This window comes from Mesorhizobium sp. WSM4884 (assembly GCF_029625675.1).
Classification (GTDB): Bacteria; Pseudomonadota; Alphaproteobacteria; order Rhizobiales; family Rhizobiaceae; genus Mesorhizobium.
Genome location: NZ_JARTVO010000004.1, coordinates 1 through 227,008, shown reverse-complemented (window position 1 = coordinate 227,008; position 227,008 = coordinate 1). Strand labels below are relative to the sequence as shown.

Sequence of the window (227,008 nt, the reverse complement as noted above, 5' to 3'; positions counted from 1 at the left end):
TTTGATGATAGATGGCATCAACTTGATCAGTGGATTGAGCGCACAGACGCCCAAGGCCATGGAGCCGCAGAAAAGGGTGCTTGTCGCGCCCGTCCCTTCCCGCACCACCTCACAGACATTGCTCCCCAACTTGGTCACCTGGCAACTCTCGAGCGAGTCGCCGACAACGTCCGGCGCACTGGCCAGCCGATGGGCGATGCCTTGCGGCAGCAGCGCCAGATCGCCATCGCGCAACTCCTGCCAGCCTTCCTCTTCGGTAAAAATCCAGCATGGACCCTGGCCGACAAAGTGAAAGCGAAGCAGCTTCTGTTGCGGAAAGGCGATGCTCCATGGATGCCGGAGCTCGCAGCGGCCATAGCTGACCCCACTCAAGCGAAAGTCCTGTAGGACTTCGCTGAGCGCATCTACCGGGATATGCGGAGGCGGCCGGGACGAATAGTCAGGCATTCAACCATTATATATGCCGAACGTCCGGCAGGCAAGCGGAGACCGCTTCAACGGCACCCTACCCTTCAAGTCAGTCCGCCCGCCCTTGCCTCTCCCTCCCGGTGCATGCAAGGAGTGCTTGAGCAACTGGATGACAGGCATGGCGGCGGAAGCATCGAGCAGCGATCTCGTACAGGTGGTGGCGCTGCTTGCCTCTGGCGTGATCGCCGTGCCGATCTTCAAGCGCATGGGGCTGGGCTCCATCCTCGGCTATCTGGCGGCGGGCGTGGTCATCGGGCCGTTCGGCCTCCGCGTCTTTTCCGAATCGGAAGCGATCCTCCACGTCGCTGAACTCGGCGTCGTCATGTTCCTGTTCATCATCGGCCTGGAGATGCAGCCGTCGCGACTCTGGGGCCTGCGCCGCGAAATTTTCGGGCTCGGCGCGCTGCAGGTCGGCGTTTGCGCCGTGCTGCTGACCGGCGTCGGGCTGGCCGGAGGCTTTCCGATCGCGCAGTCCTTCGTCGCCGGCGCCGGCTTCGTGCTGACGTCGACGGCGATCGTCATGCAGTTGCTCGAGGAGCGCGGCGAGATCGCCACGCCCAAGGGTCAGCGTATTGTGTCGATCCTTCTGCTCGAAGACCTCATGATCGTGCCGCTTCTGGCGCTGGTTGCGTTTCTGGCGCCCGGCGGCGCCGAAACCAGCCTGTCCGAGCGGTTGACCGAAGTCGGCATCGGCATTGCGGCGATCATCGGACTGGTGGTGGCGGGGCGCTATCTGCTCAACCCGCTCTTCCGCATCCTGGCGGACGCCCGCGCCCGCGAGGTGATGACGGCCGCGGCCCTGCTCGTGGTGCTTGGGTCGGCTCTAGCCATGCAGCTTTCCGGCCTCTCCATGGCAATGGGCGCTTTCATTGCCGGTGTGCTGCTCTCCGAATCGACCTTCCGCCATCAGCTCGAAGCCGACATCGAGCCGTTCCGCGGCATCCTGCTCGGCCTGTTCTTCCTTGCCGTCGGCATGTCGCTCGACCTCGGCGTCGTCGCCCAGAACTGGCGCCTCGTCGCCATCTACGTCGTCGCCTACATGATCATGAAGGCGCTCGGCATCTATATCGTCGCGCGCATGCTCAAGAGCGGCCACCGTGAGGCGCTCGAACGCGCCGTCTTCATGGCGCAGGGCGGCGAATTCGCCTTCGTGCTCTACTCCTCGGCGGCCGCTGTCGGCATCATCGACGGCCGGGCCAACGCCACGCTGACCGCCATCGTCATCATCTCCATGGTGCTGACGCCCTTGGCGATCGTGGCCCTGCGTTATCTTACGGCGCGCGACGAACAATCGCTCGACGGCGTCGACATCGCCGACGGTCTCACCGGCAGCGTGCTGATCATCGGCTTCGGTCGTTTCGGCCAGATCGCCAGCCAGCCCCTGCTTTTACGCGGCCTCGACGTCTCGATCATCGACAATGAGGTCGAGATGATCCAGGCGGCGGCCGATTTCGGCTTCAAGGTCTATTACGGCGACGGCACGCGGCTCGACATCCTGCATGCGGCCGGCGCGGGCCGCGCGCGCGCCGTGCTGATCTGCGTCGACAAACCGGACGCCGCCGTGCGTATCGCGCAGCTGATCAAGGCCGAATTCCCTTTGGTCACCATCATGGCGCGGGCCTTTGACCGTGGCACCGCGCTGCAGCTCATCCGCGCCGGTGTAGACTATCAGCTGCGTGAGACCTTTGAATCCGCGCTGGTGTTCGGCGGCTCGGCGCTTGAAGCTTTGGGCGTCGACCCGGAAGAGGTCGCCGAGGTCATTGAGGATGTGCGGCGCCGCGACACCGCCCGTTTCGAGACGCAGCTTGCCGAAGGCATCCGCGCCGGCCAGCGCTTCCTGAAAGGCAATATCGGCACGCCGATCCCGACGCCGCTCACGCAGCCGCGCCGCGCCGGCCGGGCACTGAACGAAGAGACGGCGGGCGTGCTGAACAAAGCAGAGACGAAGAACTGAGGAGCAACGCATGGCAGGGCTCGACGCGCGGGCGCTTTCCGTCACCAAATTCTGGCGCGAAGCCGGCGAGGACGCCTGGTTCGAGAAGAACAATGCGTTCGACACGGATTTCCGCGACCGCTTCCTGGAGCTGCACTATGCCGCCGCCGGGCGTGAATGCGACGACTGGAACGCCCATGCCGAGGGATCGTTGGCGCTGATGATCCTGCTCGATCAGTTTCCGCGCAACTGCTTCCGCGGCACCGGGCATATGTACGCGACCGATCCGCTGGCCAGGCATTTCGCCGACCAGGCGATCGCCGCCGGCCAAGACCTTGCGCTCGACGAGAGCCTGCGCGTCTTCATCTATCTGCCCTTCGAGCATTCGGAGTTGCTTGTGGACCAGCGGCGATCGGTGGAACTCACCGCCGCGCGAGCGCCGGACTATCTGAAATACGCCAATGAGCATCTGGAGATCATCCAACGCTTCGGCCGATTTCCGCATCGAAACAAAATGCTCGGCCGCCAGACGACGCTCGAGGAAAAGGCTTTTCTCGAAGGCGGCGGCTTCTCCGGCTGAGTTTTCAGCTCAGCCACCACTCCCGGCCCGACGGCAGGCGCTCGATCCCCGACGTGTCGACGACGCCGAGCCGCTCCGACACGGTTTTGCCGTCGACAACGAGGCCGGGAGCGATCTCGGCCAGCGGGGCCAGCACGAAGGCACGCTCCAGCATGCGTGGATGCGGCACTTCGAGCCCGGTCTCGTGGATCACTCGGTCACCGAACACCAATATGTCGATGTCGATCAGGCGTGGCCCCCAGCGCTCCTCGCGCACCCGCTTCAACCGTCTTTCGACGTCGAGGCAGAGGTCGAGCAGGGCGCGTGGCGGCAGCGCCGTTTCGATCGCCGCCGCGGCGTTCAGAAAATCCGGCTGGTCGAGCTTGCCCCAGGGCGGCGTGCGGTAGAGTGAGGAGACGGCGGTGACGCGCGTCTTGTCATCGCCATCCAGCATACGCAGCGCCGCGGCCATGGATTTCGCCGGGTCGCCGAGATTGCCGCCGAGACTGAGGTAGACGACGCTATTGGGGCCAGACAACGGTCACCTCGACATGATCGAGCACGCCCGGCACCGGGGCGTTCGGCTTGCGCACCGTGATCTCTGCTTTCTTGATCTGTGGAAACCGAGCGGCCAGCGCCTTCGCCACTTCCAGCGCCAGCGCCTCGATCAGGAAACGGCGGTGCCCGGTGACGATCTTCTCGATCACCGAAAAGGCGATGCCGTAATTGACGGTGTCCTCGATGGAATCTTCCTCCAGCGGCCGGCTGGGCTCGACGGTCAGTTCGGCGTCGACATAAAAACGCTGGCCGAGCGTCTCCTCCTCGTCCAGTACGCCGTGCCGGGCAAAGAAGGCGCAGTTCTTCATGCGGATGACATACATGGTCAGCGTCCGGGAGAGAGGTTTTCTCGCGCCAGCATAGCATCGGCCACCGCCAGCGCATCCACGTTGATTGCGACATCGTGGACGCGAAAAAGATCGGCGCCTTTGAGCCGCAGGATGACGCTGGTGGCCGCGGTGCCGGCCGCCCGCTCAGCAGGTTCGCGCCCCGTGACGCCGCCGATGAAACGCTTGCGCGACGTCCCCGCCATCAGCGGGAAGCCGAGCGCCTGAAGCTCGGAGAACCGCGCCATCAGATCGAGGTTTTCCTCCGCTGTTTCCTTTGCGAAGCCGAAGCCGGCGTCGAGCACGATCTGGCTATCGGAAACATTGCCGGCGCGCGCGATCTCCAGCGATTTGCCCAGGAACAGGAACTGGTCCTCGATCACGTCCGGCAACTTCTGCCGTTCGCGTCCGGTATGCATGATGATGAGGCCGGCGCCGGTCTCGGCCGCGACACGCGCTATGCCGGGCTCGCGCTGCAGGCCCCAGACGTCGTTGACGATATGCGCACCGGCGGTGACGGCCCGACGCGCCGTATCCTCGCGATAGGTGTCGATCGAAATCAGGGTCTCGCCCGATCCGGCGAGCGCCTCGATGATCGGCAGCACCCGCTCCTGCTCTTCCTCGGCGGTGATCGGGGCAAAACCCGGCCGCGTCGATTCCCCACCGATATCGATGACGGCGGCCCCCTCTTCCGCCATGCGGCGCGCCTGGGCTATCGCCTTCTCGGGCGCAATGAACAATCCACCATCGGAAAAACTGTCCGGAGTGACGTTGAGGATACCGACGACCACCGCCTTGGGGCCGAGGTCGAGATGGCGTCCATGCGCGAGCTGCCATCGCCTTGTCGTCATTGTCCATCAACCATGTGTGATCCGCGCGAAATCAATTTCGTTGCGCCGGCAACGGCCGTAAAGCAAGGTGCGTGAAGAGGCAACATGATGAACCGTCCCCTGCTCAGCGCTCTGATGCTCATCCTCGCCACCGCGCCGGCTGGCGCGGCGACTCTGGTGAAGACCTACAGCTATTTCGCCGTCACCGGCCGCACGCTGGACGACATCGAAAAGCAGCTGACAAAAAACGGTCCCGAGGTGAAGAGCACCGGCTCGAGGCACCCGGGCGCCACGCAGATGGCTTTCACCACCCGCGTCAGCTACGCGCAGACGGCGAATTCCTGCCGGATCGCGAATGCGCAGGTCACCGTGAAGGTCAAGGTAATCCTTCCGGAGTGGCGGCGGCCGCGCAAGGCCGATCCGAACGTCAGGCTGTTCTGGGACACGCTGTCGGCGGACATCAAGCGCCACGAGGAACGCCATGTCGAGATCGCCAAGAACCATGCCCGCGAACTCGAGGACGCGCTGAAGGCGACTTATCCGCAACAGACCTGCGAAGCGGTGAAGGCCAAGGCCGCCGAGATCTCTTCCGCCATCCTCGCCGAGCATGACCGCGCCCAGGTGCAGTTCGACCGCGTCGAAGGCGTCAATTTCGAAAGCCGGATCATCCGGCTTCTGCGCTACCGGATGCAGCGCATCCAAAGCGGCCAATTGCCGCCTGCTTGATCGTTGGAACCGCGGCCCGGCGAAGGCCAATCCCGCCCTAAACATGGTGCCAGATTCGAAAAACTTTCGAGCGGCGGTCGAAAACGACCTATATCGGACGACATATAGCGGGTTCGCCTCAGGCGCGCTTCGGAAGCAGAGATAGGAACGGCAAGCGGAAGACGTCCCGGAACCGGCCGCTTCTTGCGGACCGCGCACCGGCCTTTGAGCCAGCCTCTTTGAAAGAACGACGCATGGACCAGACCGTCGACAATCGCACGACGATGGCGACCTCGCCGCCGATCAGCGAAAGCGAGAAGAACGCCATTATCGGCGGCGTGCTGCTGTCGATGCTGCTGGCGGCGCTTGACCAGACCATCGTCGCTCCCGCTTTGCCAACCATAGCGCGCGCGCTCGGACACGCCGAATATCTGCCATGGATCGTCACTGGCTATCTTTTGACCGCCACGGCGATGGCGCCGCTTTACGGCAAGATTTCCGACGTCTATGGCCGCCGGCCGGTCATCTACGCCGCCATCCTGATCTTTCTTCTGGGATCGCTGGTCAGTGCCCTGGCCCCCAACATGCTGGTGCTGGTCATCGGCCGGGCGATTCAGGGCGCGGGCGGCGGCGGTCTGTTCGCGCTTGCCCAAACGGTCATCGGCGATCTCGTGCCGCCGCGCGAGCGCGCCCGCTACGCCGCCTGGATAGCCGGCACATGGGCGGTCGCCAGCGTCGCCGGTCCGCTGCTTGGCGGTGTCTTCGCCGAGCACCTGCACTGGTCGCTGATCTTCTGGATCAACCTGCCGATCGGCCTCTTGGCGATGGCAATAATCAACAACCCGCTGAAGAAGCTGCCGATCGCGGCCAAGCACCACCGCATCGACGGGCTGGGCGCCGTGCTACTGGTGATCGCCACGGCGCTGCTGCTCCTGGCGCTGAACTGGGGCGGCAGCACCTATCCGTGGCTCTCGCAGGAAATCCTCGGGCTGGTCGCCTGCTCGGCCGTGTTCTGGGCGCTGTTCGCGCTGCGGCTGCTGAGGGCCAGCGAGCCGCTGATCTCGCTCGAAGTGCTGGGCAATCCGATCGTGCTCGCCGGCACGCTGTCGTTGTTCCTGCTGCAGGCGGCAAACATTGGCGCCTCGGTCTACCTGCCGGTCTATCTGCAGTCGGTCGTCGGGCTCTCGGTCAGCGAATCCGGCACCGCCATGCTCGGGCTGCTTCTCGGCACCGTTGCCGGCGCCACATTCAGCGGCCGCATGATCCCGCGCTTCGTCCACTACAAGCGCATCGCCATGGTCGGCATCATTTTGGCGATCGTCTGCATCGGCGTGCTCAGCGCCATTGCGGGGCAAGCCTCGCTGCTCGAAGTCGAGGTCCTGACGACGCTCATCGGCATCGGCAGCGGCACGACCTTCCCGGTCAGCACCGTCTCGGTTCAGAACGCGGTCGATCGCGCCCATCTCGGTGTCGCGACCGGCGTGCTGACATTCCTGCGCTCCCTGGGCGGCGCGCTTGGCGTCGCCATGCTCGGCGCCGTCGCGATGAGCTATGGCCTGCCGCTCGCAGCCGAGGGCTCGCAGACACATATCGAGCTGACATCGGCGATGCCGTTCGTGATGATCTTCCTCACCGCCGGCATCACGCTCTTCCTGGCGCTCGTCGTGCTGGCGCTGATGCCGGAAAAGCCGCTGCGCGGCCATGACGAGAACGCCGCGCCCGTACTTGCGGAGTAGTCTCTCCGAGGTGTGTTGAGATTCAGGTCAGGCCGAGCCGAGAAAGGTAGCTTCCGAGCACCGGCCTACGCCAGCCGTAACCTTAGTTCGGCTGCTTGGCCACTCACGAGTGGCTCCGGCCGGCGAAGACCGGAAGCGCCGGAGGCTGCCGTTCGCAGGCCGGCATCCCTGAATATCAACATACCTCAGTCGTGGACGCCGAGCTTCTTCTGCAAGCTGGTCGACGAGGTCGTGTACTGGAAGACGATCCGCTCGCCGGGGCTGACGATGCGCTTGGCGGCCTGCGCCATCAGGGCGACCTCGTGGAAGCCTGACAGGATCAGCTTCAGCTTGCCGGGATACCAGTTGATGTCGCCGACGGCGAATATGCCGGGTACCGATGTCTGGAATTTCTCGGTGTCGACCGGGATCAGGTTCTCGTGCAGGTTCAACCCCCATTCGGCGATCGGCCCGAGCTTCATGGTGAGGCCGAAGAACGGCAGCATGCGGGTGCAAGGCACTTCTATATCGCCGTCCGGGCCACCCTTGATGGTCGCGGACGAGAGCTGGCCGTCGGCGCCCGCCAAGCCGCTCACCTGACCGACCAGGAATCTCAGTTGCTTCATCTCCTGCATGGCATACATCTTGTTGACGCTGTCCGGCGCCGCTCGGAACTCCGCACGCCGGTGGACGAGCGTCACGCTTTTGGCGATCGGCTGCAGGTTGAGCGTCCAGTCGAGCGCCGAATCGCCGCCGCCGACGATGACGAGGTCATGGCCGCGGAAATCCTCCATGCGCCGGACCGAGTAGAAGACGCTCCTGCCTTCATAGTCCTCGATGCCCGGGATGGGCGGACGCTTGGGCTGGAACGAGCCGCCGCCGGCGGCGATCACCACAACCTTGGCCTCGAACACTTCATTTTCGTCGGTGGTGACGCGGAACGTACCGTCCTCGAGTTTCTCCAGGCTGGAGACCATGCGGTTGAAGGTGAAGTCCGGCTTGAACGGATGTATCTGTTCGAGCAGCTTGTCGACCAGGCCCTGGGCGGTGATCAATGGCCAGCCCGGAATGTCGTAGATCGGCTTTTCTGGATAGAGCTCGGCGCATTGTCCGCCGGGACGGTCGAGGATGTCGATGAGATGGCACTTCATGTCGAACAGGCCGAGTTCGAATACGGCGAACAGGCCGACCGGCCCTGCCCCGACAATAAGTACGTCCGTCTTGATCGTATCCGTCATCAGCTCCGCCCCGTTTTGGGAAATGGTGGGGACAGTGCATGACCTATGGCCCGCTGCCAAGCAGCCACGGGAAAAATTGGAAAAGGAGAGTTGGTTCAGCCCTGGCGTTCGGGAACGCGGACGACGAGGCCGTCGAGCGCGTCGCGCACCTTGATCTGGCAGGACAGGCGCGAGTTCGGCCGGACGTCGTAAGCGAAGTCCAGCATGTCCTCCTCCATCGCTTCCGGCTCGCCGACCTCGGCCGTCCAAGCCTCGTCGACATAGACGTGGCAGGTCGCGCAGGCGCAGGCGCCGCCGCATTCCGCCTCGATGCCGGGCACCGCGTTGCGGATCGCGTTTTCCATGACGGTCGAGCCGTTCTCGGCCTCCACGTCGAATTGAGTGCCGTCATTGGCGATGAAAGTCAGCTTTGTCATTTGTCACCTGAGGAGTCGCAGCCGAGATAATCACTCCGCCGGACAAGTCAACTGCGGCGCGAAAAACGCCACCAAATGACGTTTTCAGCCAAATGACGTTTTCGGAAGGTGCTCTCGCGAGGGGCTAGCGGCTGATGGCGGCGATGAAGTCCCGCACTTCCTCGATCAGCACGCCAAGCTTCTTCAAGATGCGGGCATCCTCGGGCTGCTTTTCGATCGCCGCGGCGCATTCGGCGACGGCAAAGGCGCCGATACCGCGCGCCGAGCCCTTGAGGCTGTGTGCGAGGAGCACCCGTTCCTTGGCATCGGCATCGGCAATCTTGTCGCGCACCGAGAGTGCCTGCTGCACGAACAGCGCCAGCACTTCCTGTTCGAGCGCGCGATCGTCCATCGTCTGCCGCGCAAGATGGGCCATATCCACAGGTCGCGACCCTGCCGTTCCCGACACGTCACCGCCGGGCATGGAAAACGCGATTCCACTGTCACCACGCATACGCACTGCAACTCCCGAAAAGGCGGCCTACCGCCAAAAAATAGGCGACTTGCGTCGCCATCGCGTTAACGATTGCCAGGGAAAAATGTTGTCACAGAGGCAGCCCAAATCACGCCTCCGTTAACCTTATATTTAAAGTTTTACGTATCGCCCGGAATGCATGTTTTCTTTACCCCCGTGTGTCATTACGATACGAACGTCCATTTTCAGCCTCCTGTCTGGGACCAGACAAGCCAAAATCAGGCCAGAATCATAAGTCCCGCGGCAGCTAGTACAGGGTAGCGAAGGCATGGCTAAGAAACCGACGACGACCAAATCCCTCGAGAGCGACGTAGCCGCGGAGCTGGAAAAGGCGCTTGACCTTGACCTCAACGGCGACGAAGGCGGGCTCGACATGGCGGCGTCGATGGAAGATCTCGAGGCCCAGATTTCGGCGGCCGCGGACGAGCTGGCGCGCGAAGGCCGCAGCCAGAGGATCGAGCCGGCAAATGAGGCTCCGGCACCGAAGGCGGCGCCTCAGCCAAAGCCGGCGGAGCTCCGCCCAATCGAATCGCGCGGTTCGCAGCCGGCCGGCTTCACACCGGCTCCCGCCGGTTTCACGCCAGCCAACGACGATCGCCAGAAGGATTACCGGACGCTTTTGCATGGCCTCAACCAGCGTGCGTCGAGCACCGTCTACTGGGTCATAGCGTTCATCTCGCTCGCCTGGATCGCCGGCGCCGGCGGCCTCGCCAATCTTCTGTTCGGTCCGGACATCTGGAAGATCCGCAGCTTCGACCAATTCTTCGCCCGCCCCGAGCTGATCGGCCTGGCGGTCGCGGCGATTATCCCGGTCATTCTGTTCTGGGCCTTCGCCGCCATGATCCGGCGCGCCCAGGAAATGCGCATTGCGGCGCAATCGATGACCGAAGTTGCCTTCCGCCTCGCCGAGCCGGAAAACCTTGCCCAGGACCGTGTCATGATGATCGGCCAGGCCGTTCGCCGCGAGGTGGCGGCCATGGGCGAAGGCATCGAGCGCACTTTGGCGCGCGCCGTCGAGCTCGAAACGCTCGTCCACAGCGAAGTCAGCCAGATCGAGCGCTCCTATTCCGAAAACGAAGCGCGCATCCGCTCGCTGGTCGACGGGCTCGGCAGCGAGCGCGAAGCGGTCGTGAGCCATGCAGAGCGCGTGCGCGCCTCGATCCACGGCGCGCACGAGACGCTGCGCGACGAGATCGGCGCCGCCAGCGACATCATCCGCGACTCGATCCTCAACGCCTCGACCAAGCTGTCGATGACGATCAACAATTCGGGCGACACGCTGATCGATCGCATCAATGAAAGCTCGATGTCGATCTTCGATTCGGTGGAGACCCGGCTCGATACGATCACCGACCGCCTGTCGACCTCCGGCGAAGCCTTCGCCAGCTTGCTCGACACCCGCATCGCCAAGCTGACCGACACGACCGATAGCCTCACCCGCTCGCTGACCGACATGCTCGACGACCGCACCAGTGGCATGGTCTCGCTGCTCGGCGGAGCCGCGCGCACGCTGAACTCCGAATTCGAAGCGAGCCTCAGCGGCATCGAGCGGACACTGGCCGAACGTGGGCAGGCACTGATCAGCGAGTTCCAGACCCGCGCCGAGGCGCTCGACACCGGCACGCAGAAGCTCAACGCGGCGCTCGAGGCGCGCGCCCGTCAGATCAACGAGACGTTGGTCGAACGCGCCCGCGACATCGCCAATACGTTCGCCGAGAGCAAGGACCAGCTGTCGGTGATGATCGATCAGGGCAAGACCCAGATCGGCGCGGACATGGCCGACATCATCTCGTCGACCTCGTCCATGCTCGAAGCCCGCGCCACCGATTTCGCCGGCCGCATGGAAGCCGCCCGCCACGTCGTGTCGCGCTCATTCGACGCCGACATCCAGCGGCTAGCCGATGCCCGCGCCGGCATCGACGAAGCCATCGAAGACCACAGCCGGAAGCTCTCCGAAAGCAGCAGCCGCATGGCCGCCGCCATGCAGGAGGACCTCGCGAAATTCGCCGAGAGTCGCGCCGGCATCGATGACGCTGTGGCCAGTCAGGTCCAGAAGCTGGCCGAGGGCCGCAGCCTGATCTCGCGCGCGCTGGAAGATGACCTGCGCAAGGTCAACGAGGCGCACGCAGCCATCGATGCCTCGCTGGGCAGCCACCTCGAACAGCTCGAAGAGGGCCGCAACCGCCTGTCTCAGGCCCTAAACGAAGACTCCGGCAGACTCGTCCAAGCCCGTACGATGATTGACGAAATGGTCGCCGGTCATGTCGGCAAGCTGGCTGAGGGCCGCAACATTCTGGCGCGCGCGCTGGAAGCCGATCTCGGCAAGCTGTCAGACAGCCGCGCCTCGATCGACGGCCTGGTAGCCGGTCAGGTCGAGAAGATAGCCGAGGGCCGCGCGGTGCTCGCCAAGGCGCTGGAGACCGACATTGCCGGTATAAGGACCCTGATCGAAACCCATTCGGCCAAGCTTGCGGAAGACAGGGGCGAACTCAGCCGAGCCCTGGAAGGCGACCTGAGCGGAATCCGAGACCTGATCGACAGCCACGCCGGCAAGCTCGTCGAGGACCGCAGCCTACTGTCGCAGACGCTGGAATCCGACCTCGCCAAGCTCGCCGAAAGCCGCGCCTCGATCGACGGACTGGTCGCCGGCCAGGTCGAGAAGCTCGCCGAAGGCCGCGATATCCTCAAGCGCGCCCTGGAAGCAGACATAAACACCATCAGAGGTGCCATCACGGGACATTCCGAGCGGGTGCAGGAGGAACGCGCCCAGCTGTCAAAGGCTTTGGAAACCGATCTGCATACGGTCAGCGGTGCGATCGCCGACCATCAAAACAGGCTCGTCCAGGATCGTTCGGCATTGTCGAAGGCTCTCGAGGACGACCTCGCCAAGCTCGCCGAAAGCCGCTCCAGCATCGACGGCCTGGTCGCCGGCCAGGTCGAGAAGCTCGCCGAAGGCCGCGATATCCTCAAGCGAGCCCTGGAAGCCGACCTCAATACCATCCAAGGCGCCATCGTCGATCATTCGCAGAAGATCAGCGACCATCGTGCCGAGCTGTCGCGCGCTCTCGATTCCGACATGGTTAATGCCAGCGGCCTCATGCAGACCCACGCCGACAGGCTTTCGCAGGACCGCGCGGCACTGTCCAAGGCCCTGGAGGACGATCTCGCCAAGCTCGCCGAAAGCCGCTCCAGCATCGACGGGCTGGTCGCCGGCCAGGTCGAGAAACTCGCCGAGGGTCGCGACATCCTCAAGCGCGCCCTGGAAGCGGACCTCGCCAAGCTCGCCGAAAGCCGCGCCTCGATTGACGGCCTCGTTGCCGGCCAGGTCGAGAAGCTCGCCGAAGGGCGCGACATCCTCACGCGCGCCCTCGAGGCCGACCTTGCCAAGCTCGCAGAAAGCCGCGCTGGTATCGACGGCCTGGTTTCCGGCCAAGTGGAGAAGCTCGCAGAGGGTCGTGATATCCTCAAGCGTGCGCTCGAAGCCGACCTGCAGAAGCTGGCCGAAAGCCGCGCCGAGATCGACGGCGTCATTGCCGGCCATGTCGGCAAGCTGTCGGAGGGCCGTGACATGCTGGCCCGCGCCCTGGAGGACGATCTCGCCAAGCTCGCCGAGGCGCGCAAGGACGTCGACCGCTCGGTGTCCGGGCACATCGACCAGATCGCGGCCAAAAGCGGCGACATCTCCGCGGCGATCGCCGCCGATGTCGAGAAGATCGAGCAGGCCTTCAGCCGACAGACCGGCATTATCGAGGAACGCTCGGCCACCATGGAACGTGCGCTGTCGACCGGCGTCGACAATGTCCGCGGCGTGCTTGAAAAGACCGCCGTCTTCGTTGCCGGCGCGCTGCGCGACAAGGTGATGGAAGTCACCAGCGCTCTGCACGAACAGGCCGGCGCCGCCTTCAGCGACGCCGATCGCAAGATCGCCGAGCGCGCCGAGCAGACTTCGGCCGCCCTGCTTGCCAGGGCCGAGGACATCGCCAACGCTTTCGAGGCCGCGGATCGCCGCCTGCATGAACGCGCGCAGGACACATCCAGCATGCTGATGGCCCGCGCCGACGATGCATCCAATTCGCTCATGGCCCGCGTCGAGGAAACCGCCGACAAGCTGGCCGCACGCGCCAGCGAGATCGCCGGAACCTTCGATGCCGCCGACCAGAAGCTGGTCGCCCGTGCGGTCGAAACGGCGCAGTCGCTGGCCGCACGCGCCGGCGATATCCTGCGCAACTTCGAGGGCGCGGACGAGCGGATGGGCATGCGCATCTCCGAATCGGCCGAAGCGCTGGCCGCACGCGCCTCGGATCTCGGCCGCATCTTCGATGCCGCCGATCAGCATCTGATCTCGCGCATCGCCGAGGGATCGGAAGCGCTGTCGTCGCGGGCGTCCGAAATCGCCCGTATCTTCGACGACGCCGACAGCCGCCTGGTGTCGCGCATCGCCAGCAGCACCTCGACCATCGGCGAACATGCCGACACCATTGTCGGCGCATTCGCGGCCACCGAGCAGCGCGTCGCCGATCGCGCCCGCCAGACCGGCCAGGAGCTCGCCGTCCACGCCCGCGAGATCGAGCAGGCGCTTGCCGGCGCCGACGAGCGGCTGGCGTCGAGCGCTGCCGCAGCCGCCGCCCGAGTCGAGGAACAGGTGGCGAGCGTCGAGAACCGCCTCTCCTACAGCGCCGAAACGATGGGCCAGAAGCTCAGCGAGCAGGTGTCCAGCGCCGAAGCCCAGTTGATCTCGCGCGCCAACGTCATCGCCGAAACCTTCACCGCGGTCGGCCAGCACATCGGCCAGAGCACCAACGAGGCAGCAAAGACCATCGGCGCCAACACCCGCGAGCTCAACACCATGCTTGCGGCGCGCTCCGCCGAGATGTCGAGGATCCTCGACGAGACGGCGCGTCCCCTGGTCGAGCGCTTCGTCCAGGGCGGATCCGAGCTGCAGAAGAGCGTGGAAGAGGTCACAGAACGAGCGACCGAGAAGCTGCGCAGCGAAAACGCCGTTCTCGTCAACGCGCTTGCCAGCCGCACGGCCGAAACGCTTTCGGCCGTCGAGGGCGCGCGCTCGACGCTGGCCGACAGCGTTGCCGACCTCATCGGCCGCATGGGCACCTCCAGCGCTCAGCTCAGCCAGCTGATCGACCAAGCTGCCGTCAACCTCGGCCAGATCGAGGAACGGCTGAACGGCAGCACACAGAGCTTCGCCTCGACCACGGAAAAGGCAGCCCAGACCTTTGCCAGCTCGGCACGTCTCGTCGACTCCAACACCACGCGGCTGACCGACCTGTCATCGGCGACCTTGCGCGAGGTCGCATCGATCGCGACCAAGTTCGACGAGCATAGCCGTCTGCTATCGAGCGCCTCCAATCTGCTCAGTTCCGCGCAGAGCAATCTGGAGCACACGCTGGAGCGGCAATCTTCGCTCGAGGATCTCGCCGTCGGCCTGGTCAAGAAGTCGGAAGACCTCGAGAAGGTCATGCGCTCCTTCGAGAACCTCGTCGGCCAGACGATGCAAACCGCCGAGGGCCGCACGATGGAATCGGCGGAGAAGATCCGCACGGCCATCGCCGAGGTCGTCGATTCCGCCACGCGGCGCTTCGCCGACGCGACCGAGGAGATGCGGCGCACCGCCAGCTCGATCAAGAGCGAGCTGGATCTTACCCGCGCCGAGCTCAAGAAGGGCGTCATCGAGATGCCGGAAGAGGCCAAGGAATCGACGTCTGCAATTCGCCGCGCGGTCTCCGAGCAGATCAACGCGCTCAAGGAACTATCGGATATCGTTGCAAAATCCGGCCGCAGCGGCAGCAGCGAGACCGGCGAGCCGCGTGGCTTGCGCCCCGCACCGCAGGCTCCTGCCCGACCCGCCGAGCAGCCGCTGCGCCGTCCGCCCGCGCCGCCGCAGCCGGAGCGCCGGACGCCGCAGGCACCGCTCGCGGAGACCACGCTGCGCGGCACGCTCGATCTCGAACGCCCCGCCGAGGCGCCGCGGCGCGATCCGAACGGACGCACGCCGCAAGGCGGCTGGGTGCGCGATCTGCTGACCAACGCATCGCGCGAGGAGGACCTGAAGCCGGCCGCCCCGGCGGAAGCGCCGCGCGCGGCGCCTGCCCAGCGTTCGCCGCTGCATGTCATGGAATCGCTCAACTCGCTGTCCGTCGACATCGCGCGGGCTATCGACCATGACGCCTCGATCGAGTTGTGGAACCGCTATCGCCGCGGCGAGCGCGACGTGTTCACGCGCCGTCTCTACACTCTCAAGGGGCAGCAGACCTTCGACGAGATCCGTCGCAAGTACCAAGCCGAAGCCGAGTTCCGCGCCGCCGTCGATCGCTACTGCGACGATTTCGAAAAACTGCTCAAGGACGTGTCGCGCAACGACCGCGACAACATCATGGCGCAGACCTACCTGACGTCGGACACCGGCAAGGTCTACACCATGCTGGCCCACGCCAGCGGCCGCCTGCACTGACAGGGGCAGGTAAGAGAATACAAAAGGCGGGCCGTCGGTCCGCCTTTTTCATATCCGGTTTTGTAAAGTCGATTGCTCAGTGTAATCCGGCGCTCAGATCACCGAATCCGTCCAGCGAACGATGTCCTTCGCCGCCTGGCCGAAGGCACTGTCCAGCGCGTCGACATAGGCAGCGTTGCCGCGGCCCGAGATCGGCGCGCTCGCGGTGAAGCTCTTCGAGGCGCGCACCTCGCCGTTGCGGTCGTTGAGAATGCGCACGAAGAGGTCGACGTCGGCATGTTCGCCGCCATTGACGCGGACTTCGAAGGAGCGGACTTCGACGATGATCTGATAGTCGATCGCCAGCCCCTCGCCCGGCTTGCCGACGCCGGCAAAGCTGCCGGAGCGCTGGAAGGTCTCGGCGAGCCTGGCTTGAACGATCAGCGGCAGGCGGTCCGCCCACTGCGCGCCCTTGAGGAACTGGATCGACTGGTCGGAAGGCCTGATGACGATATTCTGGCTGTCCAGCGCCTTCAGCGCCGAGGGCTGGGCGATCAGGATCTGACGGCGGCTATGGCCGTGCATGTCGACCGACGGAGCGGAAAGCTCGAACGTGTCGAGCGGCGCCGGCTTGCCTCCCAGTGCCGCGCAGCCGGCTAGCGTCAACGCGAGCGCGGCGGCGGCAACCGACTTCAACCCTCTACCCGATTTCACGCACGATCCCCGTTATGTCCCCGGATCTGACGATCAACTTACAGCTGCAAGCCTATGTTCTTGGCGTTCGCGGCAGCCGAAGTCAACGCCGCGCCCTGCCATCAAACTGACGAACTTCTCCCTCGCCACCTGTCAGGATGCGCTGCGGATTGCGGCTGAGATCGGTCACCGCCTCCTCGATGCGGTTGATGGACCGGCGGCTGTCCTGCACCAGCGCTTCCACATTCTGCAGCCCCGAGCCTGAGAAACGCGACAGATTGTCTACGATGGTGCCGAGGCGGGAGTTCAGCGTGTCGGCAACCTGCTTGAAGGATTTCAGCGTCGACCTGGCATCGGCCATCACGCCGTTGGCCTCGCCGGATCCGAGAAGCTGATCGACCTTGGCGAGGATGCCGTCGACGCGCACCGAGGCATCGTTGAGGCGCTGCGCGAGCTGGCGGGCATTCTTGATCGTATCGTTGATGTCGTCGGAGCGGTTGGCGATCTTGTCGGTGACCTTGGCGATGTCGGCGGCCGCCTTGTTGGCGCTGTCACTGGCTTTCTGGATGTTGGCGAGCGCCGTGCGGACGTCGTTCGGATCGATGCCGTCGAGCACGCCATTCACCTTGGCGAGCGTGCCTTGCGTCTGCTTGGCGAAGTCGTTGATCGAGCCGACCGCGATGTTGACGTTGTCGATGGTCGCGTCGAACTGCTTCGAAGTTTCCTTCAGGTTCGCCGTGACCGTGTCGACATTGGCGACGATGCTCTTGATCCGGTCCTTGTCGACGGAGTTGAGCAGGCCCTCAGCCGCCGTCAGCGTGCTATCGAGTCGGCCCGACACATTCTGCAATTGCTCCGAAAGCGAGCTCACGGCGGACAGGAACTTGTCGATACCGTCCGAATTCTTGGCCAGCGCATCGGAAAAGGTCTCGACGTTCTTGACGGTCTGCGTCAGCGGACCGCGAACGTCCTTGGTGAAGCCTTCGAGTTCGGAAAGCACTTTGTCGGCGCGAGTGAAGATGTTCTGCGCCGTCTGCAACAAGTTGGTCACGGCCGAAGGATTGGCGACGATCTCGGGGATCCTGCCCTCCTTCTCCGCCTCGTCGAGCAGCTTGGCTTCCTTGGGATCCGCACCCCTGAGCTCGATATTCGCCTGACCGGTGAGGCCCGCCAACCCAATGTCAGCCTGCGTCGACTTGGTGATCGGCGTCATGCGGTCGATCTCGGTGTCGGCGATGGCGACGGTGGGGTTGTCGACGTCGATATAGACCCGTTTGACATCGCCCACCTTGACGCCGTTGAACAAGACGAAGCTGCCGCGGCCAAGGCCCGAAGCCGAGCCGGGGATGCGCACGCGCAGCATCGTCGTCTCGCCCCGTTCGCCGATTGCGGCGGTCCAATAGACGAAGGCGAAGGCCGCAAGGATCGCAGCCAGCGTGAAGATGCCGACAATGACGTAGTTGGCTCTGGTTTCCATTGCCTCACTTATGGCTAAGCGCGCGCCGCAAGATCAAGTTGCCGGGCGCGTTTTCCGCGGAAATAGGACTTTACCCACGGCTCTTCGCTCTTCAGCATGTCGTCGATCGTGCCCTCGACCAGCACCCTCTTCTTGCCGAGCACCGCCACGTGGTCGCAGGCGGTGAACAGCGTGTCGAGGTCATGCGTGACCATATAGACCGTCAAATCCATCGTATCGCGCAACTTGACGACCAATTCGTCGAACTCGGCCGCGCTGATCGGATCGAGGCCCGATGTCGGCTCGTCGAGAAAGACGATGTCCGGATCGAGCGCCAGCGCGCGTGCCAACGCCGCACGTTTGATCATGCCGCCCGACAGCTCGGAGGGGAATTTCTGCGCCGCGTCCGGCGGCAGCCCGACCAGCTCGACCTTGAGCATGGCGAGCTCGTCCATCAGTTTCTTCGGCAGGTCAAGATATTCGCGCATCGGCACCTGCACGTTTTCCTGCACCGTCAGCGCCGAAAACAGCGCGCCGTGCTGGAACAGGACGCCGAGCCGCATGTCGATGCGCAGGCGCTCGACCTCGCTTGACTTGTCGACGTCGACGCCGAACAGCTTGATGGTTCCCGATTGCTTGGGCATCAGCCCGAGGATGGTACGCAGCAGGACGGACTTGCCGGCGCCCGAGGCGCCGACGAAGCCCAGGATCTCACCACGCTTGATGTCGAGCGAAAGCTTGTCGAGGATCAGCTTGTCTTCGATGGCAACGGTGACGTCCCGGACCGAAAGCACGATCTCGCTTTCATCCGCGTCCTGCGTCGTCTGGGCTCCATTGCCGTTCGCGATGGCCATCTCAGAACTCGATCGCAGCGTAGAACATGGCGAAGAGCCCGTCGAGGATGATGACGACGAAGATAGACTTCACCACCGAGGCGGTAACGTGCCGACCGAGCGATTCGGCGCTGCCGCCGACCTTCATGCCCTCCACGGAAGCGATGGTGCCGATGATCATGGCCATGAACGGCGCCTTGATCAGTCCGGCGAAAATAGTGCTGAGATCGATGGCGACACGCAGCCGGTCGATGAAGGCGGCCGGGGGAATGTCGGAATAGAGCCAGGCCGCGATGATCCCGCCGCCAAGCGCGGCGAAATTGGCGATGATCGTCAGACATGGCAGCGCGATCACCAGGGCGACGAGCCGTGGAAACACCAGCACGCCGATCGGGTTGAGCCCGATCACCTTCAGCGCGTCGACCTCCTCGCGCATCTTCATCGAGCCGATCTCGGCGGTGATGGCGCTGCCCGAGCGGCCGGCCAGCATGATCGCCGTCATCAGCACGCCGAGCTCGCGCAGGATCAGCACGCCGACGAGGTCGACGACGAAGATGTCGGCGCCGAAATAGCTGAGCTGATAGGCGCCTTGCTGGGCGACGATGGCGCCGACGATGGCCGACATCAGCACCACCACGGGGATGGCGCCGACGCCCATGCGGTCGATCTGGTTGAAGATGGCGGCCGGATTGACGGCATGGCCGCGGCCAAGCTTCAACTGCGCGCCGCGGATGGTGGCGCCAAGGATATTCATCGAGGCCAGGAAGTCGTCGCGCATCTCGTAGACGCGGCGTCCGACCAGTTCCAGCGCGCGCAGGACGATGTTGGGTGGCCCGGCCGGTCCCGATTCGGGTTCGCGCCGCACCGCGTCGCCGACCGCGCCGAGCAGGATCGAGGCGATCTCGCTCTGGCCCTGCACATGGACGTCCACGCCCTTCTTCTCGAAGGCGCTGGCCAGCCGGTCGATCAGCCAGGCGCCGGCGGTGTCCATCTTCTCGATCTGGGAAAGGTCGAGCGTCAGCGTCTTGGCGCCGTTGCGTTTCTCGATCTTGCGCATCTCGGCATCCACCGATGCGACGGTCCGCGTCGTCCAGACGCCGGAAAAGGCGCAGCCGAGCACGCCGCCCTCCTCGCCGACGGCGATACGAGGCTGGTGATTGGCCTCACCGGCAGGCGTGCGGCTTGCGTCGCGTTTGCGGATGGTCAACATGGCGTCCTGTTTAGCGTGACGGGACTGGCGTGTCGATTTGCCGGCAGACCGGTGTCGCACAGCCGGAGAAGAAAAATATGGCGCGTGTCATTTCGGTCGAGGCCGAGCGGTTTCCGATCGCGGGCACCTTCACCATCTCGCGCGGATCGAAAACCGAGGCCGAGGTCATCACGGTGACGATCGGCGATAACGGACATGTCGGGCGCGGCGAATGCGTGCCTTACAGGCGCTACGGCGAGACGATGGAGGGTGTGCACGCCGCGATCGAGGCGATGCGCGGCCAGATTATCGGCGGCATCGGCCGCACCGCCCTGCTCGCGGCCATGCCGGCCGGCGCGGCCCGCAACGCCATCGACTGCGCCCTGTGGGACCTCGAGGCCAAGCTGAGCGGCAAGCCGGTGGCGGACGCGATCGGCGTTGCTTCGGCGAAGGCGCTCGAAACCGCCTACACGCTGTCGCTTGCTGAGCCGGAGGCGATGGCCGCTCAGGCGCGCGCCAACGCCTCGCGGCCGTTGCTCAAGGTCAAGATCGGCGGCGACAACGATATGGCAAGGATTCGCGCGGTGACGGAAGCCGCCCCGCAAAGCCGCATCATCCTCGACGCCAACGAGGGTTGGACCGACGACAACATCGAGGCCAATCTTGCCTTTGCCGCCGGGCAGGGCATTGCGCTGGTCGAGCAACCGCTGCCCGCCGGCCGTGACGGCATCTTGCGCGAGATCGCGCATCCCGTGCCGATCTGCGCCGACGAGAGCGTGCATGAGGCGAAGAACCTCGAAGAGCTGGTCGGCCTCTATGACGCCGTCAACATCAAGCTCGACAAGTCGGGCGGCCTGACCGAAGCGTTGATTCTTCGCGACCGCGCGCGCGAACTGGGTTTCGGCATCATGGTGGGCTGCATGGTCGGCACGTCGCTCGCCATGGCGCCGGCAGTGCTTTTGGCTCAGGGAGCCGATTTCGTCGATCTCGACGGCCCGCTGCTGCTTGCGCGAGACCGCGAGCCGGGTCTCGCCTACCAGGGATCGCTTGTGTCACCCCCTGACCGGGCACTGTGGGGCTGAGCGCGCGGCAAGGCCGATCAGCACCAGACCGACGATCGCAATCGGAATCATCGCCAGGAAGCCGTCGACGCCGAGACGGTCGTAGAGCGGTCCCGAGGCAAGCGTCACCGCGGCCATGAAGAAGCCGTTGAAGAAATAGGCGATGCCTTGCGCGGCGCCCGTGCGCTCTTCGGAAACCGTTTCGCCGATCATCTTCTGCAAACCGATCAGCACCATCGCCACCGACACCGCATGCAGCGTCTGCACGCCGAAAAAGCCGGCGACGCCGAGGCCGAGCGGCCAGACCAGCGGAAAGGCGATCCAGCGCACGATCGAGCCGATGCCGGCGATGACCATCACCCTGACGACCGAGACGGACGCGAAAATGCGGTTGAAGAGCACGAACATGCAGACCTCGGAGACCACGCCCCAGGCCCAGAGCAGGCCGACGACGGAATCGCTGATGCCGATCGACTTCCAATAGATCGACACGAAACCATAGAGGAAGGCGTGGCTTGCGGTGATGATGCCGACGCCGAGGGTGAAATAGAGGAAATAGGCATTGAAGAGGCTCGGCGCGGAATGCTGGATATCGATCGCCGACAGCGGCGAGGCCTTGCGGGGCCGCCCCATGCGCGGCGCCCACAGCCCTGCGACAAGGGCTGCCGCAAGGGCCACGAAGATGATCGCCGGAACGGTTTGAGGGCCAGTGGCCGCCAGGATGAAGCCGCCTACCACATTGGCGCAGAGATAGGCGATCGAACCCCATTTGCGCATGGCAGTGTAGTTCGAGCCGAAGCGGCGCACGCCCGACAGCGCCAGCGAATCGGCCATTGGCGAATGCGGCGTCCACACGATCGTCAAAACAAGCGATACGGCGAGCACGATCGCATAGGTGGCGGGCAGGAAATAGCCGGCCGAAATGATCATCGACGCCGCAACCAGAGCGACATAGACGTTGGCGCGATCCTTCGCCCGATCGGCCAGTGCGGTCAGCATCGGCGTCGTCACGACGCGCAGGAACATCGGCGCGGCCAGGATGACGGCGATCTGCTCGGCATGAAAACCCTTCGCCTCCAGCCAGAGCGGGAAATAGGGCAGATGCGTGCCCTGCGACACGAACAAGGTCGCGAAGATCAGGCTCATGCGCAGTTCGAAATGGCTCGGCTTGACGAGTTGCTCAGGCGAAAGCGGCGGCAGCGGCATGAATCGATCCAATTACGCTGCATTCCACGACCTGCAACGCGTTTCGATCCCTATCATGCGGCAAAGCGCGGCGGAACTGCCTGGACCAATCGATCAGGCTAAAGCTGTTGAAAGACAAGGAATCTCGAGCCCGAGGCGCATCCGCGTCCCGGGCTTGTCGCCTGACTCAGCCCTGGAAATAGACCGGCTGATCGACGTCCTCGATCAGCCCGACCTCGGTTGGTTCCCAACCCAATTCCTGCCGGGTCAGCGCGCTCGAGGCCTCGTTGTCGATCGCGGCGAAATGCGCGAACCAGCCGAAGTGTTCGGCGGATTCTTCCTTGCTCTTGCTGACCACCGGCACGCCGAGCCTCCGGCCGATGACGCCGGCGATTTCGCGGAACGGCACGCCTTCCTCGGCGACGGCATGGTAGCGGGCGCCGCCGCGGCCCTTCTCCAGCACCAGCCTGTAGAGCCTGGCGGCATCGAGCCGGTGCACGGCGGGCCAGCGGTTGAGACCCTCGCCGGTGTAGACCGAGGCGCCCTTCTCGCGCGCAATGCCGATCAGGATCGGGACGAAGCCATGATCGCCGGCGCCGTGGACCGACGGCGGCAGGCGGATGATCGAGACGCGCGCACCCTTCTCGGCAGCGGCGTAGGCCGTCTGCTCCGAGACGCGCGGGATCGCTGGGTTGGAGGCGGGCGGAACGTCCTCGGTCGCGACCCGGCCCGGCTGCACCAGCCCGATGCCGGAGGTGACGATCAGCGGCCGGTCTGAGCCGGCAAGCTCCATCCCCATCGCCTCGATGGCGCGCCGGTCGGTCTCGCAATTCTCCTTGAATTTCGAAAAATCATGGTTGAAGCCGGTGTGAATGACGCCGTCCGCCCGCGCCGCGCCGAGGCGGAGGCTGTCGAGATCCTCCAGATTCCCCTTGAGCACCTCGGCGCCCATGGCGGCGAGAGCCTCGGTGCCGGCATCCGAGCGGGCGAGGCCGAGCACCTGGTGGCCGGCTCTGAGGAGTTCCTGGACGGTGGCCGAGCCGACAAAGCCGGTGGCTCCGGTGACGAAGACACGCATTGCAGTTTTCCTTTGCTTGATTTGATCGGCGCCGCTGCCTTGGCGGCGCGTGACGATCAAATAAGCACTTGAGGAAAGACGATCCATGCTGCAAAGTCCGTATTATCTTCGCAATCGTCCAGGAGCGCGCATGGACCCGCTATCGGATGTGCTGTCGCTGTTGAAACCGCAGAGCAATGTCTCGGCCGGCTTCGATGCCGGCGGAGACTGGGCTATCGAGTTCCCCCGCAACGTCGGCATCAAATGCTACGCGGTCGTCTCGGGCCAGTGCTGGCTGGTCGTGGAAGGCGTGCCGGAGCCGGTGCACCTCACCGCCGGCGATTGCTTCCTGCTGCCTGGCGGCCGGCCATTCCGTCTGGCAAGCGGCGTCGAGGTGAAACCCGTCGGCGCGCACACTATCTTTCCGCCGGCCCGCGCCGGCGGCGTCGTTACCTACAATGGCGGCGGCGACGTCTTCCTGGTCGGCAGCCGCTTCGTGCTGAGCGGCCGTCACGCCGACATCCTGCTGAAGATGATGCCGCCGATAATCCATATCCGCAGGGACGAGGACAAGGCGGCGCTTCGCTGGTCGGTGGAGCGGATGATGCAGGAGCTCAGCGAAGGCCAGCCGGGCGGCTTCCTGGTGGCGCAGCACCTCTCCCACATGATGCTGGTCCAGGCGCTGCGCCTGCATATGGCGGAAGGGCCGAACGGCGGCATCGGATGGCTCTTTGCGCTCGCCGACAAGCAGATGGGCGCAGCGATCGGCGCCATGCACGAGGACCCGGCGCATCGCTGGACGCTGCAGGAACTGGCCGAGCGCGCCGGCATGTCGCGTTCGAATTTCGCGCTCAAATTCAAGGAGATGGTCGGAACGTCGGCGATGGAATATCTGACCCGCTGGCGGATGCTGCTTGCCGGCGAAAGGCTCGCCAATTCCAGCGAGCACACCTCGGTCATCGCGCTGTCGCTCGGCTACGAATCCGAAAGCGCCTTCAGCACGGCTTTCAAGCGCGTGATGGGCGCCTCGCCGCGCCAGTATGGTCGCGACCGCAGCGCGGTTGCCGCTTGAGGCGAGAAGACGGGAAGCGCTCAGGCGGCCTTGACCGCCCTGCCCTTGAGACTGACGATATCGACGGGCATCAGCGTGTCCTTGCCGGCCGGAACTTCGGGCAGCACATGCGCCCAGGTCAGTATTTCCATGCGGCCGTCGAAATGTTCGACCACCGCCGTGCAGCTCTCCACCCAGTCGCCGGTGTTGATGTACTGCACATCGCCATAGTTTTCGATCGCCGCGTGATGGATGTGGCCGCAGATGACACCGTCGACATGCGAGCGCCGCGCTTCCTCGGAGAGCACCGTCTGGAACGAACCGATGAAGTTCACCGCCTTCTTGACCTTGACCTTGGCCCAGGACGAGAACGACCAGTAAGGCAGGCCGAGCAGATGGCGCAGCTTCGTCACCACCCGGTTGACCAGCATCGCGGCGTCATAGGCGTAGTCGCCGAGATAAGCGAGCCAGCGCTGGTTGTGCACCACAGTGTCGAACTGGTCGCCATGGATGACGAGCAGCCGCCTGCCGTCGGCGGTCTCGTGGATGGCGCGATCGGCAACGACGATGCCGCCGAAATGCACGCCCTGGAACTGGCGGGCGAACTCGTCGTGATTGCCGGCGATATAGGTGATCGAGGCACCCTTGCGCGCCTTGCGCAGCAATTTCTGCACGACGTCGTTGTGGCTTTGCGGCCAATGCCAGCTGCGCCGCAGGCGCCAGCCGTCGACGATATCGCCGACGAGATAGATCGTATCGGCATCATGATAGCGCAGGAAGTCGATCAGGAAATCGGCCTTGGCCGCCTTCGAGCCGAGATGCACGTCGGAAATGAACATAGTGCGGAAAGTGCGGGGCTCTGGACCGGACATTGCGATTTCACCCTTTGCTTTCGCGTGCCTATGCCTCGATTCATGCAACAACCGTATGACGGTTGCGGTTGGTCCAGCCCAGGCGCTAGCTTGCCGCCCTTAAAAAAGGAGAAAACACCATGGATCTCGGCATTCGCGGCAAGAAGGCCATCGTCTGCGCCTCGAGCAAGGGACTGGGGCGTGGCTGCGCGATTGCGCTCGCCGAAGCCGGCGTCGACCTCGTCGTCAACGGCCGCAACCCCGAGCTTTTGGCGAAGACCGCGCAAGACATCCGCGACAGCTTCGGCGTCAAGGTGATCGAAATCGCCGGCGACGTCTCGAAACCAGAGGTGCAGAAAGCGTTGCTTGCCGCCTGCCCCGACCCTGACATCCTGGTCAACAACAACGGTGGTCCCCCTCTGCGTGATTTTCGCGAGCTCGACCGCGCAAAAATCCTCGAAGGCGTGACGCAGAACATGGTGACGCCGATCGAATTGATCCAGGCGGTGATCGACGGCATGGCCAAGCGTGGCTTCGGCCGCATCGTCAACATCACCTCTCTGTCGGTCTATGTACCGATCCCCGGGCTGGACCTGTCATCAGGCGCCCGTGCCGGCCTGACCTCGTTCCTCGCCGGCGTGGCGCGCACGGTGATCGACCGCAACGTCACCATCAACAGCCTGTTGCCCGGCAAGCTCGACACCGACCGACTGCGCGGCCCGCATGAGGCAGGCACGCCGGAAGATCCGGCGGCGGCCGCCGCGCGCAAGGCCCGGATCAGCGCCGATGTGCCGGCTAAGCGCCTCGGCACCCCGGAGGAGTTCGGCCAGATCTGCGCCTTCCTGTGCTCGGTCCACGCCGGCTACCTCACCGGCCAGAACATTCCGGTGGATGGCGGCCTGTATGTCAGCGCCTTCTGACCGGGCCGGCCTCCGGCTATCGAAAGCTGGAGAGTAATACGTCAAGAAGCTGAAATAGCTTGATTATTTCGCCTTCGGCAATGCGAACGCCAATATCGTGATTTGGCGTCGCGAAGAATCGTCGCCGCATGCTACAAGGCTCGAAAGCAAGCAAGCAGGGAGGGGCCGCGATGGACGGCGAGAGCAAGAAAACGGCCCGGTCGGACCTCGACGAGGCCGCGCTCTTCTTCCACAAGCACCCCACCCCGGGAAAGCTCGAAATCCAGGCCACCAAGCCGCTCGGCAACCAGCGGGATCTCGCGCTCGCCTATTCGCCGGGCGTGGCCGCCCCTTGCCTCGAAATCCGCGACGATCCGGCGACCGCCGCCGACTACACGGCGCGCGCCAACCTCGTCGGCGTCGTCTCCAACGGCTCGGCGGTGCTCGGCCTCGGCAATATCGGCCCGCTCGCCTCCAAGCCGGTTATGGAAGGCAAGGCTGTCCTGTTCAAGAAGTTCGCCGGCATCGACGTCTTCGACATCGAGATCGACGCGCCGGAAATCGAGCGCATGGTCGAGACGGTCGCGGCGCTCGAGCCCACTTTCGGCGGCATCAACCTCGAGGACATCAAGGCGCCCGAATGCTTCGAGGTCGAGGAACGGCTGAAGGCGCGCATGGGCATTCCGGTTTTCCATGACGACCAGCATGGCACGGCGATCATCGTCGCCGCGGCGGTGCTCAACGGGCTGGAATTCGCCGGCAAGACGATCTCCGACATCAAGATCGTCACTTCCGGCGCAGGCGCCGCGGCACTCGCGTGCCTCAACCTCTTGGTCTCGCTGGGCGCCAAGGTGGATAACATCTGGGTCACCGACCGTTTCGGCGTCGCCTACAAGGGGCGCGCCGAGGAGATGGATCGCTGGAAAGACCCTTATGTGAAGGATACGGAGGCGCGTACGCTGGCCGATGTCATCCCCGGCGCCGATGTATTCCTCGGCCTCTCCGCCGCCGGCGTGCTCAAGCCCGAACTGCTGCAGCATATGGCACCGAAGCCGCTGATCCTGGCGCTCGCCAACCCGACGCCGGAGATCATGCCGGAAGTGGCGCGCGCCGCCCGCCCGGACGCCATGATCTGCACCGGACGTTCCGATTTTCCCAATCAAGTCAACAACGTGCTCTGCTTTCCTTACATCTTCCGCGGCGCGCTGGACTGCGGCGCCAGCGCCATCAACGAGGAGATGAAGATGGCCGCCGTGCGGGCGATCGCGGCTCTTGCTCGTGAAGAACCCTCGGACGTCGCGGCGCGTGCCTATTCCGGCGAGACGCCGGTGTTCGGCCCGGATTTCCTGATTCCCTCGCCCTTCGACCCGCGCCTCATCCTGCGCATCGCGCCGGCGGTGGCGAAAGCCGCTTGCGAGACCGACGTGGCGACGCGGCCGATCGCCGACTTCTCGGCCTACATCGACAAGCTCAACCGCTTCGTCTTCCGCTCCGGCCTGGTGATGAAGCCGGTGTTCTCGTCGGCCAAGACCTCGAGCGCCAAGCGTGTGATCTACGCCGATGGCGAGGACGAGCGCGTGCTGCGCGCGGCACAGGTGGTGCTGGAGGAGGGCATCGCCGAGCCGATCCTGATCGGCCGCCCGCATGTCGTCGAGGTCCGGCTGAAGCGTTACGGCCTGCGTATTCGGCCGGGCGTCGATTTCGGTCTGATCAACCCGGAAGACGACCCGCGCTACCGGCATTATGTCGATCTCCTGATCGAGCTCGCCGGCCGCCGCGGGATCACGACGGAAGCCGCCCGCACCATGGTGCGCACCAATAATACGGTGATCGCGGCGCTCGCGCTGAAGCGTGGCGATGCGGATGCGATGATCTGCGGGCTAGAAGGCCGCTTCGAGCGGCATCTGCGCAATGTCACGCTGATCATCGGGCCTCGCGCCGGCGTCAAGGACCGCGACCTGTCGACGCTCTCCATGCTGATTTCGCAGCGCGGCATCATTTTCCTCACCGACACCTATGTCTCCATCGACCCGACGGCCGAGGAGATCGCCGAGATGACCGTCCTGGCAGCCGAGGAGATCAGCCGTTTCGGCCTGGAACCCAAGGCCGCCCTGCTCTCGTTTTCGGATTTCGGTTCGCGCGACGCGCCGAGCGCATTCAAGATGCGGCAAGCCGCGGCGATCCTGGCGCGCATTGCGCCCGACCTGCAATGCGACGGCGAGATGCATGCCGATACCGCGCTGTCGGAACATCTGCGCCAGCGCGTCTATCCGCATTCGCGACTGAAGGGCGAAGCCAACCTGCTGGTATTCCCGAACCTCGATTCGGCGAACATCACGCTGACGGCGCTGGGCGCCATGATGGATGCGCTGCATGTCGGACCGATCCTGCTCGGCACCGACAAGCCCGCGCATATCCTGACGCCGTCCGTGACGTCGCGCGGCGTCGTCAACATGACGGCACTGGCGGTGGTCGAGGCTGCGCACAAGGCGCAGGCGATCGCCAATCTGGGTTGAGGACCGCTCTGGCCGAAAACGCCGATGGTGCTTCATTGTAAGTTGGTGGTGGCCATCGCGGCCACACTGTCGCGTTCCGATATTTAAGCGCGAAAGACGAATGGGCAGGTGCGAGGGTTGAATGAGCTTCGAACTAGCCATGCTCGCCGCAAGTTGCGTACTCTGTTTCATCCACATAGTTCTCGCCTCGCATTCGGCGAGCTTGCAGCGGGGTTACCGCTGGACGGCGAGCGCCCGAGACGCCGAAGTCCCGCCGCTCACGGGAATGGCGGGGCGCTTGGAAAGGGCCCTGCGAAACTTCGTCGAGACATTTCCGGTGTTCGTGGCGGCGGTTTTTCTCGTCCACGCCGCTGGCCACGAGACCGCGCTCAGCAAGTGGGGAGCCGGACTCTATTTTTCGGCCAGGCTGGTCTATCTTCCGCTCTATGCACTCGGCGTCCCCTTGCTTCGCTCGCTCGTTTGGAACGTTGCGTTTGTTGGAATCGTCATGCTCTTGCTGGCATCGGTATGGCCATACTAGGAAACAGTTAACCACGAACGCGGTAGCCTTCCGGCCACAGGCAATCGGGATTCCAGGCGGATGAAGGGGTTGAAGCTGACGCACCTCGCGGCGCTGCTTGCAGCCTTGGGGGCGTCAGCTGTCGCCGTCACCGAGCCGCAGGCGGCTTCCCGTTCGTGCCGCCAGCTCGAAGCCGAACTCGCCGCCACGCGCGGCGGAGGCGGCGGCCAGGGGCTGATCCGCAAGTATGACGACGCGATCGCGCGCCAGCGCGAACAGCTTTCGAAAGCGCGTAGCCGCGCAAGCGATGCCAATTGCGGCTTCACGCTGTTTTCGCGCAATGTCAGCCAATGCGCGGCGATAAACGTCTCGATCCAGCGCATGAACGCCAATCTCGACACCTTGCAGGCGAAACGCGAGCGGCTGGCCGGTGGCGGCACGCGGCGTGACCGCAGCCGCATCCTCGCGGCGCTCGACGCCAGTGGCTGCCGCGACGACGAGATCGCTCCACGCCGTGCGCCCATTCAAGAGGCCGGCCGCGACAATGGCGCCGGCAATCTCTTCGAACAGCTTTTCGGTCGCGGTCAGGAAACCGAGCCTCTCGACGTGCCCGATGCACCGGAGGTGCCATCCGACGATCCGAGCGTGCGCAACATTCGCCGCGTCATCGGCCAGCCGGACGGCATGGATCTGCCGCGCCTCGACGGCGAATTTCATACCGTTTGCGTGCGCACTTGCGACGGCTATTTCTTCCCGATGTCGAACGCCGCCTCTGTTGCGGATTTCGAGCGCGACCAGAAGAATTGCGAATCGAGCTGCCCGGGCACCGAGATGCAGGTCTTCTACACCCGCGACATGGACGATGACGCCGGCGCGATGATCTCGTCGGCGACCGGCCGTCCCTACAGCGAGCTGCCGACCGCCTTTCTTTACAAGAACGCCAGTTTCCCACGGCCGCCGGCCTGCGGCTGTAACGCGCAAGCCGGCAACTTCTCGATCATCGCCGGCAATCCGCCCAATCCGGAACGGCCGCAACCTGACGGTGAAGCGACGCCGCTCATCCGGACGCCGGCTTCCAAGCCCGATTCTGGCGCCGACCCGGAAACGCTCGCCAATGCCGAAGGCGGGCTCGACCGCGCGGCGATCAAGCGGCTGGTCACCCAGGCGCCGGTGTCGCCGGTGTCGGCATTGCCGCCGGATCAGCGCAAGGTCAGGGTCGTCGGGCCAGCGTTCCTTCCCGACCCATCAGCGGCAATAGATCTGCAAGCTCCGGCCCGGAAGTCCGCCCAGTAAGCGCGAGCCGCAGCGGCATGAACAGCGGCTTGCCCTTGCGGCCTGTGGCTTCCTTGATCTTGCCGGTCCAGTCCTTCCAGACGGTGCCGTTCCACGGCTCTTCCGGCAGAAGGTCGAACGCCTGGTGAAGGAAATCGCGGTCCTCGCCGGAAAACTCCGCCGGCTCTTGCGGGCCGTCGCTCAAGATTCGCCACCAGGCGACCGCGTCGGACAGACGGTCGATGTTGCCACGCACCGCCAGCCAGAAGGACTCCGCCTTGTCGCCGGAGATGCCGAGCACGATCAGCCGGTCTCGCGCCTCCTCGAATGGCATCTGATGCATCAGCGTCCGGTTGAGCACGAAGAGCTCGTCCGGGTCGAACTTGGCGGCGGACTTGGACGTCGCTGCCGGGTCGAAATGCGCGGCGAGCTCGTTGAGATCGTGCGCAGCCGTAACGTTCTCGGAAGTGCCGACAAGCACGGCGAGCGAGGCGACGGCCATCGGCTCGATACCGTCCTGGCGCAGGCTCTCGATCGAAAGCGCGCCGGTGCGCTTGGACAGCCCTTCGCCCGAAACCGTGGTCAAGAGATTGTGGTGCCCGAAGATCGGCGGCTCGGCGCCAAGCGCCTGGAAAAGAGCGATCTGCACGCCGGTATTGGTGACGTGGTCGTCGCCGCGGATCACATGGGTGACGCCCATCTCGATGTCGTCGACAACCGAAGGCAGCGTGTAGAGATAGGTGCCGTCCTCGCGCACCAGCACCGGGTCCGACAGCGAAGCGAGATCGACGGTCTCCTCGCCGCGCACCAGATCGTTCCAGCGCACCTCGGTCCGCTCCGGCTGCAGCGGGTCGCTGGTGAAGTTCGGCAACAGGAAACGCCAGTGCGGCCGGCGCCCGTCGGACACGTATTCGGCCACCTGCTCCGGTGTCAGCGTCAGCGCTTCGCGGCCATAGACCGGCGGCAGGCCGCGCGTGCGCCGCACCTTGCGGCGCAGGTCGAGCTCTTCGGGTGTCTCGTAGCAGGCATAGAGCACGCGCGCCGCCTTCAGCCGCTCCACCGCCGCGTCATAGATATCGACGCGCCGCGACTGGTATTCGGTGACGTCCGGGAAAATGCCCAGCCAATGCAGGTCGTATAGGATGGAATCGGCGAATTCCTGCTTCGAACGGCCGACGTCGGTATCGTCGAAGCGCTGAATGTAGCGGCCCTTGTTGTTCATGGCGAACAGCCAGTTGAACAGCGCGGTGCGCGCATTGCCGATATGGATACGGCCGGTCGGCGATGGGGCGAAACGAACGGTAACTGTCATGAGCGGGGCGTAACGGATGCTTTTAGGCTTGACAAGACGCGCCCCCGCGCAAGCGCAAGAGATAGTGCAAGCCAGCCAGAATGAAAAGCCTGCCGGCCGGGTGTCCCGGGTCCTGAAGTTACGGAGTTCCGTGGCGCCAGCCCAGCCGCTCCTCGATACGCCTGGCGCTTTGCCGGACCAGCGACGTCAAATCGGGATCCTTTTGCCGGAGCTTCACATCCGGCACGACGATTGAAATCGTCGCCCGGCAAGCTCCGAGATTATCGCGGATCGGAGCCGCGATGCAGGCGACCGAAAAATCCGACTCGCCGGCCTGGATCGCAAGCCCGTCGGCCAGCGCGGCCGCCGAGGCGCGAGCGAGCACATGCTTGTCCGTTTCAGCGCGTGCCGTCGGGGAAGCGGTCGCCGAGCGGGCAAAAATGGCGAGACGCTCCGCCTCCGGCAGGTGGCCGACGAGCAACCGGCCGGATGCCGTCCAGTTGAGTGGTGTGCGCGTACCCACACGCGACGTCACCTGGAAATGGTCCTTGCCCTCCTCCATGGCGAGGACGACCATATAGTCGCCGTCGCGACCGCATATCTGGATGGTTTCCTTCGAACTCTGGGCGAGCTCGTGCATTTCCTGCGTCGCCACATTGAGCAGGTCGAGCGTGCGGGCATAAGTCAGCCCATACTGATAAAGCCTCGGCCCGAGCCATAAAAGGCCGCCATCCTTGCGATCGAGAAGCTCCTTTTCGACCATGTCATCGACGATGACATAGACGGTCGACAGCGGCGCGCCGATATCACGCGCGATCTCATAGGCGGTCGCCGGGCGTCCCCGCCGTTGCAGGCAGTCCAAGATCTGCAGCACGCGGTCGATGCCGCTGGTGCGTGAACGGCGCGGTTCGACGGCGACTTCGGTTCGGCTCAGGTCTTGGTCTCTCACGTTAGCGGTCATGTGGTCTCAAATGTTTGATCGCGACGATCTAAAGGGCAGCACCCTGGCGGCGGTCAACCCGTTTCGGATCAGGCAGCCTTTCATTGTGGCGGATGCAAGCCACGTGGTGTCCGCCGCCGACATGTTCGACCGGCGGAACGGCTTGCGCGCAGGCGGCGATGGCTTCGGGACAGCGGGTGCGAAAGACGCAGCCGGACGGCGGCGCGATCGGGCTCGGGATATCGCCGTGCAAAGGCATATGCGTGCGACGCCGCGACGGATCGGGCACCGGCGCCGTTGCCAGCAGCGCCCTGGTGTAGGGGTGGCGCGGCGCGGCATAGACGAGCCGGCTCGGCCCACGCTCCATCACGCGGCCGAGATACATGACCACCACCTCGTCGCAGAGATATTCGACCACCGACAGGTCGTGCGCGATGAACAGAAGCGTGAGCCCGAGCTTCTTTTGCAGATCGCCGAACAGGTTGAGCACCTGTGCCTGCACGGAAACATCGAGCGCCGAGACCGGCTCGTCGGCGACGATGAATTGCGGCTCGACGGCGAGCGCGCGCGCAATGCCGATACGCTGGCGCTGGCCGCCGGAGAACTCGTGCGGATAGCGGCCCGCATGCTCCGGCGACAGGCCGACCAGCGCCAGCAATTCGCCCACACGTTCGGCGCGCCGCCTGCCGCGCGGGTAGCCGGCCGCGTCGAGCGCCTCGCCGATGATGCCGCCAATCCGCATTCGCGGATTGAGGCTGGAAAACGGATCCTGGAAGACGATCTGCAGCTTCTGCCGGTAGCCGCGCATCTCGCGCTGCGACAGCGAAAACAGATCGACGCCGTCGAACAGCGCCTTGCCGCCGGTCGGCTCGACCAATCGCAAAAGCGCGCGGCCGGCCGTGGTCTTGCCGGATCCGGACTCGCCGACGAGGCCGACGGTCGAGCCGCGCTCTATGTCGAAACTGACATCCTCGACCGCGTGAACGATGCGGCCGCCTCTAGCCGGAAAATGCTTGGTCAGGCCTTGCACGCTGAGCAGCGGACGCGCCTCTGCTGATGCAACGGATGCGCTCATAGCTCGGCGCTCCGGATGCAGCGGGATGCGCCATGCGGGCCGGCCGGCACGAGCGGCGGCGGAGCGGTCCGGCAAGGCGCGATGGCGAAATCGCAACGCGGCTCGAAGGCGCAACCGGGCGGCAGGTTGGTGATCGGCGGCACGCTGCCCGGGATCGAATGCAGGGCGCGGCGCTCCCCGGCCGCATCGATGTCGCGCGCAGCGTTCGGCGTGCAGGCGAGCAGACCCCTGGTGTAGGGATGGCGCTGATGCGCGAAGAGATCGTTGACCGGCGCCTGCTCGACGACGCGGCCGCCATACATGACGACGACGTCATGGGCGATCTCGGCCACGACGCCGAGATTGTGGGTGATGAAGAGGATCGACATGCCCATCTCGACCTGCAGCCGGCGCAACAGATCGAGGATCTGCGCCTGGATGGTGACGTCGAGCGCCGTGGTCGGCTCGTCGGCGATCAAGAGCGACGGGTTGCACGATAATGCCATGGCGATCATCACCCGCTGACGCATGCCGCCGGACATCTGGTGCGGATAGTCGTCCAGTCGTGACTCCGCATCGGGGATTTCAACGTGTCTCAGCATGGCAAGCGCACGGTTGCGCGCCTCCCTGCGGTCGACCGGCTTGTGCAGCGCAATCATCTCGCCGATCTGGTCGCCGACGGTGAACAGCGGGTTCAGGCTGGTCATCGGCTCCTGGAAGATCATCGCGATCTCGCTGCCGCGCAGCTTGCGGAACTGCTGCTGGCTGAAGCCGGCGAGATCGTGGACGCGCTCCTGCCGGTCGCGAAACAGGATGCTGCCGCCGGCAATGCGGCCCGGCCGCGACAAAAGCCCCATGATCGAGAGGCTGGTGACGGATTTGCCGGAGCCGGATTCGCCCACCACGGCGAGCGTCCTGCCGCGCTTCAGATCGAAGGTCACGCCATCGACCGCCTTCGCCGTCACCCGGCGCGTCACGAACCAGGTCTTGAGATCGCGAACCGAAAGGATGACGTCGCTGGCTAAAGGCTCGGTCATGATTTCCACCCGCAATGGGGGCAGCCATGGGAACCACCCTCGCCTGCCGGCACATGGCGATGCGCGGCAACAGCCTCTGCGCCTAGGATGGCGTGGCGCGGTTCGAACAGCCTGCGCAGCGTGCTCAAAGCGCCCTGTGAGTCGCGCGCCGCGAGATCGGCGTCGACAACGTCGAACAGCGTGAATTCCGCCGGCTTGCCTTTCTCCAGCAGTCCTTCGATCGGCAAACGGATGGCGCGCCTCGGAGCCGTCGTCGACGCCGCCACCACGTCCTCGAACTTCATGCCGAGCGACAGCAGCTTCGACATGGTCGTGGCCATGTCCCAGACCGAGCCGTCGAGCGAACGGTTGTGAAGATCGGTCGAGATCGTCGCCGGCGGCAGGCCACGCTCGAGCGCGGCCCTGGCGACGTCGAAGGAGAAAGAGGCGCCGCCATGGCCGACGTCGAGCACGATGCCGCGCGCCGCCGCCTGCTCGGCAAGTCGGTAGAGGTCGTCATCCTCGATGATCGAGCCGCCGGCCTTGCCGTTGAAGCAATGGGTGACGATGTCGCCCTCGCTCAGGAGGCCGAGCACATCGTCATAGAGCGGCGGCGGTTCGCCGACATGCACCATGATCGGCAGCTTCAGGATGCGGCTGAGCTTCTTGGCCAGCCGCACCGGCGTCAGGTCCCAGGCGCCGGTAATGACGTGGCTGGCGCGGACTTTCAGCCCGATGATGACGTCGCGATTGGCCTCGACAGTGGCGATCGTCCGGTCGAAATCGATGGAGCGCATGTCGATCAGCTCGCTGACGCGGTTGCAGGCGACAAGGCCGATCGAGCCGATGTTCAGGAAGGCGTAGACGTTCTCCTTCGCGGGCTCGATGATGAACTCGCGAAAGCCGTGGAAATTAGCCTCGCCGGCGGAGCCGGCGTCGACCATCGTGGTGACGCCGCGCGCGGCGCCGCATTGTTCGGGACGCAGCGAAATGTCGGTGCCGCCATACCAGACATGGACATGCAGGTCGGTCCAGCCCGGCGACAGGAAAGCGCCCTTGGCATCGACAACCCTGACGTCATCGCCGGCGGCAATCGCCGATGAGGTCTCGGCGATGCGGCCCTGCTGGTCGATCATCACGTCGATCGGCTTCTCGAAGCCGCCACCGAACCCCACGGGTTTGGCGCCTTTGATCAGCAGCGGCCGGTCGGCCTTGGGGAAGCGATTGGCAAACATCAGATATCCTTGGCGAGACGTGGATCGAGAAGGTCGCGCAGCCCGTCGCCGAGAAGCTGCAGCGACAGCACCGTCACGACGATCGCGCCGCCGGGAAACATCATCACCCAACCGGCCTGGTCCATGTATTGGCGGCCGGTGGCGATCATCGTGCCCCAGGTCGGAATGTCGGGCGAAATGCCGACGCCGAGGAAAGACAGGCCGGCCTCCGCCAGGATGGCATTGGCGAAGATGAAGGTGCCCTGCACCAGGAGCGGCGAGGTGACGTTGCGCAGGACGTGGCGGATCAGGATGATCGGCGTCGGCACGCCCAGCGCCCGCGCCGCCTCCACATAGGGGAGCTCGCGGATAACCAGTGTCGAGGCCCGCACGACGCGGGCGATCCTCGGAGCATAGACGATGCCGAGCGCCACCACGACGTTGGTCGCGGTCGCGCCGAGCGCCGCGACCAGCGCAATCGCGAGCAGGATGTCCGGGAAGGCCATCATGGCATCGATCAGCCGCGATATCGGCGTGTCGAGCCGTTTGAAATAGCCCGCGGTCAGCCCCAAAAACGTGCCGATGATCGAAGAGAGGATGACCACCGCGAAGCCGACGCCGAGCGAGGTGCGCGCGGCATAGAGCATGCGGGTGAACACGTCGCGGCCGAGATCGTCCGTGCCGAACAGGTGATCGAAGCTCGGCGCATGCAGCCGGCTGGCGATCGAGAGTTTCGACGGCGCATAGGGCGCGATGACGGGCGCCAAGATGGCGGCAGCAACGATGATCGCCAGCACGATCAGGCCGATGGCCGATGTCGGCCGGCCGATCAGTCGCGACAGGATGTTGGGTTCGGAATGGAGCGGGACGGAGATCGCGGCCATCAGTAGCGGACCCTCGGGTCGACGACGAGATAGAGCATGTCGATGACGAAATTGACCAGCACGTAGAGGCCGGCAATGACCAGCAGCGCGCCCTGGATAACGGGATAGTCGCGCCTGAGCACCGCCGACACGACAAGGCTGCCGACGCCCGGCAGGCCGAACACCGTTTCCGTCACCACCGCTCCGGAGATGAGCAGCGCGGCGGTGAGCCCGATGACGGTGATGACCGGGATCAGTGCGTTCTTGAAGGCGTGCTTAAGCACCACGCGCCATTCGCTCATGCCTTTCGAGCGCGCCGTGCGCACATAATCGTCGTTGAGCACGTCGAGCATCGAGGCGCGGGTGAAGCGGGTGATCAGCGCCGAGCTAACGAGACCGAGCGCCAGCGCCGGCAGCACCAGGTGATTGAGCCTGACGGCGAACGAAGCGCCCGGGCCGCCATAACCGGAGGTGTCGAACCAGCCGAGCCTGACGGCGAAGAACTGGATGAACAACAGGCCCAGCCAGAAGCTCGGCACGCTCGCCGCGAACATGGCGACGGTGGTGGTCGCCTGGTCGAAGATCGAGCCGCGCTTGTAGGCGGCCAGGATGCCGACCGGCAAGGCGATCAGCGTTGCGATGAGCAGCGAGAAGACGGTGAGGAAGAAGGTCGGCTCCGCGCGCTGGGCGAGCGCCGTCGTCACCGGCTCGTTGAGGAAGATCGACTGGCCGAAATCGCCTTGGACGACGCCAAGGACGTAACGCCCGAACTGCTCCGGGATCGAGCCGTCGAGCCCGAGCCTGGAGCGCAGCGCGGCGATGTCGGCCGCGGACGCTTCCGGCCCGAGCATTACTGCGGCCGGATCGCCCGGCGTCACGCGCACGATGACGAACACGATAGTGACGACCAGCGCCATTACGACGATCATGCCGAGAAGCCTGTTGAGGATCGAGCGCAGCATTGGCGTTCTCTTCGGTGGTTCATCGAAGCGTTCTCGGGCGCCGGCCTTGACTGGCCGGCGCCCATTTTGCCTGCCCCGGTTGCGCGCGGGGCAGGCGGGAGGAACTCATTTGTCTTCCAGATAGGCGTTCCAGAAATAAGGCCATGGCGCGGGCGTCACGCCCTTGAGCGTCGGCGCCTGGGCGGCCAAAGCGTTGAAGTCGCCGATCTTGACCGCCGGGACCTCGTCGAGGACCGCCTTTTGGACATCCGCGAACAGCGCGACGCGCTTGGTCGGATCGGGCTCGGCATTGAAGGCGTCGAGCACCTTGTGCTTGCGGTCGGAAACCCACCATCCGGGCGAAGAGTCCGACATGATGCCGGTCAGCGACGGCTCGGGCAGGAAGGGGCTGTGGGTGATGTAGATGTCCCAGAGTGCCGGATCGGTGCGGTTCTTGGTCAGCGTCGCCCACTCGACGACGTCGAGCTGGACCTGGAAGCCGGCGGCCTTGAGATATTCCGCGGCGACCTGCGCCATCTTGTAATGGAATTCGTACTGGCGGCTGGTGAGGATGCGCAGCGGCTTGCCGTCATAGCCGGCTTCCTTGAGCAGGGCAGCGGCGGCTTCCGTATCGCCGTCGGGCTTGTAGGCTTCGGTGCCGGCGTCGGTACGCCAGGCATAGCCTTCAGGATAGAGCGCTCCGTCGGCGGCGAAAAAATCCTTGGAACCGAAAGCCGCGAGCAGCATGTCGTTGGGCGCAAGTGCTGCCTGGATCGCCTTGCGGATGCGGATGTCGCTGTTCAGTCCCTGCTTGGTGTTGAGGACGAAAACCGGCCAACCGAACGGTTTCAGGATGACAGGCGCGGTCTTGCCGCCGGAAATCTTGTCGAAGGATTCGACCGGAAGCGAATCGACATAGGCGAACTGGCCGGCGACCGCTCCTTCCACGCGGGTGTTTGCATCGGGAACCGGCACGAAGCGGATCTCGTCGAGATACTGCTTTCTGGCGCCGCCATAGCCGTTCGGCTCGCCGTCGCGCGATTTGTAGCCCTCGAAGCGGGCAAGCTGGATGAACTGGTCGGGCTTGCGGTCCTTCAGCATATAGGGCCCGGTCCCGACAAAGCTGGTCAGCGGATCCTGCCCCGCATTCTCGGACGGAATGATGATGGCGGCGGCGTTGTTCAGCGACAGCAGCGCCAACAACGGGGCGAAGGGTTTCTTGAGCGTGATTTTGACCGTGTCGTCGTCGACCTTGTCGACCGAGGCGATCACCTCGGCAGCCTGCTTGCCGCGGGTGGCGATCTTCATCCAGCGCTGCAGCGACGCGACGACGTCGGTGGAATTCATGTCGCTGCCGTCGTGGAACTTCACGCCTGTCCTCAGCTTGATCGTGTAGACGAGGCCGTCGGGCGAAATCTGCGGCATGTCGGCAGCGAGAAGCGGGGTGATGCCCCAATCCTTGTCGAAGGTGTAAAGCGTCTCATAAATGTGCTGGGTGACGATGCCGACGAGATCGGCCGTGGACGCCATTGGGTCGAGTGTCGGCGGCTCGCCGATCGTGGCCACATCGATAACGCCGCCTTTGGCGGGCTCGGCCCAGCCAGTGCCCGTTGCCGAGAGCACAAGCGCGGCGAGCGAAGCAGCGATTTTCACGAAGCGCTTCATCTTGGTTCCCTTCCATTATTCCATATTTATGGAATTTATATCTTAGTTACGGACTAATAAGTGCATTGCGGTATCCGGCCGTCAAGGTCTTTCCGCAGGCGAAATGGATCGCGCCGAGGCGCCGGCGAACCTTGGGTGGATAGAAACGCGCTGGCGCGTTCGACTCGTTGCGGGAGCGCGCCTATGCGACGATCGCGGGCAAGTAGCCGGCTTTGAACGGGTCCGGAGCGAGTCTCGCTGCGCCGGTTTCTGTCCCCGTTATCCACATATGCGACACACAAGATATTGGGGTCACAAAAGCTACAAAAACGAATCCTTGACGGGTCAGAACGAGTCGCTTTTTATAGGCCATGCGCTCCTGTTTGCGGGCGTGACCGGAGAGTTCAGAGGCCGGTCTTTTTTCCCGGATTTTGTGCGTTTTGCCCACATTTCCGCCCGTTCACGAGGCTGGCGGAAGCGTTGGGAATGTTGGGGCTTGGGTGGCGAAAGGGAGAATTGTCGGCCTGGAAAAAATGATCTGTTAACACTATATTTAGTGTTTGCAGGCAGGCTCGACCCTAGATAGTGTGAACCTCCCTCGAGCGAGGGAATCGACCAAAGTTTCAGTTTAGGGGCCCGCGGGTCGGTCTGCAGCCTGGGCAAATGCCTGGGAAGACGTGTTTGTCCTCTGCATGCCGGCACCTGCGACGAGGAGAGTGTCGGCGCTGCTCGCAACGCCGGCAAACGGCGGACTGCGCTTTTCGCTCTGTGGGGCAGAAATCCCTGGGGAAAAGCGCTATATGTAGACAAAAGGGATCGGACCAATGCGCATCGAGCGTCGCTTCACCAAGCCAGACCAAGCAGGTCAAGAAAGGGCTGCCTATGCGGAGATCGAATTCCGCAAGGCTCTGTCGGAGATCAAGAATCCCGACGGCTCGGTGGTGTTCCGCCTCGACAACATCGATGTGCCGGCGCAGTTCAGCCAGGTCGCGGCCGACATCCTGGCGCAGAAGTATTTCCGCAAGGCCGGCGTGCCGGCGCGCCTGAAGAAGGTCGAGGAGAATGACGTCCCCTCCTTCCTGTGGCGCTCGGTTGCCGACGAGGCCGAGCTTGCCAAGCTCCCCGAAGCCGAGCGCTATGGCTCGGAAACCGACGCCCGCCAGGTCTTCGACCGGCTGTCCGGCACCTGGACCTATTGGGGCTGGAAAGGCGGATACTTCAAGTCGGAGGAAGATGCGCGAGCCTTCCGCGACGAGCTTGCCTATATGCTCGCCACCCAGCGCGTCGCGCCGAACTCGCCGCAATGGTTCAACACCGGCCTGCACTGGGCCTACGGCATCGACGGCCCGAGCCAGGGCCACTTCTATGTCGATCCCTTCACCGGCAAGCTGACCAAGTCGAAGTCCGCCTACGAGCATCCGCAGCCTCATGCCTGCTTCATCCAAAGCGTGCAGGACGACCTCGTCAACGAGGGCGGCATCATGGACCTGTGGGTGCGTGAGGCGCGCCTGTTCAAATACGGCTCCGGCACCGGCTCGAATTTCTCCATGTTGCGCGGCGAAGGCGAGAAGCTTTCCGGCGGCGGCCGCTCGTCCGGCCTGATGAGCTTCCTCAAGATCGGCGACCGCGCCGCCGGCGCCATCAAGTCGGGCGGCACGACGCGCCGCGCTGCCAAGATGGTGATCGTCGACGCCGACCATCCCGACATCGAGGAATTCATCGACTGGAAGGTCAATGAAGAGCAGAAGGTCGCCTCGCTGGTCACCGGCTCCAAGATCGTCAAGAAGCATCTCGAAGCGATCATGAAGGCCTGCGTCAATTGCGAAGGCAATGGCGACGACTGCTTCGACCCGGCGCTGAACACGGCGCTGAAGCGCGAGATCAAGGCGGCCAAGAAGGATGCCGTGCCGGAGAACTACATCTACCGCGTCATCCAGTTCGCCCGCCAGGGCTATACCTCGATGTCGTTCAAGACCTACGACACCGACTGGGATTCGGACGCCTACCTCACCGTTTCCGGCCAGAACTCCAACAATTCGGTGTCGCTGAAGGATAATTTCCTGCGCGCCGTCGAGGCCGATGGCGACTGGCAGCTCACCGCCCGCAAGGACGGCAAGGTGCTGAAGACGCTGAAGGCGAAGGATCTGTGGGAAAAGATCGGCTACGCCGCCTGGGCGTCGGCCGACCCCGGCCTGCACTTCAACACGACGATGAACGACTGGCACACCTGCGCTTCGGCCGGTGCGATCCGGGCCTCCAATCCGTGCTCGGAATACATGTTCCTCGACGACACGGCCTGCAATCTCGCCTCGATCAATCTTCTGCCCTACCGCAAGGAAGACGGCACGATCGACATCGCGGCCTACGAGCACACCGTTCGCCTGTGGACCGTCGTGCTCGAAATCTCGGTGATGATGGCGCAGTTCCCGTCGAAGGAGATCGCCAAGCTCTCCTACGACTACCGCACGCTCGGCCTCGGCTACGCCAATATCGGCGGCCTGCTGATGACTTCGGGCATTCCCTATGACTCCGACGAGGGCCGCGCCATCTGCGCCGCGCTCACCGCGATCATGACCGGCGTCGCCTATTCGACCTCGGCCGAGATGGCCTCCGAACTTGGCGCCTTCCCGGACTATGACCGCAACGCGCAGAACATGCTGCGCGTCATGCGCAACCACCGCCGCGCCGCCTATGGCGACAAGGACGGCTACGAGAAGCTTGCGGTCAACCCGGTGCCGCTGGTCGCCGCCGACCTGAAGCAGCAGGCGCTGGCCGAGCATGCCCGCGCCGCCTGGGATCGCGCCATCGAGCTCGGCGAGGAGCATGGCTACCGCAACGCGCAGGCGACCGTGATCGCGCCGACCGGCACGATCGGCCTGGTCATGGATTGCGACACCACCGGCATCGAGCCCGACTTCGCCCTGGTGAAGTTCAAGAAGCTCGCCGGTGGCGGCTACTTCAAGATCATCAACCGCGCCGTGCCGGAAGCGCTGAGGACGCTCGGCTATTCCGAAAGCCAGATCGCCGAGATCGAGGCCTATGCGGTCGGCCACGGCAACCTCAACCAGGCGCCTGGCATCAACCCGTCCTCGCTGAAGGCCAAGGGCTTCACCGACGAGAAGATCGCGGTGCTTAACGCTGCGCTGAAATCGGCCTTCGACATCAAGTTCGTGTTCAACCAGTGGACGCTGGGCGCCGACTGGGTGAAGGAGACGCTCGGCTTCACCGACGAGCAGCTCTCAGACGTCTCCTTCGAGATGCTGCCGGCTCTCGGCTTCTCCAGGAAGGACATCGACGCCGCCAACATCCATGTCTGCGGTGCCATGACGCTGGAAGGCGCGCCCTTCCTGAAGGCCGAACATCTTTCGGTGTTCGACTGCGCCAGCCCCTGCGGCAAGATCGGCAAGCGTTCGCTGTCGATCCGGAGCCACATCCTGATGATGGCCGCGGCGCAGCCTTTCATCTCGGGCGCCATCTCCAAGACCATCAACATGCCGAACGAGGCGACGGTCGAGGATGCCAAGAACGCCTACATGCTGTCCTGGAAGCTGGCGCTGAAGGCCAACGCGCTCTATCGCGACGGCTCGAAGCTGTCGCAGCCGCTCAACGCCTCGCTGCTCGCCGATGACGAGGAGGATGAGGACGAGGCGGTCGAGCAGCTGATCGCCGCACCCGCCGCCCAGCGCGCCGTGCAGGTGACGGAAAAGATCGTCGAGCGCGTGGTGGAGCGGCTGTACCGCGACCGCGAGAAGCTGCCGAACCGCCGCAAGGGCTACACGCAGAAGGCCGTCGTCGGCGGTCACAAGGTCTACCTGCGCACCGGCGAATTCGACGACGGCCGCTTGGGCGAGATCTTCATCGACATGCACAAGGAAGGTGCTGCCTTCCGCGCGATGATGAACAACTTCGCCATCGCCATCTCGCTCGGCCTGCAATACGGCGTGCCGCTCGACGAATATGTCGAGGCCTTCACCTTCACCAAGTTCGAGCCGGCCGGCATGGTGCAGGGCAACGACGCGATCAAGAACGCGACATCGATCCTCGACTACGTGTTCCGTGAGCTTGCCGTCTCTTATCTCGGCCGCCACGACCTCGCCCATGTCGACCAGTCGGACTTCGACAAGACCGCGCTCGGCCGCGGCATCACCGAAGGCAAGGCGACGCCCTTCTCCAAGGGCCTCTATCGCGGCGCCTCGCCGGTGAAGCTGGTCTCGGGCATCGGCAGCGAGCCCAAGGGTTTTGGCGGCTCTGCTCCCACGACCACCCCTGCCCGCGCGGCGCCGACCGCCTTCGCTGGCTCCAACGTGCTGGCGCTGAAGCCGGCGAGCGACGAGGCCCTGGCCTACAAGCGCGACTATGAGGAGCGCGCCAGGGAACTGGCCGAGGAGATGGTGGAAGAGGAAGCCGAGGCCGCCGGCGGCGCGGAGGCGCTCTTCACCGATGCCGCCGCCAACGAAGCGGCCGAGGCGAAGAAGCTCGCCGCGACAAGGCGCCAGCAGTCGCTGCTGCAAGGCTATACCGGCAACGAATGCTCCGAGTGCCACAACTTCACCATGGTGCGGAACGGCACCTGCGAGAAATGCGACACCTGCGGTTCGACGAGCGGGTGCAGCTGAGAATCTAAATGCCGCCTCGGCTTACGGTCCGCAAAGTTATTCGCATGCTGGAGGCCGATGGCTGGTATCTGGTTGCAACCAAGGGCAGCCATCGCCAATATAAGCACAAAATCAAAGCCGGCCGCGTCACCGTGGCCGGCAAGCCGTCTGAAGAGGTTGCACCAGGAACGCTGAACAGCATCCTCAAGCAGTCCGGTCTGAAGGAGCGATGACATGCGTTACGCGGTGGTGATCGAAAAAGCCGGAGATAATTTTTCCGCCTATGTGCCAGACTTGCCGGGTTGCATCGCCACCGGCGCAACGGTACCTGAAGTGGAAAGCGAAATCCGCGACGCAATTCGCTTCCATATCGAGGGCTTGCGTGCTGACGGGCTGGATATACCGAAAGGCGTCAGTCTGGCGGAATACATAGAGGCATAGCCGCCACTGGCCATGTTTCCATTGTGGGTGGCCGCACTCGCTTGGTCGCGATTCTCCAAAACACACGATGCTCGATCACGCCGCCATCGAGATCAGCGACCTTAATAAGAGCAAGCTCTTCTACGAAAAGGCTTTCCCGCCGTTGGGCTATCGCCTCTCCTTCGGCAAGGAAGGCGTATTCTGGGCCTTCGATGTCGGCAATGGCTGCCTGTTCGAGATCCAGCGCACGGGCGAGAAGCCGCCGCTCACCCATCTGCATGTTGCCTTCCTGGTGGGAGCAACGCGGACGTCGATGCGTTCTATCGGGCGGCACTTGAAGTAGGAGCCAGGGACAATGGCCCGCCTGGCCCGCGCCCGGACTATGCTGAAAATTATTACGCCCGCTTCGTGCTCGATCCCGATGGCTACAACGTCGAGGCAATGATCAACGAGGCGTAGCGCACGCCCTCTCCTTCTCCCCTTGTGGGAGAAGGTGGATCGGCGCGTAGCGCCGAGACGTATGAGGGGTGTTCCAGGGAACGCAGACGTCTCACTCCGCTGGAACACCCCTCATCCGGCCGCTTCGCGGCCACCTTCTCCCACAAGGGGAGAAGGGAAGAAGAGGTTCTCATGGAACTCCAGACCGAGCCCACAGTTCCTAGTGTGATTTCGGAATTCTTGAATCGCAGGAACTTCAATTCACCGCACTCGCGAGGAGCCGGAGGCGAATGAACGCGTTGCCGCCGAAGGAAATGGACGTTGTCCTTCAACAACTGCCGCTGAGGATCGGCGCCTATGTGCCGGACGATCTGCTGGAGGATTGGTTCGCGCCGGGAACGGGCATGCGCCCTGTCAGCGAGGCAGCGCTTGCTGCCGCCGCCAGCTACGGACGACGGTTCGAATGTGAATTCAAATACTATCCCGAGAGGATGGAAGGCGTGTTCTGGAAATGGGTTCCGGCGATCTGATTTGAACCCGTCGGCGGAGTTCCTGCCGTCGGCTTGGGAAATGTCGGCTCCTCCGGCGGGATCTCAGGTGGCGCATCCGGCGGAATATCAGGGGGTCCCCTCCCCGGTCCCGGGATAGGATCCGGTGAAGGCGGAGGAACGCCTGGTGGTTCTCCGGGCGGGTTTTCCGGTGGAGCTGGAGGACGGGAGGGCTCTGGGCCGGGATCGCCCGGCATCGGTTCGGGATTGTTCGGGTCTGGATTGTTCATTTGCGGGCTCCCGAGTGACGCGGCCGGCGCTGCCTGACGGAAAAAGCCTTCGCCACCTCAGGCGGCATGTTCGTATGTGCCCACGAGTTCCGTCGCCTCGATCGCGTGGCGCCTAGCCTCCTTCCAGATTTCCTTGATGCCGGTCTGGCCGGGAATGCCGAGGCTCGGCACATCGAGAGCCGCCAGCCGGAAATGGTAGTGGTGAACTCCGTGCCCTACCGGCGGGTCCGGGCCATCGTAGGAGGCGTTGCCGAAGTCGTTCTTCCCTTGCTGGAGTGCTTCGGTTCCCGGCTTTCCGTCCTCGCCTTCGGCTAGTTGCTCGACGTCGGGCGAAATGTTGAACACCGCCCAGTGGCCGAACGTCCCGCGTGGTGCATCGGGATCGTCCACGACGAGAACGAGGCTCCTGGTCCCGTCAGGGATCCCCGACCATTTCAGAGGCGGAGAAATATTTTCGCCATCGCGGGTGAAACGTTCGGGGATGGGATCTCCGTCGGCGAACGCAGGACTGGTTAGTGTCAGTGGCATGTTGGTCCCTTCCGATTTTGATGCCGCACGGCGCCCCGCAACGACCCACGAACCGGCTTCGGCAGCGACCAGGTTCTCCTCCTTCCGGATGGACGACAGGTGCGGTTTGGTCATTCGCCTGATTGTTCGCAGAGCGCTCGCTTCTCGCCGCACGATATCCCTGGTCGATTCCAACGAATGCCTTGCCGGATCGTTCCGTGGCAGCGAGTTGCGGCGCGCATGCAAGTGTGTTCATCCGGTCGGACATCGCGGCCAGGGCGCGTTGCAGCCCATGCGTTGACGTACGTCAAAGCCACGCTATCCACGATCCTTACCATGGCCGCCGTCAGCAATGACTTCGGAGGCAAGAATGGACCAGGAGATCAAGGACAAGATCGAGACGCTGTTGGATCAGCATCGGGTCATGACGGTTGCAACCTTGAGGCCGGACGGTTGGCCGCAGGCGACGACGGTCGGCTACGTCAACGACGGCCTCACGCTCTACTTCCTCTGCGGCCTGGACAGCCAGAAGGCAGCGAACATCGCGCGGGACGATCGTGTGTCGCTGACCATCGACCACGACGCGCCTCAGGTGATGGAGATTACCGGACTTTCGATGGCGGCGCGCGCGGAGCCGGTCACCGACAGGGCCGAGGCCGAGAAGGTTCTGCGGATGCTGCCGATGAAATATCCGCCGCAAGCCTCGCTGCCAGGTCCGATGCCGACGCCGGAGCAGGTCCGCATATTTCGGGTGATACCCGCGGTCATCTCCGTGCTCGACTACTCCAAGGGTTTTGGCCACACGGATCTGGTCACCTGCTGAGCGCGGTAAGGCCGGCAAGCAGTGGGCGGTGGCGAGCCGCTACCATGTCGGTCGGCGGCTATAATCCGCCAGCATCGCTTCTCGTGCCGGCAATCGGAACGCTGCGAATGCAGAAATGATCGATCGCATGATCCAGATCAAGGCATTGCCACGCGTCCCGCTGTCTCCTCCGGCTGTTCTTTCCGAGGAGATTGGATGTGCCCACCGAAACCCTGATCGTCGTCGCCGTCGTTCTGGCCTATTTCGCGGTCTTCATGGGCGTGCTGGCCTATGCGTCAATCACTGATTCGCGATCTCTGCCACCGAGATAGCCGAGGCAATCCGAAGGCGGCTCAATCCGCGTCGGCGACCATCTGGCCGCCGCCCAGCCAGGCGCGCCATTGCCGCTCGTCGCCGTGAAAGACGTTGAGGTCGACGCGCCCCCTCACGCCGTGCGACAGGCCGGAGCCCGAATACTGCCAGAACAGCCACTTGCGGCCTGGATAGACCTTTGACGGGTGGGCGGCCACCGCGCGCAGCCAGAACGCATAGTCCGGGAAGGCGCCGCGCAGATTGTCGCGATAGAAGTCGGGGCTGGTGTAGATGATGGGCCGCTGGCCGTAGTGGCGCTCCAGCTTGTCCATGAACACCTGCATCTTTTCCAGCACTTTTTCGCGCGACGGCCGCCGCCTGCAGGAGGAGTCGCCGTTCCATTCGACGTCGATCACCGGCGGCAGCGCGCCATCGACCTTCGGCACGTTGCGGATGAACCAGTCGGCCTGCTCGCCTGCGGTGCGGCACCAGTAGAAGAAGTGATAAGCGCCCCGCTTCAGCCCGGCGGCGTCGGCGCCGCGCCAATTCCTCATGAACATCGGATCGAGATGGTCGCCGCCGTCGGTTGCCTTGATGTAGGCGAAGTTGGCGCCCTGGGCGCGCAGCTTGCCCCAGCTGATGTCACCCTGCCAGCGCGAGACGTCGACACCGTGCACCGCAAGGTGCCGGGGCGAAGACCGGCCGAAATTGATCGGCTTGGCGTCGCGGAACGCATAGCGGGTGACCGGGCTGGCCAGCATGGCTGGTGCAGCGCGCGACAGCCGCTTCGGTGGCGAGACGAGCGCCGCCGCCTCGACCGGCGGCTCGGCGCTGTCCGGCAGGTTGGGCGCGGGAAACGCCACCGTCTCTTCCTCGGCGAGGCCGAAAGGACGCGAGTTCTCGTCGCCGGCACGCGAGTTCTCGTCGCCGGGACGCGCATTGTCCTCGTCAAGCAGCGGCGCCGGCGGCTTGATACGCGCGGCGCCCGACATCGACGCGGCCTCGACTGTTGTCTCGGTGTCAACCGTCCTCACGGCCTTCGTCACCGGCGCGCTCGGCCGCACGACGGAGCTTGTTGTCTCGCTGGACGGCATCTGCAAGGCGTCGACGCCTGACGTGGACGAGCAGCCGGCAAGGCAAAGCGCTGCGAGCACGAAACTGACGACGCTAGGAATCCGCATCTTGACCTGTACGCAAAACAAAACAGACCGAGGGCAGGAACAGCGCCGCCGGAAGCCCCATTCCTAATGAGAAATTACCAACAAAGTTTGAATCAAAATTTACTTTTGGTCCGGCCTGGCGATTCGCGGACGCCCCAAGCCGCCATGAATCGGGAAGCCGCAAGGCTCCGATTGGACGGCTGCGGCCGACGTCTGAAAGACTGGGTCTAACCCTGCCTTAATTCGTACCCATATAGGGGGTTCGCAAGATGAGTTTGAAACGCTCCGACCCAAGGATTGTCACCCCAAGGATCTGTCACCAATGTCAAAATCACGGACGATCAAAGTCGCGTTGATCTTCCTGATCCTGCTGATGGCGCTCGGAAGTGTGTCCATAGGCACCGCCGAGGCGCGCATGGGCGGCAGTTTCGGCAGCCGCGGCAGCCGTACTTTCCAGGCTCCGACACCGACGAAGACCGCGCCCTATACCGCGCCTGTAACGCGCTCGATGACGCCGAACACCACCCAGTCGATACCGCCGTCGCAGTCGTTTCCCGGCCAGGCGCGACCGGGATTCTGGAACGGGTTTGGCGGCGGCTTCGTCGGCGGGCTGGTCGGCGGACTGCTCTTCAACGGCCTGTTCGGCATGATGCTCGGCCATGGCTTCGGCGGCATCGGCGGCGGCTTCAGCTTTATCTTCCAGCTGCTGCTCATCGGCGGCCTCATCATGCTGGCGATGCGGTTTTTCAGCCGCGACAATGCCGCGCCGGCCAATATGAGAAGCTCCGGCTTTCCCTTCGGCCAGCAAGGCTGGGGAGGTTCCCAACCCAGCTACCCATCCCGCACCACGGGTTTGGGCGCGGCCGGCGCATCCGGCGCTGACGAAATCGGCATCACGGATGCCGACCGGGACGCGTTCGAACGTATCCTCGGCGACGTGCAGGCCGCGTTCAGCCGTGAGGACCATCAAGGCTTGCGGCGGCTGACGACGCCAGAGATGGTCTCCTATCTTTCGGAGGAGCTCGCGGACAACGCGACTCATGGCCTCAAAAACGACGTGACCAATCTCGAGCTGCTGGAAGCCGATATTGCGGAGGCGTGGCGAGAAGGCTCGCGCGACTACGCCACGGCGGCAATGCGCTGGCAGGCCATCGATGTCATGCGCAATCGCCAGACCGGCGCCGTCGAAAAGGGCGATCCGAAAAATCCTGTCGAAGCGACCGAATTGTGGACTTTTACACGCGAGGCTGGCGGCCCGTGGCTGCTGTCCGCAATCCAGGACGCATCCAACTGAACGTGAAGGCGCCGCGGTGCTGTCATGCAGCTTTCCGCCGCTGGCCGATGGCTGGTGTCTAGCCACCTCGCCTGAACACGCCGATCATCGGACCGAGATTCCAGAAATCGTCGTTGCGGCCGATGGCCGGCGCATAGAGGCTCGATATCGAGCCGTCGAGGAACAGCGCGTTCGGGCAGCCAAGCTCGTCGCGGAACAGGCGGGCGAATTCGTGGAAGGTCACGACGTCGTTCGAGATGGCAAAGACGGCGACGCCGTCGGCCCGTACGCCGACGCCGTCGCGGATTTTTCGCGATGGACTGCCGGCCTGGAATTTCGGATGCAGCTTGCCGTCAATGACCAGCATCGGCCCCGATTGGGTGGCGTAATCCACACGCGGCGGACGCTCCAGATAGTCCCTCGTCGCGCGAACGCCCGCCTTGCCGCCGCTGAGATAAAAAATTCCGTTCGGCTGCATGGAGAAATTGCCGGTGCCGGCCCCGGTTTTCGCGGGCGTGACCTGCCTGCCCTGTTCGACATAGAGCCCTACCGGCGCGAGGTCCGGATGATACATGCCGGCATTGATGCCGAAGAGCATTGTGCGCCCGGCGGCCTGCTCGGCCGCGCGCAGATTGTGAAGCGAGCGGTAGAGGTCGCCATCCTTGTTCTTCCAGAACAGCTCGATCGAAAATTGCCGCGGATCGGTCTCGCAGACGAGATAGGTCGCGGTCTCGAAGGTCAGGTTGCGGCACGGCGGCAGCGCCGCCAGCCATTGCCCGGCGCCCAAAGTCGCGCCGACGGCGGCCGGCAGCGCCGATTTCACCAGCGTTGCCAGCAAGGGCACCGATTGCAGCAGCGTCGCAAGATCCATCAAAACACCCGAAGCGAAGGTTCAGGTGTCGATATAGCCGATTTTGCGGCTGCCTCTAGCTCACCCAGCCGGCAGCGACGCTGATCAAGAGCACGACGCCCAGCAGGCCGCGATAGACGACGAAGGGCCAGGCGGAAAAGCGCTCGAGCACGCGCATCAGGCCCCATATGGCGAAGAAGGCCGAGATCGAGGCGACGACGAGGCCGACGGCCAGGACCGACCAGCCATATGCACCGAGGTGAATCTTGTGCAGTTCCCAAAGCTCCTTCAGGCCGGCAAGCGCGATCGCCGGTAGGCCGAGCAGGAAGGAGAGCCGCGCGGCCTCCGGCCGGGCATAGCCAAGACCCAGCGCCGCCGTCAGCGTCGAACCCGAGCGCGAGACGCCGGGAATGAGCGCGCCCACCTGGGCAACGCCGACAAGCAAGGCGTCGAGCACCGAGACTTTGTCGAGTGTAAGCCTGTGGCTGGCATAGATTTCGGAGAGCGCAAGCAGCACGGCCATGACGATGCAGGACCAGCCGATTACGGCCAGCCCACGCAGCGGCGAATTGCAGGCGTTGAGCACGCCGGAAAGCGCAAGGCCGACGATGACGATCGGAACCGTCGCAAGCACGATGCCGATCGCCAGGCGAAAGTAGCGGTTGGCGTAATCGCGCCGCGCAAGCGCCGCCAGCGAACCCACCGCGACTTCCCTGACATCGCTCCAGAAATAGCTGATCACCGCGGCAAGGGCCGCAAGCTGCATGGCGGCCGAGAAGGCGGAACCCGGATCCTGCCAGCCTAGCACGGCCGGCACGACGCGCATATGCGCCGTCGAAGAGATCGGCAGCAATTCGGTAATGCCTTGGACAATGCCGAGAAACGCCACCTTGGCATAGCCCAGGCCGACAAAGCCGGTATCCAACCCTTGAGTGCAGACGTCGGTCATCTCAGTCCTTTCCCCAGCGCCCCGGTCCCGCCGGAGCAAAAGTCAATCGTCATTCGCAAAGCCCCTCCAGGACAGGCTTAGCCTCACGACACCGTGAATCCAACTCACGGATTTGTAAGGTGCCGCTAATCCTGCTTGACAACGGGCGCGCCCATATTATGATCCGCTAATCTTACACTGTAAGGTAAATCAGAGGAGGACCACCATGTCGACCGCCGCCCTCTCGGAACTACAGCCGGTCGTGCCGCCGGAAACGCATGTTCCCGAAATTGCGATCGAGGAGGTGTCACGCGACATGAGCCGCACCATCGAGCGCGCCGAGGTCAATGCCTGGCTCGACCTCTACGACGCCGCACCCGCGGATTTCGCCGCGCGGCACGGCCTGTCGATCGCTCGCGACGGCGACCTCGTCTGGACCACCTGCACGACGATCCCGTTCATCCATTTCAACTGCGTGAAGAACATCGGCGTCGACAGCCCGGCCTCGGAGGCTCAACTCGACGCGCTGCTGGCGCACTATCGTGCTGCAGGCATTCTCCGGCCGTGGTTCTACACCAGCCCGCATACCGAGCCGTCGCGGCTAAGATGCTGGCTGGAAGCGCGCGGGCTGCAGCATCAGAGCGGCTGGGAGCGCATCTTTCGCGATGCGACGCCGCTGGCGGCCGAACCGCTGTTTTCGGCCGACGATCTGTCGGTCGAGGAGGTCACGCCCAAAACGGCTCCGGAATGGGCTGCCTTCATCGATGGCAAGTACAGGCTGCCCACCTCGCCTTGGCTCATGGCGCTGGTCGGCCGCAAGGGCTGGCGTCATTACATGCTGAAACGTGGTGGCGCGGTGGCCGCGGTGCGCTCACTGTTCATCTCGGATGGCGCCGCCTGGAGCGGTATCGATGCGCCGGTGCCCGGCATCATGGCGCCAAGCTTCGATCTCGACGCCATGCTTGGCGAAAGGCTGGTCCGCGACGGGATCGCCGCCGGCGCGAAACTGTTCGTCGCCGATATCGAGGCGCCCCGCCCCGAACGCGATGGCCAGGCCTACCGCAACTACGCGCGGCTCGGTTTCAAAATTGCCTATTTCCGCAGTCATTACAGCTATTTGCCGGCTTATTCGAGCTGATGGGATGAATGTACGGCTCTAGCGGTACAGCCATTGCTTCAAGCAGCTTCTGGCCACGACATGCGCCGGCGGCAGCACCGGCTGGTCGATGCGGGAATCGTCGGCGGCCCTGTCGCGAGCCTTTTCCAAGAGCATGCGAAGCTCGGCCGGGCGCACGCGGTCACGCTCCATGACGAGTTGGATCATCGGGTCGTTCAAAAGCTCGTCCAGGGTATTGATGCTCTCGCTCATCCGTCGCCTCCTCGATGCCTTTCCGCATGACGGTCAGATAAGCAGCCAATGATGGCTCGCCAATGACGCTTTGCCGGCTATCTCGTGAATCGAAGATGAAATTTTTGTGCAGGCGCTTCCCTTCTTTCCTTGTGGGAGAAGGTTAAGCTCTACGCCGGCGGCGCACCCTCATATTGCGGCAAGCCGTCGTCGAGCCGCACCCAGGGCTGCATGGAAGCGGTCCAGAAATGCATGTCGGGCCTGAACGCCGACGGATCGTCCAGCGAACCGGAAGTGATGCCGAGAATGCCTCTGGAATCGCGCCGCGAAAACAGCGTCGTGCCGCAGGAAGAACAGAAGCCGCGCTTGAGGTCCGGCGAGGAATTGACCGTTGCCAAAGGCCCTTCGACGGCGACGTCGTCGATGCGAAACAGAAGCCGCGCGTTGAAGGCCGCGCCGATCGCCTTCTGGCAGATCCGGCAATGGCAGACGCGCTCGTTGATCGGTTCGGCCTCGGCCCGATAGCGCACCGCGCCGCACAGGCATCCACCCTGGTATTTCGTCATTTCCAAGCACTCGGTTGATGGGAATGCCGGCACGGTAGTCACCGGCATCCCACCGTCAATCAAAAAGCATTGATGGGACGTGATCGCTTGCGCTGATGCAGGGCGACACGGCAACAAAATAGGATCGAACTAGTGGCGCCGGGCCTGAACGAGATAGGCGTCGATCTCGGTTTCGCCGAGCCATTTGGCGGCTTCCAGCCGATGCAGCCCCTCGACCAGGACATGGCGTTTGCCATCGTGGCGCACCTGGATCGGTATCTTCATGCCGTTCTCGAGAATGTCCTCGGCGAGATGGCGCACGGTCTCGGGATGCAGCGTCTTGCGACGCGCCGTCGGCACATAGATATCGTCGACCTTGACCCTTTGCACGCGCAGCATGTCGGCTCCCGGCGTTGGAAAACATCGCTTGAGAATGAAATTAGTTCGTTTGCCGGATATCGCCAAGCGCAAGCGTTTGCTGGCCCGATCGTTTCCATTTGACGCTTGCCCGGCCAATGGTCTCAATGGCGGCCTCTTGGTTTTAGGTGTTTCTTGACGCAGTTGCCCGCCGAATTTCCCGATTTCGGACTGACGCCCGAGCAGCGCCGCGAGGCGGTGCGCGGCCACTATTACGAGTGGCCGGGAATGGACGGCTCCAGCGGCGAGATCTGGGGCTACAGCGACCGTTTTTCCTATCGGCCGGGCGACACGGTAACGCTTTATGTCAGCTCCACGGCGCCGCGGTTCGACATCGTTGTCGTCCGCGACGGTGGAACCGAAACCAAGGTCTTCGAGGGAATGGGCCTGTCGGCGCGCTGGCAGGACACGCCCGACCAATGCTCGGTCGAAGGCTGCGGCTGGGAAGCGTCTTTCGAATTCCGCGTCGGTGACGACTGGCCGTCGGGAGCCTACCGCGTGATGCTTTCCGCCGACGGCAGCGACGGCAAACCGATCCACAGCCACCACCTCTTCATCGTCGCACCCCTGCCCGGCCGCAAGCCCGGCCGCCTGCTGCAGGTCGCGGCGACCGGCACCTGGATGGCCTACAATACCTGGGGCGGGTCGAACCATTATCAGGGCATCACTGGCCCGAACCGCGACCAGTACGCAACGATGGTTTCGACACAGCGTCCCTGGTGCCGCGGCTTCGTGGTGTTGCCCAAGGATGCGCCGCGCGTGCCGCTGGAGGTCGCGGTGCCGCCGAAAACCGTACCGCGCTATCCGCATATGGAATGGGCCTTCGCCACCGGTCATTCGAAGAAATACGCCTCTGCTGGCTGGGCAAGCTACGACAGCCACTTCTTCCGCTTCGCCGAGCGCGCCGGCTACGCGGTCGATCTCGTCAGCCAGCACGAGCTGCATTTCTCGCCGGAGATCCTCGACGGCTATGACTGCGTTGTCTTCGTCGGCCATGACGAATACTGGACTTGGGAGATGCGCGACGCGGTCGACAACTATATCGAGCGAGGCGGTCGTGCCGCCCGTTTCGCCGGCAATTTCATGTGGCAGACCAGGCTGGAGGACGAGGGCCGCCGGCAAGTCTGCTACAAATACCGCGCCCGCGCCGAGGATCCCGCCTATCGCGGCGGCAATGTCACCCGCGCCACCAACTCCTGGGAAGCGCCGGAGATCGGTCGCCCGGGCAGCGCCACCTTCGGCCTCAATGCGACCAGGGGCGTCTATGCCGGCTGGGGCGGCTGCGCGCCGCGCGGCGTGCGCGGCTTCCCTGTCTATCGGCCGGAGCACTGGGCCTTCGCCGGCACCGGCATCTATTATGGCGACCTGCTCGGCGCCGACAGCCACGTCTATGGTTATGAGGTCGACGGGCTCGATTTCGAGATCCGCGGCGGCCTGCCCTACCCGACCGCGGAGAGCGGCGCGCCGGACGGCTTGCAGGTGCTCGCCGTCGGCATGGCGAGCCAGGTCGAGGAAAGCGCCGACATTCCGATCGAGGACCAGTTCCTCACCGACGAGGACGGCCGCTTCACCGCCGAGACTTTGTTCGGCGAGGCGAGCGACGCCAATCTCGACAAGGTCAAGCGCGGCAACGGCATGATCGTCAATTTCCCGCGCGGCAAAGGCGAGGTCTTCCACGCCGGAAGCTGCGAATGGGTCGCCGGCCTGCTAAGGCGGGACGCTATGGTCGAACGCGTGACCAAGAATGTTCTCGATCGCTATCTTGGAAAGTCCTGACATGCCGAAACCGGAAGTGCAGCCCTCGTCCGATGCCGAAGTCCGGCCGCCGTCGCATCTGTTCTATCTCTCCAGCCTGCGCCGGCCGCTGGTCGACCGCGCCGAGGGCATCTATTTCTGGACCAAGGATGGCCGGCGCTTCATCGACGGATCGAGCGGGCCGATGGTCGCCAATATCGGCCACTCCAACCGCAACGTGCTGGACGCAATGAAGCGGCAGATGGACAAGACCACCTTTGCCTACCGGCTGCATTTCGAGAACGAGCCGGCGGAAGAACTGGCGCGAGCACTGGCGGGAAAGCTTCCCGAGGGCATGGACCGCATCTTCTTCGTCTCCGGCGGTTCGGAAGCAACCGAATCCTGCATCAAGCTCGCCCGGCAGTGGGCGGTGGCCACCGGTCAGCCGAAGCGCTGGAAGGTGATCGCCCGCTTCCCCTCCTACCACGGCGGCACCCTCGGCTCGCTCGCGGTCACCGGCGACGACGCGCTGGCGGAGACCTTTACGCCGATGATGCGGGTGATGCCGACGGTGCCGGCGCCGGCCGTCTGGCGCGACCGTGACAACTTGTCGATGGAACAGCGCGGCATCCGTTATGCCGAAATGCTGGAGGAAAAGATCCTCGCCGAGGGTCCGGAAAGCGTGCTCGCTTTTATCATGGAGCCTGTCGGTGGCGCCGCGACCGCAGCCCTTGTCGCGCCCGACGGCTACTATCCACGCATCCGTGAAATCTGCGACCGCTACGGCATCCTTCTGATCCATGACGAGGTGATGAGCGGCGCCGGCCGCACCGGTAAATTTTTGGGCGGCGACCATTGGAACTGCAGGCCCGACATTGTCGCGCTGTCGAAAGGGCTCGGCTCGGGCTACGCGCCGCTCGGCGCTCTTGCCGCACCCATGCGCCTGGTCGAGCCGCTGCTCGCCTCCGGCGGCTTCCAGCACGGCCACACCTATGCCGGCAATCCGCTGGCTTGCGCCGCCGGCCTTGCCGTGCTTGGCGAAATGGACCGGCTCGATCTCATCGCCAACGCCGCCGCCATGGGCGACGTGCTGATCGGCGAGTTGAAGGCGCTGCAAAAGCGCTTCCCCTTCATCGCCGATGTGCGCGGCAAGGGCCTGCTGCTCGGCGCCGAGATGGTCGCCGATCCGGAAACGCTGACGCCGATCGCGCCGGCGAAAAAGGCGACGCAGCGCCTGCTCGACCACGCCTATGCGCGCGGCCTGATCATCTATGGCCGCAAGGTCAAGGGCGGCGTCGACGGCGACAATTTCATGGTGGCGCCGCCGATGATCATCACGCGCGAGCAGATCGGCGAGATGATCTCCATCATCGGCGATTCACTGGAGGCGCTCGCCGCCGAACTCGACCTGCCGGTGGATGGGTGAGGCTTGGTGGCGTTTGAGGTAAAGCCAATCTGAGATGCTTGCGTTCCTTCGCGCCCCCCCCTGTCCTGCCGGACATCTCCCCCACAAGGGGGGAGATTTGCCGTCACGACAGCCTTCGCAAATCTCAAACGTTGCAAAGTGGGCGGCAGCGCAGAAGCTGCTGATCTCCCCCCAAGCGGGGGAGATGTCCGGTCCTCCCTCCGCAGCTGCAGCGCAGCTGCTGCGGAGGACGGGCAGGACAGAGGGGGGCGCCTGGACGCTACGCTCCCAATGAGCAAAACCCCGCAAGCCCTCACCCTCCGCCCCGGCCGGATCGACGACGTCGAAACCATCCACGCCGCCCTGCTGCGCCTTGGCACCCACATCGGCGCGCATCAGGAAATCACTTCGACGCCTGACGATCTCCGCCGCTACGGTTTCGGCGACAAGCCCGCCTTCTCGACCCTGATCGCCGAGGTCGATGGCGAATTCGCCGGGCTCTGCCTGCATTTCCCGATCTTCTCGACCTGGATGGGCCGGCCCGGCGTCTTCGTGCAGGACGTCTATGTCGAGGACCGCTTTCGCGGCCGACGCATCGGCGAGAAACTGCTGCGGCGGGTGGCCAAGGAGTGCCGCGCTGCAGGCGGCGTCTATTTGAGGCTCTCCGTCGACACGGACAATGAGACCGCCAAGACCTTCTATGAAAAACTCGGCATCGGTTGGTCGAGCTACGAGCAGGTGCAAAAGATCGTCGGCGACGCTTTTTTCGCCTTTGCCGACACGCCGGAGGAATGACGATGAAAGCCTTCTATGCCGAGGAACAGAAACGCCATGATCCGAACGCTTTCCTCTCCAGCGGCGCGCCGCAGCCCAACCCGGAAAAGCCGGAGCGGATCGAAAGATTGTTAGCCGGCACAAGATTGGCAGGATTGACGGTCGAACGCCCGAAGAATCATGGCCTTGGTCCGGTCGCGGCGGTGCATACGCCTGAATATCTCGACTTCCTCGAGCACATTTTCACGCGCTGGCAGCGCATCGAAGGCGCATCGGCGGAGGTGATCCCGAATATCCACCCGATCGCCCGCAACGGCTCCTATCCGGCCTCGGCGGTCGGCCAGGCCGGCTACCACATGGCAGACACCGCCTGCCCAATCTCGGCCGAGACCTGGAACAGCGCGTTATGGAGCGCCTGGAGCGCGGTGGAAGCCGCCGAAGCGGTGATGGCCGGCGCGCCTTCCGCCTATGCGCTCTGCCGCCCGCCGGGCCATCACGCCTTCGCCGATGTCGCCGGCGGCTTTTGCTTCATCAACAATTCGGCCGTCGCGGCTCAGGTTCTGCGCAGAAAAGCCGCCCGCGTCGCCATCCTCGATGTCGACCTGCACCACGGCAACGGCACGCAAGGCATCTTCTATGCCCGTCCCGACGTGCTCACCGTCTCGCTGCACGCCGATCCGGTGCGCTTCTATCCGTTCTTCTGGGGACATGCCGACGAGCGCGGCGAAGGTCCCGGCCTCGGCTACAATCTCAACCTGCCGCTGCCGCGCAAATCCGGCGACGCGGCCTTTCTCGAAGCGCTGGCGGCAGCCTTCCAGCGCATCCGCGCCTTCGCGCCGGAAGTGCTTGTGGTGGCGCTCGGCCTCGACGCTTTCGAGGGCGATCCGTTCGGCGGCCTGTCGGTGACGACGCTGGGCTTCTCGCGCATCGGCGAGGCGATTGCCGGGCTCGGCCTGCCGACGGTGATCGTCCAGGAAGGCGGCTATCTCTGCGATGCGCTCGGCGACAATCTCACCGCCTTCCTCACAGGCTTCGGCGGCAAGAAGGACTAACTCAGGAACGTTCCTGCCTCAGCATCGCGATCGCGCGATGCACGCTGTCCAGCGTCTCGGCGATCTCGGCCGCCGTGTTGTAGTGCGCGATGCCGATGCGCACGACGCCCTGCTCCGGCGGAATGCCAAGCTGGTGGACGATCTCCCAAGCATAGTTGTGGCCCGACCACAGGAAGATGTTTTCGGCATTCATCTGCCGCACCATCGTCTCCGGCGCGATACCGTCGACCGTGAAAGAGACTGTCGGCACGCGTTCGCTGAAGCGTTCGGGATCGGTGATGCCGCGGATGGTCAGGCCATCGATGTCGGCCAGGCCTTCGATCAACTGCCGGGCGAGCGCATTCTCGTAGGCGACCGACATCTCGAAGGCCCTCGCGATTTGTTGCCGCCGCGAGCCGTCCTCGCCCGCCGCGGCACCGAGATTGGCGAAGTAGTCGACAGCGGCGGTGAGGCCCGCCATCAGCTCGATCTGCGGCGTGCCGAGTTCGAACCGCTCCGGCAGGCCGTTGGACGAGCAGCGGCATTTGTAAGGCTTCAGCTTATCGATGACGGCGCGGCGGCCCCACAATATGCCTATATGCGGCCCGAAGAACTTGTAGGCCGAGCAGACCAGGAAATCGCAGCCGAGCGCCTGCACGTCGATCAGCCCGTGCGGCGCGAACTGGACGGCATCGACATAGACCAATGCGCCGGTCTGCTTGGCGATCGCCGTCAGCGCTTTCACCCGGTTGATCGAGCCGGTGAGGTTCGAGGCATAGTTCAGCGCCACCAGCCGCGTCTTTTCCGAAAGCAGCGCCTGCAGGGCCGCTTCCTCGACCTGCCAGCTCTGTTCGTCGAACGGCAGGAATCGCACGACGAGACCAAGGTCCTCGGCAAGCTGCAGCCAGGGCGAAACGTTGCCTTCATGGTCCATGCGCGTGACGATGATCTCGTCGCCCGGCTTCATCATGCGGCCGAGCGTGCGCGACATATGATAGGTCAGCGTCGTCATGTTGGCGCCGATGACGATTTCCTCGACGCCTGCCGCACCGAGGAAATCAACCATCGCCGCGTGCGCGTCGTCGACCACTTGCTGCGCCGCGATCGTCGTTTCGAAGAACCCGCCGAGATTGGCGTTGGTCGTCAGCAGGCAGTGCGACACCGCGTCCGCCACTGCCTGCGGCACCTGCGTGCCGGCCGGATTGTCGAGATAGATACGGCGGCAGCCTCTGTCGGTCAGCGAAAGCGCCGGAAATCGTTCACGCACGGCCCCGATCGGAAAATCTGCCATCGTCTCCATCCGCCTGTTCCCCCATGATTTCTTGTCTTTTTCTCAATGATTTCCGGTCACGGGCAGGGATTGCCGACGCGCTGGTGGATGGCGTCGACCGCCTTCTGCATCTCCTCCGTCCACCTGACCTCGGCGGAGGACAGCGCCGTGTCGAGCTGCGCGACGGTTGTTGCGCCGACGATGTTCGCGGTCACGAACGGCCGGCTCGACACATAGGCATTGGCGAAGAGCGCCGGCTCCATGCCGAAGGAGCGTGCCAGCTCATTGTATTCGAGCAGCACTTCCGCGGCATTCGGCGTCTCGTAGCGCTGTCCACGGTTGAAGAGTTGCGAACGCGAGCCGAGTGGGCGCGCGCCGTGGTCGTATTTGCCGGTGAGGTAGCCCTGCGCGAGCGGCGAATAGGCAAGCATAGACACCTGCTCGCGCTCGCAGACCTCGGCCAGGTTAACCTCGAAGGTGCGGTTGACGAGATTATAGGCGTTCTGCAGCGAGGCTACGCGCGGGCCGATGCCCTTGTCGGACTCGGCGAGGAAGCGCATGACGCCCCAGGAACTCTCGTTCGACAGGCCGAGATGGCGGATCTTGCCGGCCTTCACCAGTTCGTCAAAGACGGCGAGCGTCTCGGCAATCGGCGTCTCGCCTGCCGGCGCGCCGGCAGCGTCGGCCCGCCGTGCAACCGCGCCGACGCGTGTCGGGTTCGAGCCCCACGGAATATCTCGGTCCGGCCAGTGAATCTGGTAGGTCGATATAATCGGTGCCGAGTTTGGCCAACGACTTCTCGATCGCGTGTGAATGCTCCACCGCCTACAAGGCGGTGGCTTCAGGTTACGGCTTAAAGCCGGATCGGTCCGCCCGCCGGCGGACTGGCGCCAACTCATGTCACGTTGAAGTTGTCGTCGGGCTCAGGTGGTGTCTGGTTCTTGATGTACTCAACCCACATCTCGTCGGTAACGTTCCCGCTCGTCGCCGCCCAGTAACCCCTCGCCCACAAGTGCTGGCCCCAGTAGCGCTTGCGCAATATCCCGAACTCGCTCAGCAGCTTGTGCGAACTGCGCCCCTTCAGGTATTGCACCGCACGCGATACCGACAGGTTCGGCGGGATCGATACCAGCATGTGCACATGGTCCCGGTTGATCGACCCGGCGTGCACCACCATCTCATGCGCTTGCGCCGTCTCGCGCAGCAGTTCCCGGCATCGATTTCCAACGTCGCCGCCAAGCACCGCGTAGCGGTACTTCGTCACCCACACCAGGTGATATTTACAGTCCCAAACCGTATGGCTGCCGCGCTTGTAAGCTTCCATCCAGCCAATCTACACTGCAAACGTCGCAATCCCAGCCGCCTAAAGGCGTGGGGTTTCCTGATCCCCTATCGGGGACTCTAAGATGTCGGCGCGCACCAGCTTCGACGGACAGTCGCCGCGGAACCAGGCATTGGCGGTGCGGCCGACCACTTTCGAGGCAAGGATGACCTTGTCGCGGTTTCCCTTGGCCTTCATCCAGCTGCCGATGATCCTCTCGGTCCGCCCTTGCGTCTCGGCCTTTGGCGGAATCGGGTAAAGCTCGGCGGTGTCGATGAAATTCACGTCGTAGGAGAAAGCCAGGTCCATCTGCGCATGGCCTTCGGCCTCGGTGTTCTGCTGGCCCCAGGTCATCGAGCCCAGGCAGATTTGCGAAACAAGGAGGTCGGTCCGACCGAGGCGGCGTTTGTGCATGGAATGTCTCCGGCGGGAGGTGTTGCGCGGGCTGCGCGAAGAGGAGGTTGAACATAGAGCAAAACGCTTGCGTTTTGCAAAGTCGCCCAGTTTCGAGATTGGCCGAAGCGTCAGTCAGTTCGTCATTCCAGGGCGGAGCAAGGAGCGAAGCGACGCGCGCAGACCCTAGAATCCATTCCGTTACCCTAAGGCGTTGCAGTGATTACAGAATTCTGCACCGTCGCGCTCTACGGTGAAGGTCACGGCATGGATCCTTGGGTCTGCACTCCGCTTCGCGTCGCTACGCCCAAGGATGACGAATGTTGGAGAGGCTCCAGCCAATCTCGATGGCTTGCGATGGGTCGCCGAAGCGAACAGTTGAAGTCTCTGATGGAGGGAACTACCGCCTGGCGCCGGCCAGCGCGCGTCGCTTGGCCTCGTCGATCAGCATGTTGGCCACCTGCATGCGGATCATGGCGCGCTGGCGCAGATGCGGGGCGACACGGTCCGGATGGTTGGCGAAGGCGAAGTTGCGGCGCATGCGGCCGAAATCGGCATTCTTCCCAGGGCGGTCGAGGCCGAGCTCGCCGGCAATCGATTCGGGATCGATCGGCGGCAGGTCTTCTTCCGGCCGGTGCTCTTCATCGGCAAGCGACAGCTTGGCCTGGTCGAGAAGCGCGGCGAACTCGGCGGCAAGATCGGCGCCGGCCTCACGATATTCGGTGGCCACGCTTTCGCCCGCAACCTTGATCCGGCCGGAGTGGAGCTCGTCCGCTACCGACAGATAGTCGAACGGAATGGATGGCCGGGCGCCTCCATCGTCGCCCTTCTCGGAAGCGGTGATGAGGTCGTCGAGCAACGAAGCGAAATCGAGCTTGTTCCCGGTGCCGATCTCGGCCTCCCTCTGTCGCGACAGTACTCACTGTCGTTGCCGACCTTAGGTCGCTGTCGTTAAAAATGAATGCCAACGGTGTTAACAATTGTGGGCATTCCACTCCAAACGTCGGCCGCAAGCAAAAGGCCGGGCTGCATTTTCGTGCAGCCCGGCAAGATCGCCAGGAGTGGCGAGGAAAAAGCCGGCCATGTGCCAGCACGGGGCGTACGATCGAGCTTCGGCTAAAGTTTCAAAAAAATCGATTGTGACGAAAAAAATCGCCAGGCATGGCTGCCATGCAATTGCTGCACTGCACAATTGTAACAAATCACCTATATTCTGGCAGTGTGGAGGACAAACTAGGGGCATGGGATATGGGGTTCTTCACCGAAATGTTCGCGCGGCCGCGGCCGCAGGAACAGCAGCGTTATCGCTCGGCGCTCGCGCTTCTGAACGCGATGAGCAATGCCGACCGCGCCGATATCGGCATCAAGCCGGCCGATTTTCCGCGTATCGCCCGCGAGATGTCGATACGCTGATCCGGCGCCGGATCAACCCGGAAAAGCCCGCCGGGCTTTTCCGTCCGGGTTGCGAAACCAAAATAAGGAAGGTTTCCCGGCCGCGCCGGGAAACCCTGGGGCCTAGCGTCCCAGGAAAATCGACTTACCAAGCGGCACGCCATTGTGCCGCAGGATGTCGTAGGCCGTGGTGATGTGGAAGTAGAAGTTCGGCATGGCGGCGTGCAGCAGATATTGCAGCCCGCTCAACGACACCTCGCGGCCGGCAAGCCTGAGTTCGATCGTCCGCTCCTCCGACCCGTCCAGATCGGCGGCCGAGAATGTCGCCAGATGATCGAGCGTCTTGGCGATTCGGGCGTGCAACTCCTCGAAGCTTGACTCATTGTCCTCGTATTTCGGCACTTCGCGGCCGGCGAGCCGCGACGGCGCGCCCTTGGCGTGGTCGGTTGCGATCTGCACCTGCCGGGTCAGCGCGAACATGTCGGGCGCCAGCCTGGCGGTCAGGAACACTTGCGGGTCGATCTTGCGGTCGGCCGCGTTCTGCTCGGCCAGCGAGAGCACGCTGGCCAGCGCCTTCAAGCCGGGCCGAAAAGACAGGCACGGAAAAATCGTACACGGATATGGTCACGTTAGTAATCTCCCAGGCGGCCTCAGTGCCGCGGGCCGTGAGCTAGCGCTTCCTGGCTCGATTCTTCAAGCAGCCCTGCCCCCGCGTCACCGCCTCGCCGCAATCGCCGTGGTAGTATTTTCGTTATCGAGCGGAGATTCCCGATGAGACGTGTCCTTCTCGCAGCGACTGCCTTGTTCTCCCTTGCCGGCATCGGCCGGTCGGCACTCGCCGCCGAAGCGCCCTATATCGACGACAGATCCAGCGCAGATGCGGTCGTGCGCTCGCTCTACAGCGCCATCGGCCGGCATGAATTTGCTCGCGCCTGGGGTTATTTCGGCGACACCAAGCCGGCAAAAGACTTCAACGCATTCGTCAAGGGCTACGACAATACCGATACGGTCGAGGTCAAGACTGGCGCGGTATCGGACGAGGGTGCCGCCGGCAGCATCTACTACAGCGTGCCCGTCGCTATCCAGGCGACCGACAAGAAGGGGGAGGCCAAGGTCTTTGCCGGCTGCTACACGCTTCGCCAGGTCAACGCGCAGATCCAGGAGCCGCCGTTTCAGCCGATCTTCATCGACAAGGGCGCGCTGAAGCCGTCGACTTCGGATTTCGAAGATGCCGTGCCGGCCGGCTGCGGCAACGGCCCGCCACCTCCGAAGAAGGATGAAGCACTGGAACAAGCCAAGAAGGCGTTCCTCGCCGCCTACGGCGAACAGTGTGACAAGGAGACTCCGGAAGGCAAACCGGTCGGCGACCCGGACGCCTACTCCATCCGCTACAAGGACAAGGACGCCGGAGCCGACGAACCGGAGCGCGAGACGCGGCTCTTCCGTTTCTTCTGCTCGATGGCCGCCTACAATGAGAGCGCGGTCTACTATATCCATGACGACGTTTCCGGCGTCAGGCAGCTGCAATTCGCGGCGCCGGAACTCGACATCCGCTATGAGAACAACAACAGCGAAGGCAAGGTCGAGGGGATCCACATTATCGGCTTCCAGACCGACGATCAGCTGGTCAATTCCGACTACGACGACAAGACCAAGACGATCACGTCCATGAACAAATGGCGCGGCGTCGGCGACGCTTCATCGACCGGTACCTATCTGTTCCGCAACGGCAATTTCTCGCTGGTGCAGTATGATGTCGACGCGTCCTATGACGGCGAGATCAATCCCGAGACCGTCCTGGATTACAACACCCCGCCTTGATAGGGCGATCAGGGTCTGTTGAGATTCAGGTCAGGCAGAGCCGAAAATGGTGGTTTCCGAGAACCGGAGCGGAGCGTACTGAAGTACGTGAGCACCGGAAGCGCAGGAAGCCGCCATTTGCAGGCCGGCCTCACCTGAACATCGACAGACCCTAAGGTGCTTTCGTCAGCATCCAATTGAGCGTGCCGCGCCAGTCGACCATGCGGATCGGCGTCCCGTGCGTGCCGGTTTCGAAACGCACGAAGCGGGTCGGATAGGTCTTCGACTTGGCGAGGATCGAGTGGAAGAATGCCTCCTGCTTCGCCACATCGAACACCACGTCATGGCTGCCCTGGCCGAAAAACACCGGAACCCGGCGCTTGAAAGCGGGGCTGGTCAGAAAGGTCTCGTCCCACAGCGAGCCGAGCAGCAGCAGGCCGTTGATGCGACCGCCCGTTTCCTTGCTCGCGGCGAGCTTCCAGCAGAGCATGCCGCCCATCGAGCCACAGGCGACGAAGATTTTGGCGCCTGGCGATTTTTCCGCATAGTGGTCGATCAGCGCCGCGACCTGGGCAGCGCCCTTGTCGCCGAAATCGGGAAAGTCCGGCGAAAGATAGAGACCGCCATTGTCGGCCATCAAATTCTTGATGCGGTTGAAATTGCCGCCGAAGGTGAAGTCGTCGACGCCCTGTTTGCGGCTGCCGCCCTGCCCGTGCAGGTAGAGCACGATGATGGCCGCCCCTTCCGTCTTGCCGACCGCGACATGCCTGACGTCCCCGGCATCGGTCTTGAGCATCAGATCCTGCTGCACCTTGCGCACGCCGGGATCGGTATATTGAGCGTGCACGCGCCTCTCCGGTACCTCGTCGCGCTGGTTGATATCGCGCATCTCGCGATAGTCGAGCACCGTGTAGGCGCCGTTGTCGCCGCTCGACAGCGTCGCGGGATAGGCGAAGAGGTCATCCTTGAAGGGTTTCAGCGTGAGCGTCTGTCCCTCGGCGGCCGAGAGGGAAAGAGCTGTTGCGGTGACCAGAGTGAGGAAGGATCGCAAGCGGAAGGCCATTCCTAAGCCATGCGTGCTTCGGCTTCGGTTTGTCAATCCTGCAGGACGCCGCCCGCCCCTTCCAGCGCCTCGCGCGTATCGACGTCGATCGCAGCGCCCTGCCCGATCTCGACGTCGATGACGTCGAGACCCTCGGCCTCGACCAGATGGCGCGCGCCGGTATCGCCCTCGAGATGCGCGACGGCGGCAAACAGCGACCGCGGCAAAAGCACCGGATTGCCGCGTTTGCCTTGATGCGCCGCGCGCACCACGGCGCGGCCGCCAGAACGACGGAACGCATCGATCAGGCTGTCGAAGTCCTTCGACGAGACGCCCGGCATGTCGCCGAGCACGATCATGGCGCCGGCAGCGTCGGGCGCGACCCTTGCAATACCTGCCTTCAACGACGAAGCGAGACCTGCGGCAAAGTCCGGATTGTCGGCCAGCGTGACCTTGAGACCCAAGAGCGCCGAGCGCACACGCTCGCGCTGATGTCCGGTGACCACGATGGTGCTGGCAGCTTTCGAGCCCAACGCCCGTTCGGCTGTCCGGCGCACCAGCGGCTTGCCGTCGAACAGCGCCAGCAGCTTGTTCGGTCCGCCCATGCGGCTGGAACGGCCGGCGGCGAGAAGCACGATGTCGACTTTGGGCTCCGCTCTTGCCGACTGTGGGGCCGGCAACGGCTCGCGCGGCTGCGGCCTGGTCGGGATTTCCATCAGCAGGCCGCCGACGCCCATGCCGGCAATGTCGCGGGCCGTGACATCCAGTCCGGCGATCAACCGGTCCAGCACCCAGTCGAAGCCGTTCTCCTTGGGGCTGCGCGCGCAACCGGGCGCGCCAATGACGCGCTTGCCGCCCAGCGTTCCGAGCACCAGCAGATTGCCGGGATCGACCGGCATGCCGGCGCGGATCACGGTACCGCCTGCGCGTTCGATAGCGGCCGGCACGACGTCGGCAAAATCGCTCATGGCCGAGGCGCCGAAGATCACCACCATGTCGTTGTCGCGGGCCAGCGCGGCCGCTGCTTCAGCGACGGGCGCGATCTCATGCGGCGTGCGCCGCTCAGCCATCAGCCGGCCGCCGGAGCGCGCCAGCCGCGCCTCGGTGACGCGCAGTGTCTTGTCGAGCACGCTCGGCTTCACGCCGGGCAGCGTCGTCTGGATGACTCCGACATTGATCGGACGATAGGCGTTGACGGCAAAGATTTCGCCACCGGCACAGATCTTGATCACCGCATCGACGAGGTTGGCGGCGACGGCGAAGGGAATGATCTTCACCGTTGCCACCATCTGACCCTTCCCGACCGGCGCATGCTGCGCCAGCGTGGCGACGGTAATCGCCGGATCAACTGCATTGATCGCGTCGATCATCTTGGCATCGACAGTAAAGACGCCGGCGGTTTCGGCATGCAGGTTCACCCGTCCGGTCGCGGCGGGCTTCACCTCGACATTGCGATGGCTCATCCCTGCTGCGATTTTTTCGGCAGCGGCATCCTCGCCGAGATCGTCGGAAGCAAGTACGGCTGCCACGACTTCCCTGACGCCAGCCGCCTTCAGCGCCGCGACATCCTCGCTACTCAACCGATGTGCCTTGCGGAACCGGCGTTCGCCGGCCGCAGTCGCATGCGCGAGCACCGCGCCTTCGGCCTGCTCGATCGGAACCGGACCGAACTTCACGCCACGGCGCCTTTGCTTTCCAGGCCGCGCGAGCGGAAGGCATGGATGGTCTGTGCGAGGACCGCGACCGCGATCTCGGCCGGGCTCGACGCGCCGATGTCGAGACCGATCGGCGCGTGAATGCGGGCGATCTGTTCGGCGCTGGCGCCGAGCGCCAGCAGGCGCTCGATCCGCTTGGCATGGGTCTTCCTGCTGCCCAGCGCACCGACATAGAAGCATCTGGCGTCGAGCGCCGCCTTCAGCGCGAAATCGTCGATCTTCGGATCGTGAGTGACGGCGGCGAGCGCGGTGTAGCTGTCTAGCGGCTGGCGCTTCAGCACGTCCTCGGGCCATTCGGCATGCAGCGCCACGTCGGGAAAGCGTTCGGGTGTGGCGAAGGCCGTGCGCGGATCGACGATCTCGACCGGATAGCCGGCGATCCTGGCCATCGGCGCCAGCGCCTGGCTGATATGCACGGCGCCGATCACCACCAGGCGTGGGCGCGGCAGATGCGCATTGAGAAAGAAGGTCCGCCCTTCGGCCTCCACCGACCTCGAATTGCCGGTTCGGAACGCGCTGGCGATCGCCGCCCCGAGCTCGCCGGCGACGGGGTCGCCCTCGCGCACGATACGGTCGCGACCGTCGCCGAGATCGGTGACCAGCACTGCGGCGCGCCGGGCCCGGCGTTCCTCGTTCAATGTTTTGAGAACGTACGGATCCATAAATGATCAGCCTAGGCGCTCGACATAGACCTTGATGCGGCCACCGCAGGAGAGCCCGACCTGCCAGGCGGTTTCGTCGGCAACGCCGAACTCCAGCACCCTGGCCTTGCCTGAGCCGATGACGTCGATCGCCTCGGTCACCACGGCACCCTCGACACAGCCTCCCGAGACGGAACCATGGAAATTCCCCTCGGCGTCGATGACCAGATGGCTGCCGACAGGGCGCGGCGCCGAACCCCAGGTCTCGACCACGGTTGCGATGGCGACATCCTTGCCGTCCTTCATCCAGCCTTCCGCGATGATCAGAGGATCGCGGGCCTCATCGAGATAAATGCTCTCGTCCATCGTCGCTTCTCGCAAAGTCTGTTTTTCCCGAGGAACGCATGCTCCCCACCAACATATGGCTAAGCCGCGCGCCTCCCGCCAGTCTGCAGCCAGCGGCGCGGATCGACCGAAGCCGTCGGCCGCCGGTCGAGCGAGGCGCAAAGATCGGCGAGCGCGTCGAGATTGTGCACCGCGCGGAACTCGTCGACATGCGGCAGCATCGCCTTCACGCCGCGGGCGCGCGCCTCGAACCCGTCGAAGCGCAAGAGCGGATTGAGCCAGATCAGCCGCCTGCAGGATTTGTGCAGCCGCTCCAGCTCCTCCGACAGGCCGGTAACGTCGTCGCGCTCCAGCCCATCGGTGATCAGCAACACCACGGCGCCCTGCCCGAGCACGCGGCGCGACCACAGCCGATTGAACTCGGCGAGCGCGTCGCCGATGCGGGTGCCGCCGGACCAGTCCTTCACGGCTGTCGAGCATTCGGCCAGTGCCTCGTCGGGATCGCGATGGCGCATCTGGCGGGTCAGGTTCGTCAGCCGCGTGCCGAATACGAAGGCGTGCACGCGCCGGCGCTTTTCCGTCAGCGCGTGCAGGAAGTGGAGAAAGATGCGTGTGTACTGGCTCATCGAGCCGGAAATATCGGCAAGCACGACCAGCGGCGGGTGCACTTCGCGCGGCGATCGGAATTTCGGCAGGATCAGCGCGCCGCCTGTCCGCGCGGCTGAACGCATCATGGCGCGCGGATCGATCCGGCGTCCCTGCGCGTCAGGCTTGAAACGCCGCGTGCGCACCAGATCGAAGGGCAGCCGCAAGGCGGCGATCGCCTTTTTCGCCTCGGCCAGTTCGGCCGCATCCATCTGCGCAAAATCCCTGCCGCGCAGCACCTCGTTGCCGGAGAAGCTGAAACGCGCGTCGACCTCGATCTCCGGCACTTCCCGCGCCGGCTGGTTCTTGTGATGGCCTTCGAACATCGCCTGGCTGACGCGGTTCTCGCCCGCCCGCGGCTTTTGTTTTTCGCGATCGTCCGGCGCGACGGGCGAAAACATCGCCAGCAGCTTCTCGATCAGCTCGCGTGACTTCCAGAACAGGCGGAAGGCTTCGTCGAAGACGGGATGATCCTCGTGCCGCGAAACCAGCACCGCATGCAGCGTCCAGTAGAAATCGTCGCGCGAGCCGATGCCGGCGGCGAGCACCGCCTCGATGGCGTCCTTGACCGAGGCGGGACCGACGCGCATGCCGGCCTTGCGAAGCGCCCGCGCGAAATAGACGATGTTGTCGGCGATATGCCCGTCCGCTGTGGCCTCTTTGGGTTCCGGGCGCGGCGATGGCATGGAGCCTACTCCGCGGCCGAAAGCTCGGCCTTAACCTCATTGAGGATACGCCGGCCTTCGCCCTGTTCGATGCGGGCAATGTCGTCCTGGTACTTTAGAAGCACGCCGATCGTGTCGGACACCGTCTCCGGATCGAGCGCGATCTTGTCGAGTTCGGTGAGCGCGCCGGCCCAGTCGATGGTTTCGGCGACGCCCGGCGCCTTGAACAGCTCGATCTGGCGCAGCTTCTGGATGAAGGAGACGACCTCTGCCGACAGCCGGCGGTTGGCCTGCGGCACCTTGCGGCGCACGATTTCCAGCTCGCGTTCGGCGTTCGGATAATCGACCCAGTGATAGAGGCAGCGCCGCTTCAGCGCGTCGTGGATCTCACGCGTACGGTTGGTGGTGATGATGACGATCGGCGGCTCTTCGGCCTTGATCGTGCCGAGCTCCGGAACCGTCACCTGGAAGTCCGACAGGATCTCGAGCAGGAAGGCCTCGAATGCCTCGTCGGTGCGGTCGAGCTCGTCGATGAGGAAGACCGGCGCCGCGCCCGCCTTGCCGGTCAGCGCATCGAGCACGGGGCGGCGGATCAGGTATTTTTCGGAAAAGACGTTGCGCTCCATGTCGGAGCGCACGACCTTGCCGGCCGCCTCCTCCATGCGGATCTCGATCATCTGCGCGGCGTAGTTCCACTCGTAAACGGCGGAGGATACGTCGAGCCCTTCATAACATTGCAGGCGGATCAGCCGGCGGCCGAGCGCGTCGGCCAGCACCTTGGCGATCTCGGTCTTGCCGACGCCCGCCTCGCCTTCGAGGAACAGCGGCCGCTTCATGCGCAGCGACAGGAACAGCACGGTTGCCAGCGAGCGATCCGCGACATAGTCCGCGCCGGTCAGGAGATCGAGCGTCTCGTCGATCGACTTCGGCGCGGGGCGCGGCGCAGGCCCTGTCATCTTGTCTCCGTGGATCCGCTCGCCAGTTTCACAGAACGTGGTAGCCGCGGTTGTGGTAGATTAGCGGCCGCAAATTATCGCCGATACGCAGGCCTGTCACCTTGCCAAAAAGCACACGATGGGTGGCGAGATCCTTGGCATCGATGATCTGACAATCGAAGACGGCGAGCGCGCCTTTCAGCGTGGGGGCGCCAGTCGAGATCACGTCCCATTCGCCGAGCGCGAAGCGCTCTTCCGACGGCAGGCCGGTCATGCCGGAAAAGCCTGCCGAAAGCGCCTCCTGGTCCGAGGCGAGCGTATTCAGCGCAAAGTTGCCGTTCCTGATGAAGGCTTCGTTCTTCTGATTCTCGCGGTTGAGGCAGACAAGCACGGTCGGCGGCGTGTCCGAAACCGAACAGGCGGCGATCACCGTGGCACCTCTTTTGCCGGCGGGGCCATCGGTGGTCACCACATGCACATGGCCGGCAAAATGCGCCATTGCATCGCGATAGTGTTGCGGCCCGATATCGTTGATCTTCAGCACCTGATGATTCACCTGTCAGAAAACCAGCCCGTTATATATGGCTACATATTGCATGCCACAAGCGAAGTGCTTGACCGCAATCCTGAAATTCGCGTGTTGCGCCGGGATTAGCCAGCCTTTAGGTCTTTGCTGGAATAGTGCCGGATTGCAACTCCGGCATGGGGACCTCTTCGCCCGAATGCGCCATATCACGACGACCTTAGCCGCGCTGTTCTGGCTGTCGCTGGCTGCGAGCGCCAATGCCGATGTCCTGGTCGGCGTCGCCGCGCCGCTATCCGGTCCATCGGCGATCCTCGGCCAGCAGATCGAGAATGGCGCCCAACAGGCGGCGGAAGCGAATGGCCTCACGCTCAAGACGGCGGACGATGCCTGCACCGCCGACGGCGGGGCAGCGGCCGCCAGGCAGTTCGTGGACGCCAAGGTCAATATCGTGGTGGGCTTTCTCTGTACCGAGGCGATCGAGGCGGCGCTGCCGATACTGAAGGACGCCAATATTCCGGTCATCACTGTCGGCGTGCGCACCGAGAGCTTGACAGACAGGCGTGCCAAGACCGGCTGGCCGGTCTACCGGCTCGGGCCGCGCGGCGACGGCGAACGCAATGCGGTGGCCGCGATCCTCACCCGCCTTTGGCAGAACGAATTGTTCGCCATTGTCGATGACGGCACCATTTATGGTCGCGAGATCGCCGAGACTTTTCGCGCGGCCGCCGAGCAGGCGGCGCTCAAGCCGGTCTTCGTAGACACGTTCCGGCCGCAGCTCGACAACCAGATCGGGCTGATCGGCCGGTTGAAGAAGGCGGGCGCGACCAAGGTGTTCGCCGGCGGTGACGGCGACGACATCGCCATCATGGGGCGCGACGCCGCACAGCTCAATGCCGTCATCACCTTCGCCGGCGGCGAAACGCTGCGCACGCCGCCCGGCGATGTTCCTTATGCGGTAGGCACGCTGATGATCGCATTGCCGGAATGGGCGGAAGCCGCGGACCCCAAGATCGTGCAGGCCTTTGGCGAAAGGAAGATCGTGACGGACGGCTATACCTTGCCGGCCTATGCCGCGGTACAGATCGCGAAGGCGACGGCAGCCGATGCGGAAAGCTCCGGCAAACCGCTCGCCGAGGCGCTGACCGGGCATGACTTCGCGACTGCGATTGGCACCGTCCGCTTCGATGGAAAAGGCGACCTCAGTCAAAACCCCTTCCGCGCCTTCCGCTTTGACGGCACGCATTTCGTGCCGCTGGAGGAAAAGTGATGTTCCGCACCGGACCGCGTAACCTGATCACCGACGTCGCCGGCTTGAGAGTCGGCAATGCTGCCGACGCCAGGCTCAAGTCCGGGGTCACGGTGGTGCTGTGCGAGGAGCCTGCGGTGGCCGGCGTCCAGGTGCTGGGCGGCGCGCCGGGCACGCGTGAAACCGATCTGCTCGAGCCGCAAAACTCCATCGCCGCGATCCATGCCGTCGTGCTCTCCGGCGGCTCGGCCTTCGGCCTTGATGCTGCTTCCGGCGTGCAGGCGGCGCTGCGGGAGAAGAACATCGGTGTCGAGGTCGGTGGCTTCCGCGTGCCGATCGTGCCGGCGGCGATCCTCTTCGACCTGCCCAATGGCGGCGACAAGGACTGGGGCCGCTATCCGCCTTATCGCGAACTCGGCTACGAGGCTGCGCAGGCGGCAACGGCCGACTTTTCGATCGGCACGGTCGGCGCCGGCACCGGCGCGCTCACCTCCGGGCTGAAGGGGGGGCTGGGCTCCGCCTCGACGGTGCTCGACAGCGGCGTCACCATCGGCGCGCTCGCCGCGGTCAACCCGACCGGTTCGGTGACGGTCGGCCGCAGCCGTCACTTCTGGGCGGCGCCCTTCGAGATCGGCGACGAATTCGGCGGCCTGGGCTATCCCGATCCGATGCCGGGAGATGCAAGGAAAATCTTGCTGAAATACCGCGACCGGCACATCGGAGCGCAAGACGGAAACACGACGATAGCCGTCATCGCCACCGACGCGGTTCTGACCAAGGCCGCCGCCAAGCGGCTGGCGATTTCGGCGCATGACGGCTTCGCACGCGCCATCTGGCCGACGCACACGCCGGCCGACGGCGACCTCATCTTCGCGCTGGCAACGGGCAGGAGCGGCATCGAACTCGGCGCCGACGCGGCAATCGATCTTTACGCGGGCGCCGGCGCGACCATGGCACGCGCCATCAGCCGCGGCATCCACGCGGCGACGCCCGCAGAGGGCGATTTGTTCCCCGTCTGGTCGTCGCGCTGAGTTTTCCGGTCAGGTCGGGTCGGACTTCTCTTCCTCGAAGGTCACCGCGACATCGGAATTCGCCGACAGCCAGACCTTTTTCCCGTCGATCTCCGCGACGAGGCTGAGCGGAATGTAGTGGTGATGGCCCTTGTGCGTGCCCATGCCGCTGTCGGCCTTGGTCAGCTTGATGCGCTGACCGTCGACCTTGTCGACTGTGCCGATATGCACGCCATCGGCGCCGATCACTTCCATATGCTCGCGTATCTTGCTGGTGTCGGTGGTCATGCTGGTCCTCCGTTGGGTGGTGGCCGCGCGTCCTCCGCTGGGACGGTCCACAATAACAAACGAACGCCGGATTGGATGCATCGAGCAGCACGTCTCATTACCGTTCCTATTACGCCGAGTGGCACGCGCCGGCCTTCACGCTCACCTGGGCATTCGAATTCGCCTCCATTGTGCTGACGGCGCTCTACCAGTTCGTCGTCCTGGGTGTGCGGCTCTATTTTCCGCTCGGCTTCGCGGCACTTGCCGCCGCCACCGTCTGGTTTGCGCGGCAGCGGCGTTGAGCATTGGGCCGGCCTCTGTTAGGACGCGGCCGAAGCTTCTCCCAGCAGGACTCAGAAACGATGATCCCTCGCTATTCCCGGCCGGAAATGGTCGCCATCTGGTCACCCGAAACCCGATTCCGCATCTGGTTCGAGATCGAGGCGCATGCCTGCGATGCGCTGGCCGAACTCGGCGTCATCCCGAAGGAGGCGGCCAAGACCATCTGGGAGAAAGGCGGCGCCGCGAAATTCGACGTCGACAAGATCGACGAGATCGAGCGCGTCACCAAGCATGACGTGATTGCTTTCCTCACTCATCTCGCCGAGTTCGTCGGCCCGGATGCCCGCTTCATCCACCAGGGCATGACCTCGTCGGACGTTCTCGACACCTGCCTTGCGGTGCAATTGACGCGCGCCAGCGACATCCTGCTTGCCGACATCGACGTCCTGCTCGCGGCGCTGAAGCGCCGCGCTTTCGAGCACAAGGACACCGTCACCATCGGCCGCAGCCACGGCATTCATGCCGAGCCGACCACCTTCGGCGTCAAGCTGGCGCTGGCCTATGCCGAATTCTCGCGCTGCCGCGAGCGGCTGCTGCACGCGCGCGAAGACATCGCCACCTGCGCTATCTCGGGCGCGGTCGGCACCTTCGCCAACATCGATCCTTATGTCGAAGAGCATGTGGCGAAGAAGCTCGGCCTGAAGCCGGAGCCGGTGTCGACACAGGTGATCCCGCGCGACCGCCATGCCATGTTCTTCGCCACCCTCGGCGTGATCGCCTCGTCGGTCGAGCGGCTGGCCGTCGAGATTCGTCATTTGCAGCGCACCGAAGTCCTGGAAGCAGAGGAATATTTCTCGCCGGGGCAGAAAGGCTCGTCGGCAATGCCGCATAAGCGCAACCCGGTGCTGACCGAGAACCTCACCGGCCTTGCCCGCATGGTGCGCTCCTACGCCATGCCGGCCATGGAGGATGTGGCGCTCTGGCACGAACGCGACATTTCGCACTCCTCGGTCGAGCGCATGATCGGGCCGGACGCGACGGTGACGCTCGACTTCGCGCTGGCGCGGCTCACCGGCGTCGTCGACAAGCTGCTGGTCTACCCTGAGAACATGCTGAAGAACCTCAACAAGTTCCGCGGCCTGGTGCATTCGCAGCGCGTGCTGCTGGCGCTGACGCAGGCCGGCGTGTCACGCGAGGACGCCTACCGGCTGGTGCAGCGCAACGCCATGAAGGTATGGGAACAAGGAGCTGATTTTCTTGAAGAACTGCTTGCCGACAAGGACGTGACCGCAGCCTTGCCGGAAGCCGAGATTCGCGAAAAATTCGACCTCGGCTACCACACCAAGCATGTCGATACGATCTTCAAGCGGGTGTTTGGAGAAGCTTGAGGCCGAACAAAGGCGCCCTGGAGCCAAGCTGGAACACCCCTCATCCGTCTTGTCGCTTCGCGACAAGCCACCTTCTCCCACAAGGGGAGAAGGGGAATCTGGCGCCTACATCTCGGATAATCACCAACATCCGCGATTGGCGGCGGCGCTGACGCGGCCTTCCCTTCTCCCCTTGTGGGAGAAGGTGGCCGAGCGAAGCTCGGTCGGATGAGGGGTGCTCCAGCTTGGCGCAAGTCCGACTTCAAGCCCTCCCAGGCACGGTTCTGATCATCGTACCCCAGGGATCCTCACGCGTCGTCTCGGTCTTCGCATTGTCCGAGCGCATCTCGACCCAGGCGAGGCCCGAACGGGCCGGATCACGGCGGCCGGCGCCGGCGCTATGCCAGGCATTGGCGCCGATGTGGTGGTGGTAGTGGCCGGAGGACAGAAACACCGCCTGGCCGCCATATTTGGCCACCGTGTCGAAGCCGAACTCGTCATGCCACCAGGCCTCGGCGTCTTCCGGGCGGCCGACGCGCAGATGCACATGGCCGACGATGGTGTTCTCAGGGGCGCCCTGCCAGCCGGCATCGCCCGCCGGCACGCTGGCCACGACCGCCGGCAGGTTCAGCCGCTCGGTCGCCATGGCTATTCTGTCGCCGTTCCACTTCCAGTCCTGCGGGCGGCGGTCTGCGTAGATCTCGATGCCGTTGCCCTCGGGGTCGGTAAGGTAAAGTGCCTCGCTTACCAGATGGTCCGACGCGCCCTCGATGCCGATCCGGCTGGCGGCGGCATGGTTGATCCAGCGGCCGAGATCGGCGCGCGACGGCAGCAGGAAGGCTGTATGGAAAAGGCCGGCGCTGCGTGGATCGTCAGGTTTTGCCGAGGCATCCTGCTCCAGCACCAGCAGCGGACGGTTCGCGGCGCCAAGCGTGATCGCGCCATCTGCACGGCTCAGCTCCTGCAGGCCGACGACCGCGCGGTAATAGGCGGCAAGGTTTTCGGCATCCTGCGCCTTCAGGCCGACACGCGAGACACTGACCGGGGTGGTCGCGGCAAAAGGCAGTTCGCTCATCAGATTCTCCGTTCGGACGCCGACTTCGCAAGGGCAGCGCCAGCTTTTATTTAGCCGTTCCTGTTTTCGCTTTTCAGATCGTCCATTGTGATCGTTCACACAAGCCGGAAAGAATCGAACACGTTGTTCACAATCGTGATATGACGTGACCACCGGCATGGTTGCATGAGACAAGGCCGCTCGCTACATCCGCGCCATGAAGGTCAAGGACGCAGATATTCTCATCGTGCCGGGCTACACCAATTCCGGCCCCGAGCACTGGCAGACCCGCTGGCAGTCGAAACTGTCGACGGCGCGCCGGGTCGAGCAGGCGGAATGGTCGAAGCCGGTGCGCGAAGACTGGACGGCAAACGTAGCCAATGTTGTCAACGAAGCCGAGCGGCCGGTGGTGATCGTCGCGCATTCGCTGGGTGTGGCGGCGGCGGTACAGGCTGTCCCGCAATTCCAGAAGCCGATCGCAGGCGCCTTCTTCGTCGCGCCGCCCGATGTCGCCAACCCGGAGATCAGGCCGAGGCATCTGATGACCTTCGGCCCCTATTCGCGCGATCCGCTGCCCTTTCCCTCGATCGTTATCGCCAGCCGCAACGATCCCTTCTGCGCCTTCGAGGTCGCCGAGGACATCGCCGCCGCCTGGGGATCGCTGTTCATCGACGCCGGCGAGGCCGGCCATCTCAATGCCGACGCCGGGTTCGGCCCCTGGCCGGAAGGCTCGATGACCTTCGCCAAGTTCCTGACGGAACTGAAGGAACCCTAAATCTACTCGTCTTCAGGCGCCGATCGAATCCCGCATGCTCTTCAACAAAGTCTTGGCGCCAAGCGAAATCAGCGTGTGGTCCGAGCCCATGGCGAGCAGCCGATAGCCCATCGAAACCACGCGGCCGGCAACGGCCGGCTCGATGACGTAGATCGCCGCATGCTTGCCGGCCTTGCGCGTCCGCTCGGCGATCGAGGCGACCGTCTCCATCATGCTTTCCAGCGTCGAATTGACTGTGGTGCCGTTCGACCAGGCGATCGAGAAATCCGACGGGCCGACGAAGATGCCGTCGATGCCGGGCGTATCGAGGATGCCGTCGAGCGCCTCGAACGCCGCGCGCGTCTCGACCATGGCGAAGGCCATGGTGCGCTGGTTCGAGTCGCGAAGCCACTCGGCGTGATCGCCCTTGCCATGGCGAGGGAAAGCATAGGTCGGGCCCCAGGAACGCTCGCCCATCGGCGGATATTTCATCGCGGCGGCGAACTGCCTGGCGTCCTCCACGGAATTCACCATCGGCGCGATGACCGCCTCGGCGCCGAAATCGAGCGCGCGGCTCGCCATATCGAACCGGCCAACGGGTATACGCACCAGTGCCGGCTTATTGGCGGCCAGCACCGGTACGAGGCCGCGCAGCACGCTATCCTCATGGTGGCCGCCATGCTGCATGTCGAGGGTAACGGCATCAAAGCCCTGCTTGGCAATGATTTCGACCGTCAGCGCGTCCGGTACGCCGGACCATGCGGTGAACAGCGTTTCGTCGGTGGCCAGCCGGGACTTGAGCGACATCGGAACTTCCTTGTTAACAACGCATCGGCCCGCAAATCGGAACGATTTCCGGAAAGCACGATGCGAAAACTCAAATGTCGGAGCGATGTACGTCGCGAAGGACGCACATCGCCTCCGATGCAGTTTCAGCCGGAAACGGCGGCAAGGCAAAGAAAAACCGCCCGGCTGAGCCGGGCGGTCGATTGGTCCAATGATTTTTACGTGTTCTTGATCTGCTCGATCGCCTGCGCCATCAGCTCGTCCATCGTGCGGCGGATCTGATGGTCCGACTGGTTGACGCCGGCCGCGTCAAAATCCTTGCGGATCTTGCGGAAGACATCGTGATCACCGGCTTCCTCGATGTCGGAGACCACCACTTCCTTGGCGTAGGCCTCGGCATCGGCGCCGGTTTTGCCGAGCTTTTCGGCGGCCCAGAGGCCGAGTGCCCTGTTGCGGCGCGCTGCGGCCTTGAAGCGAAGCTCCTCGTCGATGACGAATTTGCGCTCGAAGCCTTCTTCGCGGTCTTTCATGCTGCTCATGAGGTCCCTCCGGTCAAATCGATTCGCTTGGCGGTGAATATGTGTTCTGGCCAAGCACAAACCAAAAGGCCGCGAGCCGGTCAATATCCTTGATCGCATGCTGCGCTGCGGCATTTCGGTCCTGAAACCGGTTGATCGGCAGGATTTGCCGATTGAGCAAACATTGCGATTGCTATAGACACCGGCATTGAACGCCACCGTCGCCGCAACTAATTTAGGCAGACGGACAGGAACTGGTCGCTTGCCGCCTGCCCGCCAATCCAGAGAAAAAATCAGATGAAAAATCGCCGCCGCATTTACGAAGGCAAGGCCAAGATCCTCTATGAGGGACCTGAGCCTGGAACGCTGATCCAATTCTTCAAGGACGACGCCACCGCCTTCAACAAGAAGAAACACGAGGTGGTCGATGGCAAAGGTGTGCTCAACAACCGCATTTCCGAGCACATCTTCAACCACCTGAATCGCATGGGCATCCCGACCCATTTCATCCGCCGGCTCAACATGCGCGAGCAGCTGATCAAGGAAGTCGAGATCATCCCGCTCGAAGTGGTCGTGCGCAATGTCGCCGCCGGCTCGCTGGCAAAGCGCCTCGGCATCGCGGAAGGCACGGTGCTGCCGCGCTCGATCATCGAGTTCTACTACAAGGCCGATGCGCTCGACGATCCGATGGTGTCGGAAGAGCATATCACCGCTTTCGGCTGGGCCAGCCCGCAGGAGATCGATGACATCATGGCTTTGGCCATCCGCGTCAACGACTTCCTCTCCGGCCTGTTCCTGGGCGTCGGCATCCAGCTGGTCGACTTCAAGATCGAGTGCGGTCGCCTGTTCGAGGGCGACATGATGCGCATCGTCGTCGCCGACGAGATCTCGCCGGATTCCTGCCGGCTGTGGGACGTCGCGACCCAGGACAAGCTCGACAAGGACCGTTTCCGTCGCGACATGGGCGGGCTGGTCGAGGCCTACCAGGAAGTCGCCCGCCGTCTCGGCATCATGAACGAGAACGAGCCGCCGCGCCCGACTGGTCCGGTGCTCGTCGCCTCCTCCGAGCCGACGAAGGGCACGAAGCACTAACTGCCGAGCAGCCTGCCGGAAACGGCGGGCTCGCTCTCCGCACGACCGATCATTTCAGGAGTATCGATGAAAGCCCGCATCACCGTGACCCTCAAGAATGGCGTTCTCGACCCGCAGGGCAAAGCGATCGAGCATGCGCTCTCGGGTCTGGGCTTCGACGGCGTCGGCCAGGTGCGCCAGGGCAAGGTGTTCGACATCGAGCTCACCGGAACCGACAAGGCCAAGGCCGAAGCCGACCTCAAGGCCATGTGCGACAAGCTTCTGGCGAACACGGTGATTGAGAACTATAGTGTGGCCATAACCTGAGGTTGTGCCGGAGGCGTCAATGCCGGAAGCCACGAACGAATTGATGTTTGAGCTGTTGAAGCGCGTTCATCACGAAATTGGCGAGCTTCGCCAGGATGTGACCGAGACGAAGCGGGAGTTGAACGTGATGCGAGGTCACATGGCGGCCACGCAGAGCGATATTCATAACATTTATGGGATTCTGGGCCGACAAGACGATCGGCTGGAGCGAATAGAAAAGCGCCTGGATCTCCGGGAACTCGCCGAGGCCCAAAAGCCTTTTGAGCCGAAATGACATGCGTTCAGCATGTGGGATTGAACCAGCTTCGCCATGCCGAACGACACCCAGATCTCGAAATTCATGAGCCTCGTGCTGCGGCATGCACCGGAAGAAGGCGGGCTTGTTCTTGACGATAGCGGTTGGGCCGATTTCGGCGCACCTTGTGTGGTGATCCGACAGAAATTCGGTGCATCGGCGGCCGACGTCGAGCGCGTCGTCGCGGAAAATCCGAAGAAGCGGTTCGCGATCGACGGCAATCGCATCCGCGCCGTCCAAGGCCACAGCGTCGACATCGATCTCGGGTTGATGCCAAGCCCTCCGCCGGCGGAGCTCTACCACGGCACGAAGCAAGAATTCCTCCCCGCCATCCTGCGTGAAGGTCTGACCGGCCAATCGCGCCAGCACGTGCATCTATCAATGGATATCGAGACGACACGCGTCGTGGCGCGGCGCCGGAAGGGAAAAGATGTTATCTCCGGGTCGACTCGGCGGCCATGGCCGGGCACGTAATGACATTCTTCCTTTCCGACAATAGTGTCTGGTTGACCAACCAGGTTCCGCCCCGGTATCTGCATCAGATCAGCGAACGGGAACTGCCATGAAATCAGCCGTCGTCCTTCTGCCTGGCCTCAACCGCGACCGCGACATGATCGCCGCGCTGACCAAGATTTCCGGACAGGCGCCAACGACCGTCTGGCAGACCGATACCGAAATTCCCGATGTCGACCTGATCGCAATTCCCGGCGGCTTTTCCTTTGGCGACTATCTGCGCTGCGGCGCGATCGCGGCGCGCATGCCGGTGATGCGGGCGGTGGCGGAAAAGGCCGCCAAGGGCGTCATGGTCATCGGCGTCTGCAACGGCTTCCAGATCCTGGTCGAGGCCGGGCTGCTGCCCGGCGCCCTGATGCGCAACGCCTCGCTGAAGTTCGTCTGTCGCCAGGTGAAGCTCCAGGTCGCCAACGCCAACACCATGTTCACCCGTCGCTACAAGCCCGGTGAGATCATCCGCTCGCCGGTCGCGCATCACGACGGCAATTATTTCGCCGATGCCGAGACGCTGGCGCGCCTCGAAGGCGAAGGCCAGGTGGTGTTCCGCTACGCCGAAGGCACCAATCCCAACGGCTCGATCAACGACATCGCCGGCATCATCAACGACAAGGGCAATGTGCTCGGCCTGATGCCGCATCCGGAGAACCTGATCGAGGCGGCTCATGGCGGCAGCGATGGCCGGGCGCTGTTCGAAGGCGCGCTAGGCATCGCCGCTTGATTCTTTTCAGCCAAATTCCTTCAGAACAATTCTTCGGAACAAGAGGGCCCGGCCTGGCCATGAGAATGACGATTGCTCGCCTTGCTCTCCTGGCCGCCGCCGGCCTTGCGCTGGCCTCTTGCCAATCCGGCTCCAAGACCACGCCGGCGCCCTCAGGCAAGAGCGCCTCGCTGCTTGCCATGGAGCAGGTCGCGATCGCCGCGCATAAATGCTGGATCGCCAGCAAGGACCCGGCCTTCAAAGCCTATCAGATGGCCAATGAGCTGAATTCCTACAGCGGCACTCCGCGCTTCCTGCTGGTGCCCGCCAAGCACTATGGCGGCAAGCCTTTGCTGGTGGTGCAGGCGCAGGGCGATTCCAGCAAGGTCGACGTATTCGGGCCGCTGATGGCCGAGCCGCTTGGCGCGCGCATCGGCTCCGACATCGCCCGCTGGCAGGCCGGCAATCCGTCCTGCACCGCCGCGGCGTGAGCTTGCCATGGGCCGGTTCCTGCAGATAGCGGGACTGGTTATCGGGCTGATAGCGCTCATCCTGCAGTTCGCGATCACCATCCCGGCGTCGATGGCGGCGGGCCGCAGCCTGCTCGGCTCGATCGTCTTCTATTTCAGCTTCTTCACCATCCTGACCAACATCGCCGTGGTGATGGTGCATGCGTCACTACTGTCGCCCACCGGCTATGCCTGGTTTCCCGCCTTCGCCGGCAGGCGCATCCGGACGGGCGTCGCGGTCGCCATAACGCTGGTTTTCATCGTCTACACGACGATGCTCGCGCGCCTTTGGGCGCCGGAAGGGCTGTTCTTCCTCTGCGACGTCCTTTTGCACTATGTGGCGCCGCTGGTCTTCGTCTTGTGGTGGCTGATCGCCGGCGCCGACGGCAGCGCGCGCTGGCGCGATATTTCCTGGTGGATGATCTATCCGCTCGCTTATCTTGCCTATGCGCTGATACGGGCGCCGTTCGCCGGCGAGGTGCCCTACCCATTCCTCGACGTGGCGAAGAACGGCGCGGTTAGCGTCGCCGTCTCGGCGCTGACCATCACCGTACTGTTTCTCGGCCTCAGCTTGCTCGCCGTGCTTGCCGACCACGGCATCGGCCGCCTGCGGAAGTAGCCCGCCTGCCTGTCGAATCGGACACGCAGATCGCCTGAACCCGTTTCCGCGCGACGCGCTTCAGTCCCAGAACGGCCTGATGCCTTCGCGATGGGCGTCGCAACGCGAGACGCCGATATCCTTGAGCTGCTCGTCGGTCATCTCGAGCAGTGCAAGGCGTCCGCGACGCCGCTCCAGCATCCGGCCGATCTGCCTTGCCAGAGAAGCGAGCACAAACACGACGCGGTCGATGAACCTGCGGCGACCCGACGGGCGGCCATGCAATCCGGCACCGCTGTAACGGAATGTATCAATTGTATTCATCTTTCGATCCACCAAACTTATTGATTGTACCCCCAACCGCTCGCAACTTCATATCGATTGACTCATCGCGCGGCGCAATATAGAAAATTGTCACCATGACAAATTGGCTCCCAGACCTGTCTTCCGGCTCCGGCCCTCTGTATCAGCGCCTTGCTGACAGCATTGAGTCAGATATCGACAAGGGCGTCATCGATGCCGGTGCAAAACTGCCGCCGCAGCGCGACCTCGCCTATGACATCGGCACGACGGTCGGCACCATCGGCCGGGCCTATCAGCTGCTGCGCGAACGCGGGCTGGTGAGCGGCGAGGTTGGACGCGGCACCTATGTGCTCGCGCAACGCACGGAGATCCCGAAAGCGGATATCGAGCCCGCTGTCCAAGGCACGCGCGCCATCGATGCGCCGACGGGCAAGCTGCGCTTCGACAGCACCGCGGCACCCGATGTCGGCCAGGGCGCCGTGATCGCGGACTTGCTGGCGCGCACTGCGCAGGAACATCCGCACGACATAGCGAGCTACACCAGGGATTTCCCCGAACGCTGGTACGACGCCGGCAGTCGATGGCTGTCGCGCAACTCCTTCCGCCCCTCGCCCGATTCGATTGTTCCGACACTCGGCACCCATGCCGCCGTGATGGCGGCGATCGCCGCGCTCACCACGCCCGGCGACTATGTCGTCTTCGAGCACCTAACCTATTCGCAGATATCACGCAGCGCCGGGCTGATCGGACGCCGCACCGCGCTGGTGTCGGCGGATGATGGAGGCGTCGACCCCGACGATTTCGAACGCGTCTGTGCGCAGAAACATCCGAAGATGATGTTCGTGATGCCGACGGCGAAGAATCCGACGCTGGTGACGCTGTCGGCGGAGCGGCGCCAGGCGATCGCGCGCATTGCGCACGAGTATAATGTGGTCCTGATCGAGGACGACCTCTATGGCGAGTTGACCGACGATCCGACGCCGCTGCTTGCCGAATATGCCCCGGAGCGCACGATCGTCGCCGGCGGTCTGTCGAAATCGGTCGCGGCCGGTGTGCGCGGCGGTTGGCTCTCCTGTCCGCCCGCCTACCGCCACCGCATCCGCATCGCGCACAAGATGATGACCGGCGGCCTGCCCTTCCTGCTGGCGGAGGTTGGAACGAGGCTGGTGATGTCCGGCCAGGCCAGCGAGATCCGCAAGCGCTGTATTGCCGAGATTCAGGCGCGTCTCCGTGTCGTGCGCGAGACGCTGGCGGGGTTCGACTTCAAGGCACGAGACAATGTGCCCTTTGTCTGGCTGACTTTGCCGGACCCCTGGCTGTCGGGCACCTTCAAGAATGCCTGCCTGGCGCAAGGCGTGCTCATCGACGACGAGGACGAGTTCAAGGCTGGCCGTTCCGAGCAGGTCTTCCACGGCGTCCGCTTCGGCGTGTCGCAGCCGCGGCAGAGCGAGGATGTCGCCCGCGGCGTCGCGGTCATCCGCCGTCTGCTCGACGAAGGCCGGGCCGGCTACGACAGTTTTTCCTGACCCGCCCTGCGCTGCCCGGTCGCGCAGGCGCGAGGCTGCGGTTTTCCGGCGTTTTTCGTCATCCGGTGGGGTGTATCGCGCGAAAGCTTGCGATAAGAGGAGACTCAGAAAATCCCCTCACCACGGATACCAATCGCCGCCCATGACCATTTCCAATTCCGTGCCGATCACCCCCGAGCTCGTCGCAGCGCATGGGCTGAAGCCCGACGAATACCAGCGCATCCTCGACTTGGTCGGACGCGAGCCGAGCTTCACCGAACTCGGCATCTTCTCGGCGATGTGGAACGAGCACTGCTCCTACAAGTCTTCCAAGAAATGGCTCCGCACGCTGCCCACCAGCGGCCCGCAGGTCATCCAGGGACCGGGCGAGAATGCCGGCGTGGTCGACATCGGCGACGGCGACTGCGTCGTCTTCAAGATGGAGAGCCACAACCACCCATCCTACATCGAACCCTATCAGGGAGCCGCGACCGGCGTCGGCGGCATCCTGCGCGACGTTTTCACCATGGGCGCGCGGCCGGTTGCGGCAATGAACGCGCTGCGCTTCGGCGCGCCCGATCATCCCAAGACCCGGCACCTTGTCGCCGGCGTCGTTTCGGGCGTCGGCGGCTACGGCAATTCCTTCGGCGTGCCGACCGTCGGCGGCGAGGTCAATTTCGACCCGCGCTACAACGGCAACATCCTGGTCAATGCGTTTGCGGCCGGCCTCGCCAAGACCAACGCCATCTTCTTGTCGCAGGCCAAGGGCGTCGGCCTGCCGGTCGTCTATCTCGGCGCCAAGACCGGGCGCGACGGCGTCGGCGGCGCCACCATGGCCTCGGCAGAGTTCGACGACAAGATCGAGGAGAAGCGGCCGACCGTCCAGGTCGGCGACCCGTTCACCGAAAAATGCTTGCTGGAGGCCTGCCTGGAACTGATGGCCTCCGGCGCCGTCATCGCCATCCAGGACATGGGTGCGGCAGGCCTCACCTGCTCGGCGGTCGAGATGGGCGCCAAGGGCGATCTCGGCATCGAGCTCGATCTCGACAAGGTGCCGGTGCGCGAGGAGCGCATGAGCGCCTATGAGATGATGCTGTCGGAAAGCCAGGAGCGCATGCTGATGGTGCTGCGCCCCGAGAAGGAAGAGGAGGCCGAGGCGATCTTCCGCAAATGGGGCCTCGACTTCGCCGTCGTCGGCAAGACCACCGACGACCTACGCTTCCGCGTGCTGCACCAGGGCGACGAGGTCGCCAATTTGCCGATCAAGGAACTGGGCGACCAGGCGCCGGAATATGACCGCCCGTGGGTTGAAGCCACGAAGCCCGCGCCGCTCGCGGCCAGCGATGCTCCGAAAGCCGATGTTGCGGACACGTTGCTGAAAATGCTTGGCGGACCGGACCTCTCATCGCGCCGCTGGGTATGGGAGCAGTACGACACGCTGATCCAGGGCAATTCGCTGCAGCTTCCGGGCGGCGATGCCGGCGTGGTGCGCGTCGACGGTCATCCGACCAAGGCGCTCGCCTTCTCCTCGGACGTCACGCCGCGCTATTGCGAGGCCGATCCGTACGAGGGCGGCAAGCAGGCAGTGGCTGAATGCTGGCGCAATCTGACCGCGACCGGCGCCTTGCCGCTTGCCGCCACCGACAACCTGAATTTCGGCAATCCGGAGCGGCCGGAGATCATGGGGCAGTTCGTCGGGGCGATTAAGGGCATCGGCGAGGCCTGCCGCGCGCTTGGCTTCCCCATCGTCTCCGGCAACGTCTCGCTCTACAACGAGACCAACGGCCGCGGCATACTGCCGACGCCGACCATCGGCGGCGTCGGACTGATCGCCGATTGGTCGAAGATGGCCCGTATCGGCTTTGCTGCCGAGGGTCAGATGATCGTGCTGGTCGGTGCGCCGCCGACATGGGGCAGCCATCTCGGCCAGTCCATCTACATGCGCGATATCCACGGCCGCGCCGACGGGCCGCCGCCGCCCGTCGATCTCGCGCATGAAAAGCGCGTCGGCGACCATGTGCGTTCGCTGATCGCTTCCGGCATCGTCACCGCCGCGCATGACGTCTCGGACGGCGGCCTGGCGATAGCGCTGGCTGAAATGGCGATGGCGTCGGGCATCGGCGCCACCATTCCCGGCCTTACCGGCACCGACCCGATCCCGGTCTGGTTCGGCGAGGACCAGGGGCGCTACCTGCTGACGCTGTCGATCGACCCGCAAAGCAGCGAATGGGACAAGATCCGCGAGGAGCAGAGCAGGCTCGGCATCTTCGCGCCTTGGATCGGCACGACCGGCGGTCGTGAATTGAAACTCGGTGAGGCTCGGGCCATACCGGTCAGTGAGTTGACCGCCGCCCACGAGGGCTGGTTCCCGCGCTTCATGGATCAGGCCGTTTGACCAGGCTGGCGGTCCGGGCGCTGCTTGCAGTCGTCTTCTGGCCCTCCCTGTTCTTCTTCTGGTTTCTCGGCCCGTTCGTCTTTCTCTCACTGTCGGCGACCTCGAGCGAGGTCTGTCCGCGGCTTGAAACGCGGGTTGAATTCCTTGCCGCGGCCAACGGCACGATCCCGATGCTGGCCGTTCAGGGCCTCGTCTACGCGGTTCCGATATTGTGCCTGGTCCTCTGGGAGCGGCTTTTGCCGGAGCCGGCTCGAGCCAGGCATATCGCCACTTGCGTCAAGCTCTTCGCCGTCACGATCGTCGTCGCAACGCTTTGGGCGTATGGCTCCTCGCTTTTGTGCGACGGCTACGGCCAGCCGTTTTTCTCTCCGGTCTGGCAGTGGACGAGCTACTTGCCCTGGTCGGTATCGCGATCAACGTTCCGCTCTATGTGCTGACCTTCAGCCTCGGTCGCGCCTATTCGACACGCGAGGACGTGCCCGCCGGCGATGTCCTTCATACGGATCGGACCGTTCCCTGACCCACGGTCATGGATGGAACGGCTTCAATCCGGACCGGAAAGGCTCTACGCTTATCCCGACTCTCATCGTACGGGCTGCACCGCTCCCCGCTCGAAAACAGGATTTTTGTCATGGCAATGGACGCGCGCGACATCGAACGGCTGATCAAGCAAGGCATTCCGGACGCCAAGGTGACGATTCGCGACCTGGCCGGCGACGGCGACCACTACGCGGCCGAGGTGGTGGCCGAAAGCTTCCGCGGCAAAAGCCGGGTGCAGCAGCACCAGATGGTCTATGACGCGCTGAAGGGCAATATGGGCGGCGTGCTGCATGCGCTCGCGCTGCAGACCAGCGTTCCCGACTGAAGCCTGCCCACCAGGCTTGGCCCAAATCGCGCCATCCTTTGCGCCATTCCGCTGGCGTCGCGGCTAACGTCTTGTTTCAGCCAACCTATGGGTTTATTTGATGGACATGCTTCGAGCCTGACTCCCACAGGCGTGAAAGGATTCCCCATGAGTGGCATCAACGACTACATCGACAGTGAAGTGAAGAGCAACGACGTGGTGCTCTTCATGAAGGGCACGCCCGGCTTCCCGCAGTGCGGTTTCTCCGGCCAGGTGGTGCAGATCCTCGACTATGTCGGGGTCGACTATAAAGGCGTGAACGTGCTGACCTCCGCCGAACTGCGCCAGGGCATCAAGGATTATTCCAACTGGCCGACCATCCCGCAGCTCTACGTCAAGGGCGAGTTCGTCGGCGGTTGCGACATCGTGCGAGAGATGTTCCAGGCCGGCGAATTGCAGGATTTCCTGATCGAGAAGGGCGTCAGCGTCAAAGGCGCCGCCTGATTGAACGCCGGCCGGCTGCTCAGCCGGCCAAAGCAATTCCAGGAAAAGTGCGCAGCGGTTTTGCGTCCGGAATTGCGTTGAACAAGACTTCCGGGGCCGCCCCCACCTCGGCATTCCCGAGCAGGGAACAGGACGAACAGATGCGCCGGTCAACCGGCGCACATTCGTTTGAATGATCGGATTTTGCCGTGGACAAGCAGGTAGTGGCGCAGCAATCGGCAAGCAGCTTGCCCATTCCGCGCTGGGAATTCATTGCGCTTTGCGCGGCGCTGATGGCGCTCAACTCTCTGGCCATCGACATCATGCTGCCGGCATTGCAGCAGATCGGCGCCTCTCTCGGCGTCGAGAACGAAAACCACCGCCAATACGTCATCACCGCCTACATCCTAGGCTTCGGCACCGGTCAGCTCTTCTTCGGGCCGATCTCGGACCGTTTCGGCCGCCGCGCGCCGCTGGTCGCCGGCCTGATCATCTATGTCGCGGCTGTGGCTGCTGCTGCGGTCGCTCCAACCTTCGCCATCCTGCTCACCTGCCGTGTCGTGCAAGGCATCGGCGCCGCGGCAACGCGTGTCATCGCCGTTTCGATCGTGCGCGACACCTTCGAGGGTCGTCGCATGGCCGAGGTGATGTCGCTGATCTTCATGGTGTTCATGGCGATCCCGGTCGTCGCGCCCGGCATCGGCCAGTTCATCATGCTCTTCGCCACATGGCACTGGATCTTCGTCACAATGGCCGTCGGCGCGCTGATCGTATCGGCATGGTCGCTGCTACGCCTGCCGGAGACGCTGCATCCTGAATACCGCCGCCCGCTGACGGTCAATGCGGTTGTCGGCGGCTTCCGCATCGTGCTCACCAACCGCATCGCGCTTTGCTATGCCTTCGCCAGCACCTTCATCTTCGGCGCCATGTTCGGCTTCATCAATTCGGCGCAGCAGATCTATCTCGACGTCTTCCATGTCGGCGAGTTGTTCCCTTTGATCTTCGCCGGCGTCGCCGGCGTGCTCGCCTTCTCGAACTTCCTCAACGCGCGGCTCGTCGGCAAGATCGGCATGCGCCGGCTCTCGCAAAGCGCGCTGTTGCTCTTTCTCGCCATCAGCCTGATATGGCTCGTCGTCTCGCTCGAAATGCAGATGCCGCTCTGGCTGTTCATTGCCTTCTTCGCCGGCGCGATGGTGCCGTTCGGCTGCCTTGGCGCGAATTTCAACGCGCTCGCGATGGAGCCGCTCGGCGAGCTCGCCGGCACCGCGTCCTCCATCCTCGGCTTCATGCAAACCTTCCTCGGCGGCCTCCTCGGCACGCTGATCGGCCAGGCCTATAACGGCACGGTCACGCCCTTGGCGGCCGGCTTCTGCAGCGTGTCGGTCGCGGCCCTGCTGATGATCCTGGTCGCCGAGCGCGGACGGCTGTTCCAGCCACACAATCCGCCGGTGTGAGGCGACAGCTTGGGATCAGTCCGCCCAGAGCTCGCGGCGCAACTCGTCCCAGCAGCTCTTGTCCGGCGCGACGAGCAGCCCGCCATCGATATGCGACGGCAGGTAAGGATCGCCATCGATGCGCGCGGCATAGCCGCCGGCCTCCTGATGGATCAGCACGCCCGCAAGGTGATCCCACGGCATCAGCTTGTTGTAGACGACGAAATGCGCGTGGCCGCTCGCCAGCAGCCGGTATTCGTGCGCGGCGCAGCGATAGCCGAACTGCGACAGCGCCTTGGTGTGGTTGCGCGCAAGCCGCGACCTGTCCGGCTCCTTGAGATACTGCCAGGACACGGCACCCGTCATCTCAGAGATCGGCGCCGGCGCGGCGACCCGCACCTTCTCCAGCGCGCCATGCGCGTGGCGGATATGGCTGCCCGCGCCTTTGGCGCCGATCAGCCAGTCCTTTCCGATCGGGTCGTGGATGATGCCGGCAACCGTCTCGCCTTTGATGACGACGCCCAGCATGACGCCGAACAGCGGCACGCCGGAGGCGAAATTGAAGGTGCCGTCAACCGGATCGATGACGAAGGCAAGCTCTGCGTCGCCCAGACCGGAAAGCAAGGCCGGATTGTCCGAGCAGGCCTCCTCGCCGACGATCATCGCCGAGGGATAGCCCTCGCGCAGCCTTGCGGTGATCAGTCTTTCCGCGTTGACGTCCGCTTCGGTCACCAGATCCGCGGCCGAGGTCTTCCGGCGGACATCGCCCTCGCCCAATCGGCGGAAGCGCGGCATGATTTCGGCCCTGGCTGCATCGGCGAGAACGTTGGCCAGCCAATCGATCGCGCGGTCGTCAAATGTCATCGGAAATGTCTTGCCCTGTGATGAGGCGCTGATCGAGCGCGGCGAAGTCGAACAGTTTTCGATCGAGCAGGTGCGAGGGCCGCACATTGGTCATGGCGCGGATCATCGTGTCCTTGCGGCCGGGCATGCGCTTCTCGATGTCATCGAGCATCGCCTTCATGGCATTGCGCTGCAGCCCTTCCTGGCTGCCGCAGAGGTCGCATGGAATGATCGGGAATTTCATCGCGGCGGCGAATTTCTCGAGATCGACCTCGGCGCAATAGGCGAGCGGACGCAGCACCATGACGTCGCCCTCGTCGTTGATCAGCTTGGGCGGCATGGCGGCGAGACGACCGCCATGGAACAGATTCATGAAGAAGGTCTCGAGGATATCCTCGCGGTGGTGGCCGAGCACCAAGGCGGCGCAGCCCTCCTCGCGCGCGATGCGGTAGAGATGGCCGCGCCTCAGCCGCGAGCAGAGCGAGCAATAGGTACTGCCCTCGGGCAGCTTGTCGGTGACCACCGAATAGGTGTCCTGGTACTCGATGCGGTGCGTGATGCCGTTCGCGCTGAGATAGCCCGGCAGGATGTGTTTTGGAAAATTCGGCTGGCCCTGGTCGAGATTGCAGGCAAGCAGTTCGACCGGCAGCAGGCCGCGCCATTTGAGGTCGAGCAGAAGGGCAAGCAGGCCGTAGGAATCCTTGCCGCCCGAGAGCGCCACCAGCCAGCGCTCGCCGGGCTTCACCATGGCGAAATCCTCGATCGCCTGGCGGGTGAGCCTCAAGAGCCGCTTGCGCAGCTTGTTGAACTCGACCGAGGACGGCACGTCGCGAAACAGCGGATGAAATCCGCCCTCTTCCTCTTCGGCGATCGGTTCAAGTGATTTGACGCCAAGTGATTTGGTGCCAGGCAGCATGTTCATGGCGCGTATGCCCCACGGTCTTCGTTACGGCCCGGCTTAACTGACATGATCCACAAAGAAAAGGCCGCCTCGACGGGCGGCCTCGATGGTGTCGCCGATTGGTCGGATCAGCGCGAGTAGAATTCGACGACCAAGTTCGGTTCCATCTGCACGGCGAACGGCACGTCCGACAGGCCCGGAACACGGGCAAAGGTCGCGGTCATCTTGTTGTGGTCGGCCTCGATATAGTCCGGCACGTCGCGCTCGGCGAGCGCAACCGATTCCAGCACGATGACGAGCTGCTTCGACTTCTCGCGCACCTCGATGACATCACCCGGCTTGCAGCGGTACGAACCGATGTTGGTGCGCTTGCCGTTGACGTTGACGTGGCCGTGGTTGACGAACTGGCGGGCGGCGAAGATGGTCGGCACGAACTTGGCGCGATAGACGATCGCGTCGAGGCGCGACTCCAGCAGGCCGATCAGGTTCTCGGAGGTGTCGCCCTTGCGACGGTTGGCCTCTTCGTAGACCTTGCGGAACTGCTTTTCCGAAACATCGCCGTAATGGCCCTTCAGCTTTTGCTTGGCGCGCAGTTGCAGGCCGAAGTCGGAAAGCTTGCCCTTGCGGCGCTGGCCATGCTGGCCGGGGCCGTATTCACGCTTGTTGACCGGGGACTTCGGGCGGCCCCAGATGTTTTCGCCAAGACGGCGGTCGATCTTGTATTTCGCGGATTCGCGCTTGCTCATCGCATTCCCTTTCAAAACAATATACCCGGAACCCCATGGCTCCGGGTGAAGGAAACGCGCCCTCCTCTGGCCTCCGTTTTCGAGGCCTGACAGGGTTTTCCACGCAACGCGACGGAAAACCCACGGGACACGTCAGTTCGAACAAGACCGCCGACAAACTGGCTTCCGGTGAGGTCTTATCCATGCAAAAGAAACCACCGGGCGTCGCCACCCGGTGTTGGTGCGCCTGTTAAACAGAGATTTAACTGCTGTCAAGCTTGTGACTGGCGTGACGACCGGCAGCCCTATAACAATTCAGCGTTGTACGCGGTGCCGGCGGACGGCATCAGGGCGGGTGCGATCGCTTTGGACATGGCTCGCCCTGACATTTTGATGAAGGGACTGGAGCAGAGGAGTCCGAATTCCCATGAAGAAGTTCTTCCTTACCTTGACCGGGGCTGCGGTTCTGGCTGGGTCGATGGCGGTCATGACGCCGGAGCCGGCGATGGCAAGGCACTGGCACGGCCATAGGCAGATCTGCCGCGTCGTGGTGCAGAAAAGGGTCGTATGGCGGCACGGCCACCGTCACGTCATCCGTGTCAAGGTGCGGCGCTGCCGCTGGATCTGGTAGACCCGACCCCGACTGCCCAAGGCAAAGTCCGCGGTCTCGCCGCGGGCTTTTTCTTGTGGGCCTTCTCAGCCGTCCGACTTCTTGTTGGGCAGGCCCTTGCGCTTGGTTTCGGCGAACTCCTCGAGCTGCTCTTCGCTCATCGATTCATACATGTCGCGCGAAGCGCCCTTAAGCTCGCTCTTCTTGATCTCGCCGCGCTTGGCGGCAAGTGCTGCGCCGGCAGCCTTTTGCTGAGCTTGCGATGTGGCAGGCATGACGGGTTTCTCCTTCGTTGTGAGGAGAAACGCCGCGCCACAGGCCGCAGTTCCAGCCCTAGCGCGCGGCCAGTCCAAAACCCTGGATGAGCCGTTTCGTGGCGAAATCCACCTTGCCGGAGGTGAAGATGGCGACATCCGGCTCGCTCTCGCCCGAAGGCCCGCCGAGGGGTTCGAGCAGGGACATGGCCCGCCGTGCGATGGCTTCCGCCGGATCGATCCAGTCGACCGGCCAGGGCGCCGTCTTGCGCATGCGGTTGGCCAGGAAGGGATAGTGCGTGCAGGCCAGCACGACGATGTCGGTGCGATTGCCGTCACGCTCGATGAAACAGGGCGCGATCTCGGCGCGCACGGCCTCCTCGTCGACAAAGCCCTCGCGCATGTAGATCTCGGCCAGTCCGGCCAGCCTGTCGCTGCCGACCAGGCGGACATGGCATTTCTGCGCCCATATGCTGATCAGGTCGCGTGTGTATTGGCGCTTCACCGTGCCCGGCGTCGCCAGAACCGACACCAGGCCGGAACGCGTACGTTCGGCCGCCGGCTTGATCGCCGGCACGGTGCCGACAAAGGGATGGCCGGGGAACTTTTCGCGCAGCGCATCGATCACCAGGGTCGAGGCGGTGTTGCAAGCGATTACCGAAATCGCCGGCTGCAGGCGGTCAAGCAATTTGCCGAACAGAGCGAGGATGTGTTCCTTGAGCGCCGGCTCCTCCCACGCGCCGTAGGGGAATGCCGCGTCGTCGGCGACATAGACGAAGCGACGATCCGGCATCAGGACCCGCGCCTCGCGCAGCACGGTCAGCCCGCCGATGCCGGAATCGAACATCAGGATCGGGCGGTGGCTTGATCGATCGCTCATTGTCATCCGACCACAGGAAGAGGCTGGCCGCTGAATTGGCCAACGCCGCTTCTATCCTGAACGATCATGGTCTTGAAGTGGCAAATGACAACAGCTTTTGCGCAGTGCTCAGAGCCCGCGTTTGCCAAAACCGGCGGGCCGCGGCCGACCGAACGGCTGGGGCGCCGGCGCTGCACGCGTGGTTTGCGCGCGCGGTGCGGCCGGAGCAACGCTCGCTGCCGTCCTCCCGGCGCGCGCCGGTTCCAGCAACGAGCCTTCGAAATCGAAAACCTCGGTCAACTCGTTGATATTGCTGCCGGCGACGGGCTTCGCCCACAGGATGGTGCACCAGAGGCCGAATATGGCAAGGCCGAGCAGGTTCAGGCCGCCAGGCGCGCTCTCGGGATTGCCGAAATCGATGACCAGCAGCGTGCCCGCCTGCAGGAAGGCATAGATGCCGGAAAAAACGATATAGGACCACAGGATCCAGCCCGAAGCATCGGCGTCGCGGCTACGGCGCCGGGCGATATTGCTGCGCAATGCAACGAAGATGAGCGACACGACAAGCGCGGCGCCGGCCAGGCCTTGCCGCGACGGCCCCGGCATCGAATTGATCAGCCCCGCAAAGCCGACCGTTGCGGCAATGCAAACGGCGATCGCCACCGCTTCCGCCATGAACAAGCCGAGCGAATAGAAGAAGAAGCGCAACCGACCAATATTGGACGTGAACATTGCTACCCCCACCGTTTCAATAATGGTGGGTCGAAACCGAATAATATTCGGTTACTTCGAGCGCCTGGACCTTACGGATTTTAACTTTCTTTGTCCGCTGCACGCTTTCGTGCTGCCGGCATCCGCCTCGGATCGTCGCCCGGCGAGCCGTCGCCACGCGGCATTGCAGGAGAAAACCTGTCGAGCGACGAGATGATGCCGCGCAACACCTTCAGCTCCGGTTCGGCGAACCCCGGCCGTGTCAGCACGGCGCGCAGATTGTCGACCATCTTCGGCTTCTTCTCTTCCGGACGGAAGTAGCCGCGCGCCTCGAGCGCGCCTTCAAGATAGGTGAGCAGGCTATGCAGCTGCTCCTTGGTCGCCGGCACCAGCTCCGGCCCTGAGAAGTTGGTCGCGGTCTCCTCGGCAAGGCCCGACTTCATCCACTCATAGGATATCAGCAGCACGGCTTGCGCGATGTTGAGCGAGGAGAAGCCCGGATCGACCGGAAAGGTGACGATCTCATCGGCGAGGCCGATCTCGTCATTGTAGAGGCCGAAGCGTTCGCGGCCGAACAGGATACCGGTGCGCAGTCCGGCCTGCTCGCGCGCCCGAAGCGCCCTGCCCGCTTCCACCGGACCGCGCACCGGCTTGAAGCCGTCGCGCTCGCGCGCCGTGGTCGCGAAGACGAAGTTGAGGTCGGCGACCGCCGAGGCCAGATCGTCGAAGACTTTCGTGGCATCGATGACATGGTCGGCGCGGCTGGCGGCCGCGCGCGCTTTCTCGCTCGGCCAGCCGTCACGCGGGTTGACCAGGCGCAGCTCCGAAAGGCCGAAATTCGCCATGGCGCGCGCGACCATGCCGATATTCTCGCCGAGCTGCGGCTCGACGAGGATGATCGCCGGTCCGGCGGTCTTGGCGGGGACGTTTGCGGCTGGCATGGCTCTCCGTAACCAGTGTTTGCGGCGTTTCGGCGTCCCCTGCCACATCCGGTTCGGAAAATGAAGCATTCACGACGGCGGCACTCGTCCATAGTGGTATGGATCGCGGTTTGCGCGCTCAAAAAGGCTTTGATATACGCTCCGCAACCCCGGCCGAAGCCATGCGGGCAAGGCCGTTCAGATCCCCAGCAACGAGGCATTCTTTCCATGGCGAAGATCAAGGTGGCGAACCCGGTCGTCGAGCTCGACGGCGACGAGATGACCCGCATCATCTGGCAGTTCATCAAGGACAAGCTGATCCACCCCTATCTCGACCTCAAGCTGGACTATTTTGATCTCGGCATCGAGAACCGCGATGCCACCAACGACCAGGTGACGATCGACTCGGCCAACGCGATCAAGAAATACGGCGTCGGCGTGAAGTGCGCGACGATCACGCCCGACGAGGCTCGCGTCGAGGAATTCAAGCTGAAGAAGATGTGGAAGTCGCCCAACGGCACCATCCGCAATATCCTCGGCGGCACCATCTTCCGCGAGCCGATCATCATGAAGAACGTGCCGCGCCTGGTGCCGGGCTGGACCAAGCCGATCGTCGTCGGCCGTCACGCCTTCGGCGACCAGTACCGCGCCACCGACTTCCGCTATCCCGGCAAGGGCAAGCTGACGATCAAGTTCGTCGGCGAGGACGGCACTGTGATCGAGCATGAGGTTTACGACGCGCCTGGCGCCGGCGTCGCGATGGCCATGTACAATCTCGACGAATCGATCCGCGAATTCGCCCGCGCCTCGCTGAACTACGGCCTGCTGCGCAACTTCCCCGTCTATCTGTCGACCAAGAACACCATCCTCAAGGCCTATGACGGCCGCTTCAAGGACATTTTCCAGGAGGTCTACGAGAAGGAATTCGAGGCCGAGTTCAAGGCGAGAAAACTCTGGTACGAGCATCGCCTGATCGACGACATGGTGGCTTCGAGCCTGAAATGGTCCGGCGGCTATGTCTGGGCCTGCAAGAACTATGATGGCGACGTTCAGTCCGACACGGTGGCTCAAGGCTTCGGCTCGCTCGGCCTGATGACCTCGGTGCTGATGACGCCGGACGGCAAGACGGTGGAGGCGGAAGCCGCGCACGGCACCGTCACGCGCCACTATCGTCAGTATCAGAAGGGCGAGGAAACCTCGACCAATTCGATCGCCTCGATCTTCGCCTGGACGCGCGGCCTCGCTCACCGCGCCAAGCTCGACGACAATGCCGAATTGAAGCGCTTCGCCGAGACGCTGGAAAAGGTCTGCATCCAGACCGTCGAGGCTGGCTTCATGACCAAGGACCTGTCGCTGCTGATCGGCCCGGACCAGCCCTGGCTCTCGACCACCGGCTTCCTCGACAAGATCGACGAGAACCTGCAGAAAGCGATGGGGTGAGCAGCGGTGCGCGAAGCGCATGAAAGGCCCCGAAATGGGCTTTTCAAGCGCCGAACGCCCGCAGCCATAGCGGAGGGCCGGGCCCGATGACCAAGGCGATCCTCTACGGCGCCGACTACAGCGTCTATGTCCGCATCGCGCGGATGACGCTGGAGGAAAAGGGCGTCGACTACGAGCTCGTCCCTCTCGACATCTTCGCGGCCGAAGGCATTCCCGCCTGGTTTCTCGAACACCACCCGTTCGGCCGCATCCCGGCCTTCGAGCATGACGGCTTTCGCCTGTTCGAGACCGGTGCCATCGCGCGCTATGTCGACGAAGCCTTCGACGGGCCCGCACTGCAACCTGCGGATCCGCGCGGTCGTGCGAGGATGGGCCAAGTCGCCGGCATGCTCGATGCCTATGGCTATCGGGCCATGGTCTGGGACGTCGCCGTGGAGCGGCTCGAGAAGGCGCCCGCCGACGAGGAACGGATTGCCGCCGGCCTCCGCCAGGCAGAGACTGTGCTGAAAGTTCTCACGTCGCTGAAGGCAAAAGACCCCTGGCTGCTTGGCGACCAGCTGACGCTGGCCGACCTGCACACGGCACCGGTCATCGCGTATTTCCTCAAGGTTGCCGAAGGGCGCGACCTGTTGGCGCGTTTCGCGGACATCGAGAGCTGGTATTCGCGCATCGCCGCGCGTCCGAGCTTTGCCCGGACGGAGAAAGCCGACTGAAGCAGCCGGCTGTCGGCCTGCGGCGGGTAGAGCCGCCTGGAACTGCCGGTTAGAATGCTATCTCCGGCCGGGTCACCATCAGCCAGAGGATCGCAAGCACCGCGCCGAAGGCCGGAAAGCCGAGGGCGAACCAGATGCGAAAGAGGCGCTTCTCCTCCTCGGGCAGAGGAGCGTTTTTCAATACGGCTTGCCGCGCCAGATCGCGCATGCGCATCTGAATCCAGACCACTGGCAGCCAGAAGGCGCCGGCAACGGCATAGAGCAGCAACGAAAGCACGATCCAGCCTTGGCTGAGCGGCCATCCCATCTCGCGCGCCAGCAACGCGCCGGTTATTGGCTGCACGACGACAGCGGTTGCCGTGAAGATGGCGTCGGCGATCACGACCGTGCCGGCGACATGGGCGACGATCTCGGGTTTGCCGGTCCGTTGCGCCATCAGCATGAAGAACGCTATGCCGGCGCCGGTGCCGAACAGCACGGTGGCGCCGATCACGTGCAACCACCGCAATATGTCCACCCAGAAGCTCATCGCTCTTCCGAAATCGCCAGAGCCACCAGGACGAGGCAAAGCGTCGGCACGGCCTTGACGATGGCCCCGAGAGGATCAAGCCAGAGATCGGGAGCAAGCGCCGCCGCCGCGGCAAGGTAGAGCAAGGTGATGGCAATCATCGCCATCAGCGCCGATCGTGCAAAGGGTCGAACGACGACCGCTGCACCGACAACGATGTCGGCGACGCTCCCGGCAAGAACCATCCCGAGCGCGAGGCCGTCCGGCAGGCCACGCGAGGTGAGAATCTCGACAGCCGCTTCCTGTCGGACAAGCCCGACAATGCCCGAAACCAGCCAGAACGCGAACAAGACGGCGAGGACGATCGGCTTCAGCAGCCAGAGGCGCGCGAACCACCGCTCCTGAACATGCGCCGGCATTGCAGCCAGCGTCGTTTCCAGAGGTTGCAGCGGGCGACCAATGATTTCGGCCCAGGGTTTCGGATTGCCGGTGACGCCGTTCTCGAGCGCGGCAAGCGCAGCGCTGCGCAAGGGAGATCGCCAACCGAGACGGCCGAGCCCATCCGCGCCCATGCCGGCGAGCCGCCCGACAATCGCCGGCACCGTCACAATCGGCGCCTTGGATAAGCCGAGCCAGGCCCGGAATTCGAGCAGGATGGCGCCGAGAGGCCTGGCCCGTTCCTCGACGAGATCGATGACCTGCCCTTGCGCCAGAGACCCGCCGACGGCCCGCGATACCGCCTCGGCGACCTCCGTGACCGATACCGTTTGGATCGGTCGGTCCGCGAGCACGGCCGGCACGAAGCATGGAAACGCGGCCAGCGCGCGCAGCAAAGCCGTTCCGCCATAGGCGGCGGGCGCGACGACGAGGCCGGGCCGCAGTATCGTCCAATCCAGGGAGGATGATGCGACGGCGCGGTCGCCTTCGGCCTTGGTCCGAAAGAACGCATCGTCGGAACCGAGGTCGGCGCCGATCGCCGAAATCTGCACCAGTCGGCGCACACCGGCCTGTTCGCAAGCAGTGACGAGGGCGGCGACCGACCGCCGGTGGACGGCGTCCAGATGGTCGCGCGGGCCGTCCTGCAAGGCGCCGGCGGCATTCACGAGGGCTTCCACGCCGGCAAGCAAGGGTGCCCAGTCCGCCGCCGCGACCAGCCGCGACATATCGGCCGCGATCCACTCTACGCCCGGCTTGCGCCGCCGCGCCTCGCGGACATCACGACCGAGCCCGACAAGGTCTTGTCCGTCCTCGATCAAACGTTCGAGAACGGCTTCTCCGATAAGTCCGTAGCCGCCAAGGACGAGGACTTTCATCCCCTGGCTCAGGCGGCTTCGAGGGCCGCCCTCACCGCCGCGATCGCGTCGTCGGCCTTGGAGGCGTCGGGGCCGCCGGCTTGCGCCATGTCGGGACGTCCGCCCCCGCCCTGCCCGCCAAGCGCGGCGGAAGCGACGCGCACCAGGTCGACGGCGCTGAAGCGGCCGGTCAAGTCTTCGGTAACGCCGACGACGACGCTCGCCTTGTTGTCCTCGCCGGCGCCGACAAAGACGACCACGCCGGAGCCAAGCGTCTTCTTGCCGGCATCCGCGAGCGGCTTCAGGTCCTTCGGCGCCACGCCGCTGACCGCCTTGCCGAGGAAGCCGACGCCGGCGACAGTTTCGTTGGTGGGCGGAGCATCGGACACGGCCGTGCCGGCGCCAAGCGCCAGCTTCTTGCGCGCTTCGGCAAGGTCCTTCTCGAGCTTCTTGCGCTCCTCGAGCAGCGTCTCGACTCTCGCCGGCACATCGGCCGGCGAGATCTTCAAGGTCGCCGCCGCTGCCTTCAGGCGCTTGTCCTGCTCGTCGAGATGCTTGCGCGCCGCCTCGCCGGTCAGCGCCTCGATGCGGCGCACGCCGGCCGCCACCGCGCTGTCCGACAGGATGCGCACCAGCCCGATATCGCCGGTCGATCTGACATGCGTGCCGCCGCAGAGCTCGACCGAGTAGGGACGGTTGGCCTTGGCGCCATGCAAGCCCGTACCCATCGACACCACACGCACCTCATCGCCGTATTTCTCGCCGAACAGCGCCATGGCGCCCTCGGCGATGGCATCGTCGACCGACATCAGGCGCGTCGTCACCGGGCTGTTCTGCACGACGATCTCGTTCGCCATGCGCTCGACGTCCTCGAGCTCGTCCGACGAGATCGGCTTGTTGTGCGAGATGTCGAAGCGGAGTCGATCCGGCGCGACCAGCGAGCCCTTTTGCGCCACATGGGTGCCCAGCACCTCGCGCAGCGCCTCGTGGATGAGATGCGTCGCGGAATGGTTGGCACGCAGCTTCGAACGCCGCGCATGGTCGACCTTGAGCTCCACGGTGGCACCTAGCTTGACCGTGCCGCTCGCCACCTTGCCGAAATGCACGAGCAGCCCGTCTGCCTTCTTCTGAGTGTCGGAGATCTCTATCGAGAAGCCGTCACCTGAGATCACGCCGGTATCGCCCATCTGGCCGCCGGATTCGCCATAGAACGGCGTCTGGTTGACGACCACGGCAATCGCGTCACCTTTGCTTGCGCTGTCGACGGTCTTACCGTCCTTGACCAGCGCCTGGATGAGGCCTTCCGCTTGCTCGGTCTCGTAGCCGAGGAATTCGGTTGCGCCGTTCTTTTCACGCACGGGAAACCAGACCGTCTCGGTCGCCGCTTCGCCGGAGCCCGCCCAATGCGCGCGCGCCTCCGCCCTCTGCCGCTCCATCGCATCGGTGAAGCCGGCCAGATCGACGGAGATGTTGCGCTGACGCAGCGCATCCTGCGTCAGGTCGAGCGGAAAGCCGTAGGTGTCGTAAAGCTTGAAGGCGGTCCCGCCGTCCAGCATGTCGCCGGCGCCGAGTGTCTCCGTCGCGTCCGCCAGCAGGCCGAGTCCGCGCACCAGCGTCTTGCGGAACCTGGTCTCCTCGAGCTTCAGCGTCTCTGTGATCAGCGCCTCGCCGCGGCTGAGCTCGGGATAGGCCTGGCCCATCTCGCGCACCAGCGCCGGCACCAGTTGCCACATCAAAGGTTCCTTGGCGCCAAGCAGCTGCGCGTGGCGCATGGCGCGGCGCATGATGCGGCGCAGCACATAGCCGCGGCCTTCGTTGGACGGCAGCACGCCGTCGGCCACCAGGAAGGAGGTCGAGCGCAGGTGGTCCGCGATCACGCGGTACGATGCCACGTTTTCCTCGCTCGGCCCGTGGCCGAGCGCCGAGGATGCCGCGTCGATCAGATGCTTGAACAGGTCGGTCTCGAAAACGCTCTCCACCCCTTGCAGGATGGACGCCATGCGCTCCAGGCCCATGCCGGTGTCGATCGACGGGCGCGGCAGATCGATGCGCTCGTCCTTCGTCACCTGCTCATACTGCATGAACACCAGGTTCCAGAATTCCAGGAACCGGTCGCCGTCCTCTTCCGGGCTGCCGGGCGGACCGCCCCAGATGTGCTCGCCGCGGTCTATGAAAATTTCCGAGCACGGGCCGCAGGGTCCGGTGTCGCCCATCGCCCAGAAATTGTCCGAGGTCGGGATGCGGATGATGCGATCGTCCGAGAAGCCGGCGATCTTCTTCCAGTAGCCGGCCGCCTCGTCGTCCGTGTGATAGACGGTGACCAGGAGCTTGTCCTTCGGCAGACCGAAATCCTTGGTGATCAGATTCCAGGCGAGCTCGATCGCGCGCTCCTTGAAGTAATCGCCGAACGAGAAATTGCCCAGCATCTCGAAGAAGGTGAGATGGCGCGCGGTGTAGCCGACATTGTCGAGGTCGTTGTGCTTGCCGCCGGCGCGCACGCTCTTCTGCGCCGTCGAAGCGCGCGAGTAGGGCCGCTTCTCCAGGCCGGTGAAGACATTCTTGAACTGCACCATGCCGGCATTGGTGAACATCAGCGTCGGATCGTTGCGCGGCACCAGCGGGCTGGAGGCGACGATCTCGTGACCCTCCTTGCGGAAGTAGTCGAGGAATGTCGACCGGATGTCGTTCACGCCACTCATGGATACCGCCTTTTCGTAGGAACCGCCGGCATGGCCGGCGGCAGATGGGCTTTCGTGCTTCAGAAGAGATAGATTGGCCTTTTAGCCGTAGCTCTTGAGCCTGTCCAGAAACACGGAACTGGGCCAATTCACGAGCTGCCCGTGCATGCATACCGGCCCCGAAAAGCAAACCGCCGGCGCTAAGGCCGGCGGTTCGGAACGCGGTATTACAGAACTCGATTACATAAGCTAAACTTAATACACCGCGATTGTGGCCCCTACATGGCGCCGGCTTCGTCCTCGAAACCGTCATCGCCGCCTTCGGAGCCGCCATTCTCGAGAAATTTCTCGGCGATAAGCCCGGCATTCTGCCTCAGCGCCAGTTCGATCTCGCGCGCCGTGTCCGGATTGTCGCGCAGGAACAGCTTGGCGTTCTCACGGCCCTGGCCGAGACGTTGCGAATTGTAGGAGAACCAGGCACCCGACTTCTCGACCACGCCGGCCTTGACCCCGAGATCGATCAGCTCGCCGGTTTTCGACACGCCCTCGCCATACATGATGTCGAACTCGACCACCTTGAAGGGCGGCGCCAGCTTGTTCTTCACCACCTTGACGCGGGTCTGGTTGCCGACCACCTCGTCGCGGTCCTTGACCGAACCGATGCGGCGAATGTCGAGGCGCACCGAGGCGTAGAATTTCAGAGCGTTGCCGCCGGTGGTGGTTTCCGGCGAGCCGAACATGACGCCGATCTTCATGCGGATCTGGTTGATGAAGATGACCATGGTGTTGGAGCGCGAGATCGACGCGGTGAGCTTGCGCAGCGCCTGGCTCATCAGGCGGGCCTGCAGGCCGGGCAGCGCATCGCCCATCTCGCCTTCGATTTCGGCGCGCGGCGTCAGTGCCGCGACCGAATCGACCACCAGCACGTCGATGGCGCCGGAACGCACCAGCGTGTCGCAGATTTCCAGCGCCTGCTCGCCGGTGTCGGGCTGGGAGATCAGGAGGTTTTCGAGATCGACGCCGAGCTTGCGGGCATAGACCGGATCGAGCGCGTGCTCAGCATCGACGAAGGCGCAGATGCCGCCCTTCTTCTGGGCCTCCGCAACGGTATGCAGCGCCAGCGTCGTCTTGCCCGAGCTTTCCGGCCCGTAGATTTCGATGATGCGGCCGCGCGGCAGGCCGCCGACGCCGAGCGCGATGTCGAGGCCGAGCGATCCCGTCGGCACGGTTTCAATCTCGACGACCTGCTCGTTGGCGCCGAGCCGCATGATCGAGCCCTTGCCGAAAGCGCGCTCGATTTGCGACAACGCCGCATCCAGAGCCTTTGATTTGTCCACTGCCTTATCCTCTACAAGCCGCAAAGTATTCTGAGCCATGATACATCACCCCTTGGTCGTCAATGAAGGCCGGACAATCCGTGATCCCTGCTGTTTTGTACCTTTTTTGTTCTCATTTGGCAAGGGGCAGCAAATGACTGAAAAACAATCGATATCTGGATTTGTTCTTTTTTTGTCTCACTAGAGCTAGGGCGCGCCAGCGCCGCTGGCCCAAAGACACTTCGACATCCGGCCGGCCCGAATCGCGTCACCGATTGCGGGGCGATGCGCGGAAACCTAGTGTGCGCACGCGAACAATCAACGAAGGTCACCTCCGCGGCATGCCGACATCCCCGAAAATTCTGGCGCTTGGCGGCGCCCATATCGACAGGCGCGGCCAGGTGTCGGGCATTTACGTGCCCGCCGCCTCCAACCCCGGCATCATGCGCGAGGATGTCGGCGGCGGCGTCTTCAACGCGCTGCGCAGCGTGGTGAAGCGCGGCGTGTCGGCGTCGCTGCTTTCGGTACGCGGCGGCGACGCGGCGGCCGAGACGGTCGCAGCGGCGATCGCAAGGGCCGGCATCGCCGATCTTTCGGTGGTGTTCCTCGACCGCGCGACGCCGAGCTACACGGCGTTGATCGACAGCGAGGGCGAGCTGATCGTCGGCTTTGCCGATATGGGCCTCTACGACCTCGCCTTCCCCAAGCAGATCCGCCGCGCCAAGGTGCGCGAGGCGATCGCCGAGGCCGACGCGATCCTCTGCGACGCGAACCTGCCGACGGCGGCGCTCGAGCGTCTCGTCGCGCAGGCCGGCGGCCGGCCGGTCTTCGCCATCGCCATCTCGCCGGCCAAGGTCGTGCGGCTGGCGCCGCTGCTCGGCGATCTGTCGCTGCTGTTCATGAACCGCCGCGAGGCGGCGGCTCTTTGCGGCGCCGACATGTCCGGCCCGGATGTTGTCGAGGCGCTCAGGCGACAGGGGCTGACGGCGGGCGTGGTCACGGCCGGCGGCGCTCCGGTGCTTGGTTTCGACGGGTCCGGTGCCTTTGCCATCGATCCGCCCGCGCCGCGGCGGGTCGCCGACGTCACCGGCGCCGGCGACGCCCTGACCGGCGCCACCGTTGCCGCGCTGCTGCGCGGCCTGCCCTTGCGGATAGCGCTGCGCGAAGGCGTTGCCGCGGCAATTCTGGCCATCGAGAGCGCCGAGGCGGTGCCATCCTTCACGGCCGCCAGTTTCGGCCAAGCGCTTGCCCTTGTGTCGGAGGCACGGGAAGTGGCATAGGGCCACCGGATCATCTTGCCCAGATCATCTTGCGAAGCGTTTGGCGCTTCGATCGGAGAACAGACATGACACCCGAAACCGCCCGCCGCTTCATCGACATCCACCCGCCGGTGGCGGAGGCGCTTGCCGCCGGGCGGCCGGTGGTGGCACTGGAAAGCACCATCATCACCCATGGCATGCCCTATCCCGACAATGGCGCGATGGCCGCCAAGGTCGAGCAGATCATCGCCGATGGCGGCGCGGTGCCGGCGACGATCGCCGTGGTCGACGGCCGCATCAAGATCGGGCTATCCGACGGCGAGCGCGAATCGCTCGCCATGACCGGCGACGCCATGAAGCTGTCGCGCGCCGATCTCGGTTTTGCCGTCGCTCAAAAGCGCACCGGCGGCACCACGGTGGCGGCCACCATGATCGCGGCGCAGATGGCGGGCATTAAGGTCTTCGCCACCGGCGGCATTGGCGGCGTCCACAAGGGCGCGGAAAAGAGCTTTGACATCTCGGCCGACCTCGACGAGCTGGCGCGCACGCCGATCATCGTCGTCTCGGCCGGCGCCAAGGCCATCCTCGACATCGAGAAGACGCTGGAGGTGCTGGAGACACGCGGCGTCCCCGTCATCGGCCATGGTTGCGAAACCATGCCCGCCTTCTGGTCGAGGCAGTCGCCGTTCCGTGCCCCGCTGACGCTGCATGCGCCTGAGGACATCGCGCATTTCTACGATACGCGCCAGGCGCTGGGCCTCAGTGGCGGCATTCTGGTCGCCAATCCGGTGCCGCAGAACGACGAAATCCCGGCCGCCGAGATGGACGGCTATATCCAGGCCGCTCAGAAGGCCGCCGAAGCGCAGAGCGTCACCGGCAAGGCGGTGACGCCCTTCCTGCTGTCGAAGATCCTGGAACTGACCGGCGGCCGCAGCCTCAAGACCAACATCGCGCTGGTTGAGAACAATGCGCGGCTGGCGGCGGAGATCGCCAAGGCGCTGTAAGAGCAGTTCCAGGAAAAGTGCGTAGCGGTTTTCCGTTCGGAATTGCGTAAAGCAGGGCCTTATCGGCCTGCCCGCCTTCCAGCCTCATAAGCCCGCCGCGCCCAGACCGCCATCTCGTCGGGATCGTCGAAGGCGCTGTCAGGCACGCTCCAATAGGGCATCGCCACCTCCTTGCCGTGCCGCGAGCCGGTGTAGGTCCATTGGCTGCAGCCGGCGGCCTCGAAACCGGGAATGCTCTCTTCGTCGGCTTTCAGCATCAGCTCGCCGCGCACGACGACGGCGACGATAATGCCGTCGCAATAGATGCCCTTGCCGCCGAACAGCTTACGGATGCTGATCGGGCCAAGGCTTTCGAACAATTCCCGAAGGCGCTCATCGTCCATGCCGCAATCATCGCATCCGGAATGGGCCTTGTCATCGCCGCAACCAAAGGCATGTTGACAGGTTGAGACCCGGAAATGGAGTTCACGCCATGCCTGTCCTGCTTAAAGGCTCCTGCCGCTGCGGCGCCGTCCGCTTCGAGGTGGAAAGCCACACACCCGTGCCGTTCATGCTCTGCTACTGTTCGATCTGCCGCAAGCAGCAGGGCGGCGGCGGTTTTGCGATCAACCTCGGCGCTGACTACGAGACGATGAACGTCACAGGCAAGCGCAGCCTCGGCGTCTACCGCGCCGAGATCGAGGACGACGAGCACCCGCATTGCGAGGTCTCCACCGGCGAGCGCAATTTCTGCAAGAAGTGCGGCTCGGCTCTTTGGCTCTACGATCCGAACTGGCCGGACCTCGTGCATCCCTTCGCCTCGGCGATCGACACCGACCTGCCTAAGCCGCCGGAAAAGGTGCATCTGATGCTGAAATATAAGGCGAACTGGGTCGAGCCGGTGATCGGCAGACAAGACAAGGTGTTCGAGGTCTATCCCGCGGAATCGATCGCCGGCTGGCACAAGCGGACTGGGATGTGGGTGGATTAGCGACAGGAGGCCGAAATGAACCTCACGACGCACAAGAAGTTCAAAGGCGATCGCTTGATGCCCTGGGGCAAGGGCACGGTCGTCACGGGCGCGAAGGGATATGTTTTTCTGTGCGGCAACACCGCCACGGTCGACGACTACGATCCGTCGAACCACGGGGGCGGCGCCATCGGCGATCCGGCCACGCAATGGCGCGCGATCCTTGCCAACATCAAAGCGGATCTGGAGGAACTTGGCAGCTCGCTCGACCATCTGGTCAAGGTGACGTTTTACATCAAGGGACCGTTCCCAACCGGCGGTGTACTCAGTTCACCGAATTTCCGTCTGGACGTGTTGGACGAATTCTTTGCCGAGCATTGCCCGAAGCACTGCAGCTACAACAATCCGCCGCCGTCCGAAGTGATCGGCGTTACCGCACTGGCGCAACCCGACCTCGTTGTAGAGCTTGTGGTGATCGCCGCGCTGCCAGACTGAACAGCGCAGCGGTGATTGGGTTATCAGGCCGAGGCGCGCGCCTCGGCCAGCGCCTTGAGGTCGGCCGGCTTCAGTTCGACGGATTCGCCGCAGCCGCAGGCTGAGCTCTGGTTCGGGTTCTTGAAGGTGAAACCGGTGCGCAGCGTCGTCTGCTCGAAATCCATCTCGGTGCCGAGCAGGAAGAGCGCCGCTTCAGGCGCGACATAGACATGCGCGCCGTCGCGCTCGACATGGTCGTCCTTGGGATTCGGCTCGGTGACCAGATCGATCGTGTATTCCATGCCGGCGCAGCCGCCCTTCTTGATGCCGAGGCGGATGCCGTTAGCATTCTCCCGCGTGGCGACGATCTCGCGCACGCGGTCGGCGGCCTTGTCGGTCATCGTGATGACGGCGAAGCGTCCCATGTCATTCTCCACGTTCGCGCGGGTTCAAGGCCCACGGAATGAGTCTGCCCTTAAGATGGTGAAGTTTCACCTTTGCTGCAAGTCAACCAATCTCTGTCGGGTCGTTGGTCAATACCATCCCACCGCGACCTGCGCCTCTTCCGACATGCGGTCGGGCGTCCATGGCGGGTCGAAAACCATGTTGACCTCGACCCCGGAAACGCCTTCGACGGCGCCGACGGCGTTCTCGACCCAGCCCGGCATTTCGCCGGCGACCGGGCAGCCCGGCGCGGTCAGCGTCATGTCGATCTTGACCGAGCGGTCGTCCTCAATGTCGATCCTGTAGACCAGGCCGAGCTCGTAGATATCGGCCGGGATTTCCGGATCGTAGACCGTCTTCAGCGCCGACACGATGTCGTCGGTCAGCCGTGCCAGCTCGTCGGCGGGAATAGCCGAGGCCGACACGATACCGTTGCCGGCCGTTTCCGGTGCGGTCTCTGCGGTGGTGCTCACATCGTCCATGGTCGTCACCCGAAGAATTTCCGCGCCTTTTCCAGCGCATCGGCCAAAGCGTCCACTTCGGCCCTGGTGTTGTACATGCCGAACGATGCCCTGCATGTGGAGGTCACGCCGAAGCGTTTCAACAGCGGCTGGGCGCAATGGGTGCCGGCGCGGACCGCGACGCCCTGCCGGTCGATCACCATCGACACATCATGGGCATGGATGCCCTGCAGTTCGAACGAGATGATGGCGCCTTTGCCGGGCGCGTCGCCGAAGATCCGCAGCGAATTGATGGCGCGCAGCCGCTCATGCGCGTAATTCTTGAGGTCCGCCTCATGTGCTGCGATGCGCTCGCGGCCGACCTTCTCCATATATTCCAGCGCCGCGCCCAGGCCGATCGCCTGCACGATCGGCGGCGTGCCGGCCTCGAAACGGTGCGGCGGCTCGTTATAGGTGACGATGTCCTGCGTCACCTCCTCGATCATCTCGCCGCCACCCATGAAGGGCCGCATCTCTTCCAGCATATGCTTCTTGCCGTAGAGCACGCCGATGCCCGACGGGCCGTAGACCTTGTGGCCGGTGAAGACGAAGAAATCGCAGTCGAGATCCTGCACGTCCACGGCCATGTGCACGGCGCTCTGGCTGCCGTCGACGAGCACGGGAATTCCACGCGCATGCGCGATGCGCACGATCTCGTTGATCGGCGTCACAGTGCCCAGCGCGTTGGACATCTGCGTGATGGCGACGAGCTTGGTACGGTCGGTCAGCCGCTTCTCGAATTCCTCGATGTGGAAAGCGCCGAGATCGTCGACCGGCACCCAGACGAGCTTGGCGCCCTGCCGCTCGCGGATGAAATGCCAGGGCACGATGTTGGAATGGTGCTCCATGATCGAGAGCACGATCTCGTCGCCCTCGCCGATCCTCGGCATGCCCCAGCCATAGGCGACCGTGTTGATCGCCGACGTCGTGTTGGAGGTAAAGACGATGTTGTCGGTGCTCGGCGCGTTGAGGAAGCGGCGCACCGTTTCCCGAGCCTTCTCATAGGCATCGGTCGCGGCGTTCGACAAAAAATGCAGGCCGCGATGGACGTTGGCGTATTCCTGTGAATAGGCATGCTGGATGGTGTCGAGCACCACCTGCGGCTTCTGCGCCGAGGCGCCATTGTCGAGATAGACCAGCGGCTTGCCATAGACTTGGCGCGACAGGATCGGAAAATCGCGGCGGATCGCCTCGACATCATAGGGAGCGGTTTCGATCTTCTGGTCCATTTCGAAGTCCTTGGCGGCCAAAGCCGCGATCCTTCCAACACCCCTCATCCGACCGAGCTTCGCTCGGCCACCTTCTCCCGCCTGGGGAGAAGGAAGTGCTACCCGTGCGTCAGGAACCAGCCGTCGAGCCGCGCTTCGAGCGCGTCTACCAGCGCCTCGTCGTCCAGTTCCTCGATCACTTCGGCCACGAAAGCCTTCACCAGCAGGCCCCGCGCCGTCTTCTCGTCGATGCCGCGCGCCATCAGATAGAACAGATGATTGTGGTCGATCTCCGTGACCGTCGCGCCGTGGCCGCAGACGACATCGTCGGCGAAAATCTCCAGCTCCGGCTTGGTCGAGAACTCGCCGTCGTCCGACAGAAGCAGCGTGTTACAGGCCATCTTGGCGTTGGTCTTCTGCGCATATTGGTGCACGTTTATGCGGCCTTGGAAGACGCCACGCGCCCTGCCGGTCACCACGTTGCGCATCACTTCCGTCGAGCTCGTGTGCGGCACGGCATGATCGAGCACCATCGTGGTGTCGGTATGCGTGTCGCCGGCCAGAAGGTTGATGCCGCGCAGCTTGAAATCCGCGCCTTCTCCCGTGGTCCTGACCACGACCTCCTGCCGCACCAACCTGCCGCCCGCGTTCATGACGAACAGCGTCAGCTTCGCGTCCTTGCCGATATGCGCCTTGAACTGGGCGAGATGCGTGGCCGTATCCGGCTGCTCCTGCACGATCAGCCAGGTCACTTCGGAGCCGTCACCGACCACGAGCTGGCTGACCGAGCTGATGAGCGCCCCGCCGTCTTCGCTTGCCTCGCCCGCCTGGCGCTCGACGATGATCGCCTTGGCGCCGGCACCGACGCGCGTCAGCAGCCGCACATGCGCCTGGCCGCCGGACTGCAGGTTCTGCAGCTCGATCGGCTTTTCCAGCACCGTGCCGTCGGCGATGTCGACGAAATAGCCGTCGGCGACGAAGGCGGTGTTCAGCGCGCCGATCGCGTCATCGGCGCCATAGGGATCGAGCCCGGGCGCGACGCTGCCGTCGGTGAGTTTTTCCGACAGGCGCTGTACCGTGACGCCCTCGATCTCGGGCAGCTTGCCGGTGGAGACGCCGTTGAGCACCGGCAGCACCGCGGCGCCGTCAAGAACCGGCTCGAGTGGTTTCGCGACCGTTTCGGCCTCGAAAACCGGCACCGAGGTCAGCAGCCGGCGCAGGTCCGTATAGTGCCAGGATTCGATGCGCCGCGTCGGGAGGCCGTGCTTGATGGCTTCGATCGCGTCGTCGCGCTTCGTCATCACCGCGCCGTCGCCAGGCAGCAGCGAAAGCCGCTCGCCGAAGGCATCGATCAGCGCCGTCTCGGCCAGTGTCCGCTGGGGCTGTGCGTGCATGTTCATAGCTCTCGCCTCACTCGGCCCCATCTCACGCGGCTTGCCCGATCACGCCGGCATAGCCGTTGGTTTCGAGATCGAGCGCCAGCGACTTGTCGCCCGACTTGATGACCTGCCCCTTGTAGAGCACGTGCACGCTGTCCGGCACGATATGCTCGAGCAGGCGCTGGTAGTGGGTGATGACGACGATCGCCCGCTCCGGCGACCGCAGCGCATTGACACCGTCGGCGACGATCTTGAGCGCGTCGATATCGAGGCCGGAATCGGTCTCGTCGAGCACGCACAGCTTTGGCTCGAGCAGCTTCATCTGCAGGATCTCGGCGCGCTTCTTCTCGCCGCCCGAGAAGCCGACATTGAGCGGCCGCTTCAGCATGTTCATGTCCATGTTGAGCGAGGCGGCTGCGTCCTTCACGCGCTTCAGGAATTCCGGGATTTTCAACGGCTCCTCGCCGCGCGCCTTGCGCTGCTCGTTCATCGCCACCTTGAGGAATTCCATGGTCGCGACGCCAGGTATCTCCATCGGATACTGGAAGGCGAGAAAGATGCCGGCGCTTGCGCGCTCGGCCGGATCCATTTCGAGGATCGATTGGCCATTGTAGAGGATGTCGCCTTCGGTGACCTCATAGTCCTCGCGGCCGGCGAGGATGTAGGACAACGTCGACTTGCCCGAACCGTTCGGGCCCATGATGGCGGCGACCTCGCCGGCTTTCACCGAGAGATTCAACCCACGGATGATCTCGGTGCCGTCATCGACGATGCGGGCATGCAAATTCTTGATCTCGAGCATAATTTCTTCCTGAATATCTTTTTACGGTCAGCCGACCGAACCCTCTAGGCTGATGCCGATCAGCTTCTGCGCCTCGACGGCGAACTCCATCGGCAGCTGCTGGATGACGTCCTTGACGAAGCCGTTGACGATCAGCGCGATCGCCTCCTCCTCGGGAATGCCGCGCTGCATGACGTAGAACTTCTGATCCTCGGAGATCTTCGACGTCGTCGCCTCGTGCTCGAACTTCGCCGTCGCGTTCTTGGCTTCCATGTAAGGCACGGTGTGTGCGCCGCACTGGTCGCCGATCAAAAGCGAGTCGCAGTTGGTGAAGTTGCGCGCGTTGGCCGCCTTGCGATGCGCCGAGACCTGGCCGCGATAGGTGTTCTGCGAGAAGCCGGCGGCGATGCCCTTGGAGATGATGCGGCTCGACGTGTTCTTGCCGAGGTGGATCATCTTGGTGCCGCTATCGACCTGCTGGTAGCCGTTCGACACCGCGATCGAATAGAACTCGCCGCTGGAATCGTCGCCGCGTAGGATGCAGCTCGGATATTTCCAGGTGATGGCCGAGCCGGTTTCGACCTGCGTCCACGAGATCTTCGAGCGGTCGCCGCGGCAGTCGCCGCGCTTGGTGACGAAGTTGTAGACGCCGCCCTTGCCCTCGGCGTCGCCCGGGTACCAGTTCTGCACCGTTGAATATTTGATCTCGGCATCGTCGAGCGCGATCAGCTCGACCACCGCGGCATGCAGCTGGTTCTCGTCCCGCTGCGGCGCCGTGCAGCCCTCGAGATAGGAAACATAGGCCCCCTCCTCGGCGATGATCAGCGTGCGTTCGAACTGGCCGGTGTTCTTCTCGTTGATGCGGAAATAGGTCGACAGCTCCATCGGGCAGCGCACTCCCTTCGGCACGAAGACGAAGGAGCCGTCGGTGAACACGGCCGAATTCAGCGTGGCGTAGAAATTGTCCGAGGTCGGCACGACCGAGCCCAGATATTTCTGCACCAGTTCCGGATGCTCGCGGATCGCCTCCGAGATCGAGCAGAAGATGACGCCGGCCTCGGCCAGCTCCTTCTTGAAGGTGGTGACGACCGAAACCGAATCGAACACGGCGTCGACCGCGACGCGGCCCGACTTGTAGACGTTGTCGTTGGCTTCCTCGAGCTCCGAGGCTTCGGTCTTCTGAACGCCGGCGAGGATTTCCTGCTCCTTGAGCGGAATGCCGAGCTTCTCATAGACCTTGAGCAGTTCGGGATCGACCTCGCTCAGCGACTTCGGGCCGGGCGTGCTCTTCGGCGCGGCGTAGTAGTGGATGTCCTGGAAGTCGATCTTCGGATATTTGACGCGCGCCCAGGTCGGCTCTTCCAGCGTCAACCAGCGCCGAAAGGCGCCCAGCCGCCATTCCAGCATCCAGTCCGGTTCGCGCTTCTTCGCGGAGATCAAGCGAATAATATCTTCGTTCAGACCCTTGGGGGCCTTGTCCGTCTCGATCTCTGTCTGGAATCCGAATTTATACTGGTCGACGTCGATCTTTCGGACTCGATCGATCGTCTCCTGCACAGCAGGCATAAGCGTTCTCCATCCTCGCCGGGGTCAAGGCCCGGCAGTTTTCAAACTATGGCACCGTTGGGACGAGCACCTTGGCGGCGCTCGAAGCGGCGTAGGCTCCATATAGTGCATTCCGACCTGGAATTCACCCGGCCAAGATGAAACGCACAACTCTACCAGGCCGAATGGCCTGAATTCGCTTTCGAGCACCGGATTTTCGAGAACCGCAAGGTGTTTCTCGGTCCGACGCTCCGCCGCCGTCAGGCAGCCTGTTCCTTCCCCGCCCGGCGCGCGACGACACCCGCCAGCGCCGTCCGAAACGCCTCGATCTCCTCGGCACCGGTGGCGCGGCCGATCGAGACGCGCAAAGCACCAAGACTGTCGCCACGACCCATCGCCTTCAGCACGTGGCTTGGCCCGACTTTCCCCGACGAGCAGGCGGAGCCGGCCGACAGCGCCACGCCTGCAAGATCGAAGGCGATCTGCGCCGTCTCGGCCTTGATGCCGGGAATAGCGAAGAATGTCGTATTGGCAAGCCTTGGTGCCGCCGCTCCGAAGATTTCCGCGTCCGGGACGAGTTCCCGCACGATCGCCTCGACCTCGTCGCGCCGACGCGCGACCGCGTCAATGTCGTCTAGACCGGCGAGCGCTGCCCGCGCCGCGGCGCCGAAACCGGCAATGCCGGGAAGATTCTCGGTGCCGGCACGATGGCCCTTCTCCTGGCCACCGCCATTGATCAGCGGCTTTGGCATCATCAGGTCGGCCTGAGAGACGATGGCGCCGGCGCCCTTCGGACCACCGATCTTGTGCGAGGACAGGATCAGATAATCGGCATAACCGGCTGACATGTCGATCGGAATCCGCCCGACGGCCTGCACGGCATCGACGACGAGAACACCCCCCGCGGCCTTGACGACTGCGGCGACGCGGCCGATCGGCTGGACCACGCCCGTCTCGTTGTTGGCGGCATGGATCGCGACCAGCGGCAGGCCATCGGCCTGGTCATGCACGGCGAGCGCCTGGGTCAGCGCGTCAAGATCGGCAATGCCGTTACGATCGACACCGATGCGCGTCACCTGCGCTGCCGGAAAGCGCCCGCCGCCGAGCACGCAAGGATGGTCAGCCTCCGAAACATAGAGGCGGCTCATGCGGATGGCGCCGCGCCCCATCTGCCAGTCGGGGGTAAGCAGCGTCGAGGCGGCTTCGGTCGCGCCGGAGGTGAACACGACATGCTCGGGCTTGGCATTGACCAGCCTCGCCACATCGCGCCTCGCATCCTCGATCAGCCGCCGCGCTACGCGGCCCTCGGTGTGGACCGACGACGGATTGGCGGCATCGAGCGCAGCGACCATGGCCGACCGCGCCTCTCCGATGAGAGGTGCGCTCGCGTTGTAGTCGAGATAGGCGCGAGTTGCGGCCATTTTCCTTCAGTCGATCCCGTCAGCAGCCATTCCGCGAGGATAGCGCGTTATTTCCTTGAAATTGCAAGGCAAGCCGTCCTATTTACCCGGCTTGCGGCGCGGGCGGCCGAACTTATACGTTTCGGCCACCCAGTTTTGAACAATTCTAAACTAGCTTCTAGGAAGACGCTTGCCCGGCGTCAAGCCACAGAAAACTTGGGGCCGCAGAAGAGGTCCGGGCTGGCGCCTTCGTATGCCACGTGGAGTATTTTATGCCTGAGGTCATTTTCGCCGGTCCGGCTGGTCGCCTGGAGGGACGCTATCAGCCCTCGAAAGAAAAGAGCGCGCCGATCGCCATTGTGCTGCATCCGCACCCGCAATTCGGCGGCACGATGAACAACAAGATCGTCTACGACCTCTTCTACATGTTCCAGAAGCGAGATTTCACCACGCTTCGCTTCAATTTCCGCGGCATCGGCCGTAGCCAGGGTGAGTTCGATCACGGCACAGGCGAGCTGTCGGACGCGGCCGCCGCGCTCGATTGGGTGCAATCGCTGCACCCGGATTCCAAGAGCTGCTGGGTCGCCGGCTATTCCTTCGGCTCCTGGATCGGCATGCAGCTCCTGATGCGCCGGCCGGAGATCGAGGGTTTCATCTCGGTCGCCCCGCAGCCCAACACCTACGACTTCTCGTTCCTGGCGCCCTGCCCGTCGTCCGGCCTCATCATCCACGGCGATGCCGACAAGGTGGCGCCGCCCAAGGACGTGCAGACGCTGGTCGACAAGCTGCATACGCAAAAGGGCATCACCATCACACAGAAGACGATCCCCGGCGCCAACCATTTCTTCGCCAACCACGCCGAACTGCTGATCGAGGAATGTGCCGACTATCTCGACCGGCGGCTGGCGGGCGAGCTCGCCGATCCGCGGCCGAAGCGGCTGAGATAGACCTTCTTGCGCTCTCCGACGTTATCTATGGGCGGTCAGCCGACAGTTGGCCGCGGCTCCGCCTTGCCGGCGGTGCTCTATCCGTCGCCCCGCTGGAAGACAGCAGCCGGAACGTGCGCTTCGGCACCGGTCTGGTCGAGGACGGCCGCCGGAAGATGAAACCGAGCCGCGCGAAGACAATCCCCGAGACGATAGCGAAGGCAAGCCCTAGCCCGAAGCCGGCCACCGTGTCGCTCGGATAATGCGCGCCGACGAAGACGCGCGTCGAGGCAATGCAGGCGGTGACCGCCAACGCAATATACCAGCGCCTGGGGAAAAGCAGCAGCAGTATACCGAACACCGCGCCCATCGTCGTGGCATGGCCGGACGGAAAGCCGGCGAAGCGGGCATCCATGGCGAAGGGATGCAGCGACAGTACGCCAAAACTGTCGAAATAGAGCGGCCGCGCCCGTCCGATGCCGTATTTCAAGAGATTGACCGCAAGGCCTGAAAGGCCGACCGCGCAGAGCACCAGGAAGGCGAAGCACGTCCAGTTGTAGACCATCATCCGCGCCTGCCGTGAAAGGCTGCGCCAGTCCGTCAGGTTGGCAGCGACGAGGCAGAGAGCCGCCGGGATGAGATACCAGCCGCCCAGGCCGAAATCCGTGAAGAAATCGGTAAAATGGACAAAAGCGGGCGTCCATTCTCCGCGCATCCTGCCGGCGGCGCTGTCCAGGCTGAGGCCGGCGGCTACGGCAAGCAGAAGCCATGCAGCGATCCAGACGAGCCAGGGAATCTCGGGGTAGCGCGCCGGCCGCACGGCAAAGCGCCGCTTCACGATTGCAATCGTGTCGAGGAAGTTGCCTAGCGAGCGGTGGTAAAGGGCGGCGGCGGACATGATTGCGCAAAGCCTATAGGGGCATTCGAGGCCCGACACTATCCCTCACGGGGCCACCCGATAAAGCCCGAGCGCCAACTTGTCTCCTGACGAATAGTTGAGCCCGTCGATCTCGGTAAGACGCTTCGCCGACTTTCCCTGCCCGGCAAGCAGTTCGTTGAGCTTCTGCTCGTCCTTGACCGGAGCAAGGCCCAGCGCGCAGCCCGGATCGGCAGCCAAGTGTTTCGCGACGCCGTCGACGTCGGACAGCACCGTGTTGGTGCCGACCAGGAACACCAGGCTCGGCTCGTGATAGGGAGATGAGGCGAGCACGGTAGTATCGCAAAGGCGATTTGCATCGACCGCTGCCTTGATGGCGGGGCTCAGCCAGATCGGCTTCAAGGATGGCGCGATCACGCCGAACAGCAGGCTGAAGGTGATGCCGGCGCCGACGGCGATCGCCGCGATACGTCCGAGCGGCACCTGCAATTGGCGTGGGAAGGCAAGATAGCCGGTGGCGAGCGCGGCGATCGCCGCCGGAATGCTCCACCAGGAGAAGGTTTTGGCGAAATAGATCGGCGTCCCGATGCACACCGCGGCCAGCCCAATCGACACGACGACGACACCGAAGGCCGTCGACCACCACAGCCAGCTCTGCCAGCGCTTCAGCGGCGCGTTGGCCTGATCTGCCGGCAAGGTGAGCAGCCAGCCGATCAGCAGTGCCATGCCGGGATAAGCGGGCATCACGTAATGCGGCAGCTTGGTCGGGATCGCCTCGAACACCAGCCAGAACGGGATGTACCAGGCAAGGCAGAAACGCAGACGCGGGTCTTCCCAGAAGCGGTTGATGGCTTGCAACCCGGCGCCGACAGCAATCAGGCCGAAAGGCCACATGAACAGCGAATAGGTGAGCATATAGAAGCCCGGCGGCAGGCCATGCGATTCCTCGCCCTGCGCCACCTTGTTCAGCATGTCCTTGCCGACCGCTTCCTGTAAGAAGGCGCCGCCGCTCTTCCAACTGATGAGGACGAGCCAAGGCAGCACGATGACAAGCACGATGACGACGCCGCGCACCAGCTTCAGCTTCAAAAGCCAGCGCCAGTCGCGCTCGAAGGCGAACAGCGCTGCTGCCGTCAGCAGCGACAGAAGCGGGGTCACCGGTCCTTTGATCAGGATGCCCAGCCCCTGTGCGATCCAGAATATCCAGGGCAGATGGCCGGCCACCGGCACTTTGCGGCGCGCGGCCAGATAGACCTGCGCCAGCGCGCCTTGCGCGGCCACGCAGCAGGCGAGCAGCATGGCGTCGGTCTTGGCGTCGCGGCCCTCGAAGGCGGTGGCGAAGATCGCCGCCATCATCAGGCCGGCAGCCAGGCCGGCATTGGTGCCGAAGAGTTTTGCTCCTGTCCAGCCGATGCCGACGACGGCGAGCGCGATACCGAGCATGGAGACGAGGCGGTAGACCCAGATCGGCGCTTGCGCCCCCTCGCCGCTCAGCGCCACCGCCGCCGATTGCAGCCAGTAGATGCCGATCGGCTTTTTGTAGCGGGAGACATCCTGCAGGCGGATGTCGATATAATCGCCGGTCTCGACCATCTGCTTGGTCGACTGGACGAAGCGGGATTCGTCGCGGTCGACCGGCGGCAGGCTTGCCAGCCCACTGACGGTCATGAGGATGCTGAACAGAAAGAGGATGAGATAGTTCCTGTTCATCGCGGGAGCTGTCCGGTCTGAGATTGCGGGATGGCCCCGTCGCGGCGCGTCGGGCCGTGCTGCCCTCGCGCGGGCGCCTCATTACGCCAGCAAAAGGGGCGAAGCAAGGATGCGCCGCATTGCGGACGATCGAAGGCAAAACCGGAAATCGCTTTTGCTGATCGCCGGTTTGCCAGGAGAAGCGCGATCGAAGGCAAAACCGGAAACCACTTTTGCTGATCGCGCTTGGATGCTAAACGCGCCCCTTCACGTCAGGCTCGGCCAGTTGCCGGGCGATCTCCGGGAAGAAAAGATGTCCGCCTTCAAGTCCGATTTCCTGCGCATCATGAGCGAGCGCGGCTTCATCCATCAGATTTCGGATGAAACCGGCCTCGACCATCTTTTCGCCAAGGAAACGGTGAGCGCCTATATCGGCTTCGACGCGACGGCGAAGAGCCTTCACGCCGGATCGCTGATCCAGATCATGATGCTGCACTGGTTGCAGCAAACCGGCCACCGGCCGATCGCGCTGATGGGCGGCGGCACGTCGATGATCGGCGATCCCTCCTTCAAGGACGAGGCGCGCAAACTGCTGACGCCGCAGGACATCGAGGACAATCTCGTCGGCATCCGGCGCAATTTCGCGCCCTACCTCAAATTCGGCAGCGGCGCCGGCGACGCGGTCATGGTCAACAACGCCGACTGGCTGATGGAGATCAACTACGTCAATTTCCTGCGCGATGTCGGCCGGCATTTCTCCGTCAACCGCATGCTCGCTTTCGATTCCGTGAAGCTCAGGCTCGACCGCGAGCAGTCGCTGTCCTTCCTCGAATTCAACTACATGATCCTGCAGGCCTACGACTTCGTCGAGCTCTACAAACGCGTCGGTTGCAGGCTGCAGATGGGCGGCTCCGACCAGTGGGGCAACATCGTCAACGGCATCGATCTCGGCCACCGCATGGAAGGCGTGCAGCTGTTTGCGATGACCACGCCGCTGCTCACAACCTCGTCGGGCGCCAAAATGGGCAAATCGGCCTCGGGCGCCGTCTGGCTCGATGGCGACATGCTGTCGCCCTACGAATTCTGGCAGTACTGGCGCAATACCGAGGACGCGGATGTCGGCCGTTTCCTGAAACTCTACACGACATTGCCCTTGAATGAGGTCGCCCGCCTCGAAAAGCTCGGCGGCTCGGAGATCAACGAGGCCAAGAAGATCCTCGCCACCGAGATCACCGCCATGCTGCATGGGCGCGAGGCGGCCGAGACGGCAAGCGAGACCGCGCGCAAGACTTTCGAGGAAGGCGCGCTTGCCGACACGCTGCCGAGCGTCGAGGTGGCCAAGGCCGATCTCGAGGCCGGTATCGGCATCCTGTCGCTATTCGTGACCGCAGGGCTCGCTGCTTCCAATGGCGAGGCGCGGCGACACATCCAGGGGGGCGCCGTGCGCCTCAACGACCAGCCGGTGACCGACGACCGGCGCATGGTGACGCTTCAGGATTTGGGCGCGGAGGGCGTTGCAAAGCTCTCGCTCGGCAGGAAGAAGCATGTCCTGGTGCGGCCGATCTGATTGATCGAAGCTTTGCTTGACCGTGATCCCCTCGAAAACCGGGGGGCCGGTTTCTACCTGTACTCGAAGATCGAGCGGAATATTCCGGGCGCCACCACGGACAGCGGATTGACGTTCAGCGTCGGCTTGTTGGCGTTGCCGCGCAGCCGGTAGGTAACGCCGATCAGGCCGCGATCGCGGCCATTGCCGAGCAGCGGCCCGAACAGCGGCAATTCGCCGAAGATGCGGTTCAGCCCGTAGACCGGCATGAAGGTGCCGGTCATGTCCATGTTGTTGTCCTGGTCGTAGAGCGTGCCCTGGAAAGTGGTGCCTATGCGCGGACCGCGCAGCAGGCCGTTTGCCAGCCTCAGATAACCCGAGCCCTTGTCGATCTCGGCAAAGCCGCGCTCGAACTGCACCCTTGAGGTGTCGATGTCGGCCTTCACCGCCTGGTTGAGGCTCCGCGTATCGCCGGCAGGCTTCGTCGATACGATCGAAGCGAGCTTCGGTTCGTTGACGACGTAGAAATTGCTGGCATCGACCTGGCCCTTCATCGGCCCGTCGGCGGCGCCCGCGAGCGACAGCGTGATCGCCCCACCCTCCATATGCTCATAGATGTTGAGGAACCGCAGGATCGCACCGGCATCGGCCGATTTCATCCTGAGGGACCGGCCCCCGTCGCCGGTGGTGTTCCTGACGGTGATCGCCGCACCCGAACTCGCCGTCGCGCTGACATCGAGACCGTTCACCCGGGAGCCGGCGCCGCTGTAGTCCAGTTTCAGGTTCGACAGCACCTCGTCGTGGAAGCCGGTCAGCGATTTCACGTCGGCGCTGACCGAGATCGCGTCGGCGCCGGCGCCTTTCGTGGCCGTGTCGACATCGGAGGTGAACTGCTTGATCAGCGAACGGGCATCGAGGGACTCGCCGCTGACATCGACGGCATAGCTCTTGCCCGATCGCTTCACCGAGACTGCGACGTCGTCGTCCCGGTTGAGCGCGACCTTGCTGAAGCGAGCCGAGGACAGCGCCCCATTGACCAGCGTCACATCGCCGTCGACCGAAAAGCTCTTTCCGTGGAGCGCGAAATCCGACAGCGTGGTGGTGCTGCCAGACTTTGCCATCGTGAAGGTGGCCTTGGCCGGAATGCCTGCCCCCTTGCTCCAACCGACCCAGGGAATGTCGAGCTTGGCGCTGGTCAGGTCGGCCTCCACGCTCTGGCTGCCCTCGCCGCTCTTGTCGATCGCCACTTTGATCGTGCCTGAAAGCAGCGGCGACAGGCCGGGCATCGTTGCGTCACGGGTCTTGTCGTCGAGCACCAGCGCGACCTTGCGGCTGCGCGGCGGCCCCTTGTCCTCGAGCGGCTCGACCAGATCGAGTTCGGCCGGAATGCCGTTCAGCTTCGCCTTGGCCGATATCACCGCACGGTCGGGGCCGACGGTGATCGAGCCGTCGGCCTCGGTGACGGTCTGGTCCTCGAACGGCTTGGCTAAAGAAAGGTCCTGGTAGTCCAGCGCGACCAGCCAGTCGAGCCTCGAGGTATCGACGCCGGAAGTCAGCGGAATATCGGCCCGCACATGCCCGGTGACGGTACCGCTCAAATCCTCCGGCGCGAGGCCAACATGGCGCATGGCGTTGATCGGCTCGTAAGAGGCGAGCTCGGCGATTGCCGGCGCTTCGCCGGCGACGTCGATGTCGAGCGCACCGATGACCGGCGAGACATTCGCCTGCTTCACCGTCAGCGTGCCGCCACTTGCCGCCACGCTGCGGCCGCTAGGCATATAGACGCTGCCGGAAGACAGGCTGATATCGACGTCGTTGCCGTGGAAGGTGACGACGCCGACCGCGTCGCGGATCGGCGGGATGCGGCCCGCCGTGTCGAAGCGCGAGCCCTCTACCTGGAAGCGGCCGAACACCTCGTCGCCGGAAAGCGGAACGCCGTTGCCGAGCCGCCCCGGCACGACCTGGAACTGCAAATTGGCGTCAACCACGCGGCCGCCGAACAAATTATCCAGCACCCAAAGCCGCGCGTTGCGGGCGGAGAACCAGGGCCACAGTTGCTTCACATGCGAGACCGGCATGTCGTGGACGTTGAGCGACAGCGACACACCCGGCGGACCGTTGTCGATGAAGGCAAGCGAAGCGGTGCCCAGCACCTCGCTTGAGCCTCCGGAGCGGACGCCGATCTGCTCGGCGACGAGCTTGCGGCTCTTGGTCTGGTAGACGCCGGCGATGCGGGCGAGGAACTGAAGTGCAGGCTCCGGCGATTCCGACGGCGCGAGCGTCGAGCCATCGCTGACAAGGTCGTAGCGGTAGGACGGTTCCTCGCCCGCGACAGCCGGCTTCGGCCCGATCGAGCCGGAGAAATCGAATGTCGAGCGGCCGGTCTTGAGCAGCAGCCTGTCGATCGAGATCTTGTTCGACCCCGCCACAAGCGTGGCATTGGCATCGACGTCGGCCGGCAGCAGCCCGCGCGAACCGAGATCGAGCACCGAGCCGCCGAGCGACAACGACGCCGTCAGCCGCGATGGCGTGTCGCCGGACGCTTCGGCGCCCGAAAGCTTCAGCGCGATCGAACCAAGTTTGCCGCCCTGGGGCTTGTCAGTGGGCGCGGCGGAGTTTCCGCCGCTCGAGCTTCCCGCGACCGGGGTTCCGCTGGCGCCCGCCACCTCGACGCTGGCGTCCAAAGATGCGATCCGCCTCGCGCTCGGATCACGTGCGGCGGAAGCCGCCAGGCTGACATGCCTGCCGTCGACGTCGGCATCGGAAGACAATTCCATCCTGCCTGTGCCGGTCTGCCCAACCGTGGCCTCGGCAACGGTCACGCGCTTGACCGATCCGCCCGGCGGCAACTCGAACTCGACATTGCGCAGGTCGATCTGGCGCATCGAATCCGCGCGCACCGCATCCAGCGCCTCGTTGACGCCGGCAAACACCGCCGCCGAGACTTTCTCCGGATCGACGAGACCATCCTCGTTGCGCAGCGCCGCCGTCCAATCGCCGCCGCCGGACGGCATGGCGGAGACCATGATGCGGGCATCGGAAAACCGGGCGCTGGTCAGCTTGACCTCGCCGGACAATAGAGGCAGCAGGCGCATGCCGAAGCGGACGCGCCCGACATCGGCCATCGGCTTGCCGTCGGCGGTCTTCAGGCTGACGTCGCTGACCTGCAGGGCGACGAAGCTCGACCCGTCGAGCGTCAGCCGCGCCGGTCCGACGGCGACGTCGACATCGACGCCGGCGAGCTTCTCGATTGCCGCCTCGGCTTCGGCGCGAAGCCGCTCCGTGCCGATGCCCGACGTGCCGAGCACATAGACGCCGACTGCCGCCATAAGCACGAGCGCGCAGAGTCCGGCGAACACCCGGCCCATGATACGGAAGCGGCGACGCACCGAAGCGCGGCCGAGCGGCGGCACGCTGCACGCGGACGGAAACGTTCCCAGGTCTGTGATCTCGTCACGCCTGAACCTGATCTTCTCGTGCTGCGGTTGCTCCTGATCCAAGCAATATTCCGTTGTAAACGAACTCGTCGTGGACGAATCCCCGCCTCACGTTATATCGATGCTCGATCCGCGCGTAACCTCAGACAAGGGCATCGGTATGGCTGATCTCGACGTGGGCGACGTTGCGCCGCAATTCGATCTTCCACGCGACGGCGGCGGGTCTCTCAGCCTCGCCGCATTCCGGGGAAAGCCCGTCGTACTCTACTTCTATCCGCAGGACGACACCACAAGTTGCACCAATGAGGCGATCGGCTTCTCGCAGCTAAAACCGGAATTCGAGAAGGCCGGCGCCGTGGTGATCGGACTGTCTCCCGATAGCGTAAAAAAACACGACAAATTCAAGGCAAAATACGATCTCACCGTCGATCTCGTCGCCGACGAGGAGCGCAAGGTGATCGAGGCCTATCATCTGTGGGTCGAGAAGACGATGTATGGCCGCAAATACATGGGCGTCGAGCGCGCGACCTTTCTGATCGACAAGGAGGGACGAATCGCCCGCATCTGGCGGCAGGTGCGGGTGAAGGGCCATGCCGAAGAGGTGCTGGCGGCAGTGCGCGCGTCCTGAAGCGGGAGACCACAGCTTCCCCGATTTTTGCTGGCCTTCCCTGCCGCAATTCACCACCCGCAATGCGGGAATTGGTTACGGGCGCATTGCGGCCGGCAAAGCTTTGTTAACCCTAATAATGTGTAATCCCGGGCTGTCGTTGGAGTCGCAATGAGAGCTCGGTCCCGTGAAATCAAACGGTCAGTCAACGGTCTTCGGCAGGCGCAAGGAGCCCCACACGGTCATCATCGCCCGGGGCAACGAGATCAGGCATTTCACCGTCCGCCCCTGGCTCGCCGCGTTCATCGGATCGGCGCTTGCGGCGATCGCCATCGGCTACCTGCTCGCAACCTCCTATCTGGTGCTGCGCGACGACCTGATCGGCGCCACGACCGCCAGGCAGGCGCGCATGCAGCAGGCCTACGAGGACCGCATCTCTGCCCTTCGCGCTCAAGTCGACCGCATCACCAGCCGCCAGCTTCTCGACCAGCAGCTCATGGAAACCAAGGTCAGCGAGCTGCTGGCCAGGCAAACCCAGCTCAGCCAGCGCCATGGCCGGTTGGGACCGATTCTTGAACGCGCCGAAAGCGAGGTCGGCGACGTGCCCGCCGTAAGCGATGCACCGGCGAAGCCCGATGCCGAAATCACCGGCAGCCTCTCGCAGGCCCCTACCTATTCCGTCGCTAGCCTGAGCGCCGGCGACACCAGGCCTTTCTCGCTGTGGTCGACACGCTCCGAGCCGCTCGACAACGAAACCGCCGCGGATCGAGCCGACAAGCTGTTCGTGTCGATCAACGCATCGCTCAAGACCATCGAGAGCCAGCAGCTTACCCGTATCACCACGCTCGCTGATAATGCCTACAGGAACGCGGATGCGATCTCGCAGGCATTGCAAGCGGCAGGCCTGCCGGTCGACGCCGAGCTCGATAAGAACGACGTCGGCGGACCGCTGGTGCCGCTCGATTCATCGATGATCTTCGACAGCAAGGTCAAGGAGTTGGACGAAGCTCTTGATGCGCTCGATCAGGTCAAGAAAGAGGCGCGCAAGCTGCCGCTCACTAACCCCGCCCCTGGCCATCCGGTGACCAGTCCGTTCGGCGTGCGCACCGACCCGATCCTCGGCACGGCCGCCTTGCATACGGGAATGGATTTCAGGGCGCCGATCGGCATGCCGGCCAAGGTCACCGCCGCCGGCGTCGTCACCAAGGCCGGCTGGAACGGCGGCTACGGCCGCATGGTGGAGGTCGACCACGGCAACGGTTTCTCCACCCGCTATGGCCATCTCAGCGAAATCGACGTCACCGTCGGCCAGAAGCTCGCGGCCGGCGACGTGATCGGCAAGACCGGTAGCAGCGGCCGCTCGACCGGTCCGCATCTGCACTACGAAGTGCGCCATAACGGCGAGGCGGTCGACCCGCTGCGCTTCCTCGCCGTCGGCAAGAAGGTCGCGCATTACCTTTAGCGCACGGCCTGTCAGCGCGTGCCGGAGACCCTTCAGAACTATCCGCACGGCTGTCACAAGATGCCGCGGATTGGCTCGGCCTTCAGATGCCGACCGGTCCACGCAAAACCCTGCGCGAGCCGGTGTTTGCCCTGGTCAGTCCGATTGCACGGACAGAAAACGGATCGCCGCCGCGACCAGGCTCGCGGCGCCCACCTTCAACGCCGCCTCATCGGGCACGAAATCCGGGGTGGTGAAGCGCCTGCCATCGCCTCGCCCTCAGGATTTGACATGGATCTCTCGCGGAAACTTGGTCAGGGTCTCACAGCCGGTTTCGGTCACCAGGATGGTCTCGCTGATCTCGATGCCCCAGCCATCCATCCACATGCCGAGGATGGAATGAACGACGTTGCCGGGCGCAAGCACGGTCTTGTCGCCCGGCCTGAGGCTGATCGTGTGTTCGCCCCAATCCGGCGGATAGGCGACGCCGATGGAATAGCCGATGCGCGATTCCTTTTTCAGCCCATGGCGTTGGATGACCTTGCGCCACGCAGCCTCGACCGCTTCGGCCGATGTCCCCGGCCTGACCGCGTCGAGCACCGCATCCATGCCCTCGATCACCGCCTTGGCGGTGTCCGAGACACGCGTCGGTGTCTTCCCCAACTGCATCGTTCGCGCCAGTCCGACCGCGTAGCGGCGACAGACGCCGGCGAGTTCGAGCGCAATCGTCTCGTTGTCGCCGAACCGCCTGTCGCTCCACATGATGTGGGGGGCCGAAGCATTCTCGCCGCCGAGGATCGTTGGCGGAAGGGCGGTGATATCGCCCGCGAAGTCCGGGCTGCCGGCGATCTGCGCCGCCTGGATGGAGGCAATGGCATCGCATTCGCGCACGCCGGGCGCAATGACTTCGAAGGCCCGCGCGACGGCGGCTTCGGCGAGCGTCGAGGCCTTGCGCAGATAGGCGATCTCGGGCGCGGATTTGACCGCGCGGATCCAGTTCACCAGGAGATCGACATCATGCCATTTTGCGTTGGGAAGCCCGGCGACGAGCCGGGCATGCCCTTTCGGGGAGAAATAATAGGCTTCGAGTTCGATGCCGATATGCCTGTTTCCCCAGCCTTTGGCGACGATCCAGCCCGCGATCCAGTCCATCGGGTGGCGGTCGGCCCGTTGAACATGGTCTTCCGGGAAACCGACCACATTCTCAGGTTTCATCCATGCCGTCAGAAGACCGCCAGCCGCATCCATGGCGCGGCCGATCCAGACCGGTTCGGCATCCTCGATCGGAACCAGCACCACCTGCGGCGTGTAGAACGACCAGCCGTCATAGCCGGTGATGTAGTGCTGGTTGGCGACGTCGTTGACGATCAGGAGTTCGAGACCACGCTTCGACATTTCGGTGCGGATCTTGCGAAGCCGCTGCTGATATTCGTCGCGGGCAAACGGCAATTCGATCATCTCTGCTCCATGCGTGTTGCATCAACGGTCGCAGGTTCACTCACCATCACCATCGAGGAGGCTTCGGCAGGGAGCAATCAGCCAAGGCCGCCACGTCGACAGGTCCTGACCGATCCTGTCGTTCCCCGATTTCAGTGATTTCATCGCCGATTTATTTTTGAATTCCATTTGACTGAATAAATCTTCTCTGCGAACCTAGCGTCAACTGGGAGCGCAGGCGATGGCGTTGCGGGGGACCAATCAGGAGTTCGGACGGCCGTACAACCGGCGCATCGTGCTTGAGTCCATCCGCCGCTTCGGACCGATCGCCCGCGGCGAGATCGCCCGGCATGTCGGCCTCACCGTACAGACGGTGTCGACCATCGTGCGTGAACTGGAAGAGCAGGGTTACATCCTGTCGGTTCGCGAGGAGCCGAAGGGCCGCGGCCTGCCGCCGGCAACGCTGCGCGTCAATCCGGAAGGCGGTTATGCCGTCGGCATCCACCTCACCCCGCTCGGTATCGACGCGGCGCTGATCAATCTCAGCGGCGACGTGATCGAGAGCGCGCATCGCGAAGCGCCCAACGCCACTCCCGACGACGCATTCGATGCAATCGGCGCCATGGTCGCCGAATTGACCGGCCGCCGCTCGGGCGGCCGCGTCATCGGCATCGGCATGGCGCTGCCGGGACCGTTCGGCGTCGAACCGATGAGCTTCGTCGGCCCGACCACCATGGCCGGCTGGCAGGAGGTTCCGCTGCGCGAGCGGCTGACCGCCGTCACCGGCTTGCCGGCCTTTTTCGAGAACGACATGGCCGCAGCCGCGATGGGCGAACGCTTCTACGGCCTCGGCACGAAACATTCCGAATATTACTATCTCTACTTCGGCGTCGGCCTTGGCGGCACCATGCTGCATGATGGCAGCGTATTGCGCGGCGCCTGGGGCAATGCCGGCGAGATCGGCCACATTCCGGTCGTTCCGGGCGGCGAGCCCTGTCCCTGCGGCAACCGCGGCTGCCTCGAGCGCTACATCTCGCTGGAAGCGCGAGGCCGCTGGAGCGGTGATGATGCCGACTGGGTTGCCGAGGTCGCGCCGGTCTTCCGCAACGCCATCACCATCATCGAAAACCTCTTCGACCCCGAAACGATCGTCCTCGGCGGGCTGGCTTCCCCTGCCCTGCTCGAACGGCTGGCGGCGTCGGCCGAACCGCTGCACAATTCGGTCTCGGCCCGCAGGGATCGTACGGCGCCGCGCATCCTGGTCGCCCGGGGCGGTCAGCATGCAGTGTTGCGGGGTGCGGCCGCACTTGCCGTTTCCGGCGTGCTTTCCCCGCGCTTCGGCCAGATCTTCACCGCCAAGCGGCAGCGCGAGGGCGACCTTTTGAAAGGCGGAGACATCGCGGCATGAGCGAACCCCTGCTGGTCCTCGACAACGTCACCAAGAACTACGGCGCCATCCAGGCGCTGCGCGGCATCAGCTTTTCGATCGGACGCGGCGAGGTGGTGGCGCTGCTGGGCGACAATGGCGCCGGCAAGTCGACGCTGGTCAAAATCATCGCCGGCGGACTCGAGCCGACCTCCGGCCGCATGCTGTTCGAGGGCAAGGAGTTCCTTGCCAAATCGCCCGCGGAGGCCAAGGCCGCCGGCATCGAGACGGTCTATCAGGACCTCTCGCTCTGCACCAATGTCGACGTGGTGGCCAACTTCTTCATGGGCCGCGAGATCACCCGCAAGGTGCTGGGCGTTCCGGTGCTCGACGAGCGCGCCATGGAAGCCGTGGTGGCAAAGGCCTTGGCCAATGCCGGCACGCGCATTCCCTCGCTGCGCACCAAGGTGGAGCATCTCTCGGGTGGCCAGCGGCAGGCGATCGAGCTCAACCGTTTCGTCCATTGGGGCGGCAAGCTGGTACTGCTCGACGAACCCTTCGCCGCGCTCGGCGTCGAGCAGACGCGCCGCGGCCTCGACATGATCCGCCAGGTGGCGAGCCAGGGCATCGGCGTCGTCATCATCACCCACATCATGCAGCAGGCCTTCCAGGTCGCCGACCGGATCGTGGTGATCCGCCAGGGCGTCGTGGCCGGCGACGTTGCCCGCAACAAGACAAGTCCCGATGCGGTGATCAACATGATCACCGGGGAGACGCTCGCCGGTGCCGGACCGGCGGGCTGAGGGACAAATGAGGGGTCCGGCGAAAAGAGGAGCCAACGACATGAAGCGACTGCTACTTTCTGTCTTCGGTATCCTGGCCCTGGCATTTGCCACGCTCACGCCGGCATTCGCCCAGTCCAAGGGTACCGTCTACTACCTTGTCCCGACATTGCTCGACGAATTCCAGACCGGCTCGGTGAGCGCGCTGGAATTGTTCCTGAAGCAGGTCGGCTACGAGATGAAGACGCTGAACGCCGACAACAAGACCGACGCCCAGCAATCGCAGATGAACGACGTCATCGCGCTGAAGCCCAAGGCGATCATCCTCGCCGCGGTCGATTTCAACGCGCTGAAACCATCCGTTGAAGCCGCCCGCGCGGCCGGCATCCCGGTGGTCGAGTTCGACCGCCAGATCACCGCGACGCCGTCCGACTTCACCTCCGTCGCCGGCACGGTCGAGATCGGCCACATCGCCGCCGAGCAGGCCGAAGCGCTGCTGAAGGCCAAGAACGGCTCGGTCAAGGGCAAGATCCTGCAGGTGCTCGGCGATCCCGGCGACCCGTATACGCTCGACATCCAGAAGGGTTTCGAGGAGAAGATGAAGGCGTTTCCGGACGTCAAGATCATCTCGCTTCCGGCCATGCAGTGGGAGGCGAGCAACGCCGGCACCATCGTCGCCGACCAGATGCTGGCCAATCCAGACATCGACCTGATCTTCAGCCACGCCGCCCACCTCTCGGTCGCCGCCGTCGCCTCGCTGGAGGCCGCCGGCAAGAAGCCGGGAGACGTGATGCTGATGAGCTCGAACGGCGCGCCGGTCGGCCTCGACCTGATCCGCAAGGGCTGGCTCAACGTCGAGGTCGAGCAGCCGCTCTACGCGCAGGCCGCCGCGGTCGCCATGTTCATGGACAAGGTCGCCAACAAGCAGGAGATCAAGCCCGGCGACTATGACGTGCTCGGCTTGAAGTCGGTCGTGACCAAGGAAGCCTGGGGCCCGAACATCAAGATCCCGGGCGCGGCGATCACCAAGGCGAACGTCGACAACCCCGCCTTCTGGGGCAACCAGAAGCCGCCGACGGATACGGTGAAGTCTGTCGAATAGGCTTTGCCGCATCGAGCTCCGGGCCTGCCGGCCCGGAGCCTCTCGGCGCGTCCGCAAGCAGCGGCCGCGCATCCAGTCCTGACGTCAACCGGATCGGCCCTACCCGGATCACACGATGACCCCACGCACCCGCCATATCCTCGAGCTCGTGCTCGACAATCTCGTCTGGTTCATGCTGGTCTTCGTGCTGGCGGTGTTCTCGATCTTCATTCCCAACTTCTTCCAGCTCGGCATCTTCGCCAACATCATCGAGGCTTCCAGCGTGCTCGGCGTCATGTCGATCGGCTTGGCGCTGGTCATCATCGCCGGTCACATGGACCTTTCGGTCGAATCGGTCGCGGCCCTCAGCGCCATGGCGGTCGGCATCATGTTCTGCTCGTCCGGCATCGGCCTTGGCCTGCAGCTGCATCCGGAGTGGCTGATGGTGCCGGTGTCGCTCGCCATCGCGCTTGCGGTCGGCGCCATCATCGGCGTCATCAACGGCTTCCTCATCGTCAGGCTGAAGATGAGCGCCTTCATTATCACGCTGGCCTCCTACATCTGGGTGCGCGGCCTCGTGCTGGTGGTCTCGGGCGGGCGATCGGCACAGGACCTGGCGCCGGCCATCCGCTGGTTCGGCATCCAGCGCCTCGCCGGGCTGCCGCTCACCGCCTGGATCGCCGTCGGCTGCTTCGTCGTCTTCTCGCTGATCCTGGCCAAGACGCCGTTCGGCCGGCATCTGGTGATGATTGGCGGCAACGAGACGGCGACGTTCCGCGCCGGCATCCGCGTCAACCGCAACCTGATCATCGCCTTCGTGCTTGCCGGCGCCATCGCCGGGCTTGCCGGCTGGCTGCTCGCCATCCGCACCTCCGGCGCCACAGCCAATCTCGGCGTCGGCCTGCTCTTCAATGCCTTCGCCGCCGTCGTCATCGGCGGCGTCAGCCTCAAGGGCGGCGTCGGCACCTTGCCCGGCGTCTATGCCGGCGTGCTGCTTTTGTCGGCCATCAACACCGCCATCAACCTCATGGGCCTGCCGGCCAACTTCACCCAGGTCATCCACGGCTTGCTTGTGCTGGCGGCCGTGCTGCTCGACGCTTTCAAGCAGACCATTCGCCAAAGGCTCGCATGACAGGACGGCTCGCATGACTGGACGCATCGAAGGCAAGGTGGCGGCGATCGTCGGCGCCGCGCGCGGCATCGGCAAGGGCATAGCCCAGCGCTTCGCCGAGGAAGGCGCGAGACTGGTCCTTGCCGACAGCGAAGCCGAGGCCGGCAAGGCGAGCGCCGACGAGGTGGGCGCCGCATTCATCCACACCGACATCTCGAAAATGGCCGACGCGGAAGCGGTGGTGGCATTGGCGCTGCAGCGCCACGGCCATCTCGACATCATCGTCCAGAACGCCGGCATCTACCCCTGGCAGCTCATCGAGAATACCAGTCCGGAAGACTGGGACCGCGTCATGGCGGTCAACCTGCGCGGCAGCTTCAACACCGCCCGTGCGGCACTCACGCCGATGAAGGCCCAGCGCAGCGGCCGCATGCTCTTCACCTCTTCCATCACCGGCCCGCAGGTGAGCAGCCCCGGCCATGGTCATTATTCGGCCAGCAAAGCCGGCATCAACGGCTTCATCCGCGCCGCGGCGCTCGAATTTTCCGGCTATGGCATCACGGTCAACGGTGTCGAGCCCGGCAACATCCTGACCGAAGGCATGAAGCTGCACCGCGATGCCGCCTTCATCAAGAGCATGGAGGACGCCGTGCCGCTCGGGCGCCTCGGCACGCCGCGCGACGTCGCCAACGCCTTCCTGTTCCTGGCTTCCGACGACGCCAGCTACATCACCGGCACGACGATCGTCGTCGATGGCGGCCAGCTCCTGCCCGAAGGCCAGGATTTCCGCCTGACGCCGCCGTAATTCTTTGATCGGTGCCGGGAAGCTGGTGGGCGATGACGGGCTCGAACCGCCGACATCTTCGGTGTAAACGAAGCGCTCTACCAACTGAGCTAATCGCCCGCTCCGGGCCGGACCTTTAAGCAGTTAGGGCTCCGTTCGCAAGGCCCAATGAACGGCCGGCGCACCCGCTGTCAGGCGGATTTCCCCAACGCCGGCTCACTTGTCAAAAAACCTTCCGCTGATTGCCGTTATGCTCACATGCTGCGCTTGACACCCGCAAACGAACCCCTTATCCAGCGCCCCAACGACGAACACGCCTGACACGTGCTCGTCAGTGCGCGGGTGTAGCTCAGTCGGTTAGAGTGCCGGCCTGTCACGCCGGAGGTCGCGGGTTCGAGCCCCGTCACTCGCGCCATTCTTTTCAAGGGCTTAGGCCCTACCCTCCGAAAAGTTTCAACTTTCATTTTCGGAGAGTTTCAACTTTTTGTATGCGTTGTGGTCCCGGTCGAGCAGTTTGCGGCCAGCTCGACGCGTTTGGTCTGCGTCTTGAAATGGCAGGCGTCAAGCTCATCCCAGAGAACGGTGGTGCATCCGGCATGAGGTCGAGAAAGGCTTGATCGTCAGGCGCCTTTCACCGGCGGCCCCTGAGAGGAGTTGCTGCCCACGCCGGCTGCCACCTTCTGAAGCTTCGTCAGCCGTTCGGGTAATAGCCGCCGTCGGCGCCGTCACCCATATAGGTGCCTTGCCCGGTGGCATTCTGAAGCCGTTGATCCAGCGCGTTGATCTGCCCCAGCGCCGAACGGTTTCCGGAAGTCAGCGCGGTACGCTGGATGGTATCCGCCTCCTGCATCAGGTCGCGTGCCTGGTCCTGCGTGATCTTTCCGGCTTGCCTTGCCGCTCGGATACCCTGCCTCACGTTCAGCAACTGATCCAACGCCGCTTTCGCCTTTGGATCCGCCGGCACCGATGCCGTGGTCATGGTGTCGACCTGCGCCTTGTGGTGACGATGCACCGCATAGGCGTTCGAAAGCGGTATGGCCGCGAAGATCGATGCGGCCGCGACGATTTTTGGCGTGAAAGAGCGCATGATGGCTTCTCCCTAAGGTGGAGGAAGCGGTTGTACCGCTTCTCCGAAATGGGCCGTCTGGTCGCGTCGTGTCGCGATGCAGCCACTCACCGCCGGCGGTTCTCGGCCCGCGGCGAGATATAGAGGCCACCCCGGCGTTGAAATGGAGGTGGAACGCAAACGTTATCCGATGTGATCGAGGGTTGAATCGTGGCTGCGCATGCGCCGACTACCCCCCTCTGTTTTGGGCGAATACCGGGCGCCCGCCAGGCGGCCTGTACTTCACCTTTGCTTGAACTGCCTCAAGAAAGGATGGTGGCCGGTGGGCCATAGCTTTCGTCGTCTTTTTTCAGGATGCGCCACTTGCCTGCTTTCCCGTTCTCCGAAGCGAACCCGATTCAATATCCCGGTCCCCCGCCGAAAAGTTCGGACGTGGTGATCATCGGCGGCGGCGTCATCGGTGTGACGACGGCGCTTTTTCTCGCGCGGCGCAACATCTCGGTGGCGCTGGTGGAAAAGGGCCGGATTGCTGCCGAGCAGTCCTCCCGCAATTGGGGATGGATCCGCAAGCAGGGACGCGATGCGGACGAGCTGCCGATCGTGATCGAGGCATCCCGCCACTGGCGGCAGCTGGCTGAAGAATGCGGCGAAGACATCGGCTTGAAGCAGACAGGCGTGACCTACCTGGCAAGCTCGGAAGACAAAATGGCCGGCTTCGAAGAATTCATGAAGATCGCCGCCGTCCACAAGATCGACACTCGCCTTCTGAACGCGCAGGAAACCGCCGGCCTCATCAAAGGCATGTCACGCAGTTTCAAGGGCGCGATGACGACGCCTTCCGACATGCGGGCGGAGCCCTGGATGGCCGTGCCCGCTCTCGCTCGGCTTGCGGCCCGCAAAGGCGTCAAGATCGTGGAGAATTGCGCGGCGCGAACCCTGGAAATCTCGGCGGGCAGGGTCAGCGGTGTCTGGACCGAGGCTGGTCACATCGAGACGTCCAGCGTTCTGCTCGCGGGCGGTGCGTGGTCTTCCCTGTTCCTGAGAAGACATGGCGTTTCCATCCCCCAGCTCAGCGTCAGGTCGACCGCCGCGGCAACGGAGCCGCTGCCTGAAATCCATGCAGGCGCCGCGGCAGGAGAGCATATCGCCTTCAGACGCCGACAGGATGGCGGATACACGCTCGCTCCGGGAGGCAGCCATTTGCTCTACCTGGGGCCCGACGCATTCCGGCATGCGACGAAATACCTTCCCGCCCTGATCGCCAATCCTTTCGGCTCACGCTATTCGCCGGCCGCGCCGGCGGGTTACCCGGACGGCTGGTCGACGCCGCGTCAATGGGCGCCGGATTCCCAAAGTCCCTTCGAAAGAATGCGGGTGCTCAATCCGGCTCCCGAACGTTCCGGCCTGCGTTCGATCGAACGCAATTTCAGGCGCCTGTTCCCGCAGCTCGGGCCGGTCCGCCTGAAGGCGAGCTGGGCAGGCATGATCGACGCGATGCCGGACGTCGTCCCCGTAGTGGATCGCGTGCAGGCGATCGTCGGCCTCGTCGTCGCAACGGGCATGAGCGGTCACGGCTTCGGCATCGGGCCGGGAATCGGTCGGGTCGTCTCCGACATGATCCAGGGAAACGAGATCGGGCACGACCTCACCCGCTTCCGCCTGTCGCGCTTTTCTGACGGCAGCGCCATTCGGCCGGGCCCCGCTCTCTAGCGGCGGCGCCGTGGATCGCGAGTTCAGGTAACCGAAAGCAGCGATGTCATGCCAGCGGCGCTGCGACCATCGGGCCAAATCTCGTGCATGTCCGCTCTATCGGAGCTATTGCGTAGCTGTCTCGTTCCGCACAGGGCGAAAGACGGGAGATTGAGATGGCTGTGCTGTGCCGCGTTTCGATTGACGATGCGAGCGAGGTGGACGAGCTCGCATTCCAAGAATTGTCCTTGCTGATCGAGGGATCGAACAGGGACCTTCGCGTTATGCGCGTGGTGCATGTTCCCGGCAGCGAGCAAGGCGCGACGACGACGCTCGAACTGACCAGCAAGATTCTTTAGCCACGCTGCCGGTTCACTCGCCCAATATGACGCCGGAGGCGACGATCTGGGCGGTGCGCGCGGTGAGCTTCTCGCGCCTTACAAGCGTCGGCTTTTCATATGGCTTTTTCATCTCACCGTTCCGGGAACCGGGCTGCCTTGTGTTCGATCAAGACAGTGAACGCGCTCGCACTCGTTGCGTTCCGAGGAGCGGATTGACAGCTGATGCGAGCCAGACCGAAGGCGGGATGGCGCGGACGTCCACTAACGCGGACGCGCTCGATGGACCGACGGCGTGGAATTTGTCGATACCAAGGCAGCCTTGGTACCTTCCGTTCCCCGTTTGTAGATCAACCGGACCACCAGTCCGAAGTATCCAATTTGAAGGATGATCAACGCAAGGATGGCCCAGCCGAGCGCCTTCCATATGGAGCCGGTCTCCAGCTCAGCCCAGATCGCAACGATCGACGACGTCGCGAACATACCCATCAAAAATTGAGGAAAATACATCAGCACGGCACCCAAGGCTTTGGCGTTTTCCAGGCGACCCTCAACTCGATTTTCAAAAAGCCCGCCGCCCCGTTCGCGGAGCGGCGGGCCCCCCAAATTTGCCCCCGGCTACCGGAGCGCGGTCCACTCCGGCATTGCTGGCAATGCAATGACGATGCCAGACACAGTGACCATTACGGGACAGCTGCGCGGTCGAAGCAAGGCGTTGGCGTCGAATAATATTAACAGTTGCTAATATGCAACCATGTCGTCGTAAGACACTGAATTACAAGGCTCGTGGTGGGCGCCCATTGAGAGATCCCGACCTGATGAGCCGTACGTGAGGTTGGCGACTTCAAGCCCTCGCCAGCAGCGCCTCGACCTCCTGCAGCGTCGGCATCGACGGAGCCGTGCCCGGACGGGTCACCGAAATGCCGGCGACGGCGCAGGCGAAGCGTACCGCCTCCAAGGGCTGGACGCCCTTGGCGAGCGCCGCCGCCAAGCCGCCATTAAAGGCGTCGCCCGCGCCCGTGGTCTCGACCACCGGGCCGGCATTAACGGCACCGACATGGTCGGAACGGTCCTTGGTGTGGAGCAGCGCGCCCTTCTCGCCGAGCGTTACGATGACGGCGCCGACGCCTTTCGCCAGCAGACTGTCGGCGGCGCGGCGGGCATCATCGACCGAAGCGACGGTGATGCCGGTCAGCCCTTCGGCCTCGGATTCGTTCGGCGTGACATAGTCGCAGAGCGCGTAGATGCTGTCCGGCAGCGTGGCTGCCGGCGCCGGATTGAGAATGGTCGTCACCCCTGCCCCGCGTGCGATCTCGAGCGCCTTCAGCGCCGCGTCGATCGGCTGCTCGAGCTGGGTGACGAAGACGCCGGCCGAGCGGATCAGATCGGCATGGGCCTCGATGTCGGCAGGCGAGATCAGCATAGCAGCACCCGGGCTGACGATAATGGCGTTGTTACCGGTACCCTCTTCCACAAAAATGTAGGCGGCGCCCGTATAGCTGTCCGGCGTGTCGATCACGGCGCTTTTCACGCCCGCCGCCTTCCAGGTCTGCTTGGCCATGTCGGCGAAGGCATCTACGCCGAGCCTCGTCAGGAACGTGACGTCGGCACCGAGCTTGCCGGCGGCGACCGCCTGGTTCGAGCCCTTGCCGCCCGGTCCGAGCTTGAACGAGTTGCCGAGGATCGTCTCGCCCATGCGCGGCTGGCGGTCGGCGCGATAGGCGGTGTCGGCGACGAAGACGCCCAAGATCACAACAGGTTTCATGACGACTGGCTTGCCGGCGGCCATCTTCTTACTCCGCGTCCGGCGGAATGACGCCCTTGCGGAAGGCGAAACAGCCGTAGAAGCGGCGCTCGCCGGTCTGGATGACGCAATAGGCCTTCTTGGCACGCTCGTAGAAGGCGTAACGCTCGATCGAGATCATCGGCCAGGACTTGCCTTCGGCCGCGTCGATCTCCTTCTGCACCTCCTTCTGTACCGGCGGGATCTCGTTCGGCTTGCCGACGATCTCCATGCGCGCGGCCGCGTCGTTGACGAAACTGTCCAGCGGATAGAGCGACAGCACGGCCTTCACCACCTCGGCCGCCGGCGCATCGATGCGCAGCAGCTTGCCGAGCACTGTCTGCTTGGCGACGGAGTCGGATGGGAAATTGGTGTCGGCGATGATCAGGTCGTCGCCGTGCCCCATTGCCCGCAGCGCCTGGAGCACATCGGCATTGAGCAGCGGATTGATCCCTTTGAGCATGGTTTCCTCTTGGAAGTCTGTGTGCGGTCTGGAGCAATTCCCGGATAAGTGTGAGCGGTTTTCCGTCCGGAATTGCGTAAAGCCCTAAAGGCGCTTGCCGGTCTCCGCGTCGAAGAGATGGACGTGGTCGAGCCGCGGCCTGAGTTTCAACGTATCGCCCGGCTTGAAGTCGTGGCGCTCGCGGAACAGCGCCACCATCTCGCCCTCGCCGAAGCGCACGAACACCAGGGTTTCCGAGCCTGTCGGCTCGACCACCGAAATCGTGGACGCCACACCGTCGGGATGAATCCCCAGATGCTCCGGGCGCACGCCGTAGACGACGGCCTGCCCGTCCGCAGCCGTGATTCTGGGGGGCATCGGAAAAGCCAAGCCGGCTATGTCGACGATGGGCTTTTCACTCTTCTTTACCGTGCCCTTGAGCAGGTTCATCGCCGGCGAGCCGATGAAGCCGGCGACGAACAGGTTGGCCGGCCGGTCGAACAGTTCCAGCGGCGCGCCCACCTGCTCGATACGGCCGTCGCGCATCACCACGATCTTGTCGGCCATGGTCATGGCCTCGATCTGGTCGTGGGTGACATAGATGGTCGTGGTCTTCAGCCGCTGGTGCAGTTCCTTGATCTCCGTGCGCATCTGCACGCGCAGCTTGGCGTCGAGATTGCTGAGCGGCTCGTCGAACAGGAACACCTGCGGATTGCGCACGATGGCGCGGCCCATGGCGACCCGCTGGCGCTGGCCGCCGGAAAGCTGGCGCGGATAGCGCTTGAGATAGGGATTGAGGTCGAGGATATCGGCCGCCCGCTTGACCCGCTCGGCGACCACGGCCTGATCGGTGCCGCGCAGCTTCAGCGCGAAGGCCATGTTCTGCTCCACCGTCTTATGCGGATAGAGCGCATAGTTCTGGAACACCATGGCGATGTCGCGCTTCGCCGGCGGCAGGTTGTTGACGATGCGGTCGCCGATCGAGATCGTTCCGCCGGAGACGGTTTCCAGCCCCGCCACCATCCTCAGCAGCGTGGACTTGCCGCATCCCGAAGGACCGACCAGTACGACGAACTGGCCGTCGGCGATATCGACGCTGACCTCGTGCAGAACCTTGACGGTTCCGAATGCCTTGGCCACATTGGTGATAGCGACTTGGGCCATCGTCTCCCCTATCTTTTTTCGGTGAAGCTAGCCATTGCCAACGGCAAGGGCAAGTCGGTATCTTATAGATAAAAAGCCATTCTTGTTGACAAGGTAATCGATTACGCGAATAGTGGCGAGTGCCAATCCGACGCATGGTCCTTGTACCGGAAATCGGATCTCCTGGCGACGCAGGGTGGGGTCCCACGTCCCCCTATGGTATAGGAGAACCGCAGACGCTTCGGCGTCCGAGAGATTGGCAAAATCAATTCACGACTGAAGTTCTGGGAGGAACCTGAGATGAGAGTCGATCTTTACGAAAAACTGGTGCGGGCCGGGGCGACCCGCCGCGATGTGCTGAAGGGCGCTGCCAGCGTGGCCGCGCTTGCGGCGGCTTCAAGCGCCGGCCTCGGCGCGCTGACCAAGCCCGCTGCCGCCGCGGATGATCTGCGCGCGAAAATCCTGCAGATACCCGGCGTCGGCAAAGGCCAGCCGACGGACGCCGACTTTCAGAAAGTCGGCGAGCTTTGCCTGGAAGCGACCAAGGCCAACGTTAAGGAAGGTGAATTCGCCGGCGTCGAACTCACTTTCATGGGCCTCAACAACCAGAACCTGCACAACGTGCTGTTCCGTGGCTTCCTGAAGCCGTGGGAGGCCTATACGGGCGCCAAGATCAGTTGGATCGACCTTGCCCAGGCCGATTACAACGCCCGTCTGCAGCAGTCGATCGCAACCAAGACCGTCGACTTCGACATCATCGAGATGGGTGCGCCCTTCGAAGGCGACGTCTGCGGCAAGGGCCTCACCTCGGAGATGCCCGACTGGGTCAAGAAGCAGATCGACATGGACGATCTCGTCAACTACCTGAAGCCGCCGGTCGGCACCTGGGACGGCAAGCAATACCGCGTGACCATCGACGGCGACACGCACAACTTCAACTACCGCACCGACGTGTTCTCCGACTCCGATCTGGCGGCAGCCTGGAAAGCCGACGGCGGCGACAAGGCAGGCCTGACGGAATGGGGCGTGCCGAAGACTTGGCAGCAGGTGCAGGCCGTCACCAAGTTCCTCAAGGGCAAGCAGTTCAAGGGCCAGGACGTCTATGGCTATCTCGATGCGCCCAAGCCCTGGGGCGGCTTTGGGTTCTACTTCCTCGGCAGCCGCGCCTCAGCCTATGCCAAGCATCCCGATGACAAGGCCTGGCTGTTCGATGCCGATACGATGAAGCCGCGCATCAACAACCCGGCCTGGGTGCGGGCCATCCAGGACGTGATCGACGCCCTGCCCTCGGAGCCGCCGGATCAGATCAACGCAGATCCGAACACCACCGGCTTCCAGCAGTTCCTGGCCGGCACCGGCTCGATGATCCCCTGGTGGGGCGACATCGGCTCCAACGTCAAGACCAACGACTCCTCGGTCGTCGGCGACGTCACCGGCTTCTCGATCCTGCCGGGATCGGACGACGTCTACAATTCGAAGACAGGCAAGTGGGATAAGCTGGCCAGCGGCCCGAATTATTCGCCGAACTGCGCCTATCTCGGCTGGGGCGTCTATGTCATGGCCCGCGTCGACAGCGACGAGAAGAAGAAGAAGGCTGCCTGGTCGGCGGCGGCCCATCTCGGCGGTAAGGATCTGTCGCTGTGGTGCGCGGCCTATCCTTCCGGCTTCCAGCCATACCGCAACTCCCATTTCAACATTCCGGAATGGGTGGCGGCCGGCTATGACGAGGCCTTCATCACCTCGTATCTGAAGTCGGAGGGCGACTCCTACAACCATCCGAACGCGGCGATCGAGCCGCGCATTCCCGGCATCTTCCAGTATTACAGCGCTGCCGAGGACATCCTGGCCAACACCTTCGCCGGCAAGATGAAGGCGCAGGAAGGCGCAGATGCCATCGCCGCCGCCTGGGAGAAGCTGACCGACCAGATCGGACGCGAGAACCAGATCAAGCTCTACAAAGCCTCGCTCGGCATGTAGGCTGTCTCGTGAGAAGTCGCGGCCCGGCGACACCTCGTCGCCGGGCCGCATCTTGACCGGCATCGCCCGGTTACTTGCGCAAAAAGGGATAGGCGTGGCTGACCAGACTTCGACCGCGAATGCGTGGCCGGCAAATCCTGCTCCGGCCGATCTTATACCGGCTGGACGTAAGCGCCTCGGCTGGGCCCTGATGATTGCCGCGACGCTCGCGCTGCTGGCGACGATCGTGATGCAGATCCTCTACAAGACCGAAGTCGACACGGTCGGCTTCTACACCTGGCGTCCCGTGGTCTACGCCTATGTGCTGTGGGGTGTCGCGCTCGGCGCTTGGCAGGTGCTAACGCGCGGCGAGGACGGCCAGCGCGCGCTGTTCCTGCTGCCGGCGCTGCTCTTCACCATAGCCATGGTGATCTTCCCGACGCTGTTCGGCTTCTACATCGCGCTGACCGACTGGAATCTCAGCTCGTTTTCCGGCCGCAGGTTCAACGGGCTGGACAATTTCTGGCAGATGCTGGGCGACCCCTATTACCGCAACGCGCTGTTCAACATGGTGCTCTACGTGCTGGCGGTGCTGGTCGAATACGTCATCGCATTCGGACTGGCGCTGCTGCTCAACGCGCAGATCCGCGCCAGAAAATTCTTCCGCGTGGTCTTTCTGCTGCCGCTCATGCTGTCGCCGGTCGCCGTCTCCTGGATGGTCGGCAAATCGCTGATGGAGTACCGGTTCGGACCGGCATCGACGCTGGCGCGCCATCTCGGCTGGAACAATCCGGCCTTCTTCTCCGACCCGGTCATCGCCCGCATCTCGATCATGGTGCTCGACGCCTGGACCTTCATTCCGTTCATGATGATCATGCTGCTCGCCGGCCTGCAGGCCATGTCGCGCGAGGTGATCGAGGCGGCGCGCGTCGACGGCGCGAACGCATGGCAGACCTTCTGGCAGGTCACGTTCCCGCTGATGCTGCCGGTGTCGCTGACGGCGGTGATCCTGCGTATCATCTTCAAGCTCAAGCTTGCTGACATCATCATCACGGTGACGTCCGGCGGCCCCGGCGGCGCCACGGATTCGGTTTCGAGCTTCATCTACCGCGAGTATCGCGACCGCTCGAATGTCGGCTACGGCACCATGCTCGCCATGGTCTACCTGATCATCATCGTCGTGTTCGTCACCTGGCTGCTGAAGATCGCCGGCCGTTTCGTCCGCAACGTCAACTGAGCGGCATCATGAGCGTCCAGACCACCGAATACACCGTTTCCGAAATCCGCTCGCCGGCCGCCTTCATCACCAGTCGCGTCTTCATCTATGGCGCGCTGGGGTTCTGGTCCTTCGTCTGCCTGTTCCCGATCTACTGGACGATAACCACCTCGTTCAAATCGGCTGTCGACGTCACGCAAGGCCACCTCATCCCCTTCGTCGACTTCCAGCCGGACTGGAAAGGTTGGCGCTCGCTCGGCCTGTCGCCGGATTCGATCTTCCAGACCTCGACCGTGCGCGACGAGTTCCTCAAGCGCTTCATGAACTCGGTCATCACCTCGGTCGGCGCATCGAGCCTTGCCATCGTTATTGGCAGCCTCGCCGCCTATGGCCTTACCCGCTATCGCTACAAGTTCGCGTGGTTCAAGAACGAGGACATCTCCTTCTTCTTCCTGTCGCAGCTCATCCTGCCGCCGGTCGTGCTGGCGTTGCCTTTCCTGGTGCTCTACCGCGAAGTGGCGCTGCTCGACACGCGCATCGGGCTCGTGCTCCTCTACACGCTGATGGTCTTGCCGATCGTCATCTGGATCATGCGCGATCAGTTCAACTCGATCCCGGTCGAGCTCGAGGAGGCGGCCCTCGTCGACGGCCTGACCATCTGGGGTGCCTTCTTCCGCATCGTCATGCCGATCGCGCTTCCCGGCATGGTCGCCGCCTTCATCCTGGCGATGGTGCTCTGCTGGAACGAATATTTCTTCGCCGCGCTGCTCACCTCCACCGATGCCAAGACCATCCCCGTCATGGTGGCGAGCCAGACCGGCTCGCAAGGCATCAACTGGTGGTCGATGGCCGCCCTTGCCACGGCAGCCATCGCACCGCTGGCGATCATCGGCATCGCGCTCGAACGTTATCTGATCATGGGCATGACAGCCGGTTCGGTGAAGTAGGCCCCTTTGCCTTCTCCCCTTGCAGGCCCCTTGCGGGAGAAGGTGGATCGGCGCGTTGGCGCCGAGACAGATGAGGGATGTTCCAGGGAACGCCAGCGTCTCACTCCGCTGGAACACCCCTCATCCGTCGCCTTCGGCGACACCCTCTCCCACAAGGGGAGAAGGAGGAGTTCGCACCTAGCGCATCAATATCGCCCGCAGGTGATCGAGGATCATCGCGACACCCTTTTGCCCCAGCGCGGCCGAAGCCTCCGGCGCGCTTTTCGTGTACCAGCCCGTATTGTCGGCGAAATGGCCGGCATCCACCGCCTCGGGGCATAGCGCCAGCATCAGCGATGTCTCGCCGATGCCGGCATGGTCGAACGGATATTGGCCGTTCATCGCGGGTGGCATCAGCGGATGCACCTGCACCCAGTTGAAGACGTTCTCGCCCCGGGCGTGGCCGGCATAATAGTCGGCCATCTTGTCGGAACCCCACCAGCCCTCGCCGCGCTCCTTTTCCAGGAAGCGGAAGATCGCCTGCCGGCCCGCGCTCTTGAAGGCGAGATCGGTCGGCATGCCGGCGACAAAATTCTCGGTCTGGTGATGGATGATGGTGTGGATGTTGCGGAAGCCGATACGCAGCAGTCCGTAGAACAGTTCTTCCGCGAAGGGCGCCAGCACCGGACCGCTGACCTGTACCGAGCCGCTGCCTTCCGGGGGCTCCACGGCATAGCTCGCCGCGCCATAGTAGAAGGGCGGCAGGATGACGATATCCCTCTCCTTCTCGACGAGTTCGAGCGTCTTGATGACGGCGAGCGTGTCCATGCCGACCGCCATGTGCTCGCCATGGTATTCGAGCACGCCGAGCGGCAGCACGACCGGCCAGTTTTCTTCGATCGCCTTGCGGATCTGGTGCGGCAGCATCAATTCGTAGCGCATGTCCCTACTCCATGTTGGTGTGCCGGGCGCGCATCGCCTCAGGAGTCGCGCCGGTCAGCAGCTTGAGCTTCAGCACCATCACCTCGAACAGCAGGAAAAGCACGCCCTCGAACAGCGAGCCCATCGGCAGCACCGAAGTTCTGGCAGCGCCCTGGTCGCTGGCCATGGTCTGGGCCGGAACGAGCAGCGTGAAGTCGGCAAGCTTCGCGGCGCTGCCCGCCGGTTCGGCGGTAAGCAGCAGCACCTTGGCGCCGGCGTCGTGGGCGACACGCATCAAGGTCAAGACCGTGGTGGTTTCGCCCGGTCCGGAGCTCGCGAGGAAGATGTCGCCTTCGCCTAGCGGCGGCGTGGTCATGTCGCCGACAACCGAAACCGGTAGGCCTAGATGATAGAGCCGCATGGCGAAGCCTTTGACCTGAAGTGCTTCCCGGCCGCAGCCATAGACGACGATCTTGCCGGCATCGGCCAGCATTGCGCACGCGGCGTCGACCCGGTCGTCATCGATACGCCGCACCACGGCGGCAAGCTCGTCCAGCGCGGTCACAAACATCTCCGATCCAGCTTGCGTCATGACGGGTACATCCATTCTGCTTAGGCTTGATTAGGCTTGCGACGCCGCGATCGCTTTTCGTGCGAAACACTTGTTTTTGTTCATGCTATCACTGCGAAAATTGCTGTCCAACGAGCCTCGGTGCTTTTGCTGTGCCAGCGGCGTGATAGTGTCATGTCAGACAAATCGATCCGGGACATTGAGAATATGAAGACACGGCATTTCGACCGCATCGGCAATGGCGGCATCACCTTCACCGAACTTGGCTTCGGCACCGCGCCGCTCGGCAATCTCTACCGCGCCGTCTCCGATGAGGATGCCAATGCCACGCTAGAGGCGGCATGGAAGACCGGCTGCCGCTACTTCGACACCGCTCCCCTCTACGGCCTCGGTCTCTCCGAAACCCGGCTCAACCCTTTCCTGCGCGGCAAGAAGCGTGACGATTATGTGCTGTCGAGCAAGGTCGGCCGCCTCATGCGCGTCTCTGCACCCGACCAGCGCACCGGCATCGGCAAGTTCTTCGAGACGCCCTCGCGCCGGGAAGTCTACGACTACAGCTATGACGGCGTGATGCGTTCCTTCGAGGCATCGCTGGAGCGCCTCGGCGTCGACCGCATCGACATCCTCTATGTGCACGATGTCGACATCTTCACCCACGGCAGCAAGGAGGCGTCGGACAGGCGCATCGAGGAGTTCATGGCGTCCGGCTATTACGCACTGCTTTCACTGCGCGACCAGGGTGTGATCAAGGCCTTCGGTGGCGGCATCAACGAATGGCAAGTCTGCGAGACGCTCGCCGAGCGCGGCGATTTCGACCTGTTCCTGCTCGCCGGCCGCTACACGCTTCTCGAGCAGGAAGCGCTGGCGACCTTCCTGCCGCTCTGCGAGAAGCGCGGCATCGGCATCGTTCTCGGCGGCCCTTACAATTCCGGTATCCTGGCGACGGGGCCGAAGCCGGGCGCTTTCTACAACTACACAGAGGCGCCGCAAGCCGTGCTCGACCGCGTGGCGCGCATAGAGGCGGTCTGCAAGCGCCATGGCGTGCGGCTGATCGAGGCGGCACTCCAGTTCCCGCTGCAGCATCCTTCCGTGATGTCGGTGATCCCCGGCGGCCAGCGGCCGGCCGAGGTCGAAAGTAACCGCGCGCTGCTCGATGTCAAGATCCCGGCAGCCTTGTGGGCGGATCTCAAGCAGGAAGACCTGATGCGCGCCGACGCGCCGACCGGCTGAACGCACGCCCGCGGACGCAGGGCACAAAAAAGAAGAGCCGGGCAGGCCCCGGCTCTTCTGAGCTTAAAGAAAAGGTCTTAGTTGACCGCGTCCTTGAGGCCCTTGCCAGCCGAAAACTTCGGCACGGTGCGCGCCGGAATCTTCACTTCCGCGCCGGTCTGCGGGTTGCGGCCGGTCGAAGCAGCGCGTTTTGACACGGTGAAATTTCCGAAGCCGACAAGCCGGACATCGCCGCCCTTCTTCAGTTCGCCAGTGATCACGGAGAACACCGCATCGACGGCGGACTGCGCATCAGCCTTCGAAATGCTTGCGGAGTCGGCGACAGCGGACACCAGTTCGTTCTTGTTCATCAAAATTCCCTTCCATGAGAAAACCGGAACGTACGACTCATCCGGCAGGAAACGGACTTTAGAAAGAAGCGTTCCGGAACCCAAGCCGAAAACCGCGGAATTCCGGGCTTTTTTCCACTTTTTCGGAGATTTTTCACATGAAAAAGCCGGGCTGGAAGCCCGGCTCCCTCGTTGTGCGTTGCAATGTTAGAAAATGCTAATGTGCAAGCGACTTGCCGGCGTCGTCTCCGGCATCCACGCCGGCCGGCGGATTCACCGGCTCGACCCATTCGATCGGCTCCGGCATCTTGACCAGCGCGTGCCTCAGCACCTCGCCGACCCGCGAGACCGGAATGATCTCCATGTTGTTCTTCACATTATCCGGAATCTCGGCCAGGTCCTTGGCGTTGTCTTCCGGGATCAGCACCTTCTTGATGCCGCCGCGCAACGCGGCAAGCAGCTTCTCCTTCAGGCCGCCGATCGGCAGCACCCTGCCGCGCAGCGTCACCTCGCCGGTCATCGCCACATCGGCGCGGACCGGAATGCCGGTGAGCACCGACACGATCGCCGTCACCATCGCCACGCCCGCCGACGGACCGTCCTTGGGCGTCGCGCCCTCCGGCACGTGGACATGGATGTCGCGCTTGTCGAACAGCGGCGGCTCGATGCCGAAATCGATGGCCCGCGAGCGAACGTAAGAAGCCGCCGCCGAGATCGATTCCTTCATCACGTCGCGCAGGTTGCCGGTCACCGTCATGCGGCCCTTACCGGGCATCATGACGCCTTCGACCGTCAGCAGCTCGCCGCCGACTTCCGTCCAGGCCAGACCGGTGACGACACCGACCTGATCGTCGGCCTCGACCTGACCGAAGCGGAAGCGCGGAACGCCGAGATAGTCGGCAAGGTTGTCCGCGGTGATCTTCACCGTCTTCTTCTTCGTCCTCAGGATCTCGGTCACCGCCTTACGCCCGAGCTTCATCAGCTCGCGCTCCAGGCTGCGCACGCCGGCTTCCCTTGTGTAGGTCTGGATGATGCCGCGGATCGCGTCCTCACCGACCGAGAACTCGTTCGGCTGCAGAGCGTGATCGCGGATCACCTTGGGCATCAGGTGACGCTTGGCGATCTCGATCTTCTCGTCCTCGGTATAGCCGGCGATACGGATGATCTCCATGCGGTCCATCAAAGGCGCAGGGATGTTCAGCGTATTCGCCGTCGTCACGAACATCACGCTCGACAGGTCGTATTCGACCTCGAGGTAATGGTCCATGAACGTCGAGTTCTGCTCGGGATCGAGCACCTCGAGCAAGGCCGACGACGGATCGCCGCGGAAGTCCTGGCCCATCTTGTCGATCTCGTCGAGCAGGAAGAGCGGGTTGGACTTCTTGGCCTTCTTCATCGACTGGATGACCTTGCCGGGCATCGAGCCGATATAGGTCCGCCTGTGGCCACGAATCTCGGCCTCGTCGCGCACGCCGCCGAGCGCCATGCGGATGAACTCGCGGCCGGTCGCCTTGGCGATCGACTTGCCGAGCGACGTCTTGCCGACGCCGGGCGGGCCGACGAGGCACAGGATCGGTCCCTTCAGCTTCTTCTGCCGGCTCTGCACGGCGAGGTACTCGACGATGCGCTCCTTGACCTTGTCGAGGCCGAAGTGATCCGCGTCGAGCACATCCTGCGCGAAGGCGAGGTCATGCTTGACCTTGGAGTTCTTGCCCCACGGGATCGACAGCAGCCAGTCGAGATAGTTGCGCACGACAGTGGATTCAGCCGACATCGGCGACATCGACCGCAGCTTCTTCAATTCGGCTTCCGCCTTCTCGCGGGCCTCCTTGGAGAGCTTGGTCTTCTTGATGCGCGCCTCGATCTCGGCGGCCTCGTCGCGGCCGTCCTCGCCCTCGCCGAGCTCCTTCTGGATCGCCTTCATCTGCTCGTTGAGGTAGTACTCGCGCTGCGTCTTCTCCATCTGGCGCTTCACGCGCGAACGGATACGCTTTTCCACCTGCAGCACGGAGATCTCGGCTTCCATGAAGCCCATCGCCTTCTCGAGACGCTCCTTGACGGAGAGCGTGGCGAGCATCTCCTGCTTCTCGGGGATCTTGATGGCGAGATGCGAGGCAACCGTGTCGGCGAGCTTGGAATAGTCGTCGATCTGGCTGGCGGCACCCACCACTTCGGGCGAGATCTTCTTGTTCAGCTTGACGTAATTTTCGAAGTCGGTGACGACCGAGCGGGCAAGCGCCTCGATCTCGACCTCTTCCTCCTCCGGCTCGACCAGCGCCGTGGCGCGGGCCTCGTGGAAATCGGCACGGTCGGTGAACGAGACGACCTTGGCGCGCGAGGCGCCCTCGACCAGCACCTTCACGGTGCCGTCGGGCAGCTTCAGGAGCTGCAGCACATTGGCGAGCGTGCCGATGTCGAAAATGGCATCGGGCTCAGGATCGTCGTCGGCTGCGTTCATCTGGGTGGCAAGCAGGATCTGCTTTTCCTGCCCCATCACTTCTTCCAGCGCCTTGATCGACTTTTCACGGCCCACGAAGAGCGGAACGATCATGTGCGGGAACACGACGATATCGCGCAGTGGGAGGACTGCGAAAACGCCGTCGCTGGAAGACTTGGATATCTTGGCCATTGTCCAACCTTTCATGTCGCGGCCGCTAATTGAGCCAACCGCGAATCTCATATTAACGACCGAGCGTCGTTCCGCCTACCACCGTTTGTGACGGGAGTTTTACAGCACAGAATTCGGCGCTTCGGCCTTCCGCTGTTAGGTGGATGCGGGCGGAGCAAAGATCAAGGGTTAACATGGTCCGCTTATCCACTCCATCACCAAGCGGCACATCCCTCACAGCAAAACGGCGCCGCACGGGCGCCGTTCCATGAAAAAATTGCCGATCAGCTGTCATGTCAGGCGCTGACGTTGCCCTTCTTTTCCTTCTGCTCGGAATAGATGTAGAGCGGCCGGGCGTTGCCGGAGACCACCTCTTCCGAGATCACGACTTCGCGCACGCCTTCCAGCGCCGGAAGCTCGAACATCGTGTCGAGCAGGATTGCTTCCATGATGGAACGCAGGCCGCGGGCGCCGGTCTTGCGCTCGATGGCGCGCTTGGCGATCGCCGACAGCGCGTTCTCGTGGAAGGTCAGGTCGACGTTTTCCATTTCGAACAGCCGCTGATATTGCTTGACCAGCGCGTTCTTCGGCTCGGTCAGGATCTGGATCAGCGCCGGCTCGTCGAGGTCTTCCAGTGTCGCCAGAACCGGCAGACGGCCGACGAATTCCGGAATTAGGCCGAATTTCAGCAGATCCTCGGGCTCGACCTGGCGGAACAGGTCGCCGGTGCGCCGATCCTCGGGCGAAGCCACGGTAGCGCCGAAGCCGATCGAGGTCTTGCGGCCGCGATCCGAGATGATCTTGTCGAGCCCTGCGAAGGCGCCGCCGCAGATGAACAGGATGTTGGCGGTGTCGACCTGCAGGAATTCCTGCTGCGGGTGCTTGCGGCCGCCCTGTGGCGGCACGGAAGCGACCGTGCCTTCCATGATCTTCAACAGTGCCTGCTGCACGCCCTCGCCCGACACGTCGCGGGTGATCGAGGGATTGTCCGACTTGCGCGAGATCTTGTCGATCTCGTCGATATAGACGATGCCGCGCTGGGCACGCTCGACATTGTAGTCGGCCGACTGCAACAGCTTCAGGATGATGTTCTCGACGTCCTCGCCGACGTAACCGGCTTCGGTCAGCGTCGTGGCGTCGGCCATGGTGAAGGGCACGTCGATGATGCGAGCCAGCGTCTGCGCGAGCAGCGTCTTGCCGCAGCCGGTCGGGCCGATCAGCAGGATGTTCGACTTCGCCAGTTCGACGTCATTGTTCTTGCCGGCATGCGCAAGGCGCTTGTAGTGGTTATGGACGGCGACCGACAGCACCCGCTTGGCGTAGGGCTGGCCGATGACATAATCGTCGAGGACCTTGAGGATCTCCTGCGGGGTCGGCACGCCCTCGCGCGACTTCACCATCGAGGTCTTGTTCTCCTCGCGGATGATGTCCATGCAGAGTTCGACGCACTCATCGCAGATGAACACGGTCGGACCGGCGATCAGCTTGCGCACTTCGTGCTGGCTTTTGCCGCAAAACGAGCAATAGAGCGTGTTCTTTGAATCGCCGCCGTTGTTGCTAACCTTGCTCATTTTTCTGTCCTTTCACCGCCTGCTCGCCGATGGTCTGGCCGCTTGGCGTCTCACCAATCTATCGCGGCAATCCGCCACCGCCAGTGTCCCGGCTCACACAGCGCATTCCGTACGAAACATAAATCAGAAAACGCGACAATGATTCGCAGCAACCCCATGCAAAGCTAAGCCGTCGAAAATCAACATAGCCTTAACGTAGGCAATCCCAGCCTTCGAGGGAACAGGCAATTGTGGCCGAAATGCCGCAAGCCGCGCCAAAAGCGCGTTATCCCGCCATTCAGCTGCCAATCAGGGCCTATGCGGTGGCCGTTTCGCCCAGCTCGCGCGTCGTGATGACCTTGTCTATCAGACCAAAGTCCTTGGCCTCGTCGGCGCTCATGAAATGATCGCGGTCGAGCGTCCGTTCGATCTCGTCATAGCTCTTGCCGGTGTGCTTGACATAGACCTCGTTCAAGCGGCGCTTCAATTTGATGATGTCCTGCGCATGACGTTCGATGTCCGACGCCTGCCCCTGGAACCCGCCTGACGGCTGATGGACCATGATGCGGGCGTTCGGCGTGGCAAAGCGCATGTCCTTGTGGCCGGCGCAAAGCAGCAGCGAGCCCATCGAGGCCGCCTGGCCGATGCAGAGCGTCGACACCGCCGGCTTGATGAACTGCATGGTGTCGTAGATCGCCATGCCCGAGGTGACGACACCGCCCGGCGAGTTGATGTAGAGGTTGATTTCCTTCTTGGGATTTTCCGCCTCGAGGAACAAAAGCTGTGCACAAACCAGCGTCGCCATGCCGTCTTCGACCGGGCCGGTGATGAAGATGATGCGTTCCTTCAAGAGGCGCGAGAAGATATCGTAGGCCCGCTCGCCGCGATTGGTCTGCTCGACCACCATCGGAACGAGGTTCATATAGGTTTCGACGGGGTTCTTCATGGACTGCCCTTATTGGATGGATTCCGGCGCCGTGAAATATGAGAAATCGGGCGGAATCGGTTCTGGATCGTTAGGTCCTAAATAGGATGTCGGCTCACCCTAGCGCAAGGCCGCCCCTCCTAGCCATCTGGTTAAGTCGAATCAAGCGTCTCGGCCCAAGGAATGCCGCTGATGGGCAGGCAAATTATCCCGCGTCGAAGAGCGGCTCCGCCAAGGTAGCAGTTTCTTAACCGCGCTGCTTAACGACAAGCCCTGAAATCCCTGTCCGGGGGCGGACCTTCCGATACGCTCCTGCGTTGAATGGGCGTCCTTTTTCAACGGGGGAATGTCATGTTCTACAAGGGTTCCGCATCGCTCACCGCGGTCGCGATGCTTGCCACCGTGTCGGAAACCCCGGCCGGCGGCCGCGCGCTCGAATGCTACGAGCCGGTGCGCCGGCCGGCGCTTTATGACACCGTCTACGAAGACGTGATGGTGAGCCCAGGCGGCCAACTCGTCGACTATGACCCGCCGATCTACGGCACGAGCGAAGGCCTGGAGCAGATCGCCCCGCCCCGCGTCAGTTATGAGGTCGTGCCCGCGGTCACGCGAACCGTCTACCACACGGTCAAGGTGGACGATGGCGGCTACGCCTGGGAATGGCGCGTCATCCATGGCCGCAAGGTGCTTTGCAAAGTGTGGCGCAAGGCGCGCTACGCGCGGGTCGCCGAAACCGTCATCGTCGAGCCGGAGCGCGTCCGGCGCGTCGTTCTCCCGGCCGAATTTGAAGGCGTTGCCCGAGAGGTGCTGGTGCGGCCGGAAGAGCGGCGCATCACCGACATCCCGCCTTCATACCGGACCGTGGCTCGTCGGGTGGTGGTGCGGGAAGGCTCGACCGACTGGCGGCGGGTGCACATCCCGCGGCACTGCCCGGACTAAAGCATGTCTCCCGAAAGTGGGAACCGGTTTCGGGGCAAAGACATACGTACGTCCGGGCCGCTCGTGGCGCCCGGACGAAAATACCCGGTTTAGGCCAGGTCGACGTCAAGGATCGCCATCGAAAAATTATAGTCGCCGTCGTCCTCGTCTTTGAAGACGATGCCGAGGAACTCGTCGCCGACATAGACCTCGGCCGAGTCTTCCTTGCGCGGGCGCGCCTTCACCTGCAGCTTGGGATTCTGGAAGACGCGCTTGAAATAGGCGTCCAGCTTTCTGATTTCGTCCGGCTTCAAAAGTCTTCTCCGAAATGTCGGCTTGTTCGTTGGAACGCGCTTCTGGCACGCCGACGATGGCGATGTAAAGGCAAGCTGGCAGCATAACACGGGACAACCGGCACCCGAAATGGCGGCCGGATTCCGGCCGCGGCCGATGACTGCCGAATTCAGATGTCGAAGCTGACGACGTGGTCCATCGTCTGCGAGGGCAGAAGCTGGTCCATCTGCCGCGAAGGCTGGTCGCAGCCCGTTTCTCCCACGACGCGGGCCGGCACGCCGGCGACCGTCTTGTTGTGCGGCACGGGCGACAGCACCACAGAGCCAGCCGCGATCTTCGAGCAGTGGCCGATCTCGATATTGCCGAGGATCTTGGCGCCGGCGCCGATCAGCACCCCGCGGCGGATCTTCGGATGACGGTCGCCGCTGGCCTTGCCGGTGCCGCCGAGCGTCACACCGTGCAGTATCGAGACATCGTCCTCGATGACGGCCGTCTGGCCGACCACCAGGCCGGTGGCGTGGTCGAGGAAGATTCCCTTGCCGATGCGGGCGGCCGGATTGATGTCGGTCTGGAACACCGAGGATGAGCGGCTCTGCAGGTAGAGCGCGAAGTCCCTGCGGCCCTGGTTCCATAGCCAATGCGCCAGCCGGTGTGTCTGGATGGCATGGAAACCCTTGAAGTAGAGCACAGGCATGATGAAGCGGTCGCAGGCCGGGTCGCGGTCGTAATAGGCTTGGATGTCGACGCGAACGGTCCCGCTCCACTCGGGATCGTCGGCAAGCATCGCCTTGAAGGTCTGCCGGATGAGGTCGGAGCCGATGTCCTGGTGCGCCAGGCGCTCGGCCAGCCGATGAATGACCGCTTCTTCCAGGCTTTCCTGATTGAGGATGGTCGAATAGAGGAAAGCGGCAAGCAGCGGGTCGCGGTTCACCGCTTCCATCGCCTCGTCGCGGATCGCGCGCCAGATCGGATCGACCGGCTGCACCATGCTGGGGCGGGCTATCGTAACGCTGTTCATCGACGGTCTCCGGCCTGCTCGTTCATCCGGCGGCACATATAGGCCAGATCGTAGCACGGTTGAACTCAATTTTCCTTAGTGCTTTGTCAAATGGACTTGGTTCACGGGAATTCAAGCCGTAATGGAAAACGAACCCTTGATCGACGAAGCACTGAAAAGCGAGCTTGCCGCGCTCTATCAGGCCGGAGACAGGCATTATCACGACCTCGCCCATGTCGAGGCCATGCTGGCTTTGGCCGAAGAATGCCGACGCCTGCTCCATGACCCGGACGCCGTCGAAGCGGCGATCTGGTTCCACGACGCGATCTATGACAGCCGCGCCAAGGACAACGAGGCCAAAAGCGCGGCCTTGGCGGAGCAAAGGCTGTCCGACCGCGTCAGCCCGGAGCGTCTCAGCCGCATTGTGGCGATGATCGACGCCACCGCCACGCATCAGTTGCCGCAGCTCGACGACGAGAAGGCGACAAACGACGCAGCCCTGTTCCTCGACATGGACTTGGCAATCCTTGGCGCCGAACCGGACGTCTTCGACACCTATGAGAAGGCGGTCCGGCGCGAATATGGCTGGGTCGAAGAGCCGCTGTGGCGCGCCGGCCGCGCCGCCGTCCTGAAGGGTTTTCTGGCCCGCCCGCATATTTTCCATACCGCCGAATTCCGGCAGCGTTTCGAGTCTGGGGCAAGGCAGAACCTGGAACGGTCGCTGGCCGCGCTCGAAGCCGGATAATACCGCTCAGAGCGGGTTCTCGGCGTAGAATTCCAGCACGCGCTGCTTGAAGCTCTTGTCGCCGACGGCAAGCATGTGGTCGCGGCCTTCGATATGAAAAGCCTTCGCGTTGGGCATGAGCACGGCCAGTTCGTCCGGCGAACCGGCGATGTCGTCCTTAGTGCCGACGGCAATCAGGGTTGGCTGGGCAATGCGCGCGACATCGTCCTCGCTCATGGACGCGCGCGAGCCGATGATGCAGACGGCGAGCGCCCGGCGGTCGCTGCGCGTCTGGTCGGCGAAGGCGCGAAACGAGCGGCCCCGCGCATGCCTGATCGTACCGGGATCTTCGGCCAGAAGCGCATCGGCGATCGGGTCCCAGTCGCCGACGCCGTCGACAAGACCGATGCCGAGGCCGCCCAACACCAGCGTCGCAACCCTGTCCGGATTGGACAACGCCATGAATGCGGATACCCGCGCGCCCATCGAATAGCCCATGACATGGGCGCGTTCGATGCCGAGGCGATCGAGCAGCGCGGCCGCGTCCGAGGCCATCCTGACCGGCGTGTAGTCGGCCTCGTCGTAGCTCTTCGACGAGGAGCCGTGGCCGCGGTTGTCGAAGGCGATGGCGCGGTAGCCCGCGTCGTTCAGCGTCTTGAACCAGCCGGGCGAGACCCAGTTGACGTAGTGGCTCGAGGCAAAGCCATGGATCATCAGCACCGGATCGCCCTGCCCGGACGCCGGCTGGCGGTCGAGATAGGCGAGTTCGAAGCCGTCATGGGAAAAAAATTGCATTGGTGTTGCCGCGGTCAGTTGGAACCGGCGCCCGACACCTTGGCGATCGCCGGATGGCGCAAGAGATCGCCGTCCCTGAGACCGTCTTTGGCGGCCGTTCCCGCCTTGAGCTCGAGCACGAAGCTTACGGGCTGTCCCGGAGAAATGATGGCTTCGGATTCCGGTTCGCCGCGCTTGATGGCCTTGATCCTGCCGTCCTGGCCGACAAAGACCAGATCGAGCGGCATCGGCGTGTTCTTCATCCAGAAATTCACCTCGCCGGGCTTCTCGAACACGAACAGCATGCCGTGATCGTCGGCCATGTCCTCGCGAAACATCAGCCCGGCCTCGCGCTCTTCGGAGGTATCGGCGATCTCGATGGAGAAGGAGTGCTTGCCGGAGCCGGTCATCGCGACCAGCGGCGTCGGATCGACCGGCAGCATCATGGCCTGGCCGTCCGCCGCACTCGGTTTCAGGGCACTGAAATAGGCGGCCGAAACGATGGCGGCGCAAAGCGCGCCTGCAGTCAGCCAGTTGCGGTGAGCCATTTGATACCTCGTCCGGGCCGTCCTAAAGCATGTCTCCCGAAAGTGGGAACCGGCTTCGGGACAAAGACATGCGTAAATCGAAAACCTAAAGCGCACAGAGCGCATCTGAAAGGTCGCGATGCGCTTTAGACCATGATCCAGGCGAGTGGAACCGGTTTTCGGACAAAGATTGGCCTTGCACGGGCCATCCTGATCGTGTCGGGGAAGCCCTAATGCGAGACCGGCAAGGTGCCCATATCGGGGTGAATTTCGGCGGCCATAAGGCCTTTGTCGCCGCGCCCGAAGCGAACCAGCACGACCTGGCCGGGCCTCAGTTCGGTGATACCGTAGCGGCGCAGCGTCTCCATGTGGACGAAGATGTCCTCGGTGCCCTCGCCCCGGGTCAGGAAGCCGAAGCCCTTGGTGCGGTTGAACCACTTCACCAGCGCCCGTTCGAGCCCGCTCTCCGCCGTCACGGTGACGTGCGTGCGCTGCTCCTGCTCCGCCGGATGCACCGCTGTCGAGGCATCCATGGAAAGAACGCGGAAAGCCTGCAGGCCACGCTCGCCCTGCTTGACGAGGCAGACCACGCGCGCGCCTTCCAGCGCAGTCTGGAAGCCGTCCCTTCGAAGACATGTCACATGGAGGAGAACGTCACCCGAGACGCCATCGTCCGGAAGAATGAAGCCGTAGCCCTTGGCCACGTCGAACCATTTGATAGCCCCGGCGATCTCGACAAGCTCGGTATCGCCGCCGCTGTCCCGCTTCAAGGCGTCGTCAAGGCTTCCGTCCCGCCCCATGAAAGAGGCTTTTTCCCCCATAAGAATGCCCCCTTTTCCAACTGCAACCACGACTGATTCTTGCCATGAGATTAACACTGCGGCTTCCGGGGTGTGCAAGACCTGACGTGCCTTTTTTCACCGTTGCGCACGGGAAAGCCTTAATAGTTGTTTGCCGGCGCCGGTCGGCAAGCAACGGTGCAGCTCGAAATCGACCGCTCGCCGGTTTTGTCGGACGATTGCCCTTTGACGGAGCCGCTCCTATGGTGCGCCGCAACGCAACGCTCCGAGGAAACCGACATGCGCTATCTCCATACAATGGTCCGCATCGCCGACATCGATCGATCGCTCGATTTCTACTGCAACAAGCTCGGCCTCAAGGAAGTGCGTCGCTACGAGAACGAGCAGGGACGCTACACGCTGATCTTCCTCGCCGCGTCCGAGGACGAGCAAAGCGGCATCAGTGAAAAGGCACCGATGGTCGAGCTGACCTACAATTGGGACCCGGAAGAGTATAAGGGCGGCCGCAATTTCGGCCACCTCGCCTATGAGGTCGACGACATCTACGCCACCTGCCAGAAGCTCATGGACAGTGGCGTGACCATCAACCGGCCGCCGCGCGACGGCAACATGGCCTTCATCCGCTCGCCTGACGGCATCTCGATCGAGCTTTTGCAGAAAGGTCCGGCAAAGGCCAAGGCCGAACCGTGGGCCTCGATGCCGAACACCGGAAGCTGGTAGGCGTCGGCCCATCCCGAGGATTTGACCGGCCGGTCCATGGTGTTTCGCCGAATGGTGCCTATCTACCGGCTTGCGGCGCCAGCCTGATCGGGCTGGCGCTTTCTTTGAGCCGCCAGGAGAATTCCATGCCGACCAGCCGCGCCGACGTCGCTACCGAACACGCCAGCCGCTATCTGCAGCAGCTCTGCAAGCATTGGGCGCACAAGTTTCCGGTCGAGTTCGATCCGCATCACGGCGCCATACAGCTCTCGCTCGGCCGCACGGTGATGGATGCCGACGACAAGGCTCTTCACATCGCGGTTGCCGCCGACGATCCCGCCTCGCTCAAGCGGCTGGAAACCGTGGTTGCCGACCACATCAAGCGCTTCGCCTTCCGCGAGGAGCTGACCTTCGACTGGCAAAAGGCCGCCTGAGCCCGTGCAATCCAGGAAAAGTGCCTCGCGATTTTTCCGTCCGGATTGCGCAGAATGAACAATCAGCCGCCTGCCTTGCCCGCCATTTCGCGCAGGGCAAGCACGCTGCGCCAGTTGCGCGCCGTGTCCGGTACCTTCAGCGTGCGCGGGATGAGATTGGCGAACACCGATTTGCCGACCCCGTCGGGTGCGTGCAGGTAGAGCACGTCGCCCTTGATCTCGAACCGCTCCGGGCCGGTGCATTTTTCCGCGAGCCGCGTGGTCTCTTCCGCGGTCGGCTCCCGCTCCAGCACGTAGGCGTGCAGCTTGGTCGGCTCGTCGACGACCTCGGGATACGGATTGCCTTCGACCAGTCGTTCGAACCATCCGGCGTCGCGCACCATGATGCGCGAATTGAAGCCCCATTTCTTCTCGAAGGCCGCTTCGAGCTGCTTTGCCAGCGCTGTCGCGTCGCCCTTCTTCGCGCGAAACACCACGTTGCCGCTTTGCACATAGTTCGCAACGTCGCTGAAGCCGAGGCTTTCGAAGAACGACTTCAGTTCCGCCATCCTGACGACGCGGTTGCCGCCGACATTGATGCCGGAAAACAGCGCCACGAAAACCGTCCCTTTGTCGCTCATTCTTGGTCCGCTCATATGATGAACCCCGCCAGCGTCTCGTTGTCGGTGATGTCCTGATACTGCACGCCCTCGGCGTCGAAATTGGCTTTCAGCAGATCGAAGTTGCGCCGGTCCTTGGTTTCGATGCCGATCAGCACCGAGCCGAAATTGCGTGCCGATTTCTTGAGATATTCGAAGCGCGTGATGTCGTCGTCCGGGCCGAGCATCTCGAGGAAGTCGCGCAGGGCGCCCGGCCGCTGCGGGAAGCGGATGACGAAATACTTCTTCAGACCTTCGAAACGCAGCGCCCGCTCCTTCACGTCGGGTAGACGCTCGAAGTCGAAATTGCCCCCGGAGACGACCGCAACGACGGTCTTGCCCCTGATCTCCTTGCGCGAAAAATCCTTGAGCGCGTCGATTGCCAAGGCGCCGGCCGGCTCCAGCACCACGCCCTCGACATTGAGCATCTCGATCATCGTCGCGCAGAGCCGGTTCTCCGGGACGAGGCGCACAGAGTCGGCGGTGAACTCCTTGAGATGGCGCAACGGCTCGCGGCCGATCTCGGCGACCGCTGCGCCATCGACGAAATTGTCGACCTTGGCGAGCTTGACCCGCTTGCCGCTGGAAAGGCTCTCGCTGAGGCTCGGCGCGCCCGCCGGCTCGCAGAATATGAAGCGCGTGTCGCGATGCCGGTCGGAGAAATAGTGGGTGACGCCAGCCGCCAGGCCGCCGCCGCCGACCGGCAGCATGACGATGTCGGGCATGCGCCCGCCTGGCATTTGGGCCGCGATCTCATAGGCAACCGTCGCCTGGCCCTCGATGATGTCCTTGTGGTCGAAGGGCGGCACCATATGCGCGCCGGCGGTCTCGGTGAATTCGAAGGCGGCGCGATAGCTATCGTCGAAGAAATCGCCGACCAGCTTGATCTCGACGAAATCGCCGCCGAACAGCCGCGTCTTGTCGATCTTCTGCTGCGGCGTCGTCACCGACATGAACACCACGCCTCTTTTGCCGAAATGACGGCAGACGAAAGCGAAGCCCTGGGCGTGATTGCCGGCCGAGGCGCAGACGAACAGCTCGGCATTGTTGCCGGCGGCGAGCGCCTTGCGAAAGAAATTGAAAGCGCCCCGGATCTTGTAGGAGCGGACCGGCGTCAGGTCCTCGCGCTTCAGAAGGATGCGGGCGCCGGTCTTCTTCGACAGATAGTCGTTCTCCTGCAGCGGCGTTTCCGGAAATATCCCGCGGATCGCCTCGGCGGCAGCGGCGACGCGAGAAGAGAAGCTGTTCATGAGGCGATCGCCCTCGGATTGCATGGCGCGAAACGCTGGCTATCGCACAAATCGACGCTTGCGGCCACCGATGCAGCGGCACAGCGTATTTGGCTTTCGCGCAACAGTGTCGCGGCCGTCGCCAACCGCCGAGCAAATTTCCGCTGGACACGACTTACTTCCGCCGCACTTCGCCTGTCCGGGAGATTTCGCGGAGGTGGATGGCCAATTGCGGCCGGAGCGGATTTGTTGGACGTGCATTTGAAGACGCTTTTGATCATTGCCCTGGCTCTGCTGACGGCAGGCTGCGCGGGGCGGCAGACACAGGAAATTCTGGGCAGCGTCGTCGTGCCGACGGCGGCGACCGAGATCGCCGGCAACCACTCGATCTTCATCGCCACCACGCGCAAGCGCTCCGACGATCCGAACAAGGTCTTCGACGGCGAGCGTTCGGCGACGCTGAACTATGCGCGCGTCAGCGTCACGGTGCCGCCCGTCCACCAGACAGGCCAGATCGAGCGGCGTTCGCGCGGCACGTCGAACGACCCGACCAAATATTTCATGGCTTCCGAGGTCGTCGGCTACGACACCCAGCCGAAATTCGCCAGCGCGCTCAATGCCGATATCGACGCCCGCGGAGGCCGCGTCATGGTCTTCGTGCACGGCTACAACACCGGCTTCGACGACGCCGTCTACCGGCTGACCCAGATCGTCCACGATTCCGGCTATCCCGGCACGCCGGTGCTGTTCTCCTGGGCTTCGGGCGCCAAAACCACCGACTACGTCTATGACAAGGAAAGCGCCGCCGCCGCCCGCGACCAGCTGGAAGTGACGCTGAGAATGCTCGCGCAGACGGGCGCGCGGCGCATCGACATCGTCGCCCATTCGATGGGGACATGGGTGACGATGGAGACGCTGCGTCAGCTCGCCATCACCGGCGACCGCGATCTCAACGGCAAGCTCGGCGACGTCGTTCTGGCCTCGCCCGACATCGATGTCGATGTCTTCAAGAGCCAGATGCGCCGCTACGGCAAGCCCGACAAGCCATTCATCCTGCTCCTGTCGGACGACGACCGGGCGCTGAGGCTCTCCGGCCTGATTGCCGGTTCCCGCCCGCGCGTCGGCGACTACAGGGACGCGGCCGATCTCGCCTCCTATGGCGTCACGGTCGTCGACCTTTCCAAAGAGAAGGGCAGCGACAGCTTCAACCACACCAAATTCGCCGATAACCCGGCGCTGGTGAAGATGATCGGCCAGCGGCTGCGCGAGGACGATGGCTTTGCCAGCGACCGCGATGTCACCGACCGCATCAGCCAGCTCGCCACCCAGTAACCGTGCTTACGCGGCCGCCCTGCATCGACTTTGAACTGGACCGAGCCGCCCTCTGGCTTTATCGAAGTAGCCAGAGAGGTTCGCCGCCCTTGGGGGACCCCGGGTGATCGTGTGTTTGAAGATCGGCGTTGGCCTTGCCCTTGCGCTCGCCCTGGCGGGCTGCGCCGGCGGAAATACGCATGATCTTCTGAACCGGAAGGCGGTCGCGGTGCCGGCCTCCGATATTGCGGCCACCCATGAAATCTTCGTCGCCACGACTCGCCAGCAGGCGACCAAGGACCCGCGGCAGGTGTTCGACGGCGACCGTTCGCTGACCGCCAGCTACGCCCGTGTCGACGTCACGGTTCCAAAAATCCATCAGGTTGGCGCGATCGAGCGCGCCAAGGGTTCGGCCGACAGCAATCCGGCCAAGCAGTTCACTGCCACCGATGTCGTGCACTACGGCGACGCCTCGCAATTCGCCAAGGCGGTCGGTGCCGATATTGCCATACGCGGCGACCGCGCTTTGGTCTTCGTGCACGGCTTCAACAACGGCTTCGACGACGGCGTCTACCGGCTGACCCAGATTGCGCACGATACGAAATACCAGGGTACGCCGGTGCTGTTCTCATGGGCGTCGAGCGGCAAGACGACCGGCTACATCTATGACAAGGACAGCTCCACCGCGGCGCGCGACGACCTCGAGGCGACGCTGCGGATGCTTGCCAAGACGCGCGCCAAAAGCATCGACATCATCGCCCATTCGATGGGAACCTGGCTGACGATGGAAGCCTTGCGCCAGCTCGCCATCACCGGCGACCGCGATCTCAACGGCAAGCTCGGCTACGTCATCCTCGCTTCGCCCGACATCGACGTCGATGTCTTCAAGAAGCAGATGATCCGTTACGGCAAGCCCGACAAGCCGTTCGCCATCCTGCTCTCGGGCGACGACCGGGCGCTCAAGCTGTCCAGCTTCATTTCCGGCGACAAGCCGCGCGTCGGCGACTACGGCAACGCGGCCGATCTTGCGAGCTACGGCGTGGTCGTTGCGGATCTGACCAACACCAAAGGCGGCGACCGTTTGAACCACGCCAAGTTCGCCGACAATCCGGTCCTGGTACAATTGCTTGGCGACCGGCTGCGTACACCGGCAGCCCTGCGGGCGGACGAACCTCAAGGGGCCGGGTTGGACAATATAGGACAGGGTCTCGGCAAAGCGGTGGGATCGGTCGCCGAAGTGGTGATCACCACGCCGTTCAAGGTGCTGACCATCGCCACCGGCGGTCAATGATCCGCTAACGGCAACCCCCTCACACGAAAAGATCGACCTTCTGGAACGTCGTCACGTCGACCAAACCGACGTCGGAGATTCTGAGCTCCGGAATGACCACCAGCGCCAGCAGCGAGTGCTGCATGTAGGCATTGTTGAGCGAGCAGCCGACCTTGCGCATCGCTTCCGTCAGCTGCTCGGCCTTGGCGGCGACGATCTCGGCGCGCTCGTCCGACATCAGTCCGGCGATCGGCATTTCGACCAGCGCCAATTCCTTGCCCTTGGAATAAAGCACGACGCCGCCGCCGACCTCGCTCAGCCGGTTGACGGCTAACGCCATGTCCTCCTTGTTGGTGCCGACGACGATGATGTGGTGCGCGTCATGCGCCACGCTCGAGGCCATCGCGCAGTCCTCGACATAGCCGAAGCCCGAGACAAAGGCATTGGTGACGCCCCCGGTGCCCCTGTGGCGCTCCACCAGGGCGATCTGGCAGATGTCATTGCGGCGATCCATGGCAACCAGACCGTCCTCCACCGGCAGGTCCGCCTCCAGCGCCCGCGTCGGTGCCTGGTTCTCGATCACCCCGATCACCCGCGCCCGCACCTCGTTGGCGCCTTGAGGCGCCGCGATATCGAAATCCGTTGCCGCGAGCTTCTTGCCGAGCTTGACCGTGTTCTTCGCCGTCCGCGGATAGTCGTAGGCGGGAATGTCGATCTCGAGCTTGCCGGCTTTCGCCAGCCTGACGCCGCGGCCATAGACCTCATCGATGGTCATCTGGGCGAGATCGGAGACGATCAAAAGGTCGGCCAGCCGCCCCGGCGCGATCGAGCCGATCTCGCGCTCCAGCCTGAAATGCTGGGCGGTGTTGAGCGTCGCCATCTGGATCGCCGTCATCGGCCTCAGCCCCTGGCCGATGGCGTGCCGCACGACCCGGTCCATATGGCCTTCATGGACCAGCGTGCCCGAATGGCTGTCGTCGGTGCACAGGATGAAGTTGCGCGGATCGATACCGCCTTCGGTGATCGCCTTGATTTGCGCCGCGACGTCGTACCAGGCGGAACCCAGCCTCAGCATCGCCTTCATGCCCTGGCGCACGCGCGCGATCGCGTCCTCGGCCCGCGTGCCTTCATGATCGTCCTCGGCGCCGCCAGCGACATAACCATGGAAAGGCAGGCCGAGGTCGCGCGAGGCATAATGGCCGCCGACCGTCTTGCCGGCCTTGACCGTCTCGGCGATCTCGCCCGACATCACCGGATCGTTGGCGGCGACGCCCGGAAAGTTCATCACCTCGCCAAGCCCGATGATGTTTTCCCAGGTCATCGCCTCCGCGACATCGGCGACCGTAAGCTCCGCGCCGGCATGCTCCAGGCCAGGCGCGGAGGGCACGCAGGACGGCATCTGCACGTGCACGTTGATCGGCATCGCGACAGCCTCGTCATGCATCAGGCGGACACCCGGCAGACCCAGCACATTGGCGATCTCGTGCGGATCGATGAACATCGAGGTCGTGCCGTGCGGGATCACGGCGCGGCAGAACTCCGTCACAGTCACCATGCCGCTCTCGACATGCATATGCGCGTCACAGAGGCCGGGCACCAGATAGCGTCCGCCGGCATCGACCACCTTGGTCCCCTGCCCGATGGCGTGGCTGGCATTCGGCCCGCAATAAGCGAAGCGGCCGGCGGCAATCGCAATATCGGTGCCGGGGATGATCTCGCCCGAATGGACATTCACCCAGCGTCCGTTGCGGATGACCAGATCGGCGGGCTTGCGCCCCATCGCGACGTCGACCAGATGCGTCGCCGCCTCGGTCCAGGGCTTGGGTTTTGTTGGATTGGTGCGGCTCGCCATGACGGACTCCTGTTTGCCCGACTGTGCCAAGCGGGCGCGGTTTTGACCAGTTGGCAAAACTGGTTTGTTTTTAAGACAGATATCTCCTCCGGCAGGACGAAATCGCCTAGACTGGACGCTCTGGCCACCGTTCGGGGCGCGGAAGAGATGGCACACGCGATGCGGTTCGCAATTTTCGTGCTGTCGGCGTGTTGCGCCAGCCTGGCCTTCTTCACCTTGCATTCGTTCTGGGCCTGGGCGGCGCCGATCGCTCTCTTCATCGCCGGCTCGCTGCTCGCCGAATATGCTTTCGGCCGGCTGGCCTCGCCCGAGGAGAAGCAGCGCGACCTGGAAGACCGCGTCCGCAATCCACCGACGTAAACCACTGTTGCAGCCATGCAATTCCGTTCGGCTACGAATGAGGTTAGGCTGCGGCAAAGGAGTCTTTCGAAACCGCCATTTCGGGGAGCTCGATGCGTCGTTTGACGCTCGCCAGTGCCGGCTTTCTTGCACTGCTGTCCGGACCGGCCTTGGCCGCGGACGCAGGCGCCGACCTGCCCATGACCGCGCCAGGCTTCGACTGGACGGGCTACTATGCGGGCCTGCAGGCCGGCTATGGCTGGGGCTCCTCCGACATCTCCGGTACTGAGCCGTTCGCCGCTTCGCCCGATCTCGATGGCGGCTTTGTCGGCGGCCATGTCGCCGGCCTTTGGCAGTTCAACCAGGCGGTGATCGGCGCGCGGGCCGAGCTCAACTATGCCTCGATCGACGGCTCGGCCCTCCTTGGTCCCGGAAATTCTGTCGGCACGGATATAAAATGGCTCGGCTCGGTCAATGCCGAGGCTGGCCTGGCGGCCGATCGCTGGCTGGTCTACGGCGTCGGCGGCGTCGCCTTCGCCGGTATCGAAACCTCGCAAGATGCCGCTACCGGCTTCGCCAAGACCCGCGCCGGCACCGGCTGGACGATCGGCGCCGGGGTCGACTATGCGCTGAGCAACAATATCGTCGTCGGCGCGCAGTACCGCTATTACGATTTCGGCAAGGAGCATTTCGACGTCCCGGACGACTTCTCCGATCGCGACCAGGACGTGAAGCTGCACACGCTAGGCGTGAATTTCAGCTACAAGTTCTGAATTGCGGAGCAGCAACGGAACGAAGGTGGCCGGCGCCCGCAGGGGGCGGGGGGAATGGGTAGGGTCCTGAAGGACGCCGGCCGCGGCGGATCAAATCCACCACGACGGCGACCGTAGCGAACGCCTCGGAAGGCGTAATTGCGCGATCACGCCACTATCAAGGATCAGGCCCGATGGTCTTGCCGGCGGGCATGGCGGCCAGGCACTCCTCCAGCCGCTCCAGGCGCGCCTTTTGCCACCGCAAGCTGTGCGCAATGTCGTGAAGCTTCCCCTTGCCCCCCGAGTTCGCGGCCTCGATCAAATCGAGCTCGAGCTGGGTGATCTGGCGCCGCAACTCCCGCGCCTCGGCTTCCCGCAATCCCTTGATCCACCCTGCCCCGCGCATTGTCACACGCATCTGCCGTCAATGCAGGCTGGAATGTTGGCAAGGAAACGCTAACGATATCGGTGCGGGCAATCTCGCATTTTAAACATCACTAATATATTGCCGCCACAGTGCCTTTTTTTGCGCCGTCGTGCTTGGCGGAAGGACCTCACGCCCGTAAACATGGCTTGACGGCTTCGGGCTGGCATCTGAAAAGGGCTCGCCTGCGGACGTGGCGGAATTGGTAGACGCAAGGGACTTAAAATCCCTCGATCTCTGATCGTACGGGTTCGATTCCCGTCGTCCGCACCATCCTTCGCTTCTTCGAGCCTCCGGGGGCGGTTACCCGATCGAAAGCTTTTCCATGCATCTATCGCTGGCGCGCATGGGAAGGGCTTGGGATGTCGACAATCGGGGCGATTTACCGCCGTACCCACCCGTCGGTCGCAATCGTCTGGCTGGCGCTCAGCGCCGTTCTGAGCCTGCTGCTGTTGCAAGGCAAGATGCCCAACGGCGACGTCGACGACCTGCTGAAACTGCATGAAATCAGGCATCTTCTACAAACGGGCAATCCGTTCGACAGGACGCTGACCGGTATCGCTCAGCCCGAACCCATGGTCTCGCACTGGCCGTGGATCGTCGACGCGCCCTATGCGCTGTTAGCTGTCGCGCTTGCGCCTTTCGTCGGGATGGAAGCTGCAGTCTCCACCGCCGCGTTCATCGTGCCGCCGCTGTTGCTCCTGGTCGCGATAACCCTGCTTTTCCTGGTGATCAGGGAGTTCGAATTCGAACACCCCGGCGCGGTATTGGCCGTCGCCGCCTTCGCCGGATTGCCGTCATTTGCGGAATTTCAACCCTGGCGTATCGACTACCACAATCTGCAGATGCTTATCCTCCTGGCGGCAGCACTGCTGACGATCCGAGGCGGACGCCTTGCCGCCGGGCTGAACGGCGCCTTGATGGCTCTGTCTACGGCCATCAGCGCCGAAATGGCGCCTTTCCTTGCCCTGCCGGCCGGCTTCTACGCATTGACGTTCATCGCCGGGAAGAAAGACACTGACAAAGACCTTCGGGCATACGGTCTCGTGCTGGCGGCAACCGGCACGGCCGCGTTCTTTGTGGTGGTGGGCCCGCACGCCTACACAAGCGCCGCCTGCGACCGTTATTCGCTTTTGCACCTCACCGCGCTTGCGGTCACCGGCGTCGTGCTTGCGGGCGTCTCCGCGGCGGAGAGAGCTGGAAGCTGGCGGATACGGGCGTTGTGCCTCCTCGCCGGCGCCGGTGCGACCGCCGCGCTGCTTATCTTCTTTTTCCCCCAGTGCGCCGGCGGTCCGCTCGTCGGGGTGAGCGACTACGCACGCGACAATTGGCTTTCGCGCATCAAACAGGAGCACAGCGCTTTCCTCAGCCCGGACTTTCTGAGCTCCGATCGTTTCGCCAGGTTTTTCCTCGCCGTCCTGGGCGCTGCGGCGACATGCGTTTTGGCCATTTCCGGCAAGACAACAAGGCGAGCCTGGATCGTTCTTGCAGCCTTCTCGACGGTCGGCCTCCTGCTGGGACTGCTCTATCTGCGATATCTCCGCTTTTTCCCGCTCTTCGTCGGCCCAGGGGTCGCCCTGCTTGTCCACCAAGGCCTTCCTGCCCGGCTGTCGCTGCGGCGCTATTTCGGCGCAAGGTCCGACGACGGGTTGCCGGGCGTTTCGCTTCTAGCCGCTCCGGGCGTGGCGATCATCGCCGTCCTCTTTCTAGTCCAAATGGTTTGGCCCCCGGCGGAAATGCGGCCTCTCGGCATCGACATCGCCAGGGCCTGCGAGAAAGCCGGCGCCGGTTTCGTCTGGCCGGACGGCGCGCGGCTGTTCGCGCCTCCCAATATCGGGGCCGCCGCCTTGGGATCTCCTGTCGGGCTCGAGGTCGTGGCCGTCCCTTTTCACACATCGGCCAAGGGCATCGAGCGCGTCCTGCGATTTTTCGATCCGGCTACGCCCGATCCGGCGCGGCTGCTTGATGAAACCAAGGCCACCCATGTTGCGGTCTGCCGTGTGGAGGAAGAGACCCTCAAGCCGGTCGAAGCTCAGTTTCCGTTGGCCAGCCGATTGGCCACAGGAAAGCCTCCAGACTGGCTGGTGGAGTGTCCCGTTGCCGGCCTGCTGCGCATCTATCGATATCCGGCGGCAGGCGGTCCATCCGGCCAATGCCCTGTCGCGAGCAGATGAGCCGTAGCGCGGTGACGCCCGTCAGGGCGTGATCGGGTTCAATTTCAGATGCTGGATCAGGATGATGGTCTTGGCGTCGACGATACGGCCGTCGCAGATGGCGGCAAGCGCCTCGTCGATGGGCATTTCCAAGACCTCGATATCCTCCCCCTCCTCCGGCGCTCCGCCGCCGTCGGAGATGCGATCGGTCGGCGAATAGCGCGCGGTGAAGAACCAGAGCCGTTCCGTCACGCTGCCGGGGCTCATGAAGGGCGCGAACAGCCGCTCGACGTCCTTCAGCCGGTAGCCGAGCTCCTCCTCCGCTTCCTTGCGGATGCAGGTTTCCGGATCGTTTTCGTCGAGCAGGCCGGCGCAGGCCTCGATCAGCGGCTCGCGGTGGCCGGTAGCATAGGCCGGATAGCGGAACTGCCGCACCAGGAGCACCGTGGAGCGCTCCGGATCGAAGGGCAGGATGACCGCGCCGTCGCCACGGTCGTAGGTCTGCCGGGTCTGCGTCTCCCAGCGTCCGTCGCGGCGGCGATAGTCGAGCACTGTCTTCTTCAGCACTGCCCAGTCGTCGGACAGGACTTCTTCCGAGCGGATGCGGACGCGATCTTCCATGGTGAACTCCATGCTGCCGGCGGCAAGGGTTAGCGGCGAACGGGCGCCTGCGCAATCCTGGAAACCGGCTGGTCCAGCAGGACTTTCACCAGCTCGTGTCTGGCGTGAAGTGCCGCGGCTCCTTAGATAGCGATATCTCTCCCAGGAGCCCGTTTCATGGCATCATCGCTCTTCCAGCCGATCACCCTTGGCAACCTCACCTTCCCCAACCGCATCGCCGTGGCGCCGATGTGCCAGTATTCAGCCGAGGACGGCTCCGCCAGCGACTGGCATCTCCACCACTGGATGAACCTGGCTATCTCGGGCGCCGGCATGGTGACCGTCGAGATGACCGACGTCGAACGGCGCGGCCGCATCTCGCACGGTTGCCTCGGCCTCTATTCCGAAGACAATGAGGCAGCGGCCAGGCGCACGCTCGATGCCGCCAGGCGTGTCGCCGCGCCCGGCACCAAATTCGGCGTCCAACTCGCCCATGCCGGCCGCAAGGCCTCTTGCCAGCGTCCCTGGGAAGGCGGCGGGCCGCTGAAGCCGGATCAGGATCCCTGGCCGATCGTGTCGGCCTCGGCGATCGCTTACGACAGCGGCTGGCAGGTGCCCCATGCGCTTGAAGAGAATGAGATCCTGCAGGTCATCCAACATTTCGCGGACGCGGCCAAGCGAGCCGAGCGCGCCGGCTTCGACTTCCTCGAATTGCACGCCGCGCACGGCTATCTGATCTTCCAGTTCCTGTCGCCGCTTTCCAACCAGCGCACCGACCGCTGGGGCGGCTCACTGGAGAACCGTATGCGCTTCGCCGTCGAGATCGCCAGGGCGGTGAAGAAAGCCGTCCCAGACCTGATGCTCGGCGCGCGTCTTTCGGTGAAGGAATGGGTCGACGGCGGTTTCGACGTCGAAGAGGCGATCGAGGTAGCCAAGGCGCTGAAGGCGGAAGGCATCGCCTATCTCTGCTGCTCCAGCGGCGGCAATTCGCCATTGCAGAAGCTGCCCAGCGGTCCTGGCTATCAGGTGCATCTGGCGGAAGCCGTGCGCAAGGGCGCCGGCATTCCGACGCGGGCGGTGGGGCTGATCGACGATCCGAAGCAGGCCGAGGCGATTGTGGCCGACGGCCGCGCCGACATGGTGGCGCTGGCGCGGGCCTTCCTTGCCGATCCGCGCTGGGGCTGGCGCGCGGCGGCGACGTTCGGCGAGGAAATCCGCCCGGCCCCGCAGCTGGCGCGCTCGGTGACGACGATGCAGCACTGGATGAAGGCAGCCGGCTGACGGCATCGATAGGTGACGCAAGGGCTGAGACCTTTGGGCGCAGGGGTCTCGCCACGATTGCAACCAAATTGGCCGTTTTGCGTTGGCGCGCCATGACAGACAACAAGCCATTTGAAAAGCCGGTGGTGGTCGAACTCGGCCATGTCGGCAAATATCGCCAGATCCGCAGCACCCGCGAAGCCGCCGAGTGCCTGATGACAGTCTGGCCGCTCAATCGCGGCCAGCGGCATCGTGATGCTCTCGACACTTGCCTCAAGGCGCTGGAGGGCTATCGTTCGACTGCGGACGCACGCCGCGCATTGATCGAGGCAGCCGAGGAATCTGAAGTGCTGGTTCCCGAAGACAGGTTGCCCGACGAAAAGCTGCATTGAACATTAAGGGGTTTCCCTACCGGAGGATTTCCATGGCGAAACTGACTTACAAGATCGTCGAGCATGATGGCGGTTGGGCCTACAAGGTCGGCTCGACTTTTTCAGAAACATTTCCCACGCACCAGGACGCGCTGCGCGCCGCCGAGATTGCTTCGGCCGAGCAGCAGGTCGCCGGCAACACCGACGGCATCCAGTATGAGGACTCCGAGGGCGTCTGGCATGACGAACTGGCCGACGGCCGCGACCGGCCACAAACCGAAGTCTCCGACTAGTGTTTACGCCCGCGCCGCGGCCGACCATGCCCTTGCCTTCATGCCGGCCGCTGGCGGACGCGTCAGTTGTTATTTGCCGCAGTACTGATCGTTGACGTTCTGCCCGGCATTGGCGTCGGGTCCGGGCGTATTCGAGGCGCATGGGCCGATGGGACCTGGATTGCCGAGGCTGTTTAGGCCGGTGGCTTCGCTGCTCGAAGAGATACTGCCGGTGGCGTAAGGATCGACCGGCACTGTCCGTTCGTTCGAGACCGGACGATCATGGTGCCACCACGACCACATGTCCGAGGACTGCGCCATAGCCGAGGTTGCCATACCCAGTATGAGTGCGGAGGCTGCAAGAATTTTCGTAAGCATTGGATACTCCATTTGGTTGGTCGCCGGGGTGTGACGGCGACGCCAATGAAACCCTGGGTTGGGTCCAAAAGTTCCAAGAGAAAATCGGCGTGAGAGCGGGACGTGCGACACGTTTGTGTGACGAGGCCGTGAGCGGCCGGATCATCGGCTCGGCGCAATCGCCGTCGAAATTCAGGTCACACCGGCACTTTGCCCGTAACCGCCTCTGCCACAAGAGGCTACCCTGCTTGCGCATTGCGGCCGGCTGCCGGCCGCGTTATCTCAGGCGGCCTGTTACCGGAGTGAGCCATGCCTGAAATTGTCACCGCCGCCATGCTCGTCATCGGCGACGAGATCCTCTCCGGCAGGACCAAGGATAAGAACATCGGCCATCTCGCCGACATCATGACGGCGATCGGCATCGATCTGAAGGAAGTGCGCGTCGTTCCCGACGAGGAGGACGAGATCGTCGCCGCGGTGAACGCGCTGCGCGCCCGCTACACTTATCTCTTCACCACCGGCGGCATCGGCCCCACGCACGATGACATCACCGCCGATTCGATAGCCAGGGCCTTCGGCGTGCCTTGCGAATACGATGCCAAGGCCTATGCCATGCTCGAAGCAAGCTATGCACAGCGCGGCATTGAATTCACCGAGGCGCGCAAACGCATGGCGCGCATGCCGCGCGGCGCCGACCACATCGACAATCCGGTATCGATCGCGCCCGGCTTCCGCATCGGCAATGTTCACGTGATGGCCGGCGTGCCGTCGATCTTCCAGGCGATGCTCGACAATGTCGTGCCGACGCTGAAGACCGGCACTAAGATGCTGTCGGCCACCGTGCATTGCCCTTTCGGCGAAGGCCTGATCGGCGGACCGCTGGCCGACATACAGAAGGCGCATCCCGACACCATCATCGGCTCCTACCCGAAATATGGCGACGGCAAGTTCTGGACCGAGCTTGTGGTACGCGCCCGCAGCGAAGAGGCTCTCGAGGCCGCGCGCAAGGACGTCGAGGCCATGGTGGCGGGCTTGTCGGCCGCAAGCTGATCTCCGGAACCAGCAAGGCTACACTGGCGTTTCTGAGACGGCATTCTCGTGCCGGCCATTGAGGGGGGACGTCATGCGCTTCAAGACGATCGTCGCCATTTTGCAGAACGAACAGGACGCCGAGCGCGTGCTCGACTGCGCCATCCCCCTCGCCGAGCGGTTCGAGAGCCACCTCGTCGGCATCCATGCGGAAGCGCTGCCGGTCCCCTATACGTCGGCCACCGGTTTCCCCGACACGGAATTCCTGCAGGTCTCGTCCGAGATGAACAAGGAGCGCGCCGACAAGCTGCAGGCGGTCTTCCTCAGGCGCGTCGAGGATTCCGGCTTGTCCTTCGAATGGCGCAGCCTGGAGAGCTTCTCCGGCGACAGCGCGCTGACCGGCATATCGAGCGTGCGGGCGGCGGATCTGATCGTCGCCGCGCAGCGCGAGTCCGGTGGCGACCCGGGCGCCGATGTCGACACGCTGGTCTATGACGCCGGCCGGCCGGTACTGGTCGTTCCGCATGCCGGGCCGCTGGTCACCACCTTCAGGCGCGTGCTGCTTGCCTGGAACGGCAGCAAGGAGGCGGCGCGCGCCGCCTTCGACGCCCTGCCCTTCATCAGCGAAGCCGACAAGACCGACATTCTCGTCATCGATCCGCCGGAAACGCTCGACGAAGCTCCCGAGGCGGCCGGCGCCGAGATCGCGGCCGCACTGTCCCGCCACGGCGCCAATGTCAGCGTTTCGGTGCAGAAATCGAACGGAGCCTCCGTCGACGACATCATTCAGGAAAGGATCGCCGAATCCGGCGCCGATCTGCTGGTGCTTGGCGCCTACAGCCACTCTTGGCTGCGCCAGCTCCTGTTCGGCGGCGTCACCCGCACCGTGCTGCGCACGGCAAACGTGACGGCCTTCCTGTCGAGATAAGCATGTCTCGCGAAAGCGGGAACCGATTTCGGGACAAAGACCTGCATCGAACAAGAACGTAATGCATGTCGCCCAAAGTGCGCAGCGGTTTTGGGAAAACGACATGCATCAGAACAAAGACTGAAGCGCGTCGCTTGAACGCGTTTCAGCGCGACGCGCTCCAAGTCCACAGCCATCGCTGGCTGCCACCTTGCCAAGCCTGGCGCTTTCCGGCTAATTCCGCCTGCATTCCATAGTATCTGCGCGCCACGGCGCGCGCTTCAGGAGTGCGCGAACCATGTCCCTTCCCGAAAAAGCCTTCCCGGTCTCCTGGGACCAGTTCCACCGCGATGCCCGCGCGCTTTCCTGGCGGCTCTCCGGCGCCAGCAAGGGACAATGGAAGGCGATCGTGTGCATCACACGCGGTGGCCTGGTGCCCGCGGCCATCATCGCCCGCGAGCTCGGCATCCGCGTCATCGAGACGGTTTGCGTCGCCTCCTATCACGACTACACCAGCCAGGGTCAGTTGCAGGTGCTGAAGGAGATTTCGCCCTCGCTCCTTGCCGACGATGGCGCCGGTGTGCTGATCATCGACGACCTCACGGATACCGGCAAGACGGCGGGCATCGTGCGCGCGATGATGCCAAAGGCGCATTTCGCCACCGTGTATGCCAAGCCGAAGGGCCGGCCGCTGGTCGACACATTCGTCACCGAGGTCAGCCAGGACACCTGGATCTACTTCCCCTGGGACATGGGTTTCACCTATCAGAAGCCGATCGCCGACGATCACGCCGGTTGAGTAGCCGCCATATCTTCCAAGAATCCGGCCGCGAAGGCGTGCGCAGGCCCAAGATTTGCGCCTCATGGGCCTAGTACTTTGTGAGATCGACTTTTTCTGGGGGGATTTTCCAGAACGAGTGAAGTTTTTTACTTTTAAAGCTCATAATTCGCCGTAAGATTCGTAAGGTGGCAAACGATTCCGGAGGCTGGGGGCAGCTTCTCCAATGTTGACGAGGCCGACGACGCACAACCAGATGGCCGAAAGAGTCCGGCGACTCTTCGGCACGGCGCCGTGCCGCCTGCAGGTTGCCGCCCTGCCCTGGCGCAAAGGTGAAAGCGGCGTCGAGATCATGCTGATCACCAGCCGCGACACCGGACGCTGGGTTCTGCCCAAAGGTTGGCCGGAGGCAAGGGAGCCGCTCTGCGAGGCTGCCGCCCGCGAGGCGAGCGAAGAGGCGGGATTGCGCGGCGCCGTCTCGCATCTCGAAGCCGGGCGCTACTTCTACGGCAAGGTTCTGGCCTCCGGCGAGGAAGTGCCTTGCGAGGTCCTGGTCTTCCCGCTCAAGGTCGACCGTGTCGCCGACCGCTGGAAGGAAAAGCGCGCCCGCACCCGCAAATGGGTCGGCTCCGCCGAGGCCGTCAGCATGGTCAACGAGCCCGATCTTTGCCAGATCATCGCCTATTTCTGCGCCGATCCGCATAGATTCGCCTAAATCATCGATCACATAATCACATATGCAGCGCCACGAGCATACCGCGCCTTGCGGTGCACGGGCATCGGTGCTTTGTTGCCGCTGCAGGTGCCGATTCGGCTAATGGCGTCGATCAATGATGAACCCCGCGCAACCACTCGAAGAGACCTCCGGCGAACACCGGCGCGAGCATCGCCAGCGCGTGCTCAAGGGCGGGACGATCATCACGGGCATACAGAATTCCGAGGTCAGTTGTACGCTGCGCAATCAGAATCCCGGCGGTGCTGAGCTGAAAGTCGCGCCGGAATCGCGCGTCCCCGATCATTTCCTGCTCTATGTTCCGGTTGACGGCGTGGCCTATCGGGCGGAAGTCTGCTGGCGCCGCAACGACCGCGTCGGCGTCAAGTTCACCGGCACCGAGCCCAAGCCCAGGCTGCATTACGGCTGACGGTCCGCCCGCTAATGCATGTCTCCCGAAAGTGGGACCCGGTTTCGGGACAAAGACCTGCATAAAATCAAAACCTAAAGCGCAGGGAGCGAATCCAAAAGATCGCGACGCGCTTTAGCCGGGAAGGCACCCGGCCGAAGCCGGATGCCGTTCATTTCACGCGACGAGCCCCTTGGTCTGTTCGAGCGCCTGGCGCTCGAACAGCCGCCGGTAGATGCCGCCATTCAGCCTGATCAGCTCGTCATGCGAGCCTTCCTCGACGATGCGGCCACGGTCGAAGACCAGCAGCCGGTCGAGTGCCCGCACGGTCGAGAGCCGGTGCGCGATGACCAACGTCGTGCGCCCGACCATCAGTCGCTCCATCGCCTTCTGGATAAGCACCTCCGATTCCGAATCGAGGCTCGATGTCGCCTCATCAAGAATCAGGATGCGCGCATCGGCCAGGAAGGCGCGCGCTATCGCCACGCGCTGGCGCTCGCCGCCCGACAGCTTCACGCCGCGCTCGCCGACCAGGGTGCCGTAGCCTTTGGGCAGGTTGGCGATGAAGTCATGCGCGCTGGCGAGTTTCGCCGCATGTTCGATCTCTGCCTGCGTGGCGCCCGGCCTGGCATAGGCGATGTTCTCGGCCAGCGACCGGTGGAACAGGATCGGCTCCTGCTGCACGATGGCGATCTGGCCGCGCAGCGATGCCTGCGCGACCTTCGAGATGTCCTGGCGATCAGGATCTTGCCTGCATTCACGTCATAGAGGCGCTGGATCAGCTTGACGAAGGTCGTCTTGCCGGATCCCGAATGCCCGACCAGTCCAATGCGTTCGCCTGCCGCTATGTCGACCGAGAAGTCGCGGTAGAGCGGCAACCGGTGATTGCCATAGTGGAACGTCACCTTGTCGAACGTGATGCGACCCTCGGTGATCCGGATTGCCCGAGCGCCTGGCCGGTCCTCGATGCCGAGCGGCTCCGACTGGAAATCGACCAATTCCTCCATGTCGTTGATCGAGCGCTGCAGGTTGCGGATATGCGTGCCGATGTCGCGCAGATAGCCCTGTAGGACGAAGAACGAGGTCAGCACGAAGGCGATGTCGCCGGCGGTTGCCTCGCCCCATGTCCAAAGCACCAGCGCCAGCCCGATCACCGCGGCCCGCATCAGGAGCAGCATCGCGCCTTGCGTGGTGCCGTTGACCGTGCCGCGCATCCAGGTGCGGCCCGTGCGCAGGCGCCATTTGGCCACGACCCTGGCAAGGCGCGCCTCCTCGCGGGTCTCGGCGCCAAAGCCTTTGACCACCGCATTGCAGCTCACCGCGTCGGCCAGCGCGCCGCCGAGGCGCGTGTCCCAGCTGTTGGCAAGGCGTGCCGCCGGCGCGACATAGCCGAGCGACAGCATTGCGGTGACGGCGATGAACAGCACCGAACCGATGGCGACCACCAATCCCATCATCGGCCAAAACCAGCCGAGCAGCAGCGTCGATCCGACGAGCATGACGACCGAAGGCAGCAGTGCGATCAAGATCGTGTCGTTGAGCAAGTCGAGCGCCCACATACCGCGCGTGATCTTGCGCACCGTCGATCCGGCGAAGCTGTTGGCGTGCCAGTCCGTCGAGAAGCGCTGGACGCGGCGGAAGGCGCCGGCGGCGATGGTCGACATCATCTTCAACGTCAATTCGACGATCCACATGAAGGCGACGTTGCGCAGCACGACACCGGCCAACGCCAGCGCTACCAGGATGGAGAACGCCGTCATCGCGGCGCGCCAAGCCACCTCGTCGGCCCCGCCGCTGCTGGCGACCGCGTCGACCAGCCGCCCGGAGTAGAGCGGCGTCAGCACGTCGGCGAGCGTGGCCAGCAGGAATGCGCCCATGATGAGCGACAGCCGCCATGGCTGACAGCGCCAGTGGTCGAACGTGAAGCCGAGCACGCTGCGAAAGGCGCTTGCGCGCAGGTCGATCTTGAAACGAGACATGATGTCATCCGGGCGCAGACAGGCCCGGTCCCGGTAAAGTCAAATTGGAAAACCCGCGTCGGCGCCGTCGGCGCCCTCTAAAGCGGGAGGTTCAGTATGGTTGGCGCCCGCGCGAAGGCGGCGACCGGCAGGGCAAATGCCTTTTCCGCGTCTGGCTTTCCGAAGGGATTTCGGGCAGCCAGTGCAGACCTAGGCTTCGCAGCCTCGCATAACGATGTAAAATCCTGCCATACGGTCCTCCCGAAAGGGAATCGCGGAGAGCCTCTTATAGAGGCGGCTCACCACCTCGCCAAGACAGACTGTCGCGAAAACGGCATTTGGCCCAAGCACTGCGATGAATTTGCAACAACGGCCGGTTGTGCCCGATCCGAGCCATCAGGCTACGGGGTTGCGCTCCAGTCGCATGTAGCGCCCGTCGGTCTCGAACCCGAACTTCTGGTATAGGCTGTGGGCGTCGCTGGTCGTAAGGCTCCAATGGGACACGGTCTTCACCTCGGGATGGTCGAGGAGGGCTTGGACGAGCCGCTTGCCGATGCCACGCCCGCGATGCTCCGGCCAGACGATGATGTCGGCAAGATAGGCAAAGACCGTGTAATCGGTGATCGCTCGGGCGAAGCCGACCTGCTTGCCGTCGACATAGGCGCCGACGCAAAGCGAGTGGGCGAAGGCTCGACGATGCATCTCGTCGTTGCGCGCGCTGCCCCAATAGCTCGCCATCAACTGGTCCGAGGTCGCCCGGAAATCGATCCGTGACGGGTCGAAGCTGATTTCAACGTCAGGCATGGTTGCTGGTCTGTCGTGAAATAGGTTAGCCGCGGTCGCGGAACCGGTTGGTGATCGGGTAGCGGCGGTCGCGGCCGAAATTCTTCCTGGTGATCTTCACGCCCGGGGCCGCCTGCCGGCGCTTGTATTCGGCGATGTAGAGCAGGTGCTCGACGCGCGTCACCGTCGCCCGGTCATGGCCGCGCGCGACGATATCGTCGACGCCCATCTCGTTCTCGACGAGGCATTCGAGAATGTCGTCCAGCACCGGATAGGGCGGCAGCGAGTCCTGATCGGTCTGGTTCTCGCGCAGTTCCGCCGACGGCGCCTTGTCGATGATGTTCTTCGGGATTACCTCGCCCGATGGGCCGAGCGCGCCCGGCGGCACATGCGCGTTGCGCCAGCGCGAGAGCGCGTAGACCTGCATCTTGTAGAGGTCCTTGATCGGGTTGAAGCCGCCATTCATGTCGCCGTAAAGCGTGGCGTACCCCACCGACATCTCGCTCTTGTTGCCGGTGGTTACTACCATCGAACCGAACTTGTTCGAGATCGCCATCAGGATCGTGCCGCGCGCGCGGCTTTGCAGGTTTTCCTCGGTGATGCCCTCCTGAGTGCCCTCGAAAAGCTGGGTCAGCGCATGCTTGAAGCCTTCGACCGGCTCGGAGATCGGCACGATGTCGTAGCGGCAGCCGAGCGCCCTGGCGCAGTCCTCGGCGTCCTTCAGCGAGTCCTTGGACGTGTAGCGGTAGGGCATCATGACGGTGCGCAGCCGCTCCTCGCCAAGCGCGTCGACCGCGAGTGCGGCGCAAATCGCGGAGTCGATGCCGCCCGAGAGGCCGAGCACCACGTTCTTGAAGCCGTTCTTGTTGACGTAGTCGCGCAACCCGAGCATGCAGGCGCGATAATCCGCCTCCTCCCGTTCGGGGATCTTCGACATCGGGCCTTCGGAGCAGACCCAATGGTCGGAATTGTTTGCATTTTGCGCGCCGGTGGCGACGCGGCTTCTCTTCCAGGTGGTGACGGCGACTGCTTCCTCGAACTGGCTCATCTGGAAGGCAAGCGTCTTGTCCGCGCCGATGGCAAAGGACGCGCCGTCGAAGATAAGCTCGTCCTGGCCACCGAGCTGGTTGGCGTAGATCATCGGCAAGCCGGTTTCGATAACTTGGCGGATGACGACCTGGTGGCGGACGTCGATCTTGGCGCGATAGTAGGGCGATCCGTTCGGCACCAGCAGGATTTCCGCGCCGCTTTCGGCCAGCGTCTCGCAGACGGCGATGTCGCCCCAGATGTCCTCGCAGATCGGAATGCCCAGCCGCACGCCGCGAAAATTCACCGGCCCCTGCAGCTGCGGCCCGGCCTGGAAGACGCGCTTCTCGTCGAACTCGCCATAATTCGGCAGGTCGAGCTTGTAGCGCTCGGCGATGATCTTGCCGCCGTCGGCGAAGACGATCGAATTATGCGTGCCGCTCTTGCGCTTCAGCGGCGTGCCGATGATGACGCCGGGACCGCCATCGGCGGTGTCCTTGGCGAAATCTTGCGACGCCTTTTCGCAAGCTTTCAGGAAGGCCGGCTTCAGCACCAGATCTTCCGGCGGATAACCGGCGAGGAAGAGCTCGGTGTAGAGCACGAGGTCGGCGCCCTGACGTGCCGCATCCGCCCTCGCCTCGCGCGCCTTGGCGAGGTTGCCGGCGACGTCGCCGACGGTAGGGTTGAGCTGGGCGACGGCAATGCGCAGGATGTCTGGGGCGGCTTGGGTCATGACGTGGATTTAGCGTGGTGGAATTCGCCGGGCAATGACGTTTGCTTGTGCCACCTCGTACGTGATCGGCAAGCGCCGACGATTTCCGCACTACGGTCGCAGCCGGTCAGGTCGGCTCGCCCATATATTCGTGCAGTGTCTCCGGCGAATGGTTCTCGCCGATCGACATTGCCAGGATGCGCGAGATGTGCCGCCGCGGCAGCCCCGTTTCGGCCGACCATTGGTTGAGCTGCGCCTGGATCTTGTCGAGGTCCCGCTTCGAGGTCGGGCTCTCGGCAATGTCGAGGCCGGCATCGCGCAACGCCGCCGCCATGTCGGCGGAAACGATGAAGGTGTCCCACTCCAGCCAGCGCAGGAAGTACTGGCCGGTGTTGCCACCCAGACGGCTTCCATGCTTGCCGAGATAGGCGGTCAGCCCGACCTGATCGTCGGCCGGCCATTCGGCGAGGAACTTGCCGAAGCCGCCATGCTCTTTGGAGACGCGGTCGACGAAGGCCGCATTGTCGCGAACCGATTTGATCTTCTGCGGGTTTCGCACGATGCGCTTGTCGGACGCCAGCTCGTGCCAGAAATCGTCCGGCTGGAACAGGAGCCGCTTCGGCTCGAAGCCAAGGAACGCCTCCTCGAAACCTGGCCATTTCTGCTCGATCACGCGCCAGACGAAGCCGGCGGCAAAGATGCGTTCGGCCATGGTGGAGAGGATGCGGTCGTCGGGAACTTTCGCCACGGCCGCGTTGTTGGGCATCGGCCCAAGCAACGATGCCAGCGCCTCTTCACCACCCTTGCGCTTTGCCGCCCGGGTACGAATTTTCTGGAAATCGGCCATCTCCGCCCTCGTCTGTTCCAACCAATCTATCACTTCCCGTCGGGCTCGGTAGCCTCTACCTCTATGAGCAATTCCAGGAAAAACTACGCACGGGTTTCCGTGGGAATTGCGTGAGAACAAGAGCATTCCACGAAAAGTGTGTTGCAGTTTCCATCCGGAATTGCGCGGGAACAGATGACAGACTGAGGGATGGAGGGACCATGCACAAGACGATCGACGATCTGGCAAACCGCTGGCTGAAGCGAAAGCCCGACGGCCTCACGGCCCTCGAGAGCAGAGTGTTGCAGAGCGCGCTTGACCGCACCACCATCACCAGGGACACCAACAAGGCCGTTGCTTTCCACTCCACCTATGGCGACCGCGTCGCCGACACGATCGCCCGTATCGGTGGCTCGTGGTCCTTCATCCTCGGCTTCATCGCCTTTCTGATCCTGTGGACCTTCGGCAACGCCTGGCTGCTGACCCGCGACGCCTTTGACCCCTATCCTTTCATCTTCCTGAACCTAGTGCTCTCCATGGTCGCAGCGCTGCAGGCGCCGGTGATCATGATGTCGCAGAACCGCCAGACCGAGCGCGACCGCATCGATGCCGCGCACGACTACGAGGTCAACCTGAAGGCGGAGATCGAGATCATGGCACTGCATGAGAAGCTCGATGAACTGCGCCACAGCGAGATCATCGGCATGCGCGACGAGATCCTGCGCATGGCCGAGCAGATCAGGCGGATCGACGAGAAGCTCGCGGCACGGTCGCCAAGCTGATGACCGAGACCATCCACCGTCTCATCGAGCAGTATGGACTTGTCGCGGTCTTTCTGGGCTGCGTCGCCGAGGGCGAAAGCGCTGCCATCCTCGGCGGTTTCTTCGCGCACCAGCAGGTCTTCGTGCTCTGGCAGGCTTTCGCAGCTGCCTTTCTCGGCGCCTTCGCCGGCGACACCTTCTTCTTCATCCTCGGCCGCAGCTTCGCCGATCATCCCTACGTACGCAGGATGCGCCGGCGGCCGGGCTTCCGCCGCGCCTACCGGCTGCTCAATACCCATCCCAACATTTACGTGCTGACCAACCGCTATATCTATGGCATGCGTCTTGTCGGCGGCATCGCCGCAGGATTGTCGACCGTGTCGCTGCCACGCTTCGTCATCCTGAACGCCGTCTCGTCGGCAGTCTGGGCCGCGCTGTTCGGCACCCTCGGCTACGTCTTCGGCCTCAGCGCGGAGCATTTGATCGGCCAGGCGCTCATTCGCCACGAGCGCCTGCTCGTTGCGCTTGCGGTCGGCCTTGGCGTCGCGATTCTTGCGTGGCTGGTCGCGCACCGCGTTGCCGGAAGGGAACGCGCCAAGGACGCGGAAGGCGATCAGCTGGATCGCCCGTCTTAAGCCTATGCCGGCAAGCTCAGATCGGCGCCCCGACGATGCGTTCGATCAGGGCGATACCCCAGACACCGGCGGCAATCACGATCGAAATCAGCACGGCCAGCGAGCCGCAGTCCTTGGCAAGCTGAATCTCGATGTGGAATTCGCGGGAAATGGCGTCGCACGCGGCTTCGATGCCCGTGTTGATGACCTCGACCATGATCATCAGCAGGACCGCGCCGATCAGCAAAGCATAGCCGCGCCATGACACCGAAATGAACCAGCCGGCCGGCAGGGCAAGAGCGAGCAGCAGCAGTTCCTGCTGGAATGCCGCTTCGTGGGCGGCCAGCTTGCGGAAGGCCCGCACCGAATTGATGAAAGCGTCGATAAGCCGCTGCATGCCCAGCCCCGTTTTGAATCACCGTCAGGGGATTATCGCAACGGCCGGGTCAAGGGAATAAGGCAGTCACTCCAAAGTCATTCGTCCGCGACCTTGATCGACGGCGTCGACTTCTCGAATTGCGGCAGTCCGTCGTCGATCGCGTAGTAATCTCCCTTGTCGCCGACGAAGATGTGGCTTTCGGCCGAAAGGCCGGTCGGCTTGTCGAACGAGCCGGCCATGATGGAGATGGTATCCAGTTCGTTGTGCTTCCAGAACAGCACGGAGCCGCAGCTGCGGCAGAAGCCGCGTTTCGCAACGTCCGAAGCGCCGTACCAGGCGAGCGTGCCGGCCCCCTCTATGTCGATGTCGGCGTCTCTCGAGGACGTCGCGGCAACGAAATGGCCGGTTTGCTTGCGACATTGCGAGCAATGGCAATAGACCACTCCGCGCAACGGGCCCCTCGTCCTGAAGCGCACCGCCCCGCACAGGCACGATCCACTGTGATTTTCGTCCATCCCGGCCTCCTTCGAGGCCGTTCGCCTCGATCGTGCCGGACAAGATTCCAGTTTTGCGGCTGCCGGGCGCAGGCAAATGCGACACCGAAAAGGCGCCTTTCAAAAGCCACGCCGGCACCGAATTGCAGCCTGTGGTAGCAGAGACGATGAGGAAATGCAGGCCATTAAGGAAACTTTAGCGCAACTGCATCTATGATTCCTGCAAGCGAAGGTCGTGTTGGGGACGCGCCGTCGCATTCGCAATTCTCATTCAAATCCCCGCGTAGGCGACTCCCGGCGGTGGCAGGTCTCCGGTCGCACTGAAGGGTAGTGAAAGACTATGCAACCGGCAGCCGTCCCGACCGACCGAAATGGCGACATCGCCAGCACCGTTGTGGCGACCATGCGCCAGCTCGGCGTGCTCGGCCTGCCGCGCAACTATGAAATCTTCTACGAGGCGCTGAGCGGCAGCAACCACGAGCTCAGCCTCGCCGTCGTCTCCTTGAGCAACCGGCCGACGCAAGAGGATCTCGACGGCATCGGGCGCACCTTCTTCCCGCAGCACCACGGGCCAGCCATCGTCGAGCACGCCCGCGAGATGGTCGCCAAGGAACTCGAGGACATCGCCGCGCTGTTGCGCAGCGAGCGCTCGCACATCGAGAAGTACGGCCGCATCCTCGACGAGACGTCGAGCGGCCTGAGCAATCGCAGCCTGCTTTCGCAGGAACTGCTGCAGAAGATCGCCGGCGCCATGTCGGCCGCCACCAGTTCGACGCTGGATCACAACCGTCAGATCTCCAGCACGCTCAGCGAAAAGACCGCCGAGCTCGAGAGCGTCAAATCGAAGCTCGAGGAATACAAGCGGCTCGCCGACACCGATCCGCTGACGCAGATCTGGAATCGCCGCGCCTTCGACAAGGAAATCACGCGCATCTACAACAGCAACCGCGGCATCCTGTTCAATGCGCTGATCCTTGCCGATATCGATCGCTTCAAGGACATCAACGACCGTTACGGTCACCCGGTCGGCGACAAGATCATCCAGATCGTCGCCGAGATCTTTCAAAGCAGCATTCGCGCCGACATGTTCGTGGCTCGTACCGGCGGCGAGGAGTTCGCGCTCATCGTCGAAGGTGCCAGCGAGGACGCCACTTACCAGATTGCCGAGCGCATCCGCGTGCTGATCGAACAGACGCCCTTCACCAGCAGCCAGACCGGCATGAACTACGGCACGGTAACGGTTTCCATGGGCATCTGCATGGCTTCCGAGGCCGATAGCCCGGAAGACCTCTACACCAAGGCCGATCGCGCGCTTTATCGCTCCAAGGTCAGCGGCCGCAACCGCGTGACCAGGCATTCCACCATGGCCGGCCGCGCCGGCAAGGGCTGGCTGCTCTACAAGAAAGACTGATATTTCGGCGGACGCATTCGACACTATCCCTTTCCAAATGAATTTTCGTGGATTATATTTTCCACAGAAATGAAAGGGTGCACTAAATGCAACGTCCAGTCGCCGCCGCGACGGCGGCGGAAAACGCCGTCATCACCAAGGCCACGCTGCGCGCGGCCGACCTGCTCGACATCACCGCGAGAACGCTGGCGCTGGTCATCGGCGTCTCGGAAGCGACCGTCTCGCGCATGCGCAAGCAGGAATTCCTGCTCGAGCGCGGCACCAAGCCGTTCGAGCTTGCGGTGCTGTTCGTCCGGCTGTTCCGCTCGCTCGACGCCATCGTCGGCGGCGACGAGGCCGTCGCCCGGGCATGGCTGAAGAACCCGAACACGGCGCTCGACGGCACGCCGCTCGAAAAAATCCTGACCATTGCCGGACTTGTCGATGTCATCGCCTACCTGGACTCCCGACGCGCTCTCGTCTGAGGCCGTCAGGCTCGAAGGCAAGTATTGGCGGATGGTCGAGGCGCAGCACCGCGTCTCGACCCTGAAGCTCATCGACACGCTCGACGAGCAGGGCCTGCTGGAGGACCTGATCGAGGAGACCAAGCCGCAGATCCCGCTCGAATGCCGCCATCTCCACTATCTTCTGGCGACGCCCTTCCGTTACGGCTCGATCTATCCGTACGGCTCGCGCTTCCGCCGCGCCGGCAAGACGAAGGGTGTCTACTATGCCGCCGAGACGGTGCTGACGGCGGTGGCGGAGATGGCCTTCTATCGCCTGCTGTTCTTCGCCGAATCGCCGCAGACGCAATGGCCGAACGACGCCGCCGAATACACCGCCTTTGCCGCGTCGATCAAATGCGAGAAGGCCATCGACCTCACCAGGCCGCCGCTCGACCGCGACGAGAAGGCATGGACGCATCCGACCGACTATGCCGCCTGCCAGGCCATCGCCGATGTCGCGCGCGAGGCCGAGATGCAGGCGATCCGCTACCGCTCGGCGCGCGACCCGAAGGGCGCCAACATCGCGCTTCTGACGTGCAGGGGTTTTGCCAAGGCCAAGCCGCTGGAACCTCACACCTGGCGCATCCGCATCGGCTCGCGCGGCGTCCAGGCGATCTGCGAATTCCCGGACAAGCGGCTCGAATTCTCAAGGACGGCCTTTGCTGATCCCAGGCTGGCGAACATGCGCTGGGAGCGCGGACGTTAAAGCATGTCTCCCGAAAGTGGGAACCGGTTTCGGGATAAAGACATGCGTAAAATCAAAAACCTAAAGCGCATGGAGCGAATCTGAAAGATCGCGACGCGCTTTAAGGCTCATGCCAAGATGTTCACGGCGCGCGCGGCCACCAGCGCGATCGTCAGCAGCGAGATCATCGCTTCGGCCATCATCAACAGCTTGGCGCGCTGGCTGAGCGGCAAGGTGTCGGTCGGCGAGAACGCCGTCGCGTTGGTGAACGCCAGGAAGGTGTAATCGACAAAGCCGGGCAGCCAGTCGCGGGTTTCGCGATCGGGCAGCGTCATCTGCGGGAACAGGAAATCGGCATGCGCGCGCTTGACCAGGCCGCAGGTCGGCGGGCCGCCTCGATCCGTGCTCCAGAACCACAGCGCGAAGACGATGACGTTGGTGACCCAGATGTTGAGCGCATCGACCAGCAGCGTCGTGCCGGCGCCGGCATGGCCTTCGAGCAGCTTCTGGACCAGAAAGACCAGCGAGCCGCAATTCATGATGCTGATGACGCCGGTCATGACCAAGGCGGTGCGGCGGATGAAGACGCGGAACCGCCCGATCGCGTACCAATGCTCGTGGTCGACGGCCTTGTGCGTCGCCATTTGCGTCCAGGCCGTTGCAATCGACAAAGGCACGAGCAGCGCCGCCTCGATCGCGGGCGCGAGCCAGCGCGGTCCGAACGACAGATCGTTGATGACGAGAAGCTGCAGGCAGATGACGACAAGCACCGCCCGCGCCGACCAGAAGTCTATCGCGCGGTGATGGATGATTGCATGCTCGTGACGCATCGTGGAACCTGTGCCGTGTGCGCGGCTTTCTCGGCCGCGGCGGCGACACCTCCACCTCAATCTTGGTCTCGCGATGGTCGTGGAACTATAAATTTTCGTAAGGTTTGGCGGACGGCGCCTCGCCGACCGAGCCCTAAACGAAACGAGCGCCGGATCTCTCCGGCGCCCTGGTCCGATCGCCGGCAAGCGGCTCAGGCGTTGGCGGCCTGCTTGTGTTGGACTGGATGGCTTTTCTTGAGTAGATCCGAGACTAGGAAGGCCAGTTCGATCGCCTGGTCGGCGTTGAGGCGCGGATCGCAATGCGTGTGGTAGCGGTCCTGCAGGTCTTCCGCGGTGATGGCGCGGGCGCCGCCCGTGCATTCGGTCACGTTCTTGCCGGTCATCTCGACATGGATGCCGCCCGGGTGCGTGCCCTCGGCGCGATGCACCTCGAAGAAGGTCTGCACCTCCTTGAGGATGCGGTCGAACGGCCGCGTCTTGTAGCCGGCCGCTTCGATCGTGTTGCCGTGCATCGGGTCGGACGACCACACCACGTTGCGGCCTTCCTTCTTCACCGCCCGCACCAGCTTCGGCAGATGCTCGGCGACCTTGTCGGAGCCGAAGCGCGCGATCAGCGTTAGCCGGCCGGGCTCGTTCTCCGGATTGAGCAGGTCGATCAGTTCGAGCAGGCCGTCCGGCGTCAGCGACGGACCGCATTTCAAGCCGAGCGGGTTCTTGATGCCCCGGCAATATTCGACATGCGCATGGTCGGGCTGCCGGGTGCGGTCGCCGACCCAGATCATGTGGCCGGAGGTCGCGTACCAGTCGCCGGAGGTCGAGTCGACGCGCGTCAGCGCCTCCTCGTAGCCGAGCAGCAGCGCCTCGTGACTAGTGTAGAAATCGGTCTCGCGCAGCGCGAAATTCGTTTCGGAGGTAATGCCCACCGCGCGCATGAAATCCATCGTCTCGGTTATGCGGTTGGCGAGCGACTCGTATTTCTCGCCCTGCGGGCTGTCGGCGACGAAGCCCAGCATCCAGCGATGCACGTTCTCCAGGCTGGCATAGCCGCCCTGCGCGAAGGCGCGCAGCAGATTGAGCGTCGCTGCCGACTGGCGGTACGCCATCTCCTGCCGTGCCGGATCCGGGACGCGCGAGGAGGCGTCGAATTCGATGCCGTTGATGATGTCGCCGCGGTAGCTCGGCAGCGTCACGCCGCCCTTGGTCTCGTTGTCCGAAGAGCGCGGCTTGGCGAACTGGCCGGCGACGCGGCCGACCTTCACCACCGGCTGCGCGCCGGCGAAGGTAAGCACCACCGACATCTGCAGGAAGACGCGGAAGAAGTCGCGAATGTTGTCCGCGCCATGCTCAGCAAAGCTCTCGGCGCAGTCGCCGCCCTGGAGCAGGAAGGCTTCGCCGGCGGCGACCGCCGCCAACTGCTTCTTAAGCTTGCGCGCCTCGCCGGCAAAGACCAGCGGTGGGTAGGTGGCGAGCCGGGCCTCCGTGGCCTGCAGCGCCGCAATGTCCGGATAGGCCGGGACCTGCTTGATCGGCTTTGCTCTCCACGAATTCGGCGACCATTTCGTCATCGCTGCACCCAAACGCCCTTTCAGAGCAATACCCGGAAATGCGAAGCGGTTAGGCTCGGCGACTTCGCCGTAGCCCGCCCTCCGGAATTGCGTCAAACAAACCGGCGAACGCCCTCGCTCGCCATTTCAGCCCCGGTATGAGGTGGCGGCTCCTTACACGAAGCCGATTTCCTATTCTAGCCGGGATTTTCGGCAGTGGCGAATGACTTGGGCCACCGGAGCGTTGTGTTGGAGCCGTTAGGCGGCTTTGTCGGCCAGCCGCGCCAGTTGCGTCATGACGACGGCCGAGCCCGCCAGGCGCTTCTCGGCATTCGGCCAGTCGCGGATGAAGACCACGCTGTGGTCGGCCCTGATCTTGGCCAGAGAGCCCTGCTCGCCGATGAACTTGACCAGCCCGACCGGATCGGGAAACTCGCGCTTGCGGAAATGGATGACGACACCCTTGGGGCCGGCATCGAGCTTCTCGACATTGGCCTTGCGGCAAAGCGCCTTGATGAAGACGATCTTCAGGAGATGCGTGACTTCCTCCGGCAGCGGCCCGAACCGGTCGATCAACTCGGCGCCGAAACCATCGATCTCCTCGGTGGTCTCGAGGTCGCCGAGGCGGCGGTAGAGCGCCATCCTGAGCTGCAGATCCGGCACATAGCTCTCCGGGATCATCACCGCCGTGCCGACCGCGATCTGCGGCGACCAGCCGCCGTCCTGCACTTCGCCCGAATCCTTCACTTCGGCCACCGCCTCCTCCAGCATCTGCTGGTAGAGCTCGAAGCCGACCTCCTTGATGTGGCCGGACTGTTCTTCGCCCAGCAGATTGCCGGCGCCCCTGATGTCGAGGTCGTGGCTGGCGAGCTGGAAGCCTGCGCCGAGCGTGTCGAGCGACTGCAGCACCTTCAGCCGGCGCTCGGCCGTATCGGTGAGCTTGCGGTTGGCCGGCAACGTGAACAGTGCGTAGGCGCGCACCTTCGAGCGGCCGACGCGGCCGCGCAGCTGGTAGAGCTGCGCCAGCCCGAACATGTCGGCGCGATGGATGATCAGCGTGTTGGCGGTCGGAATGTCGAGGCCGGATTCGACGATGGTGGTCGACAGCAGCACGTCGTACTGGCCGTCGTAGAAGGCGTTCATGATGTCGTCGAGTTCGCCGGCCGGCATCTGCCCGTGGGCGACCGCCACTTTCAGCTCCGGCACGGATTCATTCAGGAAATCATGGATTTCCGAAAGATCGCTGATGCGCGGCACGACATAGAAGGAATGGCCGCCGCGATAGCGTTCGCGCAGCAGCGTCTCGCGGATGACCAGCGGATCGAAGGGCGAGATGAAGGTGCGCACCGCCATGCGGTCGACCGGCGGCGTGGCGATCAGCGACAGCTCGCGCACGCCGGTCAGCGCCAGCTGCAGCGTGCGCGGGATCGGGGTCGCCGACAGCGTCAGCACATGCACGTCGTTCTTCAGCTCCTTCAGCCGTTCCTTGTGCTTGACGCCGAAATGCTGCTCCTCGTCGATGATCAGGAGGCCGAGATTCTTGAACGAGATCGAGCTGCCGAGCAGCGCATGCGTTCCGACCACGATATCGACCGTGCCGTCGGCGATCCCCTTCTTGGTCTCGGCCAGTTCCTTGGCACCCACTAGGCGCGAGGCCTGAGCGATGCGGATCGGCAGGCCGGAAAAGCGCTGCGAGAAGGTCTTGAAATGCTGGCGCGACAGCAGCGTCGTCGGCACCACGACCGCGACCTGGAAGCCTTCCATCGCCGCGATGAAAGCGGCACGCAGCGCCACCTCCGTCTTGCCGAAGCCTACGTCGCCGCAAACCAGCCGGTCCATCGGCTTGCCGGCGCCGAGGTCGCCCATGACGGAATCGATCGCGGTCTGCTGGTCGTCGGTTTCCTCGTAAGGGAAGCGCGCGGCGAACTCGCCATAGAGGCCTTCGGCCGGGATCATCGTGGGTGCGGCACGCATCTGCCGCTCGGCGGCGATGCGGATCAGCTGCCCGGCCATGTCGAGCAGGCGCCGCTTCAGCCTTGCCTTGCGCGCCTGCCAAGCGCCGCCGCCGAGCTTGTCTAGCGTCGCTTCCGCCGAATCCGAACCATAGCGCGACAAAAGCTCGATGTTTTCCACCGGCAGGAACAGCCGGTCGTCGCCGGCATAGTGGATCTCGAGACAGTCATGCGGCGCACCGACGGCCTCGATAGTCCGCAGGCCGACGAAACGGCCGATGCCGTGGTCGGCATGGACGACGATGTCGCCGGAAGACAGCGACGAGGCTTCGGCGATGAAATCGGAAGCCTTCTTCTTGCGCTTCGAGCGGCGGATCAGCCTGTCGCCCAAAATGTCCTGCTCGGCGACGACGACCAGATCGTCGGTCTCGAAGCCGGATTCGAGCGGCAGCACGGCGAGGCCCGCTTGCCCGGCCTCGAGCTTCTCAGCCTCGACAAGCGTCGCGACCGGCTTGAGGTTGCCGAGATGGTGTTCGGCCAGAATCTGGCCGAGCCGGTCGAGCGAGCCTTCCGTCCAGCCGGCGACGATGACGCGGCGGCGCGCGGCGCGCTCGTCGGCAATGTGCTTCACCACTATGTCGAAGACGTTGATGTTGGGGTCGGCGCGCTCCTCGGCAAAGCTGCGGCCTTGCCGCGAACCGGCGTGGAAGACTTTTTTGCCGCCGACATCTGGCGCATCGAAGACGGTGAAGTCGATGTCTTCGCGCGGCCCGAGCGAAGCGCGGAGGTTCTCCGGCGAGAGATAGAGCAGGTCCGGCGCCACCGGCTTATAGGGCACCGCATCCTTCAGCGCGCCGTCGGCCTGCTTCCGGCGCGCCTCGTAATGATCGAGGATCAGCGTGTGACGCTCGGCCAATGCCTCATGCGCCAGATGGTCGAAGATGACAGGCGCATCCGGCAGATAGTCGAACACCGTCTCCAGCCGCTCGTAGAAGAACGGCAGCCAGTGCTCCATGCCGGCGAAGCGCCGACCCTCGCTGACGGCAGCGTAGAGCGCGTCGTCGCGCGACGGCGCGCCGAAGGCCTCTATGTAGGCGCGGCGGAAGCGGCTGATCGTCTCCGGCGTCAGCGCCACCTCGCTCATCGCCTGCAGCGCCATCGACTTGCGCTGCCCCGTGGTGCGTTGGGTCGCCACGTCGAAGACGCGGATCGATTCCAGCGTATCGCCGAAAAAGTCCAGTCTCAGCGCCTCGCTCGAGCCGGGTGCGAAGAGGTCGAGGATGCCGCCGCGCACCGCGAATTCGCCGACGTCGCGCACGGTCGGCACGCGCTCGAAACCGGAGGTCTCCAGCCGCGCGATCAGCACGTTCATATCGATCTGGTTGCCGGGCTTGGCATGGAAAGTCTGCGCTTCGATCAGCCCGGCCGGCGGAATGCGTTGCAACAGCGCGTTGGCCGTCGTGAGAACCACGGCGCGATGCGGCTTCTTGGCGAGCGCAATAAGGGCGGAAAGCGCGTCGAGCCGCCGCGCGGCGGCATCGGCGCCCGGCGAGACACGGTCGTAGGGCAGGCAATCCCACGCCGGCAGTTCCAGCACCGGCAGGCCGGGCGCCGCGAAGGCGAGCGCATCGATAATCGCCGGCAGCCGCTGGCCGTCGCGCGCGACGAACAGCACCGGCTTGTCGGGCGCGATCTCCTGCGCCGTTCGCACCAGTGCGAAGGCTTCGTAGCCGTCGGCGACGCCGTCGACGATGAATTGACCGGCGCGGCCCTTGGGCAGGCCGATGGAAGGAATGAGGCTCATGCGTTTTTCAAAATGTCACGGTCCGGCGCGACGCCAGGATCTTTTGCAGCACCGCGCAATCGATATCGGGCGGAACCGGGCGTTCGCCGGTGATCATCGGCAGGAATTCAGTATCGGGGATTTCGAGGAGCTTTTCATATTGGTCGATTTCGTCGCCGGTCAAGGCACCGATCTCGGTGTCGGCGAAGGAGCCGAGGATAAGGTCCATCTCGCGCATGCCGCGATGCCAGGAGCGGAACAGGAGCTTGCGGCGGCGGGCATCCAACCCCTCGCTTGATCGCTGTGTTCCGGTCATCGCACCGTATCCCTGTTCGAAGCGGCGCATATAGCGTGGATAGCGACCGGTGTCAGCCTTTGCGCTGCGGCCGTCGCGACATAAGCTGACACCATGCGTCCTTCCGTCCTCGATCCCCTGTTCGTCCCGATCACCTCGCTCGCCGGCATCGGTCCGAAAGTCGCGACCATGATCGAGCGGGTCGTGCCGGCCGATCTCGGCGATCGCGCCGCGCGCGCCGGCGATCTTCTGTTCGTGCTGCCCAACACGGTGATCGACCGCCGCAACCGGCCGGGCATCGCGCTTTCGGCCGAAGGCCAGATCGTAACCCTCGAGGTGCGGGTCGACCGCCATCAGCCGCCGCCCCGCGGCAACAGGTCCGTGCCTTACCGCGTCTACGCCCATGACGACACCGGCGAGGTCGCGTTGACCTTCTTCCATGCCCATGCCGCCTATCTGCAGAAAATCCTGCCCGAGGGCGAACGTGTCGTGATCTCCGGCCGCATGGAATGGTTCAACGGCCGCCCGACCATGGTCCATCCCGACCATATCGCGCCGATCGATGAGGCCGACGGCCTGCCGCTGGTCGAGCCCGTCTATCCGCTCACCGCAGGCCTGTCGGCAAAAGTGCTGCGCCGCGCCATCGGACAGGCGCTCGGCCGCCTGCCGGAGCTGCCGGAATGGCAGGACGAGGCCTTCATGCGCCGGCACAGCTTTCCGTCTTTCGGCGATGCGCTCAGCCGCATCCATTACCCGAACGACCCCATCGACGTTGCCGTCGAGGGCGCGGCCTGGCGACGCCTTGCCTACGACGAGTTCTTGGCCGGCCAGGTGTCGCTGGCGCTGGTGCGGGCCAGAATCCGCCGTCTTTCGGGCCGGCCGCTCACCGGCGACGGCCGCGTCGTCGAGAAACTGCGCGCTGCCCTGCCCTACAAGCTTACACCCAGCCAGGAATTCGCGCTCGGCGAAATCAACGCCGATCTTGCCGATCCCGAACGCATGCTGCGCCTGCTGCAGGGCGATGTCGGGTCGGGCAAGACGGTGGTCGCGCTGCTCGCCATGGGGCGCGCGGTCGAGGCCGGCGGCCAGGCGGCGCTGATGGCGCCGACCGAAATCCTGGCGCGCCAGCACCTGGCGACTATCGAGCCGCTCGCGGAAAAAGCCGGCCTCAGCGTCGCCATCCTCACCGGCCGCGAAAAGGGCCGCGAGCGCGCTGAAACGCTCGAAGGCCTTGCCAGTGGCGCGATCGACATCGTCGTCGGCACGCATGCGCTGTTCCAGGAGACGGTGACGTTTCATGACCTCGTCCTTGCCGTCGTCGACGAGCAGCACCGGTTCGGCGTCCATCAGAGGCTGGCGATTACCGCCAAGGGCGATGCCCCCGACATGCTGGTGATGACGGCGACCCCCATTCCGCGCACGCTGGTGCTGACCGCCTTTGGCGACATGGACGTCTCGAAGCTCACCGAGAAGCCAGCCGGCCGCCAGCCGATCCGCACCGTCACCTTGCCGATGGAGCGGCTGGACGAATTGGTCGGGCGCATGCGCGATGCCGTCGCCGAAGGTCAGAAAATTTACTGGATCTGCCCTCTGGTCGAGGAATCCGAAGAGATCAAGCTGATGTCGGCGGAGGACCGTTTCGCGTCGCTGAAACCGCTGTTTGGCGACCGGATCGGCTTGGTGCATGGCCGAATGAAGGGTGCGGAGAAGGACGAGGCGATGCGCGCCTTCAAGCAGGGCGAGACGCGCATCCTGATAGCAACCACCGTCATCGAGGTCGGCGTCGACGTGCCGGACGCGACGATCATGGTCATCGAGCATGCCGAACGCTTCGGGCTTGCGCAATTGCATCAGTTGCGCGGCCGGGTCGGGCGCGGCGACCGGCCCTCTTCTTGCGTGCTGCTTTACAAGGATCCGCTCGGCGAGACGGCGAAGCGCCGGCTGTCGGTGATGCGCGAGACCGAGGACGGCTTCCGCATCGCCGAGGAAGATCTGAAGCTGCGCGGCGAAGGCGAGCTGCTGGGCACCCGCCAGTCCGGCACCCCAGGCTTCCAGGTAGCGCGCATCGAGTTCCATGCCGATCTGCTCGAGGCCGCGCGCGACGACGCCCGGCTGATCCTGTCGCGCGATCCGGAACTGCAGTCCGAACGCGGCCAGGCGCTCCGGCTGCTGCTTTATCTGTTCGGGCGCGACGAGGCAGTGCGGCTTCTGCGCGCCGGCTGAGCGACACCCAGCGCCGGGTTGGCGAGCGTCCCCTCGACTGGCTCGCCGTTCAGCGTCACCAGCTTGGCCTTGACCTCCGGTGCCACCATGCCGGCCGAAACGATCAGCTTGGCGCCGTCCTCGATCGTCATGTCGAGCAGCACGATCTCGGATCTATGCACATACATCAGGAAGCCGGTGGTCGGGTTCGGCGTGCAGGGCATGAACACCGCGATCAGCGGATCGCCTTCCTGATCGAGCTTCTGGTTGATCTCGGTTTCCTTCTCGCTGGCCACGAAGACCAGCGACCAGACCCCTTTGCGCGGATATTCGACCAGGCCGACCTGGCGGAACATATCGCCCTTGTTCGACAGCACTGTCTCGAAGATCTGCTTCAGCGAGCCATAGATACCGCGTACCAGCGGCATACGGCCGAGCAACCGCTCGCCGAAATTGACGATGGCGCGGCCGACGATGTTCGCCGTCAGGAAGCCGATCAGCGTGATCAGCACCAGCGCCACGATCAGCCCGAAGCCGGGCACCGGGAACGGCAGATAGGTGTCGGGATTGTAGCGCGCGGGAATGTAAGGCTTCACCCAGGAATCGACCCAGCCGATGAGAGACCAGGCGATATAGGCGGTGATCGCCAGCGGCGCGCAGACGATGAAGCCGGTCAGGAAATAGTTCCTGAGCCGGGTCATGCCAGAGGTCTTCAGAGCATCGGACATAGGTTCACCGCGGCGCAGGTTGCAGCGCCGAGATTAATGAACCGCGAGCCGGTTTGGAACTGCGAAGATTTTAAAGAACGTTGGTCATGCCGCTGCGTCCAGCGGCACAATCTTTTCGAGTTCCGCCGCGATCTTTCTCGCCTCGGTCTCAAGCTCGTAGGCCTTCTGGAAGTTCATCCAGAACTCGGGTGTGGTGTTGAAGAATCTGGCAAGTCGAAGGGCTGTATCGGAAGTAAGGCCGACCTCCTCCTTTACGATACGCTCGATACGATACACGGCAGGTTGAGCTTCCGCGCCAATGCGCCGGCGCTCATGCGAAGGGGAACAAGATACTCCTCGCGCAGGAATTCTCCAGGGTGGATAGGGCGTGCGAACTTGACCATAGCTCGGTATCCTCAAAGGGTTAGGGCAAGTGCACCTCGCAGCATGTATCATGCTATGGTACAAAGCCAACTGCAAGGTAACGGCTTTCAACGCTCCAAATGAAAGCTGCTTAGGTTCGCGATTAGCCGAAACATCCTTCCCCTCGTCATCCACGGGCGGAGCAAGGAGCGAAGCGACGCGCGCAGACCCGAGGATCCATTCCGTGACGCTTCGGCCGGATAGAAGCGGTGCAGAATAGGCGCTACACCCGGTGCCGCGAAAAAGCTCAAACCACTCCGGATTGGTCCTTTCGACCAGTTCGATCTTCCATTGGCGCGGCCAGCGTTTCAGCGACTTCTCGCGCTGGATGGCATCCCGGATGTCGAAATATTCCTCGTACCCGACCAAGCGCTGCACGCCATAACGCCCGGTAAAGCGCGAGCCTTCGCCGGACCTATGCTCTGGCACTCGACGGGCCAGATCGTTTGTTACTCCGATGTAGATGGGTGTCGCGCTTCTTGCTCGCAGTCATATAAACATAACCTGTCATGCATGAAGTATAACGGATGGATGATCAAGCGACCATTCTGATGGGCTGCATTCTTTGTAAGGTCACGGAATGGATCCTCGGGTCTGCGCAGGAGCTCCGCTCCTGCTCCGCCCGTGGATGACGAAGGTGCGTTTCGGTCCACCGCTGGCGAAGCCTACTCCACCGTCACCGATTTCGCCAGATTGCGCGGCTGGTCGACGTCCGTGCCCATGAACACGGCGGTGAAATAGGCGAGCATCTGGATCGGCAGCGCGTAGATGATCGGTGTGATGATCTCCGGCACATCGGGCAGGATGATCGTCTCCATCGTCTTGATGCCCGCCTGCGCCGCACCCTTGGCGTCGGTGATGAGGATGATCTTGCCGCCGCGCGCCGCCACTTCCTGCATGTTCGACACCGTCTTTTCGAAGATGCGGTCATGCGGCGCGATCACGATCACCGGCATGTTCTCGTCGATCAGCGCGATTGGCCCGTGCTTCAGCTCGCCGCCGGCATAGCCTTCGGCATGGATGTAGGAGATTTCCTTGAGCTTCAGCGCCCCTTCCATGGCGAGGGGGAAATTGGTGTCGCGACCGAGATAGAGCACGTCCTTGTAGCGGGAGAGCTCGCGCGAGATGCGTTCGATCTGCTCGTCGAGCTTCAGCACCTGGGTGGCGTAGCGCGGCGCCTCGGAAAGCTCGCGCACCAGCTGCTTTTCCTCGTCGCGCGAGATCGAGCCGCGCGCCACGCCGGCCCGTACAGCCAGCGAAGCCAGCACCGACAGCTGGCAGGTGAAGGCCTTGGTCGAAGCGACACCGATCTCCGGGCCGGCAAGCGTCGGCAGCACGACGTCGGATTCGCGCGCCATGGTCGATTCCCGCACATTGACGACCGCGCCGATCTTCATGCCGGCCTTGCGGCAATAGCGCAGCGAGGCCAGCGTATCGGCGGTCTCGCCCGACTGCGAGATGAAGAAGGCCGCGTCGTTCGCCGACAGCGGCATCTCGCGATAGCGGAATTCCGAGGCGACATCGATGTCGACCGGCAGCCGCGCATAGCGCTCGAACCAGTATTTCGAAATCAGCCCGGCGAGATAGGCGGTGCCGCAGGCCGAGATCGCCAGCCGGCCGATCTTGGCGAAGTCGAAGGGCAGCTCGAGCGGCTTCGACACGCCGGCGACGAAATCCACGTAGTGCGCCAGCGTGTGCGAGATCACTTCCGGCTGTTCATGGATTTCCTTTTCCATGAAATGCCGGCGGTTGCCCTTGTCGACCATGAAGCTGGTCGACAGCGACTGCTGGCGCTTGCGGTCGATCTTGTTGCCGTCGATGTCATAAATGGTGACGCTGTTTCGACGCACTTCGGCCCAGTCGCCGTCTTCCAGATAGGTGACCGCGTTGGTGAAAGGCGCCAGCGCGATGGCGTCCGATCCCAAAAACATCTCGCCGTCGCCATGGCCGACGGCGAGCGGCGGACCGTTGCGGGCGCCGACGATCAGGTCCTCGTCGCCCTTGAACATGATCGCCAGCGCGAAGGCGCCCGAGAGCCGCTTCAGCGCCTGATGCGCGGCCTCGACCGGCTTCAGCCCCTTGGCGAGTTCCCGCGCCACCAGATGCGCGACGACTTCGGTGTCGGTCTGCGAGGAGAATTTGTAGCCATCGCGGGAAAGCTCGTCGCGCAGCTCGGCGAAGTTTTCGATGATGCCGTTGTGGACGATGGCGACGCCATCGGAAAAATGCGGATGCGCATTGGTTTCGTTAGGCACGCCATGCGTCGCCCAGCGCGTATGGCCGATGCCGATCGTGCCTTCCAGCGGGTCTTCCTTCAGCCGGCGTTCGAGGTTGATCAGCTTGCCTTCGGCACGGCGGCGGCCGAGCTCGCCCTTTTCGATGGTGGCGACGCCGGCCGAGTCATAGCCGCGATATTCGAGCCGCTTCAGCGCATCGACGATCAGCGGCGCGACCTGCGAATGGCCGACAATTCCAACGATACCGCACATGCCCTGCCCCCGATTCCCTGCAGAAATCCAGCGTTATCTAGGGATCGCCGGACTGCCGCGAAAGTCACTTTGCGTTTCGTTCCATGTCAGCCGGAACGGTTTTGCGACCGATGCACCATGCCAGGCCGTCGTTGCAATCCCATTACTCGAATTGCTCGGCTTTTAGAGCCTTGGTTTCCGATCGTTCCTCCCTTGGCTCAGATCACGGCCGCGGCGGCCTTCGGCAAAACCACCTGGACCACGTGCCGGCGCTACTCCGCAGCCTTCTTCCGCGCCGCCGCAACGGAGGCGAAGCGTTCCCGCAATTCCTTGCCTTTGCCGGGCAGGGTCTTCTGGCGGGCGCGGCCGAAGGCGAGCGCATCGTCGGGCACGCTCTCGGTGATCACGCTGCCCGAGGCGATGTAGCCGCCCTTGCCGATCGAGACTGGCGCCACCAGCGACGAGTTCGAGCCGATAAAAGCGCCCTCGCCGATGTCGGTGAAGAATTTCGAATAGCCGTCATAGTTGCAGGTGATGGTGCCGGCGCCGATATTCGCACCGGCCCCGACGCGCGCGTCGCCGATATAGGTCAGGTGGTTGACCTTGGCGCCCTCCTCGACGGTCGATTGCTTGACCTCGCAGAAATTGCCGACCTTGGCCTTTTTCCTGAGATCGGCACCGGGACGCAGCCGCGCGAACGGCCCGACCTCGCTGTTTTCCCCGATGGTGGCGCCCGTGAGATGGCTGAAGGCATGGATCGTGGCGCCGGTGGAAATCTTGACGCCCAGCCCGAACCAGACATTCGGTTCGACGATCGTATCGGCGCCGATTTCGGTGTCGTGCGAGAAATGGACGGTTTCCGGCGCAATCAGCGTCACGCCCGCAAGCATCGCCTCGCGCCGCCGGCGCGCCTGCCAGATGCCTTCCGCCTCGGCGAGCTCGGCCCGGTTGTTGATGCCGAGCGCATTTTCGAACCCCGCCTCGGTGGCCACAACGTCGAGGCCCTCCGCGCCGGCAATCTCGGCGATGTCGGTGAGATAGAACTCGCCCTTCGCGTTGTTGTTGCCGACCTTGTCGAGCAGTCGAAGCGCATGCTTGCCCGCGACCGCCATCATCCCGGCGTTGCAGAAGCCGATCTTCTTTTCCGCCTCGGAACAGTCCTTTTCCTCACGGATCGCGGTCAACCGGCCGCCTTTTTCGATCAGCCGGCCGTAGCCGGTCGGATTGGGCGGGCGGAAGCCGATCACCGCGACGGCAGCACCCTCCGCTAGCTTCTGCCGCGCGGCGGCGAGCGCTCCCGCGTCGATCAGCGGCGTGTCGCCGAACATGACGAGGATGTCGTCGTAACCTTTTGATATCGCTTCGCGAGCGGCGAGCACGGCATGCGCGGTGCCGAGCCGCTTCTCCTGCACGAAGGTTTCCGCCTTCGGCGCGAATTTCTGCGCCGCCTTGCGCATTTCCTCCGCGCCATGGCCGATCACCAGCGCCAAACCGGTCGCACCGGCCGCCTCGGCGGCCTTCACCACATGAGCCACCATCGGCAGGCCGGCGATCGCATGCAGCACCTTGGGCATCGCGCTTTTCATGCGCGTGCCTTCGCCGGCGGCGAGGATGACGGACAGGCAGGATCTCTGGCTCATGAAAGGGCAACCATATGAAAGCTGAATCAATGCATGTTAACAGCGGCGTGATGCTGTACCAATGCGGTTAAATTCCGGTGAGACGAAAGAGCAGTTCACGCTTAATTGGCAGGTCTCCAGCGGCGACTACAAAAGGCCGTGCTTTCTGAATTCAGCCTGTTCGTCACCTGCAATCCAGCCAAAGACCTTCAGATCGCCATCGCGCCTCTCGACGAGATAGCTGACCTCGAAGTCGATGGTAAGGCGATCTTTGTTCTTGCGCTCGTAGTCGCCTGACCATTGCACTTTGGCCACGCAATGGTCCTGGTCGATGGGCATCACCGTAACGCCTCCGCAGGTCATTTTCTTCGTGCCGATCGCCCGATAGGCCTCGAAGCCCTTCTTCATGACCTCCTTCAATCGCTGGCCATTCTCGCCGACCATGACACCTGCCGGCGTCACCGAGACAAAGCCGGTTGAGTAGATCGCGGCAACGTCGTCCAGACCGACGTCGCCGGCAATTGCGTCGTTGAAGACCTTCGCATACGTCTTGAAGAACGTCTCGGCGTCCGCCCTGGATATCATCTCGCCCGCATCGCTCCTTTGCGAAAAAGTCCGCGGATTCGGTTTCATCAACGCGAACGCTCGCGCCCGTTCCTGAACCCGGCTTACCCCAACCTCCCCAGCATCGGAAAATTCTCCAGCAGCCAATAGGACGCGCTTTGCACGCCACCGGTCAGGAAGAACACGCCGGCGACGACCAGAAGCGCGCCTATCGCCTTCTCGACACGGCCGAGATGGACGCGGAATTTGCCGAGGAAGCGCATGAAGGCGCCGGAAAACAGCGCCGCGATCAGGAAAGGAATGCCGAGGCCGAGCGAATAGGCGGCGAGTAGCAACGCACCCTCGCCCACCGTCTCGCGGCCGCCGGCCAGCGTCAGGATCGGCCCGAGCACCGGGCCGATGCAAGGCGTCCAACCGAAGGCGAAGGCCAGTCCCATGACGTAGGCGGCGATCATGTTGGCCGGCTTGCCCTGCGACTGGAAGCGCGCCTCGCGCGACAGCAGCGGGATTCGCAAGATGCCGAGGAAGTTCAGCCCCATGACGATGATCAGCGCGCCCGCCACCATCGCCAGCGGCTCCTGCCAGACGCGCAGCAGACGGCCAATGGTCGAGGCGCCCGCGCCGAGCGCGACGAAGACGGTCGAGAAGCCGAGCACGAAGGCAAAAGAAGCATAGAGCAGCGCGCCGCGCGCGCCTTCCCGTGCCGTCACGCCCCGATTGCCGCGGAAATCGTCGACGGACACGCCCGCCATGTAGCAGAGATAGGGCGGCACCAGCGGCAGCACGCATGGCGACAGGAACGAGATCGCCCCTGCCCCGACCGCGCTGACATAGCCGATGTCCAATGCCATTTCATCAGGCCCCGATTGTGCTGGCGCCGATATAGCGATGCACAGGCCTCCATGCCAATCACCATTGTGTGGCACGCGGTCGCCCGGCCGAGGAAGAAACGGCCTCTCTCACGCGTTGATTGGACGGCGCGCGATTGCCGCGTGCTTTGTTCTCAGGGAGAGGTTGTCATGAAATCGATTGCACTCGGGCTCGCGGCCCTGTTGCTCGGCACCGGCGCGTCCCACGCCGCCGAGGCGTGGAAGGAGGCCGAAGTCGGCGGCAAGAAGATCTATACCGATGCCATGGGCATGACGCTTTACACCTATGACAAGGACGAGAAAGGCAAATCCAACTGCTACGACAAATGCGCCGCCAACTGGCCGCCGTTGAAGGCCGAGGCCGGCGCCAAGGCGGATGACGAATGGACGATCGTGGAGCGCACCGACGGCACCAAGATGTGGGCCTATGACGGCAAGCCGGTCTATACCTTCGTCAAGGACAAGAAGGCCGGCGACATGACCGGCGAAGGCGTCGCCGGCGCATGGCACGTTGTCAAGGCCGACTGATTTTTCCCGGGCGGGCTGCCGGACACCTTTCGACAGCCCGCCTGGTCGCGTCGCTGATGGCGCCCATGCGTCGATATCGCTTGTGTGTCGACATGCATCGGTGACCCGATTCTTCCGTGCTCCGAGATACGAACCTTCCTCCCCAAAAAATGTGATCTTCGTTATACACTCTAAGAGTGTATCGCCCCCGGCGTGTCCGCAAATTGGGTCCTTCCCCTTGACCGATTGCAAAAGCGCGGCCATGTGAGCGACGAAAAGAGTGGGATTTCGTCGTGCGCCGCGGAGTTCTTCCGCCGCCTCACAGCTGATAAGAGACCTCATGGACGTCGTCGTCGTCGAATCGCCGGCCAAGGCGAAGACAATCAACAAATATCTGGGCAAGAACTATAAGGTCCTGGCCTCGTTCGGCCATGTCCGCGATCTGCCGGCCAAGGATGGTTCGGTGCGCCCGGACGAGGACTTCGCCATGTCCTGGTCGGTCGACACCGCGTCCGGCAAGCGCCTCGCCGACATCGCCAAGGCGGTCAAGGACGCCGACGGGCTGATCCTCGCCACCGACCCGGATCGCGAGGGTGAGGCGATTTCCTGGCATGTGCTGGAAGTGCTGCGGCAGAAGCGCGCGCTGAAGGACAAGCCGGTCAGCCGCGTCGTCTTCAACGCCATCACCAAGTCTTCCGTGCTCGAAGCCATGGCCAATCCCCGCCAGATAGACGCGCCGCTGGTCGACGCCTATCTCGCTCGCCGCGCGCTCGACTATCTGGTCGGCTTCACGCTCTCGCCGGTGCTCTGGCGCAAGCTGCCCGGCGCCCGTTCCGCGGGGCGCGTTCAATCGGTGGCGCTGCGCCTCGTCTGCGACCGCGAGTCCGAGATCGAGCGCTTCATCCGCGAGGAATACTGGCAGATCGCCGCCATCCTCAACACGCCGCGCAACGACAGCTTCGAGGCGCGGCTGACCGCCTATGCCGGCAAGAAGCTGCAGAAGCTCGACATCGCCAACAAGGCGCAGGCCGACGACATCAAGGCGATGCTGGAAGGCGCGACTTTCAAGGCCTTGTCGGTCGAAGCCAAGCCCACCAAGCGCAACCCCGGACCGCCCTTCACCACTTCGACGCTGCAGCAGGCCGCCTCCTCGCGACTCGGCTTCTCGGCCAACCGAACCATGCAGGTGGCGCAGAAGCTCTACGAAGGCATGGACATCGGCGGCGAGACAGCAGGTCTCATCACCTATATGCGAACCGACGGCGTGCAGATGGCGCCGGAGGCGATCGATGCCGCGCGCGATGCCATCGTGAACGAGTTCGGCGCAAAATACCTGCCCGAGAAGCCGCGCTACTATTCGGTCAAGGCCAAGAATGCCCAGGAAGCGCATGAGGCGATCCGCCCGACCGATTTCAAGCGCACGCCGGCATCGGTCCGGCAATATCTCGATGCCGACCAGGCGCGGCTCTACGAGCTGATCTGGAAGCGCGCCATCGCCAGCCAGATGCAGCCGGCCGAGATCGAGCGCACCACGGTCGAGATCGAGGCCGTCAACGGCGCCCGCACGGCGGAGCTCCGCGCGATCGGCTCAGTCGTGCGCTTCGACGGCTTCATCGCCGCCTACACCGACCAGAAGGACGAGGACGCCGAGGACGAGGAAAGCCGCCGCCTGCCCGAGATCCGAGCCAATGAACAGCTTGCCCGCGAGGCAATCAACGCCACCCAGCACACGACCGAGCCGCCGCCGCGCTATTCCGAGGCATCTCTGATCAAGAAGCTTGAAGAACTTGGCATCGGCCGGCCGTCAACCTATACGGCGATCCTGAAGACGCTGGAGGATCGCGACTATGTCGCCATCGACCGGCGCAAGCTGGTGCCGCAGGCCAAGGGCCGGCTGCTTTCCGCTTTCCTCGAAAGCTTTTTCGAGCGCTATGTCGAATATGACTTCACCGCATCGCTCGAGGAAAAACTCGACGAGATCTCCGACGGCAAGCTCGCCTGGAAGGATGTGCTGCGCGACTTCTGGAAGGATTTTTCCGGCGCGGTCGACGACATCAAGGAACTGCGCGTCAGCGACGTGCTCGACGCGCTCAACGACGAACTGGCGCCGCTGGTCTTCCCGGCGCGCGAGGACGGCTCGAACCCGCGCGTCTGCCCGAAATGCGGCACCGGCAACCTGTCGCTGAAGCTCGGCAAGTTCGGCGCCTTCGTCGGCTGTTCGAACTATCCGGAATGTTCCTACACCCGCCAGCTTGGCGACGCCGCCAATCCCAATGGCGAGAATGGCAATGGCGAGGACGGCGTCAAGCTGCTCGGCAAGGATCCTTACACGGCCGAGGAGATCACGCTGCGCAGCGGCCGTTTCGGCCCCTACATCCAGCGCGGCGAAGGCAAGGACGCCAAGCGCTCGAGCCTGCCCAAGGGCTGGACGGCCGAGTCGATCGATCACGAAAAGGCGCTGGCCCTGCTGGCCCTGCCCCGCGACGTCGGCAAGCACCCGGAGACCGGCAAGATGATCTCCGCCGGCCTTGGGCGCTACGGACCCTTCGTGCTGCACGACGGCACCTACGCCAATCTGGAAAGCATCGAGGACGTCTTCTCGATCGGCCTGAACCGCGCTGTCTCGGTGATCGCCGAGAAGCAGCAGAAGGGCAAGGCCGGTCGCAACGGCGCCACGCCGGCGGCGTTGAAGGAACTGGGCGACCATCCCGACGGCGGTGGCAAGATCGTTGTGCGCGACGGACGCTATGGGCCCTATGTCAATTACGGCAAGGTCAACGCGACGCTGCCCAAGGGCAAGGACCCGCAGTCGGTGACGATGGAAGAGGCGCTCGCTTTGATCGCCGAAAAGGAAGCCAAGGGCGGAGGCGGCAAGAAGCCGTTCCGCAGGGCGGCCAAAAAAGGATAGCAGGACGTGGCGCGCAGGATCTCCGGAAGAAGCCACGGCGATCCGCGCAGCGCCGACACCAGGGCCAGTGTCAAGGACGACTACCGGCCCTCGCGTGACGAAATCCTGCGCTACATCGCCGAGAATCCCGATCGCTCCGGAAAGCGCGAGATCGCCAAGGCTTTCGCGTTGCGCGGCGAGGACCGCATCTGGCTGAAGGACCTGTTGCGCGACTTGCGGGACGAGGGCCTGCTGACGAAGGACCGCAAACGCCACACCCGACCCGGCGCCGTGCCGCATGTCGCCGTGCTCGACATTGTCGGTCGCGACGCCGACGGCGTGCTGCTGGCCAATCCGAGCGAATATACCGGTCCCGGCTCGCCGCCCGTCATTGCCATCCGCATTTCGCGCGGCGCCAGCGGCCCCGTACCCGGCGTCGGCGACCGCGTGCTCGCCAAGACCTTCCCGACCGACGATGCAACTGCCGTCCATGGCGGCCCCGCCTACACCGGGCGGGTGATGAAGGTCTTCGAGAAGCGCAGCGAAGCGGTGCTCGGCGTCTTCCGCGCGCTGAAGGACGGCAGCTTTCGGATCGAGCCGGTGGAGCGGCGCCAGCCCGAGCTCATCGTTGACAAGGAATTCCAGAACGGCGCCAAAAACGGCGACCTGGTCGAGGTCGAACCGGCCCGCGCCTCGCGCTACGGCCTGCCGCGCGCCAAGGTGCTGGCGGTGCTGGGCTCGCTGACCAGCGAGAAGGCGGTCTCGATGATCGCCATCCACGCCCACGACATTCCACACGTCTTTCCGGCCGATGTGATTGCCGAAGCCGATGCGATGAAACCGGCAACGCTTGACGGTCGCGAGGACTGGCGCGACCTGCCGCTGGTCACCATCGATCCGGCCGACGCCAAGGATCATGACGACGCGGTCTTCGCCACGCCGGACACCGACGAGAAGAATCCCGGCGGCATCATCGCCACCGTGGCGATCGCCGACGTCGCGGCCTATGTCCGCTACGGCACGCCGCTCGACCGCGAGGCGTTGAAGCGCGGCAATTCGGTCTATTTCCCGGACCGCGTCGTGCCGATGCTGCCGGAGCGCATCTCCAACGACCTCTGCTCATTGCGCGAAGGCGAGGATCGGCCGGCCATCGCCGTGCGCATGATTTTCTCCGCGGACGGCCGCAAGCTCAGGCACTCCTTCCACCGTGTCATGATGAAGTCGGCGGCCAAGCTCGCCTACCCGCAGGCGCAGGCGGCAATCGACGGCGCACCGGACGACAAGACCGGGCCGATCCTCGATAGCGTTCTGAAGCCCTTGTGGGATGCCTATGGAGTGCTGAAGCGCGGCCGCGACGCCCGCCAGCCGCTGGAGCTCGACCTGCCGGAACGCAAGATCCTTCTCAAGGGCGACGGCACCGTCGACCGTGTCGTCGTGCCGGAGCGCCTCGACGCCCACAAGCTCATCGAAGAGTTCATGATCCAGGCCAATGTCGCGGCCGCCGAGACGCTTGAAGGCAAGAAGGAGCCTCTCGTTTTTCGCATCCATGACGCGCCTTCGCTGGCCAAGCAGGAATCGCTGCGGGAATTCCTGCATACGCTCGGCCTGTCGCTGGCACGCGGCGCGCAGATGCGGCCGGAACAGTTCAACGGCATCCTGGAGCGCGTGCGCGGCGCCGACAACGAGGCGCTGGTCAACGAAGTGGTGCTGCGCTCGCAGAGCCAGGCCGAATATTCGCCGAAGAACATCGGCCATTTCGGTCTCAACCTGAGGCGCTACGCGCATTTCACCTCGCCGATCCGCCGCTACGCCGACCTCATCGTGCATCGCGGACTGATTGCCGCGCTCGGCCTCGGTCCCGGCGGACTGGCACAACAGGAGGCCGATCGGCTGGAGGAGGTCGCAGCGCTGATCTCTGCCACGGAACGCCGTGCCATGGCCGCCGAACGCGACACGGTCGACCGGCTGATCGCCGCCTATCTCGCCGAGCGCATCAACGATACCTTCGACGCGCGCATCTCCGGCGTCACCAAGGCGGGACTCTTTGTCCAATTGCCGCAATATGGCGCGGATGGTTTCATCCCGGTGTCAAGTTTGAGCGGCGACTACTATATCTATGACGAAACCGCTCGATCGCTGTTTGGGGAACGCACTGGCAAGGGCTATCAGCTGGCCGACCGCGTCGAGGTGCGGCTGCTCGAGGTCGCCCCTATGGCCGGCGCGATGCGTTTCGAGATGCTGACCGACCCGAAGCCGCTGCCTGGCTCGCGACGGTCGTTCCACAAGGCCAAGGGCCGCGCCCGCGCGTCGCAGTCGCGTTTCGGGCCACGCGGCAGGAGAAGATGATGCCGAAAGAATTGGGCATGGAAGAACAGGTTTTCGGTGGCGAGCATCATTCGGGCCACGTCGCACGCCCACTGTGGACGGCGATCAAGCGCGGCCTGTTTGGCCGCTGCCCGCATTGCGGCGAAGGCAAGCTGTTCTATGCCTTCACCAAGTCCGTCGACAAATGCAGCGTTTGCGGCGAGGAGCTGCATCACCACCGCGCCGACGATCTTCCCGCCTATCTGGTGATCGTCATCGTCGGCCACATCGTGGTTGGCGCCTTCATGGGCGTGGAGGCGACTTCGACGCTCACGCTGTGGCAGCACGCGCTGATCTGGGTGCCGCTGACCCTTGGTCTGGCCGTCGCGTTGTTGCAGCCGGTCAAAGGCGCCGTCATCGGCCTGCAATGGGCGCTCTATATGCACGGCTTCGGCGGCGAGAAGGACGAGTTTGAACCGCATTCCTAAGCTTGCAGCGGTTCTGCCTTTGACAGAAACAACGACCATCTCTAAGCATTTGTTTTTACACAGTTCCGGATGGAAAGCCGCTGCGCGTGGTTTCCCCGGAGCTCCTCCGGTAGCGACTTTTCGTCCGGGGCTGGTGCAAAGGCCCGAACACGCAAGCCACTTTCGCATTCAGGAAGTTTCCGCTAGGTCGAGCGCATGGAAGGAATGACCAAGGCGGATGTCGACAAGCTCGATAAAGGCTTGGCCGTGCACGGCGGCCGGCCGCTTCGCCCGCGCGACGCCGCAACCTTGATCCTGCTTGACCGCAGCGGCAGCGACGTTCTGGTTTTGATGGGCCGGCGCCATGCCGGGCATGCCTTTATGCCAGGCAAATTCGTCTTCCCCGGCGGCCGCACCGATCCCGCCGACAGCCGCATTCCGGTGGCTGCGCCGCTGCATCGCGAGGACGAGGCAAGGCTCGCCAGCGGCCCTGGCCGCGCGAGCGCCGCGCGGGGACGCGCCATCGCCTTGTCGGCGATCCGCGAGACTTACGAGGAAGCCGGCCTGCTGATCGGCCGCAAGCGTCCCTTTGCGACCGCCAAGCGCGATTGGCAGGGTTTCGTCGAACACGGCGTGACGCCGTCGCTGGACGCCCTGCGCTTCATCGCCCGCGCCATCACCCCGCCCAACCGCGTACGCCGCTTCGACACGCGCTTCTTCAGCGCCTGGCGCGAGGGCGTCGCCGTGGAATTGCCGGGCGGCGGTCCGACCAACGAGCTGGAAGAGCTCGTCTGGCTGCCGCTCGCCGAGGCGCGCAAGGCCGATATTCCCGACATTACCCGCATGATCCTGGAAGAACTGGAAAAACGGCTCGCCCACGATCCCTTGCTACGCCCTGGCGGTGCCGTGCCGTTCTTCCGGCTCATCCGAAACCGCTTCGTCCGCGAAGTCCTTTAGAAGTAGAGCATCCATATCCCATGACGGTCGATACCCAGCAAAAGGGCGACGAACGCGTACACTGGTTGCCGATGATCGCGGCGATCTCCTCGATCAGCGTGGTCGGCATCGCCATCGGCCTCGGCATGCCGCTGCTCAGCGTCATCCTCGAAACGCGCGGCCACTCGGCCTCGATGATCGGCCTCAACACGGCGGTCGCCGGCCTCGCCTCGATCGCCGGAGCCCCGCTCGCCACGCCGCTTGCCACGCGGCTCGGCGTCGCCTGGACCATGCTGTTGATGATTGCCGCCGGCGCGCTTGCCTTCGTCGGCTTCCATTTCGCGCCGGACTTCTGGATGTGGTTTCCGCTCCGCGTCGCGCTGCATATCTCGCTGACGGTGCTCTTCATCCTGTCGGAATTCTGGATCAGCACCTCGGCGCCGCCGCATCGGCGCGGCCTCGTGCTCGGCATCTACGCCACGGTGCTGTCGCTGGGCTTCGCCGCCGGTCCTTGGCTGTTCGCCCATCTCGGCTCGAGCGGCTTCCTGCCGTTCGGCGTCACCATCGCGCTGGTGACGCTCGCCGCAATTCCGGTTCTGGCGGCCCGCAACGAGAGCCCAGCGATCGTCGCCGACGGCGAGACCAGCCATTTCCTGCGCTATATCTGGATGGTGCCGACCGCGACCTTCGCCGTGCTGGTGTTCGGCGCCGTGGAAACCGGTGGCTTCTCGCTGTTCCCGGTCTATGGCAACCGCATCGGCTATTCGGAGGCCGACGCCGCGCTGTTGCTCACCATGATCGGCCTCGGCAATGTGCTCCTGCAGATCCCGATCGGCATGATCAGCGACCGCGTCTCCGACCGCCGCTACCTGCTTCTGGCCTGCGCCACGGTCGGTCTCGCGGGCACCGTGTTCATGCCATTCTTCGCCCAGAACTGGCATCTGATGGCGGCACTTCTGTTCGTCTGGGGCGGCGTGGTCGCCGCCATGTACACGATCGGCCTCGCGCATCTCGGCTCGCAGCTCTCCGGTCATGAGCTTGCCTCCGCCAACGCCGCGTTCGTGCTCTGCTACGGTGTCGGCATGGTGATCGGCCCGCAGGCGATCGGCATCGGCATGGATGCCTTCGGCCCCTCGGGCTTCGGCTGGTCGCTGGCTCTGTTCTTTGCCGCCTATATGCTGCTGGTCTGCGTCCGTTTGGTGCGAAAGATTCTCTAGCGGAAAATGTCCGCCGAAGATTTGGCGTGCTGACATCACCGTGTCAGCAGGACCCCTGCTATACCTCGCTCCAACGCAGGAAGAGCGAGGATAGAGCAATGATCGACAGCGGCTTTGAAACCAAATCCCTCAGGATGGAACTGCTTCTGCTTGTCAGCTTCCAGGCGCCGGCGGCCGATGTCGAGCGCATCATGGAGGCGGTCGTGGCGATCACGCCGCTGCGCATGGGCAAATATGACGGCAACGCCTATCAGTCGGCGCAAGGCATCGAGCGCTACCGGACGCTGGAAGGTGCTGCCGCGAGTGCCGAGATCGAGCTGCGCCGGCGGCCGGGCACGGTCGAGGTGTCGTTCGAACTGCCGGACGACCAGGCGCTTGCGGCGCGCGTCGCCGAGGCCATATTCCAGGCGCACTCCTACGAGGAGCCGGTCATCCGCATCCAGCCGCTGCTGGCCAGCCGTTCCAAGGGCCTCGACGATCGAGCCAATCCGAACCGCTGGTGGAACACGACCGGCGACTGGAAGGTCGCGGCGGAGTGATGCCGGAACTGGGAAATCGCCCGATGAACGAAGTCGCGCCATGAGTGACGAGGCTATCCGTAAGCCTGCATACGACCCTCAGGATCTGGCGCGGCTGTTGGTTTCTCGCCAGCAGGCAGGAGATGCGGAAGGCATGGCGGCTCTCTACGAGCCCGATGCCGTCCTCCACACCGGCGGCGCACAGTTGGCGCGCGGCAGGGACGCCATCCGCAGCTTCTACGCCAAGCTGGTGGCCGCGGGGCAAAGGTTTGAGCTTGGAGATCAGCGTCCGGCCATCGTCAACGGAGATTTGGCGCTCACCTCCACGCGGCTTCCCGATGGCACGGTGACTGTGGAAATTGCCCACCGGCAAGGCGACGGGACTTGGCTTTGGGTGATCGATCAGCCGTCCATACTTCCATAACCCGCGGTGGCACCCGAACCGAACGATCGCGAAAGCCCTGGCGGGCTTGACTTTCCGGGCGCGTTCTTTATGTGTCGCGCCAAGTTTCCCGCGTCCGGGTGTTTCCCCGTGCTCCAGCGGCCAAAACTCCACGAACATTAACGGACGAACATTATGGCCAAAGCCGCAAACATCAAGATCAAGCTTCTGTCGACCGCCGACACCGGTTTCTTCTACGTGACCAGCAAGAACAGCCGCACCAAGACGGACAAGCTGTCGTTCCGCAAATACGACCCGATCGCCAAGAAGCATGTCGAGTTCAAGGAAACCAAGATCAAGTAATCTGGTCATCCTGGAAATGCCGAAACGCCGCCCACTGGGCGGCGTTTTTGTTTGGTCTGGCTACCAAGATTCAGCGTTCGTTTCATCCCAGGGCGGAGCAGCCGCGAAGTAGCGTCGCGGAAACCCTGCGATGACGACGCGATGAGCACTGCGACTGGCCGTTAAAGCATGTCTCCCGAAAGTGGGAACCGGTTTCGGGACAAAGACATGCGCAAAATCAAAAACCTAAAGCGCATGGAGCGAATCTGAAAGATTGCGACGCGCTTTAGACCGCCGCGCACCGGAACGAGCCAACGGATCTATGGGCCGTTCCTGCCCATGGCCGAGAGCCCACGGCGAAAATGGTTCCAGCCCGTTCGTGCGCGAGGTTGAACATATTTGCGGGGAAATGGGGGCCGGTCGGCGGTTGGCAGCGGTACGAGGAGGCCACTATGTGCCAGCGCCGGCCGGCCGACCCCACGGACCCAGGAGATGCGGCGGACCTGAGCATCATGGGGTATTTTTCGGATCGAGCCGGGCAGTCTACCCTCGTGCCGGCTTCGTCTTCGGTCTATGCGACGCAGATTTGCGCAAGAACGTATGAAAATCAACCATTTCTTAACCACGGCTGGCGAATCGCTTGGGTTAAGGTAAATTCCTAACCTTGCTGGATGATCCGATATTCGCTGCTTCCACCAACGCATGTCGCTCAAAAGTATGTGGCGGTTTTGAGAAAACGGCATGCATAGATCAAAAGACCTAAATCGCGTCGCCCAAATCCGTTCAGCGCGACGCGCCTAGGCAGCCTTGGCGACAACCCGGTTGCGGCCGCCGCTCTTGGCTTCGTAGAGCGCAAGATCGGCACGCTTCATCAGCGCCGCGACCGTATCAGATCCCTTCAGCACCGACGACACGCCGACGCTGACCGTCACGTCGATCGTCTTGCCGTCGGTCCCGACGGCGAAGGGCACCTGTGCGATCTCGGCGCGGATTCGCTCGGCCACCTTCTCGGCGACGAGCCCATCGGTGTCGGGCATGACCACGACGAATTCCTCGCCGCCGAACCGGCAGGCGAGGTCGATGCCGCGCACGTTCTTGCGCAGCCGCCGCGCGAACTCGCGCAGCACGTCGTCACCCCCGTCATGGCCGTGAGCGTCGTTGATGGACTTGAAGCGGTCGAGATCGGTGATCATCACAGACAGCGGCCGCCGCCGCGCTACGGCGCGGTCGAACAGCGTCTGCAGATGACTGTCGAGGTAGCGGCGGTTGTGCAGCCCGGTCAGCCCGTCGGTCACCGCCATCTCGATGGTTTGGGTGACGCTGGCGCGCAGCTGGTCGTTGTAGCGCTTGCGCCGCACCTGCGTACGCAGGCGCGCCGTCAGCTCGTGCTGGTCGATCGGCCGCGTCAGATAGTCGTTGATGCCGAGCTCGAGGCCGCGGATGATGCGCCCCTCCTCGCCCTCATCGGCCAAAAGGATGATCGGCAGGAAGCGGGTGCGGTCGAGCGAGCGCAGTTGCGAGCAGAGCCTGAGCGGATCGAAATCGGTGAAGGCCGTCGAGATCAGCACGCACTCATAGGAAGTTTCGGCGGCCTGGAAGAAGCCGGCATTCGGATCGGTGGCGACGTCGAGCTCGGCGCTGCCGCGCAGCATCTTGCGGATGCGCTCGATCGACGACTTGCGCTCGTCGATCAGCAGCACCCTGGGTTTGGTGTCTTCCGTGGCGAAGTTGCGGCTCAAAAGTTCCTCGATGCCGATGTTGCGCGTGGTCGAGGCGCGCAGCCGCAATTCGTCGGTCAGCGACTTCAGCCTGACCAGGCTCTTCACTCGCGTCATCAGCTGCAGATCGTTGACCGGTTTGGTTAGAAAATCGTCGGCGCCGGCCTCGAGGCCGCGCACACGGTCGGACACCTGGTCGAGCGCGGTGATCATGACCACCGGGATATGCGAGGTCGCCGGGTCGCTCTTCAGCCGCCTGCACACCTCGAAGCCGTCCATGCCCGGCATCATCACGTCGAGCAGCACGACATCGACCTTGCCGTTCTCGCACGTCTCGATCGCATCCGGGCCGTTGCCGGCCGTCAGCACCTCGAAATATTCTGCGAGCAGCCGAACCTCCAGCAGCCGCACATTGGCGGGGATGTCATCGACGACGAGGATCCGCGCGGTCATTTCAAAGGCTCCGGCTCGGCATCAGGCATCGCCCAGATAGGATTTGATCGTCTCGATGAAGCGCGGCACCGAGATCGGCTTGGAGATATAGGCCTCGCAACCGCCCTGGCGGATGCGCTCCTCATCGCCCTTCATCGCGAAGGCGGTGACGGCGATGACCGGGATAGAATGCAATTCGTCGTCTTCCTTCAGCCATTTGGTCACTTCGAGGCCCGAAACCTCGGGCAACTGGATGTCCATGAGGATCAGGTCCGGCCGATGCTGGCGCGCGAGATCAAGCGCTTCCAGGCCGTTGCGTGTGCGAACCGTCTCGTAACCGCTGGCTTCGATGAGGTCCCGAAAGAGCTTCATGTTGAGCTCATTGTCCTCGACGATCATGACCTTCTTAGCCATCAACTTCCCGTCCCGACTGTCCCCGGAACCGAAGACCGCCGTCATGCGTCCTTGCCGGATCGCACCCAACCCGCACGTACCTTACGTCAATATCATTGACGAAACGCAAATCGGCCGTTGGAAAAGCACACCGATTCCGCTTGCGGGTGCAGGGGCTGAAGCGGCTGAGGCTTGCCGCAGGCGACGCTTGCCATTACTTCGGATGGAAGACTCAAAAATCCACATCAGCAAAGGTAGCGATGGCGAACGCAGCGTCAATGCGCGAGGAGGCGGAAACCCTTGCCGTCAGGGCACTGGGCTTCATCGCCGGCGATCCGGAGCTGTTGCCCCGCTTCCTGGCGATCACCGGGATCGAGGCGAACTCGATCCGCAAGGCGGCTGAGGAGCCGGGCTTCCTTGCCGGCGTGCTGCAGTTCGTCCTCGCCCATGAGCCGACGCTCCTGCGCTTCGCCGAGGAGACCGGCACGCCGCCGACCGCCGTCGGCAAGGCCTTGCGAGCGCTGCCGCTCGGCAATGACGATCACGAGCGCTCGACATGAGCGACGATCCCGAAACCGCGCGCCAGATCGAGGAGCTTGCCGCCGACGACCGGCCGCTCTTGGTGCTAGACGTCGACGACGTCGTGCTCGAATTCGTCCGGCCCTTTCCGCATTTCCTGAAGACGCGCGGCTTCCGGCTGACGCTCGCCTCCTTCCGCCTCACCGGCAACATCGCCGAGACGGTGTCCGGCCGGCTGATCGAGCAGGCCGAGGTCACGGCCCTTCTCGGCGACTTCTTCGACGCCCAGGCCGATTGGCAAAGCATCACCGACGGTGCGGCGGAAGCGCTGGCGTCGCTCGGGCGGCGCGCCGAGATCGTGCTCCTGACCGCGATGCCGCACAAGCATCGTGCCGTGCGCCGCTCACATCTCGACGCGCTGGGCCTGAACTACCCGCTGCTGACCACGGAAATGGCCAAAGGACCGGCCATCGCCAAGTTGCGTGGCGTCAAGGGCAGGCCCGTCGCCTTCGTCGACGACCAGCCCTCCAATCTGATGTCGGCGCGCGACTCGGTCGCCGACGCGCACCTCTTCCACCTGATGGCCGACAATGCGCTGCGCGCCTTCCTGCCGCCGACGCCCGACGACATCACCGCCGTCGACAACTGGCGCGAGGCTGCGCCGAAGATCGCGGGCGCTCTCGGGCTTTAGCGCACGCGCTCAGGGCTGCAGTTTCGCCCCTGCCCCGCCATTGTCGTTCTCGCCCGAGTCATCATCCTGCACGGTGGCATCATTCGGGTCGATTATACCGCGGTCGTCCTGAACGGCATCGGCCGGCTTCAGCATGGCGCCGTTGACGATGATCGAGCCGTCACCCTTGACATCAATCGCCCATTCCAGCCGGCCGTCCGGCAGCGTTTTGGCAAATCCCTTAATGGCGAGCGCAGCCGGGAAAACCTGAGCTGCCTGAGGGTCGGTCTTGGCGGCTGCTTGAACAGCCTGCACGATCTTCTCGTAGCCCGCGACGTCCACAATCATCGCCGTATCCGGCTTCTTGCCCGGGAACGTCATCTCTCCTTCCATTGCGACTTCGACGTCACCGTTCTTCACTGTGCTGTGCCGAAGCACAATCTTCGGGTTTTTGGCCATGAAATCGGCGACCAGGGCTTCGCCGAATTCATCCGACAGCGGCGGATCCTTATTGAGATCAAAGGCTTCGATCGCCTCCCTCGCCATGCTGTCGAGATCGATATTGGCGCCGCCGAAGCTCAATTCGACATCGGTGGGCAGCAGCGGGACACTCCAGCCTGGCAGAAGATGCTGGGGAACGGTCAAGCCGGTTGCCTTGATCCGATAGTCGATCCTCCCGTTGCTGGAGATTCCGTCGATGCCGGTCGTTGCGCTCAAATCCGCGAGCTCGAAATTACCCATTGAGCTTGCGAAGCTGAGACCCTCAAAGTGATAGGACTCTTCCAGGCGCTCCCATAGGGGCAATGCGCTTGTCAGCAATGATTTGAGCTGAGCCTGATTGGCCTTCAGTGATGCTTCGTCCTGATTGGCGACGGCAAAACCGAGAAGATCAAGGAGCGCCTTCGTACGCACGCCATTCCCGGTCAACTCGACCGACACTTTCGGCGCCTTCGTCGTGACCGGCACTTTCGGCCCCGTCCCACCTGCGTCGACGGTGGCCGTTTCGACGAAGTCGGCGATCGTCTGTTTTATGGCGAAATCGACGCCGCCGCTCGCGGCTTTGCTGGCGCTCAAGGTCGACGTGCCGGCGCCGATGCTCAGGTCCATCGGTTCCTCGGGATCCCTCGATATCACTTTCATGCCGGCCATCGAACTGGCGCCGCTGGTGAACGCAGCCAATTCGGAATCGTACGCGCCGCTGAATGCCGCACCGGAGACCGAGAACCGCACGCCTTGCGGTCCCGCGACATCGAAGAAGGCGTTGGGCACCAAATCAGACGAAACGCTCCAGCTTCCGTCACCGCGTGGTTTGACCAGCACCGCAAAGGGCGCAAGATTGAACGTTAGAGCGTCCTTGCTGGGCTTCATCTTAAGGAGCGCGTCGAAGTCGAAAGCGATCCGATAGGCGTCGCCATCGACCGATACCTTCAGGATTCCGCTATCGAGCGCCTTTCTGCCGATATAGCGGGACAAATCATCGGACAGTTGCTTCGCGCCGTTGCTGTCGACGCTCTGCCCCCAGGCCGGCATGCCGAATACAAGAGCCAAAACAAACGGTAAAATGCGCTTCACTTGAATCCCCATTACTCGCCCCCCATTCGATCATGGATGCAAAATCATCCATTGGTAGAAAGATACCATCACGGCCGCAAGACGACTTAAAGCACCAGCCGCATCAGCGGCCTGCCGGGCTTGCGCTCGAGAAGCCTCTCGAACCCGGCCTTCTCGAACACCCGCGACGAGCCGACGAACAGCCCGATCGAGCGCGAATCGCGCGACAGGTCGATCGGGCAGGCTTCCAGCAGCCTGGCGCCGTTTTCGCGGGCAAAGGCGATGCCGCCGTCGACGAGGCGGTGCGTGATGCCCCTGCCCCGCGCCTTGACGCGGATGAAGAAGCAGGAGATCGCCCAGACGTTCGGATCGCCGGCATCGGCAGGATCTACCGGCGCCGAGCCCCTGCCCTGATTGTTCCATTCGGGCACGTCGGCGCGCGGGCCGATCTGCATCCAGCCGACCGCCTTGCCGTCCTCGAAAGCCAGAAGCCCCGGCGGCGGACCGGCTTCGATGCGCGCCTTGATGTGGTCCTTGTTGCGCTCGCGGTCGCTGGCGCGGCGCTCCGCCGGCGTCAGCCGGAAATGCGTGCACCAGCAGCCGTAACAGGCGCCCTGCTTGCCGAAGAGGTCCTCGAAGTCGACCCAGCGCTCAGGCGTCAGCGGTGCTATGGTCGTGCTCATGCATTCTCCCCAGGCCAAGCTTGTTGCCGGCCCTGCGCTGTCGTACCATTGCGTTTGTTCTCTTTATGTTCGCAGCGATGGCGGCTCCTGTCAATAATCCCGAACACGGTTTTTGCCGCGACTGCCTGGCGTTGCAGCGCAGCGAGACGCGCCGCTGCGAGCGCTGCGGCAGTCCGCGGCTCGTGCGCCATCCCGAGCTCTACCGGCTGCACATTGCCCATATCGACTGCGACGCCTTCTACGCGGCGATCGAAAAGCGCGACAATCCCGCGCTTAAGGACAAGCCGGTGATCGTCGGCGGCGGCAGGCGCGGCGTCGTCTCCACCGCCTGTTACATCGCCCGCATCCACGGCGTGCGCTCGGCTATGCCGATGTTCAAGGCGCTCGAGGCCTGCCCCGAAGCCGTGGTCATTCCGCCCAACATGGAAAAATATGTCGGCGTCGGCCGCCAGGTGCGCGCGCTGATGCAGGCGCTGACGCCGCTGGTCGAGCCGCTGTCGATCGACGAGGCGTTTCTCGACCTCGCCGGCACCGAGCGGCTGCACGGCATGCCGCCGGCGCTTGTGCTGGCCCGCTTCGCGCAGACCGTCGAAAGCGAACTCGGCATCACCGTTTCGGCTGGCCTCTCCTACTGCAAGTTCCTGGCCAAGATCGCGTCGGACTTCCGCAAGCCGCGCGGCTTTTCGGTCATCGGCGAAGCCGAAGCGCCAAGCTTCCTCGCAGCGCAGCCGGTGACAATGATCTGGGGCGTCGGCAAGGCGCTGGCCGCGACGCTGGAGCGCGACGGCATCCGCATGATCGCCCAGCTGCAGCGCATGGAGCGCGGCGAGCTGATGCGCCGCTACGGCGTGATGGGCGACCGGCTCTACCGACTTTCGCGCGGCGAGGACGACCGTCGCGTCGACCCCAATGGCGACGCCAAGAGCGTGTCGGCCGAAACCACTTTCGACAACGATATCGGCTCCCTGGCGGAACTTGCGCCGGTGCTGCGCGGCTTGTCGGAGAAAGTCTCGGCGCGGCTGAAGAAATCCGGCATTGCCGGACGCACAGTGGTGCTGAAGCTGAAGACGCAGGATTTCAAGCTCCGTACCCGCAACCGCCAGCTCGGCGACCCGACCCGGCTGGCCGACCGCATCTTCCAGACCGGGCTCGACCTGTTGCGTCGCGAGGCCGACGGCACGAAATTCCGCCTGCTCGGCATCGGCGTCAGCGATCTGTCCGACGACGAAAAGGCCGACCCGCCGGATCTGGTCGACCTCCAGTCGCGCAAGCGCGCGCTGGCCGAAACGGCAATCGACGAGCTGCGCGACAAGTTCGGCAGAAAGGCCGTCGAGACCGGCTATACGTTCGGCAAAGGCCGCAGCGCCAATCCGCCAGAGCCGATCGAGGAGTGAGACCGGCCGGCAGTGCGGCGGTGGTCAGCTGCGCTTCAGGTCGATCCGGCTCGTTACCATGGTCTTGCCGGTTTTCGGATCTGTGTCGGTCACCGTCAGCCGCATGCCGTCGCTGCCGGTCTTTGCCACAGTCAATTGCGCCTTGCGGTCGCCATTGACCTCCTTTGCCCAGCGGATGCCGAGATTGAGCGCGTTGCCCGAGCGGCTGCCGTTCAATTGTGCCGGCCCGGTCCGCGAGCCGATATAGACGCCGCTAAAGCCCCCGCCGGTCGCCTTCAGATCCGCGCTGATCTCACGCGTCATCAGGATGAGACCCCGGCATTTGCCGTCGAGCGACAGCGAGGTCGAAGTGGCGCCGGATTTGAAGGTGCACGAGATATTCACCGTCGGCGCATTGGCGCTGACCTTGAGCGTGCCGCTGCCGGCGAAGCTGCCTTGGAACGAGCGCAGGAAATCGGCATCGTCGGCACGTGCGTCCGTCGCCGCCGTCAGGCAGCCGGCGAGCAGACACAACATGATCGATTTCATCGGAATCTCCCCCAGCATCGAAAGGCTGCGAATATGACGACTCGAACGCCTGCGATGGCCGCAGGTTCCGCCTTCATCGTGACTGTTTTTTAACGCCGCCCCCGACGCGGCCCGGACTGGCCCAGTCGAATGCGTCGACTAGCGGTTGCGGTCGAAGGTCCGGCTTGCGAAATAGCGCCATGGCACCCGCTCCCTCGATCACCAAGGCCGCCCTCTGGATGGCGCTGTCGATCGCCTCGTTCCTGGCGATGTCGGTCGCCGGGCGCACCGCGACGGCCACGCTCAATGTCTTCCAGGTGCTGGAGCTGCGTTCGGTGATCGGCTTTTTCATCCTGCTGCCGCTGGTGATGACAAGCGGCGGCTTCAAGGCGATGCGCACCGAGCGCCCGCTCGCCCACCTCGCGCGCAACGTCGTTCATTATGCCGGCCAGGCCGCCTGGCTCTATGCGCTGACCTTGATTCCACTGGCCGTACTGATCTCGATCGAGTTCACGACCCCGATCTGGACCGCGATCCTGGCGGTGAGCTTTCTCGGCGAAAGGCTGTCGCGGCCAAGGCTGACGGCGATCGTGCTGGGGCTGATCGGGGTGGTGATCATCGTGCGTCCGGGCGTCGGCTCCATCGATCCCGGCCACCTCGTCGTGCTTGGCGCCGCGATGTGCTTCGGCGTCTCGGTGGTCATGGTCAAGTCGCTGACGCGCACCGACAGCGTCGTGCGCATCATCTTCTGGATGCTGATCATCCAGTCCGCAGTCGGCCTCGTTCCGGCGCTCTACGTCTGGCGCAGCCCGGCGGCCGAACTCTGGCCGTCGATATTCGTGGTCGCCCTTACCGGCATGTCTTCGCATTTCTGCATGGCCCGCGCGCTCAGCCACGCCGATGCGACCGTCATTTCGCCGATGGATTTCCTGCGCGTGCCGCTGTCGGCGCTGATCGGCTGGCTGCTCTATCATGAACAGATCGACGTCTTCACCGCCGGTGGCGCCGCGCTGATCCTGGCCGGCAACCTGCTCAACCTGCAGCGCAAAGCGCCGCGGCCTGCGGAGGTCGCCACTTCTTAGCCAGAGAGCATGTGTCCCAAAAGTGGGAACTGATTTCGGGACAAAGACATGCGTAAAATCAAAAACGCAAAAACGCTTGGAGCGGACCTGAAAAATCGCGACGCGCTTCAGTTGTCTGGTTCGGTCGCTTCGATGGGCTGGCTGACGTCGACACGACTGCGTAACCGCCTCGTCGATCGATCATCGGTTCAATCGTAGACGTCGGCAAACAGAGAACTGTCGCTGCCGGATTTGAAATGGCCGGCGTACGAACCCGCCGGCAGCAGCAACGCTCCGCCCCGAGCTGTTGCGCAATGCCGACTTCAACCTAGCCTCAGTCAGGATATTTTCCTGCACACGTTTGGCTTCTTCTCGGGCTGCCATCCTTCGCGCTTTGTGTATGCGGTGAAATTTTCGGACACTTCGCCTCGATCATAGTGAGAGAAAAATTGGCGAAAATCCTCGTTCTCGCTAAAGAAATCGACGAGATTGAAAGTTCCAGCCTTCGACCTACTGAGATCATCCACGAGGATCATGTCAGGCGGGTTGCACATGAGATCATCGACCGTTTGGGTCCGGACATCGTCGGCCAGCACTTGCAGCGCAGGCGACAGCCCACCAGTCGTTTTCAACTGCTTCGCCATCGCGATCGTCATCCAGAAGGCGAAGTGCCTCGACGGCCACACCAAGCCCCGGTCCTCGATCATGGGCCAAATGTTGCTTGGATTTGCGGTAAGCATGAGCACGGGAGAACCCGGTTTGGTCTTTTGGAGCAATGCTAGGATCGGCTCTTGGTTGAGATTGCTATAGGGACCTACATAAGCCGCCAGAAGAACCGGCATTGACGCCACGGCCACGATCACTGCCCGTCGGATCGCTGAGGCAACTGCGCGCTCACGGAAATCCAACATTGTGCAGAGTCCGAAGAAAGCAAGTCCGGTCGCCGGTATCGCGTGATACCGAAATCCCTTCTGCTGCACGAAATATGCCAGGACAAATCCAGCCGCTGCCAAGCCTGCCGCAAGCGACACAGATGACACATGCTTCCTGTAGTGCACGAAGACAACCGCCGAGTATCCCCAAATGACAACATACGGAGTGAGCAGTTGCGCCAGAAAACGGCTATTATAGCCGTCGTAAGCCACCTGGAGCATTGGCACGATGGTCCGGAGATATTCTGGGGTAAGGACCAATAGAGCGACGGCATAGACTGCAGCCGCGACCCCCAACACCATCGTTTCCGGTCGCAAAGGCCTCCAGGCCCGCCGTAGCCGGAATATGAGCCACAGTTCCAGCAGAAGCGGCGCGAGAAGAAAATAGTGCTTCAGAGCGAAGCTGACCGCAGCAAGAGCACCAACTACCGCGGCTACCGCGAACGACACCGCGGCACCGTCCGCTCGCCGCGCAATGAGGATGGCATACGGCAATGCGCCGATCAGCGCCAAGTGCTCGCGCTGCGCAAAGTCGGCCAGTGGGATGAGGAGCATCGAAACGGCAGCCGCACTCAACAAGAGCGCTCGCCGGTCGGTGCTCTCATCCGATATCATTGCACCGACCGCCGTCACGGCGATCGCTACGAAGCTCACAACTGCTGTTACGACTGCAGCCCCGGTGGTCACCCCGAAAAACTGAGCCATGCGCTCGACGGGAACCCCCATCCAGAACCAAAGCGGCGGATTCAACTCTAGAACATCGACGTAGAGTTTTGCTCCACCGATCAGTTGCCTGGCAATCCACATTTGCCAAATGACATCATGCGAAAGCGGTATCCTGAGCATCAGGGCCCAACTGACAACGAGTGAGATCGCCACCAGGCCTTCCGGCCAGTAGCGACGCGTAGTCGCCTTTCGGGTGCCGAAAACAAACGTCGCCGACCCTAAATAGAAGAGAGCGGTGTAGACGCTGATGGCCACGAGATGGACAGCAGGATTTCCGCCCTGTCCGTTCGCTTGGGCATAAAGAATGATCGCGAGATTTGCCGAATAGGCGACAACGAACGTCAAGAAATACTTGAGCACCGCAAGCCGCTTTGCCGAGCCGTCTCGTCTGAAAGTCCATCGGCTGTTCAGCGCATAGCTAAGCGCGAGTCCTACCGCGTATCCGAGAGCGTTGGAAACAACATCGCCGAGTCCCACGGCAAGCCCGAGGAGAATGACTGTATAACCGAGGGCGGTGTTGGCCACACCAGCCACGCCAAAGCGCAGAGGCTGCAATCGGTCAATGCTTGATTGCGTGGGTGAAGTATTGTGCTCCAAAGGGCACCCCTCGAAGTAACCGCTCTAACCTTCTGAGCGGACTCAAAAACCGTGGAAAGAAAATTCGATAGGAAATGTTGTGGCCTGCAAACCCCGCAGCCCTGAGGCGATCGCTCAACTCGTCCGCTGAGATCAGCACAGCATTCTCATCGAATGGGCAGTCATGGACCGCTTTCCTGGTCAAAGGATTGCGCGGATTGTGCTCAAATATAAAGAAGCTTGCTCCGGACGCCATTACACGGCGAATCTCAATGAACAATGGGATATGCAGGCTCCCCGGAATGTGATGAAACACGCAGGCTGCGAAAACCAGGTCGAATGTCCCATCGTCGAAGGGGATTCTTTGCCCGTCGAACTGTCGAAACTCCGCCTGTCCAGGATAGCGTCCGCGCGCCACTTCCAGTGAGCGCGCGGACGGGTCGAGCAGCACTATGCTTGCCTTGGGAAAGGCCTCGAGCATCGGCCCAAGTGAGTTCCCAACACCCGCACCGAAGTCGAGGATTCTCTTTGGAGCGATACCCGCCTCGCTGAGCTTTTCAGCCACATCTCTAATCTTGTAGCGATGAAAGAATTCGGGAGCCTCTCCGCTGAGCCGGATGCTCGCCGCGTGCTGTTGATGATACTCATCCGCGAAGCGATCGAATTCTGAATCATCCATGCGCGGCTGCCTTGTGTTGCGTGTCGGCGCGTTGAGCTTGTCCGATTTCGTCCGGGGCTAGCGAGGCAATTTCATTGACGATGAACAGCGGCCTCCGCTTGGTCTCCATGTACATGCGCCCGAGATACTCGCCGAAAATGCCCAGTACCAAGAGCTGGATGCTCCCCAGTATAAGCATGATAGAAGCGAGGCTGGTCCAGCCCGGTAACACCTCGCCGGCGGCCCAGGCGAATATAGTGTAGATAAGCAGTGCAAACCCGAGCAGCCCGAAGGCCAAGCCAAGATGCGAAGCGAACCGTAGTGGCTTCACCGAGAAGCTTGTCATCGCGTCGATGGCGAAGATCACCATCTTGCGCAGCGGATAGTGGGTCTCACCAGCAAACCGGCCATGGCGCTTGTAAGGGAGGGCACACTGGCGCAGGCCGATCCAACTCACCATTCCTCGAATGAATCGGAAGCGCTCCGGCATCGCATTCAAATGATCCAGGGCTCGGCGACTCATTAGCCTGAAATCGCCCGTGTTCGCCGGGATCGGCACGTCCGAAAGTTTTGTCAGAATTTGGTAAAATAGCGAAGCCGTGGCGAGCTTGAACCATCTCTCGCCTTCCCGCTCTTGGCGCTGGCCGTAGACGACATCGTAGCCCTCATCCATCTTGGCCATCATGCGGTCGAGCAGTTCGGGAGGATCCTGCAGGTCGGCATCGAGAATTAGAATGCGTTGGCCGCGACAGAACTCTAGCCCCGCAGTCAGTGCGATTTGGTGGCCATAGTTGCGCGCGAGATCGATCCCGATCACATGTTGATCTCGCTTGGCAAGGCTGAAAATCGCCTCACGGGTTCCGTCCGTGGAACCGTCGTTGACGAGAACAATTTCGTAGTCGGCCCGTTGCTGCTCGCAAGCCGCCGTTACCCGGCGGTAGAACTCTTCTATTCCGGCTCTCTCGTTGTAGCAGGGCGCAACGACCGAAAGCAGAACGTTCCGACTATCTGCGATAGTCAACAGATTCCCCATCGCCATCCCCAAAGACGCCTCACGCTAACATTTTGCTAAACCACACGCAAAGTGGGACCGATGGGCAAAGTAGATGGGCATCCTTATTACAGTATTAATGCATGTCGCCCAAAAGTGCGCAGCGGTTTTGGGAGAACGACATGCATCAAAACAAGGACTTAAAAGCGCGCCGCCTGAATCCGTTTCAGCGCGACGTGCTTTAATGTGGACGACGTGGGAGGTCGCAAAGGCACCGTTTGTCGTCCCGCAGCCTATTGTAGTCGCCGGAAATCGAGTTTTCGCAAAAAATACGTGGCCAAGCTCTGCCGGCGGCTACGCCACAGCCTGCCGAAACCATTGGCGGGGATATCGTCGACCGAGTTGCAGGAAGTGCGACTTGGCAAACAGGCTAAAACGTTAGCCTCAGCGGCGACGCCCAGAACTATCCTCTACACCAGTTCCACTTCCACCACACCCGGCACCGCGCGCATGGCCGACGCGACCTGCGGCGAGATGCGGTAACGGTTGGGCAGCTCGATCTCGACCTCGCCCTGGCCGGCTTCCTTGATCAGCACGAAGCTCACCTGCCCCTCGCCCTTCACGGCAAGCTGGTTGGCGAGGATGTTGATCGGCTGGGCGTCGCGCACGAAGATGCGCAGCGCCTTCTGGATGCGGCTTGCCTCGTCCTCCAGCGACTGCACCGTCTGGATGCGCAGATTGATCCCTTCCGGCCGGTCTTCCGCCGAAACCGTGATCACCACGGAACGGCCGGGCTCGAGCATGTCGCGATATTGCGCCAGGCCTTCGGAGAAAAGCACGGCCTCGTACTGGCCGGTCGTGTCGGAAAACTGCACGACGCCCATCTTGTTGCCGGTGCGGGTCTTGCGCTCCTGCTTGGTGGTGACGGTGCCGGCGAGCCGGCCGGCTGCGGCGCCGCGCTTCACCGCGGCCGAGAATTCCGCCCAGTTCTGGACGCGCATCTTCTCGAGCGCGGCCTTGTACTCGTCGAGCGGATGCGCCGAGAGATAGAAGCCGACCACCTGGAATTCCCGGTGCAGCCGGTCGGCGGCAAGCCACGGGTCGGTTGCCGGCAGGTTGAGCGCCTGCGACTGGCTCCCAAGCGAGGCGCCAAAGATGTCGGCCTGGCCGGAGATGGCGTTCTGCTGCGCCAGCGAGGCCAGGCCCATCATCCGCTCGACGCCGGCCATCATCACGGCGCGATCATGCCCGAAGCAGTCCAGCGCGCCGGCCATGATCAGGCTTTCGAAGACGCGCTTGCCGACGATCTTCGGATCGACCCTTTCGCAGAAATCGGCGAGGCTCTTGAATGGTTTTTCGCCGCGCACGGCCACGATGTGCTCGACCGCCGCGTCGCCTACACCTTTGAGCGCCGCCAGCGAGTAGAAGATCTTGTTCTCGCCGACCTCGAACGGCCGGAAACTCGTCATCACCGACGGTGCCACCACCTCGATGCCGAGGCGCAGCGCGTCCTGGCGGAAATCGGCCAGCTTGTCGGTGTTGCTCATGTCGAGCGTCATCGACGCCGCCAGGAACTCGACCGGGTAATGCGCCTTGAGATAGGCGGTCTGGTAGGAAACGACGGCGTAGGCGGCGGCGTGCGACTTGTTGAAGCCGTAGTCGGCGAATTTGGCCAAGAGGTCGAAGATGAAGTCGGCCTGCGGCTTGGCAACGCCGCGCTCGACCGCGCCCGAGACGAAGCGCTCGCGCTGCTTGTCCATCTCGGCGCGAATCTTCTTGCCCATGGCGCGGCGCAGGAGATCGGCTTCGCCCAGCGAATAGCCGGAAAGCTCCTGCGCGATCTGCATCACCTGTTCCTGGTACACGATGACGCCTTGCGTCTCCTTCACCAGATGATCGATCTTGGGATGGATCGAGGCCATCTCCTCCTCGCCATGCTTTCTGGCGTTGTAGGTCGGGATGTTCTCCATCGGGCCAGGGCGGTAGAGCGCGACCAGCGCGATGATGTCCTCGATGCAGTCCGGCCGCATGCCGATCAGCGCCTTGCGCATGCCTGCACTTTCAACCTGGAACACGCCGACCACCTCGCCGCGCGACAGCATGGCGTAGGTGTCCTTGTCGTCGAGCGGAATGCGGGCGAGGTCGATGTCGACGCCGCGACGGCGGATGAGCTTCACCGCCGTTTCCAGCACGGTCAGCGTCTTCAGGCCGAGGAAGTCGAATTTAACCAGCCCCGCCTGCTCGACATATTTCATGTTGAACTGGGTGACCGGCATGTCCGAGCGCGGATCGCGATACATCGGCACCAATTCGGACAAAGGTCTGTCGCCGATGACGATACCGGCGGCATGCGTCGAGGCATGGCGATAGAGGCCTTCGAGCTTCTGCGCCGTGTCGAGCAGCGTCTGGACGATTGGCTCCTTCTCCGCCTCCTCGGCGAAACGTGGCTCGTTGGCGATGGCATCCGCCAGCTTGACCGGATTGGCCGGGTTCTGCGGCACCATCTTGGAGAGCTTGTCGACCTGGCCGTAGGGCATCTGCAGCACGCGGCCGACGTCGCGCAGCACGGCGCGCGCCTGCAGCGTTCCGAAGGTGATGATCTGGCCGACCTGGTCGCGGCCGTATTTCTGCTGGACGTAGCGGATGACCTCCTCGCGCCGGTCCTGGCAGAAGTCGATGTCGAAGTCCGGCATCGACACGCGATCCGGATTGAGGAAGCGCTCGAACAGCAGCGAGAAGCGCAGCGGGTCGATGTCGGTGATGGTGGTCGAATAGGCGACCAGCGAGCCGGCGCCCGAACCGCGGCCCGGCCCGACGGGAATTCCTTGCGCCTTTGCCCATTTGATGAAGTCGGCAACAATCAGGAAGTAGCCGGGGAACTTCATCTTCTCGATGATGCCGAGCTCGAATTCGAGCCGCTCGCGATATTGCTCCACCGTATAGCCGGGCGTTGGCCCGTGCTTGGCAAGCCGCGCCTCCAGTCCCTCGCGCGCCTGGCGTGCGAGTTCCGCAGCTTCCGCCTTCTCGGCCGCGTCCTTGTCGGCGGCGTCGGCGCCGGTGAAACGCGGCAGGATCGGGCTGCGGTTCTTCGGATAGTAGGCGCAGCGCATGGCGATCTCGACCGTATTGTCGATCGCTTCCGGAAGGTCCGAGAACAGCCGCGCCATCTCGGCCTGGCTGCGCAGGAAATTGTCCGGCGAAAGCCGCCTGCGGTTGTCGGCGGCCACCACCGAGCCTTCGGCAATCGCGATCAGCGCGTCATGCGCCTCATAGTCTTCGCGCTTGGAGAAAAAGGCCTCGTTGGTTGCGACCAGCGGCAATTCGTGGGTGTAGGCAAGGTCGACCGTCGACTTCTCGACCATGCGGTCATAGCCGGCGACGCGTTCCAGCTCGACATAGAGCCTGTCGCCGAACAGGCCCTTGAGGAAGAGCAGCCGCTGCTCGGCAAGGTCGCGGCGGTCCGCCTTGAGCGCGCTGCCTATCGGGCCGCGCGGGCCGCCGGTCAGGCAGATCAAACCATCGCAATGGCCTTCCAGCATGGCGCTGGTCAGATGCACGGGCTCGCCGGGCGGCGTCTCCAGATAAACTTTGCTGATCAGCCGAACCAAGTTGGCATAGCCGGCCTCGCTGGCGGCGATCAGCACGATCGGCGACATCTCGGGGCCATGCCGGCGGCGGTCGCGCTGGGCGTCGGTCGTTTCGCCGGAAAAAGCGAGATCGATCTGGCAGCCGATGATCGGCTGGACACCATCCTTGACAGCCTTCTGGGCGAATTCGAGCGCGCCGAACAGATTGTTGGTGTCGGTCACCGCGATCGCCGGCGCTTCGTCCTTGACCGCGTGTCCGACGATGGCGCCGAGCTGCAAGGCGCCCTCGAGCAGCGAATAGGCCGAATGCACGCGCAGATGGATGAAGGCCCGCACCGGCGTTTCCGGTTGAGCGGCCTTTACCGCTGCCTCGCGCTGCAACGGGTCGCGTGGAAGTCGTTCATCCGCCATGGGGCTCGTGTCGCTCGAAAGGACTCAACATTCGGGTGAGATGTATTGTCCGCAAGCGCGCCATGCGAGTCCAGCCTTCGCCTGTGCACAGCAAAGCCCGTCAGGCAAATTCCATGATCACCGCATCGACCGCCAGGCTGTCGCCCGGCTTGGCATTGAGCTTCGCCACGGTGAGGTCGCGCTCGGCGCGCAGCACGTTTTCCATCTTCATCGCCTCGACCACGGCCAGCGTCTCGCCGGCCTTGACCTCCTGTCCTTCCGCGACGGCTATCGACACGACGAGGCCAGGCATCGGGCAGAGCAGCATTTTCGAGGTGTCCGGCGCCAGCTTTTCCGGCATTAGCCTTTCCAGCTCCGCCGTGCGCGGCAGCATGGCGCGCGCCGTCACCGACATGCCTTTCCAGGCGATGCGAAGACCGTTCAGCACCGGCCGGACCTGCGCCGCGATCCGGTTGCCGTTGACCGTGCCATGCCAGATCGCGTCGCCCGGCCGCCAGTCGGAGGCGACCGTCAGCGGCTTGCCGCCATCGATTGACAGATCGACCTCCATCGGGATCGAAACCATGCCGTCGACGATGTTGGCGCAAAGATAATCCGTGCCGATCTTCACCACCCAGTCGCGCTTGAGATGGCCGGAATGCGGCGCCAGCCGGCCGCTGAGGCGGTCGAGCCGGTCACGGCGCAGCAACTCGATCGCAGTGGAAATCGCTGCGAACACCGCCCTTTCCTCGCCGTCCGGTTCGACCGGCGCGAAGCCGTCCGGATATTCCTCGGCGATGAAGCCGGTCGACAGCCGCCCCTCGCGCCAGCGCGGATGCTGCATCAGCGCCGCCAGGAACGGGATGTTATGCTCGATGCCGTCGACGACGAAGCTGTCCAGCGCCTCGGACATCGCATCTATCGCCGCCAGCCTCGTCGGCGCCCAGGTGCAGAGCTTCGCCACCATCGGGTCGTAGAACATCGATATCTCGGAGCCTTCGGTGACGCCGGTATCGTTGCGGATCACGATATCGCCGGACGTGCCCTCTTGCGGCGGACGGTAGCGCGTCAGCCGGCCGATCGAGGGCAGGAAGTTGCGGAAAGGGTCCTCGGCGTAAAGACGGCTTTCCACCGCCCAGCCGTTGAGCTTCACGTCGCTCTGCCTGATGCCGAGCTTTTCGCCTGCGGCAATGCGGATCATCTGCTCGACCAGATCGATCCCGGTGACGAGTTCGGTCACCGGGTGCTCGACCTGCAATCTCGTATTCATTTCAAGGAAATAGAAGTTCTTGTCCTTGTCGACGATGAACTCGACCGTGCCCGCGCTCTGGTAGTCGACGGCTTTCGCCAGCGCCACCGCCTGCTCGCCCATGGCCTTGCGCGTCTTGGCGTCCAGGAACGGCGACGGCGCTTCCTCGACCACCTTCTGGTTGCGGCGCTGAATCGAGCACTCGCGCTCGCCGAGATAGACCGCGTTGCCATGCGCGTCGGCCAGCACCTGGATCTCGATATGGCGCGGATCGACGACGAACTTCTCGATGAAGACCCGGTCGTCGCCGAAGGAGCTTTTCGCTTCCGAGCGCGCACGCTCGAAGCCGTCACGCACTTCCGCCTCGCTCCAGGCGATGCGCATGCCTTTGCCGCCGCCGCCGGCCGAGGCCTTGATCATGACCGGGTAGCCGATCTCGCCGGCGATCCTTTCGGCATGGTCGGCATTTTCGATGACGCCCAGCCAGCCCGGCACGGTCGAGACCTTGGCCTGGCTCGCGAATTTCTTCGATTCGATCTTGTCGCCCATCGCGCGGATCGCCTTGGGCTTCGGGCCGATGAAGACGATGCCTTCCCTCTCCAACGCCTCGCAGAAGGAGGCGCGCTCCGACAGGAAGCCGTAGCCCGGGTGCACCGCTTCGGCGCCGGTCTCCTTGCAGGCGGCGACGATCTTCTCGAGGACGAGGTAGCTCTGCGCGGCGGGCGAAGGGCCGATATGCACGGCCTCGTCGGCCATTTCGACATGCACGGCATCGCGATCGGCGTCCGAATAGACCGCCACCGTGGCAATCCCCATCTTGCGCGCAGTCTTGATCACGCGACAGGCGATCTCGCCGCGATTGGCGATCAGGATCTTCTTGAACATTCGGATGTCGTTCCTCCGGCGAAGCCGTCAAGTTTTATGGGCAATTCCAGCGCGTCTCAAGTGTCTGCAGCCCCTGGCCTCGGCGCCCGATACCGATTGCGGAAACCGCGCCGAAAAACGTCGCAAGGGACGTTGGCCGCCATCCTCGAACCCGATAAAGTGGCGGCGGGCGCATGATAAACGGCAGGCGGTACATGCCTCGCCGGGCAGGCCTGGCAGCCTGCCATAAGCCGAAACTTTGAAGACTGCCTTGGGAGGAATGCCTGATGAAAACGCGAGCCGCAGTTGCCGTTGGTGCTGGAAAGCCGCTTGAGATCATG

Annotated in this window: 213 protein-coding genes, 3 tRNA genes and 9 pseudogenes (1 of these 225 cut by a window edge); 104 read left to right on the top strand and 121 right to left on the bottom strand. The window is 63.7% G+C overall.

The window, feature by feature from the left end; genetic code table 11:
* Positions 1–447 carry the 5' portion of an AraC family transcriptional regulator gene (locus P9236_RS08470; protein WP_278074151.1) on the bottom strand. The gene continues 537 nt to the left of window position 1, outside the view, so the window shows 447 of its 984 coding nt (coding positions 1–447); its start codon is at positions 445–447; its stop codon lies beyond the left edge, outside the window.
* Positions 448–586: 139 nt separating this feature from the next.
* Between P9236_RS08470 and P9236_RS08465 the strand changes: the two genes are divergently transcribed.
* Positions 587–2,422 carry a monovalent cation:proton antiporter-2 (CPA2) family protein gene (locus P9236_RS08465; protein WP_278074150.1) on the top strand — a complete coding sequence of 612 codons (1,836 nt, stop codon included), beginning with the start codon at positions 587–589 and terminating at the stop codon, positions 2,420–2,422.
* 10 nt (positions 2,423–2,432) lie between these two features.
* Positions 2,433–2,981: a DUF924 family protein gene (locus P9236_RS08460; RefSeq protein WP_278074149.1), complete on the top strand. Its 549-nt coding sequence runs from the start codon at positions 2,433–2,435 to the stop codon at positions 2,979–2,981.
* A gap of 4 nt (positions 2,982–2,985) precedes the next feature.
* Here the strand turns inward: P9236_RS08460 and folK are convergent, their stop codons facing one another.
* From folK to folP, 3 genes are read right to left on the bottom strand one after another with little or no spacing between them, the layout of a single operon-like run.
* On the bottom strand, positions 2,986–3,498 hold the full coding sequence (gene folK / locus P9236_RS08455) for a 2-amino-4-hydroxy-6-hydroxymethyldihydropteridine diphosphokinase (protein ID WP_278074148.1): 513 nt from the start codon (positions 3,496–3,498) through the stop codon (positions 2,986–2,988).
* Positions 3,482–3,841 carry a dihydroneopterin aldolase gene (gene folB / locus P9236_RS08450; RefSeq protein WP_278074147.1) on the bottom strand — a complete coding sequence of 120 codons (360 nt, stop codon included), beginning with the start codon at positions 3,839–3,841 and terminating at the stop codon, positions 3,482–3,484. The genes folK and folB overlap by 17 nt, the downstream gene beginning before the upstream one ends.
* A 2-nt stretch (positions 3,842–3,843) precedes the next feature.
* The gene (gene folP / locus P9236_RS08445) at positions 3,844–4,695 is read right to left on the bottom strand and encodes a dihydropteroate synthase (protein ID WP_278074146.1); all 852 of its coding nucleotides are present in this window, start codon (positions 4,693–4,695) and stop codon (positions 3,844–3,846) included.
* A gap of 84 nt (positions 4,696–4,779) precedes the next feature.
* Here folP and P9236_RS08440 point away from each other — a divergent pair, with 84 nt between their 5' ends.
* Positions 4,780–5,400, top strand: a complete 621-nt coding sequence (locus P9236_RS08440) for a DUF922 domain-containing protein (protein WP_278074145.1) — start codon at positions 4,780–4,782, stop codon at positions 5,398–5,400.
* A gap of 233 nt (positions 5,401–5,633) precedes the next feature.
* Complete coding sequence (locus tag P9236_RS08435) at positions 5,634–7,115, top strand: MDR family MFS transporter (RefSeq protein ID WP_278074144.1); 1,482 nt, start codon at positions 5,634–5,636, stop codon at positions 7,113–7,115.
* A 185-nt stretch (positions 7,116–7,300) separates the two neighbouring features.
* Here P9236_RS08435 and P9236_RS08430 read toward each other — a convergent pair whose 3' ends face one another.
* From P9236_RS08430 to P9236_RS08420, 3 genes are all read right to left on the bottom strand, one after another.
* Positions 7,301–8,332 (bottom strand): NAD(P)/FAD-dependent oxidoreductase, encoded by a 1,032-nt coding sequence (locus P9236_RS08430; protein ID WP_278074143.1) that lies wholly within the window; start codon positions 8,330–8,332, stop codon positions 7,301–7,303.
* Positions 8,333–8,427: 95 nt separating this feature from the next.
* Complete coding sequence (locus P9236_RS08425) at positions 8,428–8,748, bottom strand: 2Fe-2S iron-sulfur cluster-binding protein (protein WP_278074142.1); 321 nt, start codon at positions 8,746–8,748, stop codon at positions 8,428–8,430.
* A gap of 124 nt (positions 8,749–8,872) precedes the next feature.
* A complete protein-coding gene (locus P9236_RS08420) occupies positions 8,873–9,241 on the bottom strand; it encodes an Hpt domain-containing protein (RefSeq protein ID WP_278074141.1) in 369 nt (122 codons plus the stop codon).
* A 289-nt stretch (positions 9,242–9,530) separates the two neighbouring features.
* Here P9236_RS08420 and P9236_RS08415 point away from each other — a divergent pair, with 289 nt between their 5' ends.
* Complete coding sequence (locus P9236_RS08415) at positions 9,531–15,728, top strand: kinesin (RefSeq protein ID WP_278074140.1); 6,198 nt, start codon at positions 9,531–9,533, stop codon at positions 15,726–15,728.
* 93 nt (positions 15,729–15,821) lie between these two features.
* Here P9236_RS08415 and P9236_RS08410 read toward each other — a convergent pair whose 3' ends face one another.
* The 4 genes from P9236_RS08410 to P9236_RS08395 all read right to left on the bottom strand — a co-directional run bounded on the left by P9236_RS08410 (position 15,822) and on the right by P9236_RS08395 (position 19,899).
* Positions 15,822–16,421: an ABC-type transport auxiliary lipoprotein family protein gene (locus tag P9236_RS08410; RefSeq protein ID WP_278074139.1), complete on the bottom strand. Its 600-nt coding sequence runs from the start codon at positions 16,419–16,421 to the stop codon at positions 15,822–15,824.
* 82 nt (positions 16,422–16,503) lie between these two features.
* The gene (locus P9236_RS08405) at positions 16,504–17,877 is read right to left on the bottom strand and encodes an MlaD family protein (protein ID WP_278074138.1); all 1,374 of its coding nucleotides are present in this window, start codon (positions 17,875–17,877) and stop codon (positions 16,504–16,506) included.
* A gap of 14 nt (positions 17,878–17,891) precedes the next feature.
* The gene (locus P9236_RS08400) at positions 17,892–18,710 is read right to left on the bottom strand and encodes an ABC transporter ATP-binding protein (protein ID WP_278074137.1); all 819 of its coding nucleotides are present in this window, start codon (positions 18,708–18,710) and stop codon (positions 17,892–17,894) included.
* Between the two features lies 1 nt (position 18,711).
* Positions 18,712–19,899 (bottom strand): ABC transporter permease, encoded by a 1,188-nt coding sequence (locus tag P9236_RS08395; RefSeq protein WP_278074136.1) that lies wholly within the window; start codon positions 19,897–19,899, stop codon positions 18,712–18,714.
* Positions 19,900–19,976: 77 nt separating this feature from the next.
* Between P9236_RS08395 and dgcA the strand changes: the two genes are divergently transcribed.
* On the top strand, positions 19,977–20,960 hold the full coding sequence (dgcA, locus tag P9236_RS08390; protein ID WP_278074135.1) for an N-acetyl-D-Glu racemase DgcA: 984 nt from the start codon (positions 19,977–19,979) through the stop codon (positions 20,958–20,960).
* On the opposite strand, the gene P9236_RS08385 is transcribed toward dgcA, so the two are convergent.
* Both P9236_RS08385 and P9236_RS08380 read right to left on the bottom strand, forming a co-directional pair.
* Positions 20,931–22,145 carry an MFS transporter gene (locus P9236_RS08385; protein ID WP_278074134.1) on the bottom strand — a complete coding sequence of 405 codons (1,215 nt, stop codon included), beginning with the start codon at positions 22,143–22,145 and terminating at the stop codon, positions 20,931–20,933. The two genes, dgcA and P9236_RS08385, sit on opposite strands and share 30 nt — an antisense overlap.
* A 166-nt stretch (positions 22,146–22,311) precedes the next feature.
* Positions 22,312–23,202, bottom strand: a complete 891-nt coding sequence (locus P9236_RS08380) for an SDR family oxidoreductase (protein WP_278074133.1) — start codon at positions 23,200–23,202, stop codon at positions 22,312–22,314.
* A gap of 130 nt (positions 23,203–23,332) precedes the next feature.
* Between P9236_RS08380 and P9236_RS08375 the strand changes: the two genes are divergently transcribed.
* Positions 23,333–24,253, top strand: coding sequence for an AraC family transcriptional regulator (locus P9236_RS08375; protein ID WP_278074132.1), 921 nt, complete (start codon positions 23,333–23,335; stop codon positions 24,251–24,253).
* Positions 24,254–24,273: 20 nt separating this feature from the next.
* On the opposite strand, the gene P9236_RS08370 is transcribed toward P9236_RS08375, so the two are convergent.
* The gene (locus tag P9236_RS08370) at positions 24,274–25,104 is read right to left on the bottom strand and encodes a UDP-2,3-diacylglucosamine diphosphatase (RefSeq protein WP_278074131.1); all 831 of its coding nucleotides are present in this window, start codon (positions 25,102–25,104) and stop codon (positions 24,274–24,276) included.
* A gap of 119 nt (positions 25,105–25,223) precedes the next feature.
* On the opposite strand from P9236_RS08370, the gene P9236_RS08365 reads away from it, so the two are divergent.
* From P9236_RS08365 to P9236_RS08350, 4 genes are all read left to right on the top strand, one after another.
* A complete protein-coding gene (locus P9236_RS08365) occupies positions 25,224–26,003 on the top strand; it encodes an SDR family oxidoreductase (RefSeq protein WP_278074130.1) in 780 nt (259 codons plus the stop codon).
* 170 nt (positions 26,004–26,173) lie between these two features.
* Positions 26,174–28,498: an NADP-dependent malic enzyme gene (locus P9236_RS08360; RefSeq protein ID WP_278074129.1), complete on the top strand. Its 2,325-nt coding sequence runs from the start codon at positions 26,174–26,176 to the stop codon at positions 28,496–28,498.
* A 121-nt stretch (positions 28,499–28,619) separates the two neighbouring features.
* Entirely contained in the window at positions 28,620–29,018 is a 399-nt protein-coding gene (locus tag P9236_RS08355) for an MAPEG family protein (RefSeq protein WP_278074128.1), read from the top strand.
* Between the two features lie 60 nt (positions 29,019–29,078).
* Entirely contained in the window at positions 29,079–30,290 is a 1,212-nt protein-coding gene (locus P9236_RS08350; protein WP_278074127.1) for a DUF2865 domain-containing protein, read from the top strand.
* Here the strand turns inward: P9236_RS08350 and gltX are convergent.
* From gltX to P9236_RS08310, 8 genes are all read right to left on the bottom strand, one after another.
* A complete protein-coding gene (gltX, locus tag P9236_RS08345) occupies positions 30,208–31,581 on the bottom strand; it encodes a glutamate--tRNA ligase (protein ID WP_278074126.1) in 1,374 nt (457 codons plus the stop codon). The two genes, P9236_RS08350 and gltX, sit on opposite strands and share 83 nt — an antisense overlap.
* 118 nt (positions 31,582–31,699) lie before the next feature.
* Positions 31,700–32,521, bottom strand: coding sequence for an IclR family transcriptional regulator (locus P9236_RS08340; protein ID WP_278074125.1), 822 nt, complete (start codon positions 32,519–32,521; stop codon positions 31,700–31,702).
* Between the two features lie 28 nt (positions 32,522–32,549).
* Positions 32,550–33,575, bottom strand: coding sequence for an ABC transporter ATP-binding protein (locus tag P9236_RS08335; RefSeq protein ID WP_278074124.1), 1,026 nt, complete (start codon positions 33,573–33,575; stop codon positions 32,550–32,552).
* A complete protein-coding gene (locus tag P9236_RS08330) occupies positions 33,572–34,591 on the bottom strand; it encodes an ABC transporter ATP-binding protein (protein ID WP_278074123.1) in 1,020 nt (339 codons plus the stop codon). Before P9236_RS08330 ends, P9236_RS08335 begins: the two co-directional genes overlap by 4 nt.
* A complete protein-coding gene (locus P9236_RS08325; RefSeq protein WP_278074122.1) occupies positions 34,588–35,805 on the bottom strand; it encodes an amidohydrolase/deacetylase family metallohydrolase in 1,218 nt (405 codons plus the stop codon). The genes P9236_RS08330 and P9236_RS08325 overlap by 4 nt, the downstream gene beginning before the upstream one ends.
* Positions 35,805–36,668: an ABC transporter permease gene (locus P9236_RS08320; protein WP_278074121.1), complete on the bottom strand. Its 864-nt coding sequence runs from the start codon at positions 36,666–36,668 to the stop codon at positions 35,805–35,807. The genes P9236_RS08325 and P9236_RS08320 overlap by 1 nt, the downstream gene beginning before the upstream one ends.
* Positions 36,668–37,609: an ABC transporter permease gene (locus P9236_RS08315; protein WP_278074120.1), complete on the bottom strand. Its 942-nt coding sequence runs from the start codon at positions 37,607–37,609 to the stop codon at positions 36,668–36,670. Before P9236_RS08315 ends, P9236_RS08320 begins: the two co-directional genes overlap by 1 nt.
* A gap of 105 nt (positions 37,610–37,714) precedes the next feature.
* Positions 37,715–39,253 carry an ABC transporter substrate-binding protein gene (locus P9236_RS08310; protein ID WP_278074119.1) on the bottom strand — a complete coding sequence of 513 codons (1,539 nt, stop codon included), beginning with the start codon at positions 39,251–39,253 and terminating at the stop codon, positions 37,715–37,717.
* 803 nt (positions 39,254–40,056) lie between these two features.
* Here P9236_RS08310 and P9236_RS08305 point away from each other — a divergent pair.
* The 5 genes and pseudogenes from P9236_RS08305 to P9236_RS08285 all read left to right on the top strand — a co-directional run bounded on the left by P9236_RS08305 (position 40,057) and on the right by P9236_RS08285 (position 45,215).
* On the top strand, positions 40,057–43,848 hold the full coding sequence (locus tag P9236_RS08305; RefSeq protein WP_278074118.1) for a vitamin B12-dependent ribonucleotide reductase: 3,792 nt from the start codon (positions 40,057–40,059) through the stop codon (positions 43,846–43,848).
* Positions 43,849–43,856: 8 nt separating this feature from the next.
* Positions 43,857–44,060: a type II toxin-antitoxin system HicA family toxin gene (locus tag P9236_RS08300; protein ID WP_278074117.1), complete on the top strand. Its 204-nt coding sequence runs from the start codon at positions 43,857–43,859 to the stop codon at positions 44,058–44,060.
* A 1-nt stretch (position 44,061) separates the two neighbouring features.
* Entirely contained in the window at positions 44,062–44,268 is a 207-nt protein-coding gene (locus P9236_RS08295) for a type II toxin-antitoxin system HicB family antitoxin (RefSeq protein ID WP_278074116.1), read from the top strand.
* A gap of 67 nt (positions 44,269–44,335) precedes the next feature.
* Positions 44,336–44,706, top strand: a pseudogene (locus P9236_RS08290) (VOC family protein).
* A 278-nt stretch (positions 44,707–44,984) separates the two neighbouring features.
* Entirely contained in the window at positions 44,985–45,215 is a 231-nt protein-coding gene (locus tag P9236_RS08285; RefSeq protein WP_140533726.1) for a hypothetical protein, read from the top strand.
* Between the two features lie 305 nt (positions 45,216–45,520).
* Here the strand turns inward: P9236_RS08285 and P9236_RS08280 are convergent, their stop codons facing one another.
* A complete protein-coding gene (locus P9236_RS08280) occupies positions 45,521–45,991 on the bottom strand; it encodes a YbhB/YbcL family Raf kinase inhibitor-like protein (RefSeq protein ID WP_278074339.1) in 471 nt (156 codons plus the stop codon).
* 349 nt (positions 45,992–46,340) lie between these two features.
* On the opposite strand from P9236_RS08280, the gene P9236_RS08275 reads away from it, so the two are divergent.
* Entirely contained in the window at positions 46,341–46,793 is a 453-nt protein-coding gene (locus P9236_RS08275; protein WP_278074115.1) for a pyridoxamine 5'-phosphate oxidase family protein, read from the top strand.
* 332 nt (positions 46,794–47,125) lie between these two features.
* Here the strand turns inward: P9236_RS08275 and P9236_RS08270 are convergent, their stop codons facing one another.
* On the bottom strand, positions 47,126–48,265 hold the full coding sequence (locus P9236_RS08270) for a GH25 family lysozyme (RefSeq protein ID WP_278074114.1): 1,140 nt from the start codon (positions 48,263–48,265) through the stop codon (positions 47,126–47,128).
* A 301-nt stretch (positions 48,266–48,566) separates the two neighbouring features.
* Between P9236_RS08270 and P9236_RS08265 the strand changes: the two genes are divergently transcribed.
* Positions 48,567–49,538, top strand: coding sequence for a TIM44-like domain-containing protein (locus tag P9236_RS08265; protein ID WP_278074113.1), 972 nt, complete (start codon positions 48,567–48,569; stop codon positions 49,536–49,538).
* Between the two features lie 58 nt (positions 49,539–49,596).
* On the opposite strand, the gene P9236_RS08260 is transcribed toward P9236_RS08265, so the two are convergent.
* Both P9236_RS08260 and P9236_RS08255 read right to left on the bottom strand, forming a co-directional pair.
* Positions 49,597–50,388 carry a phosphodiester glycosidase family protein gene (locus tag P9236_RS08260; RefSeq protein WP_278074112.1) on the bottom strand — a complete coding sequence of 264 codons (792 nt, stop codon included), beginning with the start codon at positions 50,386–50,388 and terminating at the stop codon, positions 49,597–49,599.
* A 55-nt stretch (positions 50,389–50,443) separates the two neighbouring features.
* Positions 50,444–51,316 carry an undecaprenyl-diphosphate phosphatase gene (locus tag P9236_RS08255; protein ID WP_278074111.1) on the bottom strand — a complete coding sequence of 291 codons (873 nt, stop codon included), beginning with the start codon at positions 51,314–51,316 and terminating at the stop codon, positions 50,444–50,446.
* 205 nt (positions 51,317–51,521) lie between these two features.
* Here P9236_RS08255 and P9236_RS08250 point away from each other — a divergent pair, with 205 nt between their 5' ends.
* Positions 51,522–52,433: a hypothetical protein gene (locus tag P9236_RS08250; RefSeq protein WP_278074110.1), complete on the top strand. Its 912-nt coding sequence runs from the start codon at positions 51,522–51,524 to the stop codon at positions 52,431–52,433.
* A gap of 18 nt (positions 52,434–52,451) precedes the next feature.
* Here P9236_RS08250 and P9236_RS08245 read toward each other — a convergent pair whose 3' ends face one another.
* From P9236_RS08245 to P9236_RS08235, 3 genes are all read right to left on the bottom strand, one after another.
* Positions 52,452–52,664 (bottom strand): hypothetical protein, encoded by a 213-nt coding sequence (locus tag P9236_RS08245; RefSeq protein WP_278074109.1) that lies wholly within the window; start codon positions 52,662–52,664, stop codon positions 52,452–52,454.
* 149 nt (positions 52,665–52,813) lie between these two features.
* Positions 52,814–53,209 (bottom strand): GFA family protein, encoded by a 396-nt coding sequence (locus P9236_RS08240; protein ID WP_278074108.1) that lies wholly within the window; start codon positions 53,207–53,209, stop codon positions 52,814–52,816.
* A gap of 129 nt (positions 53,210–53,338) precedes the next feature.
* On the bottom strand, positions 53,339–53,587 hold the full coding sequence (locus tag P9236_RS08235) for a ParB N-terminal domain-containing protein (RefSeq protein ID WP_278074107.1): 249 nt from the start codon (positions 53,585–53,587) through the stop codon (positions 53,339–53,341).
* 153 nt (positions 53,588–53,740) lie between these two features.
* Here P9236_RS08235 and P9236_RS08230 point away from each other — a divergent pair, with 153 nt between their 5' ends.
* The 4 genes from P9236_RS08230 (at position 53,741) to P9236_RS08215 (ending at position 58,570) form a co-directional block, all read left to right on the top strand.
* Positions 53,741–55,381 (top strand): N,N-dimethylformamidase beta subunit family domain-containing protein, encoded by a 1,641-nt coding sequence (locus tag P9236_RS08230; RefSeq protein WP_278074106.1) that lies wholly within the window; start codon positions 53,741–53,743, stop codon positions 55,379–55,381.
* Between the two features lies 1 nt (position 55,382).
* The gene (locus P9236_RS08225) at positions 55,383–56,765 is read left to right on the top strand and encodes an aspartate aminotransferase family protein (RefSeq protein ID WP_278074105.1); all 1,383 of its coding nucleotides are present in this window, start codon (positions 55,383–55,385) and stop codon (positions 56,763–56,765) included.
* Between the two features lie 270 nt (positions 56,766–57,035).
* Positions 57,036–57,539, top strand: a complete 504-nt coding sequence (locus P9236_RS08220; protein ID WP_278074104.1) for a GNAT family N-acetyltransferase — start codon at positions 57,036–57,038, stop codon at positions 57,537–57,539.
* A gap of 2 nt (positions 57,540–57,541) precedes the next feature.
* Positions 57,542–58,570 carry a histone deacetylase family protein gene (locus P9236_RS08215; RefSeq protein ID WP_278074103.1) on the top strand — a complete coding sequence of 343 codons (1,029 nt, stop codon included), beginning with the start codon at positions 57,542–57,544 and terminating at the stop codon, positions 58,568–58,570.
* Position 58,571: 1 nt separating this feature from the next.
* Here P9236_RS08215 and P9236_RS08210 read toward each other — a convergent pair whose 3' ends face one another.
* From P9236_RS08210 to P9236_RS08190, 5 genes and pseudogenes are all read right to left on the bottom strand, one after another.
* On the bottom strand, positions 58,572–59,840 hold the full coding sequence (locus P9236_RS08210) for a cysteine desulfurase-like protein (protein ID WP_278074102.1): 1,269 nt from the start codon (positions 59,838–59,840) through the stop codon (positions 58,572–58,574).
* Between the two features lie 56 nt (positions 59,841–59,896).
* Positions 59,897–60,626 (bottom strand): annotated as a pseudogene (locus P9236_RS08205) (aldo/keto reductase); the annotation flags it as partial.
* 88 nt (positions 60,627–60,714) lie between these two features.
* The gene (gene tnpA / locus P9236_RS08200) at positions 60,715–61,143 is read right to left on the bottom strand and encodes an IS200/IS605 family transposase (RefSeq protein ID WP_278073213.1); all 429 of its coding nucleotides are present in this window, start codon (positions 61,141–61,143) and stop codon (positions 60,715–60,717) included.
* A 72-nt stretch (positions 61,144–61,215) separates the two neighbouring features.
* A pseudogene (locus P9236_RS08195) lies at positions 61,216–61,554 on the bottom strand (aldo/keto reductase); the annotation flags it as partial.
* 379 nt (positions 61,555–61,933) lie between these two features.
* Positions 61,934–62,392 carry a hypothetical protein gene (locus tag P9236_RS08190; RefSeq protein WP_278074101.1) on the bottom strand — a complete coding sequence of 153 codons (459 nt, stop codon included), beginning with the start codon at positions 62,390–62,392 and terminating at the stop codon, positions 61,934–61,936.
* Between the two features lie 389 nt (positions 62,393–62,781).
* Here P9236_RS08190 and P9236_RS08185 point away from each other — a divergent pair, with 389 nt between their 5' ends.
* The gene (locus P9236_RS08185; RefSeq protein ID WP_082954041.1) at positions 62,782–62,946 is read left to right on the top strand and encodes a DUF1127 domain-containing protein; all 165 of its coding nucleotides are present in this window, start codon (positions 62,782–62,784) and stop codon (positions 62,944–62,946) included.
* A gap of 102 nt (positions 62,947–63,048) precedes the next feature.
* Here P9236_RS08185 and P9236_RS08180 read toward each other — a convergent pair.
* Positions 63,049–63,553, bottom strand: a pseudogene (locus tag P9236_RS08180) (DUF1993 family protein).
* Between the two features lie 143 nt (positions 63,554–63,696).
* On the opposite strand from P9236_RS08180, the gene P9236_RS08175 reads away from it, so the two are divergent.
* Positions 63,697–64,746: a DUF1176 domain-containing protein gene (locus tag P9236_RS08175; RefSeq protein ID WP_278074098.1), complete on the top strand. Its 1,050-nt coding sequence runs from the start codon at positions 63,697–63,699 to the stop codon at positions 64,744–64,746.
* Between the two features lie 151 nt (positions 64,747–64,897).
* Here the strand turns inward: P9236_RS08175 and P9236_RS08170 are convergent, their stop codons facing one another.
* From P9236_RS08170 to P9236_RS08140, 7 genes are read right to left on the bottom strand one after another with little or no spacing between them, the layout of a single operon-like run.
* Positions 64,898–65,788: an alpha/beta hydrolase gene (locus P9236_RS08170; protein WP_278074097.1), complete on the bottom strand. Its 891-nt coding sequence runs from the start codon at positions 65,786–65,788 to the stop codon at positions 64,898–64,900.
* A 32-nt stretch (positions 65,789–65,820) separates the two neighbouring features.
* On the bottom strand, positions 65,821–67,443 hold the full coding sequence (locus P9236_RS08165) for a molybdopterin-binding/glycosyltransferase family 2 protein (protein ID WP_278074096.1): 1,623 nt from the start codon (positions 67,441–67,443) through the stop codon (positions 65,821–65,823).
* Positions 67,440–68,144, bottom strand: coding sequence for an XdhC family protein (locus tag P9236_RS08160; protein ID WP_278074095.1), 705 nt, complete (start codon positions 68,142–68,144; stop codon positions 67,440–67,442). Before P9236_RS08160 ends, P9236_RS08165 begins: the two co-directional genes overlap by 4 nt.
* Positions 68,145–68,150: 6 nt before the next feature.
* The gene (locus P9236_RS08155) at positions 68,151–68,489 is read right to left on the bottom strand and encodes an XdhC family protein (RefSeq protein WP_278074094.1); all 339 of its coding nucleotides are present in this window, start codon (positions 68,487–68,489) and stop codon (positions 68,151–68,153) included.
* 59 nt (positions 68,490–68,548) lie between these two features.
* Positions 68,549–69,799, bottom strand: coding sequence for a VWA domain-containing protein (locus P9236_RS08150; protein WP_278074093.1), 1,251 nt, complete (start codon positions 69,797–69,799; stop codon positions 68,549–68,551).
* 5 nt (positions 69,800–69,804) lie between these two features.
* Positions 69,805–70,734 carry a MoxR family ATPase gene (locus P9236_RS08145; RefSeq protein ID WP_278074092.1) on the bottom strand — a complete coding sequence of 310 codons (930 nt, stop codon included), beginning with the start codon at positions 70,732–70,734 and terminating at the stop codon, positions 69,805–69,807.
* Positions 70,735–70,762: 28 nt separating this feature from the next.
* The gene (locus tag P9236_RS08140; RefSeq protein WP_278074091.1) at positions 70,763–71,257 is read right to left on the bottom strand and encodes a flavin reductase; all 495 of its coding nucleotides are present in this window, start codon (positions 71,255–71,257) and stop codon (positions 70,763–70,765) included.
* Positions 71,258–71,435: 178 nt separating this feature from the next.
* Between P9236_RS08140 and P9236_RS08135 the strand changes: the two genes are divergently transcribed.
* Positions 71,436–72,506 (top strand): branched-chain amino acid ABC transporter substrate-binding protein, encoded by a 1,071-nt coding sequence (locus P9236_RS08135; RefSeq protein ID WP_278074090.1) that lies wholly within the window; start codon positions 71,436–71,438, stop codon positions 72,504–72,506.
* Complete coding sequence (locus P9236_RS08130; RefSeq protein ID WP_278074089.1) at positions 72,506–73,516, top strand: P1 family peptidase; 1,011 nt, start codon at positions 72,506–72,508, stop codon at positions 73,514–73,516. The genes P9236_RS08135 and P9236_RS08130 overlap by 1 nt, the downstream gene beginning before the upstream one ends.
* A gap of 9 nt (positions 73,517–73,525) precedes the next feature.
* On the opposite strand, the gene P9236_RS08125 is transcribed toward P9236_RS08130, so the two are convergent.
* A complete protein-coding gene (locus P9236_RS08125; protein ID WP_278074088.1) occupies positions 73,526–73,783 on the bottom strand; it encodes a DUF2171 domain-containing protein in 258 nt (85 codons plus the stop codon).
* A gap of 98 nt (positions 73,784–73,881) precedes the next feature.
* On the opposite strand from P9236_RS08125, the pseudogene P9236_RS08120 reads away from it, so the two are divergent.
* Positions 73,882–74,064 (top strand): annotated as a pseudogene (locus P9236_RS08120) (hypothetical protein); the annotation flags it as partial.
* Positions 74,065–74,124: 60 nt separating this feature from the next.
* Positions 74,125–75,432, top strand: coding sequence for an adenylosuccinate lyase (gene purB / locus P9236_RS08115; RefSeq protein ID WP_278074087.1), 1,308 nt, complete (start codon positions 74,125–74,127; stop codon positions 75,430–75,432).
* 241 nt (positions 75,433–75,673) lie between these two features.
* Here the strand turns inward: purB and P9236_RS08110 are convergent, their stop codons facing one another.
* The gene (locus tag P9236_RS08110; protein ID WP_278074086.1) at positions 75,674–76,486 is read right to left on the bottom strand and encodes a VOC family protein; all 813 of its coding nucleotides are present in this window, start codon (positions 76,484–76,486) and stop codon (positions 75,674–75,676) included.
* Between the two features lie 196 nt (positions 76,487–76,682).
* Between P9236_RS08110 and P9236_RS08105 the strand changes: the two genes are divergently transcribed.
* Complete coding sequence (locus P9236_RS08105; RefSeq protein ID WP_278074085.1) at positions 76,683–77,240, top strand: alpha/beta hydrolase; 558 nt, start codon at positions 76,683–76,685, stop codon at positions 77,238–77,240.
* A 12-nt stretch (positions 77,241–77,252) separates the two neighbouring features.
* On the opposite strand, the gene P9236_RS08100 is transcribed toward P9236_RS08105, so the two are convergent.
* Both P9236_RS08100 and P9236_RS08095 read right to left on the bottom strand, forming a co-directional pair.
* Positions 77,253–78,026, bottom strand: a complete 774-nt coding sequence (locus P9236_RS08100) for an HpcH/HpaI aldolase/citrate lyase family protein (protein WP_278074084.1) — start codon at positions 78,024–78,026, stop codon at positions 77,253–77,255.
* Between the two features lie 197 nt (positions 78,027–78,223).
* Positions 78,224–78,544, bottom strand: coding sequence for a DUF1476 domain-containing protein (locus tag P9236_RS08095; protein ID WP_278074083.1), 321 nt, complete (start codon positions 78,542–78,544; stop codon positions 78,224–78,226).
* Positions 78,545–78,820: 276 nt separating this feature from the next.
* On the opposite strand from P9236_RS08095, the gene purC reads away from it, so the two are divergent.
* The 7 genes and pseudogenes from purC to P9236_RS08060 all read left to right on the top strand — a co-directional run bounded on the left by purC (position 78,821) and on the right by P9236_RS08060 (position 82,554).
* Positions 78,821–79,615, top strand: a complete 795-nt coding sequence (gene purC, locus P9236_RS08090) for a phosphoribosylaminoimidazolesuccinocarboxamide synthase (protein ID WP_278074082.1) — start codon at positions 78,821–78,823, stop codon at positions 79,613–79,615.
* A gap of 66 nt (positions 79,616–79,681) precedes the next feature.
* The gene (gene purS / locus P9236_RS08085; RefSeq protein ID WP_040969562.1) at positions 79,682–79,921 is read left to right on the top strand and encodes a phosphoribosylformylglycinamidine synthase subunit PurS; all 240 of its coding nucleotides are present in this window, start codon (positions 79,682–79,684) and stop codon (positions 79,919–79,921) included.
* 19 nt (positions 79,922–79,940) lie between these two features.
* The gene (locus P9236_RS08080; protein ID WP_278074081.1) at positions 79,941–80,195 is read left to right on the top strand and encodes a hypothetical protein; all 255 of its coding nucleotides are present in this window, start codon (positions 79,941–79,943) and stop codon (positions 80,193–80,195) included.
* 36 nt (positions 80,196–80,231) lie between these two features.
* A pseudogene (locus tag P9236_RS08075) lies at positions 80,232–80,782 on the top strand (RNA 2'-phosphotransferase).
* Positions 80,779–81,447, top strand: a complete 669-nt coding sequence (gene purQ / locus P9236_RS08070; RefSeq protein WP_278074080.1) for a phosphoribosylformylglycinamidine synthase subunit PurQ — start codon at positions 80,779–80,781, stop codon at positions 81,445–81,447. The pseudogene P9236_RS08075 and the gene purQ overlap by 4 nt, the downstream one beginning before the upstream one ends.
* Positions 81,448–81,506: 59 nt before the next feature.
* On the top strand, positions 81,507–81,917 hold the full coding sequence (locus tag P9236_RS08065; protein ID WP_278074079.1) for a hypothetical protein: 411 nt from the start codon (positions 81,507–81,509) through the stop codon (positions 81,915–81,917).
* A gap of 7 nt (positions 81,918–81,924) precedes the next feature.
* Positions 81,925–82,554: a Pr6Pr family membrane protein gene (locus P9236_RS08060; RefSeq protein WP_278074078.1), complete on the top strand. Its 630-nt coding sequence runs from the start codon at positions 81,925–81,927 to the stop codon at positions 82,552–82,554.
* Positions 82,555–82,614: 60 nt separating this feature from the next.
* Here P9236_RS08060 and P9236_RS08055 read toward each other — a convergent pair whose 3' ends face one another.
* On the bottom strand, positions 82,615–82,857 hold the full coding sequence (locus tag P9236_RS08055; RefSeq protein ID WP_278074077.1) for a DUF1127 domain-containing protein: 243 nt from the start codon (positions 82,855–82,857) through the stop codon (positions 82,615–82,617).
* A 95-nt stretch (positions 82,858–82,952) separates the two neighbouring features.
* Here P9236_RS08055 and P9236_RS08050 point away from each other — a divergent pair, with 95 nt between their 5' ends.
* The 6 genes from P9236_RS08050 (at position 82,953) to P9236_RS08025 (ending at position 89,517) form a co-directional block, all read left to right on the top strand.
* On the top strand, positions 82,953–84,362 hold the full coding sequence (locus tag P9236_RS08050; protein ID WP_278074076.1) for a PLP-dependent aminotransferase family protein: 1,410 nt from the start codon (positions 82,953–82,955) through the stop codon (positions 84,360–84,362).
* A gap of 142 nt (positions 84,363–84,504) precedes the next feature.
* The gene (purL, locus tag P9236_RS08045; RefSeq protein WP_278074075.1) at positions 84,505–86,736 is read left to right on the top strand and encodes a phosphoribosylformylglycinamidine synthase subunit PurL; all 2,232 of its coding nucleotides are present in this window, start codon (positions 84,505–84,507) and stop codon (positions 86,734–86,736) included.
* Positions 86,733–87,173 carry a hypothetical protein gene (locus P9236_RS08040; protein ID WP_347405178.1) on the top strand — a complete coding sequence of 147 codons (441 nt, stop codon included), beginning with the start codon at positions 86,733–86,735 and terminating at the stop codon, positions 87,171–87,173. Before purL ends, P9236_RS08040 begins: the two co-directional genes overlap by 4 nt.
* 194 nt (positions 87,174–87,367) lie before the next feature.
* Entirely contained in the window at positions 87,368–87,601 is a 234-nt protein-coding gene (locus tag P9236_RS08035; protein WP_278074074.1) for a BolA family transcriptional regulator, read from the top strand.
* Positions 87,602–87,748: 147 nt separating this feature from the next.
* A complete protein-coding gene (grxD, locus tag P9236_RS08030; RefSeq protein WP_278074073.1) occupies positions 87,749–88,084 on the top strand; it encodes a Grx4 family monothiol glutaredoxin in 336 nt (111 codons plus the stop codon).
* Positions 88,085–88,272: 188 nt separating this feature from the next.
* Positions 88,273–89,517, top strand: coding sequence for a multidrug effflux MFS transporter (locus P9236_RS08025; RefSeq protein ID WP_278074072.1), 1,245 nt, complete (start codon positions 88,273–88,275; stop codon positions 89,515–89,517).
* A gap of 15 nt (positions 89,518–89,532) precedes the next feature.
* Here P9236_RS08025 and P9236_RS08020 read toward each other — a convergent pair whose 3' ends face one another.
* The 3 genes from P9236_RS08020 to rpsD all read right to left on the bottom strand — a co-directional run bounded on the left by P9236_RS08020 (position 89,533) and on the right by rpsD (position 91,986).
* Positions 89,533–90,360 (bottom strand): inositol monophosphatase family protein, encoded by an 828-nt coding sequence (locus tag P9236_RS08020; RefSeq protein WP_278074071.1) that lies wholly within the window; start codon positions 90,358–90,360, stop codon positions 89,533–89,535.
* Complete coding sequence (gene ttcA / locus P9236_RS08015) at positions 90,350–91,261, bottom strand: tRNA 2-thiocytidine(32) synthetase TtcA (protein ID WP_278074070.1); 912 nt, start codon at positions 91,259–91,261, stop codon at positions 90,350–90,352. The genes P9236_RS08020 and ttcA overlap by 11 nt, the downstream gene beginning before the upstream one ends.
* A 107-nt stretch (positions 91,262–91,368) precedes the next feature.
* Positions 91,369–91,986 (bottom strand): 30S ribosomal protein S4, encoded by a 618-nt coding sequence (gene rpsD, locus P9236_RS08010; RefSeq protein WP_040981269.1) that lies wholly within the window; start codon positions 91,984–91,986, stop codon positions 91,369–91,371.
* Positions 91,987–92,392: 406 nt separating this feature from the next.
* Here rpsD and P9236_RS08005 point away from each other — a divergent pair, with 406 nt between their 5' ends.
* Entirely contained in the window at positions 92,393–92,596 is a 204-nt protein-coding gene (locus P9236_RS08005) for a hypothetical protein (RefSeq protein ID WP_278074069.1), read from the top strand.
* 65 nt (positions 92,597–92,661) lie between these two features.
* Here the strand turns inward: P9236_RS08005 and P9236_RS08000 are convergent, their stop codons facing one another.
* The 4 genes from P9236_RS08000 to P9236_RS07985 form a co-directional block, all read right to left on the bottom strand.
* Positions 92,662–92,850, bottom strand: a complete 189-nt coding sequence (locus tag P9236_RS08000; protein WP_278074068.1) for a DUF3008 family protein — start codon at positions 92,848–92,850, stop codon at positions 92,662–92,664.
* Positions 92,851–92,908: 58 nt separating this feature from the next.
* The gene (gene murI, locus P9236_RS07995) at positions 92,909–93,709 is read right to left on the bottom strand and encodes a glutamate racemase (protein WP_278074067.1); all 801 of its coding nucleotides are present in this window, start codon (positions 93,707–93,709) and stop codon (positions 92,909–92,911) included.
* 108 nt (positions 93,710–93,817) lie between these two features.
* Positions 93,818–94,420: a hypothetical protein gene (locus P9236_RS07990; protein WP_278074066.1), complete on the bottom strand. Its 603-nt coding sequence runs from the start codon at positions 94,418–94,420 to the stop codon at positions 93,818–93,820.
* 80 nt (positions 94,421–94,500) lie between these two features.
* Entirely contained in the window at positions 94,501–95,340 is an 840-nt protein-coding gene (locus P9236_RS07985) for an RNA methyltransferase (protein ID WP_278074065.1), read from the bottom strand.
* 207 nt (positions 95,341–95,547) lie between these two features.
* Here P9236_RS07985 and P9236_RS07980 point away from each other — a divergent pair, with 207 nt between their 5' ends.
* The gene (locus P9236_RS07980; RefSeq protein WP_278074064.1) at positions 95,548–96,759 is read left to right on the top strand and encodes an NADP-dependent isocitrate dehydrogenase; all 1,212 of its coding nucleotides are present in this window, start codon (positions 95,548–95,550) and stop codon (positions 96,757–96,759) included.
* Positions 96,760–96,845: 86 nt separating this feature from the next.
* A complete protein-coding gene (locus P9236_RS07975) occupies positions 96,846–97,472 on the top strand; it encodes a glutathione S-transferase family protein (protein WP_278074063.1) in 627 nt (208 codons plus the stop codon).
* Between the two features lie 49 nt (positions 97,473–97,521).
* Here P9236_RS07975 and P9236_RS07970 read toward each other — a convergent pair whose 3' ends face one another.
* From P9236_RS07970 to recA, 4 genes are all read right to left on the bottom strand, one after another.
* Entirely contained in the window at positions 97,522–98,001 is a 480-nt protein-coding gene (locus tag P9236_RS07970) for a DUF2269 domain-containing protein (RefSeq protein ID WP_278074062.1), read from the bottom strand.
* Positions 97,998–99,293, bottom strand: a complete 1,296-nt coding sequence (locus P9236_RS07965) for an SDR family oxidoreductase (RefSeq protein WP_278074061.1) — start codon at positions 99,291–99,293, stop codon at positions 97,998–98,000. The genes P9236_RS07970 and P9236_RS07965 overlap by 4 nt, the downstream gene beginning before the upstream one ends.
* An 8-nt stretch (positions 99,294–99,301) precedes the next feature.
* A complete protein-coding gene (gene alaS / locus P9236_RS07960; protein ID WP_278074060.1) occupies positions 99,302–101,971 on the bottom strand; it encodes an alanine--tRNA ligase in 2,670 nt (889 codons plus the stop codon).
* Between the two features lie 257 nt (positions 101,972–102,228).
* Entirely contained in the window at positions 102,229–103,326 is a 1,098-nt protein-coding gene (gene recA / locus P9236_RS07955; RefSeq protein ID WP_278074059.1) for a recombinase RecA, read from the bottom strand.
* 281 nt (positions 103,327–103,607) lie between these two features.
* On the opposite strand from recA, the gene P9236_RS07950 reads away from it, so the two are divergent.
* Positions 103,608–104,546, top strand: coding sequence for a carbohydrate kinase family protein (locus P9236_RS07950; protein ID WP_278074338.1), 939 nt, complete (start codon positions 103,608–103,610; stop codon positions 104,544–104,546).
* A gap of 65 nt (positions 104,547–104,611) precedes the next feature.
* Positions 104,612–105,529 carry a pseudouridine-5'-phosphate glycosidase gene (locus P9236_RS07945; RefSeq protein ID WP_278074058.1) on the top strand — a complete coding sequence of 306 codons (918 nt, stop codon included), beginning with the start codon at positions 104,612–104,614 and terminating at the stop codon, positions 105,527–105,529.
* Positions 105,530–105,588: 59 nt separating this feature from the next.
* Here the strand turns inward: P9236_RS07945 and P9236_RS07940 are convergent, their stop codons facing one another.
* Positions 105,589–105,912 carry a TfoX/Sxy family protein gene (locus tag P9236_RS07940; RefSeq protein WP_278074057.1) on the bottom strand — a complete coding sequence of 108 codons (324 nt, stop codon included), beginning with the start codon at positions 105,910–105,912 and terminating at the stop codon, positions 105,589–105,591.
* Between the two features lie 89 nt (positions 105,913–106,001).
* Here P9236_RS07940 and P9236_RS07935 point away from each other — a divergent pair, with 89 nt between their 5' ends.
* The gene (locus tag P9236_RS07935) at positions 106,002–106,499 is read left to right on the top strand and encodes a GFA family protein (protein ID WP_278074056.1); all 498 of its coding nucleotides are present in this window, start codon (positions 106,002–106,004) and stop codon (positions 106,497–106,499) included.
* 15 nt (positions 106,500–106,514) lie between these two features.
* Positions 106,515–106,973: a RidA family protein gene (locus P9236_RS07930; RefSeq protein WP_278074055.1), complete on the top strand. Its 459-nt coding sequence runs from the start codon at positions 106,515–106,517 to the stop codon at positions 106,971–106,973.
* Positions 106,974–106,996: 23 nt separating this feature from the next.
* On the opposite strand, the gene sufA is transcribed toward P9236_RS07930, so the two are convergent.
* The 7 genes from sufA to P9236_RS07895 all read right to left on the bottom strand — a co-directional run bounded on the left by sufA (position 106,997) and on the right by P9236_RS07895 (position 114,230).
* Positions 106,997–107,377 carry a Fe-S cluster assembly scaffold SufA gene (gene sufA / locus P9236_RS07925; protein WP_278074054.1) on the bottom strand — a complete coding sequence of 127 codons (381 nt, stop codon included), beginning with the start codon at positions 107,375–107,377 and terminating at the stop codon, positions 106,997–106,999.
* Positions 107,378–107,485: 108 nt separating this feature from the next.
* The gene (locus P9236_RS07920; RefSeq protein WP_278074053.1) at positions 107,486–107,878 is read right to left on the bottom strand and encodes an SUF system Fe-S cluster assembly protein; all 393 of its coding nucleotides are present in this window, start codon (positions 107,876–107,878) and stop codon (positions 107,486–107,488) included.
* Positions 107,879–107,883: 5 nt separating this feature from the next.
* Entirely contained in the window at positions 107,884–109,125 is a 1,242-nt protein-coding gene (locus tag P9236_RS07915) for a cysteine desulfurase (RefSeq protein WP_278074052.1), read from the bottom strand.
* A gap of 98 nt (positions 109,126–109,223) precedes the next feature.
* Positions 109,224–110,504 carry a Fe-S cluster assembly protein SufD gene (sufD, locus tag P9236_RS07910; RefSeq protein ID WP_278074051.1) on the bottom strand — a complete coding sequence of 427 codons (1,281 nt, stop codon included), beginning with the start codon at positions 110,502–110,504 and terminating at the stop codon, positions 109,224–109,226.
* 25 nt (positions 110,505–110,529) lie between these two features.
* Entirely contained in the window at positions 110,530–111,285 is a 756-nt protein-coding gene (gene sufC, locus P9236_RS07905) for a Fe-S cluster assembly ATPase SufC (protein WP_278074050.1), read from the bottom strand.
* A 27-nt stretch (positions 111,286–111,312) separates the two neighbouring features.
* Positions 111,313–112,830: a Fe-S cluster assembly protein SufB gene (sufB, locus tag P9236_RS07900; protein WP_278074049.1), complete on the bottom strand. Its 1,518-nt coding sequence runs from the start codon at positions 112,828–112,830 to the stop codon at positions 111,313–111,315.
* A gap of 239 nt (positions 112,831–113,069) precedes the next feature.
* On the bottom strand, positions 113,070–114,230 hold the full coding sequence (locus P9236_RS07895; RefSeq protein ID WP_278074048.1) for a cysteine desulfurase family protein: 1,161 nt from the start codon (positions 114,228–114,230) through the stop codon (positions 113,070–113,072).
* A 251-nt stretch (positions 114,231–114,481) separates the two neighbouring features.
* Between P9236_RS07895 and P9236_RS07890 the strand changes: the two genes are divergently transcribed.
* The gene (locus tag P9236_RS07890; protein WP_040969528.1) at positions 114,482–115,156 is read left to right on the top strand and encodes an alpha/beta hydrolase; all 675 of its coding nucleotides are present in this window, start codon (positions 114,482–114,484) and stop codon (positions 115,154–115,156) included.
* A 25-nt stretch (positions 115,157–115,181) separates the two neighbouring features.
* On the opposite strand, the gene P9236_RS07885 is transcribed toward P9236_RS07890, so the two are convergent.
* Both P9236_RS07885 and P9236_RS07880 read right to left on the bottom strand, forming a co-directional pair.
* Positions 115,182–116,033, bottom strand: a complete 852-nt coding sequence (locus P9236_RS07885) for a phosphatase PAP2 family protein (RefSeq protein WP_278074047.1) — start codon at positions 116,031–116,033, stop codon at positions 115,182–115,184.
* 45 nt (positions 116,034–116,078) lie between these two features.
* A complete protein-coding gene (locus P9236_RS07880; protein ID WP_278074046.1) occupies positions 116,079–117,722 on the bottom strand; it encodes a glycosyltransferase family 39 protein in 1,644 nt (547 codons plus the stop codon).
* Positions 117,723–118,014: 292 nt separating this feature from the next.
* Between P9236_RS07880 and tyrS the strand changes: the two genes are divergently transcribed.
* Positions 118,015–119,268 (top strand): tyrosine--tRNA ligase, encoded by a 1,254-nt coding sequence (gene tyrS, locus P9236_RS07875; RefSeq protein ID WP_278074045.1) that lies wholly within the window; start codon positions 118,015–118,017, stop codon positions 119,266–119,268.
* Between the two features lie 53 nt (positions 119,269–119,321).
* Here the strand turns inward: tyrS and P9236_RS07870 are convergent, their stop codons facing one another.
* A complete protein-coding gene (locus P9236_RS07870) occupies positions 119,322–122,747 on the bottom strand; it encodes a DUF3971 domain-containing protein (protein ID WP_278074044.1) in 3,426 nt (1,141 codons plus the stop codon).
* 97 nt (positions 122,748–122,844) lie between these two features.
* Between P9236_RS07870 and P9236_RS07865 the strand changes: the two genes are divergently transcribed.
* Together P9236_RS07865 and P9236_RS07860 are read left to right on the top strand one after the other, a co-directional pair.
* Complete coding sequence (locus tag P9236_RS07865; RefSeq protein WP_278074043.1) at positions 122,845–123,312, top strand: peroxiredoxin; 468 nt, start codon at positions 122,845–122,847, stop codon at positions 123,310–123,312.
* Positions 123,313–123,478: 166 nt separating this feature from the next.
* Positions 123,479–124,753 carry a M23 family metallopeptidase gene (locus P9236_RS07860; RefSeq protein ID WP_278074042.1) on the top strand — a complete coding sequence of 425 codons (1,275 nt, stop codon included), beginning with the start codon at positions 123,479–123,481 and terminating at the stop codon, positions 124,751–124,753.
* A 258-nt stretch (positions 124,754–125,011) separates the two neighbouring features.
* Here P9236_RS07860 and P9236_RS07855 read toward each other — a convergent pair whose 3' ends face one another.
* Entirely contained in the window at positions 125,012–126,190 is a 1,179-nt protein-coding gene (locus tag P9236_RS07855) for a M24 family metallopeptidase (RefSeq protein ID WP_278074041.1), read from the bottom strand.
* Positions 126,191–126,410: 220 nt separating this feature from the next.
* Between P9236_RS07855 and P9236_RS07850 the strand changes: the two genes are divergently transcribed.
* The 5 genes from P9236_RS07850 to P9236_RS07830 all read left to right on the top strand — a co-directional run bounded on the left by P9236_RS07850 (position 126,411) and on the right by P9236_RS07830 (position 131,314).
* The gene (locus tag P9236_RS07850; protein WP_278074040.1) at positions 126,411–127,577 is read left to right on the top strand and encodes an ROK family transcriptional regulator; all 1,167 of its coding nucleotides are present in this window, start codon (positions 126,411–126,413) and stop codon (positions 127,575–127,577) included.
* Positions 127,574–128,338 (top strand): ATP-binding cassette domain-containing protein, encoded by a 765-nt coding sequence (locus P9236_RS07845; protein ID WP_278074039.1) that lies wholly within the window; start codon positions 127,574–127,576, stop codon positions 128,336–128,338. Before P9236_RS07850 ends, P9236_RS07845 begins: the two co-directional genes overlap by 4 nt.
* 40 nt (positions 128,339–128,378) lie before the next feature.
* The gene (locus P9236_RS07840) at positions 128,379–129,419 is read left to right on the top strand and encodes a sugar ABC transporter substrate-binding protein (RefSeq protein ID WP_278074038.1); all 1,041 of its coding nucleotides are present in this window, start codon (positions 128,379–128,381) and stop codon (positions 129,417–129,419) included.
* Between the two features lie 115 nt (positions 129,420–129,534).
* On the top strand, positions 129,535–130,530 hold the full coding sequence (locus tag P9236_RS07835; protein ID WP_278074037.1) for an ABC transporter permease: 996 nt from the start codon (positions 129,535–129,537) through the stop codon (positions 130,528–130,530).
* A gap of 13 nt (positions 130,531–130,543) precedes the next feature.
* On the top strand, positions 130,544–131,314 hold the full coding sequence (locus P9236_RS07830) for an SDR family oxidoreductase (RefSeq protein ID WP_278074036.1): 771 nt from the start codon (positions 130,544–130,546) through the stop codon (positions 131,312–131,314).
* A gap of 23 nt (positions 131,315–131,337) precedes the next feature.
* On the opposite strand, the gene P9236_RS07825 is transcribed toward P9236_RS07830, so the two are convergent.
* Positions 131,338–131,413, bottom strand: a tRNA-Val gene (locus P9236_RS07825).
* Positions 131,414–131,631: 218 nt separating this feature from the next.
* Here P9236_RS07825 and P9236_RS07820 point away from each other — a divergent pair.
* A tRNA-Asp gene (locus tag P9236_RS07820) sits at positions 131,632–131,708 on the top strand.
* Between the two features lie 276 nt (positions 131,709–131,984).
* Here the strand turns inward: P9236_RS07820 and P9236_RS07815 are convergent.
* Entirely contained in the window at positions 131,985–132,380 is a 396-nt protein-coding gene (locus P9236_RS07815; protein WP_278074035.1) for a hypothetical protein, read from the bottom strand.
* A gap of 342 nt (positions 132,381–132,722) precedes the next feature.
* Between P9236_RS07815 and P9236_RS07810 the strand changes: the two genes are divergently transcribed.
* Together P9236_RS07810 and P9236_RS07805 are read left to right on the top strand one after the other, a co-directional pair.
* Positions 132,723–134,069, top strand: a complete 1,347-nt coding sequence (locus tag P9236_RS07810) for an FAD-binding oxidoreductase (RefSeq protein ID WP_278074034.1) — start codon at positions 132,723–132,725, stop codon at positions 134,067–134,069.
* A 155-nt stretch (positions 134,070–134,224) separates the two neighbouring features.
* On the top strand, positions 134,225–134,407 hold the full coding sequence (locus P9236_RS07805) for a hypothetical protein (RefSeq protein WP_278074033.1): 183 nt from the start codon (positions 134,225–134,227) through the stop codon (positions 134,405–134,407).
* Between the two features lie 13 nt (positions 134,408–134,420).
* Here P9236_RS07805 and P9236_RS07800 read toward each other — a convergent pair whose 3' ends face one another.
* From P9236_RS07800 to ugpC, 5 genes are all read right to left on the bottom strand, one after another.
* Positions 134,421–134,519, bottom strand: coding sequence for a putative RiPP precursor (locus tag P9236_RS07800; protein ID WP_278074032.1), 99 nt, complete (start codon positions 134,517–134,519; stop codon positions 134,421–134,423).
* Positions 134,520–134,650: 131 nt separating this feature from the next.
* Complete coding sequence (locus P9236_RS07795; protein WP_278074337.1) at positions 134,651–134,902, bottom strand: hypothetical protein; 252 nt, start codon at positions 134,900–134,902, stop codon at positions 134,651–134,653.
* 328 nt (positions 134,903–135,230) lie between these two features.
* Entirely contained in the window at positions 135,231–136,175 is a 945-nt protein-coding gene (gene rbsK / locus P9236_RS07790) for a ribokinase (RefSeq protein ID WP_278074031.1), read from the bottom strand.
* A 4-nt stretch (positions 136,176–136,179) separates the two neighbouring features.
* On the bottom strand, positions 136,180–136,632 hold the full coding sequence (locus P9236_RS07785; protein WP_278074030.1) for an RbsD/FucU family protein: 453 nt from the start codon (positions 136,630–136,632) through the stop codon (positions 136,180–136,182).
* Positions 136,633–136,716: 84 nt separating this feature from the next.
* Positions 136,717–137,775: a sn-glycerol-3-phosphate ABC transporter ATP-binding protein UgpC gene (ugpC, locus tag P9236_RS07780; RefSeq protein WP_278074029.1), complete on the bottom strand. Its 1,059-nt coding sequence runs from the start codon at positions 137,773–137,775 to the stop codon at positions 136,717–136,719.
* A 279-nt stretch (positions 137,776–138,054) separates the two neighbouring features.
* Between ugpC and P9236_RS07775 the strand changes: the two genes are divergently transcribed.
* From P9236_RS07775 to P9236_RS07765, 3 genes are all read left to right on the top strand, one after another.
* Positions 138,055–139,731, top strand: a complete 1,677-nt coding sequence (locus tag P9236_RS07775; RefSeq protein WP_278074028.1) for a sugar ABC transporter substrate-binding protein — start codon at positions 138,055–138,057, stop codon at positions 139,729–139,731.
* A gap of 94 nt (positions 139,732–139,825) precedes the next feature.
* Positions 139,826–140,947 carry a sugar ABC transporter permease gene (locus P9236_RS07770; protein WP_278074027.1) on the top strand — a complete coding sequence of 374 codons (1,122 nt, stop codon included), beginning with the start codon at positions 139,826–139,828 and terminating at the stop codon, positions 140,945–140,947.
* Between the two features lie 8 nt (positions 140,948–140,955).
* On the top strand, positions 140,956–141,873 hold the full coding sequence (locus P9236_RS07765) for a carbohydrate ABC transporter permease (RefSeq protein WP_278074026.1): 918 nt from the start codon (positions 140,956–140,958) through the stop codon (positions 141,871–141,873).
* Positions 141,874–142,050: 177 nt separating this feature from the next.
* Here the strand turns inward: P9236_RS07765 and P9236_RS07760 are convergent, their stop codons facing one another.
* Together P9236_RS07760 and hxlB are read right to left on the bottom strand one after the other, a co-directional pair.
* A complete protein-coding gene (locus tag P9236_RS07760) occupies positions 142,051–142,794 on the bottom strand; it encodes a creatininase family protein (protein ID WP_278074025.1) in 744 nt (247 codons plus the stop codon).
* Positions 142,795–142,798: 4 nt separating this feature from the next.
* Positions 142,799–143,365: a 6-phospho-3-hexuloisomerase gene (hxlB, locus tag P9236_RS07755; protein ID WP_278074024.1), complete on the bottom strand. Its 567-nt coding sequence runs from the start codon at positions 143,363–143,365 to the stop codon at positions 142,799–142,801.
* A gap of 186 nt (positions 143,366–143,551) precedes the next feature.
* Here hxlB and P9236_RS07750 point away from each other — a divergent pair, with 186 nt between their 5' ends.
* On the top strand, positions 143,552–144,574 hold the full coding sequence (locus P9236_RS07750; protein WP_278074023.1) for an aldo/keto reductase: 1,023 nt from the start codon (positions 143,552–143,554) through the stop codon (positions 144,572–144,574).
* Positions 144,575–144,651: 77 nt separating this feature from the next.
* Here the strand turns inward: P9236_RS07750 and hupB are convergent, their stop codons facing one another.
* From hupB to clpP, 4 genes are all read right to left on the bottom strand, one after another.
* Positions 144,652–144,924, bottom strand: a complete 273-nt coding sequence (gene hupB, locus P9236_RS07745) for a DNA-binding protein HupB (RefSeq protein ID WP_027166452.1) — start codon at positions 144,922–144,924, stop codon at positions 144,652–144,654.
* Positions 144,925–145,120: 196 nt separating this feature from the next.
* Positions 145,121–147,532 carry an endopeptidase La gene (lon, locus tag P9236_RS07740; protein ID WP_278074022.1) on the bottom strand — a complete coding sequence of 804 codons (2,412 nt, stop codon included), beginning with the start codon at positions 147,530–147,532 and terminating at the stop codon, positions 145,121–145,123.
* Positions 147,533–147,807: 275 nt separating this feature from the next.
* Complete coding sequence (gene clpX / locus P9236_RS07735) at positions 147,808–149,082, bottom strand: ATP-dependent Clp protease ATP-binding subunit ClpX (protein WP_059185169.1); 1,275 nt, start codon at positions 149,080–149,082, stop codon at positions 147,808–147,810.
* 295 nt (positions 149,083–149,377) lie between these two features.
* The gene (gene clpP / locus P9236_RS07730) at positions 149,378–150,007 is read right to left on the bottom strand and encodes an ATP-dependent Clp endopeptidase proteolytic subunit ClpP (RefSeq protein ID WP_127423823.1); all 630 of its coding nucleotides are present in this window, start codon (positions 150,005–150,007) and stop codon (positions 149,378–149,380) included.
* Between the two features lie 330 nt (positions 150,008–150,337).
* Here clpP and P9236_RS07725 point away from each other — a divergent pair, with 330 nt between their 5' ends.
* The gene (locus tag P9236_RS07725; RefSeq protein WP_278074021.1) at positions 150,338–150,925 is read left to right on the top strand and encodes a hypothetical protein; all 588 of its coding nucleotides are present in this window, start codon (positions 150,338–150,340) and stop codon (positions 150,923–150,925) included.
* Positions 150,926–151,014: 89 nt separating this feature from the next.
* On the opposite strand, the gene P9236_RS07720 is transcribed toward P9236_RS07725, so the two are convergent.
* Both P9236_RS07720 and cysE read right to left on the bottom strand, forming a co-directional pair.
* Positions 151,015–151,218: a DUF3126 family protein gene (locus P9236_RS07720; protein ID WP_040969488.1), complete on the bottom strand. Its 204-nt coding sequence runs from the start codon at positions 151,216–151,218 to the stop codon at positions 151,015–151,017.
* 149 nt (positions 151,219–151,367) lie between these two features.
* Positions 151,368–152,216 carry a serine O-acetyltransferase gene (gene cysE / locus P9236_RS07715; RefSeq protein ID WP_278074020.1) on the bottom strand — a complete coding sequence of 283 codons (849 nt, stop codon included), beginning with the start codon at positions 152,214–152,216 and terminating at the stop codon, positions 151,368–151,370.
* Between the two features lie 121 nt (positions 152,217–152,337).
* Here cysE and P9236_RS07710 point away from each other — a divergent pair, with 121 nt between their 5' ends.
* Positions 152,338–152,940 carry a hypothetical protein gene (locus P9236_RS07710; protein ID WP_278074019.1) on the top strand — a complete coding sequence of 201 codons (603 nt, stop codon included), beginning with the start codon at positions 152,338–152,340 and terminating at the stop codon, positions 152,938–152,940.
* Positions 152,941–152,946: 6 nt separating this feature from the next.
* Here the strand turns inward: P9236_RS07710 and P9236_RS07705 are convergent, their stop codons facing one another.
* From P9236_RS07705 to P9236_RS07695, 3 genes are all read right to left on the bottom strand, one after another.
* Positions 152,947–153,714, bottom strand: a complete 768-nt coding sequence (locus P9236_RS07705) for an alpha/beta hydrolase (protein ID WP_278074018.1) — start codon at positions 153,712–153,714, stop codon at positions 152,947–152,949.
* 14 nt (positions 153,715–153,728) lie between these two features.
* Positions 153,729–154,241 carry a DUF192 domain-containing protein gene (locus tag P9236_RS07700; protein WP_278074017.1) on the bottom strand — a complete coding sequence of 171 codons (513 nt, stop codon included), beginning with the start codon at positions 154,239–154,241 and terminating at the stop codon, positions 153,729–153,731.
* Between the two features lie 209 nt (positions 154,242–154,450).
* On the bottom strand, positions 154,451–155,020 hold the full coding sequence (locus P9236_RS07695; RefSeq protein ID WP_347405177.1) for a cold-shock protein: 570 nt from the start codon (positions 155,018–155,020) through the stop codon (positions 154,451–154,453).
* 279 nt (positions 155,021–155,299) lie between these two features.
* On the opposite strand from P9236_RS07695, the gene gloA reads away from it, so the two are divergent.
* Positions 155,300–155,740 (top strand): lactoylglutathione lyase, encoded by a 441-nt coding sequence (gene gloA / locus P9236_RS07690; protein WP_278074015.1) that lies wholly within the window; start codon positions 155,300–155,302, stop codon positions 155,738–155,740.
* Between the two features lie 125 nt (positions 155,741–155,865).
* A complete protein-coding gene (locus P9236_RS07685; RefSeq protein WP_278074014.1) occupies positions 155,866–156,153 on the top strand; it encodes a DUF2218 domain-containing protein in 288 nt (95 codons plus the stop codon).
* 62 nt (positions 156,154–156,215) lie between these two features.
* On the opposite strand, the gene P9236_RS07680 is transcribed toward P9236_RS07685, so the two are convergent.
* Positions 156,216–156,773 carry a DUF1697 domain-containing protein gene (locus P9236_RS07680; RefSeq protein WP_278074013.1) on the bottom strand — a complete coding sequence of 186 codons (558 nt, stop codon included), beginning with the start codon at positions 156,771–156,773 and terminating at the stop codon, positions 156,216–156,218.
* 11 nt (positions 156,774–156,784) lie between these two features.
* Positions 156,785–158,041 carry a threonine ammonia-lyase IlvA gene (gene ilvA, locus P9236_RS07675; protein ID WP_278074012.1) on the bottom strand — a complete coding sequence of 419 codons (1,257 nt, stop codon included), beginning with the start codon at positions 158,039–158,041 and terminating at the stop codon, positions 156,785–156,787.
* A 234-nt stretch (positions 158,042–158,275) separates the two neighbouring features.
* Between ilvA and P9236_RS07670 the strand changes: the two genes are divergently transcribed.
* Together P9236_RS07670 and P9236_RS07665 are read left to right on the top strand one after the other, a co-directional pair.
* Positions 158,276–159,352: an alpha/beta hydrolase gene (locus P9236_RS07670; RefSeq protein WP_278074336.1), complete on the top strand. Its 1,077-nt coding sequence runs from the start codon at positions 158,276–158,278 to the stop codon at positions 159,350–159,352.
* A 109-nt stretch (positions 159,353–159,461) separates the two neighbouring features.
* Positions 159,462–160,622, top strand: coding sequence for an alpha/beta hydrolase (locus tag P9236_RS07665; RefSeq protein ID WP_278074334.1), 1,161 nt, complete (start codon positions 159,462–159,464; stop codon positions 160,620–160,622).
* Positions 160,623–160,641: 19 nt separating this feature from the next.
* Here P9236_RS07665 and ade read toward each other — a convergent pair whose 3' ends face one another.
* The gene (gene ade, locus P9236_RS07660; protein ID WP_278074010.1) at positions 160,642–162,453 is read right to left on the bottom strand and encodes an adenine deaminase; all 1,812 of its coding nucleotides are present in this window, start codon (positions 162,451–162,453) and stop codon (positions 160,642–160,644) included.
* Positions 162,454–162,612: 159 nt separating this feature from the next.
* On the opposite strand from ade, the gene P9236_RS07655 reads away from it, so the two are divergent.
* Both P9236_RS07655 and P9236_RS07650 read left to right on the top strand, forming a co-directional pair.
* Entirely contained in the window at positions 162,613–162,813 is a 201-nt protein-coding gene (locus P9236_RS07655; protein ID WP_278074009.1) for a hypothetical protein, read from the top strand.
* 92 nt (positions 162,814–162,905) lie between these two features.
* On the top strand, positions 162,906–163,565 hold the full coding sequence (locus P9236_RS07650; RefSeq protein ID WP_278074008.1) for an outer membrane protein: 660 nt from the start codon (positions 162,906–162,908) through the stop codon (positions 163,563–163,565).
* A 157-nt stretch (positions 163,566–163,722) separates the two neighbouring features.
* Here P9236_RS07650 and P9236_RS07645 read toward each other — a convergent pair whose 3' ends face one another.
* A complete protein-coding gene (locus P9236_RS07645) occupies positions 163,723–163,923 on the bottom strand; it encodes a hypothetical protein (protein ID WP_278074006.1) in 201 nt (66 codons plus the stop codon).
* A gap of 232 nt (positions 163,924–164,155) precedes the next feature.
* Here P9236_RS07645 and P9236_RS07640 point away from each other — a divergent pair.
* Together P9236_RS07640 and P9236_RS07635 are read left to right on the top strand one after the other, a co-directional pair.
* Positions 164,156–164,241: transfer RNA gene (locus tag P9236_RS07640), tRNA-Leu, on the top strand.
* A gap of 191 nt (positions 164,242–164,432) precedes the next feature.
* Positions 164,433–166,142 carry a hypothetical protein gene (locus P9236_RS07635; protein WP_278074005.1) on the top strand — a complete coding sequence of 570 codons (1,710 nt, stop codon included), beginning with the start codon at positions 164,433–164,435 and terminating at the stop codon, positions 166,140–166,142.
* 21 nt (positions 166,143–166,163) lie between these two features.
* On the opposite strand, the gene P9236_RS07630 is transcribed toward P9236_RS07635, so the two are convergent.
* Positions 166,164–166,742: an NUDIX domain-containing protein gene (locus P9236_RS07630; RefSeq protein ID WP_278074004.1), complete on the bottom strand. Its 579-nt coding sequence runs from the start codon at positions 166,740–166,742 to the stop codon at positions 166,164–166,166.
* 156 nt (positions 166,743–166,898) lie between these two features.
* Between P9236_RS07630 and P9236_RS07625 the strand changes: the two genes are divergently transcribed.
* From P9236_RS07625 to P9236_RS07615, 3 genes are all read left to right on the top strand, one after another.
* Complete coding sequence (locus P9236_RS07625; RefSeq protein WP_278074003.1) at positions 166,899–168,002, top strand: NADH:flavin oxidoreductase/NADH oxidase; 1,104 nt, start codon at positions 166,899–166,901, stop codon at positions 168,000–168,002.
* A gap of 92 nt (positions 168,003–168,094) precedes the next feature.
* Positions 168,095–168,373 (top strand): DUF982 domain-containing protein, encoded by a 279-nt coding sequence (locus tag P9236_RS07620; RefSeq protein WP_278202248.1) that lies wholly within the window; start codon positions 168,095–168,097, stop codon positions 168,371–168,373.
* Between the two features lie 32 nt (positions 168,374–168,405).
* Positions 168,406–168,645: a DUF2188 domain-containing protein gene (locus P9236_RS07615; protein WP_278074001.1), complete on the top strand. Its 240-nt coding sequence runs from the start codon at positions 168,406–168,408 to the stop codon at positions 168,643–168,645.
* A 69-nt stretch (positions 168,646–168,714) separates the two neighbouring features.
* On the opposite strand, the gene P9236_RS07610 is transcribed toward P9236_RS07615, so the two are convergent.
* Positions 168,715–169,002: a hypothetical protein gene (locus tag P9236_RS07610; protein WP_278073999.1), complete on the bottom strand. Its 288-nt coding sequence runs from the start codon at positions 169,000–169,002 to the stop codon at positions 168,715–168,717.
* A 288-nt stretch (positions 169,003–169,290) separates the two neighbouring features.
* On the opposite strand from P9236_RS07610, the gene P9236_RS07605 reads away from it, so the two are divergent.
* From P9236_RS07605 to P9236_RS07585, 5 genes are all read left to right on the top strand, one after another.
* Positions 169,291–170,031 (top strand): competence/damage-inducible protein A, encoded by a 741-nt coding sequence (locus P9236_RS07605; protein ID WP_278073998.1) that lies wholly within the window; start codon positions 169,291–169,293, stop codon positions 170,029–170,031.
* 73 nt (positions 170,032–170,104) lie between these two features.
* The gene (locus P9236_RS07600) at positions 170,105–170,938 is read left to right on the top strand and encodes a universal stress protein (RefSeq protein WP_278073997.1); all 834 of its coding nucleotides are present in this window, start codon (positions 170,105–170,107) and stop codon (positions 170,936–170,938) included.
* A 277-nt stretch (positions 170,939–171,215) separates the two neighbouring features.
* On the top strand, positions 171,216–171,716 hold the full coding sequence (gpt, locus tag P9236_RS07595; protein ID WP_201410299.1) for a xanthine phosphoribosyltransferase: 501 nt from the start codon (positions 171,216–171,218) through the stop codon (positions 171,714–171,716).
* A 205-nt stretch (positions 171,717–171,921) separates the two neighbouring features.
* Positions 171,922–172,410: an NUDIX hydrolase gene (locus P9236_RS07590; RefSeq protein WP_278073996.1), complete on the top strand. Its 489-nt coding sequence runs from the start codon at positions 171,922–171,924 to the stop codon at positions 172,408–172,410.
* Between the two features lie 115 nt (positions 172,411–172,525).
* The gene (locus tag P9236_RS07585) at positions 172,526–172,837 is read left to right on the top strand and encodes a PilZ domain-containing protein (RefSeq protein ID WP_278073995.1); all 312 of its coding nucleotides are present in this window, start codon (positions 172,526–172,528) and stop codon (positions 172,835–172,837) included.
* Positions 172,838–172,993: 156 nt separating this feature from the next.
* Here P9236_RS07585 and P9236_RS07580 read toward each other — a convergent pair.
* The 4 genes and pseudogenes from P9236_RS07580 to P9236_RS07565 form a co-directional block, all read right to left on the bottom strand.
* Positions 172,994–174,795 (bottom strand): annotated as a pseudogene (locus P9236_RS07580) (ABC transporter ATP-binding protein).
* A 375-nt stretch (positions 174,796–175,170) separates the two neighbouring features.
* Positions 175,171–175,578, bottom strand: a complete 408-nt coding sequence (locus tag P9236_RS07575) for a GNAT family N-acetyltransferase (RefSeq protein WP_278073994.1) — start codon at positions 175,576–175,578, stop codon at positions 175,171–175,173.
* 25 nt (positions 175,579–175,603) lie between these two features.
* The gene (locus P9236_RS07570; protein WP_278073993.1) at positions 175,604–177,316 is read right to left on the bottom strand and encodes an NAD+ synthase; all 1,713 of its coding nucleotides are present in this window, start codon (positions 177,314–177,316) and stop codon (positions 175,604–175,606) included.
* A 106-nt stretch (positions 177,317–177,422) separates the two neighbouring features.
* Positions 177,423–178,142: a DNA-3-methyladenine glycosylase I gene (locus P9236_RS07565; RefSeq protein ID WP_278073992.1), complete on the bottom strand. Its 720-nt coding sequence runs from the start codon at positions 178,140–178,142 to the stop codon at positions 177,423–177,425.
* A gap of 200 nt (positions 178,143–178,342) precedes the next feature.
* Here P9236_RS07565 and P9236_RS07560 point away from each other — a divergent pair, with 200 nt between their 5' ends.
* Positions 178,343–178,903: a DUF1003 domain-containing protein gene (locus tag P9236_RS07560; RefSeq protein ID WP_278073991.1), complete on the top strand. Its 561-nt coding sequence runs from the start codon at positions 178,343–178,345 to the stop codon at positions 178,901–178,903.
* Positions 178,903–179,517 carry a DedA family protein gene (locus P9236_RS07555; protein WP_278073990.1) on the top strand — a complete coding sequence of 205 codons (615 nt, stop codon included), beginning with the start codon at positions 178,903–178,905 and terminating at the stop codon, positions 179,515–179,517. The genes P9236_RS07560 and P9236_RS07555 overlap by 1 nt, the downstream gene beginning before the upstream one ends.
* A gap of 16 nt (positions 179,518–179,533) precedes the next feature.
* Here the strand turns inward: P9236_RS07555 and P9236_RS07550 are convergent, their stop codons facing one another.
* Together P9236_RS07550 and P9236_RS07545 are read right to left on the bottom strand one after the other, a co-directional pair.
* Positions 179,534–179,893: a diacylglycerol kinase gene (locus P9236_RS07550; RefSeq protein WP_278073989.1), complete on the bottom strand. Its 360-nt coding sequence runs from the start codon at positions 179,891–179,893 to the stop codon at positions 179,534–179,536.
* A gap of 77 nt (positions 179,894–179,970) precedes the next feature.
* Positions 179,971–180,390 (bottom strand): GFA family protein, encoded by a 420-nt coding sequence (locus P9236_RS07545; RefSeq protein ID WP_278073987.1) that lies wholly within the window; start codon positions 180,388–180,390, stop codon positions 179,971–179,973.
* Positions 180,391–180,709: 319 nt separating this feature from the next.
* Here P9236_RS07545 and P9236_RS07540 point away from each other — a divergent pair, with 319 nt between their 5' ends.
* The 3 genes from P9236_RS07540 (at position 180,710) to P9236_RS07530 (ending at position 182,971) form a co-directional block, all read left to right on the top strand.
* Positions 180,710–181,780, top strand: coding sequence for a GGDEF domain-containing protein (locus tag P9236_RS07540; protein WP_278073986.1), 1,071 nt, complete (start codon positions 180,710–180,712; stop codon positions 181,778–181,780).
* An 86-nt stretch (positions 181,781–181,866) separates the two neighbouring features.
* Positions 181,867–182,244 (top strand): antitoxin Xre/MbcA/ParS toxin-binding domain-containing protein, encoded by a 378-nt coding sequence (locus P9236_RS07535; protein WP_278073985.1) that lies wholly within the window; start codon positions 181,867–181,869, stop codon positions 182,242–182,244.
* Positions 182,204–182,971, top strand: a complete 768-nt coding sequence (locus P9236_RS07530) for an RES family NAD+ phosphorylase (protein ID WP_278073984.1) — start codon at positions 182,204–182,206, stop codon at positions 182,969–182,971. The genes P9236_RS07535 and P9236_RS07530 overlap by 41 nt, the downstream gene beginning before the upstream one ends.
* Positions 182,972–183,078: 107 nt before the next feature.
* Here the strand turns inward: P9236_RS07530 and P9236_RS07525 are convergent, their stop codons facing one another.
* The 4 genes from P9236_RS07525 to P9236_RS07510 form a co-directional block, all read right to left on the bottom strand.
* Complete coding sequence (locus tag P9236_RS07525; RefSeq protein ID WP_278073983.1) at positions 183,079–183,780, bottom strand: hypothetical protein; 702 nt, start codon at positions 183,778–183,780, stop codon at positions 183,079–183,081.
* Between the two features lie 191 nt (positions 183,781–183,971).
* Positions 183,972–185,345, bottom strand: a complete 1,374-nt coding sequence (locus tag P9236_RS07520; protein WP_278073982.1) for a 3-deoxy-7-phosphoheptulonate synthase class II — start codon at positions 185,343–185,345, stop codon at positions 183,972–183,974.
* A gap of 237 nt (positions 185,346–185,582) precedes the next feature.
* A complete protein-coding gene (mfd, locus tag P9236_RS07515; RefSeq protein WP_278073981.1) occupies positions 185,583–189,080 on the bottom strand; it encodes a transcription-repair coupling factor in 3,498 nt (1,165 codons plus the stop codon).
* 7 nt (positions 189,081–189,087) lie between these two features.
* Positions 189,088–189,375: a succinate dehydrogenase assembly factor 2 gene (locus P9236_RS07510; protein ID WP_278074333.1), complete on the bottom strand. Its 288-nt coding sequence runs from the start codon at positions 189,373–189,375 to the stop codon at positions 189,088–189,090.
* 93 nt (positions 189,376–189,468) lie between these two features.
* Here P9236_RS07510 and recG point away from each other — a divergent pair, with 93 nt between their 5' ends.
* Positions 189,469–191,577: an ATP-dependent DNA helicase RecG gene (recG, locus tag P9236_RS07505; RefSeq protein WP_278073980.1), complete on the top strand. Its 2,109-nt coding sequence runs from the start codon at positions 189,469–189,471 to the stop codon at positions 191,575–191,577.
* Here recG and P9236_RS07500 read toward each other — a convergent pair.
* The 7 genes and pseudogenes from P9236_RS07500 to P9236_RS07470 form a co-directional block, all read right to left on the bottom strand.
* On the bottom strand, positions 191,529–192,284 hold the full coding sequence (locus tag P9236_RS07500; RefSeq protein WP_278073979.1) for a DUF502 domain-containing protein: 756 nt from the start codon (positions 192,282–192,284) through the stop codon (positions 191,529–191,531). The two genes, recG and P9236_RS07500, sit on opposite strands and share 49 nt — an antisense overlap.
* Positions 192,285–192,368: 84 nt before the next feature.
* Positions 192,369–192,667, bottom strand: a pseudogene (locus P9236_RS07495) (HigA family addiction module antitoxin).
* Between the two features lie 247 nt (positions 192,668–192,914).
* Positions 192,915–193,197: pseudogene (locus P9236_RS07490) on the bottom strand (GIY-YIG nuclease family protein); the annotation flags it as partial.
* Between the two features lie 154 nt (positions 193,198–193,351).
* Positions 193,352–195,175 carry a glutamine--fructose-6-phosphate transaminase (isomerizing) gene (gene glmS / locus P9236_RS07485; protein WP_278073978.1) on the bottom strand — a complete coding sequence of 608 codons (1,824 nt, stop codon included), beginning with the start codon at positions 195,173–195,175 and terminating at the stop codon, positions 193,352–193,354.
* Positions 195,176–195,426: 251 nt separating this feature from the next.
* Positions 195,427–196,794: a bifunctional UDP-N-acetylglucosamine diphosphorylase/glucosamine-1-phosphate N-acetyltransferase GlmU gene (gene glmU / locus P9236_RS07480; protein WP_278073977.1), complete on the bottom strand. Its 1,368-nt coding sequence runs from the start codon at positions 196,792–196,794 to the stop codon at positions 195,427–195,429.
* A gap of 126 nt (positions 196,795–196,920) precedes the next feature.
* Positions 196,921–197,484, bottom strand: a complete 564-nt coding sequence (locus P9236_RS07475) for a nuclear transport factor 2 family protein (protein WP_278073976.1) — start codon at positions 197,482–197,484, stop codon at positions 196,921–196,923.
* Complete coding sequence (locus P9236_RS07470; protein WP_278073975.1) at positions 197,442–198,188, bottom strand: cytochrome c biogenesis CcdA family protein; 747 nt, start codon at positions 198,186–198,188, stop codon at positions 197,442–197,444. The genes P9236_RS07475 and P9236_RS07470 overlap by 43 nt, the downstream gene beginning before the upstream one ends.
* Positions 198,189–198,356: 168 nt before the next feature.
* Between P9236_RS07470 and P9236_RS07465 the strand changes: the two genes are divergently transcribed.
* The 9 genes from P9236_RS07465 to rpmG all read left to right on the top strand — a co-directional run bounded on the left by P9236_RS07465 (position 198,357) and on the right by rpmG (position 207,787).
* Entirely contained in the window at positions 198,357–198,734 is a 378-nt protein-coding gene (locus P9236_RS07465; RefSeq protein WP_278073974.1) for a hypothetical protein, read from the top strand.
* Positions 198,735–199,053: 319 nt separating this feature from the next.
* A complete protein-coding gene (gene topA, locus P9236_RS07460; RefSeq protein WP_278073973.1) occupies positions 199,054–201,621 on the top strand; it encodes a type I DNA topoisomerase in 2,568 nt (855 codons plus the stop codon).
* Positions 201,622–201,627: 6 nt separating this feature from the next.
* Positions 201,628–203,946: a ribonuclease R gene (gene rnr, locus P9236_RS07455; protein ID WP_278073972.1), complete on the top strand. Its 2,319-nt coding sequence runs from the start codon at positions 201,628–201,630 to the stop codon at positions 203,944–203,946.
* Positions 203,946–204,392, top strand: a complete 447-nt coding sequence (locus tag P9236_RS07450; protein ID WP_278073971.1) for a DUF983 domain-containing protein — start codon at positions 203,946–203,948, stop codon at positions 204,390–204,392. Before rnr ends, P9236_RS07450 begins: the two co-directional genes overlap by 1 nt.
* 195 nt (positions 204,393–204,587) lie before the next feature.
* Positions 204,588–205,328, top strand: coding sequence for an NUDIX domain-containing protein (locus P9236_RS07445; protein ID WP_278073970.1), 741 nt, complete (start codon positions 204,588–204,590; stop codon positions 205,326–205,328).
* Positions 205,329–205,348: 20 nt separating this feature from the next.
* Positions 205,349–206,524, top strand: coding sequence for an MFS transporter (locus tag P9236_RS07440; RefSeq protein ID WP_278073969.1), 1,176 nt, complete (start codon positions 205,349–205,351; stop codon positions 206,522–206,524).
* Between the two features lie 98 nt (positions 206,525–206,622).
* A complete protein-coding gene (locus tag P9236_RS07435) occupies positions 206,623–207,063 on the top strand; it encodes a hypothetical protein (RefSeq protein WP_278073967.1) in 441 nt (146 codons plus the stop codon).
* Between the two features lie 40 nt (positions 207,064–207,103).
* The gene (locus P9236_RS07430) at positions 207,104–207,466 is read left to right on the top strand and encodes a nuclear transport factor 2 family protein (protein WP_278073965.1); all 363 of its coding nucleotides are present in this window, start codon (positions 207,104–207,106) and stop codon (positions 207,464–207,466) included.
* Between the two features lie 153 nt (positions 207,467–207,619).
* Entirely contained in the window at positions 207,620–207,787 is a 168-nt protein-coding gene (gene rpmG / locus P9236_RS07425) for a 50S ribosomal protein L33 (RefSeq protein ID WP_040995604.1), read from the top strand.
* 776 nt (positions 207,788–208,563) lie between these two features.
* Here the strand turns inward: rpmG and P9236_RS07420 are convergent.
* Positions 208,564–209,937 (bottom strand): PleD family two-component system response regulator, encoded by a 1,374-nt coding sequence (locus P9236_RS07420; RefSeq protein ID WP_278073964.1) that lies wholly within the window; start codon positions 209,935–209,937, stop codon positions 208,564–208,566.
* Positions 209,938–209,958: 21 nt separating this feature from the next.
* Complete coding sequence (locus tag P9236_RS07415; protein WP_027166515.1) at positions 209,959–210,330, bottom strand: response regulator; 372 nt, start codon at positions 210,328–210,330, stop codon at positions 209,959–209,961.
* Between the two features lie 239 nt (positions 210,331–210,569).
* Here P9236_RS07415 and P9236_RS07410 point away from each other — a divergent pair, with 239 nt between their 5' ends.
* Both P9236_RS07410 and P9236_RS07405 read left to right on the top strand, forming a co-directional pair.
* On the top strand, positions 210,570–210,869 hold the full coding sequence (locus tag P9236_RS07410; protein ID WP_278073963.1) for a DUF3572 domain-containing protein: 300 nt from the start codon (positions 210,570–210,572) through the stop codon (positions 210,867–210,869).
* Positions 210,866–211,519 carry a hypothetical protein gene (locus tag P9236_RS07405; RefSeq protein ID WP_278073962.1) on the top strand — a complete coding sequence of 218 codons (654 nt, stop codon included), beginning with the start codon at positions 210,866–210,868 and terminating at the stop codon, positions 211,517–211,519. The genes P9236_RS07410 and P9236_RS07405 overlap by 4 nt, the downstream gene beginning before the upstream one ends.
* Before the next feature lie 9 nt (positions 211,520–211,528).
* Here the strand turns inward: P9236_RS07405 and P9236_RS07400 are convergent, their stop codons facing one another.
* Together P9236_RS07400 and P9236_RS07395 are read right to left on the bottom strand one after the other, a co-directional pair.
* A complete protein-coding gene (locus tag P9236_RS07400) occupies positions 211,529–213,082 on the bottom strand; it encodes a hypothetical protein (protein ID WP_278073961.1) in 1,554 nt (517 codons plus the stop codon).
* A gap of 74 nt (positions 213,083–213,156) precedes the next feature.
* Entirely contained in the window at positions 213,157–213,732 is a 576-nt protein-coding gene (locus P9236_RS07395; protein ID WP_278073960.1) for a GNAT family N-acetyltransferase, read from the bottom strand.
* A gap of 65 nt (positions 213,733–213,797) precedes the next feature.
* Here P9236_RS07395 and P9236_RS07390 point away from each other — a divergent pair, with 65 nt between their 5' ends.
* Positions 213,798–215,126: a DNA polymerase IV gene (locus tag P9236_RS07390; RefSeq protein WP_278073959.1), complete on the top strand. Its 1,329-nt coding sequence runs from the start codon at positions 213,798–213,800 to the stop codon at positions 215,124–215,126.
* 24 nt (positions 215,127–215,150) lie between these two features.
* Here the strand turns inward: P9236_RS07390 and P9236_RS07385 are convergent, their stop codons facing one another.
* Positions 215,151–215,654, bottom strand: coding sequence for a hypothetical protein (locus P9236_RS07385; protein WP_278073958.1), 504 nt, complete (start codon positions 215,652–215,654; stop codon positions 215,151–215,153).
* 179 nt (positions 215,655–215,833) lie between these two features.
* Between P9236_RS07385 and P9236_RS07380 the strand changes: the two genes are divergently transcribed.
* Together P9236_RS07380 and P9236_RS07375 are read left to right on the top strand one after the other, a co-directional pair.
* Positions 215,834–216,715: a DMT family transporter gene (locus tag P9236_RS07380; protein WP_278073957.1), complete on the top strand. Its 882-nt coding sequence runs from the start codon at positions 215,834–215,836 to the stop codon at positions 216,713–216,715.
* Positions 216,716–216,763: 48 nt separating this feature from the next.
* Entirely contained in the window at positions 216,764–216,913 is a 150-nt protein-coding gene (locus tag P9236_RS07375; RefSeq protein WP_278073956.1) for a hypothetical protein, read from the top strand.
* Between the two features lie 119 nt (positions 216,914–217,032).
* On the opposite strand, the gene P9236_RS07370 is transcribed toward P9236_RS07375, so the two are convergent.
* From P9236_RS07370 to P9236_RS07350, 5 genes are all read right to left on the bottom strand, one after another.
* Positions 217,033–218,907, bottom strand: a complete 1,875-nt coding sequence (locus P9236_RS07370; protein ID WP_278073955.1) for a GtrA family protein — start codon at positions 218,905–218,907, stop codon at positions 217,033–217,035.
* A gap of 4 nt (positions 218,908–218,911) precedes the next feature.
* Positions 218,912–219,607 (bottom strand): class I SAM-dependent methyltransferase, encoded by a 696-nt coding sequence (locus P9236_RS07365; protein WP_278073954.1) that lies wholly within the window; start codon positions 219,605–219,607, stop codon positions 218,912–218,914.
* Positions 219,600–220,619: a glycosyltransferase family 2 protein gene (locus tag P9236_RS07360; protein WP_278073953.1), complete on the bottom strand. Its 1,020-nt coding sequence runs from the start codon at positions 220,617–220,619 to the stop codon at positions 219,600–219,602. The genes P9236_RS07365 and P9236_RS07360 overlap by 8 nt, the downstream gene beginning before the upstream one ends.
* A 428-nt stretch (positions 220,620–221,047) precedes the next feature.
* Positions 221,048–224,575: a DNA polymerase III subunit alpha gene (dnaE, locus tag P9236_RS07355; protein WP_278073952.1), complete on the bottom strand. Its 3,528-nt coding sequence runs from the start codon at positions 224,573–224,575 to the stop codon at positions 221,048–221,050.
* A 100-nt stretch (positions 224,576–224,675) separates the two neighbouring features.
* Positions 224,676–226,688 (bottom strand): acetyl/propionyl/methylcrotonyl-CoA carboxylase subunit alpha, encoded by a 2,013-nt coding sequence (locus tag P9236_RS07350; protein WP_278073951.1) that lies wholly within the window; start codon positions 226,686–226,688, stop codon positions 224,676–224,678.
* Positions 226,689–227,008: the final 320 nt, after the last annotated feature.

Coding starts and splice junctions, on each gene's coding strand:
- P9236_RS08405 (WP_278074138.1), bottom strand. CDS start 17,877: ATGGAAACCAGAGCCAACTACGTCATTGTCGGCATCTTCACGCTGGCT.
- P9236_RS07650 (WP_278074008.1), top strand. CDS start 162,906: ATGCGTCGTTTGACGCTCGCCAGTGCCGGCTTTCTTGCACTGCTGTCC.
- P9236_RS07395 (WP_278073960.1), bottom strand. CDS start 213,732: ATGAGCACGACCATAGCACCGCTGACGCCTGAGCGCTGGGTCGACTTC.
- P9236_RS08255 (WP_278074111.1), bottom strand. CDS start 51,316: ATGACCGACGTCTGCACTCAAGGGTTGGATACCGGCTTTGTCGGCCTG.
- P9236_RS07705 (WP_278074018.1), bottom strand. CDS start 153,714: ATGCAATTTTTTTCCCATGACGGCTTCGAACTCGCCTATCTCGACCGC.
- purQ (WP_278074080.1), top strand. CDS start 80,779: ATGAAATCAGCCGTCGTCCTTCTGCCTGGCCTCAACCGCGACCGCGAC.
- P9236_RS08360 (WP_278074129.1), top strand. CDS start 26,174: ATGGACGGCGAGAGCAAGAAAACGGCCCGGTCGGACCTCGACGAGGCC.
- P9236_RS07855 (WP_278074041.1), bottom strand. CDS start 126,190: ATGATCGAATTGCCGTTTGCCCGCGACGAATATCAGCAGCGGCTTCGC.
- P9236_RS07965 (WP_278074061.1), bottom strand. CDS start 99,293: ATGAAAGTCCTCGTCCTTGGCGGCTACGGACTTATCGGAGAAGCCGTT.
- P9236_RS07895 (WP_278074048.1), bottom strand. CDS start 114,230: ATGGCCGCAACTCGCGCCTATCTCGACTACAACGCGAGCGCACCTCTC.
- P9236_RS07850 (WP_278074040.1), top strand. CDS start 126,411: ATGGCGTTGCGGGGGACCAATCAGGAGTTCGGACGGCCGTACAACCGG.
- P9236_RS07530 (WP_278073984.1), top strand. CDS start 182,204: ATGTCATCGCCTACCTGGACTCCCGACGCGCTCTCGTCTGAGGCCGTC.
- P9236_RS07760 (WP_278074025.1), bottom strand. CDS start 142,794: ATGCGCTACGAATTGATGCTGCCGCACCAGATCCGCAAGGCGATCGAA.
- P9236_RS08340 (WP_278074125.1), bottom strand. CDS start 32,521: ATGACCGCTAACGTGAGAGACCAAGACCTGAGCCGAACCGAAGTCGCC.
- glmU (WP_278073977.1), bottom strand. CDS start 196,794: ATGAGCCAGAGATCCTGCCTGTCCGTCATCCTCGCCGCCGGCGAAGGC.
- P9236_RS08110 (WP_278074086.1), bottom strand. CDS start 76,486: ATGAGCGAACTGCCTTTTGCCGCGACCACCCCGGTCAGTGTCTCGCGT.
- alaS (WP_278074060.1), bottom strand. CDS start 101,971: ATGAGTGGCGTGAACGACATCCGGTCGACATTCCTCGACTACTTCCGC.
- P9236_RS07545 (WP_278073987.1), bottom strand. CDS start 180,390: ATGGACGAAAATCACAGTGGATCGTGCCTGTGCGGGGCGGTGCGCTTC.
- P9236_RS08240 (WP_278074108.1), bottom strand. CDS start 53,209: ATGACGAAATACCAGGGTGGATGCCTGTGCGGCGCGGTGCGCTATCGG.
- gpt (WP_201410299.1), top strand. CDS start 171,216: ATGTCCCTTCCCGAAAAAGCCTTCCCGGTCTCCTGGGACCAGTTCCAC.
- P9236_RS08170 (WP_278074097.1), bottom strand. CDS start 65,788: ATGGCCTTCCGCTTGCGATCCTTCCTCACTCTGGTCACCGCAACAGCT.
- P9236_RS08320 (WP_278074121.1), bottom strand. CDS start 36,668: ATGGCCGCGATCTCCGTCCCGCTCCATTCCGAACCCAACATCCTGTCG.
- P9236_RS07805 (WP_278074033.1), top strand. CDS start 134,225: ATGGCTGTGCTGTGCCGCGTTTCGATTGACGATGCGAGCGAGGTGGAC.
- P9236_RS07700 (WP_278074017.1), bottom strand. CDS start 154,241: ATGGCTCACCGCAACTGGCTGACTGCAGGCGCGCTTTGCGCCGCCATC.
- P9236_RS08080 (WP_278074081.1), top strand. CDS start 79,941: ATGCCGGAAGCCACGAACGAATTGATGTTTGAGCTGTTGAAGCGCGTT.
- P9236_RS07920 (WP_278074053.1), bottom strand. CDS start 107,878: ATGGACGATGTGAGCACCACCGCAGAGACCGCACCGGAAACGGCCGGC.
- P9236_RS08145 (WP_278074092.1), bottom strand. CDS start 70,734: ATGACAGGGCCTGCGCCGCGCCCCGCGCCGAAGTCGATCGACGAGACG.
- P9236_RS07980 (WP_278074064.1), top strand. CDS start 95,548: ATGGCGAAGATCAAGGTGGCGAACCCGGTCGTCGAGCTCGACGGCGAC.
- purB (WP_278074087.1), top strand. CDS start 74,125: ATGATCCCTCGCTATTCCCGGCCGGAAATGGTCGCCATCTGGTCACCC.
- P9236_RS07985 (WP_278074065.1), bottom strand. CDS start 95,340: ATGCCAGCCGCAAACGTCCCCGCCAAGACCGCCGGACCGGCGATCATC.
- P9236_RS07885 (WP_278074047.1), bottom strand. CDS start 116,033: ATGTCCGCCGCCGCCCTTTACCACCGCTCGCTAGGCAACTTCCTCGAC.
- P9236_RS07625 (WP_278074003.1), top strand. CDS start 166,899: ATGGCATCATCGCTCTTCCAGCCGATCACCCTTGGCAACCTCACCTTC.
- ilvA (WP_278074012.1), bottom strand. CDS start 158,041: ATGAACAGCTTCTCTTCTCGCGTCGCCGCTGCCGCCGAGGCGATCCGC.
- P9236_RS07435 (WP_278073967.1), top strand. CDS start 206,623: ATGATCGACAGCGGCTTTGAAACCAAATCCCTCAGGATGGAACTGCTT.
- P9236_RS07775 (WP_278074028.1), top strand. CDS start 138,055: ATGAGAGTCGATCTTTACGAAAAACTGGTGCGGGCCGGGGCGACCCGC.
- P9236_RS07915 (WP_278074052.1), bottom strand. CDS start 109,125: ATGGACCAGAAGATCGAAACCGCTCCCTATGATGTCGAGGCGATCCGC.
- P9236_RS08000 (WP_278074068.1), bottom strand. CDS start 92,850: ATGCCTGCCACATCGCAAGCTCAGCAAAAGGCTGCCGGCGCAGCACTT.
- P9236_RS07500 (WP_278073979.1), bottom strand. CDS start 192,284: ATGTCCGATGCTCTGAAGACCTCTGGCATGACCCGGCTCAGGAACTAT.
- P9236_RS07445 (WP_278073970.1), top strand. CDS start 204,588: ATGGAAGGAATGACCAAGGCGGATGTCGACAAGCTCGATAAAGGCTTG.
- P9236_RS07470 (WP_278073975.1), bottom strand. CDS start 198,188: ATGGCATTGGACATCGGCTATGTCAGCGCGGTCGGGGCAGGGGCGATC.
- sufA (WP_278074054.1), bottom strand. CDS start 107,377: ATGGGACGCTTCGCCGTCATCACGATGACCGACAAGGCCGCCGACCGC.
- P9236_RS08395 (WP_278074136.1), bottom strand. CDS start 19,899: ATGTTGACCATCCGCAAACGCGACGCAAGCCGCACGCCTGCCGGTGAG.
- P9236_RS07465 (WP_278073974.1), top strand. CDS start 198,357: ATGAAATCGATTGCACTCGGGCTCGCGGCCCTGTTGCTCGGCACCGGC.
- sufD (WP_278074051.1), bottom strand. CDS start 110,504: ATGAACATGCACGCACAGCCCCAGCGGACACTGGCCGAGACGGCGCTG.
- P9236_RS07605 (WP_278073998.1), top strand. CDS start 169,291: ATGCCTGAAATTGTCACCGCCGCCATGCTCGTCATCGGCGACGAGATC.
- P9236_RS08280 (WP_278074339.1), bottom strand. CDS start 45,991: ATGCCACTGACACTAACCAGTCCTGCGTTCGCCGACGGAGATCCCATC.
- hupB (WP_027166452.1), bottom strand. CDS start 144,924: ATGAACAAGAACGAACTGGTGTCCGCTGTCGCCGACTCCGCAAGCATT.
- P9236_RS07375 (WP_278073956.1), top strand. CDS start 216,764: ATGCGTAAAATCAAAAACGCAAAAACGCTTGGAGCGGACCTGAAAAAT.
- P9236_RS08440 (WP_278074145.1), top strand. CDS start 4,780: ATGATGAACCGTCCCCTGCTCAGCGCTCTGATGCTCATCCTCGCCACC.
- dgcA (WP_278074135.1), top strand. CDS start 19,977: ATGGCGCGTGTCATTTCGGTCGAGGCCGAGCGGTTTCCGATCGCGGGC.
- rpsD (WP_040981269.1), bottom strand. CDS start 91,986: ATGAGCAAGCGCGAATCCGCGAAATACAAGATCGACCGCCGTCTTGGC.
- ttcA (WP_278074070.1), bottom strand. CDS start 91,261: ATGAACATGCTGCCTGGCACCAAATCACTTGGCGTCAAATCACTTGAA.
- P9236_RS08300 (WP_278074117.1), top strand. CDS start 43,857: ATGCCGCCTCGGCTTACGGTCCGCAAAGTTATTCGCATGCTGGAGGCC.
- topA (WP_278073973.1), top strand. CDS start 199,054: ATGGACGTCGTCGTCGTCGAATCGCCGGCCAAGGCGAAGACAATCAAC.
- P9236_RS08415 (WP_278074140.1), top strand. CDS start 9,531: ATGGCTAAGAAACCGACGACGACCAAATCCCTCGAGAGCGACGTAGCC.
- P9236_RS07710 (WP_278074019.1), top strand. CDS start 152,338: ATGGAAAACGAACCCTTGATCGACGAAGCACTGAAAAGCGAGCTTGCC.
- sufB (WP_278074049.1), bottom strand. CDS start 112,830: ATGCCTGCTGTGCAGGAGACGATCGATCGAGTCCGAAAGATCGACGTC.
- P9236_RS07585 (WP_278073995.1), top strand. CDS start 172,526: ATGATGAACCCCGCGCAACCACTCGAAGAGACCTCCGGCGAACACCGG.
- P9236_RS08425 (WP_278074142.1), bottom strand. CDS start 8,748: ATGACAAAGCTGACTTTCATCGCCAATGACGGCACTCAATTCGACGTG.
- P9236_RS07520 (WP_278073982.1), bottom strand. CDS start 185,345: ATGACGAAATGGTCGCCGAATTCGTGGAGAGCAAAGCCGATCAAGCAG.
- gloA (WP_278074015.1), top strand. CDS start 155,300: ATGCGCTATCTCCATACAATGGTCCGCATCGCCGACATCGATCGATCG.
- P9236_RS07615 (WP_278074001.1), top strand. CDS start 168,406: ATGGCGAAACTGACTTACAAGATCGTCGAGCATGATGGCGGTTGGGCC.
- P9236_RS07555 (WP_278073990.1), top strand. CDS start 178,903: ATGACCGAGACCATCCACCGTCTCATCGAGCAGTATGGACTTGTCGCG.
- P9236_RS08215 (WP_278074103.1), top strand. CDS start 57,542: ATGAAAGCCTTCTATGCCGAGGAACAGAAACGCCATGATCCGAACGCT.
- P9236_RS07365 (WP_278073954.1), bottom strand. CDS start 219,607: ATGGATGATTCAGAATTCGATCGCTTCGCGGATGAGTATCATCAACAG.
- P9236_RS08095 (WP_278074083.1), bottom strand. CDS start 78,544: ATGAGCAGCATGAAAGACCGCGAAGAAGGCTTCGAGCGCAAATTCGTC.
- P9236_RS07610 (WP_278073999.1), bottom strand. CDS start 169,002: ATGCTTACGAAAATTCTTGCAGCCTCCGCACTCATACTGGGTATGGCA.
- rpmG (WP_040995604.1), top strand. CDS start 207,620: ATGGCCAAAGCCGCAAACATCAAGATCAAGCTTCTGTCGACCGCCGAC.
- P9236_RS07565 (WP_278073992.1), bottom strand. CDS start 178,142: ATGGCCGATTTCCAGAAAATTCGTACCCGGGCGGCAAAGCGCAAGGGT.
- P9236_RS07385 (WP_278073958.1), bottom strand. CDS start 215,654: ATGAAATCGATCATGTTGTGTCTGCTCGCCGGCTGCCTGACGGCGGCG.
- P9236_RS08435 (WP_278074144.1), top strand. CDS start 5,634: ATGGACCAGACCGTCGACAATCGCACGACGATGGCGACCTCGCCGCCG.
- P9236_RS07525 (WP_278073983.1), bottom strand. CDS start 183,780: ATGCGTCACGAGCATGCAATCATCCATCACCGCGCGATAGACTTCTGG.
- mfd (WP_278073981.1), bottom strand. CDS start 189,080: ATGAGCCTCATTCCTTCCATCGGCCTGCCCAAGGGCCGCGCCGGTCAA.
- P9236_RS08375 (WP_278074132.1), top strand. CDS start 23,333: ATGGACCCGCTATCGGATGTGCTGTCGCTGTTGAAACCGCAGAGCAAT.
- P9236_RS08135 (WP_278074090.1), top strand. CDS start 71,436: ATGCGCCATATCACGACGACCTTAGCCGCGCTGTTCTGGCTGTCGCTG.
- P9236_RS08150 (WP_278074093.1), bottom strand. CDS start 69,799: ATGCCATCGCCGCGCCCGGAACCCAAAGAGGCCACAGCGGACGGGCAT.
- P9236_RS08330 (WP_278074123.1), bottom strand. CDS start 34,591: ATGACCGAGCCTTTAGCCAGCGACGTCATCCTTTCGGTTCGCGATCTC.
- clpX (WP_059185169.1), bottom strand. CDS start 149,082: ATGAGCAAGGTTAGCAACAACGGCGGCGATTCAAAGAACACGCTCTAT.
- P9236_RS07440 (WP_278073969.1), top strand. CDS start 205,349: ATGACGGTCGATACCCAGCAAAAGGGCGACGAACGCGTACACTGGTTG.
- P9236_RS08210 (WP_278074102.1), bottom strand. CDS start 59,840: ATGGCAGATTTTCCGATCGGGGCCGTGCGTGAACGATTTCCGGCGCTT.
- P9236_RS08220 (WP_278074104.1), top strand. CDS start 57,036: ATGAGCAAAACCCCGCAAGCCCTCACCCTCCGCCCCGGCCGGATCGAC.
- P9236_RS08295 (WP_278074116.1), top strand. CDS start 44,062: ATGCGTTACGCGGTGGTGATCGAAAAAGCCGGAGATAATTTTTCCGCC.
- P9236_RS08175 (WP_278074098.1), top strand. CDS start 63,697: ATGAGACGTGTCCTTCTCGCAGCGACTGCCTTGTTCTCCCTTGCCGGC.
- P9236_RS07950 (WP_278074338.1), top strand. CDS start 103,608: ATGCCGACATCCCCGAAAATTCTGGCGCTTGGCGGCGCCCATATCGAC.
- sufC (WP_278074050.1), bottom strand. CDS start 111,285: ATGCTCGAGATCAAGAATTTGCATGCCCGCATCGTCGATGACGGCACC.
- P9236_RS07415 (WP_027166515.1), bottom strand. CDS start 210,330: ATGGCTAAGAAGGTCATGATCGTCGAGGACAATGAGCTCAACATGAAG.
- P9236_RS08035 (WP_278074074.1), top strand. CDS start 87,368: ATGGCAATGGACGCGCGCGACATCGAACGGCTGATCAAGCAAGGCATT.
- P9236_RS08355 (WP_278074128.1), top strand. CDS start 28,620: ATGAGCTTCGAACTAGCCATGCTCGCCGCAAGTTGCGTACTCTGTTTC.
- P9236_RS07695 (WP_347405177.1), bottom strand. CDS start 155,020: ATGGGGCGGGACGGAAGCCTTGACGACGCCTTGAAGCGGGACAGCGGC.
- P9236_RS08370 (WP_278074131.1), bottom strand. CDS start 25,104: ATGTCCGGTCCAGAGCCCCGCACTTTCCGCACTATGTTCATTTCCGAC.
- purC (WP_278074082.1), top strand. CDS start 78,821: ATGAAAAATCGCCGCCGCATTTACGAAGGCAAGGCCAAGATCCTCTAT.
- P9236_RS08350 (WP_278074127.1), top strand. CDS start 29,079: ATGAAGGGGTTGAAGCTGACGCACCTCGCGGCGCTGCTTGCAGCCTTG.
- P9236_RS08060 (WP_278074078.1), top strand. CDS start 81,925: ATGGGCCGGTTCCTGCAGATAGCGGGACTGGTTATCGGGCTGATAGCG.
- P9236_RS08245 (WP_278074109.1), bottom strand. CDS start 52,664: ATGAGCGAGAGCATCAATACCCTGGACGAGCTTTTGAACGACCCGATG.
- P9236_RS07880 (WP_278074046.1), bottom strand. CDS start 117,722: ATGAACAGGAACTATCTCATCCTCTTTCTGTTCAGCATCCTCATGACC.
- P9236_RS08270 (WP_278074114.1), bottom strand. CDS start 48,265: ATGCGGATTCCTAGCGTCGTCAGTTTCGTGCTCGCAGCGCTTTGCCTT.
- P9236_RS07570 (WP_278073993.1), bottom strand. CDS start 177,316: ATGACCCAAGCCGCCCCAGACATCCTGCGCATTGCCGTCGCCCAGCTC.
- gltX (WP_278074126.1), bottom strand. CDS start 31,581: ATGACAGTTACCGTTCGTTTCGCCCCATCGCCGACCGGCCGTATCCAT.
- P9236_RS07890 (WP_040969528.1), top strand. CDS start 114,482: ATGCCTGAGGTCATTTTCGCCGGTCCGGCTGGTCGCCTGGAGGGACGC.
- P9236_RS08325 (WP_278074122.1), bottom strand. CDS start 35,805: ATGTTTGCCAATCGCTTCCCCAAGGCCGACCGGCCGCTGCTGATCAAA.
- P9236_RS07360 (WP_278073953.1), bottom strand. CDS start 220,619: ATGGGGAATCTGTTGACTATCGCAGATAGTCGGAACGTTCTGCTTTCG.
- P9236_RS07785 (WP_278074030.1), bottom strand. CDS start 136,632: ATGCTCAAAGGGATCAATCCGCTGCTCAATGCCGATGTGCTCCAGGCG.
- P9236_RS08315 (WP_278074120.1), bottom strand. CDS start 37,609: ATGCTGCGCTCGATCCTCAACAGGCTTCTCGGCATGATCGTCGTAATG.
- P9236_RS07450 (WP_278073971.1), top strand. CDS start 203,946: ATGCCGAAAGAATTGGGCATGGAAGAACAGGTTTTCGGTGGCGAGCAT.
- dnaE (WP_278073952.1), bottom strand. CDS start 224,575: ATGGCGGATGAACGACTTCCACGCGACCCGTTGCAGCGCGAGGCAGCG.
- P9236_RS07550 (WP_278073989.1), bottom strand. CDS start 179,893: ATGCAGCGGCTTATCGACGCTTTCATCAATTCGGTGCGGGCCTTCCGC.
- P9236_RS08105 (WP_278074085.1), top strand. CDS start 76,683: ATGAAGGTCAAGGACGCAGATATTCTCATCGTGCCGGGCTACACCAAT.
- P9236_RS08310 (WP_278074119.1), bottom strand. CDS start 39,253: ATGAAGCGCTTCGTGAAAATCGCTGCTTCGCTCGCCGCGCTTGTGCTC.
- P9236_RS08365 (WP_278074130.1), top strand. CDS start 25,224: ATGGATCTCGGCATTCGCGGCAAGAAGGCCATCGTCTGCGCCTCGAGC.
- tnpA (WP_278073213.1), bottom strand. CDS start 61,143: ATGGAAGCTTACAAGCGCGGCAGCCATACGGTTTGGGACTGTAAATAT.
- P9236_RS08275 (WP_278074115.1), top strand. CDS start 46,341: ATGGACCAGGAGATCAAGGACAAGATCGAGACGCTGTTGGATCAGCAT.
- P9236_RS07390 (WP_278073959.1), top strand. CDS start 213,798: ATGTTCGCAGCGATGGCGGCTCCTGTCAATAATCCCGAACACGGTTTT.
- P9236_RS08265 (WP_278074113.1), top strand. CDS start 48,567: ATGTCAAAATCACGGACGATCAAAGTCGCGTTGATCTTCCTGATCCTG.
- P9236_RS07600 (WP_278073997.1), top strand. CDS start 170,105: ATGCGCTTCAAGACGATCGTCGCCATTTTGCAGAACGAACAGGACGCC.
- P9236_RS08305 (WP_278074118.1), top strand. CDS start 40,057: ATGCGCATCGAGCGTCGCTTCACCAAGCCAGACCAAGCAGGTCAAGAA.
- P9236_RS07510 (WP_278074333.1), bottom strand. CDS start 189,375: ATGACCGGAACACAGCGATCAAGCGAGGGGTTGGATGCCCGCCGCCGC.
- P9236_RS08400 (WP_278074137.1), bottom strand. CDS start 18,710: ATGGCCATCGCGAACGGCAATGGAGCCCAGACGACGCAGGACGCGGAT.
- P9236_RS07680 (WP_278074013.1), bottom strand. CDS start 156,773: ATGAGCGACAAAGGGACGGTTTTCGTGGCGCTGTTTTCCGGCATCAAT.
- lon (WP_278074022.1), bottom strand. CDS start 147,532: ATGGCCAAGATATCCAAGTCTTCCAGCGACGGCGTTTTCGCAGTCCTC.
- P9236_RS07940 (WP_278074057.1), bottom strand. CDS start 105,912: ATGGACGATGAGCGCCTTCGGGAATTGTTCGAAAGCCTTGGCCCGATC.
- P9236_RS08020 (WP_278074071.1), bottom strand. CDS start 90,360: ATGACATTTGACGACCGCGCGATCGATTGGCTGGCCAACGTTCTCGCC.
- P9236_RS07560 (WP_278073991.1), top strand. CDS start 178,343: ATGCACAAGACGATCGACGATCTGGCAAACCGCTGGCTGAAGCGAAAG.
- P9236_RS08050 (WP_278074076.1), top strand. CDS start 82,953: ATGACAAATTGGCTCCCAGACCTGTCTTCCGGCTCCGGCCCTCTGTAT.
- P9236_RS08100 (WP_278074084.1), bottom strand. CDS start 78,026: ATGTCGCTCAAGTCCCGGCTGGCCACCGACGAAACGCTGTTCACCGCA.
- P9236_RS08225 (WP_278074105.1), top strand. CDS start 55,383: ATGCCGAAACCGGAAGTGCAGCCCTCGTCCGATGCCGAAGTCCGGCCG.
- recA (WP_278074059.1), bottom strand. CDS start 103,326: ATGGCTCAGAATACTTTGCGGCTTGTAGAGGATAAGGCAGTGGACAAA.
- P9236_RS08465 (WP_278074150.1), top strand. CDS start 587: ATGGCGGCGGAAGCATCGAGCAGCGATCTCGTACAGGTGGTGGCGCTG.
- P9236_RS07655 (WP_278074009.1), top strand. CDS start 162,613: ATGCGGTTCGCAATTTTCGTGCTGTCGGCGTGTTGCGCCAGCCTGGCC.
- P9236_RS07830 (WP_278074036.1), top strand. CDS start 130,544: ATGACTGGACGCATCGAAGGCAAGGTGGCGGCGATCGTCGGCGCCGCG.
- P9236_RS08385 (WP_278074134.1), bottom strand. CDS start 22,145: ATGCCGCTGCCGCCGCTTTCGCCTGAGCAACTCGTCAAGCCGAGCCAT.
- murI (WP_278074067.1), bottom strand. CDS start 93,709: ATGAGCGATCGATCAAGCCACCGCCCGATCCTGATGTTCGATTCCGGC.
- P9236_RS08335 (WP_278074124.1), bottom strand. CDS start 33,575: ATGAGCGCATCCGTTGCATCAGCAGAGGCGCGTCCGCTGCTCAGCGTG.
- P9236_RS08185 (WP_082954041.1), top strand. CDS start 62,782: ATGGGGTTCTTCACCGAAATGTTCGCGCGGCCGCGGCCGCAGGAACAG.
- P9236_RS08460 (WP_278074149.1), top strand. CDS start 2,433: ATGGCAGGGCTCGACGCGCGGGCGCTTTCCGTCACCAAATTCTGGCGC.
- P9236_RS08065 (WP_278074079.1), top strand. CDS start 81,507: ATGAGAATGACGATTGCTCGCCTTGCTCTCCTGGCCGCCGCCGGCCTT.
- P9236_RS07835 (WP_278074037.1), top strand. CDS start 129,535: ATGACCCCACGCACCCGCCATATCCTCGAGCTCGTGCTCGACAATCTC.
- P9236_RS08420 (WP_278074141.1), bottom strand. CDS start 9,241: ATGCGTGGTGACAGTGGAATCGCGTTTTCCATGCCCGGCGGTGACGTG.
- P9236_RS07590 (WP_278073996.1), top strand. CDS start 171,922: ATGTTGACGAGGCCGACGACGCACAACCAGATGGCCGAAAGAGTCCGG.
- cysE (WP_278074020.1), bottom strand. CDS start 152,216: ATGAACAGCGTTACGATAGCCCGCCCCAGCATGGTGCAGCCGGTCGAT.
- P9236_RS08130 (WP_278074089.1), top strand. CDS start 72,506: ATGTTCCGCACCGGACCGCGTAACCTGATCACCGACGTCGCCGGCTTG.
- grxD (WP_278074073.1), top strand. CDS start 87,749: ATGAGTGGCATCAACGACTACATCGACAGTGAAGTGAAGAGCAACGAC.
- P9236_RS07350 (WP_278073951.1), bottom strand. CDS start 226,688: ATGTTCAAGAAGATCCTGATCGCCAATCGCGGCGAGATCGCCTGTCGC.
- P9236_RS07420 (WP_278073964.1), bottom strand. CDS start 209,937: ATGACCGCGCGGATCCTCGTCGTCGATGACATCCCCGCCAATGTGCGG.
- recG (WP_278073980.1), top strand. CDS start 189,469: ATGCGTCCTTCCGTCCTCGATCCCCTGTTCGTCCCGATCACCTCGCTC.
- P9236_RS07405 (WP_278073962.1), top strand. CDS start 210,866: ATGAGCGACGATCCCGAAACCGCGCGCCAGATCGAGGAGCTTGCCGCC.
- P9236_RS07410 (WP_278073963.1), top strand. CDS start 210,570: ATGGCGAACGCAGCGTCAATGCGCGAGGAGGCGGAAACCCTTGCCGTC.
- P9236_RS08430 (WP_278074143.1), bottom strand. CDS start 8,332: ATGACGGATACGATCAAGACGGACGTACTTATTGTCGGGGCAGGGCCG.
- P9236_RS07750 (WP_278074023.1), top strand. CDS start 143,552: ATGAAGACACGGCATTTCGACCGCATCGGCAATGGCGGCATCACCTTC.
- P9236_RS07990 (WP_278074066.1), bottom strand. CDS start 94,420: ATGTTCACGTCCAATATTGGTCGGTTGCGCTTCTTCTTCTATTCGCTC.
- P9236_RS08260 (WP_278074112.1), bottom strand. CDS start 50,388: ATGGATCTTGCGACGCTGCTGCAATCGGTGCCCTTGCTGGCAACGCTG.
- P9236_RS08005 (WP_278074069.1), top strand. CDS start 92,393: ATGAAGAAGTTCTTCCTTACCTTGACCGGGGCTGCGGTTCTGGCTGGG.
- P9236_RS07945 (WP_278074058.1), top strand. CDS start 104,612: ATGACACCCGAAACCGCCCGCCGCTTCATCGACATCCACCCGCCGGTG.
- P9236_RS07865 (WP_278074043.1), top strand. CDS start 122,845: ATGGCTGATCTCGACGTGGGCGACGTTGCGCCGCAATTCGATCTTCCA.
- hxlB (WP_278074024.1), bottom strand. CDS start 143,365: ATGACGCAAGCTGGATCGGAGATGTTTGTGACCGCGCTGGACGAGCTT.
- P9236_RS07970 (WP_278074062.1), bottom strand. CDS start 98,001: ATGAGCTTCTGGGTGGACATATTGCGGTGGTTGCACGTGATCGGCGCC.
- P9236_RS08155 (WP_278074094.1), bottom strand. CDS start 68,489: ATGGACGAGAGCATTTATCTCGATGAGGCCCGCGATCCTCTGATCATC.
- P9236_RS07765 (WP_278074026.1), top strand. CDS start 140,956: ATGAGCGTCCAGACCACCGAATACACCGTTTCCGAAATCCGCTCGCCG.
- P9236_RS07430 (WP_278073965.1), top strand. CDS start 207,104: ATGAGTGACGAGGCTATCCGTAAGCCTGCATACGACCCTCAGGATCTG.
- P9236_RS08055 (WP_278074077.1), bottom strand. CDS start 82,857: ATGAATACAATTGATACATTCCGTTACAGCGGTGCCGGATTGCATGGC.
- P9236_RS07400 (WP_278073961.1), bottom strand. CDS start 213,082: ATGGGGATTCAAGTGAAGCGCATTTTACCGTTTGTTTTGGCTCTTGTA.
- P9236_RS07535 (WP_278073985.1), top strand. CDS start 181,867: ATGCAACGTCCAGTCGCCGCCGCGACGGCGGCGGAAAACGCCGTCATC.
- P9236_RS08160 (WP_278074095.1), bottom strand. CDS start 68,144: ATGGATCCGTACGTTCTCAAAACATTGAACGAGGAACGCCGGGCCCGG.
- P9236_RS07800 (WP_278074032.1), bottom strand. CDS start 134,519: ATGAAAAAGCCATATGAAAAGCCGACGCTTGTAAGGCGCGAGAAGCTC.
- P9236_RS07630 (WP_278074004.1), bottom strand. CDS start 166,742: ATGGAAGATCGCGTCCGCATCCGCTCGGAAGAAGTCCTGTCCGACGAC.
- folB (WP_278074147.1), bottom strand. CDS start 3,841: ATGTATGTCATCCGCATGAAGAACTGCGCCTTCTTTGCCCGGCACGGC.
- folP (WP_278074146.1), bottom strand. CDS start 4,695: ATGACGACAAGGCGATGGCAGCTCGCGCATGGACGCCATCTCGACCTC.
- P9236_RS08125 (WP_278074088.1), bottom strand. CDS start 73,783: ATGACCACCGACACCAGCAAGATACGCGAGCATATGGAAGTGATCGGC.
- ugpC (WP_278074029.1), bottom strand. CDS start 137,775: ATGGCCCAAGTCGCTATCACCAATGTGGCCAAGGCATTCGGAACCGTC.
- P9236_RS07975 (WP_278074063.1), top strand. CDS start 96,846: ATGACCAAGGCGATCCTCTACGGCGCCGACTACAGCGTCTATGTCCGC.
- P9236_RS07685 (WP_278074014.1), top strand. CDS start 155,866: ATGCCGACCAGCCGCGCCGACGTCGCTACCGAACACGCCAGCCGCTAT.
- P9236_RS07935 (WP_278074056.1), top strand. CDS start 106,002: ATGCCTGTCCTGCTTAAAGGCTCCTGCCGCTGCGGCGCCGTCCGCTTC.
- P9236_RS07725 (WP_278074021.1), top strand. CDS start 150,338: ATGTTCTACAAGGGTTCCGCATCGCTCACCGCGGTCGCGATGCTTGCC.
- ade (WP_278074010.1), bottom strand. CDS start 162,453: ATGGCGAGCCGCACCAATCCAACAAAACCCAAGCCCTGGACCGAGGCG.
- purL (WP_278074075.1), top strand. CDS start 84,505: ATGACCATTTCCAATTCCGTGCCGATCACCCCCGAGCTCGTCGCAGCG.
- P9236_RS08250 (WP_278074110.1), top strand. CDS start 51,522: ATGTCGACCGCCGCCCTCTCGGAACTACAGCCGGTCGTGCCGCCGGAA.
- P9236_RS07930 (WP_278074055.1), top strand. CDS start 106,515: ATGAACCTCACGACGCACAAGAAGTTCAAAGGCGATCGCTTGATGCCC.
- purS (WP_040969562.1), top strand. CDS start 79,682: ATGAAAGCCCGCATCACCGTGACCCTCAAGAATGGCGTTCTCGACCCG.
- rbsK (WP_278074031.1), bottom strand. CDS start 136,175: ATGGCCGCCGGCAAGCCAGTCGTCATGAAACCTGTTGTGATCTTGGGC.
- P9236_RS07575 (WP_278073994.1), bottom strand. CDS start 175,578: ATGCCTGACGTTGAAATCAGCTTCGACCCGTCACGGATCGATTTCCGG.
- glmS (WP_278073978.1), bottom strand. CDS start 195,175: ATGTGCGGTATCGTTGGAATTGTCGGCCATTCGCAGGTCGCGCCGCTG.
- P9236_RS07815 (WP_278074035.1), bottom strand. CDS start 132,380: ATGCGCTCTTTCACGCCAAAAATCGTCGCGGCCGCATCGATCTTCGCG.
- clpP (WP_127423823.1), bottom strand. CDS start 150,007: ATGAAGAACCCCGTCGAAACCTATATGAACCTCGTTCCGATGGTGGTC.
- P9236_RS07380 (WP_278073957.1), top strand. CDS start 215,834: ATGGCACCCGCTCCCTCGATCACCAAGGCCGCCCTCTGGATGGCGCTG.
- P9236_RS07845 (WP_278074039.1), top strand. CDS start 127,574: ATGAGCGAACCCCTGCTGGTCCTCGACAACGTCACCAAGAACTACGGC.
- P9236_RS07840 (WP_278074038.1), top strand. CDS start 128,379: ATGAAGCGACTGCTACTTTCTGTCTTCGGTATCCTGGCCCTGGCATTT.
- P9236_RS08380 (WP_278074133.1), bottom strand. CDS start 23,202: ATGCGTGTCTTCGTCACCGGAGCCACCGGCTTTGTCGGCTCGGCCACC.
- P9236_RS07620 (WP_278202248.1), top strand. CDS start 168,095: ATGACAGACAACAAGCCATTTGAAAAGCCGGTGGTGGTCGAACTCGGC.
- P9236_RS07540 (WP_278073986.1), top strand. CDS start 180,710: ATGCAACCGGCAGCCGTCCCGACCGACCGAAATGGCGACATCGCCAGC.
- P9236_RS08235 (WP_278074107.1), bottom strand. CDS start 53,587: ATGCTGCGCGTGCAAAGGGTCAAGGTCGACGATATCTATGTGCCGACG.
- P9236_RS07635 (WP_278074005.1), top strand. CDS start 164,433: ATGCCCAACGGCGACGTCGACGACCTGCTGAAACTGCATGAAATCAGG.
- tyrS (WP_278074045.1), top strand. CDS start 118,015: ATGTCCGCCTTCAAGTCCGATTTCCTGCGCATCATGAGCGAGCGCGGC.